The organism is Candidatus Tisiphia endosymbiont of Ceraclea dissimilis, from assembly GCF_964030735.1.
GTDB lineage: Bacteria > Pseudomonadota > Alphaproteobacteria > Rickettsiales > Rickettsiaceae > Tisiphia.
In genome coordinates this window covers 749730-980415 of the sequence record NZ_OZ034917.1, presented here as the reverse complement: position 1 = coordinate 980415, position 230686 = coordinate 749730, and the positions used below count along the sequence as shown (strand labels likewise).

General features: G+C 32.6%; 212 protein-coding genes, 3 tRNA genes, 16 pseudogenes and 1 riboswitch (1 of these 232 running past the window's edge). Of the genes and pseudogenes, 132 read left to right on the top strand and 99 right to left on the bottom strand.

The features are described from left to right. Nucleotides 1-186: 186 nt before the first annotated feature. Nucleotides 187-1686: an Npt1/Npt2 family nucleotide transporter gene (locus tag ACQH1V_RS04790; protein WP_425360043.1), complete on the bottom strand. Its 1500-nt coding sequence runs from the start codon at nucleotides 1684-1686 to the stop codon at nucleotides 187-189. Nucleotides 1687-1887: 201 nt separating this feature from the next. Here ACQH1V_RS04790 and ACQH1V_RS04785 point away from each other — a divergent pair, with 201 nt between their 5' ends. Genes ACQH1V_RS04785 through ACQH1V_RS04770 form a run of 4 tightly spaced genes read left to right on the top strand, consistent with a single transcriptional unit; the run spans nucleotide 1888 to nucleotide 6291 of the window. After that, a complete protein-coding gene (locus ACQH1V_RS04785; protein WP_094649260.1) occupies nucleotides 1888-2283 on the top strand; it encodes a hypothetical protein in 396 nt (131 codons plus the stop codon). After that, a complete protein-coding gene (gene tilS / locus ACQH1V_RS04780; RefSeq protein ID WP_425360042.1) occupies nucleotides 2283-3593 on the top strand; it encodes a tRNA lysidine(34) synthetase TilS in 1311 nt (436 codons plus the stop codon). The genes ACQH1V_RS04785 and tilS overlap by 1 nt, the downstream gene beginning before the upstream one ends. 11 nt (nucleotides 3594-3604) lie before the next feature. Further along, entirely contained in the window at nucleotides 3605-5491 is a 1887-nt protein-coding gene (ftsH, locus tag ACQH1V_RS04775) for an ATP-dependent zinc metalloprotease FtsH (RefSeq protein WP_425360041.1), read from the top strand. Between the two features lie 14 nt (nucleotides 5492-5505). Continuing rightward, complete coding sequence (locus ACQH1V_RS04770; protein ID WP_425360040.1) at nucleotides 5506-6291, top strand: succinate dehydrogenase iron-sulfur subunit; 786 nt, start codon at nucleotides 5506-5508, stop codon at nucleotides 6289-6291. Nucleotides 6292-6631: 340 nt separating this feature from the next. On the opposite strand, the gene hemA is transcribed toward ACQH1V_RS04770, so the two are convergent. The 5 genes and pseudogenes from hemA to ACQH1V_RS04745 form a co-directional block, all read right to left on the bottom strand. Then, a complete protein-coding gene (gene hemA / locus ACQH1V_RS04765; protein WP_094649256.1) occupies nucleotides 6632-7876 on the bottom strand; it encodes a 5-aminolevulinate synthase in 1245 nt (414 codons plus the stop codon). 587 nt (nucleotides 7877-8463) lie between these two features. Continuing rightward, a complete protein-coding gene (gene mutL, locus ACQH1V_RS04760) occupies nucleotides 8464-10458 on the bottom strand; it encodes a DNA mismatch repair endonuclease MutL (protein ID WP_425360039.1) in 1995 nt (664 codons plus the stop codon). Beyond that, entirely contained in the window at nucleotides 10458-10616 is a 159-nt protein-coding gene (locus ACQH1V_RS04755) for a zinc-finger domain-containing protein (protein WP_094649254.1), read from the bottom strand. The genes mutL and ACQH1V_RS04755 overlap by 1 nt, the downstream gene beginning before the upstream one ends. A 586-nt stretch (nucleotides 10617-11202) precedes the next feature. Next, nucleotides 11203-12861, bottom strand: coding sequence for a hypothetical protein (locus ACQH1V_RS04750; RefSeq protein WP_425360038.1), 1659 nt, complete (start codon nucleotides 12859-12861; stop codon nucleotides 11203-11205). A 156-nt stretch (nucleotides 12862-13017) separates the two neighbouring features. Next, nucleotides 13018-13254 (bottom strand): annotated as a pseudogene (locus ACQH1V_RS04745) (BolA family protein); the annotation flags it as partial. A 77-nt stretch (nucleotides 13255-13331) separates the two neighbouring features. Here ACQH1V_RS04745 and ACQH1V_RS04740 point away from each other — a divergent pair. Beyond that, complete coding sequence (locus ACQH1V_RS04740) at nucleotides 13332-14546, top strand: EAL domain-containing protein (RefSeq protein WP_425360037.1); 1215 nt, start codon at nucleotides 13332-13334, stop codon at nucleotides 14544-14546. A gap of 126 nt (nucleotides 14547-14672) precedes the next feature. Here ACQH1V_RS04740 and ACQH1V_RS04735 read toward each other — a convergent pair whose 3' ends face one another. The 4 genes from ACQH1V_RS04735 to ACQH1V_RS04720 all read right to left on the bottom strand — a co-directional run bounded on the left by ACQH1V_RS04735 (nucleotide 14673) and on the right by ACQH1V_RS04720 (nucleotide 20423). After that, a complete protein-coding gene (locus tag ACQH1V_RS04735; protein ID WP_094649802.1) occupies nucleotides 14673-15068 on the bottom strand; it encodes a hypothetical protein in 396 nt (131 codons plus the stop codon). A gap of 563 nt (nucleotides 15069-15631) precedes the next feature. Then, nucleotides 15632-16678 (bottom strand): IS110 family transposase, encoded by a 1047-nt coding sequence (locus tag ACQH1V_RS04730; protein ID WP_425360001.1) that lies wholly within the window; start codon nucleotides 16676-16678, stop codon nucleotides 15632-15634. A 381-nt stretch (nucleotides 16679-17059) separates the two neighbouring features. Then, nucleotides 17060-19042: an excinuclease ABC subunit UvrC gene (uvrC, locus tag ACQH1V_RS04725; protein WP_425360036.1), complete on the bottom strand. Its 1983-nt coding sequence runs from the start codon at nucleotides 19040-19042 to the stop codon at nucleotides 17060-17062. Further along, nucleotides 19026-20423 carry a sodium:solute symporter family protein gene (locus tag ACQH1V_RS04720; RefSeq protein WP_341749257.1) on the bottom strand — a complete coding sequence of 466 codons (1398 nt, stop codon included), beginning with the start codon at nucleotides 20421-20423 and terminating at the stop codon, nucleotides 19026-19028. Before ACQH1V_RS04720 ends, uvrC begins: the two co-directional genes overlap by 17 nt. Before the next feature lie 168 nt (nucleotides 20424-20591). Between ACQH1V_RS04720 and ACQH1V_RS04715 the strand changes: the two genes are divergently transcribed. Then, nucleotides 20592-20747: a hypothetical protein gene (locus ACQH1V_RS04715; RefSeq protein ID WP_157905657.1), complete on the top strand. Its 156-nt coding sequence runs from the start codon at nucleotides 20592-20594 to the stop codon at nucleotides 20745-20747. Here ACQH1V_RS04715 and tsaE read toward each other — a convergent pair. Both tsaE and ACQH1V_RS04705 read right to left on the bottom strand, forming a co-directional pair. Next, nucleotides 20735-21169, bottom strand: a complete 435-nt coding sequence (tsaE, locus tag ACQH1V_RS04710; RefSeq protein ID WP_425360035.1) for a tRNA (adenosine(37)-N6)-threonylcarbamoyltransferase complex ATPase subunit type 1 TsaE — start codon at nucleotides 21167-21169, stop codon at nucleotides 20735-20737. The genes ACQH1V_RS04715 and tsaE overlap by 13 nt on opposite strands. A gap of 118 nt (nucleotides 21170-21287) precedes the next feature. Continuing rightward, nucleotides 21288-22007 (bottom strand): LicD family protein, encoded by a 720-nt coding sequence (locus tag ACQH1V_RS04705; RefSeq protein WP_425360881.1) that lies wholly within the window; start codon nucleotides 22005-22007, stop codon nucleotides 21288-21290. A gap of 139 nt (nucleotides 22008-22146) precedes the next feature. On the opposite strand from ACQH1V_RS04705, the gene ACQH1V_RS04700 reads away from it, so the two are divergent. The 3 genes from ACQH1V_RS04700 to ACQH1V_RS04690 are packed head-to-tail and all read left to right on the top strand — an operon-like array spanning nucleotide 22147 to nucleotide 24186. Beyond that, entirely contained in the window at nucleotides 22147-23220 is a 1074-nt protein-coding gene (locus tag ACQH1V_RS04700) for a mannose-1-phosphate guanylyltransferase (protein WP_425360034.1), read from the top strand. After that, nucleotides 23217-23861 carry a palindromic element RPE2 domain-containing protein gene (locus tag ACQH1V_RS04695; protein WP_425360033.1) on the top strand — a complete coding sequence of 215 codons (645 nt, stop codon included), beginning with the start codon at nucleotides 23217-23219 and terminating at the stop codon, nucleotides 23859-23861. The genes ACQH1V_RS04700 and ACQH1V_RS04695 overlap by 4 nt, the downstream gene beginning before the upstream one ends. Before the next feature lie 4 nt (nucleotides 23862-23865). Then, on the top strand, nucleotides 23866-24186 hold the full coding sequence (locus tag ACQH1V_RS04690; protein WP_341749261.1) for an RNHCP domain-containing protein: 321 nt from the start codon (nucleotides 23866-23868) through the stop codon (nucleotides 24184-24186). A gap of 366 nt (nucleotides 24187-24552) precedes the next feature. Here the strand turns inward: ACQH1V_RS04690 and ACQH1V_RS04685 are convergent, their stop codons facing one another. The 10 genes from ACQH1V_RS04685 to nth all read right to left on the bottom strand — a co-directional run bounded on the left by ACQH1V_RS04685 (nucleotide 24553) and on the right by nth (nucleotide 33027). Next, entirely contained in the window at nucleotides 24553-24882 is a 330-nt protein-coding gene (locus ACQH1V_RS04685) for a hypothetical protein (protein WP_094649115.1), read from the bottom strand. A 296-nt stretch (nucleotides 24883-25178) separates the two neighbouring features. After that, nucleotides 25179-26003: a hypothetical protein gene (locus ACQH1V_RS04680; protein WP_425360032.1), complete on the bottom strand. Its 825-nt coding sequence runs from the start codon at nucleotides 26001-26003 to the stop codon at nucleotides 25179-25181. Nucleotides 26004-26203: 200 nt separating this feature from the next. Further along, nucleotides 26204-26986: an outer membrane protein gene (locus ACQH1V_RS04675; protein WP_425360031.1), complete on the bottom strand. Its 783-nt coding sequence runs from the start codon at nucleotides 26984-26986 to the stop codon at nucleotides 26204-26206. 202 nt (nucleotides 26987-27188) lie between these two features. Next, nucleotides 27189-27917: an outer membrane protein gene (locus tag ACQH1V_RS04670; protein WP_425360030.1), complete on the bottom strand. Its 729-nt coding sequence runs from the start codon at nucleotides 27915-27917 to the stop codon at nucleotides 27189-27191. A 226-nt stretch (nucleotides 27918-28143) separates the two neighbouring features. Beyond that, complete coding sequence (locus ACQH1V_RS04665; protein WP_425360029.1) at nucleotides 28144-29208, bottom strand: RP198 family tick cell line-upregulated protein; 1065 nt, start codon at nucleotides 29206-29208, stop codon at nucleotides 28144-28146. 14 nt (nucleotides 29209-29222) lie between these two features. Beyond that, nucleotides 29223-29555 carry a ferredoxin family 2Fe-2S iron-sulfur cluster binding protein gene (locus tag ACQH1V_RS04660; RefSeq protein WP_094649120.1) on the bottom strand — a complete coding sequence of 111 codons (333 nt, stop codon included), beginning with the start codon at nucleotides 29553-29555 and terminating at the stop codon, nucleotides 29223-29225. 26 nt (nucleotides 29556-29581) lie between these two features. After that, a complete protein-coding gene (locus ACQH1V_RS04655; protein WP_425360028.1) occupies nucleotides 29582-31564 on the bottom strand; it encodes an Hsp70 family protein in 1983 nt (660 codons plus the stop codon). After that, the gene (gene hscB / locus ACQH1V_RS04650; RefSeq protein ID WP_425360027.1) at nucleotides 31555-32055 is read right to left on the bottom strand and encodes a Fe-S protein assembly co-chaperone HscB; all 501 of its coding nucleotides are present in this window, start codon (nucleotides 32053-32055) and stop codon (nucleotides 31555-31557) included. Before hscB ends, ACQH1V_RS04655 begins: the two co-directional genes overlap by 10 nt. Nucleotides 32056-32255: 200 nt before the next feature. Then, nucleotides 32256-32343, bottom strand: a tRNA-Ser gene (locus ACQH1V_RS04645). 45 nt (nucleotides 32344-32388) lie between these two features. Next, complete coding sequence (gene nth, locus ACQH1V_RS04640; RefSeq protein WP_094649426.1) at nucleotides 32389-33027, bottom strand: endonuclease III; 639 nt, start codon at nucleotides 33025-33027, stop codon at nucleotides 32389-32391. Nucleotides 33028-33078: 51 nt separating this feature from the next. Here nth and grxD point away from each other — a divergent pair, with 51 nt between their 5' ends. Next, nucleotides 33079-33405, top strand: a complete 327-nt coding sequence (grxD, locus tag ACQH1V_RS04635) for a Grx4 family monothiol glutaredoxin (RefSeq protein ID WP_094649425.1) — start codon at nucleotides 33079-33081, stop codon at nucleotides 33403-33405. A 292-nt stretch (nucleotides 33406-33697) separates the two neighbouring features. Here the strand turns inward: grxD and ACQH1V_RS04630 are convergent, their stop codons facing one another. After that, nucleotides 33698-33985, bottom strand: a complete 288-nt coding sequence (locus ACQH1V_RS04630; protein WP_341749268.1) for a hypothetical protein — start codon at nucleotides 33983-33985, stop codon at nucleotides 33698-33700. Between the two features lie 286 nt (nucleotides 33986-34271). Beyond that, nucleotides 34272-34913: a phosphatase PAP2 family protein gene (locus ACQH1V_RS04625; RefSeq protein WP_341749269.1), complete on the bottom strand. Its 642-nt coding sequence runs from the start codon at nucleotides 34911-34913 to the stop codon at nucleotides 34272-34274. 39 nt (nucleotides 34914-34952) lie between these two features. On the opposite strand from ACQH1V_RS04625, the gene ACQH1V_RS04620 reads away from it, so the two are divergent. The 5 genes from ACQH1V_RS04620 (at nucleotide 34953) to nuoF (ending at nucleotide 41204) form a co-directional block, all read left to right on the top strand. Next, entirely contained in the window at nucleotides 34953-35699 is a 747-nt protein-coding gene (locus ACQH1V_RS04620) for an MBL fold metallo-hydrolase (protein ID WP_425360026.1), read from the top strand. A gap of 1 nt (nucleotide 35700) precedes the next feature. Further along, complete coding sequence (locus tag ACQH1V_RS04615; protein WP_094649421.1) at nucleotides 35701-36423, top strand: amino acid ABC transporter ATP-binding protein; 723 nt, start codon at nucleotides 35701-35703, stop codon at nucleotides 36421-36423. Between the two features lie 26 nt (nucleotides 36424-36449). Beyond that, nucleotides 36450-37124 (top strand): TIGR02281 family clan AA aspartic protease, encoded by a 675-nt coding sequence (locus tag ACQH1V_RS04610; protein WP_425360880.1) that lies wholly within the window; start codon nucleotides 36450-36452, stop codon nucleotides 37122-37124. 177 nt (nucleotides 37125-37301) lie between these two features. Further along, nucleotides 37302-39680 carry an N-6 DNA methylase gene (locus ACQH1V_RS04605; RefSeq protein WP_425360025.1) on the top strand — a complete coding sequence of 793 codons (2379 nt, stop codon included), beginning with the start codon at nucleotides 37302-37304 and terminating at the stop codon, nucleotides 39678-39680. A gap of 258 nt (nucleotides 39681-39938) precedes the next feature. Next, nucleotides 39939-41204: an NADH-quinone oxidoreductase subunit NuoF gene (gene nuoF, locus ACQH1V_RS04600; protein ID WP_425360024.1), complete on the top strand. Its 1266-nt coding sequence runs from the start codon at nucleotides 39939-39941 to the stop codon at nucleotides 41202-41204. A 48-nt stretch (nucleotides 41205-41252) separates the two neighbouring features. On the opposite strand, the gene ACQH1V_RS04595 is transcribed toward nuoF, so the two are convergent. Continuing rightward, nucleotides 41253-42692 carry an adenosine deaminase family protein gene (locus ACQH1V_RS04595; protein ID WP_425360023.1) on the bottom strand — a complete coding sequence of 480 codons (1440 nt, stop codon included), beginning with the start codon at nucleotides 42690-42692 and terminating at the stop codon, nucleotides 41253-41255. A 1292-nt stretch (nucleotides 42693-43984) separates the two neighbouring features. Further along, nucleotides 43985-44980: a serine/threonine dehydratase gene (locus tag ACQH1V_RS04590; protein ID WP_094649641.1), complete on the bottom strand. Its 996-nt coding sequence runs from the start codon at nucleotides 44978-44980 to the stop codon at nucleotides 43985-43987. A gap of 92 nt (nucleotides 44981-45072) precedes the next feature. On the opposite strand from ACQH1V_RS04590, the gene lon reads away from it, so the two are divergent. Continuing rightward, a complete protein-coding gene (gene lon / locus ACQH1V_RS04585; RefSeq protein WP_425360022.1) occupies nucleotides 45073-47412 on the top strand; it encodes an endopeptidase La in 2340 nt (779 codons plus the stop codon). Nucleotides 47413-47672: 260 nt separating this feature from the next. On the opposite strand, the gene ACQH1V_RS04580 is transcribed toward lon, so the two are convergent. The 3 genes and pseudogenes from ACQH1V_RS04580 to ACQH1V_RS04570 all read right to left on the bottom strand — a co-directional run. Next, a complete protein-coding gene (locus tag ACQH1V_RS04580) occupies nucleotides 47673-48191 on the bottom strand; it encodes an IS630 family transposase (protein WP_425360021.1) in 519 nt (172 codons plus the stop codon). Continuing rightward, nucleotides 48176-48526: an IS630 transposase-related protein gene (locus ACQH1V_RS04575; protein ID WP_425360020.1), complete on the bottom strand. Its 351-nt coding sequence runs from the start codon at nucleotides 48524-48526 to the stop codon at nucleotides 48176-48178. Before ACQH1V_RS04575 ends, ACQH1V_RS04580 begins: the two co-directional genes overlap by 16 nt. Nucleotides 48527-48681: 155 nt before the next feature. Then, a pseudogene (locus ACQH1V_RS04570) lies at nucleotides 48682-48969 on the bottom strand (transposase); the annotation flags it as partial. Between the two features lie 108 nt (nucleotides 48970-49077). Here ACQH1V_RS04570 and ACQH1V_RS04565 point away from each other — a divergent pair. Further along, nucleotides 49078-49830 (top strand): IS5 family transposase, encoded by a 753-nt coding sequence (locus ACQH1V_RS04565; RefSeq protein ID WP_425360879.1) that lies wholly within the window; start codon nucleotides 49078-49080, stop codon nucleotides 49828-49830. A 20-nt stretch (nucleotides 49831-49850) separates the two neighbouring features. Here the strand turns inward: ACQH1V_RS04565 and ACQH1V_RS04560 are convergent. The 9 genes and pseudogenes from ACQH1V_RS04560 to rpoH all read right to left on the bottom strand — a co-directional run. Continuing rightward, nucleotides 49851-50612, bottom strand: a pseudogene (locus ACQH1V_RS04560) (IS110 family transposase); the annotation flags it as partial. Between the two features lie 199 nt (nucleotides 50613-50811). Then, a complete protein-coding gene (locus ACQH1V_RS04555; RefSeq protein ID WP_425360019.1) occupies nucleotides 50812-51480 on the bottom strand; it encodes a bifunctional (p)ppGpp synthetase/guanosine-3',5'-bis(diphosphate) 3'-pyrophosphohydrolase in 669 nt (222 codons plus the stop codon). A gap of 128 nt (nucleotides 51481-51608) precedes the next feature. Continuing rightward, on the bottom strand, nucleotides 51609-52343 hold the full coding sequence (locus ACQH1V_RS04550; protein ID WP_425360018.1) for a coenzyme F420-0:L-glutamate ligase: 735 nt from the start codon (nucleotides 52341-52343) through the stop codon (nucleotides 51609-51611). Continuing rightward, nucleotides 52333-52998: a CADD family putative folate metabolism protein gene (locus tag ACQH1V_RS04545; protein ID WP_425360017.1), complete on the bottom strand. Its 666-nt coding sequence runs from the start codon at nucleotides 52996-52998 to the stop codon at nucleotides 52333-52335. The genes ACQH1V_RS04550 and ACQH1V_RS04545 overlap by 11 nt, the downstream gene beginning before the upstream one ends. Continuing rightward, on the bottom strand, nucleotides 52995-53594 hold the full coding sequence (locus ACQH1V_RS04540; RefSeq protein ID WP_094649758.1) for a dihydrofolate reductase: 600 nt from the start codon (nucleotides 53592-53594) through the stop codon (nucleotides 52995-52997). The genes ACQH1V_RS04545 and ACQH1V_RS04540 overlap by 4 nt, the downstream gene beginning before the upstream one ends. Nucleotides 53595-53603: 9 nt before the next feature. Further along, nucleotides 53604-54863: a dihydropteroate synthase gene (gene folP / locus ACQH1V_RS04535; RefSeq protein WP_425360016.1), complete on the bottom strand. Its 1260-nt coding sequence runs from the start codon at nucleotides 54861-54863 to the stop codon at nucleotides 53604-53606. Between the two features lie 100 nt (nucleotides 54864-54963). After that, nucleotides 54964-55218 (bottom strand): annotated as a pseudogene (locus tag ACQH1V_RS04530) (dihydroneopterin aldolase); the annotation flags it as partial. A 159-nt stretch (nucleotides 55219-55377) separates the two neighbouring features. Beyond that, the gene (hemW, locus tag ACQH1V_RS04525; protein ID WP_425360878.1) at nucleotides 55378-56667 is read right to left on the bottom strand and encodes a radical SAM family heme chaperone HemW; all 1290 of its coding nucleotides are present in this window, start codon (nucleotides 56665-56667) and stop codon (nucleotides 55378-55380) included. A 192-nt stretch (nucleotides 56668-56859) separates the two neighbouring features. After that, entirely contained in the window at nucleotides 56860-57741 is an 882-nt protein-coding gene (gene rpoH, locus ACQH1V_RS04520; protein ID WP_425360015.1) for an RNA polymerase sigma factor RpoH, read from the bottom strand. A gap of 131 nt (nucleotides 57742-57872) precedes the next feature. On the opposite strand from rpoH, the gene ACQH1V_RS04515 reads away from it, so the two are divergent. The 5 genes from ACQH1V_RS04515 (at nucleotide 57873) to ACQH1V_RS04495 (ending at nucleotide 61320) form a co-directional block, all read left to right on the top strand. Next, nucleotides 57873-58445 carry a cytochrome c oxidase assembly protein gene (locus ACQH1V_RS04515; protein WP_094649145.1) on the top strand — a complete coding sequence of 191 codons (573 nt, stop codon included), beginning with the start codon at nucleotides 57873-57875 and terminating at the stop codon, nucleotides 58443-58445. A gap of 76 nt (nucleotides 58446-58521) precedes the next feature. After that, nucleotides 58522-59313 carry a type I methionyl aminopeptidase gene (gene map, locus ACQH1V_RS04510; RefSeq protein ID WP_341749368.1) on the top strand — a complete coding sequence of 264 codons (792 nt, stop codon included), beginning with the start codon at nucleotides 58522-58524 and terminating at the stop codon, nucleotides 59311-59313. Between the two features lie 9 nt (nucleotides 59314-59322). Next, nucleotides 59323-60003 carry a RadC family protein gene (gene radC, locus ACQH1V_RS04505; RefSeq protein WP_425360014.1) on the top strand — a complete coding sequence of 227 codons (681 nt, stop codon included), beginning with the start codon at nucleotides 59323-59325 and terminating at the stop codon, nucleotides 60001-60003. Next, nucleotides 60000-61019: a UDP-phosphate alpha-N-acetylglucosaminyltransferase gene (locus ACQH1V_RS04500; protein ID WP_425360013.1), complete on the top strand. Its 1020-nt coding sequence runs from the start codon at nucleotides 60000-60002 to the stop codon at nucleotides 61017-61019. The genes radC and ACQH1V_RS04500 overlap by 4 nt, the downstream gene beginning before the upstream one ends. Next, complete coding sequence (locus tag ACQH1V_RS04495) at nucleotides 61000-61320, top strand: DciA family protein (protein ID WP_425360012.1); 321 nt, start codon at nucleotides 61000-61002, stop codon at nucleotides 61318-61320. Before ACQH1V_RS04500 ends, ACQH1V_RS04495 begins: the two co-directional genes overlap by 20 nt. On the opposite strand, the gene ACQH1V_RS04490 is transcribed toward ACQH1V_RS04495, so the two are convergent. The 5 genes from ACQH1V_RS04490 to ACQH1V_RS04470 all read right to left on the bottom strand — a co-directional run bounded on the left by ACQH1V_RS04490 (nucleotide 61321) and on the right by ACQH1V_RS04470 (nucleotide 67511). Continuing rightward, nucleotides 61321-64626, bottom strand: a complete 3306-nt coding sequence (locus tag ACQH1V_RS04490; protein WP_425360011.1) for a palindromic element RPE2 domain-containing protein — start codon at nucleotides 64624-64626, stop codon at nucleotides 61321-61323. Nucleotides 64627-64700: 74 nt separating this feature from the next. After that, complete coding sequence (locus ACQH1V_RS04485; protein ID WP_341749373.1) at nucleotides 64701-65477, bottom strand: ABC transporter permease; 777 nt, start codon at nucleotides 65475-65477, stop codon at nucleotides 64701-64703. Further along, nucleotides 65477-66214, bottom strand: a complete 738-nt coding sequence (locus ACQH1V_RS04480; RefSeq protein WP_425360010.1) for an ABC transporter ATP-binding protein — start codon at nucleotides 66212-66214, stop codon at nucleotides 65477-65479. Before ACQH1V_RS04480 ends, ACQH1V_RS04485 begins: the two co-directional genes overlap by 1 nt. 16 nt (nucleotides 66215-66230) lie before the next feature. Then, complete coding sequence (gene trxA / locus ACQH1V_RS04475) at nucleotides 66231-66554, bottom strand: thioredoxin (protein ID WP_425360009.1); 324 nt, start codon at nucleotides 66552-66554, stop codon at nucleotides 66231-66233. 132 nt (nucleotides 66555-66686) lie between these two features. Then, on the bottom strand, nucleotides 66687-67511 hold the full coding sequence (locus ACQH1V_RS04470) for a pyruvate, water dikinase regulatory protein (RefSeq protein WP_425360008.1): 825 nt from the start codon (nucleotides 67509-67511) through the stop codon (nucleotides 66687-66689). A 393-nt stretch (nucleotides 67512-67904) separates the two neighbouring features. Between ACQH1V_RS04470 and hemE the strand changes: the two genes are divergently transcribed. Together hemE and hemH are read left to right on the top strand one after the other, a co-directional pair. Then, on the top strand, nucleotides 67905-68924 hold the full coding sequence (gene hemE, locus ACQH1V_RS04465) for a uroporphyrinogen decarboxylase (RefSeq protein ID WP_425360007.1): 1020 nt from the start codon (nucleotides 67905-67907) through the stop codon (nucleotides 68922-68924). Then, nucleotides 68902-70005 carry a ferrochelatase gene (hemH, locus tag ACQH1V_RS04460; RefSeq protein WP_425360006.1) on the top strand — a complete coding sequence of 368 codons (1104 nt, stop codon included), beginning with the start codon at nucleotides 68902-68904 and terminating at the stop codon, nucleotides 70003-70005. Before hemE ends, hemH begins: the two co-directional genes overlap by 23 nt. A 301-nt stretch (nucleotides 70006-70306) precedes the next feature. Here the strand turns inward: hemH and ACQH1V_RS04455 are convergent. The 7 genes and pseudogenes from ACQH1V_RS04455 to murC form a co-directional block, all read right to left on the bottom strand. Further along, nucleotides 70307-71355, bottom strand: a pseudogene (locus ACQH1V_RS04455) (IS110 family transposase). Between the two features lie 175 nt (nucleotides 71356-71530). Then, nucleotides 71531-72295, bottom strand: a complete 765-nt coding sequence (locus tag ACQH1V_RS04450) for a hypothetical protein (protein WP_425360005.1) — start codon at nucleotides 72293-72295, stop codon at nucleotides 71531-71533. Nucleotides 72296-72481: 186 nt separating this feature from the next. After that, a complete protein-coding gene (gene ftsA / locus ACQH1V_RS04445; protein WP_341749296.1) occupies nucleotides 72482-73720 on the bottom strand; it encodes a cell division protein FtsA in 1239 nt (412 codons plus the stop codon). Between the two features lie 5 nt (nucleotides 73721-73725). Then, on the bottom strand, nucleotides 73726-74520 hold the full coding sequence (locus ACQH1V_RS04440) for a cell division protein FtsQ/DivIB (RefSeq protein ID WP_341759491.1): 795 nt from the start codon (nucleotides 74518-74520) through the stop codon (nucleotides 73726-73728). After that, nucleotides 74517-75482, bottom strand: a complete 966-nt coding sequence (locus ACQH1V_RS04435) for a D-alanine--D-alanine ligase (protein WP_425360004.1) — start codon at nucleotides 75480-75482, stop codon at nucleotides 74517-74519. Before ACQH1V_RS04435 ends, ACQH1V_RS04440 begins: the two co-directional genes overlap by 4 nt. Continuing rightward, a complete protein-coding gene (gene murB / locus ACQH1V_RS04430) occupies nucleotides 75475-76368 on the bottom strand; it encodes a UDP-N-acetylmuramate dehydrogenase (RefSeq protein ID WP_094649061.1) in 894 nt (297 codons plus the stop codon). Before murB ends, ACQH1V_RS04435 begins: the two co-directional genes overlap by 8 nt. Nucleotides 76369-76424: 56 nt before the next feature. After that, the gene (gene murC / locus ACQH1V_RS04425; protein ID WP_341749300.1) at nucleotides 76425-77876 is read right to left on the bottom strand and encodes a UDP-N-acetylmuramate--L-alanine ligase; all 1452 of its coding nucleotides are present in this window, start codon (nucleotides 77874-77876) and stop codon (nucleotides 76425-76427) included. 518 nt (nucleotides 77877-78394) lie between these two features. On the opposite strand from murC, the gene truB reads away from it, so the two are divergent. The 4 genes from truB (at nucleotide 78395) to ACQH1V_RS04405 (ending at nucleotide 82897) form a co-directional block, all read left to right on the top strand. Then, nucleotides 78395-79288 carry a tRNA pseudouridine(55) synthase TruB gene (gene truB / locus ACQH1V_RS04420; protein ID WP_425360003.1) on the top strand — a complete coding sequence of 298 codons (894 nt, stop codon included), beginning with the start codon at nucleotides 78395-78397 and terminating at the stop codon, nucleotides 79286-79288. Nucleotides 79289-79308: 20 nt separating this feature from the next. Continuing rightward, on the top strand, nucleotides 79309-79578 hold the full coding sequence (gene rpsO / locus ACQH1V_RS04415) for a 30S ribosomal protein S15 (RefSeq protein ID WP_341749302.1): 270 nt from the start codon (nucleotides 79309-79311) through the stop codon (nucleotides 79576-79578). Between the two features lie 65 nt (nucleotides 79579-79643). After that, nucleotides 79644-81887, top strand: coding sequence for a polyribonucleotide nucleotidyltransferase (gene pnp / locus ACQH1V_RS04410; RefSeq protein ID WP_375330287.1), 2244 nt, complete (start codon nucleotides 79644-79646; stop codon nucleotides 81885-81887). A 65-nt stretch (nucleotides 81888-81952) separates the two neighbouring features. Continuing rightward, nucleotides 81953-82897, top strand: a complete 945-nt coding sequence (locus ACQH1V_RS04405) for an N-acetylmuramoyl-L-alanine amidase (protein ID WP_425360002.1) — start codon at nucleotides 81953-81955, stop codon at nucleotides 82895-82897. 606 nt (nucleotides 82898-83503) lie between these two features. Here the strand turns inward: ACQH1V_RS04405 and ACQH1V_RS04400 are convergent. Then, complete coding sequence (locus ACQH1V_RS04400) at nucleotides 83504-84550, bottom strand: IS110 family transposase (protein WP_425360001.1); 1047 nt, start codon at nucleotides 84548-84550, stop codon at nucleotides 83504-83506. Nucleotides 84551-84723: 173 nt separating this feature from the next. Here ACQH1V_RS04400 and ACQH1V_RS04395 point away from each other — a divergent pair, with 173 nt between their 5' ends. The 5 genes from ACQH1V_RS04395 (at nucleotide 84724) to ACQH1V_RS04375 (ending at nucleotide 89273) form a co-directional block, all read left to right on the top strand. Beyond that, a complete protein-coding gene (locus ACQH1V_RS04395; RefSeq protein ID WP_425360000.1) occupies nucleotides 84724-85872 on the top strand; it encodes a hypothetical protein in 1149 nt (382 codons plus the stop codon). A gap of 138 nt (nucleotides 85873-86010) precedes the next feature. Then, on the top strand, nucleotides 86011-86913 hold the full coding sequence (locus tag ACQH1V_RS04390; RefSeq protein ID WP_425359999.1) for a hypothetical protein: 903 nt from the start codon (nucleotides 86011-86013) through the stop codon (nucleotides 86911-86913). Between the two features lie 39 nt (nucleotides 86914-86952). After that, entirely contained in the window at nucleotides 86953-87702 is a 750-nt protein-coding gene (locus ACQH1V_RS04385; protein ID WP_341749402.1) for a hypothetical protein, read from the top strand. 253 nt (nucleotides 87703-87955) lie between these two features. Further along, complete coding sequence (locus ACQH1V_RS04380) at nucleotides 87956-88522, top strand: hypothetical protein (protein ID WP_425359998.1); 567 nt, start codon at nucleotides 87956-87958, stop codon at nucleotides 88520-88522. A 106-nt stretch (nucleotides 88523-88628) separates the two neighbouring features. Further along, the gene (locus ACQH1V_RS04375; protein ID WP_425359997.1) at nucleotides 88629-89273 is read left to right on the top strand and encodes a hypothetical protein; all 645 of its coding nucleotides are present in this window, start codon (nucleotides 88629-88631) and stop codon (nucleotides 89271-89273) included. On the opposite strand, the gene rsmI is transcribed toward ACQH1V_RS04375, so the two are convergent. Further along, nucleotides 89154-90008, bottom strand: coding sequence for a 16S rRNA (cytidine(1402)-2'-O)-methyltransferase (rsmI, locus tag ACQH1V_RS04370; RefSeq protein ID WP_425359996.1), 855 nt, complete (start codon nucleotides 90006-90008; stop codon nucleotides 89154-89156). The genes ACQH1V_RS04375 and rsmI overlap by 120 nt on opposite strands. A 49-nt stretch (nucleotides 90009-90057) precedes the next feature. Between rsmI and ACQH1V_RS04365 the strand changes: the two genes are divergently transcribed. Then, nucleotides 90058-91200 (top strand): penicillin-binding protein activator, encoded by a 1143-nt coding sequence (locus ACQH1V_RS04365; protein WP_094648977.1) that lies wholly within the window; start codon nucleotides 90058-90060, stop codon nucleotides 91198-91200. 316 nt (nucleotides 91201-91516) lie between these two features. Here ACQH1V_RS04365 and ACQH1V_RS04360 read toward each other — a convergent pair whose 3' ends face one another. Both ACQH1V_RS04360 and ACQH1V_RS04355 read right to left on the bottom strand, forming a co-directional pair. Then, a complete protein-coding gene (locus tag ACQH1V_RS04360) occupies nucleotides 91517-92158 on the bottom strand; it encodes a ComF family protein (protein WP_425359995.1) in 642 nt (213 codons plus the stop codon). Between the two features lie 91 nt (nucleotides 92159-92249). Continuing rightward, nucleotides 92250-92429, bottom strand: coding sequence for a DUF2706 domain-containing protein (locus ACQH1V_RS04355; RefSeq protein WP_425359994.1), 180 nt, complete (start codon nucleotides 92427-92429; stop codon nucleotides 92250-92252). A 167-nt stretch (nucleotides 92430-92596) separates the two neighbouring features. Between ACQH1V_RS04355 and ACQH1V_RS04350 the strand changes: the two genes are divergently transcribed. The 10 genes from ACQH1V_RS04350 (at nucleotide 92597) to clpP (ending at nucleotide 103351) form a co-directional block, all read left to right on the top strand. After that, on the top strand, nucleotides 92597-93877 hold the full coding sequence (locus ACQH1V_RS04350) for an MFS transporter (protein WP_094648979.1): 1281 nt from the start codon (nucleotides 92597-92599) through the stop codon (nucleotides 93875-93877). An 88-nt stretch (nucleotides 93878-93965) separates the two neighbouring features. Beyond that, a complete protein-coding gene (ndk, locus tag ACQH1V_RS04345) occupies nucleotides 93966-94388 on the top strand; it encodes a nucleoside-diphosphate kinase (protein WP_094648980.1) in 423 nt (140 codons plus the stop codon). A gap of 7 nt (nucleotides 94389-94395) precedes the next feature. Beyond that, entirely contained in the window at nucleotides 94396-96246 is a 1851-nt protein-coding gene (mnmG, locus tag ACQH1V_RS04340) for a tRNA uridine-5-carboxymethylaminomethyl(34) synthesis enzyme MnmG (protein WP_425360877.1), read from the top strand. Continuing rightward, the gene (gene rsmG / locus ACQH1V_RS04335) at nucleotides 96246-96845 is read left to right on the top strand and encodes a 16S rRNA (guanine(527)-N(7))-methyltransferase RsmG (protein WP_094648981.1); all 600 of its coding nucleotides are present in this window, start codon (nucleotides 96246-96248) and stop codon (nucleotides 96843-96845) included. The genes mnmG and rsmG overlap by 1 nt, the downstream gene beginning before the upstream one ends. Continuing rightward, a complete protein-coding gene (locus tag ACQH1V_RS04330; protein WP_425359993.1) occupies nucleotides 96820-97584 on the top strand; it encodes a ParA family protein in 765 nt (254 codons plus the stop codon). Before rsmG ends, ACQH1V_RS04330 begins: the two co-directional genes overlap by 26 nt. Beyond that, nucleotides 97581-98453 (top strand): ParB/RepB/Spo0J family partition protein, encoded by an 873-nt coding sequence (locus tag ACQH1V_RS04325; RefSeq protein ID WP_250311630.1) that lies wholly within the window; start codon nucleotides 97581-97583, stop codon nucleotides 98451-98453. Before ACQH1V_RS04330 ends, ACQH1V_RS04325 begins: the two co-directional genes overlap by 4 nt. Next, the gene (fsa, locus tag ACQH1V_RS04320; RefSeq protein WP_341749394.1) at nucleotides 98454-99104 is read left to right on the top strand and encodes a fructose-6-phosphate aldolase; all 651 of its coding nucleotides are present in this window, start codon (nucleotides 98454-98456) and stop codon (nucleotides 99102-99104) included. Nucleotides 99105-99574: 470 nt separating this feature from the next. Beyond that, nucleotides 99575-100891 carry a hypothetical protein gene (locus tag ACQH1V_RS04315; protein ID WP_425359992.1) on the top strand — a complete coding sequence of 439 codons (1317 nt, stop codon included), beginning with the start codon at nucleotides 99575-99577 and terminating at the stop codon, nucleotides 100889-100891. Nucleotides 100892-100941: 50 nt separating this feature from the next. Next, nucleotides 100942-102468, top strand: a complete 1527-nt coding sequence (locus ACQH1V_RS04310) for an Npt1/Npt2 family nucleotide transporter (RefSeq protein ID WP_425359991.1) — start codon at nucleotides 100942-100944, stop codon at nucleotides 102466-102468. A gap of 280 nt (nucleotides 102469-102748) precedes the next feature. Beyond that, the gene (gene clpP, locus ACQH1V_RS04305; RefSeq protein WP_341749391.1) at nucleotides 102749-103351 is read left to right on the top strand and encodes an ATP-dependent Clp endopeptidase proteolytic subunit ClpP; all 603 of its coding nucleotides are present in this window, start codon (nucleotides 102749-102751) and stop codon (nucleotides 103349-103351) included. 33 nt (nucleotides 103352-103384) lie between these two features. Here the strand turns inward: clpP and ACQH1V_RS04300 are convergent, their stop codons facing one another. After that, a complete protein-coding gene (locus tag ACQH1V_RS04300) occupies nucleotides 103385-105478 on the bottom strand; it encodes a Sca4 family protein (RefSeq protein WP_425359990.1) in 2094 nt (697 codons plus the stop codon). Between the two features lie 383 nt (nucleotides 105479-105861). On the opposite strand from ACQH1V_RS04300, the gene ACQH1V_RS04295 reads away from it, so the two are divergent. After that, on the top strand, nucleotides 105862-106434 hold the full coding sequence (locus ACQH1V_RS04295; RefSeq protein WP_425359989.1) for a hypothetical protein: 573 nt from the start codon (nucleotides 105862-105864) through the stop codon (nucleotides 106432-106434). Nucleotides 106435-106797: 363 nt separating this feature from the next. Here ACQH1V_RS04295 and ACQH1V_RS04290 read toward each other — a convergent pair whose 3' ends face one another. The 7 genes and pseudogenes from ACQH1V_RS04290 to ACQH1V_RS04260 all read right to left on the bottom strand — a co-directional run bounded on the left by ACQH1V_RS04290 (nucleotide 106798) and on the right by ACQH1V_RS04260 (nucleotide 112727). Continuing rightward, complete coding sequence (locus tag ACQH1V_RS04290; RefSeq protein WP_425359988.1) at nucleotides 106798-107844, bottom strand: IS110 family transposase; 1047 nt, start codon at nucleotides 107842-107844, stop codon at nucleotides 106798-106800. 227 nt (nucleotides 107845-108071) lie between these two features. Further along, nucleotides 108072-108479 (bottom strand): iron donor protein CyaY, encoded by a 408-nt coding sequence (gene cyaY, locus ACQH1V_RS04285; protein WP_425359987.1) that lies wholly within the window; start codon nucleotides 108477-108479, stop codon nucleotides 108072-108074. Between the two features lie 2 nt (nucleotides 108480-108481). Next, nucleotides 108482-109461, bottom strand: a pseudogene (gene mltG, locus ACQH1V_RS04280) (endolytic transglycosylase MltG). A 154-nt stretch (nucleotides 109462-109615) separates the two neighbouring features. Further along, nucleotides 109616-109954 (bottom strand): DUF2672 domain-containing protein, encoded by a 339-nt coding sequence (locus tag ACQH1V_RS04275; protein WP_341749387.1) that lies wholly within the window; start codon nucleotides 109952-109954, stop codon nucleotides 109616-109618. 3 nt (nucleotides 109955-109957) lie between these two features. Next, nucleotides 109958-111625, bottom strand: coding sequence for an energy-dependent translational throttle protein EttA (gene ettA / locus ACQH1V_RS04270; RefSeq protein WP_341759570.1), 1668 nt, complete (start codon nucleotides 111623-111625; stop codon nucleotides 109958-109960). Nucleotides 111626-111844: 219 nt separating this feature from the next. Beyond that, the gene (locus tag ACQH1V_RS04265) at nucleotides 111845-112204 is read right to left on the bottom strand and encodes a DNA adenine methylase (protein ID WP_425360876.1); all 360 of its coding nucleotides are present in this window, start codon (nucleotides 112202-112204) and stop codon (nucleotides 111845-111847) included. Between the two features lie 13 nt (nucleotides 112205-112217). Continuing rightward, nucleotides 112218-112727, bottom strand: a complete 510-nt coding sequence (locus tag ACQH1V_RS04260) for a DNA adenine methylase (protein ID WP_425359986.1) — start codon at nucleotides 112725-112727, stop codon at nucleotides 112218-112220. Between the two features lie 106 nt (nucleotides 112728-112833). On the opposite strand from ACQH1V_RS04260, the gene ACQH1V_RS04255 reads away from it, so the two are divergent. Next, entirely contained in the window at nucleotides 112834-113016 is a 183-nt protein-coding gene (locus ACQH1V_RS04255) for a palindromic element RPE2 domain-containing protein (protein ID WP_425359985.1), read from the top strand. A 225-nt stretch (nucleotides 113017-113241) separates the two neighbouring features. After that, nucleotides 113242-113317, top strand: a tRNA-Val gene (locus tag ACQH1V_RS04250). A gap of 13 nt (nucleotides 113318-113330) precedes the next feature. Here the strand turns inward: ACQH1V_RS04250 and dusB are convergent. Continuing rightward, nucleotides 113331-114314 carry a tRNA dihydrouridine synthase DusB gene (gene dusB, locus ACQH1V_RS04245; protein WP_094649326.1) on the bottom strand — a complete coding sequence of 328 codons (984 nt, stop codon included), beginning with the start codon at nucleotides 114312-114314 and terminating at the stop codon, nucleotides 113331-113333. 456 nt (nucleotides 114315-114770) lie between these two features. Between dusB and rpsB the strand changes: the two genes are divergently transcribed. Together rpsB and tsf are read left to right on the top strand one after the other, a co-directional pair. Then, nucleotides 114771-115673 carry a 30S ribosomal protein S2 gene (gene rpsB, locus ACQH1V_RS04240; RefSeq protein ID WP_425359984.1) on the top strand — a complete coding sequence of 301 codons (903 nt, stop codon included), beginning with the start codon at nucleotides 114771-114773 and terminating at the stop codon, nucleotides 115671-115673. 333 nt (nucleotides 115674-116006) lie between these two features. Continuing rightward, complete coding sequence (gene tsf, locus ACQH1V_RS04235) at nucleotides 116007-116939, top strand: translation elongation factor Ts (RefSeq protein ID WP_425359983.1); 933 nt, start codon at nucleotides 116007-116009, stop codon at nucleotides 116937-116939. Between the two features lie 539 nt (nucleotides 116940-117478). On the opposite strand, the pseudogene ACQH1V_RS04230 reads toward tsf, so the two are convergent. From ACQH1V_RS04230 to ACQH1V_RS04205, 6 genes and pseudogenes are all read right to left on the bottom strand, one after another. Next, nucleotides 117479-117895, bottom strand: a pseudogene (locus ACQH1V_RS04230) (IS110 family transposase); the annotation flags it as partial. Next, nucleotides 117834-118097, bottom strand: a complete 264-nt coding sequence (locus ACQH1V_RS04225; RefSeq protein ID WP_341749282.1) for a hypothetical protein — start codon at nucleotides 118095-118097, stop codon at nucleotides 117834-117836. The gene ACQH1V_RS04225 and the pseudogene ACQH1V_RS04230, both read right to left, overlap by 62 nt. Before the next feature lie 162 nt (nucleotides 118098-118259). After that, nucleotides 118260-118841 (bottom strand): MlaC/ttg2D family ABC transporter substrate-binding protein, encoded by a 582-nt coding sequence (locus ACQH1V_RS04220; RefSeq protein WP_094649780.1) that lies wholly within the window; start codon nucleotides 118839-118841, stop codon nucleotides 118260-118262. Between the two features lie 13 nt (nucleotides 118842-118854). Next, nucleotides 118855-119616: an MlaA family lipoprotein gene (locus ACQH1V_RS04215; RefSeq protein ID WP_341759214.1), complete on the bottom strand. Its 762-nt coding sequence runs from the start codon at nucleotides 119614-119616 to the stop codon at nucleotides 118855-118857. A 230-nt stretch (nucleotides 119617-119846) separates the two neighbouring features. After that, a pseudogene (locus ACQH1V_RS04210) lies at nucleotides 119847-120806 on the bottom strand (palindromic element RPE2 domain-containing protein); the annotation flags it as partial. Nucleotides 120807-120928: 122 nt separating this feature from the next. Continuing rightward, entirely contained in the window at nucleotides 120929-121207 is a 279-nt protein-coding gene (locus tag ACQH1V_RS04205; protein WP_425359982.1) for a ribbon-helix-helix domain-containing protein, read from the bottom strand. A 136-nt stretch (nucleotides 121208-121343) separates the two neighbouring features. Here ACQH1V_RS04205 and ACQH1V_RS04200 point away from each other — a divergent pair, with 136 nt between their 5' ends. From ACQH1V_RS04200 to ACQH1V_RS04150, 11 genes and pseudogenes are all read left to right on the top strand, one after another. Beyond that, a complete protein-coding gene (locus ACQH1V_RS04200; protein WP_341749285.1) occupies nucleotides 121344-122546 on the top strand; it encodes a pyridoxal phosphate-dependent aminotransferase in 1203 nt (400 codons plus the stop codon). Beyond that, entirely contained in the window at nucleotides 122543-123184 is a 642-nt protein-coding gene (locus ACQH1V_RS04195; RefSeq protein WP_341749286.1) for a lysophospholipid acyltransferase family protein, read from the top strand. The genes ACQH1V_RS04200 and ACQH1V_RS04195 overlap by 4 nt, the downstream gene beginning before the upstream one ends. Next, on the top strand, nucleotides 123181-124581 hold the full coding sequence (gene waaA, locus ACQH1V_RS04190; protein ID WP_425359981.1) for a lipid IV(A) 3-deoxy-D-manno-octulosonic acid transferase: 1401 nt from the start codon (nucleotides 123181-123183) through the stop codon (nucleotides 124579-124581). Before ACQH1V_RS04195 ends, waaA begins: the two co-directional genes overlap by 4 nt. Next, complete coding sequence (idi, locus tag ACQH1V_RS04185; RefSeq protein ID WP_425359980.1) at nucleotides 124581-125213, top strand: isopentenyl-diphosphate Delta-isomerase; 633 nt, start codon at nucleotides 124581-124583, stop codon at nucleotides 125211-125213. Before waaA ends, idi begins: the two co-directional genes overlap by 1 nt. Before the next feature lie 221 nt (nucleotides 125214-125434). Further along, a tRNA-Ala gene (locus ACQH1V_RS04180) sits at nucleotides 125435-125510 on the top strand. A 171-nt stretch (nucleotides 125511-125681) separates the two neighbouring features. Beyond that, on the top strand, nucleotides 125682-126128 hold the full coding sequence (locus ACQH1V_RS04175) for a transposase (protein ID WP_425359979.1): 447 nt from the start codon (nucleotides 125682-125684) through the stop codon (nucleotides 126126-126128). Nucleotides 126129-126606: 478 nt separating this feature from the next. Next, nucleotides 126607-127947 (top strand): transcription termination factor Rho, encoded by a 1341-nt coding sequence (gene rho, locus ACQH1V_RS04170; protein WP_410520913.1) that lies wholly within the window; start codon nucleotides 126607-126609, stop codon nucleotides 127945-127947. A 20-nt stretch (nucleotides 127948-127967) separates the two neighbouring features. Beyond that, nucleotides 127968-128912 (top strand): malate dehydrogenase, encoded by a 945-nt coding sequence (gene mdh / locus ACQH1V_RS04165; RefSeq protein WP_425359978.1) that lies wholly within the window; start codon nucleotides 127968-127970, stop codon nucleotides 128910-128912. A 1-nt stretch (nucleotide 128913) separates the two neighbouring features. Further along, nucleotides 128914-129666 (top strand): YaaA family protein, encoded by a 753-nt coding sequence (locus ACQH1V_RS04160; RefSeq protein WP_341759649.1) that lies wholly within the window; start codon nucleotides 128914-128916, stop codon nucleotides 129664-129666. A 129-nt stretch (nucleotides 129667-129795) separates the two neighbouring features. Further along, a complete protein-coding gene (locus ACQH1V_RS04155; protein WP_425359977.1) occupies nucleotides 129796-130824 on the top strand; it encodes a hypothetical protein in 1029 nt (342 codons plus the stop codon). A gap of 100 nt (nucleotides 130825-130924) precedes the next feature. Further along, nucleotides 130925-132152 (top strand): annotated as a pseudogene (locus ACQH1V_RS04150) (IS256 family transposase). 138 nt (nucleotides 132153-132290) lie between these two features. Here ACQH1V_RS04150 and ACQH1V_RS04145 read toward each other — a convergent pair. After that, a complete protein-coding gene (locus tag ACQH1V_RS04145; protein WP_425359976.1) occupies nucleotides 132291-134081 on the bottom strand; it encodes a hypothetical protein in 1791 nt (596 codons plus the stop codon). A gap of 162 nt (nucleotides 134082-134243) precedes the next feature. On the opposite strand from ACQH1V_RS04145, the gene ACQH1V_RS04140 reads away from it, so the two are divergent. Together ACQH1V_RS04140 and ACQH1V_RS04135 are read left to right on the top strand one after the other, a co-directional pair. After that, on the top strand, nucleotides 134244-134807 hold the full coding sequence (locus ACQH1V_RS04140) for an adenylyltransferase/cytidyltransferase family protein (protein WP_425359975.1): 564 nt from the start codon (nucleotides 134244-134246) through the stop codon (nucleotides 134805-134807). A 141-nt stretch (nucleotides 134808-134948) separates the two neighbouring features. After that, a complete protein-coding gene (locus tag ACQH1V_RS04135) occupies nucleotides 134949-135701 on the top strand; it encodes an IS5 family transposase (RefSeq protein WP_425360875.1) in 753 nt (250 codons plus the stop codon). Nucleotides 135702-135709: 8 nt separating this feature from the next. Here ACQH1V_RS04135 and ACQH1V_RS04130 read toward each other — a convergent pair whose 3' ends face one another. Both ACQH1V_RS04130 and ACQH1V_RS04125 read right to left on the bottom strand, forming a co-directional pair. Continuing rightward, complete coding sequence (locus ACQH1V_RS04130; RefSeq protein WP_425360856.1) at nucleotides 135710-135979, bottom strand: hypothetical protein; 270 nt, start codon at nucleotides 135977-135979, stop codon at nucleotides 135710-135712. 71 nt (nucleotides 135980-136050) lie between these two features. Next, the gene (locus ACQH1V_RS04125) at nucleotides 136051-136392 is read right to left on the bottom strand and encodes a hypothetical protein (protein WP_425360855.1); all 342 of its coding nucleotides are present in this window, start codon (nucleotides 136390-136392) and stop codon (nucleotides 136051-136053) included. A gap of 260 nt (nucleotides 136393-136652) precedes the next feature. On the opposite strand from ACQH1V_RS04125, the gene ACQH1V_RS04120 reads away from it, so the two are divergent. After that, nucleotides 136653-139334, top strand: a complete 2682-nt coding sequence (locus ACQH1V_RS04120; RefSeq protein WP_425360854.1) for a hypothetical protein — start codon at nucleotides 136653-136655, stop codon at nucleotides 139332-139334. A 759-nt stretch (nucleotides 139335-140093) separates the two neighbouring features. Here the strand turns inward: ACQH1V_RS04120 and ACQH1V_RS04115 are convergent. Next, nucleotides 140094-141890 carry a leucine-rich repeat domain-containing protein gene (locus ACQH1V_RS04115; protein ID WP_425360853.1) on the bottom strand — a complete coding sequence of 599 codons (1797 nt, stop codon included), beginning with the start codon at nucleotides 141888-141890 and terminating at the stop codon, nucleotides 140094-140096. Between the two features lie 230 nt (nucleotides 141891-142120). Here ACQH1V_RS04115 and ACQH1V_RS04110 point away from each other — a divergent pair, with 230 nt between their 5' ends. Continuing rightward, the gene (locus ACQH1V_RS04110; RefSeq protein ID WP_425360852.1) at nucleotides 142121-142294 is read left to right on the top strand and encodes a palindromic element RPE2 domain-containing protein; all 174 of its coding nucleotides are present in this window, start codon (nucleotides 142121-142123) and stop codon (nucleotides 142292-142294) included. 272 nt (nucleotides 142295-142566) lie between these two features. Here ACQH1V_RS04110 and tatA read toward each other — a convergent pair whose 3' ends face one another. Beyond that, a complete protein-coding gene (gene tatA, locus ACQH1V_RS04105) occupies nucleotides 142567-142719 on the bottom strand; it encodes a twin-arginine translocase TatA (RefSeq protein ID WP_341749841.1) in 153 nt (50 codons plus the stop codon). Nucleotides 142720-142805: 86 nt separating this feature from the next. Between tatA and ACQH1V_RS04100 the strand changes: the two genes are divergently transcribed. After that, nucleotides 142806-143696 carry an aminoglycoside phosphotransferase family protein gene (locus ACQH1V_RS04100; protein WP_425360851.1) on the top strand — a complete coding sequence of 297 codons (891 nt, stop codon included), beginning with the start codon at nucleotides 142806-142808 and terminating at the stop codon, nucleotides 143694-143696. 59 nt (nucleotides 143697-143755) lie between these two features. Here the strand turns inward: ACQH1V_RS04100 and ACQH1V_RS04095 are convergent. Then, nucleotides 143756-144421, bottom strand: a pseudogene (locus ACQH1V_RS04095) (Npt1/Npt2 family nucleotide transporter); the annotation flags it as partial. A gap of 52 nt (nucleotides 144422-144473) precedes the next feature. Between ACQH1V_RS04095 and ACQH1V_RS04090 the strand changes: the two are divergent. Both ACQH1V_RS04090 and ACQH1V_RS04085 read left to right on the top strand, forming a co-directional pair. Further along, nucleotides 144474-144836, top strand: coding sequence for an IS630 transposase-related protein (locus tag ACQH1V_RS04090; RefSeq protein WP_425360850.1), 363 nt, complete (start codon nucleotides 144474-144476; stop codon nucleotides 144834-144836). Then, a complete protein-coding gene (locus ACQH1V_RS04085; protein WP_425360021.1) occupies nucleotides 144808-145326 on the top strand; it encodes an IS630 family transposase in 519 nt (172 codons plus the stop codon). Before ACQH1V_RS04090 ends, ACQH1V_RS04085 begins: the two co-directional genes overlap by 29 nt. 16 nt (nucleotides 145327-145342) lie before the next feature. Here the strand turns inward: ACQH1V_RS04085 and ACQH1V_RS04080 are convergent. After that, a pseudogene (locus ACQH1V_RS04080) lies at nucleotides 145343-146179 on the bottom strand (Npt1/Npt2 family nucleotide transporter); the annotation flags it as partial. Between the two features lie 284 nt (nucleotides 146180-146463). On the opposite strand from ACQH1V_RS04080, the gene tgt reads away from it, so the two are divergent. The 10 genes from tgt to ACQH1V_RS04030 all read left to right on the top strand — a co-directional run bounded on the left by tgt (nucleotide 146464) and on the right by ACQH1V_RS04030 (nucleotide 155483). Further along, a complete protein-coding gene (tgt, locus tag ACQH1V_RS04075) occupies nucleotides 146464-147549 on the top strand; it encodes a tRNA guanosine(34) transglycosylase Tgt (protein WP_425360874.1) in 1086 nt (361 codons plus the stop codon). 54 nt (nucleotides 147550-147603) lie between these two features. Then, complete coding sequence (locus tag ACQH1V_RS04070; RefSeq protein WP_425360849.1) at nucleotides 147604-148686, top strand: LptF/LptG family permease; 1083 nt, start codon at nucleotides 147604-147606, stop codon at nucleotides 148684-148686. Next, complete coding sequence (locus ACQH1V_RS04065; RefSeq protein WP_094649512.1) at nucleotides 148683-150164, top strand: UbiD family decarboxylase; 1482 nt, start codon at nucleotides 148683-148685, stop codon at nucleotides 150162-150164. Before ACQH1V_RS04070 ends, ACQH1V_RS04065 begins: the two co-directional genes overlap by 4 nt. A gap of 265 nt (nucleotides 150165-150429) precedes the next feature. After that, nucleotides 150430-150582 (top strand): hypothetical protein, encoded by a 153-nt coding sequence (locus ACQH1V_RS04060; protein WP_425360848.1) that lies wholly within the window; start codon nucleotides 150430-150432, stop codon nucleotides 150580-150582. A 37-nt stretch (nucleotides 150583-150619) separates the two neighbouring features. After that, nucleotides 150620-150724, top strand: a riboswitch (TPP riboswitch). Further along, the gene (locus tag ACQH1V_RS04055) at nucleotides 150711-150974 is read left to right on the top strand and encodes a SemiSWEET family sugar transporter (protein ID WP_094649175.1); all 264 of its coding nucleotides are present in this window, start codon (nucleotides 150711-150713) and stop codon (nucleotides 150972-150974) included. It overlaps the preceding riboswitch by 14 nt. Continuing rightward, a complete protein-coding gene (locus ACQH1V_RS04050; protein WP_425360847.1) occupies nucleotides 150964-151737 on the top strand; it encodes a thiamine diphosphokinase in 774 nt (257 codons plus the stop codon). Before ACQH1V_RS04055 ends, ACQH1V_RS04050 begins: the two co-directional genes overlap by 11 nt. Before the next feature lie 198 nt (nucleotides 151738-151935). Continuing rightward, nucleotides 151936-152844, top strand: a complete 909-nt coding sequence (locus ACQH1V_RS04045; protein ID WP_341759738.1) for a ribose-phosphate diphosphokinase — start codon at nucleotides 151936-151938, stop codon at nucleotides 152842-152844. A 9-nt stretch (nucleotides 152845-152853) separates the two neighbouring features. Then, a complete protein-coding gene (locus tag ACQH1V_RS04040; protein ID WP_094649178.1) occupies nucleotides 152854-153954 on the top strand; it encodes an alanine racemase in 1101 nt (366 codons plus the stop codon). Next, nucleotides 153944-154717, top strand: coding sequence for an MlaE family ABC transporter permease (locus ACQH1V_RS04035; RefSeq protein ID WP_094649179.1), 774 nt, complete (start codon nucleotides 153944-153946; stop codon nucleotides 154715-154717). Before ACQH1V_RS04040 ends, ACQH1V_RS04035 begins: the two co-directional genes overlap by 11 nt. Nucleotides 154718-154721: 4 nt before the next feature. After that, entirely contained in the window at nucleotides 154722-155483 is a 762-nt protein-coding gene (locus ACQH1V_RS04030) for an ABC transporter ATP-binding protein (RefSeq protein WP_094649180.1), read from the top strand. Between the two features lie 368 nt (nucleotides 155484-155851). On the opposite strand, the gene ACQH1V_RS04025 is transcribed toward ACQH1V_RS04030, so the two are convergent. Genes ACQH1V_RS04025 through ACQH1V_RS04015 form a run of 3 tightly spaced genes read right to left on the bottom strand, consistent with a single transcriptional unit; the run spans nucleotide 155852 to nucleotide 157831 of the window. Next, nucleotides 155852-156931 (bottom strand): class I SAM-dependent methyltransferase, encoded by a 1080-nt coding sequence (locus ACQH1V_RS04025; protein ID WP_425360846.1) that lies wholly within the window; start codon nucleotides 156929-156931, stop codon nucleotides 155852-155854. Further along, the gene (gene lgt, locus ACQH1V_RS04020) at nucleotides 156910-157704 is read right to left on the bottom strand and encodes a prolipoprotein diacylglyceryl transferase (RefSeq protein ID WP_425360845.1); all 795 of its coding nucleotides are present in this window, start codon (nucleotides 157702-157704) and stop codon (nucleotides 156910-156912) included. The genes ACQH1V_RS04025 and lgt overlap by 22 nt, the downstream gene beginning before the upstream one ends. A 22-nt stretch (nucleotides 157705-157726) precedes the next feature. After that, on the bottom strand, nucleotides 157727-157831 hold the full coding sequence (locus ACQH1V_RS04015; RefSeq protein WP_239832648.1) for a palindromic element RPE2 domain-containing protein: 105 nt from the start codon (nucleotides 157829-157831) through the stop codon (nucleotides 157727-157729). A 556-nt stretch (nucleotides 157832-158387) separates the two neighbouring features. On the opposite strand from ACQH1V_RS04015, the gene ACQH1V_RS04010 reads away from it, so the two are divergent. The 15 genes from ACQH1V_RS04010 (at nucleotide 158388) to ACQH1V_RS03940 (ending at nucleotide 172422) form a co-directional block, all read left to right on the top strand. Beyond that, complete coding sequence (locus tag ACQH1V_RS04010; RefSeq protein WP_425360844.1) at nucleotides 158388-160529, top strand: LPS-assembly protein LptD; 2142 nt, start codon at nucleotides 158388-158390, stop codon at nucleotides 160527-160529. A 25-nt stretch (nucleotides 160530-160554) separates the two neighbouring features. Continuing rightward, nucleotides 160555-161442: a SurA N-terminal domain-containing protein gene (locus ACQH1V_RS04005; RefSeq protein WP_425360843.1), complete on the top strand. Its 888-nt coding sequence runs from the start codon at nucleotides 160555-160557 to the stop codon at nucleotides 161440-161442. 14 nt (nucleotides 161443-161456) lie between these two features. Next, nucleotides 161457-162278, top strand: coding sequence for a 16S rRNA (adenine(1518)-N(6)/adenine(1519)-N(6))-dimethyltransferase RsmA (gene rsmA, locus ACQH1V_RS04000; protein ID WP_425360873.1), 822 nt, complete (start codon nucleotides 161457-161459; stop codon nucleotides 162276-162278). A 93-nt stretch (nucleotides 162279-162371) separates the two neighbouring features. Then, complete coding sequence (locus tag ACQH1V_RS03995; RefSeq protein WP_425360842.1) at nucleotides 162372-162551, top strand: palindromic element RPE2 domain-containing protein; 180 nt, start codon at nucleotides 162372-162374, stop codon at nucleotides 162549-162551. A gap of 29 nt (nucleotides 162552-162580) precedes the next feature. After that, nucleotides 162581-163282 (top strand): heme ABC transporter permease, encoded by a 702-nt coding sequence (locus ACQH1V_RS03990; RefSeq protein WP_341749345.1) that lies wholly within the window; start codon nucleotides 162581-162583, stop codon nucleotides 163280-163282. After that, on the top strand, nucleotides 163279-163599 hold the full coding sequence (gene fdxA / locus ACQH1V_RS03985) for a ferredoxin FdxA (protein WP_094649188.1): 321 nt from the start codon (nucleotides 163279-163281) through the stop codon (nucleotides 163597-163599). The genes ACQH1V_RS03990 and fdxA overlap by 4 nt, the downstream gene beginning before the upstream one ends. A 76-nt stretch (nucleotides 163600-163675) precedes the next feature. Beyond that, entirely contained in the window at nucleotides 163676-164662 is a 987-nt protein-coding gene (locus ACQH1V_RS03980; RefSeq protein ID WP_425360841.1) for an Rpn family recombination-promoting nuclease/putative transposase, read from the top strand. A 22-nt stretch (nucleotides 164663-164684) separates the two neighbouring features. Further along, entirely contained in the window at nucleotides 164685-165716 is a 1032-nt protein-coding gene (zapE, locus tag ACQH1V_RS03975; RefSeq protein ID WP_425360840.1) for a cell division protein ZapE, read from the top strand. Continuing rightward, nucleotides 165706-166332, top strand: coding sequence for a dTMP kinase (tmk, locus tag ACQH1V_RS03970; protein WP_425360839.1), 627 nt, complete (start codon nucleotides 165706-165708; stop codon nucleotides 166330-166332). Before zapE ends, tmk begins: the two co-directional genes overlap by 11 nt. Before the next feature lie 144 nt (nucleotides 166333-166476). Next, complete coding sequence (locus ACQH1V_RS03965; protein ID WP_341749341.1) at nucleotides 166477-167979, top strand: Npt1/Npt2 family nucleotide transporter; 1503 nt, start codon at nucleotides 166477-166479, stop codon at nucleotides 167977-167979. Between the two features lies 1 nt (nucleotide 167980). Next, nucleotides 167981-169774: a hypothetical protein gene (locus ACQH1V_RS03960; RefSeq protein ID WP_425360838.1), complete on the top strand. Its 1794-nt coding sequence runs from the start codon at nucleotides 167981-167983 to the stop codon at nucleotides 169772-169774. 142 nt (nucleotides 169775-169916) lie between these two features. After that, on the top strand, nucleotides 169917-170900 hold the full coding sequence (locus ACQH1V_RS03955) for a polyprenyl synthetase family protein (RefSeq protein WP_425360837.1): 984 nt from the start codon (nucleotides 169917-169919) through the stop codon (nucleotides 170898-170900). Between the two features lie 90 nt (nucleotides 170901-170990). After that, nucleotides 170991-171440 (top strand): dUTP diphosphatase, encoded by a 450-nt coding sequence (gene dut / locus ACQH1V_RS03950; protein WP_410520914.1) that lies wholly within the window; start codon nucleotides 170991-170993, stop codon nucleotides 171438-171440. 68 nt (nucleotides 171441-171508) lie between these two features. Continuing rightward, complete coding sequence (locus tag ACQH1V_RS03945) at nucleotides 171509-171838, top strand: TfoX/Sxy family protein (protein ID WP_094649197.1); 330 nt, start codon at nucleotides 171509-171511, stop codon at nucleotides 171836-171838. Nucleotides 171839-172296: 458 nt separating this feature from the next. Continuing rightward, a complete protein-coding gene (locus ACQH1V_RS03940; protein ID WP_425360836.1) occupies nucleotides 172297-172422 on the top strand; it encodes a hypothetical protein in 126 nt (41 codons plus the stop codon). Here ACQH1V_RS03940 and ACQH1V_RS03935 read toward each other — a convergent pair. From ACQH1V_RS03935 to ACQH1V_RS03920, 4 genes are read right to left on the bottom strand one after another with little or no spacing between them, the layout of a single operon-like run. Further along, the gene (locus tag ACQH1V_RS03935) at nucleotides 172365-173417 is read right to left on the bottom strand and encodes a heme biosynthesis HemY N-terminal domain-containing protein (RefSeq protein WP_425360835.1); all 1053 of its coding nucleotides are present in this window, start codon (nucleotides 173415-173417) and stop codon (nucleotides 172365-172367) included. The genes ACQH1V_RS03940 and ACQH1V_RS03935 overlap by 58 nt on opposite strands. A gap of 9 nt (nucleotides 173418-173426) precedes the next feature. Beyond that, nucleotides 173427-174101 (bottom strand): hypothetical protein, encoded by a 675-nt coding sequence (locus ACQH1V_RS03930; RefSeq protein WP_341749336.1) that lies wholly within the window; start codon nucleotides 174099-174101, stop codon nucleotides 173427-173429. Then, on the bottom strand, nucleotides 174070-174771 hold the full coding sequence (locus tag ACQH1V_RS03925; RefSeq protein WP_425360834.1) for a uroporphyrinogen-III synthase: 702 nt from the start codon (nucleotides 174769-174771) through the stop codon (nucleotides 174070-174072). Before ACQH1V_RS03925 ends, ACQH1V_RS03930 begins: the two co-directional genes overlap by 32 nt. After that, nucleotides 174768-176030, bottom strand: coding sequence for a M16 family metallopeptidase (locus ACQH1V_RS03920; RefSeq protein ID WP_425360833.1), 1263 nt, complete (start codon nucleotides 176028-176030; stop codon nucleotides 174768-174770). The genes ACQH1V_RS03925 and ACQH1V_RS03920 overlap by 4 nt, the downstream gene beginning before the upstream one ends. A gap of 448 nt (nucleotides 176031-176478) precedes the next feature. Here ACQH1V_RS03920 and dapF point away from each other — a divergent pair, with 448 nt between their 5' ends. The 8 genes and pseudogenes from dapF (at nucleotide 176479) to ACQH1V_RS03880 (ending at nucleotide 185691) form a co-directional block, all read left to right on the top strand. Continuing rightward, nucleotides 176479-177288 carry a diaminopimelate epimerase gene (dapF, locus tag ACQH1V_RS03915; protein ID WP_425360832.1) on the top strand — a complete coding sequence of 270 codons (810 nt, stop codon included), beginning with the start codon at nucleotides 176479-176481 and terminating at the stop codon, nucleotides 177286-177288. Continuing rightward, nucleotides 177281-178543, top strand: coding sequence for a tRNA (N(6)-L-threonylcarbamoyladenosine(37)-C(2))-methylthiotransferase MtaB (gene mtaB, locus ACQH1V_RS03910; RefSeq protein ID WP_425360831.1), 1263 nt, complete (start codon nucleotides 177281-177283; stop codon nucleotides 178541-178543). Before dapF ends, mtaB begins: the two co-directional genes overlap by 8 nt. A 68-nt stretch (nucleotides 178544-178611) precedes the next feature. After that, nucleotides 178612-179557, top strand: a pseudogene (locus ACQH1V_RS03905) (Rpn family recombination-promoting nuclease/putative transposase). Nucleotides 179558-179727: 170 nt separating this feature from the next. Then, nucleotides 179728-180684 (top strand): NAD(P)H-dependent glycerol-3-phosphate dehydrogenase, encoded by a 957-nt coding sequence (locus ACQH1V_RS03900; protein ID WP_425360830.1) that lies wholly within the window; start codon nucleotides 179728-179730, stop codon nucleotides 180682-180684. Beyond that, nucleotides 180681-181202, top strand: a complete 522-nt coding sequence (locus ACQH1V_RS03895) for a hypothetical protein (RefSeq protein WP_425360829.1) — start codon at nucleotides 180681-180683, stop codon at nucleotides 181200-181202. The genes ACQH1V_RS03900 and ACQH1V_RS03895 overlap by 4 nt, the downstream gene beginning before the upstream one ends. A gap of 152 nt (nucleotides 181203-181354) precedes the next feature. Beyond that, nucleotides 181355-183136 carry a penicillin-binding protein 2 gene (gene mrdA, locus ACQH1V_RS03890; protein WP_425360828.1) on the top strand — a complete coding sequence of 594 codons (1782 nt, stop codon included), beginning with the start codon at nucleotides 181355-181357 and terminating at the stop codon, nucleotides 183134-183136. 672 nt (nucleotides 183137-183808) lie between these two features. After that, nucleotides 183809-184933 (top strand): annotated as a pseudogene (locus tag ACQH1V_RS03885) (NADH-quinone oxidoreductase subunit N); the annotation flags it as partial. A gap of 14 nt (nucleotides 184934-184947) precedes the next feature. Beyond that, nucleotides 184948-185691, top strand: coding sequence for a biotin--[acetyl-CoA-carboxylase] ligase (locus ACQH1V_RS03880; RefSeq protein ID WP_425360827.1), 744 nt, complete (start codon nucleotides 184948-184950; stop codon nucleotides 185689-185691). 392 nt (nucleotides 185692-186083) lie between these two features. Here ACQH1V_RS03880 and ACQH1V_RS03875 read toward each other — a convergent pair. Continuing rightward, nucleotides 186084-186472, bottom strand: a pseudogene (locus ACQH1V_RS03875) (IS110 family transposase); the annotation flags it as partial. Between the two features lie 130 nt (nucleotides 186473-186602). Here ACQH1V_RS03875 and hemJ point away from each other — a divergent pair. The 12 genes and pseudogenes from hemJ (at nucleotide 186603) to ACQH1V_RS03815 (ending at nucleotide 195649) form a co-directional block, all read left to right on the top strand. Beyond that, nucleotides 186603-187040 (top strand): protoporphyrinogen oxidase HemJ, encoded by a 438-nt coding sequence (hemJ, locus tag ACQH1V_RS03870; protein ID WP_375333589.1) that lies wholly within the window; start codon nucleotides 186603-186605, stop codon nucleotides 187038-187040. A 164-nt stretch (nucleotides 187041-187204) separates the two neighbouring features. Next, nucleotides 187205-189157: a primosomal protein N' gene (locus tag ACQH1V_RS03865; protein WP_425360826.1), complete on the top strand. Its 1953-nt coding sequence runs from the start codon at nucleotides 187205-187207 to the stop codon at nucleotides 189155-189157. A gap of 230 nt (nucleotides 189158-189387) precedes the next feature. Then, complete coding sequence (locus tag ACQH1V_RS03860; protein ID WP_341749327.1) at nucleotides 189388-189927, top strand: GNAT family N-acetyltransferase; 540 nt, start codon at nucleotides 189388-189390, stop codon at nucleotides 189925-189927. Nucleotides 189928-190082: 155 nt separating this feature from the next. Next, on the top strand, nucleotides 190083-191006 hold the full coding sequence (locus ACQH1V_RS03855; protein ID WP_425360825.1) for a DUF2608 domain-containing protein: 924 nt from the start codon (nucleotides 190083-190085) through the stop codon (nucleotides 191004-191006). Next, nucleotides 190990-191850: a DUF2608 domain-containing protein gene (locus tag ACQH1V_RS03850; RefSeq protein ID WP_425360824.1), complete on the top strand. Its 861-nt coding sequence runs from the start codon at nucleotides 190990-190992 to the stop codon at nucleotides 191848-191850. The genes ACQH1V_RS03855 and ACQH1V_RS03850 overlap by 17 nt, the downstream gene beginning before the upstream one ends. Then, the gene (locus ACQH1V_RS03845) at nucleotides 191847-192608 is read left to right on the top strand and encodes a 3'(2'),5'-bisphosphate nucleotidase CysQ family protein (RefSeq protein WP_425360823.1); all 762 of its coding nucleotides are present in this window, start codon (nucleotides 191847-191849) and stop codon (nucleotides 192606-192608) included. Before ACQH1V_RS03850 ends, ACQH1V_RS03845 begins: the two co-directional genes overlap by 4 nt. Before the next feature lie 90 nt (nucleotides 192609-192698). Beyond that, nucleotides 192699-192938, top strand: a complete 240-nt coding sequence (locus ACQH1V_RS03840) for a hypothetical protein (protein ID WP_341749324.1) — start codon at nucleotides 192699-192701, stop codon at nucleotides 192936-192938. A 19-nt stretch (nucleotides 192939-192957) separates the two neighbouring features. Then, on the top strand, nucleotides 192958-193368 hold the full coding sequence (locus ACQH1V_RS03835; protein ID WP_094649476.1) for a PIN domain-containing protein: 411 nt from the start codon (nucleotides 192958-192960) through the stop codon (nucleotides 193366-193368). Nucleotides 193369-193592: 224 nt separating this feature from the next. Next, nucleotides 193593-194443, top strand: a pseudogene (locus ACQH1V_RS03830) (IS110 family transposase); the annotation flags it as partial. Nucleotides 194444-194597: 154 nt separating this feature from the next. Beyond that, entirely contained in the window at nucleotides 194598-194789 is a 192-nt protein-coding gene (locus ACQH1V_RS03825) for a hypothetical protein (RefSeq protein ID WP_425360822.1), read from the top strand. Nucleotides 194790-194876: 87 nt separating this feature from the next. Beyond that, nucleotides 194877-195140 (top strand): helix-turn-helix domain-containing protein, encoded by a 264-nt coding sequence (locus ACQH1V_RS03820; RefSeq protein ID WP_425360821.1) that lies wholly within the window; start codon nucleotides 194877-194879, stop codon nucleotides 195138-195140. Beyond that, nucleotides 195092-195649, top strand: coding sequence for an IS630 family transposase (locus ACQH1V_RS03815; RefSeq protein ID WP_425360780.1), 558 nt, complete (start codon nucleotides 195092-195094; stop codon nucleotides 195647-195649). Before ACQH1V_RS03820 ends, ACQH1V_RS03815 begins: the two co-directional genes overlap by 49 nt. Here the strand turns inward: ACQH1V_RS03815 and ACQH1V_RS03810 are convergent. Then, nucleotides 195615-196166, bottom strand: coding sequence for an IS630 family transposase (locus ACQH1V_RS03810; RefSeq protein ID WP_425360820.1), 552 nt, complete (start codon nucleotides 196164-196166; stop codon nucleotides 195615-195617). The genes ACQH1V_RS03815 and ACQH1V_RS03810 overlap by 35 nt on opposite strands. Continuing rightward, the gene (locus tag ACQH1V_RS03805) at nucleotides 196160-196663 is read right to left on the bottom strand and encodes a helix-turn-helix domain-containing protein (protein ID WP_425360819.1); all 504 of its coding nucleotides are present in this window, start codon (nucleotides 196661-196663) and stop codon (nucleotides 196160-196162) included. The genes ACQH1V_RS03810 and ACQH1V_RS03805 overlap by 7 nt, the downstream gene beginning before the upstream one ends. Before the next feature lie 188 nt (nucleotides 196664-196851). On the opposite strand from ACQH1V_RS03805, the gene ACQH1V_RS03800 reads away from it, so the two are divergent. The 6 genes from ACQH1V_RS03800 to ACQH1V_RS03775 all read left to right on the top strand — a co-directional run bounded on the left by ACQH1V_RS03800 (nucleotide 196852) and on the right by ACQH1V_RS03775 (nucleotide 202936). After that, nucleotides 196852-197040, top strand: coding sequence for a hypothetical protein (locus ACQH1V_RS03800; RefSeq protein WP_425360818.1), 189 nt, complete (start codon nucleotides 196852-196854; stop codon nucleotides 197038-197040). Nucleotides 197041-197168: 128 nt separating this feature from the next. Further along, entirely contained in the window at nucleotides 197169-198116 is a 948-nt protein-coding gene (locus ACQH1V_RS03795) for an Rpn family recombination-promoting nuclease/putative transposase (protein WP_425360817.1), read from the top strand. Nucleotides 198117-198120: 4 nt separating this feature from the next. Continuing rightward, on the top strand, nucleotides 198121-198912 hold the full coding sequence (locus tag ACQH1V_RS03790) for a hypothetical protein (RefSeq protein ID WP_425360816.1): 792 nt from the start codon (nucleotides 198121-198123) through the stop codon (nucleotides 198910-198912). Nucleotides 198913-199138: 226 nt separating this feature from the next. Then, the gene (locus tag ACQH1V_RS03785) at nucleotides 199139-200443 is read left to right on the top strand and encodes a phage capsid protein (RefSeq protein WP_425360815.1); all 1305 of its coding nucleotides are present in this window, start codon (nucleotides 199139-199141) and stop codon (nucleotides 200441-200443) included. 39 nt (nucleotides 200444-200482) lie between these two features. Next, on the top strand, nucleotides 200483-201052 hold the full coding sequence (locus ACQH1V_RS03780) for a hypothetical protein (protein ID WP_341749318.1): 570 nt from the start codon (nucleotides 200483-200485) through the stop codon (nucleotides 201050-201052). Between the two features lie 108 nt (nucleotides 201053-201160). Then, nucleotides 201161-202936, top strand: a complete 1776-nt coding sequence (locus ACQH1V_RS03775; protein ID WP_425360814.1) for a hypothetical protein — start codon at nucleotides 201161-201163, stop codon at nucleotides 202934-202936. Here ACQH1V_RS03775 and der read toward each other — a convergent pair. After that, complete coding sequence (gene der, locus ACQH1V_RS03770; RefSeq protein ID WP_341749305.1) at nucleotides 202931-204292, bottom strand: ribosome biogenesis GTPase Der; 1362 nt, start codon at nucleotides 204290-204292, stop codon at nucleotides 202931-202933. The genes ACQH1V_RS03775 and der overlap by 6 nt on opposite strands. Nucleotides 204293-204469: 177 nt before the next feature. On the opposite strand from der, the gene tolQ reads away from it, so the two are divergent. The 4 genes from tolQ to ACQH1V_RS03750 all read left to right on the top strand — a co-directional run bounded on the left by tolQ (nucleotide 204470) and on the right by ACQH1V_RS03750 (nucleotide 207666). After that, complete coding sequence (gene tolQ, locus ACQH1V_RS03765; RefSeq protein ID WP_375333609.1) at nucleotides 204470-205195, top strand: protein TolQ; 726 nt, start codon at nucleotides 204470-204472, stop codon at nucleotides 205193-205195. Next, nucleotides 205195-205629, top strand: coding sequence for a protein TolR (gene tolR, locus ACQH1V_RS03760; RefSeq protein ID WP_094649070.1), 435 nt, complete (start codon nucleotides 205195-205197; stop codon nucleotides 205627-205629). Before tolQ ends, tolR begins: the two co-directional genes overlap by 1 nt. After that, on the top strand, nucleotides 205619-206632 hold the full coding sequence (locus tag ACQH1V_RS03755) for an energy transducer TonB (protein ID WP_425360813.1): 1014 nt from the start codon (nucleotides 205619-205621) through the stop codon (nucleotides 206630-206632). Before tolR ends, ACQH1V_RS03755 begins: the two co-directional genes overlap by 11 nt. 179 nt (nucleotides 206633-206811) lie before the next feature. Next, the gene (locus ACQH1V_RS03750) at nucleotides 206812-207666 is read left to right on the top strand and encodes an Rpn family recombination-promoting nuclease/putative transposase (RefSeq protein WP_341749307.1); all 855 of its coding nucleotides are present in this window, start codon (nucleotides 206812-206814) and stop codon (nucleotides 207664-207666) included. A gap of 214 nt (nucleotides 207667-207880) precedes the next feature. On the opposite strand, the pseudogene ACQH1V_RS03745 reads toward ACQH1V_RS03750, so the two are convergent. The 5 genes and pseudogenes from ACQH1V_RS03745 to ACQH1V_RS03725 form a co-directional block, all read right to left on the bottom strand. Continuing rightward, nucleotides 207881-208066 (bottom strand): annotated as a pseudogene (locus ACQH1V_RS03745) (IS1634 family transposase); the annotation flags it as partial. Between the two features lie 244 nt (nucleotides 208067-208310). Next, nucleotides 208311-209108, bottom strand: coding sequence for an SPOR domain-containing protein (locus tag ACQH1V_RS03740; RefSeq protein ID WP_425360812.1), 798 nt, complete (start codon nucleotides 209106-209108; stop codon nucleotides 208311-208313). A gap of 220 nt (nucleotides 209109-209328) precedes the next feature. Continuing rightward, nucleotides 209329-211062, bottom strand: coding sequence for an arginine--tRNA ligase (gene argS / locus ACQH1V_RS03735; protein WP_425360811.1), 1734 nt, complete (start codon nucleotides 211060-211062; stop codon nucleotides 209329-209331). Nucleotides 211063-211065: 3 nt separating this feature from the next. Further along, the gene (locus tag ACQH1V_RS03730) at nucleotides 211066-212217 is read right to left on the bottom strand and encodes a deoxyguanosinetriphosphate triphosphohydrolase (RefSeq protein WP_094649310.1); all 1152 of its coding nucleotides are present in this window, start codon (nucleotides 212215-212217) and stop codon (nucleotides 211066-211068) included. 438 nt (nucleotides 212218-212655) lie between these two features. Then, the gene (locus ACQH1V_RS03725; RefSeq protein WP_425360718.1) at nucleotides 212656-213702 is read right to left on the bottom strand and encodes an IS110 family transposase; all 1047 of its coding nucleotides are present in this window, start codon (nucleotides 213700-213702) and stop codon (nucleotides 212656-212658) included. 602 nt (nucleotides 213703-214304) lie between these two features. Here ACQH1V_RS03725 and erpA point away from each other — a divergent pair. Further along, nucleotides 214305-214637 (top strand): iron-sulfur cluster insertion protein ErpA, encoded by a 333-nt coding sequence (gene erpA, locus ACQH1V_RS03720; protein ID WP_094649311.1) that lies wholly within the window; start codon nucleotides 214305-214307, stop codon nucleotides 214635-214637. Between the two features lie 53 nt (nucleotides 214638-214690). Here erpA and ACQH1V_RS03715 read toward each other — a convergent pair whose 3' ends face one another. Next, nucleotides 214691-216961: a tetratricopeptide repeat protein gene (locus ACQH1V_RS03715; RefSeq protein WP_425360810.1), complete on the bottom strand. Its 2271-nt coding sequence runs from the start codon at nucleotides 216959-216961 to the stop codon at nucleotides 214691-214693. 326 nt (nucleotides 216962-217287) lie between these two features. On the opposite strand from ACQH1V_RS03715, the gene pyrH reads away from it, so the two are divergent. The 6 genes from pyrH to ACQH1V_RS03685 all read left to right on the top strand — a co-directional run bounded on the left by pyrH (nucleotide 217288) and on the right by ACQH1V_RS03685 (nucleotide 222870). Continuing rightward, nucleotides 217288-218004, top strand: coding sequence for a UMP kinase (pyrH, locus tag ACQH1V_RS03710; protein ID WP_094649315.1), 717 nt, complete (start codon nucleotides 217288-217290; stop codon nucleotides 218002-218004). A 5-nt stretch (nucleotides 218005-218009) separates the two neighbouring features. Continuing rightward, entirely contained in the window at nucleotides 218010-218570 is a 561-nt protein-coding gene (gene frr, locus ACQH1V_RS03705; protein ID WP_094649316.1) for a ribosome recycling factor, read from the top strand. Nucleotides 218571-218826: 256 nt separating this feature from the next. Beyond that, complete coding sequence (gene gatC / locus ACQH1V_RS03700) at nucleotides 218827-219129, top strand: Asp-tRNA(Asn)/Glu-tRNA(Gln) amidotransferase subunit GatC (protein ID WP_425360809.1); 303 nt, start codon at nucleotides 218827-218829, stop codon at nucleotides 219127-219129. 3 nt (nucleotides 219130-219132) lie between these two features. Continuing rightward, on the top strand, nucleotides 219133-220623 hold the full coding sequence (gatA, locus tag ACQH1V_RS03695; protein WP_341749312.1) for an Asp-tRNA(Asn)/Glu-tRNA(Gln) amidotransferase subunit GatA: 1491 nt from the start codon (nucleotides 219133-219135) through the stop codon (nucleotides 220621-220623). A gap of 20 nt (nucleotides 220624-220643) precedes the next feature. Further along, nucleotides 220644-222140, top strand: a complete 1497-nt coding sequence (locus ACQH1V_RS03690) for an NADH-quinone oxidoreductase subunit M (RefSeq protein WP_375333790.1) — start codon at nucleotides 220644-220646, stop codon at nucleotides 222138-222140. A gap of 118 nt (nucleotides 222141-222258) precedes the next feature. Further along, nucleotides 222259-222870, top strand: a complete 612-nt coding sequence (locus tag ACQH1V_RS03685) for an outer membrane protein (RefSeq protein ID WP_094649003.1) — start codon at nucleotides 222259-222261, stop codon at nucleotides 222868-222870. A gap of 574 nt (nucleotides 222871-223444) precedes the next feature. On the opposite strand, the gene ACQH1V_RS03680 is transcribed toward ACQH1V_RS03685, so the two are convergent. From ACQH1V_RS03680 to ACQH1V_RS03665, 4 genes are all read right to left on the bottom strand, one after another. Continuing rightward, nucleotides 223445-223993 (bottom strand): DUF6314 family protein, encoded by a 549-nt coding sequence (locus ACQH1V_RS03680; RefSeq protein WP_425360808.1) that lies wholly within the window; start codon nucleotides 223991-223993, stop codon nucleotides 223445-223447. A gap of 5 nt (nucleotides 223994-223998) precedes the next feature. After that, entirely contained in the window at nucleotides 223999-225402 is a 1404-nt protein-coding gene (gltX, locus tag ACQH1V_RS03675; RefSeq protein WP_425360807.1) for a glutamate--tRNA ligase, read from the bottom strand. 8 nt (nucleotides 225403-225410) lie between these two features. Next, the gene (ubiG, locus tag ACQH1V_RS03670) at nucleotides 225411-226160 is read right to left on the bottom strand and encodes a bifunctional 2-polyprenyl-6-hydroxyphenol methylase/3-demethylubiquinol 3-O-methyltransferase UbiG (RefSeq protein WP_425360806.1); all 750 of its coding nucleotides are present in this window, start codon (nucleotides 226158-226160) and stop codon (nucleotides 225411-225413) included. Nucleotides 226161-226606: 446 nt separating this feature from the next. Further along, nucleotides 226607-228280 (bottom strand): ribonuclease J, encoded by a 1674-nt coding sequence (locus ACQH1V_RS03665; RefSeq protein ID WP_425360805.1) that lies wholly within the window; start codon nucleotides 228278-228280, stop codon nucleotides 226607-226609. A 63-nt stretch (nucleotides 228281-228343) separates the two neighbouring features. Between ACQH1V_RS03665 and ACQH1V_RS03660 the strand changes: the two genes are divergently transcribed. Continuing rightward, a complete protein-coding gene (locus ACQH1V_RS03660; protein WP_341759466.1) occupies nucleotides 228344-229012 on the top strand; it encodes a phosphatase PAP2 family protein in 669 nt (222 codons plus the stop codon). Beyond that, nucleotides 229003-229770: an NAD kinase gene (locus ACQH1V_RS03655; protein ID WP_341749448.1), complete on the top strand. Its 768-nt coding sequence runs from the start codon at nucleotides 229003-229005 to the stop codon at nucleotides 229768-229770. The genes ACQH1V_RS03660 and ACQH1V_RS03655 overlap by 10 nt, the downstream gene beginning before the upstream one ends. Before the next feature lie 114 nt (nucleotides 229771-229884). Here the strand turns inward: ACQH1V_RS03655 and ACQH1V_RS03650 are convergent, their stop codons facing one another. Continuing rightward, nucleotides 229885-229992, bottom strand: a complete 108-nt coding sequence (locus ACQH1V_RS03650; protein ID WP_410520889.1) for a palindromic element RPE2 domain-containing protein — start codon at nucleotides 229990-229992, stop codon at nucleotides 229885-229887. 48 nt (nucleotides 229993-230040) lie between these two features. On the opposite strand from ACQH1V_RS03650, the gene ACQH1V_RS03645 reads away from it, so the two are divergent. Beyond that, nucleotides 230041-230337, top strand: coding sequence for a hypothetical protein (locus ACQH1V_RS03645; protein ID WP_094648996.1), 297 nt, complete (start codon nucleotides 230041-230043; stop codon nucleotides 230335-230337). Nucleotides 230338-230345: 8 nt separating this feature from the next. Here the strand turns inward: ACQH1V_RS03645 and ACQH1V_RS03640 are convergent, their stop codons facing one another. Next, a protein-coding gene (locus ACQH1V_RS03640; RefSeq protein ID WP_094649008.1) for a Bax inhibitor-1/YccA family protein crosses the window boundary here: on the bottom strand, nucleotides 230346-230686 show its final stretch. The gene runs 394 nt beyond the window's last position; 341 of the gene's 735 nt are visible here — the last part of the coding sequence; the start codon falls outside the window, past its right edge; the stop codon is at nucleotides 230346-230348.

Below are 230686 nucleotides of genomic sequence, written 5' to 3'. Positions count from 1 at the left end.
GACGATGCTAGGAGACTGCCTGCAACAATTAAAGTAATTCTATATTTGGCTCTTTTTGGTTGCGAATAAACATGATTTTCTTGAAATAGATGACTATTCCTACAAAAGTCATATCTATTCTCGCCGAAAAATAGCTCAAAATATAATTAATTAGTTATCGTAGGCAGCCTCCTAACCTTGTTACAACTAACTTCCAGATTTGCTATTAATCTGAACTTGATATTCCTTATTAAGTGCTTTAATCGCGTATATCCATAATATTACGATAACAAAAAATATAGCAGCGAAATAAGGGGTAGCTTCAACGAAGGTAAAAGTAGGAAGCAAGATAAAGAATGTTGACTGGATAATACCACCACCAGATTTACCGAACCTACCACCTATCACTTCTACTGCCGCTTGTCCTTTTGTTCTAAGATCCTTATCAATAGGGATATATGCCATATTCTTGGTAGCATCAAATAGTGAATATTTTGTTGCCTTGCTTAAAATATTTTGAATCATTCCAATCATCACTGCTACTGCCAAAGGTCCAGAAGCGAATAGACCAGTAACATACATCGCAATAGTGCTATCAAAGAAAATGAAGGCAAAAAAAGCAACCCCAGTAATTAACATCATCATAGGAGTAATCATCGCGGCAGTGAACCAAGAAACCCTTCTTAAGATATTAGAGCCAACAACCATGAATAATATAGCTGTCACACCTTGCCAAGCCTGAAATTGCCCCATATACATGGTATAGTCTTCTTTGCTTGGATATAGTTGCTGAATCTTTGACTTCCATACACCTTCTACAAGATTTACTGACACACTATAAGATATAATGAGTAAGGCAATAAGCCCTAAATATTTTGAACTAAAAATCATTCTAAAGCTTTCTATAAGAGATAGCTTAACCTTACCTTTCTTGCTTACTTTACTCGTTGCGTCATATAAAGTAGGATCGGTTAAAACATGCTGATTCATCCATCTATACAATAACATGATAATTACAGCACTACCCATCATAATAACAAATAGTGGAGTATATTTCAGATGTTCTGCAACTATTTGAGTTTCTGTGCTTAAAAAATAGCAAAGTATTATGGCAGTAACTGGTAAAGATAAATTTGCTAACATACCAAACATAGAATAAAAGCGTTTTGCCTCTTCAGTCTTAGTAATTTGGTTAGCAAATTGCCAAAATAATAAGCTAAGCATCATACTTCCCCAAAGTTCTGATATAGCATAGAAGACTGCAAAACTCCACTTACCAACTACCCTAATAAACCACTTAAAATTGGGATACGCATTACTTAATGTCTCAATTGTTTCAGGATTAGGATGCACCAACTCTGGATATGGGTATAATACGAAAGTAAATAATACAAAATATGCTAGAAAAAAACTGGTCACAGCGTAAAAAACATTTTCTTGTTTTAAAAAGTCACAGAGTTTTACATAAGCAACCATAAATAGTATTGCCATTGGTAAAACAACATAGGTTTTTACAAAGCTTATTGATTCAGGACCAATAGCTGTTACGACAAATCCATCTTTTATCGACCTAAGGGTGGAATAGTTGAGCAAAATGCAAAACATCATAGCTGCCATAGGCAGAAACTTCTTATTTTCATGCCCTTCAATTGGCCAAACCACTCTTCTTAATTCTGAGAAATAACTATTATCTTTCACCTTATCCATACTGTTTTATTCATTATATAATCAGTACACTTATATAGATTTATGTACAAAAAGTCAAATAAAATGATTAATTCTTTTCGTATATCATACAATTTATGATTAGTGTTAAGAAAGATAATAATGTATATTTATTTTGCTAGTTTTCATATTTAGCAATTAAATTTTAAAAATTATATAAAAGTATTTTTATGGAGTGTATAAATGATAAAAAAAAATAGATTAGACTTTCTGTATAAGGCAATTACTATTGTAGGAGTGCTATTACTAAGCTCATATAGTATAGCAAATACTACGTCACCCACAATGTCAAATGCCAAACAAACTAATATTAATAGTACTACTGTTAATAACGATAATGAATTACAAAAAATTATTGATGAGTTCGGTTCTTATGCTGCAGGAATTTCAGCAGAACTGAGGGAAGAAATAAAACAATATCGAATAGAAGTTGCTAAAATTAACGCTCATAAACGCGAATTATATAAAAAAATCTCACAAGAAGCTCAAAAATATCTTGCTAAAGAACGAGAATATAAAAAAAGAATTTCAGATTTGAAAAAAGATCAAGAAAATCCTAGCTCTACTGAAAAAAAATAATGCTTTATCAACAATTTCAGCAAAATATTGAGCAGCTAATTGGCAATAGACCTCCGAGGTCTGTTGCCTTAGCTGTTTCTGGGGGGTCTGATTCCATAGCCCTTTTAATGTTAACACATAAATGGGTCAGCACTAATAGTATTAATGAAAATATTAGTATGGTTGTGATGTTAGTTGACCATCATTTACGGGAACAATCTAAGCTAGAGCATGAGTATGTTCGGGATTTAAGCCGTAAATTGGGGTATGACTACCATCTACTTCACTTCGATCACCAAAATAATTTTTCTAATTTACAAGCAAGGGCAAGAGAAGGACGTTATCAATTAATGACCGATTTATGTAAAAAATTAGATATATTGACAATTTTGACAGCCCATCATTTGGATGATTATATAGAAAATTATTGTCTGAGATTAGAAAAAAAAAGTAGCATATTTGGACTTAGTGGTAGCCCTATTAATTGGTATAATAATGTTAAAATAGTGAGACCATTGTTTAACATACCAAAACAACGGTTAGTAACGTATTTAATTGCCAATAATATAAAATGGTTTGAAGATGAATCGAATAAATCCGACAAATACCAACGAAATATTATTAGAAAAAAATTATCTCAACAAGGAGAATATGTAAAAAATCAAATAATTTCTGAGCAATCTACAATTAACCAATTAGTAGAAGAAAAATTGCAACCTGAATTAATCGCTTGCATTGCCGAATCAGTAAAAATTTATCAATTCGGTTTTGCTACTATAAATTTATTACAGATTACAAGATTTTCTAGCGAAATAATACTACAGTTAATTAGTTTTGTCCTTATCATTATTAGCGGTAAAAATCGTAGTAGTAGATCAGAGCCAATAAGGATAATAGTGATATTATTACAACAACAAATGAATTTTACTAAAACATTACATGGTTGTGTGATAAAAAAAATTAATAATAATTTAATAATTTGCCGGGAATTTGGCAGAAGTTTGCCGATGGACATTAAACTTAACAATATAGATATTTGGGATGGTAGATTCCGTTTTACAGGAAGCTTTGCAAATAATTCAGGCTACTTAGTAAGTAATTTAACGATCAAGGATTATAGTAAAATAAGAAAAGATTTAGATTTAACAATACTAAAAGAGACAAGTTTCAATAACCATGTTGCTATTTTATTCACTCTACCAGTAGTCAAGATACTTGAAAAAGTTATAGCCATACCCCATATATCCTACTATAATGATGAGGGGTTGAGTAAGGGGCTTGATGTTGCTTTTTCTCCAAATTTTGTATCGCGTTTTACGCATTTCTGTTAGGTGAGTTGTAGATGAATAATCAAGGTAAGAATGTTCTAATTTGGGTATCGATTTTTGTTTTAATGGTGCTTGTTTTTCATGCATTTCAAAATGATGGTTTTATTGGAGGAAAGAGTAATATTTCTTTCTCAGATTTTTTAACCAAAATTGATGAAAAAGCAGTTAGTTCTGTTAAAATTCAGGGTAGAATAATCGATGGAAATCTAAGTGATGGAACAGCTTTTTCAACTTATGCTCCTGACTATCCAGATTTAATAAACCGTCTAAGTAGTAACGGTGTATATATTGAAGTAATACCTCCTGATACCAAAATGAACCTATTGTTTAGCATATTCATTTCGTGGTTCCCAATGATTTTGTTGATAGGTGGCTGGATATTTTTCATGCGTCAAATGCAAGGCGGTGGGAAAGCTATGGGTTTTGGCAAATCTAAAGCCAAGCTAGTTTCAGATAAGGGACCAAAAGTTACTTTTAAAGATGTTGCTGGTATTGATGAAGCTAAAGAAGAATTAACTGAAATTGTTGATTTTCTTAGAGATCCAAGCAAATTCCAGAAACTTGGTGGTAAAATCCCCAAAGGCTGTTTATTAATAGGATCGCCTGGAACAGGTAAAACTCTGTTAGCAAGAGCTATAGCAGGTGAGGCAAATGTTCCGTTCTTTAGTATTTCTGGTTCTGATTTTGTTGAAATGTTTGTTGGTGTGGGTGCAAGCCGTGTACGTGATATGTTCGAACAAGGGAAGCGTAATGCCCCTTGCATAATCTTTATTGACGAAATAGATGCTGTAGGTCGTCACAGAGGTATTGGCATGGGCGGTGGTAACGATGAACGTGAACAAACATTGAATCAGATGTTAGTTGAAATGGATGGGTTTGAAGATAATGAAGGAGTAGTGATTATTGCGGCAACTAACAGACCTGATGTACTTGACACTGCCTTACTAAGACCCGGAAGGTTTGATCGTCAAATTACTGTACCTAATCCAGATATTGATGGTAGAGAACAAATTTTACAAGTACATTTGAAGAAGATAAAATGTGCTAAGAATATAATACCTAGAACCATAGCTAGAGGAACTCCTGGATTCTCAGGGGCAGAGCTTGCTAATCTTGTTAACGAATCGGCATTAATTGCTGCTCGTAAAGGCAAAAAAGAAGTTGATATGCTGGAATTAGAGGAAGCAAAAGATAAGGTGTTAATGGGCGTGGAAAGACGTTCTATGATTATGTCAGATGAGCAGAAAAAACTAACTGCCTATCATGAAGGTGGGCATGCATTAGTTGGGCTTTACTGCCCAGCTTCTGATCCAATTCATAAAGCAACTATTATTCCAAGAGGTAAAGCGCTTGGTATGGTAATGAGATTACCTGAAAATGATCGGTTTTCTATACAGCGTGATAAAATGGAAGCTGACATAGCGGTAGCAATGGCAGGCAGAGTAGCTGAAGAACTTATTTTTGGTAAAGACAAAGTTACTTCTGGTGCTTCTTCTGATATTAAAATGGCAACCAGAATGGCTAGAGCTATGGTAACTGATTGGGGGCTAAGTGATGCAATAGGGCCTGTATATCATGGCTCAAGCAATGAAGATATGTATGCTAGTGGTAGGGGGGAAGGTCATACTTCTGTACATACCGCAGAATTAATTGATAGGGAAGTGAAAAATTTTGTTGAAAAAGGTTACGATTTAGCAAAAAATATACTAACTGAGCATATTAGTGAACTCCATCTATTAGCCAAAATATTAATTGAGCATGAAACATTGTCAGGGCAACAGATTAAAAACTTGCTTAGTGGTAGAGCTATGAATTCAGAAGAGGCAAATTTATTTCCAATGAGCAATGATGATAATGGTACTATAAAAATTAAAAAACCAAGTCGGAAAAAAGACTTGTAGAGTGGGGAATAGATATGGCAGAACTTAGATTACCACCTAATTCTAAAGTCGGTAAAGGTATAGTACATAAATATTCTGGGAAAGCGGTTAAGTTACGTAATGTTAGGATTTATAGGTATGATCCAGATTCTGAGGAAAACCCGAGAATTGATATTTACGAGTTAGATCTAGACAAAACAGGTCCAATGGTTCTAGATGCCTTAATTAAAATAAAAAATGAAATAGATTCTACTTTGACTTTCAGACGCTCTTGTCGTGAAGGGATTTGTGGTAGTTGTGCAATGAATATAGATGGAACTAATACACTTGCCTGCATTAAGCCTATTGAAGAAATTTGTGGTGATATCAAGATATACCCCCTACCACATATGAAGGTAGTAAAAGATTTAGTACCAGATATGTCACATTTCTATGCTCAATATGAATCGATAGAACCTTGGCTAAAAACTGATACTCTTCCTCCTTCCAATAGTGAAAGATTACAGTCGCTTAAGGATAGAGAAAAATTAGATGGGCTATATGAATGTATATTATGTGCATGTTGTTCCACCTCCTGCCCAAGCTATTGGTGGAATGGTGATAAATATTTAGGTCCTGCGATTTTACTACAAGCTTATCGGTGGATTGCTGATTCTAGGGATGAGTATACTGGAGAGCGTTTAGATGCTTTAGAAGATCCGTTTAAGCTATATCGTTGTCATACAATTATGAACTGTACCAAAACTTGTCCAAAAGGTTTAAATCCAGCTAAAGCTATTGCAGAGATAAAAAGCCAAATAATACAACGTCATGGAGTATAAAATAGAACTTTTTTATTGAATTACTCACTTACGCATAACACCCATGACAATTTAAAGATTCCGGGAAAGTACAAGACGTTATTGCGAGGAACTGCTTTAGTAGCGACGAAACCATTATAAGTTAAAAGTATGATATCCATTTTTCTGTCATCCCTGCATAAACAGGGATATAGATTCCCGCCTACGCGGGAATGACAAAGGAACGAATTATGGATTGCCTCCTATAGTCAATTCAGGGGAATTGGGTAGCAGGAGCGATGGAGCGACGCCTATAAGTAATAGGCGAGATTGAGCAACGACGTCACAAACTTCTCATCAATTGACTATTCTATGATAGTACCTATGCTGCGGGGTATAGAGGTAATTTTATTATAGAATGGGAATTGATGGATGGTGATATATCCAGTACACTAAGAATTTCAACAAGAGCTTTGGTAAGATCCTGAATCATTTTATCGGTATGGTTGGGTGTTGGAATGATTCTTAAGCGTTCTGTACCACGTGGTACTGTTGGAAAGTTGATATGCTGAACATAAATATTATAGTCATTCAACAACATATTAGAGGCTTGTTTGGCTTTAATTGGGTCGCCAATAATTATTGGTATAATATGGCTATCATTCTTAAAATAATTCACTTTAGCTTGATCAAAAGATTTTTTTACCTTGGCTATTACCTTTTGATAAGTTTCCCTTTCTATATTAGAATTTTTTAAATGACGAATACTTGCAGTTGCTGCCGAAGCGATAATTGGCGGTAAAGAGGTGGTGAATATAAAACCTGGAGCCGTAAGTCTTATAGAATCGATAATCTGACTATCAGCTGCAATATAGCCGCCAATAACGCCGTAAGCCTTGCCAAGGGTTCCCTGGATAATATTAATTTTATCAGCACAACCTTGAAGATCGGCAATACCAGCACCATGCTTGCCATATAGACCCACTGTATGTACTTCGTCAATAAAAGTTAAAGCATTATATTTTTTAGCTAAATTCACTATTTTTTCTATTGGAGAAAATAATCCGTCCATAGAATAAGCGGATTCAAAAACAATAATCTTTGGTCTATTAATATCTACCTTTTTAAGTAGTTCTTCAAGATGTTGAACATCAATATGTCGATAAATATGTTTTTCAGCTTTTGAGTTACATATACCAGAAATAATAGAAGCGTGATTTAACTCATCTGAGAAAAAAACTATATTAGGCATTATTTTTGCTAGTGTTGCAAGGGTGGTATCATTGGCAACATAACCGGAAGTAAAGACTAAAGCTGATTCTTTATTATGTAAGGTTGCTAGTTCTTGTTCTAATTCTATTATACAGCTATTATTGCCGCCTATATTTCTTGTGCCACCAGAGCCAATGCCATATTTGGCTATAGCCTCTAGAGCAGCTTTGGTAACATCTGGGTGCTTACTCATTCCAAGATAATCATTAATACACCACATGACAATTTCTTTATCAACATACCAAGCGGACGGGAAATTATCTGCCTGCCTTTGAACAGGAACAAATTCACGGTATCTGCCTTCTTGTTTAATTCTAGTTATGTGATTATCAAATATATTATTATAGTTAAACATTATATTAACCTCAATTGCCAGTTGCTAGGAGACCGTCTCCTAGACAAACAAAAAATTATAGAAATTTACTATTTTCATCAAAAATATGAAAACAATTTTTCCAATATTAGTGAGCATTCACGGAAAAAGAGTTAAAGTACAAAACGTCATTGCCAAGAGGCGTAGCCGACGAAGCAATCCATTCCTGAGCATTTTTTGGATTGCCGCGTCGCCGCAAAGCGGCTCCTCACAATGACAGCATGGGGTGCTTATTCGGCACTAATTCCAGTTAATTCACTATATCTATAAATATAACAGATTTTTTTGCTGCACTAATAGTTGTTTTTATTATTTTTGCGGTATTACTTATTTTTTTCATTCCCTAACTCAGTAACTACTATTACCCATTCTTTAAAGGGCTTATTCTTATCCCAAATTAATGGATTATATTAAGCTATCAATAGACCTCTTGCAAAACTCGCTTATGCTGAGGAATTTGAAGGAGACGCGGAACGCAGAACCGCAGCGTACTCTAGCGTACGTGAGGATTCGAGTACCGCATCATTGTCCAAATTACCAGCAAAAGTAGAGTTTTGCAGGAGGTCTAATTATGTACGTCCAAATAATCGCTCAATATCTTTGAGTTTGAGTTCAATGTAAGTTGGTCTACCATGATTACATTGACCTGAAAAAGGGGTTTTCTCCATTTGCCTTAACAATTCATTCATTTCTTCAGAAGATAATTTACGACCTGCTCTGATAGAATAATGACATGCATATGTTTCTGTAACATGTTCAATCAATTGAATCAAGGAAATATTTTCGCCAAGATCAGATAAATTATCTGCTAAGTCTTGAATAAGTTGGCTTATATTGATATCTCCTAATAGGCTTGGAGCCTCTGATACAATGATGGATCGCTCGCCAAATTTTTCTATGCTTAAACCTAATTTAGAAAGGTCTGCCTTCTTATTATATAATAAATCGGCTCTTTTGACATCTGGTAATTCTATTATCTCAGGTATCAGTAATCTCTGCTTAATTAGCCCATTATTACTTATCGTCTGTTTAATTTTTTCATATCCCAAACGTTCATGGGCTGCATGTTGATCTACGATAACAATACTATCTGCTGTTTGTGATATTATATAAGTACCGTGCAATTGTGCTCTTGCCGCTCCGAGTAACCCATTGTTACAATCGCTATGGGTATAGTCAATTGATGAGAAGTTGGTGACGTCGTCGCTCAATGCTCGCCTATTACTTATAGGCGTCGCTCCATCGCTCCTAGCATCAACTTCTCCTGAATTGACTATAGAGTCCTCTACTACCTCTACTTTAGCATGAGGTTCAGTCTTTATTAATGGCTGTTGAATATTAAAACTATTTTGGTTGGATTTAGGGAGAGTTAAATTTTGGGTTCGATAAGTACTGCTATTATCAGATACGCTCAAATTATGTGGAGTTAAATTATCCGGGTATATTTTTTTTGAAGAGCTAGGACTTTTTTGTAATGGTATATTTGTTTTAATAGCATTATTAGTAGTTGCTGTATTTCGAAAAAGACCTAAGGCAGTTGTGGCAATATTCGTTGAAACCATATGACTTTTCGTGGCAAGGGCATCCTTGATAGAGCTTACCAGTAATCCCCGTATGGTATTTGGATCGTGAAACCTTACTTCTGTTTTGGCAGGGTGAACATTAACGTCAACCATTTGGGGATCTATTTGTAGAAACAAAACTGAAACTGGGTGTCTATCCCGAGCTAAGTAATCCTGATATGCTACTCTTAAAGCGATTTGTAGTAATTTATCCTTAACCGGTCTATTATTAACAAATAAAAACTGATCCTCAGCAGAAGCTCTATTAAAGGTAGGAATACTAGTAAAGCCATATACTGAAATTTCTGGTCTTTGTAGATTAATATGAACCGAATTTTCAATAAAATCAGAACCTACTATATCAATTATTCTTTGCTTTAGAATTTCGTCAAAATTACCATCTTGTCCTTTTACTTTTAGAATATTTTTACCATCATGAGATAAATTAATACTGATTTTAGGATGAGCTAATGCAATTTTCTTTATTACATCTAATGAAGCTGCAAATTCGGTTTTATCAGATCTTAAGAACTTTAATCTTGCAGGAGTAGCAAAGAATAAATCTCGTATTTCAATCTTAGTACCTTCGTTGTGAATGGTAGGCTTACTTCCTTTATTACTCCCACCACTAATTTGCATCTGATATGCTCTATCAGCTCCACGTGCCTTTGAAGTAATCAGCATCTTACTTACAGATCCTATAGAAGGTAATGCCTCTCCGCGAAAGCCAAAAGTGTGAATATTTAATAAATCTAGCTCATCAAGTTTAGAAGTAGTATGACGCTCTATGGCAATATTTAGGTCATCCTCAGACATACCTATTCCATTATCAGAAATAACAATAAGATTTTTGCCTGCTTGCTCAAGCATTATATCTATCTTAGTGCTAGCTGCATCAATAGCATTCTCAACTAGTTCTTTTACCACCGAAGCTGGTCGTTCAATTACCTCTCCAGCAGCGATACGATTTATAGTGCTATCTGATAGGAGTTTTATCTTCATTACTTAATTAACACAAATTTTTTACTACAATAAGGACACATAATAGAACCTTTGGTTGAATCAATTTCCAAATAAATTCTTGGATGATCATAAGGCGACTCTCTGCCAGAACATGATATTGATGTAGAGATAGTCTCAATAATTTCTACATTTTGCATAAAATTAAAGCTATATGAGAGTTTTTAGGATGATATCATTATAAAACATAAGTTGCATTTATTCAAAATAAAAATTAGGTAGATTAATGAAAGATTAAAAATCTCATGTATGACTCTACCCAATAATGCAAGAAAAAAAATAATACTTGACAGAAAAAAAGCAAATGCAGTCATGTATTCGACTTGAAGCACAACAAAGTGCTTCAGCCCTGATGGAATTCGCTAACTTACTTTGTCTTATTTACCATCAATATTATCATTTCTCTATATTTTTTGCTAAATCTATTCCTATTGTGTTATATTCCATTTTGGGTCTCCCTATTGTTGTTTTAATATATTAAATCTAGAAGAATAACCATTAATATTCATTCTGTATATAGGGTAGATCCATACCATTACCTTACGCATAAACCACATGACAATTTAAAAATTTCGGAAAAGTACAAAACGTCATTGCGAGCGAACGTATGTGAGCGTGGCAATCCACATATAGATTGCTTCGTCGCTACTAAAGTAGCTTCTCGCAATGACGCCAAGCTATTTTCTATATGACTTTTAAATGCCATGCGTAAGCTGAGAATTTAATTTATCGTTCAAGATGCCGATCTGAAGAATGGCTTCTTTGCAAATTTTTCTGATGAACATTATTCTCTTTTTGCAATAAATCTGACGTAGATTTACTTTTTCGTAATTGTTCTATAACTGCAGGAGTTACTATTTCTTCAGCAGATTTCTTGGCAGCATTCATAGATTTGGTTAATGAATTGTCACCTTTAACTTCAGGTTGTTCATAAAAAGGATCATTTGCCCTACCTAAATCTCTTAAAAAGCTTAGCGTGCCTTTTGCCGCTGATATCAGTCTATTACTACTTTTTTTCTTTTCTTTAGTTTCAGTTTCTTGTTCATTAGATTTTTCTTCAAGCTTATTTACTGTTGCATGAAGCATATCTCGTTTTTGCTCATCGGTTAATTTTCTATAATTTTTGTCGAGCCTTATTTCAGTTAAAGCTTCTTGATACACATCAAATTTATTTTGTTTTTGCTCATCAGTTAACTTGAAATAATCTTTATCTCGCATCAACTCAGTCAGAGCAGTAGTTTGAATATGTTGTTTTTGTACAATCTTACGCAACTCTTGTAAATTATGATAATCTGCAACATCACTCTTATGTAGTTCGTTATTAATATTAATTTTAAATGCTGTAACAAGATCAGCTGATTGTTTTTCAGTTAAACCTGAGGTAATCAAAGTAATCGCTGAAGCTGTACCAGATTTAATCGCTGCAGCAATCTTAGCAGGATTACCAGTGCTAGCTGCAATTATATTGGATGCTAAAGTAGCTGCGTCCTGAATATTCTCCATAAAAAACTTACTTGTATTAAATGCCAGTTCTGCTTTGGAAGATATGTAGTGATAATGTTTATTTTCTTCTGGAGCAGATGTTGGGACGTGTAATTTATTACCCAATAGCTGGGCTAGATTGGGATCCAGTTCTAATAAATATTGTTGTTTACTTATATCTCCTCGATTTTGCATTAATAGATCATTTTCTTGGGCAAGTTTACGAATCTTTCTTGTTTTAATAGCATCAGCTACCATACCTCCAGCTACCCCAGCTAATGTTATTGCTGCCATGGCTAAGGCTGCAGGGGGGGATATCCCAGTTAATGCTACTATTGCAAGCGTTGCCGTAATAGTCCGGCTTACAGCACTACCGAGTGCAATTTTGGCTAATTTTGTATTTAACAACCAATCTATAGCCTTGAAAGCCTTGGTCTTCTTTGTCCACTCCCAAGCAGAAATTATGTAAGAGATAGCTCTTTTTATTTTTGATTCTGTCTTTATTTCTTTATTTTTTTGTTCTAAAGATTTTAGAAATTCATTTGAAATTCTAATCTCATTTGTTTTAATCGACTTTAATTTCTCACTTTGTTCTTGCTCAATTATCGACAAATCATCCTTACTTCTTACCGATTTTGCAGCAGAAGTAGTTTTTAACTTATTGATACGTCCAAGCTCCATATCGTCAAGGCTTTTGATAATTCTTGCTTTTCTTTCTTTTGGTTGAATTATTTGATTATCTACCGAATTACTTAGAGTTTCATCTAGAGGAGATAGTTTTAATTCATTCGGCTTCTCTTTAACGCTAGGAGTATCAATAGTAGATTCGTCAATTGTAGCACTATTTGTTTCTGAATCTTTAAGATTCTCAAACGACGTAGATTCTTTTTCGTTATGTATCATATATATCACACTCTAAATAAAATTAAAGACTGATTCTATAGCTAAATTTCCAATTCACAAACGTCTATAATCAATTGATGAGTTGGTAACGTCTTCACTCGTCATACATATGGGCGTTTTTCCATCGTTCCTATGAGGCAAGTTAGGTTTTTTCGTATCAATTGATAAGGCGTGTAATCCACTAGTTAGCTCATCTGCTAAAAGATTGTTAATCATTTTATGTTGTTCTAGCAAGCTTTTTCCTATAAAAGCTGCTGAAAAAATTTTAACCCTAAAATGGCTCTCAGTAGTTCCACCAGTATGGCTGGCATGTTTGGAACTTTCATCAACTATTTCACAATAATGTGGTTTTAACACATCTAATTTGCTTTTTATTCTATTTATTTTGCTCATAATTTTATAATATAAAATTTTTACTTGTATCATTCTACTAGGATTTTAGTATTTAGTAAATTTATATTATTTGAGTTATGGTGAAATTAGATACGAAAATTAGAAATTTACAATTTGAGCTTGATAAAGTAGAGCGTGGATATTGCATCTCTTTTAAGCTATTAAATTATAACGAATTAAATGCTATGATGGCAAAAGACATTCACATAATTGACAAACTTAATAAAATTATTTCTGAAATTTGCAATGAATTAATTAGCAATTCTGTCACATCAATTTATAAACACATTGAACATGATCGAATATTATTAGTTCTACCGATATTAGACCCAAATCTAGTTAAAGAAATTGCCCTAAAAGCACATTTATTATCCCAGCTTTATGTTGATGATCTATTACCTACAGTTTATATGAATTGTAGTATTGCTAGCATAGAATTTCCCAAATTTAGCAATAAAGCTGAAGAAATTTATAATTTATTGAACTGGCTAATTTCTTATCCAGGTGACCAAAATTATTATCGTGAGTATGACTCTAAATATTATAATATAGAATACATTAAAGAGTCCAATAAACAGCTTAATCTCTTAAGAAAATCCCTATTAAACAAAACAATGGTTTTTGCTTATCAGCCAGTTATTGACCGTAAAACAATGAAAGCTCATTACTATGAATGTTTATTAAGGATTCCTGATACAAATAACTATCTATGTTCTGTAGGAGCAATAATCCCAGAGGCTGAAAAGAAAGGTTTAATTTTTATAGTAGATCAAGTAGTGCTAGAAATGGCAATCAAAGAATTAGATGCTAACCCAGACTTGATGCTATCAGTTAATATTTCAAATATTGGCACATTAGATTCTCCTTTGCTAGTAATAGCAGAAAAATTATTACAAACATATGATGTTTCAGGAAGATTAATTATCGAAATTACTGAGACTAGCCTTAATCAGCATTATCAACAAATAACGTACTTCATGCATAGATTAAGAAAATACGGTTGTAAATTTGCTTTAGATGATTTTGGCTCTGGGTTTACTTCATTTAAGCAATTACAAAATTTGCCAATAGATATTATTAAAATTGATGGTAGTTACGTACGTAACATCACTAGCGATCTGCAAAGTCAAGACTTCATTAAAAGATTAATTAACATCTCTGAGGATTTGGGTATTCAAACTGTAGCAGAATTTGTTGAGAATGGTAAGATTGCCAAATTTTTAATCAATCTAAAAATAGATGCGATGCAAGGCGATTTCTTCTCACCTGCCTCAGTTAATAGAATAAAATAATCAGATATTAGTAAAGCAATTGAATTAGGTGATAGTATATGAATGAGCGTTCACGCATCATTGCGATGAAGCGTGAGCCGAAGAAGCAATCCATAAAAGTGATTAAAAATAGATTGCTTCACGCTACTAAAGTATCTCCTCGCAATGATGCTTGGATGATTTTTTATACAGCAACCAATGGATAATAAAAAATATTAAACTAGTAATTACCCAAGTAGTATTACTAATTAGATTAAATATTGTATCTTTTTCTACTTCTTGCATATAATTTGTTTTTTCAAGATTTATCTTTTTGTCTATTTCTATTTTACTTAATAATCTAATCTTTTCCGCTTCCTGTGGATTCTTCGAATTAATAAAGTTTTCGACAGAGTTAAATTTAGCTATACCATGATTATACTTATATTCTGGTAATACTAGACTTGCAATATTTTGCATAACTTGCACCAATGTGAACATAAGAGTCAGGCTAGCAAAAAGACAAATTACCATGCTGTAAAGTTGTAATAAATTTTTAAACATATTGCGTCACAATTATAAAATGATACTATTTTTTAGTTAGCTCAGATAAATGAGTTTTTCTTTAAACGCATCCATCGTTCTCATTAACTCTCTTTTAGCGAACCAATCACTTTTACTAGTTTAATTTACTTGAATGATTGATGCAACAGAATTTATCTATTACTCGATAATCAAGTTTTTTGCAGAGCTTATAAATAGTAGGTTGTTTGAGGGAAAATTGAATATATCCGAGTCACGACATCTATCTTTAAACGCAAAATTTGTCATATATGGACGAGTGAATTTGTCAACAAAGAAAATAAAAAAATAGAGCCACAAAGGAAGCGGTCATATATTCGGCATCAAGTGCCATAATGGTTTCTGCATTCTTATAAATATCCTTGAGTGACCTCTCATTCCCACGGCTTCTAGAGCCTCGACATAATTACGGATTTTATTCAGAATACTTATTCATTAACTCTTTAACTTTCGTTCTCTTTATTGTTACTATTCTTTACTCACAATATTTATCAATTACCAATTTTTATTTAGTTGACATAGTTTCTTCTTTTTTTCCAACTAAACTAATTTGCAACATATTCGCTACCATTGGTGACTACTGCATAAGCAATCCTTGCTAACTTATTTGCTAAACCAACACATATAATATTATATGATTTATTTTCAGCAAATTTCTTCACTGCCCACTGCACTAGTTTATCTTTTGATTCCTTATCACTTTTTGCTCTTATTGCTATTGTCCTTGCGGCTTGAATCAACATAGTTCTGGCATATCTATCTCCTTGTTTGGTAATCCCTCCTAAAACTATCTTATCTCCTGAGCTATGTTGCTTTGGTACCAAACCAAGCGAAGCAGCAAAATCCCTCGGGGTTGGATAACTTTCCATTGGGGCTACACTCAAACAACTAGCATTGATTGCTCCAATGCCAAAAATTGTCTGCAACCTAGTAGCTTTCTCACTTTGCTTATTATTGCTGATAATCAGCTTTTCTAAAGTTTTTTCTTTGTCACATAAATCCTCAATTTCTTTACATTCTAAAAGTAAAATTGACCTTACCCCAGAATTTATATAACCTTTACTATACGCTAACTCTACCTCCAGCCTACATGATTTGCAAAATTTATTTTTACTTAATTTTGTATTATAGCCATATTCACATAAACTTGATATTGTAGAATTAGTTTTTTGCACACGATCTCTGATCGTATTACTTCTAATTTTATGCAAGAATTTTATATCTTGTTCCTCCTTGCTTTTTAGTAGCACAGTTTTTAATTCTGGATCACGAGCCGCTTTGCATATTGCTAACGCATCGTTATAATCATTTTTCTGTTTCGATGTAGCATAAACTTTTACATCTTTTGTTTTCATTAGTTTGACTTGCAAACCAAGCTTAGCAATTTCCTGTGACCAATAATTAGCTCCTCCACATGCCTCCATAGCTACCAATGAACTTTTATCGAGATTGCTTAAATAGGCTATTAACTCATCTCTTGTAACTTTTTGGTAACCTATTTTTTTGCCATTTTGATCGACTTGCACCAAGTGCATACTATTTTTTGCTAAATCTATTCCTATTATAGTATTTTTTATGCTATTATTTATCATGGTATGGATCTATTAATTAAATTATTATTTAATTTGGAGCAGCTGAAAACTATTTTTCAGCTGACTCCGTACAAGTAAAGCATATTTCGCTTCACTCGTCCATACCATCATTCCCGCTTCGGTGCGGAATCTAGACCCCTCTACCTACGCAGGGGTGACACAAAAATGGATTGCTGCGTCGCCGCTTTTAGCGGCTCATCGCAATGACGTTATCTGTCATTGCGAGACCACATAGTGGTCGTGGCAATCCATTTGGATTGTTTCAATGCTACTAAAGTAGCTTCTCACAATGACGCCAAACTATTTTCTATATGACTTTCAAATACCATGCGTAAGGTGAGTTACTATTTGCATTATTCTGTATAAACAATAAGTAGTCTATTATTTATTATGTAACGATGTAAAAATGTTTTTTGCAAGGGTTTGGCTTATACCATTGACTTTAGATAATTCATCAATAGTGGCATCACATATTGCTTTATATGAGCCAAAATAATGTAACAAGGCTTTCTTTCGGGTGACACCAATTGAACTTATGTCATCTAGACTAGAAACTTTAATGGCTTTGGAACGGCGTAGCCTATGGTTTTTTATAGCAAAATTATGTGCTTCATCCCGCAAAATTTGTAAATATTTCATGACCGGAAGACTCTTATCGATTGTAAAAGCCTCTTTATTAGGCATATGAAATTGTTCACATCCAGCATTTCTGTCAGGTCCTTTTGACATACAAATAACTGGAATTTTAAGATCAAATTCTTTCATTATTTTTTGTACTACAGATAGATGCCCCTTGCCTCCATCGATAATCATTAAAGTTTTATAGTCAATTGATGAGAAGTTGGTACTTGTCTGCTCATTTGGTAGATGTTCTTTTTTTAATCTAGTAAATCTTCTTGTTAAGACGATTCTTAACATCTCATAATCATCACCTTGGGAATTCCCTTGGGGAATAGATATATTAAAAATTCTATATTCTTTTTTATCGAAACCTGATTGGTTAGCAACAATCATGCTACCTACGGCAAATGTTCCCATAATGTGACTATTATCATAAACTTCAATTCTATCTGGTATGGTAGGCAGATCGAATAATTGTTGTATTTGTTGAAAGATAATTTGATTTTTAGCAAATTGTTTTAAATGCTGATTAAGTGATAATTGGGCATTAAACTCAGCATTTTCTAATAATCTTATACTCGAATGCTTTGAAGAATTGGCTCCGCAAAACTTCGGGGGATTGGCGTACTTACATACTTCATATACGCTCCGCTCGCTCACCCCTTGTTTATTGTCCCCATTCTCCAGATCATTCGAGTATAGTCTGATGTTAAATTTGCTATTCCCACTCAATTGTCTAATAGCCTTGGTTACTAATTCTAGATCAATGATAGGATGGTTTATAATTATCTCATTCGGAATTTGAGCATTTTGATAAAATTGATTTATAAATTGTGTCAATATTTCTGATTTATTACTGCCCTCCGTATGAAACGGAAAGTACGCTATATTCCCATAAGACTGACCAAATCTATATACAAATAGCTGAATACAATAATAATTATTCTTTTCAACAATAGCTATAACATCAGCGTTTTTAATAGAATTACTAGATAAAGTTGATTTTAGTTGGATATAACTTAGTGCTTTTATTCGGTCTCGTATTTCGGCAGCTTCTTCAAAACGTAATTGTATACTTAATTCTTCCATTTTGTGAGATAAAGTTTTTTGTAATTCTTTAGTTTTACCATTTAAGAAATTCTTTACTTGGCATACTAGTTCACTATAATTTTCTTTACTAATTTTCTCAACACATGGGGCTGAACATCGACCAATTTGATACTGCAAACAAGGGCGTTTGCGATTGTTAAAATAATTATCACTACAAGACCGTAATTTAAAAATTTTCTGTAATTCTTTTAAGGTAGTATCGACTTGCTCTGAGGAAACAAATGGACCAAAAAACTCGCCACCAGATAAGTTCTTTCCTCTATATTTAATTAATTGTGGGTAATCAACATCTAAGCGTAATTTAATATAAGGAAAAGACTTATCATCCTTAAGTAATACATTAAACTTAGGTTGAAATTTTTTAATTAACTGGGCTTCGAGCAATAAAGCTTCAACCTCAGAATTAGTAACATTATACTCTAAATAATGCGTTAGAGAGATCATTAATATTGTTTTATTATCAAGATCAGTTTTAATATAGTTAGTAAGACGTTTTTTTAGATTCTTAGCTTTGCCTACATAGATAACTTGCCGATCAGCTTTCAGCATTTTATAAACTCCAGGCAGGCTAGGTGCATTCTCGAGGTGATATTTTATTAAATCACTGCCTATAAGTTTAGAATTTTGTAACATAACCGAGCCTTTTTCTAAGTAATCCTATGCAAAAAACTAACAAACTACACATAGTACCAATAAAGACACCCTTTAGTCGAAAATTACTAGCAAAAAAATATGTCCAAATGCAGAAAGAGGAGGCTCCACTTAATCCGCATAGAATCATCATTCTTTGTGTTATAGTGATGTTGAAAAAGGCAAATATTAGAGGAACTAATATTATTGGTCCCCAAGACCCGGTGATAAACACTACTAGATCAATTACATTATCAAATTTTAAAGCGATGATTATGGCAAAACTTCCGATTACAACATTAGTAATTCTAGTAATTAGCAATAATTTCTTTTGATTCTGTATTTTAAAAATAGGAGTCAACAAGTCTTTCACTAGAGCTATTGAGGTAACATTTAAATCAGAATCAGCAGTAGACATGACTGATGCAAGTAAGCCAATTATCACAAAGCCTTGTAACCCTGAAGGAACTATTTGATCAATTAGGTGTGGCAATGCTAAATTAGAAGAGTAGTCGGGGTAAAGATTATAGGCGATTAACCCATTTAAGGTTATAAATATTAAAAATATAGCATATATACTTGATTTTATATATATAGCATTACTAGTCTTTTTGGCATTATTGTTAATTAAAGCTCTTTGAATAAAAATAGGATATAAGTTCATTACATAAAATCCTAGCATAGCGGTTATCGTATTAATAAATAGCTCACTGGCAAAGTTATTATGATGGATAAAATATACTTTTTCAATAGGTAATTGGTTGATAAAATCACTAATACCAATTTTGTTAAGACCACATATTGCAATAATTGGCAAAGCAATTATCATCGCGAAGAATTGTAGTAAATTAGTAAACATAATTGATTGTAACCCACCAATAGTTGTGTAGATAATAACAATCCCATAACTTAATAGAGTTCCTTCTAAGTAGTTAATTTTTAAAATATATTGAAAAATATATCCACTAACACTAATTTGGGCAGCAACAAAGCCTATAGATACCATAATAGTTGTGATGCCAGCAATAAAACGTCCTGTTTCTCCATAATATTTTGCCATTATATCGCCAACACTTTCTGCTCCATAATGTTTAGTTATTTGGGGTACAAGATAAATAGCTATTAGTATATCGACTGGTAGAGAGAGTATCAGTCCATAACTATACGATAAATCACCAGAAAAAGCTTTTTCTGCAATACCCAAAGTAGTAGCTCCGCCAACCGATGAAGTAAAAATAGTTGCAACTAATAATATCCTGCTATTTTTAATCTTGTCTTGAACGGTAGCATAATTGGCAAAACCTCTAAGTCTAGATCTATAGTAGATACCAATAACAAGTATCGATATCAAATATAGTAATACAATAATATTATCAATGGTCATTACTAATTATTTTTTGTTGAATTGAAACTCAAACATACTTCGTATAACCTGAATTAGTGTCGAATAAGTACCCATCATGCTGTCATTGCGAGAGTCATAAGCCTCCGAAGCAATCCATTTCTACTTGTTTTCTGGATTGCTTCGTTGCTACTAAAGTAGCTCCTCGCAATGACTCTGAGGTTAAATACTAATCAGATTTATAACGTTACCAACTTCTCATCAATTGACTATAACAGATATTTTTGCTCCACTAATAGCTGTATTCATTATTTTTGTGATATTGCTTATTTTTATCCCGAATTGAGGTTAGATTATGAGAAATGATAAATACTACAAAAGCGTTTATTATCTTCGAGTATTTGTAGATGAATTTTAGTTATAGGTGGCGGTAATATTTCTTCAATTATTTCTGGCCATTCAATTAGACAAATATTGCCCTGCAAGGCTTCTTCTATACCTAGTTCATAAATTTCTTCTAAATAATTTAAACGGTAGAGATCAAAATGATAAATCATAAATTTTGAAGTCTTGTAGACTTGTAGCAAATTAAAAGTAGGGCTGCTGATATTAATATCAGATTCACAAAAATGCTTTATAATCTCTCGACAGATAAATGTTTTTCCACAACCTAAATCACCTGAAAAAGTTATAATTTTATTAGACTCTAAATTTTTAGCGATAGTTTGTGCAAACGATATAGAGTCTTGTTCGTTATTTAAAATAACCGACTCTTTTTGAAACTTCATTAAGCCTTCAAATTTTGATGTTTAATCCACAAGTAAGTATAGTCTAACATATTAATCCTATAAATCAAATATTAACAGTGTTTATTCTAAATTCCTCGATTCTGTTGAATTCAACTAACTATTTAATTAATGGTTTGGGAATTACCCGATTTTCTAAAGGGCCAGTTGGTTTAGCTGGTTCTAATAATTTCGGAGTTAAAATAAATTTAGTCTTTTGTTCAATAGGTGAAAGGGTAACATGAAAATTATGCGGTTGTTGAATTACAGCATATTTATCCCATTCCGGATAAGCTCTATCTAAATTTCCTTTAGATTCATTAGGACCATAAATTTCAATCTCACCAAATTGATATTTTTTCAGTGGAAATAATTCATTTATATAAAAGAAATCATTGGGAAATCTATGTAGTGTTCTAAAATTACTATATAAAAATTTGTTACCTTTTTGGCGAAAGATAAATATATCTATACATCTCTTATCACATATTGTATAAAAATCTTGATGACGAACTTTATAACCTAGCTCTGTGAAATCCGTTAATATATCTTGTAATCTGATTTCATCAGCATGCATTATGCCAATATCTAAGTCATCATCAAAAGGTATAATACCTTGATGTCTTACCGCTCCAAGAAGCGTGCCGCTCTCAATCCAATAATTTATGTTATGTTTAGTCAATATTTCATGAGTGTCTTTCATTAATTGGTATAAGTGTAGGGCTGTATCTGCACTAATTGTATATTTCTGTACTTGTTGGTCGGTAGGAGTCACATACCTCCATTGGTGATCATAAAACTCTACATAACCTCGATACAAACCATAGATAATTATAATTATCCCAACTACTTTAAAGAAAAATTTATTAGTTTTTTTATTTTTTTTGTGCGTACAGGTTTCTTATATTTGTTTTTAGTAGACTTGTCATATATTTTATACTATTAATTGAATTAGTTAGAAATTAATACAATTAATAGCGATGAAAATAAAACCAGTAATTATGGCTGGTGGTCTAGGAACAAGATTATGGCCATTATCGAGACAAATGCAACCTAAACAATTCATCAAAATATTTGATAATTTTAGTTTAATCCAAAAAACTTTGATTACCAATAAAACTTTAGGTAAATCAACTTTAATAATTGCTAAGGATTATGAATCAATAGCACAGGAGCAACTTAGAGAGCTAAATATAGAAGCAGATTTAATAATAGAGCCTGTGGCTAAAAATACAGCATCATGTGCGATTATATCAGCTATTCAAGCAAAGAATAATGGCTATGATACGATTATATTGCTGCCTTCTGACCATTATATACACAATGTTAATAACTACTTAGATACTATTAATAAATCTTTGAATTATTTGGCAAAATTTGGTATTTGTACTATTGGCATTAGACCTAGTTTTGCAAATAGCGAATATGGTTATATTAAAATAAAGAAGTTATTAGCAGATGGAATTTATAAAACTGAACAATTTGTAGAAAAACCTACTATTCAACAGGCACAAAATTATTTAGAAGAAAATGACAAATATAAAAATAGCAAATATTTTTGGAATTCAGGAATTTTTATTTTTAATATAGATTTTATTTTAGAGCAGGCTAAATTATGGCAAAAGGAACTATTTAAACATGCATATAAAGCATATTATTCTGCAACTAAAAATTGTGGTAATATAACTCTTGCTTTAGAACCATATCTACATATTACACCAATTTCTTTAGACTATGCTATAATAGAAAATATTAGGCAAATGATTATGATAGAAGCCAATTTTAGTTGGAATGATATTGGTAATTGGCATTCTTTATGGCAAATGCAAGAGAAAGATACAACCAATAATTACTGTGAAGGTGATGTGATCAACATTGATAGTACCAATTCATATATTAGCTCTAATAATAAGCTTACTGCGGTAATAGGAATGGATAATATAATAATTATTAATACTAAAGATGCGTTACTGATCGCAAATAAGTCAGAAATCAGAAAAATAAAGCAGCTGGTAATAGAAATGACCGAAATTGGACGAAAAGAAATATTATGAACTTGCGTGAGAATATAAAAAATTATGTCAGCAATTTTCAAGAAGAAAATGAGTATAAACAAAGGATGTTAGACTTTTTAGATAATTGTGAAAATCCTTTTAGTAGAGAGACAAAAGAAGGGCATTTTACTAGCTCAGGATTTTTGCTTAATTCTAATAAGACAAAATTCTTATTAATGCATCATCGTAAATTGGGTAAATGGTTGCAGCCAGGAGGGCATTGTGATGGTAATAATGATCTTTTAGCTGTAGCAATTAAAGAGGCTCAAGAAGAATCTGGAATTTTAGATATTGAGCCAGTTTCTAAACAAATTTACGATATAGATGTTCATTTTATTCCTACTATAGTCAATTCAGGAGAATTTGGGGCTAGGAGCGATGGAGCGACGCCTATAAGTAATAGGCGAGCGATGAGCGACGACGTCCCCAACTTCTCATCAATTGACTATAATGCTAAAGAGCAGGAGCATTATCATTATGATGTGAGATTTTTATTAAAAACCGTTTGTAACGATTGTTTTGTAAAAAATGCCGAATCACATGATTTAAGATGGCTAGATTTTGCTGGCAATCACGAAGAACTCCTGTTGGATGATTCAGTAAAAAGGATGATCAAGAAATATATCCAAATAATAAGTTAAATTAATGGTAGCAAAAAAGTTTTATAGAAATAAGGAAGATTTTATTTGTGAGATGTGTGGTGAATTTATCCAAGGCAATGGTTATACTAATCATTGCTCAATATGTTTCTACAGTAAGCATGTAGATATTAATCCTGGCGATAGGGCATCTGGATGTAATGGGCTAATGCAACCAATTTCTTATAAAATAGATGGTAAAAAAGGTTTGGTCTTGACCCATAAATGCCTTAAATGTCGAGAATATAAAAATAATAAGCTTGCTGATACTGATAATGTGGAAAATTTGCTAAATATTTTTAGTTATAGCCAACTTAGGAAAAGTTGATGCTAGGAACGATGGAGCGACGCCTATTACTTATAACCCAAATTCTGGGTTAGAAAATTCATAAGAACCTTGATATGCAAGGCTTGCATCGTAGTAAAGCATAATAAAATTGATAATTTACTTACCTTACGCATAACTTTGTGGCAATTTAAAAATTACAGAAAAGTCGTCATTGCGAGACCACGTAGTGGTCGTGGCAATCCACATTTATTGGATTGCTTCGTCGCCACTAAAGTGGCTCCTCGCAATGACGATTTTTCAACTATTGTTTTCTTAAACTGACACCTATATGCAATGATGCCAAGCTATTTTCTATATGCCATACGTAAGATGAATTTATAATTGCTGTTACTCAACCGGCTATCATTAATCTTCAGTAAATACACTATTAAGATGTTTAAAAGCGTCACGGTGAATTTGATAAATATCATCGTCTGTCATTCTATCAGAATTTCTTACTCTATTATCAATCACCAACTTTGCCATATCAATGGTAGACCTGATAATGTTAGGTAAAATACTCATCATTTGTTCTGCATAGAAATCATCCTCTAAATCATGATCATGACCGCACTGACCTTCTTTCATCATATCCATCATTATATTGCCAAACATCGCATCAACCGCCTCTGAATTATTGGTTTTCCGATTAGCAGCAGGTATAATAGGGGTATGAGGTTTTTTCTTTTTTTGCATATTAAACCACTTAATTTATTTTTTAAACATTATTGCAAGTTCTTTTATTATCACAATACGCAGATCCCGCGTTATTTAAAAATAATTCAAGTCTTCCATTATTTGATACATTTTATATCTGAAATTGTCAAAACATTCCTGCTATTGACTTGATATTTTATTATAAGTCTTGCTCAAAATTACTACATAACCCAGTGTACAAAAGGATTATCTGTATTTATAGCCTTACATCTAATCGCCGAGCGATAAATAACAACGTCACCAATTTCTTATCAATTGACTATAACTGTTGATTATTAGAGATCAAACCTTATACCAGCAATCAAGTTATGACCTCTGTAGGTATGTCCTAAAACTACCTTGTTAGGTCCATAAGCATAACCTACCTCTGAAGCCCTCATTTCTTTGTATACTACTTTCCCATAATTTTTCCAGCTATATGCAATCTCAGCCTTTACGCCATTAGTTATATCAGCCGAAACACCGGCAACTATCTGACAAGCAACGTTAGTAGAATTAGCCTTTTCCTCAACATTAAATGTAGTAGAATTAGCTGGGATTTCTACATCTCCTTTGCCCCATATATATAATGTTTCTTTTGAGGTAGTAACAAAATTCACATTAGTTTTTTCTTTTATGTGAGCTAAACCAATACCACCCCCTACAAAGAACTGAAAAATACCTCCTACTTTAGGAGAATCAACATAACCACTGAACAACAATGACGTAATATTAGCTTTACGAATTGCCGTTCCGTTTACCGTTACTTGTTTTTTAAGAGAATGACTACTAATGGTGAAAAAGTCTTTAGCTTCTGAACCGACTAAAGCATTAAGTGTAAATTCTAGTCTGCCATTTTCCATGCAATAATAACCCATACCAACACCAAAAATACCAGCGGTATTTGATTTACTCTTGAACGTTGCTGTTATAGAGAGATTGCTAGGTTCGTCAGACTTTGTTGTATTTAACTTACTTGCACCACCTTCAAATTTTAGATAAAAGCGATGTTCATTTGGATTTGCTTTCATTACATTTGCAGGCTGATTTTCATCGGCAAATGATGCGGCAGAAGTCAAAAGAACCGTACTAGTAGCGATAATTAACAATAATTTTTTCATATATTTGCTCCTAATTGTAAGTAAAAGAAATTTAACAGACTTTCAATTAAACTCTAACAGATTTTCAATTTTTTATGCAATATTTAATTATAAATTAAATATATTTTGTTTTTGTCAAAGACTGAAAAAGCACAAAAAAAAGAGGGCTAAAAAGCCCCCTTCTTTTGTAGAATAAAAATAATGAATCAATAAACTATTTATTAGAGATCAAATCTTATACCAGCCATCAAGTTATGACCTCTGTAGGGGGTTTTGCCTGATTTTTCACTATACACGTCCATATCTTTGATTTTTATATTAATTTCACCAGGCTTTGTCTCTCCATAATCTCTCCAGCTATAGGCAATATCTAGTTTTATACTTTTGGTCAGATTAAAAGAAACCCCAGCAGTCAACTGATAAGCAAAATTATTAGCATTCTTAGAGGAGTCAGAAAATGTTTCTGATATTTTTCCAACTTCATTTTCATCTTCATCTTTAACTTCAGCTTCAACAATAATAGTACCAGTAGTTTTTTCTTTCACTTGTGCCATACCAACACCAGCTCCGGCAAATAATTTAATATTATCTGTAGCATACAAATCAACATAACTATTAAGCAATAATGATTTGACGTTTCCTTTTGTTTTACCTTGCCCAGATATTTTAAGTTTAAACACCTTAATATCAATACCATTAGAAAATGATCCCTTAAATTCTGGATTAGTAAGGAAATTAAGTGTTAGCTCTGTTCTAACATTATCCGTAATATAATAACCGACCCCAACACCCAAAATACCAGTAGCATTAGATTTTACTTTTACACTATAATTTTCAAGTTTCTCTGTATTTAACTTACTTGCACCACCTTCAAATTTTAGATAAAAGCGATGTTCATTTGGATTTGCTTTCATTACATTTGCAGGCTGATTTTCATCGGCAAATGATGCGGAAGAAGTCAAAAGAGCTGTACTGGTAGCGATAATTAACAATAATTTTTTCATATATTTGCTCCTAATTATAAGTAAAAGAAATTTAATAGACTTTCAATTAAACTCTAACAGATTTTCAATTTTTTATGCAATATTTAATTGTAAATTAAATATATTTTGTTTTTGTCAAAGACTGAAAAAGCACAAAAAAAAAGAGGGCTAAAAAGCCCCCTTTTTTTTGTAGAATAAAAATAATGAATCAATAAACTATTTATTAGAGATCAAATCTTATACCAGCCATCAAGTTGTGACTTCTAATGGTGGCTTTAGGCGTCTTGTCCTTATCCTTGCTCTTATCATCTTTGTCCTTTTTTATTTCGCCTGTTTCTCCATAATCTCTCCAGCTATAGCTAAGATCTAGGTTCATGTTATCAGCCAAATTAAAAGAAACACCAGCAGTTAGTTGATAAGCAAAGTTATTAGCCATATCATAGGATAAAGTATCTTTTTCTCCTTTTACAACCTTTCCATCATAAGTTGTAGTAGAAGTAATCTTTTGTTGCACTTGAGCCATACCAACACCAGCTCCGGCAAAGATTTTACCAATACCTGCAAACTCATACACATCAACATAACCACTAAGCAATAATGATCTTACATTTTCTTTAGCTTGAGATTCTACAGATGTGTCCTTATCGTCGTTTGGATTTTTAAAAGTACGAGAACATTTAAATTCTGGATTGGTTAGGAAGTCAAGGGTTAGTTCTATTCTAACATTATCCATCGCATTATAACCAGCACCAACACCAACAAGACCAGAAATAACGGGTTTAGACTTACCAATACCCTTGACTTTATCATCTTTATCATCCTTAAAGCTTAGCTCATTCAACCTAACTACTCCACCTTCAGCTTTAAGATAAAACCCACCTGTTGCAGCAAATGATGTAGCAGAAGTCAAAAGAGCCGTACTGGTAGCGGCAATTAACAATAGTTTTTTCATATATTTCTCCTTAAAATTAATAAACAAGAATCCCTTATAGGCTCTCAAATAAATACCTGTGAAACATAAATTCTTTTCAAATTTCACTTAGGTCACCTAGCTTTAGGTGTATAGCATAATATTTGTCTTCAGCCAACTTAAAAAACTATTATAACATTGGTCAATAATATTATAGCGATAGTTTGTGGTAATAACAACACAATATAAAACCCATATAGCTTTAGCCTTAATTTTCCGATATTTCTTCTTGCAGGGTATCAACCTGATTATCCTCTAGTTTAAACTCAAGCAGATTAATTGAACCTATATGTATGCCATTATCAGAAAACTCAATATCAAATTTTACCTTTTCATAAGTTGCTACTTCACTATCATCTGTCTTAACCACTTCAGATACAGAAGAATTAGCAACTTTCTCAATTATAGCCTTGATCATTTTTTTAGGTAATAACAAATTATTAGGTATCAACTTATCGATGATATCATGATGATTAGTTAATTCAAAAGATAATTTACCTTTTGGTAAGTTACTCTCAAAAAATTGCAAAAAACCTATTAAAGCTATTTGGGCATTATCATCACAAGAGAAAACTAATCGGTCAATATTTAAATTTTTGATATAATTGATATCTTTACCTTGATCCGTAGAGATATTTATTAGGGTGGCTAAATCAAGCTGAGCTGTTTTGAAATTCAAAAAATCTTCCTCTGCAGCATATGACAAACGTAATTGTAAAGCTACATCTTCGCCATCCTGAAATTTTGCTTTATTGATTAAGAAAACCAAGTCACTAATATTAAAAATTTCCTTATCTTTCTGAATAATTGATAATAATTTATTGTTAACTTGCAAAAGCTTCACGATAGATTTTAGATTATCTCCACTAGACAATCTATATATAGGTTTATTAAATTTAACTAGTGCGGCAATATCTTGCTTCGACTGTACACTATATTCAATTAACTTACCACCAAAATTTTCTTGTTGTTTTATTGTTTGTCCTAAAATCAAGTTAGCTTTTTTAAAACTAAAATCAAATAAAAATGTCATTTTTTCAGCAGATATTTCTTTAGAATTAATATGATCAATAAATTTTATTTTTGGCTCGACTAAACTAATCTGCAAGCGGGAAGGGAAACCAGAAACTTTGACTTGGCTATAAGATATCTTAATATTATCTGTCTCTGAATTATTTATAGTACTTACCACATTACTTTTGATAGTATAAGCAACGGCAAACCATATTATGGTGTAAGTTAAACAAATAAAAAGTAAAATTTTACGTATCACTTTATTATACTCAATTATAAATTAATATTACGGGTAGCAGATGGTAAGCGAACCCTTATACCGTCAAGATCTTCAGTAACAATAATCTGACAACCAAGTCTTGAAGTATGAGTAAGACCAAATGCTAAGTCAAGCATATCTTCTTCTGCCTCGGAAGGACTTTTTAATTTGTGATAAAATTCCTCATCTAAAATAACATGGCAAGTAGCACATGCTAGAGAGCCTTCGCATGCACCTTCAAGATCAATATCGTTTTGATGAGCAATTTCCAAAATAGACAATCCTATAGGGGCGTCCACTATTTTCTCTGTCCCATCTTTATCTACAACAAAAATTACTTTAGGCATTAGTTATCATCCATCTTCAATTCACTTTAGTTTATTTCATTAATATGCTTACCTTTAAGTAAGTCTTCCACCGTGCTATTTAATCTTTCGGCAAGAAAATGCTCTGTTATACTCTCAAAATTTTTGCTACATTCTATAATGTAATCACGATCATTTGAGTCTATTGCTTCTTTTAGAGTTTTAATTGCCATATTAATTTTTTCCATTTCATTTTTTGCAAGAAGATTTGGCATCTCTCTAATAGCATTTTCTATATTATAAAGCAAAGATTTTGTGTTAATAATTGTTTCTTGTAACAATTTCTTATTATGATCACTAGCCGCATTTTGATAAGCATTTTCTAAAATCTCGGTAATCTCACTTTCATTTAAACCATAACTTGGTTTTATTTCAATGTTATGTGAGATATTACTATTTTTTTCTAGAGCTGACACTGACAAAATGCCATCTGCATCAATAGAAAATGTTACTTCTATCCTAACTCCCCCTGCTTTCATTAGTGGCAATTTTAGTTCAAATTTTGCAAGTGACCGACAATCCTCTACCATTTCTCTCTCCCCCTGTACCACATGTAGCTTCATAGAAGTTTGGTTATCCACATAATTGGTAAACTCCTTAGTAACCGATATCGGTATAGGGCTATTACGCAGAATAATTTTTTCAGTAATTCCTCCATTTAGTTCAATACCAAGTGACAAAGGCACTACATCGATTAATAAGGAATTAATATTTGCAGAAGTTAGGTTCTCTGCTTGCAGAGCCGCACCCCATACTACCGCCTTATCTGGGTTAATATCTGAAAAAATAATAGTATTAAATGTTTGCCTTAAACTCTTACTAATTAACGGTATACGAGTTGAACCACCAACCAGGATAATACCTGAAATATCAGGGGTCTTTGCCTGTTCTAGCGTATCTTTAGTAATAGCTATGGTACGTTCTACTAATGGTGTTATTAACCTCTCAAAATTTTCTATATCTAACTCCAACATCTTTTCTTCATATATATAGCTAACCCGATTAGCATTTATCCGTAACAAACTGGTGTCATTGCGAGGAGGGGCGAAGCCCAAACGAGGCAATCCATTTTTGGTTACTTTTATGGATTGCTTCGTCGCTACTAAAGTATCTCCTCGCAATGACGTTTGTAAATTGGGAGCAATACTAGTCGGATTATCTATAATACTACATTTATTTTGTACACTAAGTGTTTCTTTAACTTTTTTTGCTAATTTTATTAATTCGTTAGATGCTACTAATTTATATTTATCACAAAAATACTTCATCACTAAGTGATCAATATCATCACCGCCTAAAATATTATCTCCGCCAGTGGCAATAACCTGAAGTACGCCGGTTTGCATATTGAGAATTGATACATCAAAAGTTCCTCCCCCTAAATCATATACTAAATAACACCCTCTGCTTTCTTTATTGAAACCATACGCATAGGCTGCTGCTGTTGGTTCTGCAATTAACCGTAATACCTCAAATCCAGCAATTTTTGCTGCCAGCATTACTTCTCCTCTAGCAGCATCGTTAAAATGTGCCGGTACAGTTATTACCGCTTTTTTAACTTCTGAGTTTAATCTTTCAGTAGCTTGTTGCCTTAAATAGAGAAAGATTTGGGCGGCAATTTCCGGAACAGTCATCAATTTTCCAGCAAATTGCAGCCGTAATATTTCACTATCTAGGTCAATATAATCTTTCACTAAAGCAAAAAGTGTCGGGTTATTTTGTATATCGGATAGTTTCTTACCGAAGAGCCTTTTTATAGAGCGAAGATTATCGATTATATCATGATTACCCACAATAAAGCTTTCACCATGGAAGGCTATCACTGATGGGATAAGTTCTAAATCTTGATCATTTGTGATAATTTGTACCACTTGTTGATTTGACAAAGCAATTAATGAGTTTGTTGTACCGAAATCAATGCCAACGGCTATGTTCTTATCATTTTCTTTATGCTGGGAAGAGCCAGCCTCACTAATTTCTATTATTTGCATGATTTGATTTTTAGCTGAATATTATTAATTAAGTTTTTAAGATATTTAAATCTTATAGTACTATCAACGACATCTTGCATATTTTGATTTTGGAATGCAGTAGTTAGAGATTTAGTAAGTTGTTGCTTTTCAAGAATCTTGTTATTTAGCATATGTTCTAACTTTGTTAAGTCTTCAGTAGTTTCGACAAACTCTAATTCACTCCACACAACATTCAATTGTTCCTTTGAAATACCTTGCCTAACCGTTAGGTCATCCAAAACTATATTGTTTAACAAGAGAAGATACTCAGCTCGTGCTAAATCGTCTTTAAGTGTTGAATAAGCCTTATTTAGCTCAATAGAGATAGCCAAATTTTTTTGCTTTTCGGTGTTAGAGTTAGTTCTATCCGGATGATATTTTAACTGCATAGCGAAATATTGACGATCCAGATCAGACAATTCAATATCATATTTTTTTTCTATGCCTAATAACTCAAAATAATTGTTCATAATCGCTCCTAGCCCTAAATTCTCCTGAATTGACTATATTAGTGGGTTAATAATTGTCAAACCACGTATAGTTTAGGAGAAGTTGGTGACGTCATTATTTATAACGGCTTAGCGATTAAACTATAAAAAATTATATATTAGTTGTAAATGATTATTGATTTTCTGATTAGGCATTGCAAAAAGTAGCAAATTGTGCCGAATGGCGGAGAGGAGGGGATTCGAACCCCTGACACGTTACCGTGAACACGCTTTCCAGGCGAGCGCCTTAAACCACTCGGCCACCTCTCCATAACTCTATACAAATTCAGCCACAGCTATAAAACTAATAATTTATTACTTCAGAAAATTGTTAGCATAATATTCACAATATTCTTTAACTGGGCAAACGGAACAATTGGGTACTCGTGCTTTACAGATATACCTACCAAGTAATATCAGCCAGTGATGAGCATATTGTAACCATTTTGCATCAATAATTTCAACTAATTCAAATTCCACTTTTTGGGGGGTATCACTACTTGCCAACCCTAATCTTCTAGAAACTCTGAATACATGTGTATCAACTGCCATAGTTGATTTACCAAATAAGCAATTCAATACTACATTGGCAGTTTTTCTTCCAACACCAGGTAATTTAATTAATTCGTCAAAATTGTTTGGCACTTTGCTATCATACTTATCTATCAAAATACGAGAAAGTGCAACAATATTTTTTGCTTTGGTTATAAATAAACCTATTGATCTTATATAATTTTTTAATCCTTCTTCCCCGAGTTCTAATATTTTTTCCGGTGTATTATATTCTTTAAACAAAAATCTTGTTGCTTTATTAACCGAAATATCAGTTGCTTGTGCGGATAATACCACAGCTATTAATAGAGTGAAATTATTAACATATTCTAGTTCTGTTCGGGGATTAGAATTATTCTGGCTTAAAATTTCAAAGATTTTATCAACTATTTGAGCTTGCATAATATAACATTTAAGAGTAAAAAGAAGTCATAATTTTTATCAGGTTTGAGGATGTTAGAGAATAAAAATTTTGATTTTATAAGAAATGAAATTGCTAATAACGATGTTGTGTTGTTTATGAAAGGCACTAGTAATTTTCCTCAATGTAATTTTTCTGCTACCGTTGTTTCTATCTTAAAAAAACTTGGTATAGAATTTCGTGATATTAATGTTTTGACCAGTCTTAGCTTACGTGAGGATATCAAATCCTTCACTGATTGGCCTACCATACCACAGCTTTATATAAAAGGAGAATTTATAGGTGGCTGTGATATAGTACGTGAAATGTATGAAAATGGTGATCTTGTTACATTATTAAAAGATAAACATATAATATAACTCATGTATGGATCTACCCAATAATGCAAGAAAAAAAAAATAATACTTGACAGAAAAAAAGCAAATGCAGTCATGTATTCGACTTGAAGCACAACAAAGTGCTTCAGCCCTGATGGAATTCGCTAACTTACTTTGTCTTATTTACCATCAATATTATCATCTCTCGCATATTCCTTGGTAAGAATTCCTTACTTTATTATTTTATTCCAGCTATGATTTTTTTTTAATTTAAACCTTAATTTAATTAAAAAAATCATTTAGCCATCATAAATTAATAATTAATATTAAACTTTTAATAACATACTTTTATTTCACTGTATGATTGATCATTTCGCAATACTGCGAATACTACTCTTGCTAATTTATTTGCCACTGCTACTACACTAGTATTATAACCTCGTCTCTCTTGCAGCTTGAACATCCAATCTGTAAACCTACTTTTGTTACCTTCTTCTATTTTATCTAATTTCTTAGTTCTTAATACCCTAGCTGTAAAAACAGAACGAGCTCCATATTTATCTACTGCATGAAGATGAAAAATATTTTTTGCTAAATCTATTCCTATTGTGTTATATTCCATTTTGGGTCTCCCTATTGTTGTTTTAATATATTAAATCTAGAAGGATAACCATTAATATTCATTCTGTATATAGGGTAGATCCATACCATTACCTTACGCATGGTATTTAAAAGTCATATAGAAAATAGCTTGGCGTCATTGCGAGGAGCTACTTTAGTAGCGACGAAGCAATCTAATGAATGTGGATTGCCACGACCACGTAGTGGTCTCGCTAATAGCGTTTTGTACTTTTCTAGAATTTTTAAATTGTCATGGGGTTTATGCGTAAGGTGAGTAAATTAATTAGTTATTGCAGACAGCCTCCTAGCCATTTTATTAAGTTATTGGCAAAAATTCTAAAAACTATTCTGCCAAGTATGATAATTATTATGGTGATAAGGAAACTATAAATAATATCAGCTGGGTAGTGCATAGCAAGAGTAATACGTGATATCGCCACTAAAATAACAATCAAAATGGCTATAATTTTTTGTCTGATTGTTATATATGACCAAATACAGTAGGCAACCAATAATGCTAACCCAGAATGACTGCTTGGAAAACTAGACAAACATCTTTCAAGTTCAATATTAGCAATTGTTACAAAACTATTAATAGGCAATGAGCAAAATGGTCTAGGTAGATTAACCGAAAACTTAAGTAGAGCATAAATACAACCGAATATCGTATAAATTATACCAATCATTACCATTTTATTATATATAGCCCAAAATTTGCTCTGACGATGATTAAAATCTTGAATCTTTTTTAGCTGAGTGTAAAAATATATACAATATATCAAATAAGCGATAGCAAAGTTGGTAATATTAAAACAATAAGAGATAATTTGTAGAATATAAGCTATTATGCTAAAATGGTTAGTTATGCCATTGATCCACAAGAATATTTCTTGATTAAGGCCTTGGAAATTATATAAAAGTTCAAACATTTTCAATTTTAATTTTATTTGGTTTAAGTAAATAATATTATGCTAGAAATAACAGTACTAGGATGTGGATCATCGTTTGGTCTACCGGTAGTTAATTGTGATTGCAGTACATGCACCTCAACTTCAAGTTATAATAAAAGAACTAGATCGTCAATATATATGGATGATGGTAATAGTCAAATTCTTGTTGATTTTGGTTTCGACATTAAAGGACAATTACTACGAGAAAATATTAAAAAAGTGGGCAGTGCTATATTAACCCATTATCATGCAGATCATGTTAACGGTATTGATGATCTACGTGTATTTCCATTCTTTCAGAAAAGACCTTTAGAAATTTTTACTGATAATGCTACAGCATTGAGAACTGAGAATTATCACCAACACTTGTTTGCTCCGGATAGACTGATTGCAAGACCGGTAGATTTTTTTGCAAAATTTAAAATTGACACTATAGAGGTACAATTTTTTAGACAGCATCATGGTCCTATAGATAGTTTAGGTATTAGAGTGGATGATTTTGTATATTCTAATGATGTGGTAGATTTTCCGGCAGAATCCAAACCATTCTTAAGAAATATCAAAGTGTGGATATTAGATTGTATGGCATACGAATCTAATGATTGCCATGCAGGATTAGATAAAATCCTACAGTGGGAATATGAATACAAACCGCAACAAATATTATTAACTAATATGAATCATTTTATTGATTATCACGAGATATCAAAAATATTGCCAAGCAATATAAAACCTCTATATGATGGTTACAAATTTATAGTTTAGTATGATAGTAGTTGATAAGGTTTCAAAAAAATATAGTAAAATTTATGCTGTTAAAGATGTTAGTCTTGAGTTCAAAAAAAAGGAAACTATAGCGATTATAGGTTCTTCTGGTAGTGGTAAATCCACTTTATTACGAATTATTAATGCGTTAGAAATACCTACTACTGGACAAGTGTTTATTGATAACAAAAAGTTAACTCAAAAGAATAAAAGGAAGCTTTGCCTTAAAATTGGTATGGTTTTCCAATCTTTTAATCTTTTCCCACACTTAAATGTTCAGGATAATTTAATATATGCTCCTGTTAATATTTTGAAAATGCAGCAGATGACTGCCATTTCTAAGGCGGAGAAATTATTAGAGCAATTTGGTTTAAAACAAAAAGTTACTGCTTTTCCTATCAATCTATCTGGAGGACAAAAACAGCGAGTAGCCATTTGTCGAGCCTTAATGATGGATCCAGAGGTAATGTTATTTGACGAGCCTACTTCAGCTTTAGACCCTGAAAATATTAAAGATATTATTGAAATTATCTCTTTATTAAAAAGTCAAATGACGATGATTGTTGTTACTCACCATATCAAATTTGCCAAAGCGATAGCGGATAGGATAATTTTTATGAATCACGGGCAAGTTCTAGCCGATCAGCCAGCCGCAGAATTTTTTGAAAAGCCAAAATCTCATAGAGCAAGATTATTTTTAGAGAATATAGGTGACTTAATGTGAGCAATAAGAGTCTTATAAAATTAACAATGCTTTTATGTATTAGTATGGTCATTACCTTCTTGATACGTAAATTGGTAGATGCACAATTTACTGGATTCTCTTGGAGTAGCCAGAAAAGTATATCTTGCTTTGTAATGATTTTGATTATTATCAGTATCGTTTATAATTCCTTTAATCAAAAGGGGATAAAGATCGTCTCTATTCAGCTATTAATTTGGGGGCTAATTTTTTTGATCATAATTATTGGTTACGCTTTCAGATTTGAATTAAATTATACCACACAACGAGTCGTATCCGTACTAATACCATCATATAATTGGGTCAATAAACAAGGAGAATTAGTGATTAGCCGTAGTAGCGACGGACATTTTTACATTGACATATTGGTAAATGGAGTAAAAATTAAATTTATGATTGATACCGGAGCAAGTGATGTTGCCCTTACTACTAATGATGCTAAAATGCTAGGGTTTGACTTATCAAAACTACATTACACTAGAATTTACTCGACGGCTAATGGTACTAGTACAGCCGCCCCCGTGAAATTAGATAGTGTAGTAATTGATAACAGAGCTTTCTTTAGAAATATTGAAGCTCATATAGGTACTGGTGGTCTCGATATATCACTACTAGGTATGTCAGTATTAGAGCGTTTTAAAAGTTTCAGAATAGATCGAGATATGTTAATTTTAAGTTGGTGAAGCTATTCAAAAACTAGGAGATTGCAGGCAGTCTCTAGCGATGTATAGTTAATTCAGGAGAATTTGGGGCTAGGAACGATGGAGCGACGCCTATAAGTAATAGGCGAGCATTGAGCGACGACGTCACCAACTTCTTATCAATTGACTATACACCACAATACTTACAAAAATACGTTAATGAGTTCTGTTTTAGATATAATAACAGAGATAATTACGATATATTTAATTTGTTGGTACAACAAGCTTTTTTGTAAAATTGGAATATTCTTTATGTATACTAAAAGATTAGAAGCATCTGTAACGCATGATATCCTGGTTCAACTTGCTAATCTTGGTTGGATTGTCGATGAAAAAGACCCAAGATGTAACGTTTATCAACAAAGAGTGAAACTTACCAAACAAAAAGAATTACTTAACGGTAAAATACCTGACTTTGTACTATACAAGGAAGGAAGTAACGAACCAATAATAATAATTGAGGCAAAAAAACCAAATGAAAGTATACAATTAGCAATGCACCAAGCATTGAATTTGTATGCTAAACCACTAAATACGCCGCTTATATTTGCTTATAATGGAAGTTATATTGAAACCCAATATTTGTATAATGGGCGTAATCTTAAAATTGACGGGGAAGATGTAAGGCAATTTATAAATCACCATACGGCACTCAGATTTGTTAATGAGGGCTCTGAAATACTATCTGCGGTAAATTTCATTCAGCATTCAAGAGACGAACTTATTAGGATCTTTAAAAGTGCGGCTAATTTACTAAGAGAGGATGGATTGCAAGCAGGGCTTGACAGATTTGGGGCATTTTCTGATATTTTGTTTTTAAAAATTCTTGATGAAATTTCCGTTCTAAAGACGTTGGGAGGTGAAGAAAATAAGTTAGATGAGTATCTTAGATGGAGTTCCTTTTCTCAGAAAAAAGGAAACGAGTTGTATCAATATGTGAAAGATGTTGTGTGGATTAAGATTAACAAGAAGTATGGTGATATTTTTAGCGAAGCGTTCCCTATTAATTCCCCTGATATTTTTGAAGAAATTATTTGTGAGCTTTCAAAACTTAACCTCACAGCTTCAGATAGTGATGTGAATGGTGATGCTTTTGAATATTTTTTAAAAAATGCTTACCAAGGCATCAAAATTAAAGATTTAGGCGAATATTTTACACCTAGAAACATTGTAAGAACAATGATAAGTATGGTTAATCCTAAAATTGGCGAAACCATTTATGACCCTTTTTGTGGCACAGGAGGATTTTTAATTGAAGCATTTAGATATTTAAAAATCAGAACTTCGTTTAACGACGAGATGCAAAATATTCTAAGGAAAAAAACAATTTACGGTTCTGAGATTACTATTAATGCAAGAATTGCAAAAATGAATATGATTTTGTTTGGAGACGGACATAGTAATATCAAGAAACAAGACACCCTTTCTGATTATGTAAATCAAAAATATGATATTGTAATTACAAATCCACCATATTCGCAACAAACAAGGTTTGGGTATTTATATCCCATTCAATCAAATAATGGTGACGCTATTTGTCCTTTGCATTGCTTTGAAGCTTTAAAACTAGGTGGTAGAGGCTGTTTACTTGTAAAAGAAAACTTTGTTTCAGATGGGGGCAATGTTGGAAAGGTGAGAGAGTATATTTTTAATAACTCATCAAATGTTTCTATTGTTTCATTGCCAAGAAAGCTTTTTGAACCTTACACCCCAACAAAAACAAGTATTATATATTTCGAGAAAAACAGAAAGATCTCAGACACGTTCTTTTTTGCAATTAATGCGGTTGGTCATGAACTTGGTTCAAGAAAGAAGCCAATTAAGGATAATGATTTACCAGTTGCACTTGATGCTTTCAATAATAAAAAGGCTGTTGCAGAGATTGAATCTGCCATAATACCATCAACTGAAATAGCCAAGAATAGCTATAGTTTATGGATTTATGATTATTTAGATATTTTTGCTAATTTAAAAGGTGATATTATAAAACTTGGTGATTATATTGAGGAGATAACAGAAAAAATAGAACCGTCTTTACAGCCAATTACAGATTTTAGAATTTTAGGGGTAAGTAATAGTATTGGTATTTTTGACAATGAAATTTTAAAAGGTGAGGACATAAACCAAAAATACAAGCAAGTTCAAGCTGGAGATTTGGTATATAATCCGCATAGGATTAACGTTGGCTCTTTAGGTTTAGTTTCTGAGGAGTTAAATGGTGGATATGTAAGTGGTATCTATATCGTATTTAGAGTTTTAAAAAAATTCCAAGATACTCTACCATCCGAATATTTATTACATGTTTTAAAATCAAAATATTATTTAGCCATTATTGGCAAATATGATACAAAGTATGGAGCTGTTAGGGCAAACTTAACTTATGAGCAGCTTTGTAATATACACATACCATTACTTAAAAAAAATGAAATGAAAGAATTTCTAGAAAAAATAAGTAAACTAAATAATATCACGGAAGAATTTCAGAAAATTAAAAATAACCTAAAAGAATCTATACATAAAATTTTACCTAATTTATGAATTAAGTATAATTGTCCTTGAGGATTGGTTGGAAAAATGTAAGTTGACTACTACTTTAAACTTAATAATAATATTAAACTAAAGAAAGTGGATATAAATAGTCTTTATATTATAATTAACAGTACAAATAATAAATTTGGATCTTGGTGGCTTAAAATTACGACTTTTAAACTATCCTGATAAAAACCCCTAAATTTATTCTTCACAATTATTTACCTTCATCTATACTCTCATTTGTAGATATTCTAAGAGTAAATTATGTTACAAACTAGCAATAAAATTTTTTCTAATCTTAGTGGACAGAAAAAATATGATATAATAAGTAGCAAGCAACGTGGAGATTGGGATAATACAAAAGATTTTATTATTAGAGGTAGAGAATGGATAATTGATGAAATAAAAAAATCAGGTTTGCGAGGACGGAGCGGTGCTGGATTTCCAACTGGTCTCAAATGGTCGTTTATGCCTAAAGAACACCCGAAACCTAGCTATTTAGTAGTTAATGCTGATGAATCAGAGCCTGGTACATGCAAGGATCGTGATATTTTAAGACATGAGCCGCACAAATTGCTTGAAGGCTGTTTGCTTGCCAGTTTTGCTATTAACGCACATACTTGCTATATATATATTCGTGGTGAATTTTATAACGAAGCATCCAATGTGCAACGGGCTATAGATGAAGCTTATGATGCTGGTTTTATAGGTGATAATGCTTGTGGTACTGGGTATAAACTTGATATTTATTTGCATAGAGGGGCTGGGGCATATATTTGCGGCGAGGAAACAGCTCTACTCGAGAGTTTAGAGGGTAACAAGGGATTTCCTAGACTGAAACCACCATTTCCAGCTAATTTCGGCTTATATGGTTGTCCAACAACTATTAATAATGTTGAGTCAATTGCCGTTGTACCTACTATACTTAGACGTGGGGGGGATTGGTTTGCTTCAATCGGAAAGCCTAACAGTACCGGCACGAAAATTTTCTGTATTTCTGGTCACGTAAATAGACCATGTAATGTTGAAGAAGCTATGGGCATACCTTTAAAGGAATTGATAGAAAAATATGCTGGAGGTGTACGTGGTGGTTGGGATAATCTGAAAGCTATTATTCCAGGTGGTTCGTCAGTACCATTGTTACCAAAGTCACTATGTGAAGATTTGGCAATGGATTTTGATAGTTTGAAATTAGCTGGCTCGGCTCTTGGGACTGGTGGAATTATTGTTATGGATAATTCTACGGATATTATTTATGCTATTGCCAGGCTTAGTAAATTCTACATGCATGAATCTTGTGGTCAGTGTAGCCCATGCAGAGAAGGCACAGGGTGGATGTGGCGAATTATGATGAGATTAGTACGAGGTCAGGCAAAAATAGAAGAAATAGATCAATTGTTAGACGTGACTAAAATGATCGAGGGGCGTACTATTTGCGGTCTTGGAGATGCCTCTGCTTGGCCTATTCAAGGTTTAATCCGTCATTTTCGTCACGAGATTGAAGAGAGGATATATTCAAAAAAAATGTGAAAACTTTTAGATATAGTTGATTCATGACTGCATCTGCTTTCTTTTTTATCAAATATTATTCTTTTTTATATTTTTGGATATATCGATAAACGCTTTACTATGAAAAGCTATATTTTCTTCAAAAAGAATAAACTTTTTATCAAGCAAATTAAGTTGTTTTTTCTTTTCCTCTTCCGTTAAGAAAGAATATTTAATACTATTATAGACGACTTGTTTTAATTGATCATAAGATGGCTTATAACGACTAATAAATAATAAATATTCTTGAGTTAAATTATTGCGTAATACTCCTGCATCATCAGTGCAGATTACGATTGGCACCCCATAACGCATATATAGCTTGATAGGATGGTCATCACCTACAACTCCTAAAATAAATTCATTACTACTTAAATTAATTTCAATAGGTATATTCTTTTCCACTAATGTTCTTATTAGTTGGTGAGGATTAGATTCATGCATAATACCTACTCCATGACCAATACGATTTGCCCCGGCTATCAATATGGCATCCCAAATATGATGACGTAGCCCTTCTGGAGGAACTAGCCCTAATGCTAATTCACCAGCATGCAAAGATAATTTAACATTAGAAAATTTTTGTTTAAGAAAACGAAACATTTTCATATGTAATATATAATCTTTGATCGCAACAACTGAGTTTTCTGTACCGACTATATTCACCCCAACTATTTTAGGATTATTTTGTGCTAAAGAAAAGGCTGAATACAAACCAGAAAATACCATAGATGGCTTACTTTCACGGAATACATATGGTTGAAACCGCAGAGTAAAGTGATCATTGTCAATATCTTTCGAGGCATCTGTTACTATTGTTGAATAGTGAGTAATAGCTTGGTTTATAACTTTATCCTGCTCTAATAATAACATAGCTTTTGCTAAAACCTGATTAATAGCAAGATCATCTGTATTACTTGTTAACTTATTAATCTCATCTAAAGCAACGTTTGTACTAATAGGAGCAAAAGGAAATATAGTTTCTATATATTGCACATTTTCTGCTTCTGCCCTATTCTTCAAATCTATCAAACCATCTTTAATAATATAGTCTTCTAACCAACCAAAATAGTTAAAACAATCAAAAAATCTGGCATCTGGTGATAATTGTTTGTGATAATGATTGTTAAAATTTTCTATTGACCAAAGTGACACGAGCTGATTATATTTGTGTATATCAGCACGTATCTCATCTACAGTCATACATTTTTTCGTAGGTTTTTTAAGAATTTCATAACTGTTAGGATCAATACAAAATCCCTCCTTCTTAACATAATCTAATAAAGTTTCAGCATAAATAGCACCGATAAAATGATGATGAATATCACCACCCTTGGGCAATATATTTACCAACATACCAAGCTCTGCTATAGGAAGAGCATTAGAGGTGATTAAACTATTGTAATAATCACGTGTAATGAGATAATGATTATTTTCATTTGTTTTTACAGTGTCTGCGTGAGTTTGCATATTAAATATACTACAAATTAATAATAGTGGAGTAATGAGTCTTAGTGAAATTATGGATTTTATGAAATTTAACATTATTTATCATATATTGTTTCTCCTACATGCATGCATCGAATAACCAAAAACTATAGTCAATTGATGAGAAGTTGGTGACGTCGTCGCTCTCAATGCTCACCTATTACTTATAGGCGTCGCTCCATCGTTCCTGCTACCCAATTCCCCTGAATTGACTATATATTCGAATTTTCTTTAATTAATGCAGAAATAGGCGGGGTTATAACATGTTTCTTTTTAAAACACACGCTTTATAACATAATTAGTTTTCAATGCAAACTATATTTTAATGAATTTGCTTAAAAGTGTAATAATTTCACATCCTACGTCTTTCAAGGATTGTTTTTTTTGAAAATATCATGAATTAATGTGCTTTGGGACATTCGTGTGCAAACAATGTTCATTACGCTGTACTCGCTTATAAAAACAAAGTACAGATAAGCTTTTTGTTACGAATAAATATGTCAATTGATAAGAAGCTGATTATATTACTCACCTTACGCATGGCATTTAAAAGTCATATAGAAAATAGCTTGGCGTCATTGCGAGAAGCTACTTTAGTAGCGACGAAGCAATCTAATAAATGTGGATTGCCACGACCACGTAGTGGTCTCGCAATGACATAATTTATTAATCCATGGAGCTCGTTCTGTTTTTACAGCTAGGGTATTAAGAACTAAGAAATTAGATAAAATAGAAGAAGGTAACAAAAGTAGGTTTACAGATTGGATGTTCAAGCTGCAAGAGAGACGAGGTTATAATACTAGTGTAGTAGCAGTGGCAAATAAATTAGCAAGAGTAGTATTCGCAGTATTGCGAAATGATCAATCATACAGTGAAATAAAAGTATGTTATTAAAAGTTTAATATTAATTATTAATTTATGATGGCTAAATGATTTTTTTAATTAAATTAAGGTTTAAATTAAAAAAAAATCATAGCTGGAATAAAATAATAAAGTAAGGAATTCTTACCAAGGAATATGCGAGAGATGATAATATTGATGGTAAATAAGACAAACCTTAGCTTACGAAAAAACTGTTTAACTCACAGGCTCAAAAGAAGCCGTTAAGGTGATTATGTTAAAGTTCGTAAGTTAGAGAATTCCATCAGGGCTGAAGCACTTTGTTGTGCTTCAAGTTGAATACATGACTGCATTTGCTTTTTTTCTGTCAAGTATTATTTTTTTTCTTGCATTATTGGGTAGATCCATACATGAGTTAATTTACAACTATAGTACTAAGACTTAGGTAAATTAGAAAGATATTCTCCCTTCCAAAGCTCCTGATAAATAATAGGATCAATGTTCCCACCTGATATAAGCACTAAAACTTTCTTAGGTTTTGACTGTTTCTTTAACCAATTTACTACTCCAACCATATTTAAAGCACATGATGGTTCACAGGCAATTCGTAGCAAATGAACCAACCAAGCGGTCCAATAATATATAGAATGTTCATCAGCAAGAAAGAAATCATCGAGTTTATTTAGATAATTAAATGTACGTGATGAAACTGCTAAAGTACGCAAACCATCTGCTACAGTACTTGGTGAATCAGTAAACCTATATATCGAACCTTGCTTAATCGATAAGAAAGCATCGTTAGCATTAAGCGGCTCTGAACCTATCAGCAAGCTGGATGGAGAGAGTAATTCTTTCGCTAAATATGATCCTGAAAGCAACCCCCCACCTCCACAAGAAGCAAAAATGGCATCTGGACTGAATCCTAGTTGTTGCAATGCTTCATAACACATCGTACCAGCCCCAGCTATACTAGAATCACTATCGGAAGGATGCAAATAGTAAAAATCATTTTCTATGTCACTCTTTGCTTTATCTTCTGCCATTTGTCTAGTTTTAGTTAGTATAACCTCTGCTCCATAATATTTTGCTGTTTGTTGTTTAATTGGAGAGGTATTTTCTGGTAAATAAATTCTTGCATTAAGGTTAAGGGTTTTTGCTACCCAAGCAAGACCAATTCCATGATTACCTGTACTATATGCAACAACTTTATTTGGTAAACAATTTTGTTCTTGTAACTCTAATAAGTGGTTTAATACCCCTCTAACCTTGAATGCTCCGGTTTTTTGTAACGAGTCTATTTTAAAGAAAATTTCATGACCGAGCATTTTATCTAAAATTTCAGATTGAACTATTGGGGTCAAATGAAGATATTGTTTTACCCTATTGCTTGCTATTGATATGATATTGGAAGATTGAGGTGATGAAGGCATATATAAAACTAAATGTAGCTTGAAATCATAGTAAGGCGATATTATATAGTTACTATCCTCTTTAGTATATAAATTTCTTAAGGTTTTTTAATATGACAAATAAAGAAAAATTGCCCCTAATCGCATTAAAAGACATGGTGATCTTTCCCGGTATGGTTGCTCCTGTATTTGTCGGTAGGACTAAGTCTCTAAAAGCCTTATTTGACACTAAAATTATAGATAATAATAGATATATATTATTAGTATTACAAAAACAACAAGATCAAGATACTCCGGATATTCAAGATCTCCATTCTACAGGAGTAATTGCTAAAATTATACAAACAGTAAGGTTACAGAATAATGCCAAAATTCTAGTTGAAGCAATCGATAAGGTTACCCTACATAACATCACTAATAAAGAGATATTTGAAGCTGAATATAGCATACTACATGATGAAGAGGTAATTGATGTAGAATCTTTAAAAGTTTCCACAGCAAATGTTATTGAGTTATTTACAAAATATACTAAGACTCATAAAAAAATTAATCCAGAAATAATAGAAACGATAACTGGTGAAATAGCAAAAAATCCAACAGATTTTAGTTATGTCACTAATGTACTAGCTTCTTATTTGACTGTACCATTAATAATAAAACAAACTTTGTTAGAGGAGACCAAACCTCAATCACGAATTAAAACTATAATAGATACATTAACATCTAGTATGGCTCAAATAGATGCAGAGCAAGCTTTACAATTGCGAGTAAAAAAACAAATTGAGAAAACTCAGCGTGATTATTACTTGCACGAACAAATGAAAGCTATACAAAAAGAACTCGAACATGATAAATCTGATTTCTCTGATATAGAAAAAAAGATTAAAACCTTAAAACTTTCAAAAGAAGCAAAAGAAAAAGCTGAAGCAGAACTGAAAAAGCTAAAGCTTATGAATCAAATGTCAGGTGAATCATCAGTTGTTCGTAATTACCTTGATACATTATTAGCCATGCCATGGGGGAAATTTGATAATAATAAAACTGATATAAATAAAACTAGAGAAATTTTGGATCGTGATCACTTTGGTCTTGAGAAAGTCAAAGAGCGTGTTATTGAATATTTAGCAGTGTTACAACGTTCTAAAAAAATTAAAGGACCTATATTATGCTTAATCGGTCCACCAGGAGTTGGAAAAACCTCATTGGTCAAATCCATTGCTGAAGCGATGGGTAGGAAATATACTAAATTTGCTCTTGGCGGTATTAGAGATGAATCGGAGATTAGGGGACATCGAAAAACATATCTTGGTTCTATGCCAGGAAAAATTATAAATTTAATAAAAAAAGTTAAAACTAATAACCCCGTTATGTTATTAGATGAAATTGATAAAATGGGTTCTGATTTTCGAGGTGATCCAGCTTCTGCATTACTTGAAGTCTTAGACCCTGAACAAAACAGTCATTTCGTTGATCATTATTTAGAAGTAGAATATGATTTATCAGAGGTAATGTTTATTGCAACAGCTAATTCTTATAATCTGCCCAGAGCTCTAATTGATCGTATGGAGATCATTAACATTTCTGGTTATGTTGAAGAAGAAAAATTACAAATTGCCAAAAACTACTTAATACCAAAGCAATTGAAAATGCATGAAATGAAGAAAAATGAACTCACTATTGATGATGGAGCAATTTTAGAATTAATCAGATATTATACCAAAGAATCAGGAGTAAGATCGCTTGAGAGAGAAATTGGCTCTGTTACAAGAAAAGTATTGCAAAGAATTTTGAGTAACAAAAAAATAAAAAACATATCAATATCATCTGCTAATCTTGAAGAATATTTAGGAGTTAGGAAATATAATTTTGGTCTAGCTGAAAAAGAAGATCAAATAGGTAGTACTACGGGACTTGCTTATACAGAAGTTGGCGGAGAATTACTTACCATTGAAGCTTTGTCATTTCATGGCAAAGGAGACATTAAAACTACTGGTAAACTTGGGGATGTAATGAAAGAATCTGCTCAAGCAGCCTATAGCTGTTTTCGCTCTAGAGCTAGTAGTTTTGGATTAAAATACGAAGATTATAAAGATCTTGATATCCATTTGCACGTACCGGCTGGAGCGATTCCAAAAGATGGTCCATCTGCTGGATGTGCAATATTTACCACTATTGTTTCACTTATGACCAAAATACCGGTAAACAGAACTGTAGCAATGACTGGAGAAATCACCCTAAGGGGGGCAGTATTACCAATTGGGGGGCTAAAAGAAAAATTATTAGCTGCCAGCCGAGGTGGTATACAAACGGTGATAATACCTCAAGATAACGTTAAAGACTTAGAAGATATTCCACCGAATATAAAAAAGAGTTTAGAAATTTTATCAGTATCAACTGTAGATGAAGTGCTAAAATTAGCTTTGGTCAATAATAATTTTACAGTTACTAACTAAAAATAGGTATGATTATATAGTCATGTATGGACTTACCCGATAATGCAAGAAAAAAATAATATATAACAGCAAAAAAATCGAATGCAGTCATGTATCCGGCTTATAGTTAATAAATTACCTTAAAATTACCCTATAGCCCTGATGGAATTCGCTGGCTTACAAACTTATACTTATCATTTCATCGACTTCTAACGAGCCATTGACTATTTCAGTTTTCTCGTAAGCTAAGGTTCGTCTTATTTATAGTTAAACCCATAAAATTAGGTGACAAAGAACATAGTAATAATTTCAAATAATTTGCTGGTTTCTGTTACCTTATTTTTAATCCATCGTTTCATATTAGCCCAAAACTTCTCTATGGGATTTAAGTCTGGTGAATATGGCGGTAAAAAAATAAGCTTGCAACCAACTGATTCTATTAATTCCTTTGTTTTCTTTGATTTATGGAAACTAGCATTATCCATCACTACAACTTGTCCTGCTTTTAACTCTTTAATTAAAAACTTCTCAACCCAATTATTAAATAACTCTGTATTGCACGTTCCATTAAAAACAAAAGGAGCTATTGATTGATTGTTTACCAAGCCAGCTATGATATTAGTTCTTTGATAGTGTTTCCCACTCTTCTTTCCAATCAGTAATTCTCCTGTTTTACTCCAGCCTCTATCTTGGCAAATACCTGTATCTATACCGCTTTCATCAATATGCACTATTTGCCCTTTATCATATTTATTGATCTCTTCTAAATATTCAGCTCGTCTGTCTACACTTGACTCCATGTAGGTAAAGGTTTTTTTTTATAACTAAAACCTAGCTGTTTTAATATCCTTCCAGTTTGAGACCTCGCAATTCCAAACTCTTTACCAATATCTTGTAATCTCATATTTGGATTATTTCTTACAAAATTTGCTAACTTTTGCTTATCAACTTTACTTTTAAAACCTACTCTAGCTTTTGCTAATATCGTTCCTTCCTTTCTCTTCCTTACGTTCCAGCGACTAATTGTATTTTTATGTATATCGAATATCTTGGCAGCCGCTCTTTGACTATTACCTTTTTCTATATAACTTATTACTTTTTTTCTTAAATCTTTACTATATGGGCTTGTTGACATTTTTTCTCTTATTTATACCATATAATGTCATCTAATTCAACGGGTTTAACTATACCATCAATATTATCATTCTTTCGCATATTCCGGATTAGAATCTATTAAATTTCTATTTACCTATAATATTCTCTCGTCAACAACTAGTTTGTACCAATTCTTTAGCTACAAACTTTACTCTCGGTATAATCATTGCCTGAACTGAGTACCGCAAACACCACCCTTGCTAGTTTGTTAGCTACTGCAACAGTTGTTTTATTATGCCCATTTCGTTCAGATAAATTAAACATCCACTCGGTAAACTTGCTATAATCTTTTTTAGATTTTTGCTCTTCCGTGGTAAATCTTATTTTACTATTCAGTACTGCTCTTGCTCCTTGAATCAACAAAGTGCGTAAATATATATCACCTCTTTTACTAATGCCAAGCAACTTATCTTTGCCACCACTAGGTTCTGTTGACAAAATTTTATGTTAAGTTATCAGAGTAGAATAAAGAAGTTGCAATAGTAAGAAGAAATGGTAGTTTCTAGTTATCGAAACCAAGAAACTACCGATATGAAGTATTACATAGAAGACCAAGCATGGGAAGCAATTTTATCATTTTTTAAGAAAAAAAAAGCTATACACAACAAGAATGAGGAAAAAATAAGACAATTTATTGAAGCAATATGGTTTATTGCTAGAACAGGTTGTCAATGGCGTCTTCTGCCTGATTATTATGGTTGTTGGTACAGTGTTTATCGCAGATTTAAGAGATGGGTTGACAAAGGTATATGGGAAGCTTTAATGGATCATGTTAAAGTAGATGTAGATATGGAATCAATGATGATTGATGCAACTATTGTAAGAGCACATGCTTGCTCATCTGGATATATTAAAGGTAATCAAGAGGAAGCAGCTTTAGGTAGAAGCAAAGGTGGTTTTAGTACTAAAATTCATGCCCTCGTTGATGCATTGGGTAACCCACTGAAGTTTATACTAACTGCTGGGCAAAGAAATGATATCACTCAGGCTGAAAATCTTACTAAAGATGTTCAGAATACGACGGTGATAGGTGATAAAGGATATGATAGTAGTGCGTTTGTAGAAAGCTTAGAAAATAAGGGGTGCGAGGTTGTTATCCCACCAAAATCTAATCGTAAAGTACAACGTGAATATGATAAACATATTTATAAAGAACGCCATTTAATTGAATGTTTCTTTGGTAAAATCAAACATTTTAGGCGTATATTTTCTAGGTTTGATAAAGCCCCAGCCACCTTTTTAGCCTTTCTAAATTTTGTTGGAGCTTTAATATGGTTACGTTAAAAATTTTGTCAACAGAACCTAGAATGTTGCCTTGGTACTAATCCTAGCCATGCTGATAATTGCCTACCATTTTCAAAACAACTAGCATTACCTATTGACGCTATTAAGGCTGTAGCAGTAATTAACCCTATACCTGGTATCGTCATTAGTTGTTGGTGATTACTATACTGGCTAGCTATAATTTTTAATCTTTGTTCTAATTCTTTTATTTTTTTATCATTCTCTAGAAATTCTTCTTTTAACTCACTAAACGTTCGATAACTTAGCTGGCTTAAACCCTCTTCATCTAAAATTTCAGTTAATTTTGTCATAATCTTATTGATTCCTTGCGGTATAACAAAACCAAATTCATGTAATAATCCCCTGATCTCATTAGCAAGTGCAGTACGATTTTTTACCAATCGTTGCCTTACCCTATGAATAAATAAAATATCTTGTTGCTCTACAGTTTTGATAGGCACAAACCTCATATTAGGTCTTGCTACTGCCTCACATATTGCTTCGCTATCTGCTTGATCATTTTTATTAGTTTTAACATAAGGCTTAACAAATTGTGGAGCTATTAGTTTTACAGTATGACCTAATTTTGTTAATTCTCTTGCCCAATAGCTAGCTCCACCGCAAGCTTCCATGCCTACTAGACACTTTGGTACGTTAGCCATAAAAGTTAGAACCTGCTCTCTCATTAATTTTTTCTTTAATATTGTCTTACCATTTTTATCTACACCGTGAATTTGAAAAATTCTTTTTGCAATATCTATACCAATTGTGGTAACTTCCATATGGGCCTCCTTATTGTTGTTTAGGATTCATTTCCTATCCTAGAAGATTAGCATATGCTTCTCATTCTGTATATAGGGTAGGTCCATACCATTAATTCAAGAGAATTTGGGGCTAGGAACGATGGAGCGACGCCTATAAGTAATAGGCAAGCATTGAGTGACGACGTCACCAACTTCCCATTGACTATAGAAAACTCTCTCAAGAATCAGCAATAACATCATCCTTCTTATTGTCTAGTTTCGAAATAGGTCTATCCCAATTCTTTAAACCATTTGAGTATACATCATGAAAATTATGACAAAGATTTTCAATTGCTTGCTCATAAGCAATAAGTTCTGGTATAGTCCAATTAAACTGGACAAAAATATCATATGCACTATTTATCTCAGTATTAATATCAGCAAATTTCACGTTAGAGAATAATTTTCTTAGTTTTGTTTCCTGTGCCTTTTTATATTCATCATGGTTTGCTGTACCAAATTCTGCTATATTATGCATCTCTCTAGTTCTGATTTGTATTTCTATATTACGTCCATAAATATCAACTACAGCTATGACATGCAACGAACGATAGCCATTATTCTTAGGATTATCAATATAGTTTTTAGACTTCTCTATATTAATAGAATAGATATTATAAATAATATCTAATACTTTATAACAATCTTCCTGTTTATCAACTATAATTCTAAAAGCGACTAAGTCAGTTAATTCTTTCAAGGCAATAGTCTTTCGTAATATCTTCTTTACAATAGAATAAGGGTCTTTTAATCTGTAATATATTTCAGCTACTATGTCATTTTCATACAATTTAGCACTGATAGTACCTATGATATTACGTAAATCGTTAGTATTTGTATCTTGCATAATTGATACTCTAGTAAATCATGTAGTGAATTTGTTAAAAATATTAGATAAACAAACAACTAATTATAACATATCGATTTTATCAAAAAATAATTGGCTTGTCAATAACAGGAGGAGATAACATGCCATTAGACAATATGCCATTTGGCAGCACGTAGTAGCGGAGAATATAAATCTTCATCCATAGGAATCAAGATATTTTTCTCTTCTTCTATTGTGGGAGGTCTATCAAGAAAGTAAATTTTAGGTGCATCTTTAATGATAGCAATAGGAGTTTGTTCATTACCTTCACCCATAACAAAAACTGCTGAAGTCGCCAAAGCATCTAAAATATTCACTTGTGTAACCCTTAATGGACTATTATAAAGATCAGGTTTATCAATATATGAATAAATGGGTATAAAACCACACCAACCAAGAGTGATACCGGTTACACCTCGTCTCATGATTGTTGTATGGCTGTCCGTAATCACAACACCAATCTTTTTAAGATTATGTCTCTTTTTTAAATATTCCCATATCCAAATAACTGTTTTTTGAATATTCTCAGGATACAAAACATATACTCCATGTACGTTTGATTCATCTATACCTGCAGAAGGTATAAGTATACCATTCTTGATAGTTAAATAAAGATCATAAGGATTACGGTCTGTTTCCAACACTAAATCTGCTTCTTGCTTAATCAATAAATTCTTACATATACTATCCTTTGAAACTAAACGTCCTTGTATGATGCTAATTATCTTGGATGTTATAGCAACAATATCTTCATCTACAAGCTCTTGGATATATTGATCTAAAATTTGTTCCAAACAATCATTAACCTCAATCCTGTGAGTTTTTATACCTTTAACAAGCATGACATTCTACCATTTTCATCATCCCATCAAGAAAGAACCATAGTAATTTAGCTCCTTCTTTTGCTCCATAAAAAACTTTCTGCTGATCGTTTTTGTTAAGAGACTTTATCAGACTAACCAACTGTTTTGTATGCCATTTATCAGCTTCTTGATGAACAGAAAAAAATTGCAATGTTTTATTATCTTGAATTCCATAATGCTTTTTTAAACCATCAATCTTAGAAGCAGCAACTTCTGGTGTTTGCCTTTCATAGGCATATAAAGCCCCTAATCCCGTCGGATAATCTGTTCTCACTAGCTCCAAATATCCTTCAACTAGTTTGCAAGTTGAAACTAATTCTGGAAAATTTGGGATTGACTCCCTTGATACACCTATCCCTTCAGCAAAGCGTAACCATAATTCAGGATGATTATCATCACCTTTCTCCTCATCAATCAAATTCTCCAGCAAAATTTGTCTTGCTTGAATCTTATCACAAAGAGCATGGATTTGGCTTATATATCTAGGAAAAGCAGAAACATGATGATAGTATTCTTTTACATAGATTTGTAATATTTCATGTTTCAATAATCCTTCATTCCATAACTTATAAAACGGATGTTTAAGTAAATGAAATACCTCAAGAGATGTATTAAGGTTTGTGCAAAATATCATGATATCTCCTTTATATTTGTAAGCTTACAAATAGTATAATTAGGGTGTTCTTTTAAAATTTTTTCATCCCATCCTTTAAAATATCTTAAATCAATGGATGTATCACCAGAATATAAGTGGTGTATTTTTGTTAGTATAAAATGAGAAATCAGATTATGTTCTAAAAATAAATGAGCAATCTCAGCTCCTCCAATCATAAAAAGTTTCTTTACTAAGTTTAAAGATTGAATATATTTTAGAAACTCATTCAATGAACTTACTATCTTTACATCGTTGGAAATACAATGATGATTACGAGAAAAAACAATAATATCTCTATTATAATCAATTGATGAGAAGTTGGTGACGTCGTCACTCGTCACTCGCCTATTACTTATAGGCGTCGCTCCATCGCTCCTAGCCCCAAATTCTCCTGAATTGACTATAGTTAGAGAAGTTTTTGGTATTATGTTATAAGTCTTTCGTCCCATAATCATAATATGTCCACTAGTTGTAGCTCTAAAATGCTCAAGTTCTTCAGGATAACTCCAAGGTAAAGAGTTTCTATCACCAATAACTCCTTGTTGCGTTGCTGCCATGATACCTATTATCTTCATATGATTACCCTATTGATGAAAGCTTTGATAGGTTGTAAAAAATCGCATATGGTTCCTTACATTATGAACACGCAAAAAATCTACCTTATCTTTTAATGCAAGGGAAGTAGCAATAGTTTCAATGTCCCGATTCTTAGCATCAACTGTAGAAAATGCCTGAATATAGGATTTTCTGGAGTGTCCAACCATAATTTGAACATCTAAGCTCCTGAGTTCTTGAACATATCGTAAAATCTCTATGTTTTGATATGACGATTTTCCAAAGCCGATACCTGGATCAAGGATAATATTTTCTTGAGAAAAGCCGATATTTAAGAGACGCTCAATGGACTGCTTTCCCCATTCTTTTATCAAACTAATAGGTCTATGTTCTAAAGATAGAATTAATTCTTGATTAGGTGGAATACTCAATGAATGCATGAAACATAGTTTACAACCTTTCTCAGCAAGGCTCTTCAGAGTTCTATTATCAAAATCACCTTTGACATCATTAATCCAACTAATCTGATAATTTTCAAGAAGTCGTTTAACAGTAGATGACCAAAAACTATCTATGCTAACTTTAAGCATTCCTTTATTTATTAATGTTGTAATCCCATCTAGAACAGGCTTTAATTTATTATATTCCTCCTCTGGTGTATGAATTACAGCACCTGGTCTTGTAGATTGAGCCCCAATTTCAATAATACTAGCACCATCACTAGCTAATTCTTGAATTTGTTCAATTGCTTTATCTGGATTGTTAAATTGTCCTCCATCTGAAAAGGAATCATTTGTAACGTTAACAACCCCCACAATTGCAGGATTTAGAACAAAGCTTTTAGAAAAAGAATTTGTTAAAGGCATCTTTGTCCAGGGCTGTACTTCCATGAGGGCTAAAAGATGTTGTAAGAATGGTCGAGTACTTAATTCTGGATGCGGTATTGTAAGCTGAGGAGTATTGATCTCAAGTTCATCCCAAAGTAAAATATCTAGATCAATAATACGAGGTGCCCATTTTTCATAAATAGCCAATCGCCCCATATCAGATTCTATCGATTTCATGGTTATAAGTAGTGCATCGGGTGATAAATCCGTCTCTCCCGCAACGATCATGTTTAAGAATGGTTTATTCCAAGATGGAGGGGTATTATCTGGCAAAATCGCTTCGGTTTCAAGTATAATTGAAGATTTAGAATTTCGTAAACAGCTTTGTGTTAATAAATTCACAGCCATATTTAAGTTATTAATACGATTTCCTAAATTAGATCCAATGCTAATATAAATCATTGTCCCCTCCTTTACTACATAAAGCAGAGCAGTAAGTAAAAGCAATATCTCCATGAACATCTTGGATGGGCGGTGACATTTTACGTGTTGTTACACTGACAGATTGAACAATATCACGATATCTAAATAAAGATTTATCAATAGCATGATAAACTTCTATCGTTAAATGTTCTATCAGATTAAACTGTTTAGTTTGGCAAAGAAATTTAATACTTTGAACAAGCTCAAGATAACAAATTGTATCTTCAAGTTTGTCGGTAATTGTGCCTTTTGGTGGGGTTGTAAATTCTAATTCAATATTAAAACTAACTAATTGCGAATGAAATTTTTCTTGATCACTACATCCAAGATGAATCCATATCCGTAAATCTGAGATTATAAGTTTTAAAAAATTCTTATTGAAAATTTACCTCTTATATAAGTTTATAAAAAAGACTTGTCTAAAAATGTACATGAAACACCATATCATAGTAACATATAAAATATGCTAAGTCAATAATTTTTTATGTAACTTCTATTGTGAAAACAACCTTGGTACTATATAGCTATGTAACATTAGACCTTTATCTGTAAGATTAATATGACCTTTATCGCCTAATTCCTGATCCCACTGGAGTAAACCTAGCTTTTTATAGTATGTTGCCTTTTGTATATCCAAAATCTCAAATAATTGTTTACTAGTTCTTTTTTGTATAAGGTCAATATTTATACCTTTTTCAAGACGTAGTCCCATCATCAACATTTCTTCGGTTATTTCTTGCATAGAAAGTTTATTGATATGTTGAACGCCACAGCCGAAGCTCTTAACAGTTTGCAACCATTTTTCTGGCTTATGCCACATCATGATACTATAGAGATTAGATGTAAAATCACTATAGTCAATTGATGAGAAGTTGTGGACGTTGTCACTTGTCGCTCGCCTATTACTTATAGGCGTCGCTCCATCGTTCCTAGCCCCAAATTCTCCTGAATTAACTATATCGTACATATTAACTCTACTATGGCTACCTGGACCTATACCTAAATAATTATTATATTGCCAATATGTCAAATTATGCTTACATTCATGACCTAATATAGCATAATTTGATATTTCATACCTAAAATATCCTTGTGACTTTAAGTATAAATTAGTCCATTCATACTGATCAGCCGCTTGATCTGAGCTTGGTATAGTCAGATTCCCATCGTTAAACAATTTATAAAATAACGTACCTTTTTCGATAACTAGTTGATATAATGAGATATGACCTGAGGCAAGTTGCATAGCATTGGTTAGTTCGTCTTGCCAACTTTTTAGAGTTTGGTTACTTCTTGCATAAATTAGGTCAAAAGATATTCTGGGAAAAATGCGACGAGCTGTTTCAATAGTTTTGATTGCTTGTCCCACATCATGTTGTCGCCCTAAACTCTTTAAGTCATTTTCCACTAAAGACTGAACGCCAATTGATACCCTATTTATTCCAGCTAATCTAAAGTCTTTAAATTTCTCGGTCTCAAATGAAGTAGGATTTGTTTCTAAAGTAATTTCTGTGTACTCATCTATTGTTGCTAGATTTGCTATTTTGCTAATGATTCCTTCAACAACAAATGGCTTCATTAAAGATGGGGTGCCACCACCAAAAAAAATAGATTTTATATATTTATGACCTATAGTATCCTTGAAATGATTCAGTTCCAACTCATAACATTTCAGCCAATCATTATGGTCTACTTTATCTGAAACATGAGAATTAAAGTCACAATACGGACATTTTGATAGACAGAATGGCCAGTGTATATATATCGATAATGGTTCTTTCATGTTTATATAGTCAATTGATGAGAAGTTGGGGACGTCGTCGCTCAATGCTCATAAGCGTCAGTTTAAGAAAATAAAGTAAAAAAGTCGTCATTGCGAGCCACCGTAGGTGGCGTGGCAATCCATAAAAGAGTGGATTGCTTGGTCGACCTTACGGTCTCCTTGCAATGACGACTGATATATCTAAATAGACTTTTAAACAGGTTTTGGCATTTGCTGAAGTATAAAGTTTTTTACTTTCTCAAAAGCGGTGTTTTCAATCTGTCTAATTCTTTCCTTAGAAATTTTATATTCTATACTAAGAATATCGAGGGTTTTTGGGGAATCTGTTAATTTACGCTCAGTGAGAATATGTAATTCACGATCATTTAAGATCTTCATCGCTTGGGTTAACAAGTTATGCTTATTAGCAGAATCTTCTTGGCTAATCAATCTTAGCTCTTGACTTGGGCGAGTTTCTGGTAAAAATTCAATTAATTCGCTACTACTATTATCATCACCATTTACTAAATTGTTCAATGATAAGTCCGGACCAGATAATCTAGCATTCATTTCACTAACTTCATTGGTAGTCACTCCAAGTTCTTGAGCAATTTGAACAAAATCTTGATCTGTGACAGCCCTTGAATATAGGTTGGCAATTTTATGCTTAATTTTACCAAGGCTAAAGAATAATTTTTTTTGTGCTGCTGTAGTACCCATTTTAACCAAAGACCAAGATCTCAAGACATATTCATGGATTGAAGCTTTAACCCACCACAAAGCATAAGTAGACAAACGAAAACCTAAATCAGGATTATATTTCTTTACTGCTTGCATAAGACCTAAATTCCCTTCTGATACAAGCTCATTTAGAGGTAGTCCATAATTTCTATATCTAATGGCAATTTTTGCTACTAATTTCAAGTGGCTAGTTACTAACTTATGTGCAGCTTCTAGATCATTTTGTTCAAGATAGGCTTTAGCAAGTAAAAATTCCTCCTCTTGTGACAGTGATGGAATTTTATTAATTTTTTGCAAATATTGATAAAATCCTGATTCTGCAGAAATTACTGGCACACTGATTTTGTTAGTCATATAATACCTTAAAATAGGTTGTTTTATTAAAACGAGTATATAATATCATAAGTTTAAGATATTTTAAATAGACTTTTCGTAAAAAGTTAAAATTTGATTTTTTACAATAGAGCTAATCCAAATAGAGAGAAATGTTTACAGATTCTAATAGACGTTCCAATAGGAAGTTTGCCTTAGCCTTAGTTAGCTTAGCATTTAGTATGGTTTTTTTAAGCTTTGCATCGATACCAATTTATAATTTATTTTGTAAAGTCACTGGTTATGGTGGCACCACTGTAAAACAGGAATTTAATATATATTCCCCTAAAAAGGGAACTAGAGTGATAACTATAGAATTTGACTCTAATGTTGATAGTAATTTACCTTGGCGATTTATTCCTAAACAAAGAAGGGCTACAGTTATTCCAGGACAAAATACACTAATTTTTTACGAGTCTGAAAATCTAAGCAACGATGATATAATAGGAACTTCCGTTTATAATGTTACACCCAATAAAGCCGGTAAATATTTTGTTAAAATACATTGTTTTTGTTTTGAAGAACAGTTATTAAAAGCAAAAGAGAAAATGTTAATGCCCGTAACATTTTTTATAGACTCTGATTTTGAGGAAGATAAAGAAATGAATGATGTTGAGACAATAACTCTATCTTATAGCTTCTATAAAGTCAGGGTTGTTGAAAAAGATCCAATGAAATTCAAATAATAATTTAAAAAAGTGAAAATTTAGTATATATTTCTACTTTCAATAGATAATTTTAATAAAAAAAGTTAATTATTTTATGACTATAACCATTCATACAGCCGAAGACTTTAAGAAAATGCATATTGCAGGTAAACTTGCTGCGGAAACCTTAGATTTCATTACTAATTATGTAAAACCAGGGGTAAGTACCATTTATTTAAATGATCTTTGCCATGACTTTATTGTATCCAATAATGCAATCCCTGCACCTTTAAACTATAATGGCTTCCCAAAATCAATTTGCACTTCTGTTAACCATGTAGTATGCCATGGTATCCCAAATGATAAACTCCTTAAGAATGGTGATATCATAAACATTGACGTTACCGTAATTGTTGATGGATGGTACGGTGACACTAGTAGAATGTTTTACGTTGGTGATGTAGGAATTAAAGCAAAACGCTTAGTGCAAGTTACTTATGATGCTATGATGATAGGAATTGAACTAGTGAAGCCAGGAGTACATTTAGGAACTATCGGAAATGCTATACAAACTTATGTTGAGAAGCATAATTATTCAGTTGTTAGAAATTATACTGGTCACGGGATAGGGCGTATATTCCATACAAAACCGGATGTTCTACATTACGGGAAAGTTGGCACTGGCTTGGTATTAGAAGAAGGTATGTTTTTTACTATTGAACCAATGGTAAATGCTGGACATCACTCTACCCATCTAAGTAAATTAGACGATTGGACAGTTACCACAAGTGATAAATCATTATCAGCACAATTTGAGCATAGTTTGGGGGTAACCAAAGATGGTTTTGACATTTTTACTTTGTCACCAAAACACTTGACATATCCACCTTATAAAATAGATTTATAATAGAACAATATGAAAGATGATACTCCTCATTATATTGGACATAGACAACGTCTAAGGCAACGTATTGTTATGTCTGCAGAGAATCTTGCGGATTATGAATTACTTGAAATGATATTATTTTCTGTAATACCTAGAAAAGATGTAAAACCATTAGCGAAGGAATTACTAACGCGATTTGGTAGTCTGGCTGATTTAATAAATACAGATAAAGAAAAACTACTTAATATTAAGGGGACTAATGATAATTTATACATAAATTTTGTTACTATGAGTGAATTAACTAATAGAATGCTAAAACAAAAAGTAATAAATCAAAATGTCATTAGCTCTTGGAGCATTCTAATAGATTATCTGAAAGCAACTATGGGTAATATGAAGACAGAACAGTTTCGTATCTTATTTCTAAATAAAAAGAATGTCCTGATTGCTGATGAAGTTTTAAGCCAAGGAACCATAGATCAGGCAACAATATATCCAAGAGAAATAATTAAAAGAGCTTTATTTAATGAAGCTGGTGCAATTATATTAGTACATAACCATCCAAGTGGTGTGAGCAAACCTTCAAATACTGATATAAAACTAACACACAAAATAGTAGAAACTTGTGCTAATGTGAATATATCTGTTCATGACCACGTGATTATCGCAGCTAATGAATATTTCAGTTTTAAATCTAATATGTTGTTATGAGTGATTTTATTAATTATAGTTTTTTATTTTTGTTATCTTTTATAGCAACAAGCTTTTTTACTTGGCTATTGATTTTCAATCTTCCCTCTTTTGGAATGGTGGATATACCGGATCCACGTAGAGTACATAATAGAATTACACCAAGAGGAGGTGGGATTGCTATAGTAATAGTGGTAATAGTTGGTCTTATCTCTTACGAATATTTTACAACAAAAGCACTAATAAATTCGATTAAAATTTTACCTTTATTGCTGATCATTTCTACAATTTCATTTTTAGATGATCTTATCTCCGTTCCCGTATTTATAAGACTAATTATTCATATAATTTGTTCTACAATAAGCATTGTATTATTTTTATCTCCGGCATTATTATTTCATCATGAATTACCATTATATATTGATTTTGTACTATCTATAATATATTTGACTACCTTTTTAAATATCTACAATTTTCTTGATGGGATAGATGGTATTAGTGGTGCCGAATCTATTCATTTATCTATCACTATATTGATACTTTGTTATTTAAAGTATGATACAATAATAAATACAAATTTTATAATTATACTTAACATCATTATATTGGGATGTTCGATAGGTTTCTTGATATTTAACTGGCATCCTGCTAAAATCTTTATAGGGGACGTAGGTAGTATAAGTTTAGGATTCTTACTAGGTTTATGTTTGTTACTTATTTCAGCTTCTAGTATTGATTTGTTTATTGCTTCATCTATTGCTAGTTTATATTACATGACAGATGGAGGGCTAACTATATTAATTAGGCTACTTAATAAGGAGAAGATTTGGCAACCTCATTTAAAGCATTTTTTTCAAAAAGCAGTGAAAAATGGTAAAAGTCATAGGGAAGTAGTGTGTAAAATTATAATATGCAATATATTGCTGATGGTATTATCCATCACTTCTCTGCATTTTCCTTTAGTATCAACTATTTTTGCTGTATTAGTAGTAATGGTTACAATCATTAATTTTGCCCATGAAACCACTCAGCCATGACATCAACATAATTATTAGACGAATCTTTGGCAAACAGCACCCATTGCTTGCAGAAATTATGATTAATTGGAGTAAGATTGTTGGATCAAAATTTAGTAGCAAAACTATTCCTCTAAAAATAGTTAAATCTAAAGAGAAAGGACAGTTAATAAATATTTTACACGTACAAGCAGAAAATTCAAGCATCGCCTTAGAAATATCATACTATCAACAGATAATCATTGAACGTATTTCAGTTTATCTAGGTTTTAAAGCTATACATAGCATAAAAACTACAATATATATACCGTTGAGGAATTAATCATAGTTTTTCCTGCAGAGAATTTTGTTCTAAACGACTCTTAAGCCCTATGAAATCGACTATTTTTGCATCTTGCTCCTGGCAGGCACAAGTAAAAATATATCTATTTTTGTCTGTAATTTTTTGAATACATTGCCCACAAATGCCTTTCATCATACACTGCATAGGAGAATTAATGCTTACTATTAGTTGGGGTTTTTTACCAAAAAAATCATCTTTTTTATCTCTTATAGCTTGCATCATTTCTGAAACACCGGCGGCTATTATCCTATCTATAGCCAAATTCTCCCAGAGAGAACAATACCCCATTATAGCATACAGCAAATTACCCTTAACACTAATATCTTTCGACCGATTTTTTGATAAAATCCCCTCTTCACAACACCAAACTACTATATCAGCTGATTCTTCAATTTTTTCTTGATAAAATCTATCTTGTAAATTTTTATAACCAGCAAAATATATAATTTTACAATTATTATTTTTAAGAGCCTTGGCTATTGAGCATAAAACAGCATTTCCAACCCCTCCTCCAATAAGAACTATATTACTATCTTTCAATATCTCAGTTGGCTTACCATTAGGTCCCATTAGTACTACCTGCTCATTTTTCGATAAATATCTACATAAATTACTTGATTTACCACTTTGCCAAACTATCAAATGAATTAACCCATTTTTTGAATCAACATAAGCTCCAGCAATAGCCAAAGGTTCAATAATTTTTGCAATATCACTAGAATAATTTTGCAAACGGAAAAATTGCCCTGGTTGAAAATTCTTAACAGCAAGAGGAGAATGTATTACAAGCTCTACTATCTTATCAGATAGAATATTAACCTCTTCAATACGACTCGTTAATAGATAATCTAGTTTAGCAAAGAAATCTATATAACTACCAGGAAAAATTGGACTATTTTTGGTAAGTTTTTCTCCTATATTTTTATATCCCTCTTTACTACTTGCTATGGCTTTAACCACACTTCCAGAGTATAAAGGATTACAATCACCAAAATATGTTACATTATAGTCAATTGATGAGAAATTGGGGACGTTGTTACTCGTCGATCGCCTATTAGTTATAGGCGTCGCTCCATCGCTCCTAGCCCCAAATTCTCCTGAATTGACTATATCTTCTAAATGATTATTTACTACCTCTTTATCGATACCTATTGCCATCAGTACAGTTCGTGCCTTAAATTTTTTTCTTACACCTAAATTATCAAACTCTATCGATTGGGTATAGTTGTACTGATCAACATCAATACCTAAAGGTATCATATCCTCAACAAATTTTACCCCATCCCCTATAGCATACATCACTTCCTCAGGGTTTAACTTATAGGCAGGAGAATCTTTTAATTTACCCCTATAACAAATTGTTACTCCGCCTAATTCGTCTAGGATTTGCTTGATAGATTGTCTAGTTTGTGCTTTCTTAAATAATTTTGCATGCAAAATAAATTCTTCAGCTATTAATCTATCCTCATTTGTCCAATGTTGCTCTGTGTGCTTTTTACCATTCTTTACAACTGATAACTGATAGTTCTTTAGAAACTTTTCTACTTGTAATTTATAATAATTTAAGCTTTCAGTTGCTGCATCAATAGCGGTCAATCCACCACCAATAATGATAATAGGCATCCTGATAAGTAAATTAGTGATAGATTGCTCTAAAAAAGCTCCTCCTGATTGCAAGGTCATTAGAAAGTCGGAAGCTGTTCTAACACCTTTTGCAAGAAAATTTCTCATCTCAACGATTTTGGGTTTAGCAGCCCCAGTACACAAGGCAACATGATCAAATCCCAAATGGTATACCTGCTCCATAGTTATATTGCTATCCAGGCTTACACTACCAAAAATCTTAAACCGACTATTTCTTTGTAACATCAGACGTAATATCGTCAAATTATTTTTATCCCATCTTGGAGTAATACCATATTCAGCTACTCCGCCAAAGCCTCCTGGTATTCTCTCTGATAAGTTTTTTTTATAATCAGACCAATATTTAATAGGTTGGTTAACATCAAAAGACAATGGGGTGATTTTTAAACCATCTATGGCTACTACATCATGCCCATCCCGTAATAAATAATGACTTAAACTAAAGCCAGCTGGTCCTTGACCAACTACTAAAACCTTATAATTAGTTGGAAGATTTGGTAAAGGAGCAAAAATGTTAAGCGGATTCCAATTGGTAAGTAATAAATATATTTCTACCCCATAAGGCAGAAGCAGAGTAGTCCCTAAGATATTAGATTCAACAAGAGGAATATCCACAGCTTGTTGCTTTTGATAGATGCAAGCATTGGAACAATCATTACAAATTCTGTGACCAGTAGCAGCTACCATTGGATTATCAATGATAATAATAGCAAGGGCAGCTAGATTAAATCCCTTTGATTTTACATAATTCATCTCAGAGATTTTTTGCTTCAGCGGACATCCTGACTTTGACAGCATACTCTTCTGATTTGAGTATATTGCTGATAATAACCCTTTAGAACATGAGTCTTTTTCTTGTTTATGACAATAGATACAATAATGAGTATTATTTAAAACCACATCTAGATTGGACGTAGAATCTAAATAATCAAATCCTATTCTTGCATTGTTTCTATACTTAGCGACTTTTTCATGGTCTATTAGATTATCTTTATCTATTTTTTGGGGTAGAGAAAATAATTGGCTTTCAACATTATTGTAAACCATAAAAGCCGCATATTTTGCTGCTATATCTAACTCAAAAGCATATTTTTCAGCATCTAATTGCCATTCCATTACTTGATGAGCAAACTTATTTGTAAAATCACTTTTGTCATTCTCATACACTCCTTTGTCATTCCCGCGTAGGCGGGAATCTATATCCCTGCTTTCGCAGGGATGGCACATACCACAAGGATAACATTCTATTCCCAGAAGTTTTTTTAGAGAATTTGACACATTAGTAAAATCAATCTCCTGTAATTTTTCATAAGGATATTTTTTTACCGCGATACGCTGAACAAATTTTCTCTTACATTCATAAATTAGATCAAACTCTTTATGACTAAATCTTATATTGGTTATTTCTTGCTCTATAGCAAATAATTCAGCTAAAAAATCATCTAAAATAGGTGAAATTTCTAATAAAAAATCTGAGTAATATTTCTGATTAACTTGCTCAGGATTGGCTCTTAATGATAAAATAATTTGATAGAGAGAATGATTATGACTACGCAGGAAATTTAAAAAAATGTTATCTAATTTTTTTAGACCTTGTAAATTGTTTAAATCAGCAAAATTTAATCCAAAAGCAAGTGTCATATAGCTGATCCTTTAATGTACTATGAGACTTTAGTTGTAAAATTTGCACTATCTTACAATTATTGATTAAAACATCATACATAATATATGACATTTTTAGCAAAAAACCTATAACTAATATAACTAAAGAAGGTAACAATAACAGCTACAATAATAGACTTGATAATCATGAATGCATCTGGCAGTATTCCTTCTGTTACTAGGAATTGAACTGGTCTTATAACAAGAAAAATAGGATTAATTTCAAAGAGTATCCTTTTTGATTCTGGTACCATAGAATATGGATACACTATTGGTATACTCCAATATACAACACTAAAAATTAGATTTAAAATTTGAGGAACATCTCGTATATATGGGGTTAAAAATGCAAAGGCAATAGAGCTACTACATACAGAAATAATTAACGGTAAGACAAGAATTGGCACAAAAAATATATTTACACTAAGTCTTTCAGGATATAAGATGATAAAAGCTATATACATAGCTGCAAATGAATAAACTAGAGTATAAACTTGTGCCAAACTATCCGATATAGGAAAGATAGTTCTAGAAATTATGATCTTTTTTATAATTCCACTACGACTAATTAATGAATTTGATGATATATTTAAGCTAGTAGTAATAAAAGTCCATAATGGTATAGCTCCAACTAAATTCATAATCATTGTTTCTCTTGGTTGTTTAAGTAAAAATCCAACAAAATATGAAATAGTTATTATATAGACAAAAGGCTGAACTAAACCCCATAATGAACCCAAGAAAGAATCTTTATTTTGACGAGATATAGAAGCTTGGGTTAATAATATTACTGCCAACCAGTATTTTTTGGAAAAAAAATACTTTAACATTAGTAATTCCCACTATTATAAATTTCTAATATTTCACTTGGATTGCCATCCACGATAATACTACCTTCCTTTAATAATATACATCTATTACAATTATCCCTAATAATATTTTCCTGATGACTTACTAATATTAGAATTGGTATATTTTGTAACTTATTCTTCATAAAATTAGTAGATTTTTCAACAAAATAACTATCACCAGTAGCAAAAATTTCATCTAGCAAAAGAATATCTGCATCTTGAAAAACCGATACAGAGAAAGCTAATCTTGATAACATACCAGAACTATAATTTTTTACTGGTAAATCTATCTTACTACCTAGTTCAGAAAAAATTATAATCTCTTGTTCTAATTCTTTACTGTATCTACTTAACATATTATTATAAAGCATAAGCATTTTAATGTTTTCTCTGCCAGTTTGTTCTAACTCAAATCCTATGCCAGTCTCAATGATAGCGGCAAAATCACCATGAACTTTAACTGTTCCAAATTTTAATGGATAAATTCCAGCAATTACCTTAAGCAAAGAACTTTTTCCAGAACCATTACTACCAATAAAGGCAATTCTTTCACCTGTTTTACAGGAAAAATTTATATTATTTAAGATAGGAATTGACGAAGGAAAAATACTACCACCTTTAATAAGAAAACGCCTTAAGCTTTCTACTCTTTGTTGATTGTTGATTCCTTCAACAAAACCATCAACTATTTCTATAGATACTAGTTTAGACGTCATATGCTAAAAACATGATTTACATTTTTATTGAAGAATCAATCCATTCTTCAATAGCATTTTTAGGAAATAATCCAGTCTTAGTAGCTAATTGTTTGCCATCTTTGAATAGAATCATCGTAGGTATAGCACGGATACCTAAACTTGAAGGTATATTAGGATTTTGCTCTATATCCATTTTAACAATTTTTACCTTTCCTACCAATTCCTTACTCAATTCTTCAATAATAGGAGTCAACATTTTGCATGGTCCACACCATTCAGCCCAAAAATCAACTAATACAGGATCAGTAGATTGTAAAACTTCTTTATCAAAAGAATCATCTGTTATATTACTTGTCATAGTCCCTTAATTATTAATTATCATATATTAGCTATAGAACTTATTCAAATTCAAAATTTATTTTAACAAATTATATGGATTAAAACTCCCATTGTAAATGACTGCTTTAAATTTGCTTAAAAATATTATAATCTATTTTTTAAAAACAGACTTATTACGATCATAATAAAGTTTCATAATCACAGAAGCAGTTTCTTCTACAGATCTTCTTGAAACATCAATTACCGACCATCCTTGTTGTTCACAAATTTGTTTTACTTGCATACATTCTTCCTGGACTACTTTAAAATTAGTATAGCTAGTATTATCACTTATCTGTAAAGAATGCATTCTAGTTTCTCTTATTTCAATCAATCTAGCTGGATCAATAACTAAACCAATTATAAGTTGTTTTGTTACATTTCCTAAAATATCTAAAAATGGATAACCATGTATATAAGGTATATTTGCCGTTTTAAATCCATTATATGCTAAATATACAGAAGTAGGTGTTTTTGACGTTCTAGAAGGACCAACCAGAATAATATCAGCTTCGTCTAATTCACTAGTCATCTGACCATCATCATGTCTAAATGTATAATCAATAGCATGAATTTTATCAAAATAACTTTCATCAAATTCATAATCATAAACTAAACTTCCTTCTGTTTCTACACCTAAAAAAGCTGAAATTTCTTTTACAATTCTACCTACGACAGAAATACAAGGAATTTTCAAATCATAACAAAATTTAGTTAAATTTCTTCTTATTTCATAATCTAAAATAGTGTATAATACCAAGCCTGGCTTCATTTTAATTTTTCTCAAAACCTCATTCAACAATTCTACATTTCTTAACATTGGCCAATGATATAATTTTGACTCAATTTTACTAAATTGTGACAAAGCAGTATGAGCTGCATGCTTAACTGCTTGTACTGAAGAGTCTGAAACCAAGTGAATAACTAGCTTGTTCATAACTTATTAGTATTTGTGGATAATTTTTTATTCATACTTTAATATCTATATTAAAATTAACCAGTAATTAGGTATATATATCATGTATCAAGAGGTTAATAACCTATAAAATACAAAGAATAACTTTGTGGATAATTTTGTGTGTAAAATGCTAGATATCCAATATCCATCACGTTTCCTAACTTTAAACACATAAATTACTATAATTATCCACTTAAAAAATAATTATATAAATAATGTGAGTAATAATTACAATCAATATATTATACTAAGTAATTTAACAATAAAAAATGTGTATAACTACGTGTATATATAATATATCTACATATAAACAATCTCTACAACAACTAAAAAAATACTATATAACTATATAGATTAATATGGACTATATTTATGAACCAGATATTACAAACTTTTAAGAAAAATAATAATTATACTCCAATTTGGCTAATGCGTCAGGCTGGTAGATATTTACCTGAATACCAAAAAATAAGAAAAACTGTTAGTGATTTCCTAAATTTATGTTATGATGTTAATAAGGCTGTAGAAGTTACCTTACAACCCATAAGAAGATATAATTTTGATGCAGCTATAGTTTTTTCTGATATTCTTGTTTTACCTGATGCACTAGGCTGGGATGTTAAATTTGAAGAAAATATAGGACCAATATTACGTAAATTTCAATCAAAAGAAGATTTTAAATATCTTAAAGAAAATTCTAGTGAAAAATTAAATGTAGTTTATGAGATAATAAATAAAATTAAAGCAAATTTGCCAACTGATACTGTACTAATAGGCTTTGCCGGTAGTCCATGGACGGTAATGACTTATATGCTTGAAGGAAGAGGTAAACAAAATTTTGAGACAAGTAAAAGATTTATTTATGAAAATAATAATTTAGCACAAGAACTTCTAGACTTTATCACTGAGAAGACTATTATCCACTTAATAGGACAAGTAAGAGCTGGAGCGGACTTAGTACAATTATTCGATTCATGGGCAGGGATATTAGAAGAGACAGAATATGACCAGTTTGTTATACAACCAACAAAAAAAATAGTAATAGCTTTAAAAGAACAATTTCCTTACTTACCGATTATAGGTTTTCCAAGAGGTTCTGGGCTTTTATATGAAAAATATATTAATAATACTGGTGTAGATGTTATTGGGGTGGATCAATTTGTACCGGTTAGTTCTATGAAATTATGGAGCGAAAAAATTATTGTACAAGGTAATCTAGATCCTTTTATATTACTTACTAATCAAGAGATTATTGAGGAAAAAGTTAGTAAAATAATTTTAAATTTTAAAAAAAATAACTTTATATTTAATCTTGGACATGGTATATTACCAAATACACCAGTTGAAAATGTTGAGTTTTTAGTTAATTATGTCAGAAAATTTAGATATTAAAATCTCTCAAAAAAAAGTAGCTATTGTACTTTTTAATCTTGGTGGACCAGAGAGTTTAAGCTCAGTTAAGCAGTTCTTATTTAATTTATTTTATGACAGAGCGATTATTAATCTACCAAATCCTCTAAGATTTATTATTGCTAAAATAATATCAATTACCAGAAATAAAAAATCTCAAAAAATATACTCTCTAATAGGTAATAAGTCACCTATTTTACAGGAAACAGAATCTCAGAAAGATGCCATTATAGAAAAGTTAAAAAATACTATAAATGATGATTTTAGAGTTTTTATAGCAATGCGTCATTTTTCTCCTAATTCTGAAGAAGCCGTAAGAAGAATAAATGAATATAATCCTTCAGAAATAATATTATTACCATTATATCCACATTTTTCTAGCACTACTACTGGGTCTTCGATTAAAGATTTTGTATCTTCTTTCCAAAAAAATATACATTCAAATTTAGATATACCAATTAAAACTATTTGTTGTTATCCCATTGATGATCAATTTATTAAATCTCACTTACTGTTAATAAAAAAATCATTAAAAAAGTTAAAAAACAAAGGTATTTTTCGCATATTATTTTCAGCTCATGGATTGCCTACAAAAATAATAAAAGCAGGTGATCCTTATCAATGGCAAATTGAAAAAACTGTAGAAAATATAGTGTCTAATCTTAACATAGATAATTTAGATTATAAAATAACTTATCAAAGCCGTGTTGGTCCGGTGGAATGGTTAAAACCTAACACAGAGGATGAAATTGAAATAGCTGGTAAAGAAAATAAACCTCTTATAATAGTTCCAATAGCATTTGTATCAGAGCATGTTGAAACATTAGTAGAATTAGATATTGAATATAGAAAAATAGCTGACAAATATGGGATAGAATATATTAGAACTCCCACTGTGGGGGTAAATGAATTATTTATTAATAGTCTAACTAAGATGATATCAAATTTAATTGATTGTGGAGAAGAAACGAAAAACTTGATATGTAGTTCAATTAACAGGAAAATATGTCCTGGTAATTTTACTATGTGTCCTTGTATAGTCATGTATGAACCTACCCGATAATGCAAGAAAAAAATAATATATAACAGCAAAAAAATCGAATGCAGTCATGTATTCGGCTTATAGTTAATAAATTACCTTAAATTTACCCTATAGCCCTGATGGAATTCGCTGGCTTACAAACTTATACTTATCATTTCATCGACTTCTAAAGAGCCATTGACTATTTCAGTTTTCTCGTAAGCTAAGGTTCGTCTTATTTACCATCAATATTATCATTCTTTCGCATATTCCGGATTAGAATCTATTAAATTTCTATTTACCTATAATATTCTCTCGTCAACAACTAGTTTGTACCAATTCTTTAGCTACAAACTTTACTCTCGGTATAATCATTGCCTGAACTGAGTACCGCAAACACCACCCTTGCTAGTTTGTTAGCTACTGCAACAGTTGTTTTATTATGCCCATTTCGTTCAGATAAATTAAACATCCACTCGGTAAACTTGCTATAATCTTTTTTAGATTTTTGCTCTTCCGTGGTAAATCTTATTTTACTATTCAGTACTGCTCTTGCTCCTTGAATCAACAAAGTGTGTAAATATATATCACCTCTTTTACTAATGCCAAGCAACTTATCTTTGCCACCACTAGAATGTTGCCTTGGTACTAATCCTAGCCATGCTGATAATTGCCTGCCATTTTCAAAACAACTAGCATTACCTATTGACGCTATTAAGGCTGTAGCAGTAATTAACCCTATACCTGGTATCGTCATTAGTTGTTGGTGATTACTATACTGGCTAGCTATAATTTTTAATCTTTGTTCTAATTCTTTTATTTTTTTATCATTCTCTAGAAATTCTTCTTTTAACTCACTAAACGTTCGATAGCTTAGCTGGCTTAAAGCTCCTTCATCTAAAATCTCAGTTAATTTTGTCATAATTTTATTAATTCCTTGCGGTATAACAAAACCAAATTCATGTAATAATCCCCTGATCTCATTAGCAAGTGCAGTACGATTTTTTACCAATCGTTGCCTTACCCTATGAATAAATAAAATATCTTGTTGCTCTACAGTTTTGATAAGCACAAACCTCATATTAGGTCTCGCTACTGCCTCACATATTGCTTCGCTATCTGCTTGATCATTTTTATTAGTTTTAACATAAGGCTTAACAAATTGTGGAGCTATTAGTTTTACAGTATGACCTAATTTTGTTAATTCTCTTGCCCAATAGCTAGCTCCACCGCAAGCTTCCATGCCTACTAGACATTTTGGTAAGTTAGCCATAAAAGTTAGAACCTGCTCTCTCATTAATTTTTTCTTTAATATTGTCTTACCATTTTTATCTACACCGTGAATTTGAAAAATTCTTTTGCAATATCTATACCAATTGTGGTAACTTCCATATAGGTCTCCTTATTGTTGTTTAGGATTCATTTCCTATCCTAGAAGATTAGCATATGCTTCTCATTCTGTATATAGGGTAGGTTCATACCATTAATTCAGGAGAATTTGGTAGCAGGAGCGACGAGTAACAACGTCACCAACTTCTCATCAATTGACTATAACAATATCAACAACCTATTCGGGGCTATAATATTGCTCGGCTACAACACCTAATAACAATTCCGGATGCTCCCCTGTTCCTAAGCTATTTTCTGTCAGCTGTGTTTGCCCTACTTGCATTGAGGATTGCTCCTTAGATAGCAGCTTTACTTCTCCTATCACGACATCTAATTTTTGATCCATTTCCTTTAATTTCTGTATAATAAGTTCCAGAATACCATCCTGCATATCCTGTTTCAATTGTTGTATTCCTTTGGAGATATTTTGGTTTTCTTCTAGCTTTGTACCAGTAACAGGTAATTTTTCTTGTATCGAATCTATTCCTTGATCGCTCTTCTTAGATAAGGTTTCTTCAGCCTTGGCTTCTTCAGCTCGTACTCTATTTTTTTCTAATATTTTATCTATACTTTCTTGTATGCTATAGTCTATCTTGTTAGTAGACAAAGTCTTGTTGTTATGCAAATTTATTTTCGTCAAGGTGTTGTTTTTCCTTATAGCTTTTAGTATCAACCTAGCTCCCTCATTGCCTATCTTGTTGTTGCTCAAATCTATATACGTTACAGAACTATTTTCTTCTAAGAAATGTGCTATCAACCCAGCACCCTCATTGGTTATTCTGTTGCCGTCCAAGTCTATCTCCGTTACGGTGTTATTATACTTCTCTAAGGCTTGCAATAATAACTTAACTTCCTCATTGCCTATCCCGCTCTTATACAAATCTATTTTCTTAATATCTACTCCTGCACGCATATCTTTAATAATGTCAGTAAGTCTAGTCATAATATTTGCCTTATAAATTTAATGTTATCCTTTTCGTTGAGACAAATAGCTACAGTCAATACTGAGCCTCTTTTTATAAAACGATATATTCTATATGATATAGAAATATATTTGATATGTAAAGTATTTTTGTGAAAAAAATTATTGGAAATATCAAGTTTAGTGACAATTATGTAATGATTATTTTCAGATATTTTCTTTTAGCCAGATTAGAAATTTTTTAAACCAACTAGCATCATTATTATCATTAATATCAAAATTATTCTTTTGTATTTTTAAAGATTGGGTTTTTACCATACCTATAGCAGTGGAATATATATGGGGATTATAATCTTCAGCAAAACCTGGTAAAATTTCCGGTTTACCAATTCGTACTTGTTTCTCAAAAATTTTACTTGCTAGCTCTTTTACTCCCCGGAGCATCGCTCCTCCGCCGGTAATAACAATGCGGTAGGCGACCATATTGCCTGCCACAACTCTATCGTGCTGAGCTTGAACCATCAACAATATTTCTTCTACTCTTGGACTGATGACGCATGCAAGATATTTTGAGGTAATTGCTGGTCTACCACTGTCAGGAATTTCCATTTCAAAATCTTCTAAATTAATAATATTATCTTTATCAAGAGAAGATGGCATGGCATTACCATAGAGAATCTTAAGTTTTTCTGCAACGTTCAGGCTTACTGAGAAGACTTTTGCTATATCAGATGTAATATGAAAGCTACCTATATCTATGTAGCTTGTATATATTAACTTGCCTGAGACAAACACGCCAAAAGAGGTAGTTCTTGCCCCCATATCGATTATGATAGAGCCAAGATTTTTTTCATCTTCTGAAAGACAAGCAATTCCTGACGCATAAATTGCTAATATAATATTATTTATTTCCACATGACATTTTGCAAAACAATTGGTAATATTCATTAGCATATTAAAATTTGCTGTGATAATATGTAATTCACACCCTAATTCTTTGCCAAACATTCCGATTGGATCTTCAATAGCATTATTATTATCAAGAGTAAATTCTATAGGGAAATAATGAATAATTTCTTGGTCTTTAATTTTGAATTCCAATAAGGCTTTTTTGATAAGTTTTTTGATATCTTGTGGTGAAATTGGCTGATTAGAAAGTTTTATTTTACTATTTGCATAATAAGACTTAGTGCCATAGCCTGTTAGTGATATAGTTATTTTTTTTATGTTTTTACCGCAATCTTTTTCTAATGCGTAAATCGCTCCGACTATGCTATTTTCCGCATCTTTTAAATCTAATATGACTCCTGATTTAATACCTTTTGAGTGATGCAGAACTTGGCTTACTATTCTTGCATCTTCTCTTTTATCAATATATGCTGCAATACAAGCTATTTTACTACTACCAAGGTCAAGAGTTAAAAAGTTAGACAATCTGGCTTTCATAATTCTTAATATTTTTCTATATAAAACTTACTCAAATCTCGTAAATCTATAGTTTTATAATTTTGATTAAATAATAGATTTTTCATATCCAATCCTGCAAGGTAATCTAAAGCACGATCAAACCCAGAATCTGGCATTTTAACAGTTATACCTTGCTCTAGATTTAAATTCCATCGTCTTTTCCCATAAAGTACCGAAGAGACAATTTTCTTAGCTAGTTCAGGGTATTTTGCTAAATCTTGAATTAATTTGTTAGTATAAATATTAGCATCCAATCCTACAACATGAGGAAGATTAGTGAAAGTACCTATATCAGTAGTAATTTTATATCCTTCTTCATCAATAAGGAAAACTTTCTCGTTAAATTGCCAGATAGCAATTGGCACTCTCTCAGTTAATCTTATGTAAATAGTATTAGGTAATCTTCTCTCAATAATTACAACATTTTTAATCCAAGGATTGCGTTGCAAATTACTCTTTATTGTTCCTAGGTCTAAAGAAAGAATAGGCGTACCCTTATCAGCATTTAAAGTTGCTAATATATCTTCTTCCTTAGTATTATATTGCCCTTCTATTAAAACATTTTCAAGTCTAAAGCTAATATCAGAAGTGAATTCATAAATATTTTGGATAATTTCTTGCCTTACAGGAGCAAAATAGTTGGTAAAGAAAAATGAAGACAACAAAACTACTAGGGTAATTTTAATAAAAAATACCGCTCTAATATACACCATTGCCAACTTTCGTCGTAAAGGTATATTGGCTTTTTTCTTCTTATTAGACGCTTTATTTCTCTTCATGTGTCAATACATGCTGTTTCTAAGATTCTTTCCACTAACGAGCAGAAGTCTATCCCCTGTAAAGCAGCTATTTCTGGTATAATCGATAAGGGAGTCATACCAGGATGGGTATTAATTTCTATAGTAAAAATTTCATTCTTACTTTCGTCAAAAATAAACTCTGCTCTAGCCACACCTCTACAATTCATGGTTTGATATATTCTTTCCGACTCTTCTAGTAACTCATTATATATATTTTGTGGTAATGGAGCTGGACATAAATGCTGGGCAAATCCATCAGTGTATTTAGTATCATAATCATAAAAACGCTGTTTCAGGAGTTTTATTTCCAATACCCCTAAGGATTCGCCGTTTAAAACGGCTACTTGCATTTCTCGCCCCTTAATATATTCTTCAATCATTACCTGATCACCATAAGGAAAATCATAATCAGCAAAGTTAAAATCATCTTCAGCAAATATTACTTCAACGCCTATACTTGATCCCTGGGCAATAGGTTTTATAACATAGGGTCTTGGCATAGGATCAGCCTTAATGTTATCAGATTTATTAACGACAATATGCTTGGCTACCTTAATATCATTAGCAACAAACCATGCTTTTGCATGTATTTTACTAAATGCTAAAGAAGAAGCGAGAACCCCACTATGAGTATAAGGAATTCGCAAGATATTGAGTAACCCAGGCAAACAACCATCTTCGCCATAAGTACCATGTAAACAATTATAAACTATATCCGGTTTTATCTGTAAAAGTACCGAGGCAATGTCTACTCCCATATCTATAAAAGTAACTTTATATCCACTATCTACCAAAGCTTTGTTAACTCCCGAAGATGATACTAAAGAAACTTCTCGTTCAGCCGACATACCGCCACCTACTACCGCCACATGTTTTTTTCCTTTATCACTCAATATTGTAACCTTAGAATTAGCAATAAAACTTGTTTGATATTTATGCATATTTCCCTATTCTTTTAATTTCCCATTTTAGATCAATTCCACTATTTTCAAATACTCTTTTTTTAACAAGATCCCCAAGATTTTCTAAATCACCAGCAGAGGCATTGCCATGGTTTATCATAAAGTTACAATGTAGTTGCGAGATGGAAGCACCACCAATTTTGTATCCCCTCATGCCGGCTTTATCGATTAGTTGCCATGCTTTATGATTTTCTGGATTAGCAAATGTACTACCACCAGTACGTTCTTTAATTGGTTGGCTTGCTAGTCTGTTTTTACTTATTTCATTCATTTTTTCTAGGATCATATTACTGTCCCCCATCGTTGTCTTAAATATAGCTTTGGTTATAATCAAATCTTGTGGTAAATTATTACCTCGATATTTAAAACCTATTTCTTCGTTAGGGATGGTAATAAAATTACCTCTAGAGTCTATTGCTTCAATTGCTAGGATAATATCTTTAAATTCCGAGTTATAGGCACCGGCGTTCATTACCACTCCACCACCTATAGTACCTGGTATACCGCTTAGAAACTCAAAACCAGTAATTGAATGTATTTGACAAAATTTAGCAAGATTAAAATTAAGGCAACTACTTCCTACCGATAGTTGCCCTGCCGGTAATTGGTGGTCTGGCATTAATTCTATATTAGTAAAATTCTGACCAAGTTTTATCACAACCCCCTCTATACCACCGTCTCTAATAATAATATTTGATCCAGCCCCTAAAACAGTTATTGGTCTCTGTTGTTGGTTTTGTGCGACAAAATCTGCTAAGCTTGATGAATCTAATGGTTTAAAAAATATCTCCGCAGGTCCACCAACTTTAAACCAAGTTAAATGACTTAAATTGTAATTATTTTTATATTCACCAGCTATTTGCATAATTATAAAATATCTACTTTACAGATTTATTCTAATTTTTGGATTGCTTCGTCGGCTTACGCCTCCTCACAATGACGTTCTTGGGTAAATTGCTGATGCAAATTATTTGCCCAAGCAGAAATACTTCCAGCACCCATCATAATTATTATATCATTTGGCATAGCTTCCTTGGCAATAAGACCAGCTATATCCTGGTGATTCTCGATAAATGATACCATCGAATGAGATTTAGTATCCTTGATTTTGTCTACTAAAATTCTTCCCGTTATACCGTCTATTGGCTGTTCACCGGCAGCATATATATCTGTGATATACAGCTGATCAGCATCAAAAAAGCAAGTTATAAAATCATCAAACAAATATTTAACCCTTGAGTATCTATGTGGTTGGAAGATTGCTATAACTTTACTATTTTGCTTATTAGCAATATTTCTTGCCGTAGCAAGTGTAGCTTTTACTTCTTCCGGATGGTGAGCATAATCATCAATTATCGTAGCGTTATTATATTCGGCTACTTTAGTGAATCTGCGTTTTATCCCTTTAAAGCTATTAAATCCATTTTTAATAATTTTAATACCAAAATCAAGCTCTACGGCTATCGCGATAGCCGCAAGAGCATTAAGGATATTATGCCTTCCCGGAGTAGGTAAGGTGATGTGTTCGATAGTTGTTACCCCATTTACGTTAGGTAGACTAATTCGCACATCAAAAGTTGATGATTCAATATCAGAGTTTAAATTAAAGGCTTGTATGTTGGCATCATTTGAGTCTATTCCATAAGTTATGATTCTACGCTCAAATATGTCATTTACTAGTTTTCTAACAATTTGGTGATCAATACAAGCCACGGCAAAACCATAAAATGGTAAATTAGTTACAAAACTCTTAAAAGCTTTAATTAAACTATCAAAATCCTTATAAAAATCTAGATGTTCCGGATCGATATTAGTTATTACTGCGATCGTTGATGGTATGTGAATGAAAGTTGCATCAGATTCATCAGCTTCAGCTATTAGATAATTCCCAGATCCAAGATATGCATTGGTGGATATATTATTAATAATACCACCATTAATTAGCGTTGGGCAAAGCCCAGCCGCTTCAAATAAACAGGCAACGAGTGATGTAGTCGTAGTTTTGCCATGCGAACCAGAAATTGCTATGGAACATTTTAGCCTCATTAATTCAGCTAGCATTTCAGCTCGCCTAATTATTGGTATTTTTTTACGTATAGCTTCCTGAATTTCAGGATTATCTTTATTAATAGCCGACGAGACCACTACATATGAAACATCAGTAATATTCTGAGCTTGATGACCAAGGAAAACCTTAATACCATTATTTTCTAGTCTTGTGGTATTATAATTTTCGGCTATGTCAGAACCTTGCACTTTATATCCGAGATTATGTAGTATTTCGGCAATGCCGCTCATACCAATTCCCCCAATGCCGATAAAATGCATAGTGTCAAGAGTCCCATTTATTTTTTTTAACTCTAATAGAAACATGTATATAATAATTAATTGTCTATCTCTTGCATAATCAGTTTTTAACTAAAGGTCAAGCTCTAATGATGAGTATACAACAATTATAGCGTACACTAAGCGTTATTAGAAAAATATTGTAAAAAATCAATGACGAAGTAATATTATATCTGATTATATACTCACCTTACGCATAAACTACATAACAATTTAAAAATTCCGGAAAAGTACAAAACGCTATTAGCGAGACCACTACGTGGTCGAAGCAATCCACATTCATTAGATTGCTTCGTCGCTACTAAAGTAGCTTCTCGCAATGACGCCAAGCTATTTTCTATATTACTTTTAAATGCCATGAGTAAGGTGAGTAAATCATTATTTACATTGACTTCAATATCTATTATATCATACTTTTAACTTACAATTGCCACGACCACGTAGTGGTCTTGCTAATAGCGTCTGTACTCTTTTGGAATTTTTAAATTGTCATGAAGTTTATGCGTAAGGTGAGATAGTAAATCTAAATACAAGGAATGCTACTGATGTTTCATCATAATAATTATTGGCTTAATATCTATAAACCTAAGGGTATCAGCTCAGCAAAGCTTGTTTCTATAGTTAAAAAAAACCTTTTAGGAGTTAAAGTTGGTCATTGCGGAACCTTAGATGTTGAAGCGGAAGGGGTATTACCTTTGGCAATTGGTGAAGCAACAAAATTAGTACGAATTCTGGTAGATGCAAAAAAAACCTACATTTTTACGGTGCAGTTTGGTAAACAAACTGATACAGCAGATGCCTCAGGTAAAGTAATAGCTGTTACTGATCATATTCCTAACGAAACCGATTGTCATAATATCTGTAAAAAATTCATAGCTACGATTAAACAGCGTCCCCCTGCCTTTTCTGCGATAAAAGTTAACGGTGTTAGATCTTATAAATTAGCCCGAGAAAATTTGGCAGTAGAATTAACCCCTAGGAATATCCAAATATATAATTTGGAATGCCTTAATTTTGATCATCAAAATAATCAAGCTACCTATAGGGTAGAATGCTCTAAGGGAACGTATGTAAGAACTTTAGCAGAAGATATTGCTTTATCCTTGCAAAGTTTAGCATTTGTGCTAGAATTACAGCGTACTAAAGTTGGAATATTTACAGCATGTAATGCTATTAAATTAACAGAACTTGATGAACAAAATCAAGGAATAAAAGAATTCCTTGAAAAAAGAAGTATAAAAATTGAAGCAGTACTGGACGACATCCTGGTACTTGATGCTACTACTGACCAAGCTAAAAAAATTATTTATGGTCAGAAATGTTATTTTGATTGTCTTGAAAAGATTGAATTAGTTTGGATTCGATATCAAGACTCTCTGTTGGCAATTGGTAGCTTGAGTGAAAATTGCTTTAATTCTTTACGAGTATTTAACCTATAAAATAAACATGGAGATTACTGATGTCGGTTACAACACAGCGTAAGCAACAATTAATTGCAGAATATGCTACTAAAGAAAATGATACTGGTTCTAGTGAAGTGCAATGTGCAATTCTAACTGAAAGAATCAGCAATTTAACAGAGCATTTTAAAACTAATCACAAAGATTTTTCCTCGAGAAGGGGATTATTAATGTTAGTTGGTCGTAGACGTCGATTATTAGATTACATCAAAAAACAAAGTTTAAGCAGATATTTGTCGTTGATCAATAAACTAGGAATAAGAAAGTAAAATAAAACCCGGCTAAAGAATCAAAAATTAGCCGGGTTTTTTTGTTAATTAAATAAGGAAAAAGAATGTTTGAAGAAATAGTTAAAACAATAGAATTAGGTGGAAGAACACTTGAATTAACGACTGGTAAAATTGCTCGTCAAGCTGATGGAGCAGTTATGGTAAAAATGGGAGGAACTGTCTTATTGTGTACTGCCGTAAGTGCCAAAGAGCCAAAAGAAGGAATAGGATTCTTTCCTCTTACTATCCATTATAAAGAAATGGCATTTGCTGCTGGTAAAATACCAGGGGGGTTTTTTAAAAGAGAAGGTAAAGGATCGGAAAAAGAAGTATTAGTCTCACGCTTGATTGATCGACCAATTAGACCATTATTTCACCCAGCTTTTCTTAATGAAACGCAAGTAATCTGTACTGTTCTTTCATATGACCCTGAGTGTAATAGTGATATATTAGCAATTATTGGAGCATCTGCTGCATTAGCTTTATCTGCAGCACCATATCAACATATAGTAGCAGCCAGCAGAGTCGGTTTGATAGATGGTAATTTTATCCTAAACCCTTCATTTAACCAGTTAAAGACTAGTAAACTAGACTTAGTAGTGGCAGGAACTGACACATCAGTTATGATGGTTGAGTCTGAAGCTGATCTATTGTCCGAAGAGCAAATGTTAGAAGCTATTGAGTTTGGTCACAAGGCATTACAGCCTGTAATCGAATTGATTAATGACTTAGTAAAAATTGCTGGAAAACCTAAATTACAGCCTACTAGCTTGTTCCCTGCTAGCTTAAAAGAACAAATTAGCAGCATAGTGCAAGAAGATATTAAGCGGGCTTTTGCTATTAAATTAAAACAAGAAAGACTATTAGCGGTAAAGAACATTTATGATATAATTAAGCGGCACTTTGCAGAAGATATTGCGAATAATAATCTTACTAACTCACAAATTGAATTTGCTCTTAAAGAAGTAGAATCAGAAGTACTGCGTCAGGACGTATTAAAGAAAAATACTCGTATAGATGGCAGAAAGCCTGCCGACATAAGAAACATAGCTTGTGAAATTGCGATATTGCCAAAAACACATGGTTCAAGCTTATTTACTAGAGGAGAAACACAAAGTTTAGTAGTTACTACACTTGGCACTGGTCAAGATGAACAAATTATTGATAGTTTAGACGGCGAATATAAAGAGCGTTTTATGCTCAACTATATTTTCCCTCCTTATTCAGTAGGAGAAGCAACGCCAGTAAGGGCTCCTGGTCGCAGAGAAATAGGTCATGGCAAACTAGCATGGAGAGCCATTAACCGCATGTTGCCAACTAAAGAACAATTCCCTTATACCATTAGGGTAGTGTCAGAAATTACCTCCTGTAATGGCTCATCATCCATGGCTACTATTTGCGGCGGTTCAATGGCGCTTATGGATGCTGGAGTGCCGATCAAAACCCCTATAGCAGGTATTGCTATGGGCTTGATAAAAGAAGGCGATAAATTTGTAATTTTATCTGATATTATTGGGGATGAAGATAATCTTGGAGATATGGATTTTAAAGTAGCTGGTGGTACGGAAGGCATAACCGCCCTACAAATGGATATTAAGATATCTGGCGTAACATTTGAAATAATGAAGCAGGCTTTAGTTCAAGCAAAGAGTGGTCGTATTCATATTCTACAAGAAATGGATAAGGCTATTAATAAAACCAATAACCATGTTAGCCAATACGCTCCTTGTATTTATAGCTTTAAAATTGATAAAGATAAAATTAGAGATGTTATAGGACCTGGTGGTAAAGTAATACGTGAAATTTGTGATACAACGTCAGCTAAAATTGATATAAGTGACGATGGTAATGTAACCGTTTCTGCGATAGGCAAAGAAAAGCTAGATATGGCAATTGCCAAGATTAAGTTAATTGCCATTGAACCTGAAATTGGCGGTATATTCAATGGAACAGTTGTCAAAATATTAGAATCCGGAGCGTTTATCAATTATTTAGGTAATCGTGATGGATTTATCCATATTAGTGAAATCTCGAAGGAACGTATTGAGTCTGTGTCTAGTGTTTTAAAACATGGTGATGTGGTAAAAGTTAAACTTATTGGTTTTGACAATAAAGGCAAAGCCAAGTTAACCATAAAAAATATTGACGCTACCGTTACTCCAAACGTTACGACTAATCATAAATCTGAGCCTTATAAAGATAACGCTGATATTAATAACAATAAACGGGAATCTGCCAAAAAATGGCAAAATAACAAACCATCTAATGAAGATGAAACAGTAACTAAAGAACGGAAATACTTTAATTAAGACTATTGACTTAATAAAAAATCAATACTAAACTTAAAGTTCTACTTAATTTAGGAGGAGAAGTTATGTCAAAAAAACCAGAAATATTGACAGATTATTTAAGAAATAATGCAGAAGGATTTTCACTTGCTTCAAAAGGACAGGAAAAAGGCATAGAAGATAATAAATGTAATTTTTACACGGATAGGCAAGGCTCCTCTCCTCAATATATTATGCAGACTTATTCTGTTGGCTCTTTAAATAGTGCATTTTCTAAAATGATTTTTCGTGAGGGACAAGACATTACTCAATTAAGAAGTTCAGGCGTATCTGTGCATTACATTATAGATACAGATGGTTTAATATATCAGTTGGTTCCGGATAGTAAAAGTCCTTGGGCTGCAGGAAAGGGATCTTTAAAAACCGGTAGTAAGTTAAATAAAGATATACCAAATGACATGAAGAATGTTATGAATGATTATTGCATAAGTATCATGTCTATAAATAGCGGTAAAGAACCTCTAACGGCAGAGCAAATTGAAGCTAACCTGTTGCTAACTAAATATTTACGTGATGAATATAAAATTGAGAGTGCGAATATAGTTGGTTTAGCAGATTGGGCTGTAGGAAGGCATATTGCACCTGGTCCATATTTTCCATGGAAAGAATTCTCTAAGCATAATTTGGGTTTATGGTCTGACGTAGAGCTTAAAGATTACCCTGAAGTTATAGTATCATGGAAGAAGAAAGCTGACTCTAAAGAGGTCGTAGAAGATATACAACAACAATTTGCAGAATTGGGAATGATAGGAATGACAAAAGGTGATGAAGGATATTTGGATTCTGCTACGTTGTCCAATATGCTTTCTTTCAATTTACATTACTTTGGATCGGAAATTATAAATAATCCTTATCTTAATAGCATGTATGATGAGCATCTTTGGCAAAATTCAAACGATCCTGATGCAAGAGGAGTATTAGGGGAGTGGAATGAAAATAGTCAAGCCGTATTAGATGATATTCTGAGTTAATTGTTTATGAGGTTAGAATCATAGTATGTTAGGAGGCTGCCTACAATAACTAAAGTAATTCTATATTTGGCTCTTTTGGGCTGTGAATAAACATGATTTTTTTGAAATAGGCACACTATTCTTACAAAAATCATATCTATTCTCGCCGGAAAATATAGTCAATCCAGGAGAATTTGGGGCTAAGAGCGGGAGCGACGCCTATAACTCGATAATCAAGTTTTTTTGCAGAGCTTATAAATAGTAGGTTGTTTGAAGGAAATTTGAATATATCCGAGTCACGACATCTATCTTTAAACGCAAAATTTGTCATATATGGACGAGTGAATTTGTCAACAAAGAAAATAAAAAAATAGAGCCACAAAGGAAGCGGTCATATATTCGGCATCAAGTGCCATAATGGTTTCTGCATTCTTATAAATATCCTTGAGTGACCTCTCATTCCCACGGCTTCTAGAGCCTCGACATAATTACGGATTTTATTCAGAATACTTATTCATTAACTCTTTAACTTTCGTTCTCTTTATTGTTACTATTCTTTACTCACAATATTTATCAATTACCAATTTTTATTTAGTTGACATAGTTTCTTCTTTTTTTCCAACTAAACTAATTTGCAACATATTCGCTACCATTGGTGACTACTGCATAAGCAATCCTTGCTAACTTATTTGCTAAACCAACACATATAATATTATATGATTTATTTTCAGCAAATTTCTTCACTGCCCACTGCACTAGTTTATCTTTTGATTCCTTATCACTTTTTGCTCTTATTGCTATTGTCCTTGCGGCTTGAATCAACATAGTTCTGGCATATCTATCTCCTTGTTTGGTAATCCCTCCTAAAACTATCTTATCTCCTGAGCTATGTTGCTTTGGTACCAAACCAAGCGAAGCAGCAAAATCCCTCGGGGTTGGATAACTTTCCATTGGGGCTACACTCAAACAACTAGCATTGATTGCTCCAATGCCAAAAATTGTCTGCAACCTAGTAGCTTTCTCACTTTGCTTATTATTGCTGATAATCAGCTTTTCTAAAGTTTTTTCTTTGTCACATAAATCCTCAATTTCTTTACATTCTAAAAGTAAAATTGACCTTACCCCAGAATTTATATAACCTTTACTATACGCTAACTCTACCTCCAGCCTACATGATTTGCAAAATTTATTTTTACTTAATTTTGTATTATAGCCATATTCACATAAACTTGATATTGTAGAATTAGTTTTTTGCACACGATCTCTGATCGTATTACTTCTAATTTTATGCAAGAATTTTATATCTTGTTCCTCCTTGCTTTTTAGTAGCACAGTTTTTAATTCTGGATCACGAGCCGCTTTGCATATTGCTAACGCATCGTTATAATCATTTTTCTGTTTCGATGTAGCATAAACTTTTACATCTTTTGTTTTCATTAGTTTGACTTGCAAACCAAGCTTAGCAATTTCCTGTGACCAATAATTAGCTCCTCCACATGCCTCCATAGCTACCAATGAACTTTTATCGAGATTGCTTAAATAGGCTATTAACTCATCTCTTGTAACTTTTTGGTAACCTATTTTTTTGCCATTTTGATCGACTTGCACCAAGTGCATACTATTTTTTGCTAAATCTATTCCTATTATAGTATTTTTTATGCTATTATTTATCATGGTATGGATCTATTAATTAAATTATTATTTAATTTGGAGCAGCTGAAAACTATTTTTCAGCTGACTCCGTACAAGTAAAGCATATTTCGCTTCACTCGTCCATACCATCATTCCCGCTTCGGTGCGGAATCTATTATACCTCATGGCATTTTTAGATACCTACTTTCGCAGGAATGACAACCAAACAGCCTGGAGAGAATGCGGCTTATCGGTCAATGATACAAGTATTAAAGGACGATAGTGCTTATGAGTTTAGAGGTGATATCACTAAGCTAGAGCATATTGTACAAGCTCAAGCAGAAACTATCTTAAAACTTAAGTTAGATAATGTTGGTAATTCTTTTAAATACAAAAACAAGCTAATTGCTAATTATGATGAATATAGACCCGAAATAGAGAGTTTTTTACAAAAATATTATCAAAATTATTTGCCTAAGATTATGAATATTTTGGCGATATCTTTTGCCTATCATCGAATATTTTCGCGTATTTATGCGGAATTAGACAATATATTTTTAAATAATCCTGAAAGCTTTGTGACAATCGAGCAATTATTATATGATGGTGAGCGGCTTGGTGGGGATATTATTGAAGCGGTGGAAGGACTAAATGAAGGTGATGTACCAGCTATTTTAAGAGATGGTGGCTTAATGGAATATCTACCTAATAGTGCTTTTTCTTTCCGTCCAACTATTTGTTTGCAAATAAAAAAGCTAAATACCGAGCTAATCAAGTTCATTGCTGGTACGGTACAAGACATTATGGCAACTGCCAAGCAGAATATCGATCTACAGTTTGAAATAAGTAGAGAAATACAAGAAATGCGATCAGCAGTTAGCCATATCAATAAGAAAATATTGCTATATTATGCCCAGCAGGATAATGATAAAAAATCCGGACTGCTAGTTAATTTAAAAAAGTTTTTTGCCAAAACTGGAGTGGATTTTTACCCAGAATTGCTAAATATTGCTCATCCAGAACTGACTAAATATATATTTGGTGAGCAAAGCAAACAATTAATTAGCCAGCAAATTACTGGGTTTGATCAACATACTAACAAGCAACAAATAAATGATAAATTATCAACTATTACCAATCAATTAATCGATAAATTACAGCAAATACATAATGATAACAAGATTAATGAGCTAACCAATTTTAAGAGGCGAGAAGAAATAGTTGTTTGTCTAAGAAGTATCATACTCGATAAACCATTAAGTAAAGATGTTCGGGAATATATTTTGTCTGATAGTTTTAGTCAAACTATCGATAATGTTGTAGATGAAGTAGCCGACAGAATGGCACCGGTAATGGCAAGATAGTGCGACTCCTCATTAGACTTCCTGGATAAGTCAGAGATAGTTGAGGGATTTTTAGGAGAAACGAAGCCGAGTACCGCAGCGTACATAGACGTACGTGAGGAACGAAGGCGAGTTTCGACGACAAAATCACCAACTAGATTGAGTTATCCAGGAAGTCTATTATCGTCCTCTAGAGCGTCGGTATATAGCGAAGAAGATTATACTGATCCACTAGCGGGTAAAATATTTGAGCAAATGCAAGAACTCAAAGAAGGGCTGGCTTATTTGCAGCGGAACATTATTGAATATTGTCAGTTAATTATGCCAAGCTTTCATCCGGCTTTACTGAAAGATATTCTTGAAGATGAGAAGAGCATAAAATTAGAGAAATATTTACTTTTATCAAAAAGATACTTTCCAGTTTTTAAAAAACTATTTCCTGATATTGGTGGTTATGAATTAAGTAGTATAGCTCGCAACTGTCTGCCATCATTCCAACAAATGAATATTGCCACTATATTACCAATCTTTCAGAAAATAGCTGTGTCTATTATTGGTGATGAAGAATTACATGATTTACGAATTATCGATAATGAGCTGATTAAGCTAAAACATCCGGTAAGACATTTGTCGGTAGGTTTTCCTTATTCTTCGATATTACAGACTTTCCCCTTGATATTCCCAGATGAAGTAGAACATGCTCCGAAAAAAGATGCAGAACTTGGCTTGAAGGTCTTTAATAGTAAAGGTGGTTATATTGAAGAAAGGCTTGATAATGGGCAAATAAATCGGCAACATATTAACAGTAGATATGTGGATAGTGATGCATTGATTAGATTGGTCAATGATAAGAAATATTTAACAACATCAACAGCTACTAAACAAGCATGTGACTTATTTACCACTCCTTACCAATCAGGTTGGGTAAATTTTATTATGCACGGGGAAATTAAAACTGATATTGATGTGACTTTTAAGGTCGATAAACCTTATCCTGTTAGTATATTAAAAATCTATGCTAAGGCAAAAATCTTGCCAAATTATAAAGGAGGTATACAATGAAATTAGTACTATAGAAGCAACACTTTAAAGGAGGTTCTTATGTCTAAACAAGTTAATTGGTATGATAAACCAGAAAATTTTAATAATATAGTAGAAATAGCTAATAAAATTACTGAATCTTACCCCAATAGCAGGATTTTTTCTTTGGGACAAAGTCCAGCATGGTTTGTAAAGGCAGAAGAATTATTAGTTAAAGCTAGCCATCATTCAGAGGCAATATTTGATTATATAGCCTTTTCAGGTAAGTTTTACAAAAAATCGGAGTTAGAGCAGGAATTTAAGAAAGAATTCACAATAGACAAGGGCAATGAAGCAAACTACCGCGTTTACTTGAAATCCATTAATATGGATCCAGATTCTATTATTGACTCCTTTAAAGCAGGGCAACAAACTGTTATTGTAGAATATACTCAAATGGGAAGAGGTTTAGCTTCTTTTCTTTCTGTTTTATGTAACTGGGCTAAAGAAGAAGGGAAAAAAGAATTGCTAGAAGATAGCTTTAAAATAGCCATTTTAGCCCAAGATTGCAATGAGATAACAAATATAATCATTCCAGGGGAAGTTTATTTTCAGTGTGATAAATATTTTGTTGATACTGAGTTAATTATTTTGATGTCTGGTGACAAAGCTGGTAAGGTAGACGGAAGGGAAAATTTAGATCGTTTGGTTCCCTATTATCCATATTGGAAATGGAACCAATCACCTACTCCACTAGAAAACAATGAATTGGTAACAGAGATCATAGGAGAATTGCAAGTATCAGTGAATGAATTCTTATCTACGAATTAGTGAAAAGAAGAAGCTCTTTCTTTTTTTCCTTAAAGCAAGAGACCCCTAGTAATATAGGGGTCATAACGCCAACCGAGTTCCCCAGTCCAAGTACCAATCGGATAATGCCCTATTCTTCGAAAGAATCGACTGCTAAAAATGCCCCCAGTTAGGCAGATTTTTCAGCACATTACACAACTAATACTAGTTATAGTATAACATATTTTTGCAACAAATTAAATAGCTAAAAATCTTTAAAAGGTAAAAAATACCAATGTTTAATCTTCTAAATTTTTTCTCGAGTGGAGAGAGTATATTTGCTACAGGAGCATCTTTATTTAATACTTATGCCCAACTCAGGAGTAACAAAGAGAAAACTAAGCAATCTTTATATGAGCAGCGGCATTTATTAAGACAACAACAAGAGAATGTTAGGTTTGACCGTCAACAACTAATCGAAAGAACTGCGGAATATGGAGCAATATCAAGCTATCATGTCGACATGCTGAGGCAGGAGCAGTTATATAATCGCCAGCAGCTGGGCTATAATATCCTGAAAACTGGTATTGGTATCACTGGCACTGATTCAGCTGGCTTGTTGCTAAGGCATATGGCTTACATGGATGAGATGAAGGCAAGAAGCGTCGAAGCTGAACATTTTCACCAAAGACCAAGATCAAACTTAAATACGGCAATGGTTGATTTAAACAAGGAAGCAATTAACCGTAATATTAGTTCGATCAAGTCAGCCTCACCTTGGCAGAATCTTGGTACGGTTTTAAACGGGGTATTTGATCTTGCTAAGATATCAAGAATTAATGAAGGTATAATAGACAAGTAAAAAAAATAAGAATACTGCAAAAATAATGGCAATAGCTATTAGTGGATGATAAAAATCTGTTATAGTTTAATAAAAAAGTGACCAAATAAGATGGAATGGCAAAAAGATGAAATGGCAAGTTATAGCTGGGATAAGTCAGAAGATTAATGAAGAAGCTAAAGGCTATTTGATACGTAAACTGGAGAAAGATGCTAGCGTAGAAATGCCTAATTTATGGGCGGATTTTATTAAAGAGACCACTACACATTTGCATCAATCACAGAGTAATATTGAGGTAGTTAGCGATAACAAAACTGGTGGTTTTGGTTGCTTGACGCAATTTGATGAATTTCATCCGGATTTTTCAGAAAATAACAAACCGTTTATCGAGTATTTTTTAGGCAAGTATGATAAGCGGGCTGTAGATTATCTACAACAAGCCAAAAACCCACTGACCAGGCGGATGTTGCAAGCTAAAATTAATGAATATAAAATATCTTTAGCTGGACATATCAGCCATACAGAAGCCAAGCTGATTGATGGTAAACGTAACCATTTAGCAATTGAAGCTATTGAAAAGTTTAAGATTGCTACTTATGATAATCCTGAACTTTATAGTAGTAATTTACAAGATAGCATAATAGCTATGGAATTATTCACTCAAGCTCTTGATTTTATTCACTATAGCATATATTTCTTTCTTGCTGTAGCTTTTGCTGAAATTTTCATTAGCCGTATCTGTAATACTTTTGGCACTCCATCCTTTAGATAAGTATAAATGTATAAATTTTTCTAAGTCATCTGCTAGATTAGCTGCATTAGCCTCTTCAGAAACACCGGAAATTAGCAATACTATTTCCCCTTTGATAATATTCTGTTTATAGAAATTTATAACGTTTTCTATTAATCCTGACTTTACTTCTTGGTGCAATTTAGTAAGTTCACGTGCTATACATATTTCTCTATTACCAAAAACAGCAAAAGCCGTATGTAACGATTGCTCTATTCTGCTAGCAGTTTCAAAAAAAATCAAAGTTGCTTTTATGCTAGCTAATTCTGTGAAAATCTTCTTTTTACCTTCAATGGTTTTTGGTAAGAATCCAGCAAATAAAAAACGATCTGACGGTAATCCAGAAATGGGTATAGCGGTGGTTAATGCAGAAACGCCAGGTATAACATCTATGTGATAATTAAGTTTTCTCAACTGCCTAACTAGTTTATAACCAGGGTCAGAAATTAACGGTGTTCCAGCATCAGATATTAGGCTGACTATTGCTCCATTATCAATGAGCCTGCAAATAATCTCTCTTGACTGATTATCACTATGATCATTATATACTTGTAACTTGGTCTTTATATTATGTTTTACTAGTAATTTTTTTGATATTCTGGTATCCTCGCACAGTATTACTGTAGAGTTTTTTAGTGCTTCTAAAGCCCGAAATGTTATATCATCTAAGTTACCAATAGGTGTTGAAACAATATATAGTCCTGGTTTAAAGATCATGATTTAACCCCAATTGCCAATTATCCCTAATTAAGATAAAGTAAGTATTATGAACAGTATAAAGCAAAAATTTTTAAATATCACCTTATCATTTATATGTCTTGTCTCTTTATTTTCTTGCCAATCTAATAAAGAGGCTATTGTTACTCCTACAACGAAAGAAGTTGTGCAAGAAACTCTAGAAGTGGCAATTTTAATGCCTCTAACGGGAGAAAATTCTACATTAGGTAGACAATATAACCAATTAATTAAAATGGGTCTAGAAGATGGTTTAAAAACTTATGTCCATGTCACTTCTTATGATGGCTCTAATGAGCAGCAGGTACTTGCTGCAATGGATAAAATATTAGCTCGTAAAACAAAAATTATTCTAGGGCCATTATATTCAAACCTTACTTCTCTAATTGCCAATAAAGCTAAAACGCATAACATTTTTATAATTACCATGTCTAATAATCCTGTATTGGCAGACCAGAAACTTTTGGTATTTGGGCATGCTCCATCAAAGCAGCTTACAAAAATAATTAATTACTTTGCAGATAATGATTATAAAAATTTTATTGCCCTGCTACCTTCAGGGCGTCATGCACAAACAACAAATCAACTTATTCAAAATATATTAATTCAGAAAAATTCTACCTTAGTGCGGAGTGAATTTTATGCTAATATACCAGAATCAATAGAAAAAGCGGTGTTAACTGTCTCAAATACTGTTGATAATTTAAATGAAATGGAGGATACAGAAACTAAACCTGTAATTTATCTGTCGGATGATGGTAAAAATCTAAATTTGCTTTTTGATAGTATTCATAAGCATAATTTAGATAAAAAAGCAATTATAATAGGCGATAACAGAATAAATATTGATTATTCTGAACCGGTGGATATTATCTTTACTGGTTCATTAAATATTGTAAATAGTAATATAATAGAGAGAGCTAAAAATATAGGCATTAATCATTTATCTTTCATGCACGCTGTGGCTTATGATTTAGGAAAAATAACATCAAAATATATAGATACTAACTTTACGGAAGAACGATTTTTAGCAGCGTTGAATAGTACAGCTCCATATATTGGTATATCAGGTAATATTCACTTTATCGATTCAATAGCCCAAAGAGAGTACGATATAATTAAGAAAGAAAATGGCTTGTATAGCACTATTTCAAAAAGTGCTGACAATTTTTAATGTATAGTCAACTCAGGAGAATTGGCTAACAGGAGCGACGCATAAGCGTCAGTTTAAGAAAATGAAAGTAGAAAAGTCGTCTATTAGCGAGCCACCTTAGTACCCTACAATTTTTATTCTATAAGTATTAAACAGCATAAAAACGTCATTGCGAGGAGGCGTAAGCCTCCGAAGCAATCCATATAGTCTTGATATATTTATACTAATTCTCATGGATTGCTTCGTCGCTACTAAAGCAGCTCCTCGCAATAACGCTTAGCAGTCAGCTTTTTTACTCATCATAAGGAAATAAATAAAAAATTGTAGGGTATGCTATTTATGTCATGGCAATTGTCATAACATAAACACATTCAGCTCCAGAATCTTTTAAGATTTTAGCGCATTTGTTAACTGTAGTTCCAGTGGTCAATACATCATCTACTAATAATATTTTTTGACCTATAATCTGATATTTTTTATTGAGTATAAGGCTATTTGATAAGTTTTTTTCTCGTTCTTTTTTAGATAAAAATGTTTGAGATTTAGTCCATTTTGACTTAATTAATACATCCGTACTAAACGACTTTCTTGCTAATTTGCTAATTTCTAAGGCTAGAATCAAAGCAGGATTATACATTCTAAACAACCTCTTGAACCTATTCATGGGAACTGGAATAATTAAGTCAATGTCTTGAATTTCACTATTATAGTGTGTATAAAATAATTTACTAAAAGTTTTAGCAAGAATAGTTTTATCCTGGTATTTAAAGGCATGAATTATTTTTTTGCTATGCTCATTAAATTTAATTAGACTACGAGATTTATCATAACAAGGTTTATGTTGAAAGCATTTTGCACAACACATATTATCTAAAATTGATATATCTAATCTACTACCACAAATAATACAGTAGGGTTTTGTAATAAAATCAAGTTTTTTCCAACAATTTTGACAAAAATCCTCTTTAGTTTCAGTCATTTCGATACAAGACAAGCATCTTGCTGGTAAGATGTAATCTATAAGATAATCATAAAGTCTACTGATTTTGTGTACGTAATGAAGCAAATCTTTAAGCGATGTCAATGGTTAAATTTACTGGTCTACGAACACATGGGTTTCTAATACCAGACGGATCTATTGATTTAATAGATACACAAGGACTTTTAATCTCATAAGGAGGACTAGAGGTACATGATAATAATTGCAATAACACAAAAAAAGGCAGAAGAAATCTTAATAATTTTGTCATAATTGTCATTTAAAATAATTTTAGATTTTATAGGTAAGTTATCCTAGTTTGCAATATATCTCAAGTATATTTGATGAAAAATAAGTTTTAGATATAAAAAACATAATAGCTTGTGGTATTTTTCTTGACAAGGATATATAATGCAAAATTGATAAATCAAGGCAGTGATGGCAAATATACCCTTTAAAGAAAGACCCCCTTATGCAAAAAAGTATAATAGTTGGCGTATTAGAATTTTATATTCGATAATTGTTGGTTACTCGACATTCATACTTTGTCGTCAGAATTTTAATATTGTAATGCCTGCTTTAATGGAGCATTTTGATGTAACCAAAACTCAACTTGGTTGGATTTTAACAACTGCCTCTATATTTTATGGTATAGGAAAGTTATGTAATGGATTCTTAAGTGATAGATCAAATGCTCGTATATTTATGGTAATTGGTCTTATATGTGTAGCTGTTGTAACATTGTTATCGGGGTTTGCTTCCAGTATAACATCACTTGGTATTTTGTGGATTCTGAATAATTGGTTTCAATCTATGGGTTGGCCACCTGCAACACGTATGTTAACTTATTGGTACGCTTCTAAGGAATTAGGAATGAAATGGTCTCTAGGAGCCACTTCTAATCAAATTGGCGGAGCAATCACTATGATAGTATGTGGTTATTTAATAGATGCTTACGGTTGGAAAGCAGCGTTTATAATTCCTGGAATAATTGCATTATTAGTATCATTATTTCTATTCAATAGATTACGTAATTCTCCCAGTGAGGTTAATTTACCTATAGTGGAAGAGTACAAAGAATGTGATATATCTCTTGATAGTGATAATTTATTAACAACTCAATTAATAAAAATTGTATTTTGTAATAGATTAATGTGGTATGTGTGTTTTGCCAACATGTTTATTTATATTGTGCGTTCAGGTATAATTTTTTGGGCTCCTGTATTTTTGTGCGAGCTAAAAAACATTACTATTGCTCAAGCTGGTTGGCAAGTTGCTTCTTATGACATTTTAGGTTTAACTGGTGGTATTGTTGCTGGATGGATGTCAGATAAAATATTTCAGGGACGACGTGGACCAGTTGGTTCAGTATTTATGTTTGCTTTAGCTTTTACTATTATTTTATTTTGGCAAATGCCAAATGAGTATGAAATATTTAGTATTATTACTCTTGCTTTGGTTGGTTTTTTTGTATCTGGACCACAAGTATTAATAGGTGTTGCTACAGCAGATTTTACTAATAAACAAGCCGTTGGTACAGCTAATGGTCTTTCAGGTTTATTTGGTTATCTTGGTGCTGCACTGGCTGGCGTATGTGTTGGTTGGATTTCTGATAACTTAGGTTGGAATGGTGTTTTTTTATTTTTTAGCCTGTCCGCTTTCTTGGGAGCAATAATTCTTTCCTTAACTTGGAATTATAGCTCTAGAAGAACTGCATAACATGTTACCTAGCTGTACTATCAGAATTTACTTGCCAAAAATATATAAATTTATATAAATGTTAATAATAAATTAATAAAGGTTTACTGTGACTCAAGAATATACGTTTTCAATGATTAAGCCAGATGCTACGAAAAGAAATCTAATTGGTAAAATTAATTCTTACTTAGAAAATAATGGGCTAAAAATAGTAGCTCAAAAAATGACTATTTTAACTAGAGATCAAGCAGAAATTTTTTATGCAGAACATAAATCAAGAGCATTTTTTAATAGTTTAATAGAGTCTATTACTTCCGGTCCGGTTGTTTTGCAGGTTCTTAAAGGAGAAAATGCTGTTTTACAAAATCGTAAAATAATGGGAGCTACTAATCCAAATGATGCTGAATTAGGTACTATTAGAAAAGATTTTGCAAAAAATATTGAGGAAAATAGTATACATGGTTCTGATACTTTAGAAAGTGCTGAAAGAGAAGTGAGATTTTTCTTTGCTGAAAAAGAAATTGTAGAATAACACAATGATTATGAAGTATAGCGTTGTAGTTATTGGCGGTGGTCATGCTGGTTGTGAGGCAGCTTCGGCTGCTGCACGTCTTGGCATAGATACTCTTTTAATTACTTTAAAACTAGATAATCTTGGTGAAATGTCTTGCAATCCTGCAATAGGTGGGGTAGCAAAAGGTACTTTAGTAAAAGAGATAGACGCTCTTGATGGACTCATGGGTAAAATTATAGATCAAGCTGGTATCCATTATAAGATGCTTAATGAAAGCAAAGGTCCAGCAGTTTGGGGACCAAGAGCTCAAGCTGATAGAAAGCTTTATAAAAAAGCTATGTATAATGCCTTGATAAATCATCCAAATTTGACAATTTTATGTGCATCTGTAGAAAATATTGAGATACACAACTCTGAAGTAAAAGCATTAACCTTAGATGATGGTACTAGAATTGAATGTCAAAAAGTTATATTAACTACCGGTACATTTTTATCTGGACTCATTCACATAGGAGATAAAAAAATTCCATCGGGTAGAATAGGTGAAAAGCCGTCATACGGTTTATCTAACGCACTAAAATCTTTCGGCTTTGCTCTTGGTAGGTTAAAAACTGGTACTCCTCCAAGAATAGATGGAAGAACAATTGATTATAACGAAATAGAGGTGCAGGCTGGAGATGCTGTGCCACGCCCTTTTTCCGAACTCACAACTTCTGTTAAGATAAAGCAAATAAATTGTTTCGTTACTAGAACAACTGAACAAACTCATGAAATTATTAGGAATAACTTAGATAAGTCAGCTATGTATTCTGGGCAAATCAAGAGTATAGGACCAAGATATTGTCCATCCATTGAAGATAAGGTTACTAGATTCTCTAAAGCAAGTCATCAAATATTTTTAGAACCTGAAGGCTTGGACGACCATACTATATACCCAAATGGCATATCTACATCATTACCTGAAGATATACAGTTAGCATTGCTAAAAACAATTCATGGTCTTAAAAATGCCACTATGTTAAAACCAGGATATGCAATAGAATATGATTATGTTGATCCTAGAGAGTTAAAAATAACGTTAGAAACTAAAAAAATTAAGGGATTGTATTTTGCTGGTCAAATTAATGGCACCACTGGCTATGAAGAAGCCGCGGGACAAGGAATTATGGCTGGCATTAATGCAGCCTTATCACTAAAAAATCAATCAAATTTTATTTTGACTAGAGCAGATGCCTATATTGGTGTTATGATTGATGATTTAATCACTCTTGGTACAATAGAGCCTTATAGAATGTTTACTTCTAGATCTGAATATAGACTTTCGGTTAGGGCAGATAATGCAGATTTAAGACTAACTCAAATGGCTATAGATATTGGTATTATATCTAATTTACGTAAAGAAGTTTTTAGTAAGAAATGTGACGATATTCATAAGGTAGAAAACATTGTAAAAACTATCTCTTTAACAACTACTAAATTAGCCAACCTGGGTGTCTCTATCGCACAAGATGGTTCATATAAAACAGCCTTTGATTTACTAGGATTACCAAATTTTGGTGTTGATAAAACGATAGAAATCTTTCCAGAGCTTATTTCATTAAATAAAAAAATTCTTCATTATCTTTGTATTGAATCAAGATATTCTTCTTATTTGACTAGACAAAATGCAGATATTCAATTATTTAAAGAAGAAGAGCTAGAATTATTAGATGATGATATTGATTACTTCAAAATACCCAGCTTGTCTACAGAAGTAAGGGAAAAACTCCAGTATCACAAACCAGCTACTATTGGTGCGGCTAGAAGAATATCTGGGGTTACTCCAGCTGCTTTAATAGCAATTATAATTTATATAAAAACAAAATATAGACATTAATGTATAATTATAGTAGTGTTTCACGTGAAGTATTAGAAGCTCTTGAGAAGTATCAATCATTAACGTTGAAATGGAATAAAGCTATTAATCTCGTTTCTTGTAATACCAAGAATGATTTTTGGGTGAGACATATCTTAGATTCTTTACAACTAATGAAGTACATAAATGACCAAAATATTCATTTAATAGATGTTGGTTCAGGTGGTGGATTTCCAGGAATAGTTTTGTCTATTGCCGGGATAAAGAATGTTACTTTAGTAGAGTCTGATGTAAGAAAATCTGTTTTTTTATTGCAAGCTTCCAAAATTTCTAGTAATAAAATTAATGTGGTTAATCAACGAATAGAAAGTGTTAAATTAGATTGTGATATATTAACTTCTAGAGCTTGTACTCAGTTAGATAAAATATTGGCTTATACTAAACATATTAATGTAAGAAATAAGTATTTATTATTTAAAGGTGAGAAGTATCAACAAGAAATTGAGATTGCTAAAAAGAGATGGTCTTTTTGTCATTCTATATATGATAGTGAGACTTCTAATAATAGTAAGATTTTAGAAATTAGTAACATATATGACAAAAATAGTTGCGGTAGTTAACCAAAAAGGTGGAGTTGCAAAAAGCACAACTACTGTAAATTTGTCAACAGCTTTATCTGTGATGGGTAAAAAGATTTTGGTAATAGATTTAGACCCTCAGGGAAATAGTAGCACTGGTTTTGGTATAAGCCAACAGGGTAGAAAAGTTACTATTTATCAGGTACTAATTGGTTCAAAAACGATTGAAGAAGCCATAATACAAACAAATATTCCAAATTTACAAATAATTACAGCTAACACTAATTTATCAGGTGCTGAGATAGATTTATTAAGTATACAAAATCGTGAATATTTATTATCAAATTTGTTAAATAAATTAGTCAATAAATATGATTACATTATTATAGATTGCCCTCCTTCTCTTAACTTATTGACAGTTAATGCATTAGTGGCTTGTGACTATGTATTAATCCCTATGCAATGTGATTTTTATTCATTAGAAGGATTAAGTCATTTGCTAAAAACAATTGAAATTGTAGAAAAGAATTTAAATCCCAAAATAAAAATTGCCGGCATTTTATTTACTATGTATGATAAACGCAATCGATTAACTGAGCAAGTAGAGAATGATGTTAGAAAATGCTTAGGAGGATTGGTATTTAAGACAGTTATTCCACGGAATGTAAAACTATCTGAAGCACCATCTCACGGTCAACCAGCAATTATCTACGATCATAAATGTACTGGCTCTATTGCTTATATAGAACTTACAAAAGAGATTTTAGGTAGAAATATATGAAAAATAAAAATTTAGGCAAAGGATTATCAGCTTTGCTTGGAGAAGAAGTTTTTACTGTAGAGAAGGATGAGTTAGTAAAAATTATAGATATTGATAAAATTGAAGCTAGGAATAATCAACCAAGAAAAAAGTTTGAATATGATAAAATAAAAGAATTAGCCGATTCCATAAGTAATAATGGTTTGTTACAACCAATTATTGTTAGCTCAGTCAGTGATGGGAAATATAAAATTATAGCTGGTGAGAGACGTTGGCGTGCTTGTAAGGTGGCTAAGCTTACTGATATTCCTGCTATTATAAAAGATATAGGAGATAAAGAAATTATAGAAATAGCTCTAATTGAAAATATTCAAAGAGAGGAATTATCTGTTATAGAAGAATCGGAAGGATTTGAGAGATTAATAAAAGAGTTTGGTTATACACAAGAGCAATTAGCAGAAAAAGTTAGCAAGAGCCGTAGTCATATAGCTAATTTATTAAGACTAAATCAGTTACCACAATCTATCAAAGATAAAATAAATGAGGGGCTTTTAACTATGGGACATGCAAGATGTCTAATTAATCACCAGCAAGCTGAGGTAATAGCTAATCATATTATTGAGAATGATTTAAGTGTTCGTCAAACTGAAGATATAGTAAGAAATTGGTCTAAAAATGAATATACAAAAACCCCAGAACATGATAAACGTATAGGGAGAGGTCTTCTAAAAGAGAGTAGTAAAGAGAATGATTTACAATTATTAGCTAAATCATTGTCAGAAAGATTTAATATAAAAGTAACTATTGAAGATTACCCAATTGGTGGGAAATTGATATTTCACTATAGTAATTTAGAAGAACTTGATTCAATTTTATCGAGGTTAAATTAAATGCAAATTTTTCTAGATAGTGCTGATATTAAAGAAATTGATGAGATTAACCAATTAGGTATAATTGATGGCATAACTACTAATCCTTCCTTGATGTCTAAGACAAAATACGACTTTGTATCAACTATTGCAGAAATATGTAAGATAATAACTTCTGATGTTAGCGTTGAAGTGGTTGCTAATGATGTTGATACTATGATTAATCAAGGTAATAAAATTTTAGAAATATCCAGTAATATTGCGATTAAGTTACCTATGACATGGGACGGTATTAAGGCGTGCCAATATTTTGTAGGTAAAGGAAAAAAAGTGAATATGACCTTATGCTTTTCTGTTAATCAGGCACTTATCGCTGCAAAAGCTGGAGCATCTTATATATCACCTTTTATCGGTAGACTTGATGATATAGGTCAAAATGGTATTAGTTTAATAAGTGATATAAGACAAGTATACGATAATTATCAGTATCAAACAAAAATCCTTGCTGCATCTATAAGAAGCCCTAACCATGTTTATCAAGCTGCTATGTATAAGGCTGATGTTGCGACAATGTCTGGTAAAATTATTAAGCAATTATTAAATCATCCACTAACAGATTCAGGTTTAGAGATTTTTAATAAGGATTGGACTAAATCGGGGTTAAAAATTTAAGAAAATCATATACTTGTATAACCTAAACATTTAGGTAAATATATTTTTGCAAACTTTACCAATTGTCAAGTTAACTAGATTGTAAGCAGCAATTATAAATTCAAAAAAGTTTAAAAATAGGTATACATTACAATAAATATATTGTAAATGTATGAAGCAAATAGCTATAGCAGAATTGTTGCTGTCATGTGCAAGAAGCAATAAAAATTTAAACTAAATTTATTTAAATTTTTATTGCGAAACATAGTTGATCCAAAAAAGTAACCAAAATTGATTGCCTTGTTCGGACTTTGCACTTCCTCGCAATGACATTGGCTATTTTCCCACAACTTATTAAACTACCATAAAAAAGATGTGGGTAATAAATTAAATAGTATTTATAAATTATAATGCTATAATATAAAGCTTACAGTCCGATTTTTGAACAGCCTTGTTTATTGCAGGATATTATAATAATTACTTAATCTTGTATGAAAACAAAATTCTTACTATCTATTGTCTTTTTTAGCATAATTTCAATAATATTTTTTGCATTATTTGGAAAAAATAAGCTTCCAACTCCTAAAAAAATAATGTTTATAGTACATACAGAAACTAATGGTGGCAAAGGAGTATATACCCTATATAAAGCAATGAAAGAAACAGGGCATGATGTAAAAATTGTTGCTATTCCATTATATAATCGATGCTATAACGTAAATATAGATATGAAGTTTACAGCAAAATTTGATAATAATGATGTACTATATCCTTGCGGAAAGATAGAACCTTATACAAAATGCGAAACTATTGAATCATATAAACCAGATTATATTTTTATCCAGAACCCTTATAATATTTACAATGATTCAATTTTAGATCCTTACTTTATCAATTCAACTCTTAAAAAAATTGCAAAAAAGATAGTATATATTCCTTATGGTCCTCACATTTTTCATCAAGATCACATAAATGATAAAAAATTACCAAATATTATGGATTTAGTATTTGTTGATTCAGAAAGTACAAAAGATATTTATATTAAAAAATATGGCTTTCCAAAAGATCGTATTATTGTTTCAGGATATCAAACTTATAAAGAAGTTAGAGAAGGTATTATCACTAGCTCTAAAAAGGCTCCAGAAACTATTTTATGGTTACCAAGGTGGCAGCTATCCTTTCAATATAGAGACCTATTTGAAGGTGGCTCAACTTTCTTGAATTATCATTATTTTTTTTATAATTATGCACTACAAAATCCAAATATAAATTTTATTATAAGACCTCATCAACATTTATTTTTTTCTACTACTAACTTAGGATTTTTAACCCAAGAAGAAATTAATCAAATTTTTACAAAGTTTAAAAGCTTACAAAATGTTACTATTTCTGATAGTACCAACACTTCTTTAGTAAATGATATAATTTCTGCAGATATTGTAATAAGTGATGGAACTTCTGCTCTTGCAGAGGTAGTTGTAGCAGATAAGCCTATAATTTACTTAAGCAATGGTTGGAATAATGAGTTTAATAGTAATAAATTATCACGCGAATTAAAAAAATATATTTATTTAGCATATAATCCAAATGATATAAGAAGATATATAGATGATATTAGGCAAAATAATTATTCACCTTTCCACGAAAAAGAAGAAAAGAATAGTTATTTTAAGAAAATAAAATGCAAAATAAAATACAATTTATTTGAATCACCATGTAACAGAAAAGAATTTAAGAAAATATTAGATCCAATAAAAAACCCATCCAAGTTTATTGCTGAATATTTATTATATGATAAAACCACTTGACAGGGGTTTTATAATAGTTTAGGTTGCTTGAAAATGAGCATGAGTATTATATGAATGCAGTAGATTCTTCTTTCACTATTTGGAATAGAACTAGAAATAGTAAATTTAGACACGTTGTTTGGCCTATCAGATCTAACGAGTTAGTAAAGTTTGTGCCTATGGCTTTACTAATATTCTTTATTCTCCTTAACCAGAATCTAGTACGTAGTATGAAAGATAGTCTGGTAATAACATTAATTAGTTCGGAAGTTTTAAGCTTTATAAAACTTTGGGGCGAGATGCCTGCAGGTATCTTATTTGTCATCCTTTATTCCAAACTTTGTAATATTATGACAACTGAACAAGCTTTCAGAATCATATTATCTTTTTTCTTGGGATTTTTCCTATTATTTACCTTTGTTTTGTTTCCATACCGAGAATATTTTCATCCAGACCCTCAAATAATAGAACATTATATTACTACACTTCCACATTTAAAATGGTTTATCATCATTTGGGGAAAATGGAGTATTGTGTTATTTTATATAATAGGGGAATTATGGTCAATGATTGTATGTACACTATTATATTGGCAACTTGCTAATAAGATTACTACTACTGAAGAAGCTCCAAGATTCTATTCGTTTTTCTCCTTATTTGGTCAAACTAATTTGCTAATATCTGGTAGTGTAATTGTCTATTTTGCCAAAGGTAATCACTTCTTATTACCTCTATTTTCTCATCTTAATGACCAAACAGAAATTCTTTTAAAATCATTCATAGTAATCGTTACCATATCTGGACTGATCTGTTTGATTTTACATAGATTTGTTGAATTGAAAATTATAGAAACTACTAAAAATATTAGATATAAAAATAAAAGAACCGATATACTAAAGCTAGGGTTAGTTGAGAGTAGCAAAATAATTCTTAAATCAAAATATTTAGGAATTATTTGTGTATTAATGGTTTCATATTCCATGTCAATCAACTTAATTGAAGGATTATGGATGTCTAAAACCAAGGAGTTATATCCTACTACCCAGGAATTTATAACTTACAGTGGTGAGGTATTTTTTTGGACTGGAATATTTACTTTAATTTGTGCTTTTCTAGGTAGTAGTTTAGTTAGAAATTGTGGTTGGTTTTGGGGAGCTGTACTTACTCCCGTTGCAACGTTATTATCAGGAGCAATGTTTTTTACTTTCGTCTTATTGGAAAAGCCTTTATTGGCAATTACGACTGGTCTTAGTCACATTTCTCCATTAATGATAATTGTTTTTGTAGGTGGCTTGTGGCATGTTTTAGGGAAAGGAGTAAAATATTCGCTTTTTGATTTTACTAAAGAAATGGTCTATATCCCTCTTGATAGTGAAATGAAAACCAAGGGAAAAGCTGCTGTAGATGTACTTGGTGGCAAAATAGGAAAATCCGCTGGAGCAATTGTTCAATTTGTCTCTTTTAGTATTTTTCCAAGTGCTGTACATAATGACCTAGCAGGTTTTCTCATGGTGGTTTTTGTTATTGTTTGTATAGCTTGGATTTTTGGTGTAAAAGTCTTAAATCGATATTATAAAAACTTGCTAGCACAGCAGTAGGTTAGTTGCATTATAACTAACCTGAATTATTATACCGTCATTGCAAGGAGCTACTTTAGTAGCATTAAGACAATCCTGTTTTGTGTTATCTCTACGAAGGATGTCATCCCCACTTGCCTTAGTGTCATCCCTGCGAAAGCAGGGATATAGATTCCCGCCTACGCGGGAATGACAATAGTGGGCGGAAATGACAACTTTTCCGTAGGAGCAAATGTACAAATGTTGGTCAGGTTACTATACATTTGTGCTATAATTATTTATTAAATTAAGGAAAAAATTAATGACATACGTACCAATGGTAATTGAGCAAACCTCTAGAGGGGAAAGAGCCTATGATATATATTCTAGGTTATTAAAGGAACGTATCGTTTTTGTTTGCGGTCAAATTGAAGATTATATGGCAAATGTAGTGGTTGCACAATTACTATTCCTTGAGGCAGAAAATCCAGAAAAAGATATTTCTATGTATATTAATTCTCCTGGTGGCGTTGTAACTTCTGGTTTAGCAATTTATGATACTATGCAATATATTAAACCTAAAATTTCTACTCTTTGTATAGGTCAAGCTTGCTCAATGGGTTCTCTATTGCTTACTGCTGGAGAAAAAGGCATGCGTTATTCCCTGCCGCATAGTCGTATAATGATCCATCAGCCGTCAGGTGGTTACCAAGGGCAGGCTACAGATATCGAAATTCATGCCAAAGAAACCATGAAACTAAAAAGAATGCTTAATCTCTTATATGTCAAGCATACAGGGCAAGAACTAGAGACTATTGAAAAAAGCATGGAACGCGATAATTTCATGGATCCTGAAATAGCCAAATCATTTGGGCTTGTTGATGAAATTATCACCGATAGAGCAAAAATTTTAGTAAAAAAATAAATTAGTACTCTATGAAAAAGAAGACTCCAACACCTAAAAACCATGACCTCCTGCATTTCGAGGTTTAACAGTAATAGCTGGCTTCTTGGATACTTCATTAATTTTATTTTGTAAAAACGCTTGCATCTTTACATTATCTCTAACATTAGCATGTTCTGCTCTCTGTTGTGGCTTTACTATTTCACCCTCTTTACCAGCTCTATTCTCTGTTAGTAATCTAACCGCATCAGCATTCGGCTTTCTTTGTCCGGCTTCGATGTTCCTAAGTTCTTTTCCTCTTTGCTTCGCTGTAGCCTTTAATAACCCCTGCAATAGCTTTGCTTGTTCTTCTTTAGACGTTAATGTGTCTAATTTTGCTTCGATATGTTTCTTTTGTGCATCAAATCCTTTATTTTCTAAATTTGATAGCTCTCCTACCAGTTGTGCAATATCCACATCAGTTTTTCGAGTTGAAGAACCTATATGTTGTGATCTTGATAAACTTGCTTTGATATCTTCAGCCCTATTTCTAACGTCTGTATTTATTAATACAGCTTGAGAGATTTTAGTTGTTTTTGTCTCTGTAATAACATTAACTTTTTCATGAAGATATTCAAGAATATCAGCGGCTGGTTCCATTTTGACCATATCATTAGAGAGCATTGTAGTCTCTGGCACTTTATGCAACTGCGGTGTTTCTTCAATATTTTGTCCAGGAGTTGCGGAATTCATAGATAATGGTACATCGATAAATGGCGAAATATCTACACTATGTTCTAGATTTTTGCTCTCTTCTTGCATCATTATTTTATTTTCTTGCATTTGTTCACCAGGCTTTATATAGTCAACTTCAGATTTAGCTCCTCTAGAGGTTACAGCAAGATCAGGAGCCTCAATAGATTCGATAGATGGTGAAATATTCACTCCCTGTCCTAGATTTTTAGCAACTTCTTGCATCATTGCTCTATATTTTTCTTGCGTTACTGGTAAGGTATAGATTTTTCCACCATGCTCTATATAGCCAACTGCATCAGGACTATTTCCGGTAAACTTAACTGGATGTGGCGAGCTGACCTCAATAAGCTTACCAGCATCATCATAGTGAGCAGTAAAATATACAGCATTACTTGCCGCAATATTTTTACCATACTGATCCTTGACAGCTAACGATAAATGCATCGGACCATTATTATCAAGTTTTATCGGAAAATCTATCGTCCTATAATTGCTAATTGCAACGCTAGTTCCATCACTTTTTTGTACTGTATGAGGAGGATTTATTTGATGGTTTGCTTCTGATAATGTTGCAATCTCATGACCGTTTGCATCTCGTACTATCTGCTTCTTAATAGTGATACCATTAGCATTCTCTACACCCCCATCTTTCCATTCCATAGTACTGAATCTACCAGCAAACTGCGTATGAACGTTTTTATAGCCAGCAATTTCGACTTGCTCTAAAGCATGCTTTAAATTTTGATCTTCTTTTAGAAGTCCACTAATTGTTTCTTTATTTTGTTCATTTTCAAAATACGCTCGAAACTTATTCAGATCGTCAAGCTCTTCTGGTTTTGCTATACTCTTATTTACCAAAGCTGCAGCTATTATCGCTCTTTGCTTAGTTAAGATATGCTCTCTAATTGCTTTGGTTATAGGATCAAGATTATCAGCAGAAAAAGACGGGGCATCAACCGAAGAATTATTTAATTCTAAAGGAGCTTTTTCTTCTCCTGGTAAGCAAAAAATGTCCTGAGTAAGCTCTTGTGGTTTGATAGCAGTAACTATTTCCTCTAGTTCTTCCTTACATTTTTGCCAATTCTCAGAAATTGCTTCATCCTGTATGGGCTGTTCTAATATTTCAGCAAATTCATTAAACACTATGGTTTGTTCTACTATTTTGTCAGATTCTGGCAGCTTGTTTTGTTCTTCTGTCTTATTTTTAATTATTTCAGCAAATCCCTTTAATATGTTCTTTTTCTCGCCAAGACTGCCCGCACTATCTTTTAAGGTTCCCTTTACAATTTCAAACAAAGATTGCTCTATAGATTCAGTTTGCTCATCATTTGTTACTTTACCAATTTCCTCTATTTTTGCTATAAAGTTCTGATAATACTCAAAATATTCTCTAGGATCTCTATCTTTACTCATTTTCCCCACCTCATTCTTAAATTATAACTATATTTAATGCTAGATAATATTCTCCCTTAAAGCAACTAATTTGTTTCTATGAGGCTGTCTACAATAACTAATTAATTATATCATGTTTATTCGCAGCCAAAAAGAGCTAAATATAGAATTACTTTAGTTATTAAGCAGCCTCCTAGTCCTTCACAATAATCTAGAAGCTGTGAAAACAATATTATAACATATAATATGTCAACACTAATAGCATAAGAGCATATTATGCAAAAATAATTAAATTAATTTTTCACTAGCCTAGGCAAAATTTATTACATAAAAGTTGCTAAATATTAACTTAATGGTATTATCCTGTATAAAAATTGTCAAAGATAACTAAAGGAGATACAATAATGAGATTTATTAACAACACAAACATTCTGTCTACCCTTGGGTTGGTGGGAACGATGGTAAGAGATAACCTTGCTGCCCCATTTACTACTACTGATGTTATCTCAGTAAATAATCGAACTGAGGAAGAAACATCAACAGAATTAGTCGCACTCAAAGTTGCCGCAATAGTAGCGGCTGTTCTTGCACTTGGTGCAGCTTGTGGTGTAGCTTCTTTTGCTTGCTCCTACCTACGAGACAAAGGCTGCTACGATAGCAAAGATGACCCCTTAGAGAGTTTACCTGACTGTGATAAGGGTGCCATCATACAGAAATTTTTACATAACCCTAAGGGGTGCGGAGAAGAGAATGAACAGAACGATCCGGAAAGACTAAGTATTTCTATAGTTGACTTACATCATGTTCATGATGATGACAATGATGATAATTTGTCATCTATATCGGCAGCTAGATATGCTCTTCCTGACATAGTTTCTCATACTATACCTAACTTAACATCTGACAGTGATGAAGAATCTTTGATAAGTACTATATTGACAAATGAAGAAGTAGTTATGATTGGTGATATCCAGTAGTATAACTTTTTGAGCGCTATTTTATATCCCTACTTTCGCAGGGATGACAACTACACTTCTTTGTCATATATGGACGAGTGAATTTGTCAACAAAGAAAATAAAAAAATAGAGCCACAAAGGAAGCGGTCATATATTCGGCATCAAGTGCCATAATGGTTTCTGCATTCTTATAAATATCCTTGAGTGACCTCTCATTCCCACGGCTTCTAGAGCCTCGACATAATTACGGATTTTATTCAGAATACTTATTCATTAACTCTTTAACTTTCGTTCTCTTTATTGTTACTATTCTTTACTCACAATATTTATCAATTACCAATTTTTATTTAGTTGACATAGTTTCTTCTTTTTTTCCAACTAAACTAATTTGCAACATATTCGCTACCATTGGTGACTACTGCATAAGCAATCCTTGCTAACTTATTTGCTAAACCAACACATATAATATTATATGATTTATTTTCAGCAAATTTCTTCACTGCCCACTGCACTAGTTTATCTTTTGATTCCTTATCACTTTTTGCTCTTATTGCTATTGTCCTTGCTGCTTGAATCAACATAGTTCTGGCATATCTATCTCCTTGTTTGGTAATCCCTCCTAAAACTATCTTATCTCCTGAGCTATGTTGTTTTGGTACCAAACCAAGCGAAGCAGCAAAATCCCTCGGGGTTGGATAACTTTCCATTGGGGCTACACTCAAACAACTAGCATTGATTGCTCCAATGCCAAAAATTGTCTGCAACCTAGTAGCTTTCTCACTTTGCTTATTATTGCTGATAATCAGCTTTTCTAAAGTTTTTTCTTTGTCATATAAATCCTCAATTTCTTTACATTCTAAAAGTAAAATTGACCTTATCCCAGAATTTATATAACCTTTACTATACGCTAACTCTACCTCCAGCCTACATGATTTGCAAAATTTATTTTTACTTAATTTTGTATTATAGCCATATTCACATAAACTTGATATTGTAGAATTAGTTTTTTGCACACGATCTCTGATCGTATTACTTCTAATTTTATGCAAAAATTTTATATCTTGTTCCTCTTTGCTTTTTGGCAGCACAGTTTTTAATTCTGGATCACGAGCCGCTTTGCATATTGCTAACGCATCGTTATAATCATTTTTCTGTTTCGATGTAGCATAAACTTTTACATCTTTTGTTTTCATTAGTTTGACTTGCAAACCAAGCTTAGCAATTTCCTGTGACCAATAATTAGCTCCTCCACATGCTTCCATAGCTACCAATGAACTTTTATCGAGATTGCTTAAATAGGCTATTAACTCATCTCTTGTAACTTTTTGATAACCTATTTTTTTGCCATTTTGATCGACTTGCACCAAGTGCATACTATTTTTTGCTAAATATATTCCTATTATAGTATTTTTTATGCTATTATTTATCATGGTATGGACCTATTAATTAAATTATTATTTAATTTGGAGCAGCTGAAAACTATTTTTCAGCTGACTCCGTACAAGTAAAGCATATTTCGCTTCACTCGTCCATACCATCATTCCCGCGTAGGCGGGAATCTAGACCCCTGCTTTCGCAGGGGTGACACTAAGGTAAGGGATGACGAATTTTGTCCTATATTCTATTCAAATCTACAAAAAAATTTGATTATCGAGTGTTAAGTTTTCGAAGTATTTTTGAAATTAATTTTTAGCTCCTGTTGTAAAATATCAATCAAATCATCAGATGATTTTGATCGCCATCTTGAGAAATTGGTAACGTCGTCACTCATCGTTCGCCTATTACTTATAGGCGTCGCTCCATCGTTCCTAGTACCAAGTTCTCCTGAATTGGCTATACCAGTAGTGTAATAAAAATGGTAAGGACCACTAATTGGTGAAGATAACCAAATTTCCTTAGCAGCTGAGTGTTTATTAATAACAAATATGCCTTGGTTGGTAGTTAAAGTTAAAATATCACCCTGGAAATCAATATCGATAAGGCAATCCTTATCTTCTGTTTCAATTATTTCTGCAATTAAAGATATAGTTTGTTCAGCTAATTTAGCAAATTCAGTATTATCCATGCTTAAGGTTCCTTCAAAGTTTTACGATAAGCCTTAACGTGCTTACTATGATCATTAAAATTATTAGAAAAATTATGCCCTCCCGCACCGTTACCAACAAAATATAATGAATCAATTTTAGCAGGATTTACCACAGATTCTAGAGATTTTATTCCAGGACAAGAAATAGCTCCAACTGGTAAATTAGCAATATAATATGTATTATAAGGCGATTGCATTGCAAAATCTTTTTTAGTTAATGGTCTTGTTAGTTTATCTTTCCCAAGTGTTACAGCATAAATTGTTGTTACATCTGATTGTAGTTTCATATGTTTTTTTAGGCGATTTAGAAATACAGCGGCAATTGAAGGTTTGTCGGAGTTTAAGCTAGCTTCTTTCTCCACAATGGATGCTAAGATTAATACATCAAGGCGAGTTTTTAATGGAGAATCAGGTGATAATTTTTCCATAATTTTGTCGAGCTGTAAAGACATTAATTTTCGCATTTTATCAATGATTTGCTCTTTTTGATCGCCATATGAAAAGAAATAGGTAGATGGCATTAAAAATCCTTCCGGAATTGTTCCTATAATCTCTCCCATTAATCGTTCTTCGCTATTAATTTTTTTTATTATTTCATGGACAAGCATACCTTCAGGTATAAGCATTTTATGAATAATTGATTTACCACTGGATAATACCTTAGAGTTTGCATAGGAGAAATATTTTGAGTAAAAATATATTCCCCACTCTTTATAGAATGTTTTAATGAATATATTTTGGCAAGAAAGGCAAATAAAGCAGGATATTTAATGATGTTATGATCATTTAATGTCATAGAAATTTGATCAGTTGACAATCTAGGTTTGATTATTACCGTCTTGTTTTCTACAAGTTCCCCAGGGGCAAATAAGTAAAATATACAAAAATTGATTCCACTGACTAGTAGAATCAATGTAATAGTTACACAAATAAATTTTATTTTTAGTATTTTCTTAAACAAGATACACCTAATAAGAGTTAAACAGATTCTATAATTATATAGCCAATTCAGGAAAATTTGGAGCTAGGAGGCTGCCTACGATAACGTTCCCAATTTCTCATCAATTGACTATAGCACAAAATAAGCTGGCACTAATAGCATATGAAAAAATTTATTATTTTTTATGATTTTCCACTATATTCCCATATTCTGTACTTTTTATTTTTATAAGCTTATCATATTTTACTTTAAGTTCATTTAGGGAATAATTACCATCATAATATCCTTGGATATTAATAATTCTTTCTAAATAAAAGTTCAACTGCTCAACATCATTTTCTACAATATCATTATCAATTTTTAAATCTTTTGTAATATATGTTAATGCCTGATTTTTGACTGCTGAACAGTATAATTTAAATTCTTGGATTTTTTTTATAATCATAGGAATATCTTCTGGCTTTGTTACTATCATTGCTACTAACATAACCACTAATATTTCTCCTATAGACATATTTTATACTAATTTTTTATGACGATATTTAGGATTAATAACATTTTCACCTGTTAAATTAATCATATAATCATGATAATCTTGGTAATTTCCTTCAAACCATGTAGCATTTCCATCTTTATCAAAAGCAATAATATGGGTTGCTATTCTATCTAAAAACCAACGATCATGGCTTATCACTAATACACATCCAGCAAAATCTAAAATAGCATCTTCTAAGGCTCGTAATGTGTCAACATCCAGATCATTCGATGGTTCATCAAGTAAGATAACATTAGCTCCTTCTTTTAATAATTTGGCTATGTGTACCCTATTACGTTCACCTCCAGAAAGTTGCCCTACTTTCTTTTGTTGATCGCCCCCTCTAAAATTAAAGGCTGCACAATAAGCACGACTTTTCATTGATCTAGAACCAAGTTGTAGCTCCTCAAGACCTGAAGAAATTTCATGCCACACAGTATTGTTATCATCTAAACTATCCCTTGATTGATCAACATAACCAAGTTTAACAGTCTGTCCTAATTTAATAGAACCGTGATCTGGGTTGGTTTTACCAGTGATAATATTAAATAAGGTAGATTTGCCGGCTCCATTTGGACCTATAATACCAACAATCGCCCCTGGAACCACCTTAAAACTAAAATCTGATAACAGTACCTTATCATCATATCTCTTTGCTATATGTTCTGCCTCTATGACTAAATCACCTAGACGTGGACCATTAGGTATAATAATTTGTGCCACGCTTGATTTTTGTTCTTTTTGTTTGAGTAACAGATCTTGATAGGCAGTAATTCTAGCCTTGCTTTTTGATTGCCTTGCCTTTGGTGATTGGCGTATCCATTCAAGTTCTCGTTTTAATTGTTTATTCCTATCATCATCTTCTTTATCTTCATTTTCTAATTTTGCTTGCTTTTGTTCAAGCCAAGCACTGTAGTTAGAATGCCATGGAACACATCTACCTCGATCCACTTCTAATATCCAATCCGTTACATTATCAAGAAAATATCGATCATGGGTAATAACTACTACTGTGCCTTTATAATTTTTTAAGTAATTTTCTAGCCAAGAGACCGATTCAGCATCTAAGTGGTTTGTTGGCTCATCAAGTAATAACATATCAGGCTTTTCTAGCAAAAGTTTACATAATGCCACTCGCCTTTTCTCTCCACCTGAGATTTTTGTAACATCAGCATCTTTATCTGGACATCTTAATGCAAACATAGCAATCTCTATTTCTCGCTCTAAGCTCCAAGCATCACAACTATCTATTTTTTCCTGTAGATCAGCCTGTTTTGCTAGAAGTTCATTCATTTCATCATCGGACATTTCTTCAGCAAATTTATTGCTTATTTCATTAAATTCGTCAATTAAGGCTTTTTTATCATTTAAACTTTCCATAACATTATCGAAAACATTTAGAGTAGGATTAAGATATGGCTCTTGAGCTAAATAACCAACTTTAACCCCATTAGCCACAAAAGCCTCACCATCATATTCTTTATCAATAGCTGCCATGATTTTTAGAAGAGTAGATTTACCTGCTCCATTTGGACCAATAATGCCAATTTTTGCCCCTGGTAAGAAGGACAAATAAGTTTCCTTTAAAATTTGTTTACCGTTGATGGTTTTACTTAAACCATTCATAACATAAACATATTGATACGACATAATCCTTAATTCCTTTATTTTTTATATATTTACTTGTAGTTTTTAAATAGTTAGTAGGACATATTATATTAGATATTTTGTTTGTCCAAGTTGTAAATTCAGACATACTAAAAACACCTTTTAAGTTTCCATAAAACTTAACCTTTCCTAACAAGACGATTATTTATAAATACCTCAAGTTCATTTCCTGTTTTATTGGCAATTGATCCACCTTGTGTTTTATTCATAATTTCTAATCAAAACCTCTTCTGCATTTTTCCTTTCATTAGCTTTACAATTAATAGCGCGTGGTGCTTCAATAATCTCTATATAAAAATCTTTATACATCTGCTTTATAAACTGAATATTAGAATTTGAAAGCATAAAATATACCCCCTTATCGTTTAACTCTTTACATTTTTGATAAAGTTTTATCTGATCTGTTTCTGTAAAATCAAGTTTGGTATATTTAGTAAACGATGCATTAATTATAGGATGATAAGGGGGATCAATATAAACAAAATCACCTTTATTTGGAGAAATTTCGCTGAAATCTTGATGTTTTATATCAACATTTTGTAGTAATTTACTACAAGCTATTATATTTGTCTCATCAACTATTGCTGGATTTTTGTACCTTCCTCATAGGCACATTAAATTCACCTTTGTTATTGACTCTATAAAGCCCATTATAACAGGTTTTATTAAGATATATGAAACGTCCAGCAACTTCTATATCATTATCATTAATAAATTGTTTCCGGATTTTGTAATAATACTCTTCACAATGATTTACTTTATGTTTTGCCAGTAGCTTTATTAATTCTTGAGGTTTATTTTTAATCACAGCATATGTAATAACTAAATCTAGGTTTATGTCTGATATAGTTGCACTAGCTGGAGCAAGAGCAAACAAAAGTACTCCTCCCCCTACAAATGGTTCATAATAGCTTTTATAAGTTTGTGGCGTTCTTGAGGATAATTCTTTTATTAAACTTCTTTTTCCACCTACCCATTTTACAAATGGTTTTGCCTTATCGTCGTTTTCAATTATCATGTCATCATTTTTTAGTACAGCTTTTCCTATCCTTGATAAAGCTTCATTAAATGATTCAATTTGCATAAAAATTTACCAAATTATGTTTTACATCTTCAGTCCATTATACAATATTTTTAACGTTCTGCAACTTGCCTTAAATACAGAACCTCCTTTATCTAATAATTTTCTAATGCTATTTTTTATCGGAAGCCAATCATATACTGCACCAAATTTTTATATAATCAATGCAGGGGAATTGGGCAGTATAGTCAATTCAGAGGAATTTGGGGCTAGGAGCGATGGAGCGACGCCTATAAGTAATAGGCGAGCGACGAGTGACAACGTCACCAACTCCTCATCAATTGACTATTAGTACTATAGATTAATTAGATATCTTTACGACCTAAAATTTTAATAGGTTAGCTATACACAATACCTTTTGTCCAAAGTCCAATTCAATTCTTATTGATACAACCCATTTATTGGGTAATTATTAAATAGGTCTTTAACATTTTTATTATTTTAAAATTAAATAATTTTAGAAATAACTTGATTTTTCTGAGGAAATGGGGCAATATCTGCCTTAAGCTGAAGAAGCGGGCGATTAGCTCAGTTGGTAGAGCATCTCGTTTACACCGAGAATGTCGGGAGTTCAAGTCTCTCATCGCCCACCAGTATCTTTGAAATTTACACACTTTTCTGCACAATACCTTCATAAAATTCAGTTATCTTGTCTTTAACCTTAAAGGGATCAAGCATTATATTAACCCCACCTCTAAATTCTGCTGAATTCGCTAAACCACTACTATACCAACCTATATGCTTTCTCGCTAGCTGAACGCCGGTATCGTTCCCGTAATATTCTAGCATGGCATCATAATGACTTAATATCACTTCTAACTGCTCTGCCATTGAAGGGGAGGGTAGTTCTTCTCCTGTTGCAAGATAATGGGCTATTTGAGAAATAAACCACGGTCTACCATATACTCCCCGACCAACCATTATACCATCAGCCCCCGATTTTTGTAAGCATTCCTTAGCTTTAGACAAGGAAGTAATATCTCCATTAGCGATAACGGGAATCTTTACCGCATCCTTAACCTGTCGTATAAATTCCCAATCTGCTTGACCAGAATAAAACTGGCATCTTGTCCTACCATGAATGGTGATCATTTGTATACCAGCATCATAGGCTATTTTTGCCAAATTTGGGGCATTCTTAGTTTGCTCATCCCAGCCAGTACGCATTTTTAAAGTTACTGGGATTTTTACTGCTTTTACTGTAGTTTCTAAGATTTTTGCCGCTAATTTCTCATCTCGCATTAAAGCAGAACCAGAATAGCCGCCAACTACTTTTTTAGCTGGACAACCAAAGTTTAAATCAATAATTTTGGCTCCCATATCCTCATTCATTTTAGCTGATTCTGCTATTATATCAGGCTCACATCCAGCAATCTGTACGCATGAACCAGTAGCATCATCTTGAATAATCGCACATCTTTGTAAAGATTGCCTTGTTTCAATAATCATTGCCCTACTAGCAACCATTTCAGAGATTACCAGACCTGCACCAAATTTTCGTACTAATTTTCTAAATGGTAAATCAGTAACCCCTGACATTGGGGCTAATATCACCGAATGAGGTAGCTGAATATTGCCTATTTTTATCATAACACATTAAAAAGTTATAAATTAATTGCTGTATAGAATAATTATCATAAATTATTTTAATAAGACATAGTCAATTGATAAGAAGTTGGGGTTAGGATAATTCCTATAGTAATACGAGCATTGAGCGACGACGTCACCAACTTCTCATCAATAAGGTTACCAGTAAGTGTATCTTTTTACAGATACCAAGGATAATCATAAAAATCTTATTGATTTAAACTTTTAATTGTATAGAATTTTTATGATCTTGTAAACAGGAATTTTATCGACAATTTATGATATATCCCTTGCAAATATATTGATTAAATATATAATTAACTCTGCTTAAAAATAATAACAAGCAAAATTCACACGTAAGAGTTCAGTTGTTAGTCCAATTTCTTTGGTATCAACTCTTACGGAGGAGTACCTACTGCTAATGTAGGTACATAACTAACATTTCAAGGAGATTAAATAATGTCTAAAATAAAAGCTGTTAATGTCAGAGAATTACTTGATGCTGGGGTGCATTTTGGTCATAAAACCTCACGCTGGAATCCAAAAATGGCACCTTATATTTATGGCGTCAGAGATGATATTCATGTAATTGACTTACAACAAACTGCCGTTCTAATGCAAACGGCTCTCAATGTAATATATGAGACTGTTAAGAAAAATGGTAAAATATTATTTGTCAGCACCAAAGTCCAAGCTAGTGATATAATAGCTGAGTATACAGAAAAATGTGGGCAATATTACGTTAACCACAGATGGCTTGGTGGTATGTTAACCAACTGGGGAACAATTTCTGGCTCAATAAAAAAGCTAGATAGCCTTGAAAAAGTTCTGGAAAATGAAGAGGAATATTCTGTTTATACCAAAAAAGAAATATTGGAAATGACCCGTAAAAAGGATAAATTACTAAAATCCTTAGGTGGTATTAGACATATTGAGACAAAGCCAAATTTGCTGGTGGTAATTGATACTAATAAAGAGCATTTGGCAATTCAAGAAGCAGTAAAATTAGGCATACCAATAATTGCCATTGTTGACACTAATTCTAATCCAGATAATATAGATCACCCTATTCCTGGTAATGATGATGCAATAAGATCTATTAGACTTTATTGTAGCTTGTTTGCCGATGCTGTACTAGCTGGTATAGAAGAAGCTTTAGTGGCATCTGGTGTTGATTTAGGAAGCATAGCTACTCATGAAGAAAAAAATACCAATATCAAAGCTATTACTAAATTAAAACCGACTAAGAAATTTTCTAAAACTTCTGACCTAAATAACCAAGAGGCAACTAACCAAAAAACAGCAGAGTCAGAGTTTGAAACAGCTTTGGAAATTGCAGAAGTTACTGCGACAGTAAAGTAACTGGAAGTGCTAACCAAATTAGCACTTAGCCATTTGTTTCAATAAAAAGGGTATCGTTCCCGCGTAGGCGGGAATCTATAATATCTCAGGGATTTGAGTATTATTTTATCCCCATTACAGGGATGACAATAGACCTATAGACCTCTTGCATAACCTAAAGATAATTGAGGAATTTTTAGGAAAAACGAAGTCGAGTACCGCAGCGTACTAAGATGTATGTGAGGAACGAAGACGAGTTTTGACAACAAAATTACCAATTAGATTAGGTTATGCAAGAGGTCTATTGATAAATACTAGAGGGGTTAACTATAACCTTTAATTAAGGAGAATAAAATGATAAATGCTGGACTTGTAAAACAATTAAGAGAAAAAACTGGTGCAGGAATGATGGACTGCAAAAAGGCTTTGCTTGAAACAAAAGGAGATTTTGAAACAGCTGTTGATTGGTTAAGAAAAAAAGGATTATCAGCTGCAGCAAAAAAATCAGATAGAGTCGCTGCTGAAGGACTAACAGCAGTGCATATTAAAGATAATGTTGGAGTTATTATAGAAGTAAATTCAGAAACAGATTTTGTGGCAAGAAATGATAAATTTCAACAATTGGTTAAAAATATCGCGACATTAGCTTTGCAAGAGAGTAATTTGCAACCGTTAAATTTATCATCACTAAAATTAGCAAAAACATCAACAGGCCGATCAATTGATGAAGAAATATTAGATAATATTGCTACAATTGGTGAAAATTTAAATCTACGTCGTGTGGATGTCTTAAAGGTCTCAGAAGGGGTGGTAGCATCCTATGTACATAACACTGTTGTTGAGGGGCTAGGTAAAATTTCTGTTGTTGTTGGTTTACAATCGACTAGTAAAGAAAAAGCTAAGCTTCTAGAATTGGGAAAAAAAATCGCTACCCATATAGCAGCAAATAATCCCTATAGCCTTGATGTATCTAGTCTAGATCAGACTTTAGTTGAACGTGAAAAAAATATATTCTTTGAACAATCCAAAGCTTCTGGTAAACCTGATAATATCATCGAAAAAATGGTTGAAGGCAGAATACGTAAGTTTCTTGCAGAAGTTGTTTTGCTTGAGCAAAACTTTTTATTTGACGACAAATTAACAATTTCTCAAGTTATTGATAATATGGCAAAAGAATTAGGAACTTCAATTAAAATTACTCAGTTTATAAGATATGAACTAGGTGAAGGTATAAAACAAGAAGATAAAAACTTTGCAGACGAAGTCGCAGCTGTTATACAAAAATAAGCAAGAAAGAATGTATAGCTAACCTGACTAACATTACTCTGTTATTGCAAAAAAGTATAAGCCGATAAAGCAATCCATTCTTGATTATTTTTATGGATTGCTTCGTCGACCTAAGGTCTTTTTCGTAATGACGGTTGAAGCTTACGCAGTCTTCGCTAATAGACGTTGACCATATACTACTTTTAAAGTATCTTGCCTGAAACCAGCATCTATAGTCATGTATGGACTTACCCGATAATGCAAGAAAAAAATAATATATAACAGCAAAAAAATCGAATGCAGTCATGTATCCGGCTTATAGTTAATAAATTACCTTAAATTTACCCTATAGCCCTGATGGAATTCGCTGGCTTACAAACTTATACTTATCATTTCATCGACTTCTAAAGAGCCATTGACTATTTCAGTTTTCTCGTAAGCTAAGGTTCGTCTTATTTACCATCAATATTATCATTCTTTCGCATATTCCGGATTAGAATCTATTAAATTTCTATTTACCTATAATATTCTCTCGTCAACAACTAGTTTGTACCAATTCTTTAGCTACAAACTTTACTCTCGGTATAATCATTGCCTGAACTGAGTACCGCAAACACCACCCTTGCTAGTTTGTTAGCTACTGCAACAGTTGTTTTATTATGCCCATTTCGTTCAGATAAATTAAACATCCACTCGGTAAACTTGCTATAATCTTTTTTAGATTTTTGCTCTTCCGTGGTAAATCTTATTTTACTATTCAGTACTGCTCTTGCTCCTTGAATCAACAAAGTGCGTAAATATATATCACCTCTTTTACTAATGCCAAGCAACTTATCTTTGCCACCACTAGAATGTTGCCTTGGTACTAATCCTAGCCATGCTGATAATTGCCTGCCATTTTCAAAACAACTAGCATTACCTATTGACGCTATTAAGGCTGTAGCAGTAATTAACCCTATACCTGGTATCGTCAATAGATGCCAGGGATTCTACCAATGGTTTTATGGCATGCAAATAATTAAATTCAATAATAAATTTCCCAAGGGTAAAATACGAATAAATCTTTTTATCTTTTACTGTCAAGTCTTCTGCAACATCAAGTAACGCATTTAAACGATTATTATGTATAAAAGGACAATGTTCTTTTATTACTTCATTTAATACTGTTTTTACATCCATAACCTACTATCTCCATCATCATTAAATAATGAAGATATTCTATCAATTCTTGCTATTTTGCAACAATTTCGTGGGGATATATCAGATTGCGAGGAGCTACTTTATTAGCGACGAAGCAATCCACATAATAATCTTCATGTTCACTGGTAATGACGAAAAAGCTTATGACTTCTTTACCAATTCATCGATCAATGTATCAAAACCACTATTACTGAGAATATTCATGAACTCTGACTGTTGGGAACTGATCATACTAACACCTTCCGTAATAACATCTGAAACTTTAAAACTAGAATTATCGCTTGCATCTTTTTGACGTACCAAGTAGTTTACTTTAGCTGTTCCTATCAACATTTCTACCATAAACTCACCTTTATCAAGAATACGCACTTGTTCAACTTTAGGCTGTTGACCATGATAATTTTTCACCAAATCAGCATAGACTGTACTGACATAATTACCATAAACTTCTGTAAATTGTTTAATTTGTTCAGGGGTTAAAGTTCTTCTGTAGACCCCAAGGGTAAATTTAGCCATCCAATCTAAATCCAGGTTAGCTAAAATTAGCATCTTACTTTTAGCAATTTTGCCATCTTGAGTTAAATTTTGATCATTAAATACCTCTAGACCATTTTTTATTAGCTGATTAACATAGCTATCAACCCCCGCATTATTATCATTAGCAGTTGAATAGGCTGACAAAGACAGGAAATTTAAAATTAAGCAAACAATAAATTTTTTCATAATTTTCTATAATTTAGTTAGGTTTAGGGCATTTAAATTGTTTAGGATAGGCAATTACAGATTCCCGATTTTGATGCATAGCTGATCTTACAGCTATGTAAGGATCGGTAGAACTACGTGTTATATAGTCAGTAAATGGTAATAATCCTAACCTAGTATCTATAATTTGTACACTAGATACTACCATTTCAAAATTCCTATGTACCCTATACATTATAGGATTTAAATAACTATTTGTAAATACCGGATCTGTGAAGTCTCTTGCATTAGTAGCACCAATAAATGGTAGGACTAAGTATGGTCCAGGCCCTACTCCATAATGAGCTAAAGTATTCCCCAAAGTTTGTTTGGTAACTTTTAAGCCAATTTTACTTGCTACGTCAAATAATCCGCCTATACCAAATGTACTATTGATAAGAAATCTCCATATACTCTTCATAGTTTGATCATAATTCATCTGTAAGCCATAATTGACAGCAGTCAAAGGTATAGTAATGTTATCTAGAAAACTACTCACTCTAGCTTTGGTATAATCATTAGTAAATTGTCTATAGCCTATAGTAATAGGTCGCAAAAACAGATAATCTAAAATGGAGTTAAAGACAAAGATTTTACGATTCAGTTTTTCATAAGGATCATAGACTTGCATACAACCATTCTTGGCACTATAAACATACTGAAAATCATCATTATCTTGAGTATTTTGAACATCCGCTATTGCGGTTAGGTTAAAAAAGTTAAGTATAACTAATGCTAGTAATATAAATCTCTTCATTATAGGTTTCATCAATGATTTTTCTTACAAACCACCATATAGTATTTATCATTTTTTTCTATAACTAATTCCTCACTACTTAATACAGTGAATTTAGTTTGACTTAAAGCTTCCTTGATATCTGTTATAGCAAAAATAAATTCTTTTCTTTTTAATGAAAGATTTGTAACGTTATTTATTGGCAAACAAAATGCAAAATATCCTAATTTATCGACTATTGAATAAATATCATTAAAGTAAGTTGACAGATTCTTAGTAAAAGAAAGAGCGTTAAAACTTAATATCACATCATATTTATTAGAATGTTGCTTAATAAAGTCTGGTATAGAAACTTCTAGTATATTATCATAGATATTCATATTTAGGGCAAAAACATTCATGGCTTCTGAACTTTCTACACCAGTAAAAGTAAAACTATCAGGAAAACGCTTTTTAACCTCAGCCCCCACTAAACCTGTATTACTACCTAGCTCTAAAATGCGGTAATTATCAGGCAAATCTGTTATGCCACTCATAATCCTACTGACAAAATTATGAGGTAGGTATAGTTGCTTATTACTACAAAATTTGTTGTTATAATATTCAGCCGTAAGATTTCTATATTGATGCCAAATTTGCGAAGGAATATCTGACGAATTATTATAATTTTGTAAAAAAGTTCCTAACTTGACTGGATCAGATTCAGAAGCTTTTTGTAGATGATACAAAGCCTTTTGATAATTATTTTTTAAGAAATATGTCCAACCAAGCCAGTAATTAACTTGGCAAGAATTATAGTCAATTGAGGAGAAGTTGGTGACGTCGTCCCTCGTTGCTCGCCTATTACTTATAGGCGTCGCTCCATCGCTCCTAGCCCCAAATTCTCCTGAATTGACTAAAGCTTGGTCTGAATTAGAAAAAAATTTATCAACCAATTTAAACCTTAATATAGCGTCATTTAAGTTATTCTTATATAAATGTTCTATACCAAGCTTTAAATTAGTTTCTTTTAAGTGTGTTACCTTGTATTTTACATCGGTAAAATAATTGATCAACGTAAAAATTTTCTCCATATACCAAGATGGAAAATTTTTGCAAAAATGATAGCATGATTTCATCTTATCCTTTATTAAACCGTAACTGTTATAAATAATTTTGCTGCCAAACATAAAGTCTATGAAATTTGATTTTGTTAATATATATAATAGCATATATATTAACTAGCACTAATGACTTTGTCTATAATTATAGTCAATTGATGAGAAGTTGGGGACGTCGTTACTCGTCGCTCCTAGCCCCAAATTCTCCTGAATTGACTATACATAAAATAAATCTAATATCCCTCTTTGCTCCACCATTTTTTCTCTTCTTGTGGTAATTCTGAATTTAAGGTTTCTGTTATTTCCACCATTTCTTCAATATATTTCTTAGATTTTTTCATAGCAGTAAAACTTTTTACGATAGCAACTTGTTCAGCTGGTAACTGAAAACTACTCAACTCATGTATAATAGCTTGACGAATAAATTCGGTTCTAGATATCCTTAGTTTTTTAGCATCTTCATTACTAGCTTTTGCTATAGTATCTGGTAAAGTAATAGATAAACTTGTCATATTATTATTTCATATCAATTTATATATAAAATAATAATATAATAATTTAACTCGCTCAAGAATTGTTTTTTGAAAACAAATATAGTATATACTCTAATGATTTGAGTATACTTGATAAAATTATATAGGTTCTACTATGTCACTTATTGCTAAACGATTAGATTTAATAAAGCCATCCCCTACTTTAGCCTTAGTCAAAAAAACATTTGAACTAAAAAAACTAGGCAGAGACATAATCTCCCTTGGGGCTGGTGAGCCTGACTTTGATACGCCAAATAATATCAAGGAAGCTGCAATTAAAGCTGTGCGAGATGGTTTAACAAAATATACTAATGTTGATGGTGTATTGGAGCTTAAACAAGCGGTACAGAACAAATTCAAGTATGAAAATAATTTAGATTATGATTTAGACGAGATAATCGTATCCAGTGGAGGAAAACAAGTAATCTATAATTTGTTTATGGCATCCCTTAACCCCGGTGATGAAGTAATTATTCCTAGTCCATACTGGGTTTCATACCCAGATATGGTAATATTAGCTGACGGTATTCCGGTATTTGTTAATTGTAACATGGAAAATAATTTTAAACTTACTGTTAATGTTCTAGAGCGAGTAATTAGCAAAAAAACTAAATGGTTAATTATTAATTCGCCGAGTAATCCAACAGGGGGGGCATATTCTTATCAAGAATTAGCTGATATTGCTGAATTATTACGCAAATATCCCAACATAAATATTATGTCTGATGATATTTATGAGCATATTATTTTTGATGATTTTAAGTTTTACACTTTTGCTCAAGTGGCACCGGATTTAAAAGATCGAATATTTACGGTTAATGGTGTATCAAAAGCTTATTCTATGACAGGATGGCGTATAGGATACGGAGCTGGTACTAAATCATTAATTAAGGCAATGGCTATTATTCAGTCACAAAGTACTTCTAATCCTTGCTCTATAAGCCAAATGGCAGCCATTGAAGCTTTAACTGGCCCTCAAGATTTTATTAAGTCTAATGCAAAAAACTTTCAAGAAAAACGTGACTTAACCTTATCAATCCTAAATGATATCAAGGGTATTAGTTGTTATAAGCCGGCAGGAGCATTCTATTTATTTCCTAAATGTAATGAATTATTTGGGCTTAAAACCCCCTCTAATAAAATTATCAAAGATAGTAATGATTTTGGAGAATATTTGCTTGAAGAATGTAGTGTGGCAGTTGTTCCTGGTATTGCATTCGGTTTAGAAAATTATTTCAGAATTTCTTACGCAACTTCGATAAAAAATTTGGAGCAAGCATGCTTGCGTATAAAAAATGCTTGTCATCAATTAAAATGATCAAGAAACTTCTTAAAAAGAATAATTTTGCACTTAGTGTAGTCACTAAATTATTGTATAGTTATTTGAGAGTGGTTTATTTTACCTGTCGTTGGCAGTTTGTTTTTCCAGATGGTTACAATGAACAGCAATTTTTAGCACAAAAAGGGGCAATTTTTGCTTTTTGGCATAACAGGCTCGCTTTGGGTCCAGGAATATTTACCGGTCATAAAGACATTCATGCCCTTATTTCTCCTCATTCTGATGGTAAAATAATTAGTGATATTGTCAATAAATTCGGCTTTGGGGTAATAAATGGCTCTACTAATAAAAATTCTGTGGTAGCTTTAAAAGCCATTATCAAAAAATTACATAATGGTAGTAATATAGTAATTACCCCAGATGGTCCGCGTGGACCTATTTACAAAATAAATAGTAATATTAACAAAGTGGCTCAAAAATATAATATAAAATTAATACCGGTTTCTTGTAAGGCTTCTAGATATTTTTTACTTAAAAGTTGGGATAAACTGATTATGCCGCTACCTTTTGGTAAAATAACGGCTTTTATAGGTTTGCCACTAATTTTTATGGGCAATGAAAATCAAGATGATATTAATTTAGCCCAAGCATTAAACATCAGTGAAATAAACTCATGATCTATTTATATCATATCTTAAGTTTCCTATTTCTTCCACTATATGTTCTTTTATTGGTATTGAGAGTTATTGTTGGCAAAGAAGATATAAAGCGTATAGGGGAACGTTTTGCTATTGGGCATACACATACTATAATCAATTCAGGAGGATTGGGTAGCAGGAACGATGGAGTGACGCCTATAAGTAATAGGCAAGCGACGAGTGACGACGTCCCCAACTTCTCATCAATTGACTATAAACGAAATGAAACTTTAGTTTGGATACATGCCGCCAGTGTAGGGGAATCTATGATAGCTCTTACCTTAGTCGAAAATATTAATGATCTTTGGCTAAAAAGAACGATGCCAAAAACCACCTTAAAGTTTTTGGTTACTTCAGGAACCAAATCTTCTGCAAAAATATTACAACAAAAGTTACCTGTAAATGCTGTTCATCAACTAATTCCTATAGACAATATTATTTTTGTTAAGAAATTTTTTAGAAATTGGCAACCAACTCTAGGAATCTTTATTGAATCAGAATTATGGCCATGTCTAATTAGCGAAGGGAAGAAACATTGTAAATTATTATTACTAAATGCTCGTATCTCTGATAAATCATTTGCATCATGGAAAAAAATAAGCTCATTTTTTAGGGCAATCACCTCTAATTTTAGTGAAATTATTGTTCAAAGTAACATCGATTATGAAAAATTTATGCAACTTGGTATGAGCAATATAAATAATTTAGGCAATATCAAATTTGCCAACAAAAAATTACCGGTAAATGAACAAGAATTAACAATTTTAGCACAATATATGAGTGCTAAAAGAATTATTGTATTTGCCAGCACTCATCTGGAAGATGAAACAGTATTATTGAATATTATAAAACCAATAAAACAACGATATCCAAATTGCTATTTTATTCTAATTCCACGCCATCCTGAACGTAAAAATGATATAGGGAAAGCGTGTACCCAACTAAATTTAACCTATAGTATCAAGTCTGAACAAAATATACCTATTCTGACTGATGATCTTTACATTGTTGATAAATTTGGAGAACTAGGATTATTTTTTAGCATATCTTATATTTCATTTGTTGGCGGTTCATTTAAACAAGGTGGACATAACGTACTTGAACCAGCATATTTTGCTAATTATATTATATTTGGACCAGATATGAGTAATTTTGCTAATATTGCTAATGAAATGCTTGCAAATAAAGCTGCTACGCAAATTCAAAACAAAAGTGATTTATTGAATAAAATGGAATATTTGCTATCTGAAACTGGTATCGAGGAAGCTAAAATTTATCAGACTAATGCCTTAGAATTTGTTAATAAAAACCAACAGATTTTAGGTAATTATTTAGCTATTATAGAAAAATATTTGTTAGTAGGAGTAAATCATTAATGTCATACTCAAATGAGCGGAGTGTACATTTAGTACATGAACACGCGAATGCCCCGAAGTTTTGCAGAACCAATTCTTCAAAGCATTCGAGTATACATGTGGTATTAGTTGATGAACAAGATAAGATTCTTGGAACAGAGGATAAATTGACGGCTCATAATTCTAATACACCATTGCATAGAGGGGTTTCTGTGTTTCTTTTCAATAGTCAAAAGGACATCTTGATACAAAGAAGAAGCTTACTCAAAAAAACCTGGGGTGGATTTTGGTCTAATAGTTTTTGTGGACATCCACAAATTAACGAAACTTACGAGCAAGCTGTTTATAGGCATGCAAAATTTGAATTAGGCTTGGTCAGCTTGCAGAAAGTATATTTTATTGCTAATTATCGTTATAAATTTGCTATAAATAATATTGTAGAAAATGAGATATGTCCGATATATTTAGCTTTATCAGATGATGTTATCAGAATAAATGAACAAGAAATAGCAGAAGTAAAATTACTTAAATGGCAAGATTTTAAGTTATACACAGAGGAATACTCAGAAGATTTTTCTCCTTGGTGTAAAGAAGAGCTTAAAATATTAGAAAATAGCGAAATATTCAAAAAATTTATGGATTCAGCTTTATAATTATAGTATAAAACTGGACTAATAAGTATATTCTGCAAATAATGTGAATATATATGTCAATTCAGGAGGAGCGGGTAGCATACCGTTACCAACTTCTCATCAATGACTATAGTTAATTCAGGAGAATTTGGGGCTAGGAACGATGGAGCGACGCCTATAAGTAATAGGCGAGCGACGACGTCCCCAATTTCTCATCAATTGACTATATATGGGATATTTTAGGGGTCATAGCTCAGTTGGTAGAGCGTTTGAATGGCATTCAAAAGGTCGGGGGTTCAATTCCCCCTGGCTCCACCAGATATAAAAGCTTTTCAGCAATTTTATAATTCTCTAAAAAAATTTCTATGGCTATTTCATGGCTGTTTTTTTATTAAAACTCCCCAAAATTGACCTACAAAAAGGTCTATTTTTAACCGTTTTATGTTAAGTTATCAGAGTAGAATAAAGAAGTTGCAATAGTAAGAAGAAATGGTAGTTTCTAGTTATCGAAACCAAGAAACTACCGATATGAAGTATTACATAGAAGACCAAGCATGGGAAGCAATTTTATCATTTTTTAAGAAAAAAAAAGCTATACACAACAAGAATGAGGAGAAAATAAGACAGTTTATTGAAGCAATATGGTTTATTGCTAGAACAGGTTGTCAATGGCGTCTTCTGCCTGATTATTATGGTTGTTGGTACAGTGTTTATCGCAGATTTAAGAGATGGGTTGACAAAGGCATATGGGAAGCTTTAATGGATCATGTTAATGTTTTTAGGCAATACCTAACCCAGAATAATTTAAAAATTGCAGAAAAGTACAAGACGTCTATTATAGTTAGTTTAGGAAGATTGGCTATATCAAAGTATATTCAGCTATTGATTGTGACTTTTAATTACTTTGTAAGGGTTGTTTTATATAAATATGTTTGACAAATGTGAAATAATTCGGTAAAGTTGGTTACACTTAGTATCAATTCCCAAAAAATTAATTATCTATCCGGAAATATAAAGAATATTTAATGTTCTGCTAGGAGACTGCCTATGATAATTAATTAGTTATCATAGGTAGCCTCCTAGGAGGTTGCCTTCAATAACTAAAGTAATTCTATATTTGGCTCTTTTTGGCTGCGAATAAACATGGTTTTCTTGAAATAGATATACTATTTCTGCAAAAATCATATCTATTCTCGTCGAAAAATAGCTCAAAATATAATTAATTAGTTATCGCAGGCAGCCTCCTAGTACAAATATACACAAGGATTCCCTCGATTGATTTTGACAACAAAATGATCAAAAGTAATGATCAAAAGCAGAATGCTCTGAGAAAACCAAAACGAGCTGGAAAGAATACAGTTTTTAAAAAGTCTCATCTTAATTAAATCTAAAAAAATAAAATATGACAAGAAATATAGTGACCGACAATAAGGAATCATCTGATAACCATTACAATAATAGTATCAAGTATGATAGCCCTAATAAAGATGGTGTTGTTACCATCAATCTCAAACAATTAAAACGTAAATCACCTGAAGAGTTGCAAGTACAAGCAGAAAATCTTAACATTGAGAACTCTAGTGCTTTGCTAAAGCAAGAGCTAGTCTTTGCTATACTCAAGAAATCTGTTGAACAGGGTGATTTGATTTCAGGAGAAGGTGTACTGGAAATTCTACCTGATGGGTTTGGATTTCTTAGATCCCCAGAGGTAAATTACTCCGCCGGTCCTGATGATATTTATATTTCTCCAAGTCAGATTCGTCGCTTTGGACTACGTACAGGGGACACGGTAGAAGGACAAATTAGGGCTCCAAAACCAGGAGAACGTTATTTTGCATTACTGAAAGTAAATAAAGTTAACTTTGAAGAGCCTTCTAAGGCATATCATAGAGTACATTTTGATAATTTGACTCCACTTTATCCTGAAAAAAAATTATCATTAGAACTAGAAGATAATAGCAAGGATTTTAGTACCAGAATAATTGAATTGGTGGCTCCTATGGGTAAAGGACAACGGGCTTTGATTGTTGCTCCACCAAGAACTGGTAAAACTGTTCTATTACAAAATATCGCCCATGCTATTACCACCAATAATCCAGAAGTATTTTTAATCGTTCTGTTAATCGATGAACGTCCAGAAGAAGTAACCGATATGCAGCGTTCAGTGCGTGGGGAAGTCGTTAGTTCAACTTTTGACGAACCGGCTATTAGGCACGTTCAGCTTGCAGAAATGGTTATTGAGAAAGCTAAGAGATTGGTAGAGCATAAAAGAGATGTGGTAATATTGGTTGACGCAATAACAAGACTTGCCAGAGCTTATAACACTGTTGTCCCATCTTCTGGTAAAGTTCTCACAGGGGGGGTTGATGCAAATGCATTACAACGACCAAAAAGATTCTTTGGAGCAGCAAGAAATATTGAGAATGGTGGTTCATTAACTATAATAGGAACTGCTTTAATTGATACTGGTTCGCGTATGGATGAGGTGATCTTTGAAGAATTTAAAGGTACTGGTAATTCTGAAATAGTTCTCGATCGCAAAATAGCTGATAAACGTATTTATCCTGCGATTGATATTACTAAATCTGGCACACGTAAAGAGGAGTTATTGGTTGATAAAGCCATTCTAACCAAAATGTGGGTTCTTCGTAGAATCATTAATCCAATGGGGACTATAGATGCAGCAGAGTTTTTAATTGATAAACTTAAAAATACTAAAACTAATACAGAATTCTTTGATTCAATGAATTCATAAAATACTTTTCAGGAGGAAGTATGAGTAAAAAAACAAAAATTGCTTTAATTGGTAGTGGCAATATCGGTGGAACACTTGCCCATTTGATAAGTCTAAGAGAACTTGGTGACGTAGTTATGTTTGATATATCTCAAGGCTTTTCGCAGGGTAAGACTTTAGATATAGCACAAGCTGGAGCTATTACAGGTTCAGATGTAATTAGTACAGGTACTAATGATTATAAAGACATAGCAGGTGCAGATGCAATAATTGTTACAGCTGGAGCACCACGTTTACCCGGAATGAGTCGTGATGATTTAATTAATGTTAATAGCACTGTTATCAAAACTGTTGCAGAAAATATTAAACAATATGCACCGAACGCTTTTGTTATTGTTGTAACCAATCCACTTGATGCTATGGTTTATGTAATGTTAAAGGAAAGTGGATTACCTAGCAATAGGGTAGTCGGTATGGCCGGGGTACTTGACTCAGCCAGATTTAACCTTTTCTTAGCCCATGAATTTAATGTTTCTGTAGAAAATGTTAGTAGTTTTGTCCTTGGGGGGCATGGTGATTCAATGGTTCCTTTGATTAGATATTCGACAATTAATGGGATACCAGTGTTAGATTTAGTCGAAATGGGATGGTCAACGAAGGAACGTGTTAATGAGATAATAGATCGTACCAAAAATGGTGGCGGAGAAATTGTTTCGCTACTTAAAACGGGTTCTGCCTATTACGCCCCTGCAACATCTGCTATCGAAATGTTAGAGAGTTATCTAAAAGATAAGCGCAAAATATTAACTTGTGCTGCTTATCTTCAAGGGGAATATGGAGTAAACAATATGTATGTCGGTGTACCGGTTATTATTGGTAAAAATGGTGTGGAAAAAATAGTAGAAATAAAATTAAACGATGAAGAGCAAGATTTATTTAACAAATCAGTAGATGGAGTTAGAAAGTTGCTTGAGTCAGTAAAATAGTATGCTCAGTATAATCTCACCAGCGAAAACTCAAGATTTTACTTCTCAAATAGTGGGGTTGCCATCGATGCAACCCCATTTTTTTACTAAAACACAAGCTCTTTTACAAATATGTAAAAATTTGTCACAAAATCAGATTAAGCAGTTAATGGGGGTTAGTGATAAACTGGCTGAGCTTAATTATCATAGATTTCAAGATTTCGATAACCAACCTCAGAAGCAAGCGATATTTGCCTATGATGGGGATGTTTACAATAACATTGATAGGAAGAATTTTACCGCGGAGCAGTGGGATTTCTTGCAAGGACACACGTTAATTATATCAGGTTTATACGGTGCACTAAGAGTTTTTGAAAAAATAAAACCTTATCGACTAGAAATGTCAACAAAATTGCCAAATTTTGAAAAATTATCAAATTTCTGGCAAGACGATATTACCAATTATATAAATCAAATATTAGCAACTCACCAAAATAAATATCTCATCAACCTAGCATCCAATGAATATTCCTGCGTCATCAATCAAAATGATCTTAAATACCCAATAATTAATATATATTTTAAAGAAAGAAGAAATAATAAATTACAAATAATAGCAATAAATTCCAAAAAGGCTAGGGGCAGCATGTTTAATTTTATTGCAGAAAATCTTATAGACCTACCGGAAAAATTAAAACACTTTTCTAAACAAAATTATCAATATAGCGAAACCGAGTCTTCCAATAACGATTGGATATTTGTTAAAAATGCATAAGTTGCAACATTGTCATTACATTTAAATTTAAAGCTAATAACTTGTAATTATATCTGCTAATTATATTTAAACTTTTTGCTATTTTGATTATTATTTTATTAATGACTTATAAAATTAGTGGAATTATTTATGGAATTTAATCGTAACAAAGCAATTATTGGTTTTATTAAAAGCAAGGAAGGTCAAGAACTTACTGCTGATCAAATAGTTGATTGGTTAATAGAAAAATATCCTGAAGAAATCAAGAAAAAAGCAGAAAGAAGTAAAAATAAATCATTTGTTAGGGCAATTACTGAAAAGCAAAAAAATGGCATTATGCGAAAAATTCTTAAGGGAGAAATGCATAAAAATTGGTTTAAAAGCATACAGAATCAGGAACCTAATATTAAAAAAGAAGACTATCCACTTAGATATTATTATACTATAGTCAATTCAGGAGAAGTAGATAGCAGGAGCGATGGAGCGACGCCTATAAGTAATAGACGAGCATTGAGCGATGACGTCCCCAATTTCTCATCAATTGACTATAAAGAAACTAAGCAGGTAGAGAGAGAATATACTGAAAAAGAACCAAACATAAAAGAAAAAGAGATATACCCAAAGCTTTCAGACTTTCTTTTACAAGAGTTGGGTGTTCATAGCAAAATTATTAATGACAAATGTTCTTCAAACTATAAAGGTACTAACGGTAATAAATGGTTACATCCTGATCTAGTAGGAATGGAGGATCTTACTAAAGATTGGGCATTAGCAATCAAGGATTGTGTGCAACAATTTGCCGATAAAAAAGCTAAGCTTTGGTCTTTTGAGGTAAAGGTTGTAATTAATAGGGCGAATGTACGACAATATTTTTTTCAAGCCCTATCAAATTCCTCATGGGTTCATTATGGATATTTAGTAGCTTCTTCTTTAGTAGAAGGCAAGGGTGGAAGTACTTTACGGGAGCTAGAAATTCTTGCTGCTAGACATGGTATAGGATTTATTTTATTAAATATAAAAGATCAAGTTGAGAAAGGTCGAATACTAATCCCTGCAAAAGAAAGGTTAGAAATTGATTGGGATATGGCTAATAGATTAGTTAAAGAGAATAAGGGATTTGAATCTTTTATAGGAGAGGTTAGAGATTTTTGTATGACAGGGAAAACTAGACTCTCCTAATCGAAAAACAATAATTAGTGAGTCTATAAGGCTCTGTCCAAAAAACTGTGTAAATTTCAAAATAGGTTATATATAAAAATATAACAAAAAAGGAAATTACATGAATAAAAAAACTAGTGAATCAATAAATCAAGCAGTAGATTTATTAATAGATAATAATACAGATGTAAGCACGATAATAAAAGAAGGAGGTTTATTAAAAGAATTGACCAAACGCTTAATAGAGAAGGCACTACAGTCAGAAATGAATAATCATTTAGGCTATGATAAATACAGTCGTGCAGATAATGATAATGCTCGTAATGGTATCACTAGCAAGAAACTAATCTCCGAACATGGGGTTGTTGAGATAGAAGTACCAAGAGATAGGCATTGTACCTTTGAGCCAGCAATACTACCGAAAAGACAGAAACGTTTTGATGGTTTTAATGACAAAGTACTATCATTATATGCTAAAGGTATGAGTGTATCTGATATTAAGATTCAATTACAAGAATTGTACAATGTTGAAGTAAGTGAGAGTTTAATCAGTCAGGTTACCGATGATGTAATGGATGATGTAAAAGCTTGGCAAAGTAGACCATTAGAAGAGATATATCCGATAGTATTTTTTGATTGCTTAGTAGTAAAAGTCAGGCAAGACAAAAGGATAATCAACAAGGCAGTATATGTTGCGTTAGGAATTGATTTATCTGGTAGAAAAGATATATTGGGGTTATGGCTTAGTGAAAATGAGGGAGCAAAATTTTGGCTTGGTAATTTTACTGAGATGAAGAATAGAGGACTAAAAGATATACTGATTGCCTGTAGTGATAATCTTACTGGTATGTCTGAGGCGATAGAAGCAGTTTATCCAAAAACTGAACATCAATTATGTATTGTACATCAGATTAGAAATAGTTTAAAATATGTATCGTATAAAGATAGGAAGCAATTAGCTGGTGATTTAAAGCCGATATATACGGCAGTAACGGAAGAACAAGCCCATTTGGCGTTAGTATCGTTTGAAGAAAAATGGAATAAACAATATCCACAAATTGCCAAATCTTGGTATAATAACTGGAATAATTTAATGATTTTTCTAGGGTATCCAGAGGCAATTAGAAAGGTAATTTATACCACTAATTCAGTTGAATCTGTTAAGTTATAGTCAATTGCGTAAAGTAACAAATAATAAGCGTGTTTTTCCTAGTGATAATGCTGTGTTTAAAAGTTTATATTTGGCAATTGACTATATGACCAAAAAATGGACTATGCCTATCCAAAATTGGAACGAAGCTATGGCTCATTTGATGATTAAATTTGAGGATAGAATTAATAAAATTTAATGACCTAATTTTGGAATTTTACACAGTTTTTTGGACAGAGCCAAAAATTGCGGAAGTCGGGGGCATTTTTAGATACCTACTTTCGTAGGGATACCATTTTCCTATATTTTATTCAAAACACGTTAGCTATACATAAACTTAACGAGTCCTCTCATTCTTATTATGAGCTAGCTTCCTTGTAACAGGGACTCTAGGAGTCACTGGAGGTTTTATAATTTTATATGCTGAAAGCTTACTTATAGTAGGCTTAAGCTCTATAGGAGTAGGTTCTGTAGTTGAAGATAGTATTTTATCAAATGAGTCTGGGTTTATTTTCCTAAGTTTTACTAACCCTTGGGTTGTAATCTTCTTAAGAGCAACATCTTCTTTTATTCCATCCTTTTTATTCTCATCTAGAAATTTGGATAATTTTGCTTCTAGAACACTGTCAGACATTGCATGAGACCAAATGGCTTCGTTAATTTTGTTTTCAACAAATTTATCGCTTTTCTTTTCTTCAACGCTTTTTACTGCTGCAGAAATTTTTTCTAGTTGGCTATTGTCAACAGTAAACTTCTTATTCCACAAACTAGTATTACCCTTCTTCACAAGCTTGTCTGTAAGATTTTTTGCTAAAATATCTGTATTCTTTTTTAGATATTCAGGATCAAGAGCAGACAAAACTTCTGATAGCTTACTTTCAATTTCTACCCGCTGTTCAGATTTTATTTTGGCATTTTTTTCTTTTAAAATCGCATCAATTGCCTTAGAAATTATCGGCGAGCTTATTTCCTTGTTGATTTTCTTGTTCGGTTTTTCTTCTGGAAGAACAATCGATTCAGGCTTCACTGACTGCTCACTTTTTTTACCATATTTCTCAGTTAGATGATTGAGAACATTGTGTAGTGATTCAGTAGAAATACTCCAATCTTTGAAAAGATTCAAACCAAAAGTTTTATGCTTTTCAATATTTTCTGCAAGCTTCGGTATTATGTCTCTTTTGTCTCTTCGTAGATCATCAGGATCAAGTTTGATCAATTCCTGAAATAATTGTTTAGTAATTTTTTCTTTCTGCTTGTCTGGAATATCATTTCCTGCTTTAATTTTATTAACAACTTCTTGTACTACTTGTTTTACTTCTAATTCAAATGCCTTGCCATCCATATCTTTAAGAATGCTGTTAATAGAATTAGCGAATTGCCGGATATTTTCTGTTGTAATTTTCTTGTCATCTAGTATACCCCAGTTGCCTTCAACACCGCCTACTGTAAAAAATTTAAGAGTTTCTTCATTAATCAACTTGACTAGTTCTGGAAATTTTTGGTGTGATAACATAGACAACATAGCTTTCTCTAGTTCAGGCGGAATATCATGGATATAAGGTGTAATCCTGGAAAAAAATGCTTGTCCCTTGTCGGCATGTAGAAAAGTAGGTTTTCCATTTTCATCCTTGTCCATAATCCTTGCATCTATAAACAGCTGATCAATGAAACGTCTATTTAGAAGCTTCCTAATTCCCTCATTAGTTGATAATCGCCCTGCTACTTCTTCCTGGTAATTTTTCATTTCCTTCTTAAAATCAGCAAAATATTCCGAATCAATACCTTCTTTAACCATTTTTTCAATTTTTGTATTTATGGCTTTTATAGTTTCTGGTAAGCTCTTAACATCTCGTGCATTTTTTCCACCATAATCTTTCTCTGCTTTCTCTTTTGTTAAAAAACTTTTACATGCTGTAGAAAAATCAGACTGGTTAATGTCAATAATCCCTCCATTAGCTCTTGCTGCAGTTGCAAATGCATCCATAAGAAAACCTTCGTTAGATATTAAGTTCTTCCGAAAAGTTTCGATAATATTAGCCACTTTTGTTGCGACGGCACTTTTTTTGCCTTTAACATCAACACCTTCGTCACTATCGTAGCCAGAATCATTACCATCATCATCTATCATAAATACATCCTATCATTATTAAAGGTACGTTATAATTTTGCCAAACACTATCAGTAAAGTGTAATAGCTTTTTAATGTCAAACAAAAAATCGAAAAATAGAGATATTTATTGTACTCTAATCTCATATCTCATATATATATTATGATTTGGAGAATTGGAATATGGTAGAAGATAATTACTCAAAAATAATCTGTTATAATAATACATCATTGTGTAAATATTTAGAAAAAGAGCAACTAGTTTTAGTCGGGGGATGTTTTGATTTATTGCATTATGGTCATATACAATTTTTACGTAAAGCCAAAGCTCAAGGAAAACATTTAATTATAGCTTTGGAACCAGATGAAACTATTACGAATTATAAAAAACGTAGAGCCATCCATAGTCAATTGCAGCGTGCCGATATCTTAAGTAGTTTAAGCTTTGTTGATAAAGTAATTATGTTACCTCTACTTAAAGGTTTTGATGACTATAATCAATTAGTACAAAATATTTGCCCATCGATAATCGCTGTAACAAAGAATGATCCTCAGCTTAGTAATAAGCGTATTCAAGCTAAACTTATAGGAGCCCAACTAATTGAAGTTACTGACTTAGTAAAAAATCAAGAGATACAGGTGGTGTTTAGTACCGATAATATACTCAATATGATTGACTCATATGACCAGAAAATGGACTATGCCTATCCAAAATTGGAACGAAGCTATGGCTCATTTGATGATTAAATTTGAGGAATATATGTTTGGTAAACTAATCCTAGGTTCTGTTGACAAAATTTTATGTTAAGTTATCAGAGTAGAATAAAGAAGTTGCAATAGTAAGAAGAAATGGTAGTTTCTAGTTATCGAAACCAAGAAACTACCGATATGAAGTATTACATAGAAGACCAAGCATGGGAAGCAATTTTATCATTTTTTAAGAAAAAAAAAGCTATACACAACAAGAATGAGGAAAAAATAAGACAGTTTATTGAAGCAATATGGTTTATTGCTAGAACAGGTTGTCAATGGCGTCTTCTGCCTGATTATTATGGTTGTTGGTACAGTGTTTATCGCAGATTTAAGAGATGGGTTGACAAAGGTATATGGGAAGCTTTAATGGATCATGTTAAAGTAGATGTAGATATGGAATCAATGATGATTGATGCAACTATTGTAAGAGCACATGCTTGCTCATCTGGATATATTAAAGGTAATCAAGAGGAAGCAGCTTTAGGTAGAAGCAAAGGTGGTTTTAGTACTAAAATTCATGCCCTCGTTGATGCATTGGGTAACCCACTGAAGTTTATACTAACTGCTAGGCAAAGAAATGATATCACTCAGGCTGAAAATCTTACTAAAGATGTTCAGAATACGACGGTGATAGGCGATAAAGGATATGATAGTAGTGCGTTTGTAGAAAGCTTAGAAAATAAGGGGTGCGAGGTTGTTATCCCACCAAAATCTAATCGTAAAGTACAACGTGAATATGATAAACATATTTATAAAGAACGCCATTTAATTGAATGTTTCTTTGGTAAAATCAAACATTTTAGGCGTATATTTTCTAGGTTTGATAAAGCCCCAGCCACCTTTTTAGCCTTTCTAAATTTTGTTGGAGCTTTAATATGGTTACGTTAAAAATTTTGTCAACAGAATCTAATGTTTGCATAAGATTTCCAGCCCGATAGATTTGCTTTAGTACCGTCAAAATACAAACTCGAGGTTGGTGTATTGAGAGTACCTAACTCATTTGGTAATGCGATTGTCCAAGACTGGGTTGCAGCGACAGAGCGTGCCTGAGTTTGTAGATTAGCGACTTGCGTAGTTAAGCTATTAACAACATTATCTCTTTCTCTTAGGCGTTGTTCTAAATCAGCTATTTTATTAAGCAAGTTCTCGGTTTCATATTCTGCCATAATATCCGATAAATGCAAACTAGCTAGTGAGGTTAAGCTTTGGCTTAAATCTTTACTACTCTCAAGGCTACTTAGGTTGTCATCACTCTTATTATGTGCAACTCTGCTTTATCCACCTGGCTAGGTGTAAAAATCTTTCCGCCCAAATGAAATTTAGCAATATCTGGTAAATGATCGCTATTACTCGCGTAAACATTTTTCATGATTTTTTTAAGATTTTCGATATCTTGTAACTTGTTAAATTTGACAGTAATTTTTCTCATATAAATCCCCTGTAGTATCTGTATTTCAAGGGAATTATTATACCATAAAAAATCACAATTTGCATCATATTTCGTGATATTTTTACCTCGTGTTTTTAATTTTATAATTATCACTAAATTTGATATTCCACAAATTTCTTTAAAAATCACTTTACATGTTAAAATATATTAATATTATACAAAAACTATTAGACTTTAATAGTAAAGATTATTTTGTTATACCATAGAATAGAACTCGTGCGGGTCTAAAGAACGTCATTGCAAATTATGTCATTCTTAGCAACAGCGGGAATTTGGATACCGCACCGAAGCAGGTATGACACAAAACAGACTTGCTTAGTCACCGCTAAGCAGCCCCTAGCAACGACGTCATACTAATCTAGTTAGCTATAAATAAAAGAGAGGAAAAAATGCCATTAGAAGAAAAAATTGCACAACAAATAACTACTAGTAAACTTGACCTTGGTGGTAACCAGATAGGATATGCTGAAGCACAGAAACTAGCAGAAACATTAAAGATTAATAAAACTGTTACTAATCTTAACCTTTATAATAATCAGATAGGAGATGCTGAAGCACAGAAATTAGCAGAAGCCTTAAAGTGTAATAAAACTATTACTAGTCTTGCCCTTTATAATAACCAGATAGGAGATGCTGGGGCACAGGCTATAGCAGAAGCCTTAAAGTTTAATACTTCTATTACTAAATTTTACATTCACAATAACCAGATAGGAGATGCTGGGGCACAGGCTATAGCAGAAGCTTTAAAGACTAATCACAATATTACTTATCTTGACCTTCATCAGAACCAGATAGGAGATGCTGGAGCGAAGGCTATAGCAGAAGCCTTAAAGGATAATCACTCTATTACTAATATTTATATTCATAATAACCAGATAGGAGATGTTGTAGCGAAGGAGATAGCAACAGAATTACAGATCAATAGAGATCCTACTGAAAAAGCCGCTAAGAAACTAAAACAGCAACAACAAGCAGAGGCAGCTGAAAAAGCTAGACAAGAGGCTGAAAGACTTGAGCAAGAGGAAGCTAAGGCAGCAAAAGAAGCAGCTGAATTAAAAGCTATAGAGGAAGCAAAAGTAAAAGAATATATCCCCAATATACCGGCTGTAAAATTATTTGAGGTAGCAGGTGAGGATAATCAGTTTGATAATGATGATCAGGCTATTATCAAGGAAGTATTAGATTTAATCCAAGAAGGTAACGACCGCCTGCAGGAACATGGCAAAAAGGGGATATTGTTACTTGGTAATACTGGGGCTGGTAAGAGTACACTCGCTCACTTGCTTAGTGGCATAGAACTGCAGGCGATTAGAGATAATGCAACTAACAAACTGGTTATTGATGCGATGTATCCACTTGAAAATATCGCCATTGGTCATAAAATGACTTCTGAGACTAAAATTCCTAACAAATGTCTCGCTAAAGACCTAATCATTTGGGATTGTCCTGGCTTTAATGATACTGACCCTGTTCAGGAAATCGCTAACAGCTTCTATATTAAAAGGCTCTTTGAGACCACAGATCAGCTAAAATTTGTGTTGGTGGTAGATGAATCAAATTTAAGTAGTAATAGAGGCAGTATTTTCCTTGAAACACTATATAATTTTATAAAAAGTTTTAAGGATATTGAATCTGTAGAGGGCATATCTTTAGTAGTTACCCATGTAGAAAAAGGCACAAATATTCAGCATATCATAAACTCTATATATCCAATATTAAGAGATAATCAAATATTAAAATATATTCAAGGAGCAACAGAGAAATGTAAGGCACTGATTGATAAGCTCAAAGATGGTAATTCAATACATCTATTCCATAGACCAGATAAAGAAGGGGGGTTAACTGTACCTGACTTACTTGCGGAAATAGACAAATCATCCACATATTCTGACGCTAATAGTGAGATGGTCAACATAGCTATTTCAAAGAAAGCTATGGACTGCTCATCGCATCTGTTAAATACTGCAAGTAATAATTTTAACCAACTATTAGAGGTGATAGTTAAAGCTATTGCTGATGCCACTCACTGCTTAAATATTAATCCACTTAATGCATTTTCTGAAAATTATGCTATTGTCAAAGATTTGGTTCCGTCATCAATTAATTACAATGAGCTAAAGCAACATAGTGAAGGTGAATATTTTCCAGAGTTGGAGTTATTATCAAGATTGCAAAAAGTGCTTAACTATAATCAAATAGATAAGATACCAGATGCCTTAATGATCTTGCAGATAGCAGTGGAACTTTTTGCTGAATATGCTGAGTCTGATAATTCTCAGCTTCAACATCAGATACAAGATTACGGTTATTGCTTACAGCAGCAATATGAATATGTGAAATTCTTCGCTAATGTCTGTGGAGCTAATTTGCCTGATCATGCAAAAATTGCAGAGTTAATAACAGCTTGCCATACTAAAGTAACAGAAAATCTTGAGTATCAAGTTAGTAGTTTGAAGATTGATGAGAACCAATCTGACCGAGAGTATTATACTAAAGCTATCGAATATCTGGAAAATTACAAAGACTCTCCTGCCTGCAAAAATCTTAAGGCTATAGCCTATAGTTGCTTAGCTAGTATTGCTGAGCATGATGGTGCTAATGAATCTGCCTTGACTTACTATGCAAAAGCTATAGATGCCAATAGCCACCTACCAAAAATATATGAAGAACTAGGACAACTACTTTTTAACAAGGGTGAATATGCTAAGGCAATTGACTGTTATAAAGTAGTAAATAATGAATTTAGTATAGAAGAATGTTTTAAAGCATGGTTAAAGCAAGATAAAAGAAATCCCGATATAAAGTTAAAGCAGGCTGAGTATTTTGAGTCTATAGGTTTATTTGAAAAAGCTAAAACATATTATCACAATGCATTCAGCCTAAGTCATGATGAGAATTTTAAGGTTGCAGCTTACAAGAAAATTGCTAACATTATGCTTAATGCCACTGCTCAAGGGCAAGATTTTGCCACTAAAGCGGAGGAACATAATTTGTACAATTTTCCCTTGGTAAATGAAGAATTTACCAAAAATTTACTTGGCGACATAGTTGAAAAATGTGATTTGTACTGATTTAGCATTGCTCAATTTACAAACGTCATTGCGGAGCTACTTTAGTAGCGACAAAGCAATTGTAAGTTGTCATTCCCGCTTCGGTGCGGAATCTATAATATCTCAGGGCTTTTTGAGCTGTATTCTAGATCCCGCACTGAAGCAGGGATGACACAGAGATGGATTGCTTCGGAGGCTTACGCATCCTCGCAATCTGATGTATCCCCACGAAATTAAGCACGACAAAGCTCCGTCTTTATAATAGATGCCAGGGATTCTACCAATGGTTTTATGGCATGCAAATAATTAAATTCAATAATAAATTTCCCAAGAGTAAAATACGAATAAATCTTTTTATCTTTTACTGTCAAGTCTTCTGCAACATCAAGTAACGCATTTAAACGATTATTATGTATAAAAGGACAATGTTCTTTTATTACTTCATTTTATACTGTTTTTACATCCATAACCTACTATCTCCATCATCATTAAATAATGATGATATTCTATCAATTCTTGCTATTTTGCAACAATTTCGTGGGGATACATCAGATTGCGAGGAGCTACTTTAGTAGCGACGAAGCAATCCATGAGAATTAGTATAGATACATCAAGACTATATGGATTGCTTCGTAGGCTCACGCCTTCTCGCAATGACGTTTTTATGCTGTTTAATACTTATAGAATAAAAATTGTAGGGTACTATGATCCCAGCCACTAGATGAGCGGATATATCATCTTATAATTGCCATGCTGGCTGTTGTTATGATATGCAACCAGTTAATCTATATGATGCGAACTATCTCCTAAAACCGGTGTTATTGGGTCATCTGTAGCTAAGCCGATTGACGTATGTTCGCTAATATTTGGTAGATGACTATCAGAATGCTGTGCTAAAAGAGCCTCGGCTTCTTTTTGCTCAGGTGTTAATGAACTTTCGTGCAATATATCCAGAGCTGTTTTACCTTTATTATTCTGTTGCTCAACATTAATACACCCTTCTTTTAAAATTTGGGTTGCTAATTGATAGTTACCATTCTGCAAACTAAGGTGCAATAAATTATTACCCTCATCATCTATAAGCAACTTCAATGGTTGATTTACTAGTAATATTTCTACTGCTTTATTATTTATCTGGGATAATTTTGTTAATAAATTAGATTCTAATTTTACTGCAGACCTTAAATTAATGACGGATAACCATGAGACTATATCTTCTATGTTATTGTCTTCTAATGCAGAAGACAAATTCTTAGTTAGTACTGGAGTAGAAAACTCTTTTAACAATTCTTGTATTCGAGGGTTATGTTTAAAAGTATTTTCATCAACATGTTGGTTTAATAGTACCGCAATATTAGGGTAAATAGGTGAGTCACTGTTAAGTAAATTATGCAAGATAGTTCCTGGTATCTTGAGATCAGGATGTTTTTCATACAAATCAGTTAATTGTTGATTATGTTGCCATTCCCCTCTTGTAAATTCATTAGAGAGTAAAATTTGAAGTACGTGATCTGGATCAAATTTATTAGTTGGAACATTAATCACACTCGTGTCAATATTAATCTCGCTTGGATCCATCAAATTATTATTCAATATATCCAACTCTAGCAAAAGCATTTCTTTTACTTCTTCAATAATTTCTACTATCTTAGAGTTAAATTCATTAACAATTTCAGTATTGAATCCTAAATGTTCCAATACTGTCTGCGTTATTTCTGTTAGAGCCTTTGATCTGGCAATAAACGATAATTGTTCTATTCCATCTTGATCAACATATATTGTGCCTTCATATAGAGATTGGGCAATAATCTGTTCTAACACAGGTAAAGGAAATGCCCCATGTTTCTCACTGTAGTTCTTGAGTATCTTCAAGAAACTATTTTGCTCACCGCCTTCTGCGTTCGAAGAGAATAACGGAGTACCATCGGTGTCTAGAGTTATTTTAGATATGATTGGCTTAAATGCTTTACTAATATCTTTTATTTCTTTATTACGTTCTAGTATCTTGTCTATGTCTGGTTCTGTTATCCGTATACCAAAGCTAATAAGGCTAGTATTGTCCTTCAAAACTTTAGCTATTGCAGTTACACATGCATCAGTTATATCATTCTCATGGATATCTAAATAAGTAAGATTAGGCATTGTAGCTATTACAGTTGCACCTATATCAGTTATATTATTATTCTTATGGATATCTAAATAAGTAAGATTAGGCATTGTAGCTATTGCAGTTGCACCTATATCAGTTATATCATTCTCATGGATATCTAAATAAGTAAGATTAGGCATTGTAGCTATTGCAATTGCACCTGCATCAGTTATCTTATTTCCATGGATATCTAAATAAGTAATATTGCTATTATTTATCGATTTTATTAATAATTCAATTTTTCCTATATCCATATCATTAATATTACAATTCTCTAAGTTAAGTGCTGTAATATGGGAGCTATTTTGTATAAATGAACTAAATTCATTTAAGTTATCATCACTACTTAATATCTCAGGCAATATCGTTCCTTTCTCCTTAAAATTCAAACAATTGCCTTCTACATATGCATTAAAATCTATTGTCATTGTTATTACCTATATTAAAAGTTAGTAGTTCTAATGGGATAGATTGCTTTATTTACAATCTATGTGCCGTATCGAACGGATTTTTATTTTATGATGTGTACCGTATCGGATAAAATTAATATTGCAAGCATTATTTTTATAAAAAAGAAATTATTTTATAATCTTAACCTATAATCTTAAAATATACTAATTTATATTAACGAAAACATGATGTAAAAATATCACGAAATATGATGCAAATTGTGATTTTTTATGGTATAGTCAATTCAGGGGAATTGGGTAGCAGGAGCGATGGAGCGACGCCTATAAGTAATAGGCGAGCATTGAGCAACGATGTCACCAACTTCCCATCAATTGACTATATCAGAAAATTGCGATCAAATTTTCTTGAACCGTGTGTTTAATCTCTCATCTCACAAATCTACACATTCTACTTCACTTTCTATCCATTTATTCATACCAATACCAACTTTATGATTTCCTTAGTTGATATTATTACACTATTTTCTCCCTCTTGCAACTTGTGGGCAAAGATATGACATTTGAGTACGCTGCGGTTCGAGGTGAAGCGTCTCCTTCAAATCCTTGTATATACGCGAGTTTTGCAAGAGGTCTATTATTATCTTTTTAAATCTTTGGACATCTTATCAACTGTTTTTAGGCAATGTCATTAACGTTATTCATCTTTCTTCTTATCATCTTTTATTCCTTCCTTAAAAGCTTTAAGACCTTTAGCAAGATCTGACATTACTTGAGGCAATTTACCAGCACCAAACAATACTAAGATAATTAATAAGATCACTAATAAGTGACTGAAGCTCATTCCCATAATATCAATTTTGTAAGTTTTAAGTTAAAGTTATTATAGCAAATATTGTTAATTTTATCTAGTATGAAAGAATCAGATATATCAATATGAAAACATTCAAAACTAATATCATTAATATCTATGGTGATCAAGGTAAAGTTTGGTTAGATGATTTACCAAGAATTGTCGATGAATTGGCTGGAAAGTATGGTTTGTCTGACTTAAAGCCAGTTGAAAATTTGACCTACCACTATGTTCTAGAAGGTTTTCAAGGTAATCAGCCGATCATTTTAAAGTTGGGGCTAGATATTGAAGGGCTTAGGAGAGAATTAGTAGCTTCAAAAGTTTTCTGGGGATTTGGCAGTGTAAAGGTTTTGGCTGAAAACAGTGGTTTATTACTACTTGATAAGGCTATTCCTGGTATATCATTAAAATCCTATTTTCCTACTAAAGATTGTGAGGCTATTCAAATAGCATGTGATGTAATGACAAGATTACACCGAGGATATTTGTTGCCTGTAGAAGGTTTTCCTTGTATTAATGATTGGTTGGTAGTACTAGATAAAGAATGGGATATCCCAACCTATTATTTAGAAAAAGCTCAAAAATTGCGAGATAAGCTACTTAATACATCGTCAAGGTTAGTTTTATTGCATGGCGACTTGCATCATGATAATATTCTGCAAAATGGTGATGATTGGGTAGTTATTGATCCTAAAGGGGTTATTGGTGAACAAGCATATGAGGTAGCAGCCTTTATTCGTAATCCTTTTCCTGAAATCCTTGCCTTAAAAGATGTTGAAAGTATTATTGCAAATCGTATCACTAAATTTGCAACTATCTTAGGTTTAGATACTCAACGAATTAGCAATTGGTGTTTTGTTCAAGCTGTACTCTCCTGGGTTTGGGCTTTGGAAGATAGTTGTGATGGGCTTATTTGGGCAGACCTTACAAAAATTTTTGATGATTTGCTTGTTAATATGAAAATCAATCAGTAGATATAGCTCACCTTTTTGGTGCGTAAATTTAGTATAATATTAGTCGGGTTAGCTACAGGTTAGACAATTTTCTTATATTCAAAGTATATTTTTCTTACCGAGTAAATCCAGGTAATACAAACAACGATAAATACTACCATTAAAAATGGTGAAATAGAACTAAAAGTTGCTGTTGGTACTAATGTAAAAATAACTGACTGTATTAATCCGCTCGAAGATTTACCAACTTTCGAGCTAATAACGTCAACAGCTGCTTTACCTTTGGTTTTTAGCTCCTTATCTAGAGGGATATATAGCATCTCTTTAGAGGTGTCCCAAATTGAATATTTAGTACCTTTCACTAGAATGTTCTGTAAAGCACCAATTGATACCGCAAGAGCAAGTGGGGTCATAAGAATAGCACTGTCAAATAGAGGCAATATTTGATGATCAAACACGATTAAAATAAAGAATAATGTACCAGTAACCATCATGATAATTGGCGAAATTACAGCCGCCACAAACCAGCTATGACTACGCATTATATTGTTGCCTATTATAGTCATTATCATGATAGTAACCCCAGTCCAAAGAATATAAAGACTATTAAATTCTGCATAACTATTAACAGTGGGGTATAATTCTTTTATTTTTGCTTTCCATACGGCTTCTACCAAATTCATTGATAAACCAAAAGCAGCAGAACAAATTAGCATTAACCATAAATATTTTGATCTTATGATATATAGTTAAACCCGTTGAATTAGATGACATTATATGGTATAAATAAGAGAAAAAATGTCAACAAGCCCATATAGTAAAGATTTAAGAAAAAAAGTAATAAGTTATATAGAAAAAGGTAATAGTCAAAGAGCGGCTGCCAAGATATTCGATATACATAAAAATACAATTAGTCGCTGGAACGTAAGGAAGAGAAAGGAAGGAACGATATTAGCAAAAGCTAGAGTAGGTTTTAAAAGTAAAGTTGATAAGCAAAAGTTAGCAAATTTTGTAAGAAATAATCCAAATATGAGATTACAAGATATTGGTAAAGAGTTTGGAATTGCGAGGTCTCAAACTGGAAGGATATTAAAACAGCTAGGTTTTAGTTATAAAAAAAACCTTTACCTACATGGAGTCAAGTGTAGACAGACGAGCTGAATATTTAGAAGAGATCAATAAATATGATAAAGGGCAAATAGTGCATATTGATGAAAGCGGTATAGATACAGGTATTTGCCAAGATAGAGGCTGGAGTAAAACAGGAGAATTACTGATTGGAAAGAAGAGTGGGAAACACTATCAAAGAACTAATATCATAGCTGGCTTGGTAAACAATCAATCAATAGCTCCTTTTGTTTTTAATGGAACGTGCAATACAGAGTTATTTAATAATTGGGTTGAGAAGTTTTTAATTAAAGAGTTAAAAGCAGGACAAGTTGTAGTGATGGATAATGCTAGTTTCCATAAATCAAAGAAAACAAAGGAATTAATAGAATCAGTTGGTTGCAAGCTTATTTTTTTACCGCCATATTCACCAGACTTAAATCCCATAGAGAAGTTTTGGGCTAATATGAAACGATGGATTAAAAATAAGGTAACAGAAACCAGCAAATTATTTGAAATTATTACTATGTTCTTTGTCACCTAATTTTATGGGTTTAACTATATCTAAAACTTTCGATTAATCCCATTCCATCTTTAGTCGATCTAGCAGATTTAGCCTTTGCATAAAATGTTGGATTGGTAAAAACATTTTTGCTAATAAATCTTACAAGTAAATATGATATAACAGCTGCAACTACCACGAAACTTGTTGATATTTTTACCAATATAGTTTTATTGTCCGGTACGGTAAAAAAATACTTAGCTATAGTGTTAGCAGATGATAAGTTTGACATCAAAAAGCCAACAAATATTAAAGCAGAATTACCAAATAATGAAAAAAGAGTGTAAAACCTTTTTGCTTCTTCTGTTGTAGTAAGCTCATTAGCAAACTGCCAAAATAGTAAAACATAAAAGATATTTGGCCAAAGCTCAGATAATGTATAAAAAACCACATAACTCCAATTACCAATTAAAGCTATATACCATTTTAAATGAGGATAATTCCCCATAATTTGTTCCAGCGAACTTGGATTAATGTGGAAAATATGGACATTAGGATAAATGATGAAAGCAAAAACAATAAAGAAACTAATAAAAAAGGTAATTAAATAGCCATAAATCCTCTCAAAACTATAATGATTAAGCATCTTAGCATAGATTATAACGAATAGAGCCGCTGCAGGTGTTACACAATAAACTTTAGTGAAACTGACTACTTCAGCACTAATCTCTGAAATTAAAATACTATCTTTTAAAATTCTTAATATATTTTGGTTAAATAAGACGCAGAACATCAAACCACACATCGGTATGAATTTCCCGAGTTCATGATTATGGATAGGCCAAAAGATAGTTCTGAATTTGCTGCTAAATGAATTTGACTGTATACTAGTCATAATAAGGGTTCCCTAAGACAAAAAAAACTCAATGCATGTATCAACTTAAAGAATGATCTTTTAATGAGTTGAAAATATTCAAGAGTTCTTCCTTAATTGCTTAAGGATTATTTGTACAAAATATACAGGTTAGGAACTTATATATTATTAACCTTCATATGTCAAGCTATTTAGATTTATCTTGTATAAAAAATCAAAAATTGCTATACCAATTAGTAATACTTTGTATAGGGGGAGAGCAATAGGGTTAGATATATGTGCAAATTGATTTAGGTAAATTAGCAGTGCAAAAATTTTCATTTGATTTACAATCTCAACATAAAAAAGCCAGAACTGGTATTATAACTACTAAGCATGGTCAAATACGTACTCCAGCTTTTATGCCGGTCGGCACGAAAGGTACGGTAAAAGCCATGTTACCAGAAGCAGTTGAATCTACCGGAGCTGATATAATACTTGGTAATACTTATCATTTAATGTTACAACCAGGGGCTGAAAGAGTTGCCAAGTTTGGCGGTTTACGTAAATTTATGAATTGGTCAAAGCCTGTACTTACCGACTCAGGTGGTTTTCAGGTAATGTCCCTGTCAAAATTACGTAAGATTACAGAAGAAGGGGTGATTTTTAACTCGCATATTGATGGTAGTAAGCATATGTTAAGTCCTGAGCGGGCAACAGAGATCCAATATCTTCTAGATAGTACCATTACCATGGCGTTTGATGAATGTACCCCATATCCGGCAACATTTGAGCAAGCAAAATCATCGATGGAATTAACATCTAGATGGGGAGTTCGATCGAGAAAAGCATTTGTTCAAAGAGAAGGTTATGGTCAATTTGGTATTGTACAGGGAAATATCTATCAGGAATTACGTGCCGAGTCAGCAAAGAATTTGGTAGAATTAGATTTTGAAGGTTATGCTATTGGAGGGCTGGCAGTAGGTGAGGGACAAGAAATAATGTTTAAAGTGCTAGATTATGCTCCAGATTTATTACCTAAATATAAGCCCAGATACCTTATGGGGGTTGGTAAACCAGATGATATTATTGGGGCAGTTGCCAGGGGAATAGATATGTTTGATTGTGTTATTCCAACGCGTTCTGGTCGAAATGGTCAAGCTTTCACCAAATATGGTGTAGTAAATATTCACAATAGTCAGTATAAGGATGATCAGGAGCCGCTTGAAGATGATTGCCCATGCCCAACATGTAAGGATTATAATAAAGCTTACTTGCATCATTTGGTAAAGAGCCAAGAGATTTTAGGAGCAGTACTTATGACTTGGCATAATTTGGTGTATTTCCAAGAATTAATGTCAAGAATAAGGCAATATATTCAACAAGGAAAAGACTTTGATTTTATGCATTAGTTATCGATAATTTTGCATGGTATAGATATTTGAAAGACTATAAATGATTACAGAATGTTGATATATAAACGTTATATAATAAGAAATATAGTACCATCCTTGGTAATAATTATTTTTTCGGTTACTAGCCTTGTATGGATTACCCAGATATTAAAGATGTTGTACTTAATTGATAAGGGCATAAAAGTTCAGGATTTCTTAAATTTAATTATTTTAATAATACCATCTTTGTTGTTTATTTTATTACCTTTTGCAACTATTGTTGCTGTTATTTATACTTATAATGCTTTGAGTGAGAGACGTCAGATAATTATTTTACAAAATTTGGGATTAAATAATATCCAACTAGCTAGCCCAGCATTGATGGTAGCTCTGATGATTACGTTATTTGCTTATTATATTTCGACTAGTTTATTGCCATTATCTTATGGCAAACTTAAATCAGATCTTAATTTTATGAGGAATAATTATGCATCCAATATGTTAGATGAAAAGACATTTAATACAATTTCTAAAGATATAACAGTTTATTTTGATAAGAAATTACCTAATGGTACTATGAAAAGTTTAATCATTTTTGATAATCGTAAGCGTGATAACAATGCAATCTTGTTTTCTAAATCAGGGATGTTTACAATATATAATAACAGCTCATCTTTTCAGTTAAAAGATGGAGTTAGGCAGGCATATGATCATAATGGTAATTTAAGTAACTTATCATTCGAGCTTTTAACCGTAGAATTAGTTAGTAATAATAGTAAAAATTTGGTAAGGGATGAATATAGTCGAGAAATCAATGAGTATTATATTGATGAATTATTAAAACCCAACAATATTTTATCAGAGCAAAGGAAGATTAAATTAATTGCTGAGGGACACCAAAGATTGATTTGGCCTATGTATAATTTTGTACTGGTCTTTCTTACATTATCTGTTTTTTTACGGCAGCCTTATAATAAAAAATCTAGTTTAAGACAGATTCTAATTACGGCAATTTCTGCCATAATTATCACATACTTGCATTTTGTATTACAAAATCTTGCTTCAAAAGATTTAAATTTTATCTTTGCTTGTTATGCTAACATGATTATTGCTATTATTTTAAGTCTATATTTATATTTCTGTAAAATTATATGAGTTTCCAAGATTTACCACAATTTATAGAACTCCTCGAGCAAAATGGACTCCTTAAGCGTATATCCTATCCCGTATCATCTAACCTTGAAATAACAGAAATCAGTAGAAGAATTTTAATACAAGATGGCCCGGCTCTGCTGTTTGAAAATGTTATTAAAAATGATGGAACTAAATCTAATATGCCAGTTCTAACTAATTTATATGCTAGTACTGAGCGAATCGCCTTGGGACTTGGGTTGAAACGTAAAGAAGATTTAAGGAAATTCGGAGAATTGCTAGCTTTTCTTAAAGCCCCCGAACTACCTTCTTCCTTTAAAGAAACCTTTGCCATGTTGCCATTGGCAAAAAGAATGTTGGCTATGTCGCCAAAAATGTTATCAAAAGCTCCCTGCCAGGAAGTTATAATTGATGATCCTGATGTTAATATATTACCGATACAAACCTGTTGGCCTCTTGATATTTCGCCATTAATTACTTGGCCAATAGTTGTTACTAAAGGACCTAGTCTAGAGAAGGTAGATAATTTTAACCTCGGTATATACCGAATGCAAGTAGTTGGGCGTAACAAACTTATTATGCGATGGCTTAAAATGCGAGGTGGAGCACAACAACATAAACGTTGGCAATCATCAGCAAAAAAAGAGCCTTTTCCTGCTGCAGTGGTTATTGGGGCAAGCCCTGCTGTGACTATGGCGGCTGTTATGCCGCTGCCTGATAATATGTCTGAGTATAATTTTGCTGGATTATTAAGAGGCAAGTCAATTGAATTGGTAAATTGTGTTAGTATAGATATGAAAGTGCCAGCTTATAGCGAAATTGTTATAGAGGGGCATGTAAGTTTTGATGAATATCTACCAGAAGGACCATTTGGTGATCATACAGGTTACTATAATGACGTTGAATATTTTCCAGTCTTTAATGTTAAGGCTATTACCATGAAAAAGCAACCTATATATTTAAGCACTTATACTGGTAAAGCTCCAGATGAACCATCGGTACTTGGCGTGGCATTAAATGAAATATTTACTCCGATAATTCAGCAACAATTTCCAGAAATCGTTGATTTTTGGTTACCGCCTGAAGGTTGTTCTTACAGAATTGCCATTGTATCTATCCGCAAGGCTTATCCAGGTCATGCAAAAAGAATAATGATGGGGATTTGGTCGTTTTTAAGACAATTCATGTATACCAAATTTATTATTGTGGTAGATGATGATATAGATATTCGAGATTGGAAGGAAGTAGCTTGGGCAATCTCAACTAGGAGCGATCCTTCTAGAGATAGCACGTTTATTGATAATTCGCCAATAGATTATCTTGATTTTGCATCCCCTGTATCAGGACTTGGTAGTAAAATGGGGATAGATGCAACTAATAAAATGTCCCCAGAGACTAATAGAGCTTGGGGAAAGAAAATAGAAATGACTAGTGAAGTCATTGAAAAAATTGATAAAATTTGGGGTATGCTGGGTATCTGAAATATCATTGCGAGGAGCCGCTTTGCGGCGACGCAGCAATCCAAAAAATGACCATGAATGAATTGCTTCGACCATTATATGGTCTCGCAATGACGAGTTATAGATACATGCGTCATTGCGAGAAGGCGTAGCCGACGAAGCAATCCAGGAAAGTGATTAGAAATGGATTGCCACGACCACTACGTGGTCTCGCAATGACAGAAAACCTATCTAAAACCCGCTTTACCTTCTAACTTTCAACAGTTGTGGGCTACGCCCCCTCGCAATGACATTTTTGAAAGATATAGTCAATTCAGGGGAATTTGGAGCTAGGAACGATGGAGTGACGCCTATAAGTAATAGGCAAGCGACGAGTGATGACGCCCCAACTTCTCATCAATTGACTATAGCCCTCAAATCTCAAATGATACTGTTGTAAACATCTTGACAACTAATCTACTTTAAATATATAATTTTACTCACATTAGGGGTGCCATAGGAAACTAAGGCTGAGAGTTAATAAACAACCCTTTGAACCTGATATTGTTAATACAAACGGAGGGAAATGTGTACAGTATTGAAGAATTTTTTGGCTATATTGCCTTAATTACATCTCTGATAGGTCTATTGCCACAGGTCTATAAAGCATATATAACAAAATCCACACATGATATATCTATGCTAATGCTAGTAAATTACCTTACTTGCTCAGTTGCATGGATTGTTCATGGCTATTGTCAAGGTTCAATATTTGTTGTTCTTAGCAATGTTGCTGGACTCATAATCAGTATAATATCTATTATTCAAAAATGTTACTACGATGCAAGATAGATACAGAGCTTTTTATGAACATATAGATATCGGTCTATACCATTCTATATTGGCTTTAAATGGTGACTTGCCTGATAAGTCATTTTTTGACATTGGCTTGCCTATTATAGCTGCTGATGGAGCAATAAATTCTTTGTACAAGATGGGTATAATACCAAAAGTTGTGATTGGTGATTTAGATTCTGCAAAAGTCGATTTACTGTATACTATAGGCAATTCAGGAGAATTTGGGGCTAGGAACGATGGAGCGACGCCTATAAGTAATAGGCGAGCGACGAGTGACGACGTCCCCAACTTCTCATCAATTGACTATACTGAAGTAATTCGTGTACCAGATCAGAACAGCTGTGATTTTGAAAAATCTCTACAATATCTTGAGAATAAAAATCTGTTACCAGCTATAATTGTAGGAATGAGTGGAGGATATATTGATCATATATTAAATAATATTAGTATTTTTCTTAAAAATGGTAGCATTTTTTATGCACCGTCTATTGTAGGGTACGTAATTAAGGCTGGAGAGACTAGGGTTTTTACATTGTCTGTAGATACCAAAATCTCATTACTTGGATTTTCATCAGCACAAATTTCTACTAAAGGCTTAAAATGGGAATTAAAGCATTATCATATGTCATTTCCGGGTACTAATTCTTCTTTTAATAGAACTATTTGCGAAACTGTTTCTATAGAGGTACATAGTGGTCTATCATTGGTAATGATTTATTTAGAAAAAATGAAAGATTATGGAAGTGATATTATATAGTCAATTAACCTGAATTAGTGCCGACAAGAAAAACGATTAAAATAGATTGCTTCGGAGGCTTACGTCCTCTCGCAATGACTTATAAAGTAAGGATATTTAGGTTAGTATAAAAATAATAAAAATATTTTTCATAAAATGCTTAGTGCGCATCATAATTAGTATATACTACGATGAGTTTGATGAATTATATTAATTAGCATGAAAATTCTTGCAGGTCTTAGTCACAAAAAATTAGCTAGACATTTAGCTAAGGAGCTAAATTGTCAATATGTGGAAACTTACATTACAACTTTTGACGATAGTGAGACAAAAGTACAAATCCTTGAGGACGTACAAGGGTGTGATGTTGTTATAGTGCAATCTACTTCTAGACCAACTAATAACCACTTGATGGAGCTTTTATTATTAGTGGATACGGTAAAAAGGGCAGGAGCCTCAAAAGTGACTGCGGTTATACCCTATTTGGGCTATAGTCGCCAAGATCGTAGATATGATAATTTTTCTCCAGTCCCTGCTCGTCTGGTAGCAAATATGTTGGAAATTGCTGGGGTTGATCGCATAATAACTGTTGATTTGCATTCACAGCAATTAGAGGGATTTTTTAAAATTGCTATACAAAATCTTGAGCCAATCAGTTTATTTGCTCCGATTATTAAGAACTATAATAATGCTATTATTGTGTCTCCAGATATTGGTGGTTTTGTACGTATAGGTGCAGTTAATAAGCTTTTTAACATGAACATGGCTGTTATTAATAAAAGCAGGGATAGCACGGATCAATGCCAAATGTCAGAAATAATAGGTAACGTTTCAGGCAAGCATTGTTTATTAATTGATGATATTGTTGATAGTGGAGAAACCCTTTGTAAGGGGGCTAAGCTATTAATGGCAGTAGGAGCATTATCTGTTGATGCTTTTGTGACTCATCCTGTGCTTTCTGGGTTGTCTAAGAAAAATATTGAAAATTCTGATATAATGAACATCTATATAACCGATACTATAGAAACTACTGATTTACCTTCTAAATTTCATATAATATCCGTTACTCCAATTATTGTAGCAGCATTACAACCTATGCAAGATTATGACAAGATTATGAGGATTTAGGATTTTATTATGCACAATGCTCGTTGTACTCTTGAAATAGATTTAGCAAAAATTCGTACTAATTATCGTATTATTTCTGAAATTTGCAAAAATTCAAAAATTGCTGCTGTGGTAAAGGCTAACAGCTATGGACTTGGAGCCGATATTATCGCACCAGCATTACAGATGGAGAATTGTCAGAATTTTTTTGTAAACTCAGTTAATGAGGGGGTAGAATTACGTAAAGTGTTAGGAGCGAAACCTAATATTTTTGTGTTTCATGGTGTATTTTACAATGATGTTGAGGAATTTGGCAATAGTAACTTAATTCCGGTACTTAATAGTTTGCAACAAATTGCCATATGGCAAAAGTTTGCTGCTAAAAAACAACAAGTATTACGTTGTACAATCCATGTTGATACTGGTATGCATCGTTTGGGAATGGCTGACATAGAGATGCAACGTATCATAGATAACCCTAGCCTATTATCTGGTCTTGAATTACAATATGTTATAAGTCATTTATCTGCCTCTGAAATAGCGGATAATCCTTATAATTTACAACAATTAACAAAATTTAGATATTATCTAAACTATTTACCAACAGCTAAAGCTAGCTTAGCTAATTCTAGTAGTATATTTTTAGGACAAGAATATCATTTTGACTTAATACGTCCTGGTGCGGCATTATATGGGCTTAATCCTTTGGGAATTTCCTCGAAAAATCCGATGCATAACCCAATTAGGCTGACTGCTCCGATAATACAATTACAAGAATTACCGCCAGAAAGTTATATTGGTTATAATATGACTTTTAAAACAAAGCGTAATAGATTGATTGCTACCTTGCCTCTTGGTTATGCTGATGGTTATTCTAGAGCTTTTAGCAATTGTGGAGAAGTTTGTATTGGTTCCTACTTAGCTCCTGTAGTTGGTAGAGTATCGATGGACTTAATTACCATTGATGTTACTGAACTACCACCAAATGAAATATTTTTAGGGCAACAAGTGGAGATTATAGGGGATTACTGTACCCCAGATAAAATAGCTAGTGTAATAAACACCATTGGTTATGAAATTCTTACCATGCTCGGTGACAGATATAAGAGAGTATATAAAAATGATTATTAAGATAGTTAATTTATTCGGCAAACATACTATTGCTTTCGCAAAAACTATAGGAGCTTTTTCTCTATTTACTATAGCGGTAGTTACTAGTATTTTTAGGCGTCCCTTATATGGCAACTTACTATTCAAGCAGTTGTTATCTATAGGCTTTTATTCCCTACCAGTTGTTGCGATGACTACCTTTTTTTCTGGAGCCGTACTGGCATTACAAAGTTATACAGGTTTCTCTCGTTTCTCGGCTGAAAGTTCAATAGCTACGGTGGTAATTCTGTCAATAACTAGAGAACTTGGACCAGTTCTTGCAGGTCTCATGGTGGCTGGTAGGGTTGGTGCATCAATTGCCGCTGAAATAGCTACAATGAGAGTGACGGAACAAATAGATGCTCTTTATACTTTGTCAACTGATCCAATAAAATATTTAGTTTTGCCAAGGGTCCTAGCTGCAGTTATTACCTTACCATGTTTAGTATTAATCGGTGATGTATTAGGAGTAATGGGTGGCTATTTGGTAAGTGTTTATAAGCTTAATTTTAATAGCTCTAGTTATATGGTAAATAGCTTTAAGTTTTTACAATCAATAGATGTTATTTCTGGTTTGGTAAAAGCAGCGGCTTTTGGTTTTATTATTTCAATAATAAGTTGCTATAGCGGATATTGCTCTGGAACAGGAGCAAAAGGAGTCGGAACTGCTACAACTTCGGCGGTAGTAAGTTCTTCGGTGCTGATTTTAATCAGTAATTACTTAATAACAGCATGTTTTTTTTAAAGTTATGAATAACCAATCAAAAATAAAAATACGTTCATTATATAAATCTTTCGGTAACCGAAAGGTACTTGACGGTATAGACTTGGACATAAAGCAGGATAGTTCGATAGTAATCCTTGGCGGTTCGGGAAGTGGTAAATCAGTACTAATTAAGACGATAGTTGGGTTAATACAGCCTGATAAAGGTAGTATAGTTGTTGATGGGGTAGAGACTGTCAATATCTCAAATAAAGATAGATTTAAAATGATGGAAACTATAGGCTTTCTATTCCAGGGTGGAGCTTTATTTGATTCTCTAACTGTTCAAGATAATATTACGTTTTTTGCTGAAAAATTGTATAAATTATCTCCCAAAAATAAACAAGAGTTAGCGGCATCTAAACTTAATTCGGTAGGTTTATCTAGCAAGATACTCAATCTTTATCCATCTGAACTTTCTGGGGGGATGCAGAAAAGAGTATCTTTAGCTAGGGCTATTTGTGGTAATCCTTTGATTCTTTTTCTTGACGAACCAACTACCGGTCTTGATCCTATCATGGCTAATGTTATTAATGAATTAATAATTAAAGTTCAAGAAGAACTAAAAGCTACTACCATTACCATAACCCATGATATGAATAGTGCTTATATGATAGCTAAAGAGGTTGCTATGATTTATCAAGGGAAGATTTTATGGTTTGGAACAAAAGATGAGATAAAAAATAGTGATAATCCCTATTTGCAACAATTTGTTAATGGTTTAACTATTGGACCAATTGAGGTTTAGTATAGTGGGGGTTTAGTATAGGGATATAGGCAAATGATTTGAAGAAGCGTATGCTTGAATATAAATTATTAGAAGAGATGATTGATGTAGCGGTTTGAGGCTAGGAGCGATGGAGCGACGCCACAACTGTTGAAAGTTAGAAGAGGAAGCGGTTTTAGACCGGATAGTTTAAAAGTCGTATGTGGTCAACGTCATTGCGAGAAAGACCGTAGGTCGACGAAGCAATCCATAAAAGTAACCAAAGATGGATTGCCACGACCTACTTGCGTGGTCTTGCAATGACAGAAAACCTATCTAAAACCCGCTTTACCTTCTAACTTTCAACAGTTGTGGGAGCGACGCCTATAAGTAATAGGCGTTCTCTGCTGTTACTCCTGTACAAGGTGCAATACTTTAAACAATAGTCCCATTTTATTGGGAGCAATTAGCCTATCAACTTGTTTTGCTATGATATTTGCCTCTATAATAGGTAATTTACTTTGTAATAGTTGACTTCGTAATAATATACCATTGCTAATTAAGAAATCACGTTGAGTTATTGATCCATACACATTTATTCCTATATTTCTGCTTACTGTCTTTAAGGCATAAAAGTCAACATGTGCTGATAAATCGGCTTCTCCTAAAGTTTCAAGTAGTGGGTAATATTTATGATTTTTTATCGCTTGTAAAGTAGGGTTATATTGGTTACGCGTCCTCTTTATTGGATCTATATCATAACCGTAATCGATAACTAAGCTCGCCCCACCAAATTTCATTATATGCTTGCTAATAAATTTTATGATTTCTAATGATTTAGGTGATTCTTCTATTACTGCTCCATCATGTGCGTTTGAGTACTCTTGCAGTAGATAATGTTGCAAGTTCTTATTAACTTCTATCTTATCGAATTTAATTTTACCATCAGCTGGGTCAATAATAAGTGTTAGCTCGTACCAAAGCTTTTTGCTTTTAATATACTGCTTAATTGGCATAGCATCAAAAAATTCATTAGCTATTATAATAGAAGGAATTTTAGATATATATTGTATGGATTTATAGTGTTTGATAGGGAGACCTGTTAACTTTAGGTTTGTTTTTTGTTTTTTGATAAAATGAGGATTAATATCAATTAATTCTATAGAGAGAGATTGGTAAAATTCTGGAACTAATTTAGCAACATTTAGCAAATCTCGCATTAACACTCCCTGCCCAGGACCCAATTCGACTAAATTAGTTTTCTGTGGGCAACCCATTTTATACCATTGGTCAATAGTCCATAAAGCTATCATTTCACCAAAAAGCTGAGAAATTTCTGGAGCTGTTGTAAAATCTCCTAAGCAACCTAGCTTATCTTGTTTTTGGTAATAGGAAGAAGGGGCTACAGATGTTACTTGGAGCATCATTTCGTCAAGCTTAATACTACCATTTTGCTCAATAAGTTTTCTTATTTTGGAGTCAACTGGCATTTAATTCGTATTATTAAATAAATCCCCATTATTAGCATAGGTAGTGATAAAAATTGCCCTATAGTTACATTGTTAAAAATAAGACTTGCATAGCAATCTTCTGGTTCACGAAACATTTCTATAATAATTCGAAATACCGAATAAAATATTAGAAATATAGCAGAATTTAAACTATAGATATTTATACTTTTATATTTAAAAGTGGTGTAAGCTAGAATTAAGAATAATATAATTCCTTCAAAAAATGCCTCATAAAGTTGACTGGGATGTCTTAGTTGTAGATCGCTATTTGGAAAAATCATTCCCCATGGCATTGTAGTCACTCTGCCATATAATTCCCCATTAATAAAATTGGCTATTCTACCTAAAAATAAACCGATAGGACCAACTGTAGCTACTATATCACCTAAACAAAAGAATTTAATTTTATATTTGCGGCAGAAAAAATAGCATGATAGGGCTATACCAATAATACCACCATGAAAGGACATACCGCCTTCATAGGTTTTGAAAATGGCAATAGGGTTAAAAAAATATTTAATAGGGTCATATAGTAACACGTGACCTAATCTAGCACCTATTACGATGCCCAAAGTAACCCAAGTAATAAAATTTTCGAAAATTTCCGTGGTAATACTAAGTTTGAATTTTTTTATAATGTTGTAAGCATAGAACCACCCAACTAATATACCCAAAACGTAAGCCATGGAGTACCAATAAACGGTAAATGGTCCGATAGAAAAAATAACAGGATTGATATTTGGAAAGAGCATAAGTTTATTATATACACAGACTTTATCGATTGCAAGCAGTATAGTCAATTGATGGGAAGTTGGTGACGTCGTCACTCGTCGCTCGCCTATTACTTATAGGCGTCGCTCCATCGTTCCTGCTACCCAATTCCCCTGAATTGACTATAGTAGGAAAAAATCTTAGGTGTCATTGCGAAAAGTGCGGAAACCACAACACGACGAAGCAATTGTCCATTTTTGTGTCACCCCTGCGTAAGCAGGGGTCTTAGATTCCACAACTGTTGAAAGTTATAAGGTAGAGCGGGTTTTAGATAGCTTTTCCGTCATTGCGAGACCACGTAGTGGTGAAGCAATCCACATTCATTAGATTGCTTCGTCGCTACTAAAGTAGCTTCTCGCAATGACGCCAAGCTATTTTTTATATGACTTTTAAACGCCATGCGTAAGATGAGTCAATAAAAATAATAAAAATATTTTTCATAAAATACTTAGTGCATATCATAATTAGTATATACTAAAATTATCTAAGGATAAGAGTGTAGTCAATTCAGGAGAATTGGGTAGCAGGAGCGATGAGCAACAACATCACCAACTTCTCATCAATTGACTATAGTGGAGTAATACTAATCTGGTTAGCTATATAAATATATCAAATTTGATGTATACATGATATATTTACCATCTTACTTCAAAAATTATTCTAAATGCGAATTTTCTGCAATTTATTGATTATTACTATTAAAATTATTATTTTATTACCAATTGGTAGTTCGGCACAAGCTAAACAGCAAGGAATAAATAAACAGTTTAGCTTTTTGTCAACAGATTATATCGAATATAACCAAAAGGAACAATTTATTTATGCTAAAGGTAATGTTCAAATTATATTAGATAGTTATTTTTTAACAGCCAATTCTTTGATTTACGATATAGAACAAGATACACTCTGGGCTGAGGGTGATGTTAAAATTACAGATCAACAAAATAGAGTTATTTTGGGAGAATTTGTCGTATTAAAAGATAAGCTAAAGGCGGGGATAATTTCAGATTTTATTTTATATCTTGGTGATAATAATCTCTTAGTGTCAAAATTAGCGGAAAGAGTCAATAAAGATGTTTTTCGTTTGCATAATAGTACCTTTACTCCATGTAAAATACTATGTAACCAAAAACCTATTTGGCAAATTTCTGCCAAAAATACTGAAGTAGATCTCAATAAGAACATAATGGTTTATAAGCATCTATTTTTTGAGGTATATGGTATTCCAATCTTCTATACACCCTATTTTTCTCATCCAACACCTAAGGCTCCTGCAAAATCAGGAATATTGATGCCTGGAATACAGGATAGCTCTTTAAGGATACCATTATATTATAGAGCTAAACCTAATCTAGATTTTACTCTAACCCCTAGGATTTTTTGGGAAAAATATACAATTTTTGAACTAGAAGCTCGTTACAAACCAAACAAAAGCGATTATATATCTTTAGAGGCTAATTATGGCAAAGTACCCTACTCCTTAAAGAATGGTGCGATAACGATAAAAAACACTAAGGTAAATTCATATTATATATTAAGCAATGGTGATTTCACCAAAAACGATTATCGATATGGATTTAGGTTGCAACGTACTTCTGATAAAGCTTACTTAAAAAATTATTATAATAATTATACTCCATATTTGACTTCCAAGTTATATTTAGAACATGTCAATAATTACAATTACTTATTAACGGAAGGGATGTATTTTGAAGGATTGGGAACAAATGATTCTAGTAGCACCAGTCCATTAATTTTTCCTAAGGTTAGAACCAAGAATGTCATACCTTTAAATGACGATGAAACTACTAGCATAGTTATTGAGAATAATGCACTAATCTATAAAGAAAGAAGTGGTAGAGAACTAGGGCAAGCTGCATTGCAATTGGCAGTAGATAACAATTTCCTAACTTCATCTGGTCATTTATTTAATGTTACCTTACGGAATAGATCAGATGTATATTTTATTAATCACCTATATCCAAATAATTCTAGGGCTAACAAGGTTCTTGCTAGAAATATACCAGAAATTCAAACTACTTGGCACTATCCATTAGCTGGCTCAATCTTTGATAAAGCTAGTCTATTTGTTGAACCAATTATATCAGCAACTATTGGACGTAAAAATAATTCTAATAAGAAATTTTCTTTTATCGATCCGTCAAAATATGAACTATCAGAAAATAATATATTCAGTTCGAATCGCTATAGTGGTATAGATTATCATGAATTTGGCAATAGATTAAGTTATGGTATTAATTCTTCTATACTTTCAGAGCAAAATTATTCTAGTTTATTCCTAGGACAGACCTATAGTAATAATCTTATTAATAACAAATCTATTGATAATGTTGAAAATGTTGGCAGAATTTCTAGTAATTTTTCTGATACAATAGAGCTGTTCTATAGATTTAGAAAAAGCAAGAATTTTCAGCCAATTAGAGATGAATTAGGTGGCACCCTTAACTCTAAGGCAATTCAGTTAACTGTTGGATTAGCACAAATTTCTAATATACAGAAATATTATTCTACCAATGAATTAATTGATAATAAAGTAAGACAACTTTACTATAACTTCACTTATCAATTAGCAGAAAATTGGTCAGTTGCCTATGATATGAGGGTAGACTGGGCAAAAAATAAAATATATATTCTTTCTAAGAGTATCCAGGTGACATACTTGAATGAGTGTGTTAAAATAGCAGGAAAACTTTCAGACAATTATATGGGAGATAATAGCAGGGGGATAAAAAAGACTTTTGCCGTCCCTACTATTTCTGTAGGTCTAAAAATATTAAATATGTGAGCCTAAAATTATGAAGAAGTTAAATATGAAAAAGTTATTTTGTTTAGTTGCCATCATTTTTAACATAACTATAGCAAAAGCAGAGTTATCCAATATAGTTGCATTAGTTAATAATGAGCCAATTACCTTACATGAATTTCTAGCTAGAAAACACATGATCATGGCACTTAACAATATTCCTAATCCTGATTCTCAAACAAATAAGCAACTTGATAAGATGGCAATTAACAGCATGATTGATGATGTATTACTTTATCAATCTGTAAACGGTAAAAAAAGTTCTGATAGTGAGATAAATGAGTCTATAGAAACCATCGAGCAACGTAATAAAATGCCAAAAGGGCATTTAATAAAGTTCTTGAAGAGTAAATCTGTAGATATTAATAATTTTAAATTTCAGATAGGTGCCGGAATTATCAAAACGAACATTTTATCTAGTATTTCAAGATCAGTTGCTATTAGTGCAAAAGAAGTTAATGATATAATATTAGCGACAAATTCAAAAGATGCAGAAATATCAGCACAGCTTTTTACTTCACAAGATAAAGATGATAAAACTTTGCAGAAGATGTACTGTTTGCAAAAACGTCTTAAAAATTGTTCTGATATCAAAGAATCTTTATACAAAGATTTCTCTACATTAGAGGTAATTAATCAAAATTTAAGTACTCTAGATTCTACGCTGCAAACAATTCTCAGAGATTTAAATACAGGAGAAAAAAGTAATGTTTTCGAGATGCAAGATGGATTTAAATTAATCTTAATGTGCGACAAAAAGATGATTAATGTTACTAGCGATGAAAATAATTACGTAGTAAATTTGTTAGCTAATAAGAAAATGTCGCAAAAAGCACAAAAATACTTTGATGATATGCGTAAAAAAGCATATATCAAAATAATGCTACCTTTGTGATACACTCAAATAATTTGAGTGCTTTACCTTCAATTGCAAAGCATGCTAGCAAACATGGTATTGCTCCTATTAAGAAATATGGTCAAAATTTCATTTTTGATAGTAGCCTATGTGATAAAATAGTTCGAGTTAGTGGGTTGCAAGAAAATGATTTGGTCTTAGAAATTGGTCCTGGTACAGCCGGACTCACTAGAGCTATTCTTGCCTGCAACCCTAAATCTTTAACTGTTATTGAAACTGACGTTAGATGTATACCTTTACTTATGGAAATAAGAGAACTGTTCCCTAATTTGCACATTGTTCATTCGGATGCTACTAAATTTGATCTATCAAGCTTAACTCATGATAAAATAACTATTATTTCAAATTTACCTTACCAAATAGGCACAGAGTTAGTCATAAAATGGTTAAAAAAATTACCATTAATAAATAGTATGACTTTAATGCTGCAAAAGGAGGTTGTAGACCGAATATGTGGTAAAGTTGGAACAAAATCCTACGGAAGATTATCAGTAATATGTCAGTTACTTTGTTCTGTTGAAAAATGCTTTGATGTTAATCCGCAAGCTTTCTATCCGGCACCAAAAGTCCACTCGGCTATAGTTAAACTCGTACCTTATAACAATAATGCATTAACAGCTGAACTAATTGAAAAAGTTGAGTTAATAACTAGACTAGCCTTTGGCAAGCGACGTAAAATGATTAAATCATCTTTAAAGACACTAACCTCGTGTATAGAAGATTTGTTAGCAAAATTAAAAATTGATAATTTTTGTCGATCTGAAAATTTATCACCACAAGATTATTTATCTTTAGCAAAATTATGTTTAGAGTAAAGGTTAGTGACAATAGACCTTATATCACATTTTCAAGATAAAGAGAACGAAAGTAAAAGTTAATGAATAACTCATCTTACGCATGGCATTTACATGTCATATATTATATCTTGCCATTGTTTTGTTACCACTATAGTCAATTCAGGAGGATTGGGTAGCAGGAGCGATGGAGCGACGCCTATAAGTAATAGGCGAGCATTGAGCGACGACGTCACCAACTTCTCCTCAATTGACTATAAAGTGACTTCACGCAATGGCACTTGTGTCCTATGATACCCTACAAAATCATAATTAGGATGTTTATGTTTAAATTATTAAATCCTTATTTTTTTAGTAAGCTAGTACGAACCATGTTACCATTATTGCTAGTTGCAATGTTAGTAGTAATGGGGTTGGGGTTATACCAAGCTTTGATAGTATCGCCACCAGATTACCAACAAGGTGATATGGTTAGGATTATGTATGTTCATGTACCAGCTTCTTGGATGGCACTAGGTATTTATACATTTATAGCTATTTGTAGTTTGTCTAACCTAGTGTGGAAAACTAAAATGTCCTTCTTAATGGCAGTAGCAGGTGCTCCTATTGGGGCAGTTTTCTGTATGATTAGTATAGTAACAGGGGCATTATGGGGAAAGCCTATTTGGGGAACTTGGTGGGTTTGGGATGCTAGACTTACCTCAATGTTCGTATTATTCTTACTATATTTAAGCTATATCGTGGTGGTGAATAGTGGTGATAGGATAAGCCGTACTGAAAAACCAGCCTCGGTGATTGCTTTAATTGGCTTTATCAATGTTCCCATAGTAAAATTTTCGGTAAATATTTGGTATAGTTTACATCAGCCAGCAAGCGTTTTAAGGCTAGGTAGTCCGACTATCGATAATTCTATGTTATTACCCTTAGTGCTAATGTTTATAAGTGCTATACTATATTTTCTATTAGTATTGGGTTTGAGATCTTGCATGTTAATTGCTAAATTCAAGGAGTATGACAATTTATGACTTATGTTGTTACCGATGAGTGCGTAAAATGTAAATATACTGATTGCGTAGAAGTATGCCCTGTCGATTGCTTTTATGAAGGGGAGTTAATGTTGGTAATTAATCCCGACGAATGTATTGATTGTGGAGTATGTGAGAGTGAGTGTCCGGTTAAAGCTATTAAGCCAGAATCAGAACAGCTGATTGACTGGATAGAGAGAGCTAAGTTTTTTTCCAGTAAATGGTCAAATATTACGGTTAAGAAACCAGCCCTACCGGATGCAGATAAATATCAAAACGAGAAAAATAAATTCGAAAAATATATGGGTGAAGTTTAATTTATTGCAAGATTTTTAGTGGAGAAGATGATAAAATAGCATTAGTTATCAATATAGAATTAAGAGGTTGTATTATATGTTTTTATCAAAATTTCTTGACCCTAAAAATGATTTTTGTTTTCGCCAAATTTTTGGCACTGAAAAGAACAAGGATATACTTGTTCATTTTTTAAATGATATTCTCAAATGTAAAGGAAATGAAAAAATAATTGAGGTGACGTTTTTACCAACTATCCAAGACCCTGATATTGCTATTTACAGAAAGTCTATAGTTGATGTGTTATGTAAAGATCAACATGGTAATCAATTCATCGTAGAGATGCAGATAAGTAAGCATCCAGGATTTGAGAAAAGAGCCCAGTATTATGCGGCTAAAGCATATTCTAGGCAAATACTCAAAGAGGATGAAAACCATAAAAAGTTGGCAGTATACGCTAAATTAAAAGGAGTAATATTTTTAGCAATAGCAGATTTTGTGATGTTTGACGATAAAAAACATTGGAAGTCAGAGCATCGTCTTTTAGATACAGAAAGCTACGCCAATGATTTAAAAGATTTTTACTTTGTTTTTTTAGAACTCAAGAAATTTAATAAAATTATCTCTAATCTAGAGACTACAGAGGAAAAGTGGATGTATTTTTTCAAACATGCAGGAGATAGTACATTAACATTAGCCGAAATAGAGCAGTTAATAGGTAAGGATAAAATTATTAGGAGAGCCTTTGAGGCAGTAGACCAAGCAAGCTGGTCAGAAGCGGAGCTTAACACCTATGAGGAAAGAACAAAAGCCTATTTTGATAATTTAGCGGTAGAACAGCAACAAATTGCAGATGCTGAAGCTAAAGGAAAAGCTATAGGCGAAGCTAAAGGAAAAGCTATAGGCGAAGCTATAGGTGAAGCTATAGGTGAAGCTATAGGGGAAGCTAGAGGAAAAGCTATAGGTATTAAAGAAAGTACTATAGCCATGGCGAAAGAAATGTTAGCTGATAATGAGCCAATAGAAAAAATAGTTAAATATACAAAACTAACTATTAAGGAAATAGAAGCGTTAAAAAAAGAATAAACCTTAACAAAAATGTAATCGATTGTCTGAATTAAAATTTGATAAAAAGCAGTTATTTCTGCTAGGTAGAATTAAGAATTTTGCTAAGCAAATTGAAGATAAGTCATTTTTGAAATTCTTTAATGGTAATTTATTAGCAAAACAAGGTATCTATTTATATGGTAATGTAGGTAATGGCAAAACTGTATTAATGCAACATTTTTTTCAAATATTGCAAATTAAGAAATTAATGATCCATTACCAGAATTTGATGCAATCGGTACATAAAGATATTTATCAGTTACAAGACAAATCAAAGTCTAAAAATAATATTATAAAAAGCATTGCGACAAATTATGCAAAACAAGCAGCAGTAATATGTATCGACGAGTTTGAAATTAAAGATATAGCTGATGCTATGATAATAGGACCGCTACTTCTTGAACTGATAAAATGTAAGGTATTTATCTTCATTACCAGTAATACCAAACCAGAAGATTTGTATAAAGATGGTTTACAAAGAAATTCTTTTTTGCCAATAATTAAAGAGATTTATCAAAGGTTTGAGGTCATGTACTTAGATAGTGATCATGATTATCGATTAGATAAAATTATGCAAACGGCTAGCAGACGCATAATATATCCAATTAATGAACATAATAAATTCGAGATACAGCAACTTATTGGCAAGTTAAATAATAATAACCAGCTAGTTCCTAAGGATATTGCTGTTTTCGGACGGAAAATATCTTTTAAAATGGCTAGCGAAAAAATATTAGTAACAGATTTTGAAGAGCTATTTGTAAGAGAATTAGGTTATGTTGATTATGTAGATATTTGTCAAAAATTTTCTATTATAATAGTAGAAAATATTCGTATAATAAGTTCTGATAATACCGATTTAGCTGTTAGGTTTATAAATTTTGTTGATAATGCTTATTTTTATAAGGTTGTACTATTTATGACTTTACAAGATGAACCCATAAAAATATATCAGAATGGTTTGCGTAGTAATGAATTTAAGAGAACTATTTCAAGGTTACATGAAATGAATAGTGGTAGTTATGTCAATTAAAAACGGTAAATTTATTACGTTTGAAGGTGGGGAAGGGTGTGGTAAATCTACCCAGAGTGATATGCTACACCAGTATTTATTATCACAAAATATCCGGGCAGATTTAACACATGAAGTGGGCGGAACTATTGCAGCTGAGAAAATGCGTGACATTTTAGTTTATCAAGATTTATTACCTATGTCAGAATTGCTGCAAGTTATGGCGGCACGTTACGAACATGTTCATAAAAGGATTATTCCTAAACTCAATTCTGGGGTCTCAGTTATTTGTGATAGGTTTGTGGATTCTACGGCTTGTTATCAAGGGCAAGAGGTAGGTACTGATTTAGTGTATGAACTTCATAAATCTCTAATATCACCTGTAATGCCTGATATTACTTTTTTTATTGATATAGAGCCAAATATTGCTTTAGCAAGGGCGTGGGCAAGGGGTAATAATAATAAATTTGAAAGTAAGAATATTGAATTTCATCAAAAAGTCTATGATAAATTTCAATATATATCAGATAAATTTCCAGATAGAATAGTAAAAATAAACGCTGCAGATCTTAGTGCAAACGAAATTCATGATATAATTGTAGTGATGCTCACACGAAAGCTTGAAAAAACTATATAATTTTGTCACGTAACTAATTTTGTTAATAGAGAAATATGCTAATTTTCATTGACTTTATTATCATAGAGCTTTAAAAGTGCTAGTGCAGCTTGACCATATATGAAATATAGCCTCTATCTTTAGGTAATTCTTTGTGTAATAATAATGTTACCATTCAAAAATATTTTTTCTAAAATACAGGAAATCATTTGGCCAATAGAGAGGGAGGAGTTGAAACTTTTTCTACCTATGGCATTAATGATGCTCTGTGTTCTTTTTAATTTTGGGGCTCTGAGGTCTGTTAAAGACGGATTAGTTGTGCCATCAATGGGAGCGGAGGTTATCAGCTTTTTAAAACTTTGGCTTGTTTTGCCATCTTCTATATTATTCGCTATATTATATGTAAAGCTCAGTAATCACATCCGTTTTGAATATATTTTTTATATAATAATTTCAAGCTTTTTGTTGTTTTTTCTGATATTTGCCTATGTCATTTATCCTAATCAGGAGTTTTATCATCCAAATACTGAGCAGATAGAACATTTAGTATCTTTGTATCCTAATTTTCGGTGGTTTATCAAGATAATGGGTAAGTGGAGTTACGCTATCATGTATGTTTGTGCAGAATTATGGAGTGCCGTAATTATTAACCTAATGTTCTGGCAATTTGCTAATAATATTTTTGATACAAATAATGCAAAACGTTTTTATCCAATTTTAGGAATGGTAGGCAATGTTGGCTTAATTGTAGCTGGTAATGTATTAGTAGCTTTCTCAAATGTACAAGAGATATCAGATACCCAAATGATAATAGATGAAGATTTACAATATAATTCAGAACTAATGTTACAACCAATTATGTCTATAATAGTATTTGCCGGTATAATTTCAATGTTGTTATTTAGGTTAATTAATTATCTGATTTTGCATGATAAGGGATTAATGGCTGATTTTAAAGTAACTCAAATACAGGCAAAAACCTCTTTACCACTTCTGGATAGTATCAGGCTAATTATTAGCTCAAAATATGTTGGACGCATTGCTTTATTGATAATTTGTTATGGAGCACTAACTAATATAGTGGAAGGTCCGTGGAAAGCTAAAGTAAGAGAACTTAATCCCAATACGTTAGATTATATAAACTTTATGGGCAGGTTTAATATTTGGATGGGAATTTCCTGCGTGACTTTTATGGTAGTTGGCAGTAATGTGATTAGGAAATTTACTTGGTTAGTTTCAGCATTATTAACACCTTTGATGTTTTCGATAACTGGTTTAATGTTTTTCATTTTTGTTATTTTCTCAGAAGATATAGGTTGTGGTATTAAAGACTTTAATCCAATTTATGCTGCTGTAATTATTGGAGGGATACAAAATATTTTAAGTAAATCAACTAAATATTCGTTATTTGATTCAACAAAGGAAATGGCATATATTCCTTTATCATTAGAACTTCGAACAAAAGGTAAAGCTGCTGCTGAGGTTATTAGTACCAAATTTGGTAAGTCTCTAGGAGCTTTTATTCAGTCTTTTATATTCATAATAGTGCCTACTGCCACATGTGATTCAATAGTAGTTTATTTACTAATAATGTTTATTATGATAGTTATTTTATGGTTTTGGGATATAGTGCAGTTAAACCGTGAATATGTAAAATTATGTAATTAGCATGCGAAAAACATTAATATATATATCAGTGATAATTGCTGCAACCCTTTTGATTTATACTGTTTCATGGTTCTTAATTATTAGTTCTATAGCTGGTAAGATCAATCAGCAATATAGTAATCGTTATATCGCTACTAATACGGTAGATAATGAACAAAAATATTTCGTTAAGTTTAATAAAATTACCAGCTATGGCTTTCCATTTAAAATTGCCTTTCAAGTAATTGGCTGGTATGAAGAGGGGGAGAATAGTATAATTGAATTTCATACTCCGATTTATATAGGTTATGACTTACTAAAACAAGTTTGCTTCATTACCTATTCTGGTAACGCAACGGGTCGTTATAAACCTATTCAATCAGGATTTGGGGCAAAATTCGAAAGTGATAATTATTCTTTTACAGCAAAAATTCCCTTGAGCTTAAAGTTATTTAAGATTTTTATACAAAAAAAAGATCCGTTTGAAATTATCAATTTTGTTAAAGAATTGGAATTAAGATCTGACAAAACCAAAATCTTTGATTTAATTGATCAGCAAAAACTATATGATGAAGATCATACAGCTATTTCATTCTCACTGGAAAAGAAAAAATATTATACTGATCTAGAAGATTTTAAAAATAATGTACCGCAAAAATTAAATATTAGTTATTCAACAAACATCTTAGAAAGTAATCTTATCAACAGGAGGGTGCCAGCTGGTCTTTTATTATATAGATTTGCTTGGCCAATGCCTTTTAGTTTTGAAGGTAAGTTTTATATAAAAACAAATAAATCTATATATAGTGAATTTGTTAACGATTTAGCAATAAAAATGATATCCAGCAAATTTTCAAGCAATGTCCAAGACTCTTTGACTAGTTTGTTATATCAAAATAAAGAGGAAGAAAGTCATCGTGCTAGCCATTTGAAGGTTGAATCAACAATTGATTTGAAATCAGGATTTTCCGATAATATATTAAATTCTATCCAGTATTTATTGCCGTATATATCAGCATTGCCTAACAATTTATCGTTAATGGAAGAGTTAGAGTATGTTAACAATAATAAAGATAAATTCAATTTAACTGAATTAGAAAATCATCAATATATTTTTGATTTAGATGTAAATTTTTTTGCTAGAATAAACGATGTAATGAGAGCTCAAATACATAACCTTAGTTTATTTTCTAATAATACTGGATTCCGCTTGTCAAGTGAATGCAAGCTAAATTCATTTGGCAATTTTGATATTAATGGACTCTTGGTTGTTAATAATTATTTAAAGGTAACTGATATTATCACCAATTATTTATTAAATTTAGGTAGATTTAAAACATTTTCTGAAGATAGTCGTATTGTATACAAAGAGGGAATTAATTATTTTCTAAAAACCGTATCAGATCATCCTGACTCTAACTCAGGGGACATAAGTTTTGAGTATAAATTAGATTCCAATAATATAGAAAAAGGAAAAATAGGCACTGTCGATCTTGATAAATTTTTACCATTATATTATCTAGCATTATACAAAAAAGCCTCGGAAAAAATACGGGTTGGTGATATAGTCAATTCAGGAGGAGTTGGTGCTAGGAGCGATGGAGCGACGCCTATAAGTAATAGACGAGCGATGAGTGACGACGTCACCAACTCCTTATCAATTGACTATAGTATAACAAAAAGAATACAAGAGCTAGTGCCTGATTTCAATGAACATCAAAAATTATTAAAACAATTAATGATTCAACCTTTTTTGGAGATTGATAGTGATTTTTGGCAGGAAGTCTATAATGATCCGAATAGCGTTACGCCATAGTAAATTGACTCCCTGCTTGGCTTAGTGCCATACCTGCGAAATCAGGTATCCAGATTCCCGCCGTTGCTAAGAATGGCAAGGAGAAGGGGGAATGATAGGAACGAGCGTACGGAAATCATAAAATAAAAAATAGAGACGTAAATTGGATACTATAAAAATAATACATAAAGACTTAAGCCCAGAACTTTCTGCATTAAATAAGCTTATTATAACCCGCTTAGCTACCAAAGAGGAGCTGGTTAACGTAATAGGTAAATATTTGCTGGAATTTGGTGGCAAAAGAATCAGACCATTACTAACAATTTTAACTAGCAAAATGTTTGGTTATGTAGGGGAAGATAATATAAAGCTTGCTGGGGCTGTAGAGTTTATTCATGCGGCAACTTTATTGCATGACGATGTAGTAGATGAGAGTACCATGAGAAGATCCAAACCTACTGCTAATGTTATCTGGGATAGCAAGGCTAGTATTCTAGTTGGGGATTTTTTATTTAGCCAATCATTTCAGCTAATGGTAGATACAAAATCTATTAAAGCCATGAAATCTTTATCAAGAGCTTCAGCAATTATATCAGAAGGAGAGGTTTCGCAATTGGTGAAATTGAATCAGCGGAGAATTATTGACGAAACAGAATATAATGAAATAATTATGGCAAAAACGGCAGAATTATTTGGCGTATCTTGTGAAGCAGGAGCAATTATTTCTGGTCAATCTAATGAAATTTGTGAAATTTTACAAAAATTTGGTAGAGTTCTAGGCAATGTTTTTCAAATCATTGATGATTTATTTGACTATTTAGGGGATAGTCGTGATATTGGTAAGAATATAGGCGATGATTTTTCAGAAGGGAAAATAACTCTACCACTAATTTTCTTATATAAAAAGCTTGATGATCAGTGGCAGTTAAAAATTCAAGAAATGATTAAGGCAGATAATAGAACTGAAAGTGAGTTTAAACTAATACGAGAATTGATGATAGAACATTGTATTAAGCAGCAAATTATTGACTATTTAGCAGCGATTAACAATGAAGCTAGTAATTTATTAAAACAAATCCCTATACAAAATATTTATAAAGATCATTTAGTTTCTTTATTAGAATTTACTTTAAATAGGTCTTATTAGAAAGGATATCAAAATATAATGAATATTGACATATAATGCAGATTTTGCTACAATTTATTCTTTGGTATTCTTAAATATCATTTTAAAAATATCATCTTTATGAACATTAAAGTTAAAAAATTAGAACATTCTGTAGATATTTTGCCTGGTTATGCTACCCAGCATAGTAGTGGTATGGATCTAATGGCAGCAAATATTGAGCCTATAACTATAAAATCACAACAAGTAGAGTTAGTACCTACAGGAATTTGTATAGCATTGCCTAGTCATTTAGAAGCTCAAATCAGACCAAGATCAGGTTTAGCACTAAAACACGGCATTACCGTACTTAATGCACCTGGTACAATTGATGCCGACTATCGTGGTGAAATAAAAGTAATTTTAGTTAATCATGCTAAAGAAGATTTTGTAATTGAGCGTGGCATGAAGATTGCTCAGATGGTTATTTCTAAATATGAGCAGATATTATGGGACGAGGTGGATTCGTTAGATGAAACTCTTAGAGGTTCTGGTGGATTTGGTTCAACTGGAAAGTTTTAAATAGTCACTCTGCAAAAATAAGTAACCCTTATGGTGGTTTTTCGTACAAATCAACCTATAGGTTAATTATGAAAAGTAATGAATTTATTGAATATATTAAAGATATACTAGCCCCTTTTGGTCAAATCACTACTCGTGCAATGTTTGGTAGTTATGGTATATATAAAGACGGAATAATAATAGGAATAGTTGCAAGAAACGAGTTGTACTTTAAAATGGATAACAAAGTGGTTGGAGATTTAAAATCTTTTGTCTCCGAACCATTTACATATAATAACTCAAATAAGTTGATAACTCTATCATATTGGAAAATATTACCTGAGATTTTAGATCAAGAGGAAAAGTTAGCAAATTTAGTCTCTATGGCATTTGATGTGTCTATTAATTCTTTGGATTAAAAATAATAGAACTGGTATAGTCAATTCAGGAGAATCAGGTAGCAGGAGCGATGGAGTGCATAGACCACAACTGTTAAAAGTTATAAGCTAGAGCTGGTTTTAGGTAGCTTTTCCGCTATTAGCGAGACCATGTAGTCATAGTACCCTACAATTTTTTATTTATTTCCTTATGATGAGTAAAAAAGCTTACTGCTAAGCGTCATTGCGAGGAGCTACTTTAGTAGCGACGAAGCAATCCATGAGAATTATAGTCAATTCAGGAGAAGTTGGTGACGTCGTCACTCGTTGCTCGCCTATTACTTATAGGCGTCGCTCCATCTCTCCTAGCACCAAATCCTCCTGAATTGACTATAGTATAGATACATCAAGACTATATGGATTGCTTCGTAGGCTCACGCCTCCTCGCAATGACGTTTTTATGCTGCTTAATACTTATAGAATAAAAATTGTATGGTACTATGATAAGTAATAGGCGAGCATTGAGCGACGACGTCACCAACTTCTCATCAATTGACTATAGTGGAGATCATAATAGTTCAGGCTCATCTCTAAGACTTTCAACCTTTTCTGGTAAATCTAAATAAGCAGCTATCGCCAAAAATAATCCTAAATATTTTTTAGGATCGACTAAATTTGCTAGATCGTCATAAATTTCCGACGAGTCATTGGTAGAAAATTTCTTATATAATTCTACAATTTCAAAAGATGGGCTTGCTGTGAAGGCAGTTTGTAATAACTCAAGATTCTTATTACTCCATTTAGAGGAGTTTAAAGATAGATAAAGATTTAGTGCTTCAATATGGGAAGCTATAAGTTTAATAGCTGATTCTAAATAATATATCGCCTCTTTTGTTTGGTTAGTCTCTAACATATTTTTAGCAGCTATAACATAATAATCAGCTATTTTGTTTTTAAGCGACTCTAGTTTCTGTCCGTCAACTCTGCTAAGTTTAGATACCACAAAAACAAATTTTGTCCATAGAGAAAGTTTGGCATAACAATTAAGTAAAATTTCTAAAGTTTCACTATCAGATTCATTTAGGTTAAACGATCTAACAGCATAATTCTCAGCTATGTCATACATATTATTCTGATAATGTATTTGTGCGAGTCTTTTGGTAACAAAAGGAATATAATATTTAGATTGTTCTAATTCCTGAAAATATTTTATTTTTACTGAAATATCTAGTTCTGATTCTGCTAAAAGTAAAGTATGAAACACCTTATTTTCCTGGCTTAAACGGTAAGATATTTTTTGGCTCGTTACTGCTGATTTTAATTTTTCACCAGAAACGTATTCTGCCATAGCTTTCATTAGTAAGTAATTATCGTTATTGGCTCTTTTAGCAAAGAAAAGAGCTTTTAAATTAGTAGGTAGATTAATAATTAAACATAATATTTTAAAAGAAATAGCAGTAGAAAGTGTAAGTAATATATATAAAATAACGAAAGTAAAAAATGTTGTTTCTATATAATAGTCATATAAGTTTAAAGTTAATCTTGAGTCAAGTTGATTTAACATAGAAAAACTAAAATATAACAACAAAAATGTAATACAAATTATCAATAATCTTATCATTAGTTTACTCTACGAATTCTTGTTGTAATTTTCTTGTTGTAGTTCTTCTGAATAAAAGAAATTAATAAAATAATCTAGGTTTCCTATTATTTTTAATTTCAGCTTTTCTTTATCTTTGAGGCTACTAGATTTTTCTTCAATTTTGATAAATTGCTTGATCCAGCAATCGGTTTTTGGAAATACCCTTACTAAACCTAAATTATTATCAAGTAAATAATTTTTATTATAATAGTGCATATCTATCAAAATATTTTTTATTTTTGCAGGTAACTCCATAGTTTCAATTTGATAAAGTTGCTCTGTATAATCTTTATCTTGCAGAAAATTCTTTACCAGAAGATTGATGCTAAGTAAATAATTACTGTAAACATTGGAAGGGGCTTTAGATTGTTCTGGTTGGTGGGGGGTACTTACAGAAGAATTATCTTGATTTAAACTATTATCTTCCTGAGGTGCATTCTCCTCTAAATTGGTAGTATCTGAAGATGGGGGGATTTCTTGTATGGTTGTTTCTTGTATTGTTGCGTTATTAGATAACTTAGAATCCGTCTTTTTATTATTTAAAAAAGTCATATAAGTTACCGATATGGCAAATAATACAACCAAAATAATTGTAAAAATAATAGAGTTGTTTCTACGGACTTTTATTATATTAGTTTCTGATTTTTGCATTATTTTGGGCATTATAAATTAATAATTCTAACATTTGCTGAGGTTGTCCATTATCACAATAAACCACATTTTTAGTAAAAGAGCTAATAATATTTGCTACTTTTTTACTTATAGTAATAACTAAACTATTGGCTAAGGATTCTAGCAAATTATTTTTTACTAATAATTCAATAAAAGTCTTAGTGCAGTTCTGTGAATATAGTAGAATAAAATTGATGCCCTTTTCAATTTCTGCTATGTGCTGCAGCTTAGTTGCATATTTTACCTGATAGATAATGTGTCTTTTAATCGCTTGAGGTAAATCTTGGGTGATTTCATTTGACGACAAATATACGGTTTGGTGATATATTTCTGGTGGAATGTTTTCTAGCAGCTCTTGTACATTGCTAGCAACATATTGCACTATAAAATTATTTTGTTCTAGAATTAATTTTGATGAATTACCGACTATCCACATATTCTTCTTTTCGATATTTTGGTGTCCAGCTAGAATTTTAGCAGCAAATTTACTAGTGATAATGATATTAGGATAATCATATAAAAGGGTACCATCTAATGGCAAAGTTTGATATTCCAATAAAGGACAGCATATATAGTTAAAGCTACATTGATGATTACGCTGCAACTCTTGAATAATGTCGTAATTATCTTCTGAACTTCTAGTTAATAGCACCGATTTCATAGAGCCAGATCATTAGATAATTTTTGATAATCTATGGCAAGTGGATTAGGTCCAATGATAGATAAAGTAGGTTTGCTAGCAAATATTTTGTTAGCAATATTTATGATATCTCGGTTTGTTATATTCATAATATATTCAATAGTGTCCTCAATAGGTAAATATTTGCCAAAAACAGCAAAATTCTTACCAATTTCTTCTGACTTATAAGATGAATCTTCTTGGGATATATGGATACTAGTTTTTAATTGTATTTTAGCCCGATCAATTTCTGAATCTTTGATCTCTACAGAAATATTGTTAATTTCATTGACTAATTGTTCTGCAAGAAATGGCAGTTTATCATGACTAGTGGAAACATATATGCCAAAAATCCCACTATCATAGTGTGAGCTATTATAGCTACCAATTGAGTAGGCAAGTCCAAGCTTTTCTCTGATTTGTTGAAATAATCTTGATGACATACCGTTACCAAGTATTAGTGACAGAGCTTGAGTATGATATAATTGCTGTATGTTAAAATAGGGTACACTTTCGAATCCCAGAACCAAGGTAGTTTGTTCAAGTTCTTTGGTAATAACACTATGCCCCCCCGTGTATCTAGCTTTTTCAAAATGATTATTTGGTTTATCTTTTAATGAACAAAATAATTTTTCGGCAAATTCTACAATTTGTTGATGCTCAACATTTCCTGCCACTGATAAGTAAATATTTCCGGCATTATAATGTTTATCAATATAACTGCTAAAATGTTCCTTATCAAATTTTGCTAAACTGTCATAAGTTCCTAAAATTGACCGACCAAGAGCTTGATTTGCATAAGCACTACTGTAAAATTTTTCGTGAATAAGCTCATCGGGATTATCCTGTACACAAGCAATTTCTTGTAAAATCACCTGATATTCTTTGGCTATTTCTTCTTCTGAAAAAACTGAATTTTGCAAGATATCTGCCAATATTTCTAGAGCCGTATAACAATTCTCACTCAATATTTTTGAGTAATAAACAGTCTGTTCATGACCGGTGTAAGCATTAAACTGCCCTCCTATAGAGTCAAATTCTTCAGCAATTTGCTTAGCAGTTCTAGTTGTTGTTCCTTTAAATGCCATATGTTCAAGAAAATGAGATATCCCTATTTCTGAATATTGTTCATAGCGGCTACCTACATTAACAATGAGATTAATAGCTACGGATTTTATATTAGGCATATGGTAAGTAACAACAGTTAGTCCATTGTTAAGTTTGCTTGAGTTAAAGGTCATTTTATCACTTGTTTATTAGTTTAAAGAGTATAGCTTAGTATTACGTTGTCATTGCGAGGATGCATGAGCCAACGAAGCAATCCAGAAAGGTGTTGTAAAATGGATTGCTTCGACCATTACATGGTCTCGTAATGACGCATATGCACCCCAACCGTCATTGCGAGGAGCCACTTTGGTGGTGCAACGAAGCAATTCATTTCTAATCTAATCACTTCATGGATTGCCACGCTCACTTACGTTCGCTCGCAATGACGCTAGAAGGTGGATTGCTTCGTCGACCTATGTCTCCTCGCAATGACGATTGGAGTGCAATGACAGTAATACTAATCAAGTACAGACAAAAAATATAACCATTTACCAACAGTTATGCAAGAGGTCTATTTATTTACTACATATTTTTATATATATTTAGTATAATAGACTTATTGTATAATCTAAAGATATTCTCGTGTTTAAAAAAATCAATTTTGCTAAAATGCATGGATTAGGTAATGATTTTGTGATTATCAATCAGCGTGATTTACCTATAAATTGTGATTTACAGCAATTATCGCTAAATATCTCCAATCGTCGTACTGGTATTGGTTGTGATCAGTTTATTATTTACGATCAAAAAGCTAATTACTATGAAATGGCTGTATATAACCAGAATGGCTCAAGTGCCAAATTATGTGGGAATGCTTCAAGATGTCTTACCAAATTGTTATATCTTGATTTCGGTATAACAGAAGTTACTTTAAGAATATACGGAAAAGAATTGTCTTGTAAGATATTAAGTGACAACGAGATCGAGGTAAATACTGGGATAGTTAGTTTTGAGGAAGATTGGATGCCTTCAGCCGAAAAGATTTGGCCAATTATGGAACGTTATATGATTGATATCAAGGAAGTTATTTGTGCTGATATTGGCAATCCACATTTTATTATTTTTAGTGATTTAGCTACTAAAGATAAAGAAATAATTGGAGAGAAATTACAAGCAAAAGAGTTGTTTACTGATGGGGTTAACGTTAATTTTGCTTCAATCAAGGATAATAAAATTTATTTATCGGTTTGGGAAAGAGGAGTTGGTTTAACTCTTGCTTGTGGTAGTGGGGCATGTGCTAGCTTTGCTTCAGCAGTAAAGCTTGGCTTTGTTAGCTCTCCTTGTCAAGTGGTATTTCAATTAGGTAGTCTACAAATGTCAAAACAAGGGGAGAATATCATAATGCTTGGTTCTGCTGCTTTAGTGGTACGTGGAGAGTTTTTTTATGACTAAACCACAAGAAGTCTTAACTCAAAAGGTTGTAACTTTTGGTTGTCGATTAAATATTTATGAAAGTGAAGTGATTAGAACTAACCTAGCTCTTTCTGGTTTAGAAAATGTCATGGTGTTTAATACTTGTTATGTCACTAAGGAAGCTGTAAAACAATCACGTCAAGCAATTCGTAAAGCTAAGAAAAATAACCCTAATGCAAGAATTATTGTTACTGGTTGTGCTGCTCAAAATAACCCAGATATTTTTGCTAATATGGTTGAGGTCGACAAAGTACTTGGTAATGAGGAAAAATTGATTGCTAGCAATTATCAATTTACTGACGAAAAAGTAGCAGTAAATGATATAATGTCTGTGACGGAAACTGCTAATCATCTGGTGGCTAGCTTTGATGGCAAATCTCGGGCTTTTATTCAAGTACAGAATGGTTGTAATCATCGTTGTACCTTCTGCATTATACCTTATGCTAGAGGCAATAGTCGCTCAGTCCCAATGGGAGTGATAGTACAGCAGTTAAGGACATTAGTAGCTAATGGGTATAATGAAGTAGTATTTACCGGGGTTGACGTTACGGCATATGGACCAGATTTACCAGGAGCTCCAACTTTTGCCCAGATGATTAGAAGGATTATAGGGTTGGTTCCGGAGCTAAAAAGGCTTAGATTATCTTCCATTGATGTAGCTGAAATCGATGATGATTTGTTTGATTTGATGGCTTATGCTCCACAAATTATGCCGCATTTTCATATTAGTTTACAAGCTGGTGATGACATGATACTTAAGCGTATGAAACGTCGCCATAATCGTCAAAATGTTATTGATTTTTGTCATAAATTGCGTAACTTAAGAGCAAATGTATCATTCGGGGCAGACATTATAGCTGGTTTCCCGACGGAAAATGAGGTAATGTTTGAGAATACAAGAAAACTTATCTCTGAGGCGGATTTGCAATATTTACATGTTTTCCCGTATTCTGAGCGTGAGGAAACTCCAGCTGCCAGAATGCCGCAAGTAGCAAAGTCTGTTAGAAAAGCTAGAGCAGAAATTTTAAGGGTAACAGGGAAGCAGCAATTACAACAATTTTTCCAAAGGAATATAGGGCATGAAGTGGAATTACTTGTAGAGCAAAATAACATAGCTCATACAGAAAATTTTATTCCGGTAAAGTTGCAAGGTAATTTTGACGTTGGGCAAATTATTAAAGCTCGGTTAGTTGCTGTAGAGGATAATTATATGATTTCAGAAATTTTGGTATAGTAGACTTACCTAGCATAAGTCAAAATCTGATAGAGATATATGTAGTTTTATCAATTTAATATTCTTTTATGACAAAAAAGTTAAAGCATGATTCATTAGTCAAAACAATAATGGCTGATCCTGTGGCAGCTCAAGAATTTTTGGAATATTATTTGCCTAATGATTTTAAGAGTTTAGTAGATTTATCAAAGATAACAGTAGAAAAAGAAAGCTACATAGAGGAATCGTTAAACAAAAAATATAGTGATATAGTGTATGGAGTTGCGACCAAGAATCAGGGTAAGGCTTTTGTGTATGTGTTGATTGAGGCTCAGTCGGGCGTTGATTATTGGACAGCTCTACGATTATGGAAATACACATTATTATTGTGTGAAAGGCATAAAAAAGGAAGAAAGAAATTACCATTAGTATATAATTTAGTAATTTATAATGGTAAAGAAGTTTATACTGCCCCTAGGAATTTATGGAGTTTATTTACCGATGCAGTTATAGCCAAGAAAGTGATGACAGAAGATTATCAATTGGTTGATTTACAAAGCATGTCTGATGATGAAATAATGAAGAAGAAGCATATTGGGATGTTAGAATATATGTTCAAGCATATTCATCAACGAGATATGATAAAGCTTTGGGAAGAATTTCTGCAGAGATTTAAATTAGAGATATTAGTAGATAAGGAAAAAGGCTATATTTACATAAAATCATTTTTATGGTACACTGATGCTAAGCTTCCTGAGGAAAAGCAATCAGATATTGGAGGAAGTACTAACCAAATATTTATCAGAAGAAGAACAAGGTGTTATTATGAGAACTATTGCACAAAAATATATCGAAGAAGGTGAAGCTAGAGGTATCCAGCTAGGTGAAGCTAGAGGTGAAGCTAGAGGCGAAGCTAGAGGCAAAGCTAGAAGAAATTTCGAAGTGGCAAGAAATCTTCAGAAAGCTGGAATATCGATTGAGATAATATCTCAATCTACTGGGTTAACTAAAGAGCAAATTGAAGAATTAGAATAAATATAAGGATTCTTACAATTGCCACGCCACCTAACTAGGACTCGCTAATAGACGTCTTTTCAACTACTATTTCCTTAGGTTGCCACCTATGTGCAATGACGCTAAGGCTAAATACTAATCGGATTTATAACGTTGCCAATTTAAGTTAATTCACTATATAAATAATTGCTATGAAAAAATTTAAAAGCATTGCTGTCTATGGTGGCGGTAGCTGGGGAACTGCACTAGCCTGTCAAGTGGCAAGGTGCTATGAGGATGTGTCGATATTGGTACGTGAGAATAATATTATCGAGGAAATATTAAAGAATCGAACTAATAGTAAATATCTTGGTTCTGATATTACATTACCAACTAATCTAGTTCCTTGTGATAATTTGTCAGCTTTACTAGACAAAGAAGTAATAATTATTGCGGTACCATCTTTTGTTTTTCAGGAAACTTTGAAGATATTAAAAAACGCTGGGATATCTGAAAGCGTAGCGTTATTAGTTGCAACTAAAGGATTTGGCAGAGACCCTACGGAGTTATTATCTGATAAAGTAAAAGCCATATTACCAGCTAATCCTTTAGCCTTTATAGCTGGACCTAACCTCGCTAAAGAAGTTGCTCAAGATTTATTAACTTCAGTAACCATTGCTTCTTTAGATGTTAATCTTGCCAAACGACTAGCAATTAGCTTGGCATCTCAACAATTTAAGTTGACCATAACTGACTATATGGTAGTGATGCAAGTGGCATCGGCTGTTAAGAATATTATAGCAATAAAGAGTGGTTGGTATGATGCAAAAGGTTACGGACAAAATGCAAAAGCCGGGCTTATAACTCAAGCAATTCAAGAAATAAGAATTTTATCTGAGGCTATTGATGGAGAGCTTGGAGATGCTTCTATTTTGTATGCTCCAGGTATATTAGGGGATTTGGTACTAACTTGTTATTCTAAAGAATCACGAAATACTAGATTTGGTTATGAGCTTGGTAAACATTTAGATGTTGGAAATTTTTTAAATCAAAATTTATACTTAGTGGAAGGGCTAGAATCTGCTAGACTGGTATTGGATCTCATAAGAAAGTATGACCTAGTACTGCCTATTATTGAATCAGTAATTAAAGAACTGAAAATAATATGAAATTCTTTAGCAAATTACCACAAACATTATCACAAATAGTTAGTAAAATAATATTATTAGAATGTTGTTTGTTATTAGTAATTTTTCCACTAGAAAATTTTAGAATTAACACAGAAACTGTTATTTTTCCAGCTTTTGAAGTTAGTTTACTTTACTATTTTGCTACATTTTATCATATTGGTTTTTGGCTAATATTTTTAGTAGGAATAATTTTTGACCAATTATATTCTATGCCAATTGGTACAAATTCCTTGGTTCTTGTAACTGCTCACATAATTTTACAATTTGCTGGAAAATTCTTTATAGTTAGAAGTTATTTAACAAATTTCCTGATTTTTGGGTTATATTATTTTTTTATATTACATTTTAGATATTTGCTAATTTTAACTAAAGGTCTATCTTCCCAAGGGTATCTTACGATGTTAATGCACTATCTTACTACGATATTTTCCTATAATTTGCTACGAATTCCTCTTGATAAGGTATTGTTCCCCAAACGTCAAGGAGAGGAGGTTTAACCCTCAAACGTCATGGCTCAGAGCTACTTTAGTAGAGACAAAGCAATTCAGAAAAGTATTAGAAATGGATTGCTTCGACCATTACATGGTCTCGCAATGACGTTTGGTATCTAGTACTACAAAAACATAATAGGAATCGCTATCAAAAAAATATGCTAAATAATAAAATATTACATAACCAGTTAATATCAAGACGGTCTTTTCTGATAGGTTCAGGAAAACTAACATTATTTTCATTATTGGCTGGAAAAATGTTTTACATGCAGTTATTTGAAAGTGATAAATATCGTACTTTATCTGATAAAAATCGGATAAGTTTTATTCTAGTTCCGCCATTCAGGGGACAAATTTATGATGTTAACGGTAATGTTCTAGCTACCAACCAAACTTGTTTTAGGTTATTACTGGATATGCATGAGGCTACTAATTACAAACAGGAATTAATTCTAGTAGCAAATATCTTGCAACTAACTGAAGAAAAACAAAATTACATTAATCAAAAAATAAAAAAAGCCAATAAACGTGTTCCTTTACTGATATTAGATAATCTTAGCTGGCAACAAATGTCACTCATTGAGGAACAAAAGTTAAATTTAACTTCTATTTTTGTAGATGTCGGTTATGTAAGATTTTACCATTTTTCAGAAGCCGCTTGTCATGTAATAGGTTACACTGGACAGATTAATGAGCAAGAGAAACAAGAGCTAGAAATCAATAATTTAGGGGATTTTAATATTGGTAAATCTGGTGTAGAAAAATATTATGAAGAAAAGTTACGTGGGAAATTTGGTTATAAGCAGATAGAAGTAAATGCTTTAGGCAAACAAGTCAGAGAAATTACCAATCTTCCAAGTCAACAAGGAGAGGACTTACATCTAAATATTGACGCAGAGTTACAACAAAGAGTGCAGCCTTATTTAACTAAACAAGGCTGTTCGGCGATAGTTATTGATACAAATAACGGTAATGTTTTAGTGCTGGCTATGTCGCCGGTATTTGAAGCCAATAATTTTGTAAAATTGTCTCAAGATTATTGGCAAAGTTTAATTAATGATCCTTATAAGCCGTTAATTAATAAAACCATACAAAGTACTTATCCACCTGGTTCTATTTTCAAAATTATTACAATTTTAGCTGGTTTAGAGAGTGGAATTAAACCGGATAAAACGGTTAATTGTACTGGGGATTCGGTATTAGGTACTAATAGCTTTCGGTGCTGGAGTCGTCATGGTCATGGCACAGTGGATATGTATAATTCCATTAAGCATTCTTGTAACTCTTATATGTATGAAATAGCTCGCTTAACAGGTCATAAAAAAATATTAGATATGGCAAGAAATTTTGGTTTCGGTACAAAAACTGGTATTGATTTGATTGGAGAAGCCTCAGGTTTCCTTCCTTCAGAAGAATGGAAAATGAAAAAATTTAACTCTAAATGGACAATTGGTGATACTCTTAACTTATCGATAGGGCAGGGATTTTTATCAGCTACTCCAATCCAGTTAGCTAGGTTTGTAACGGCAATTGCTAATAATGGGAAATTGTATAATCCTAGAATTGCTAAAGATATATCGGTATTTGATCAGGTTAACATCAATCAAAAATACTTAGATATTTTAAAAGAAGGCATGTATAAAGCAGTTAATACTGAAGGAGGAACTTCCTATTATAGTAGGATTTTAGCAGAAGGACATCAATTAGCTGGTAAAACAGGTACCGCACAAGTGCAAGCAAAAGCTAATATAGATGATGATTTAAGCAGTAAATCAGTTGTTTGGCAAAGGCGTAACCATGCTATATTTGCCGGGTTCGCTCCCTATCAACAACCTCGTTACTCTATTCTGGTCTTTGTCGATCATGGCGGAGGTGGAGGCAGGGTGGCAGCTCCTATAGCTAACAAAATTATGACTATGGTACTTGATAAATATATTTAGCATTACTCCGCTATAGTCAATTGATGAGAATTGGGTAGCAGGAGTGCATAGGCGTTAGTTTAAGAAAACAGTAGTTGAAAAACCGTCATTGCGAGGAGACCGTAAGGTCACGAAGCAATCCAGAAAAGTGGTTAGAAGTGGATTGCCACGCCACCTACGGTGGCTCGCAATGACGGAGTAATATTAAATTACATAATTTATGTAAAATTAATATATTTTTTTATTATTCTACTTAGTGCTAGCAATCTTATAGTATATATTAACTATATTAATCTAAGAACCTGAAATATGATAAACCCAATTTTAGAACAATTTATAATTATTTTGCCTGAGATAATGCTGACCTTACTGGCTTTGTTTAGTCAACTATCGGCTGTATTTTTTAGTAACAAAACTAGAATCATCACTAATATTACAATATTATTATCGATTGTATTTTCTATTACTTTGGTGCAGAGTAGAGCGGTAGCTTTTAATGATTCCTTTGCCATTAATAGTTTTACTGGTGTTTGTAAAGTCTTTGCTTTGCTTTTTTCAATAATGACCATAATAATTTATTATGGTTATTGTAAAGTCACTATAGTCAATTCAGGAGAATTTGGGGCTAGGAGCGATGGAACGACGCCTATAAGTAATAGGCAAGCGACAAACAACAACGTCCCCAACTTCTCATCAATTGACTATAATGAAAAATTTAAGCCAGAATTCATAACCTTGGTGTTACTTTCGACCGTTGGTATTTTTATTACTATATCGGCTCGTAATTTCCTACTATTATTTGTGGCTATGGAATTGCAAGCACTAGCAGCATATGTACTAGCTGGCTTTAGTTTGTATAATATTAAATCATCAGAAGGAGCGTTAAAATACTTTATTCTAGGTAGTTTGATTAGTTGTCTGACCTTGTTTGGGATATCCTTTATTTATGGATTTGGTGGTAGTTTAGATTATAGTAATATTCTACAAAAATTAAATCAATCACCGCAGCCAAATATTGGGTTAGTAAGTGGCTTAGTACTTTTTTTAAGTGGTATTTTCTTTAAATTATCTAGTGCTCCTTTGCATGCTTGGACGCCAGATGTATATGAAGGATCACCAATTCCTTCAGTTACCTATTTTGCTGCTGCTACAAAATTTGGCAATGTAGTGGTGTTATTAAATATAATGACGATGGTAGTTGGTGATTATAAACAAATTTCAGTTGATTTAATAAAAATAACAGCAATTTTGTCAATGTTGATTGGGGCAGGTGGGGCTATTAAACAAAACTCTCTCAAAAGGCTAATGGGATACAGCACTATTCTAAATATTGGTTATGTTTTGCTGGGAGTTGCTTTGCATAGTGAGCAAGGTAATAATGCAGCATTAATATATATATTTATTTATGCTGCTTCCGTTTTAGGCTTTTTTGCCTGTTTAATTGCTCTGCTGGGGGGAAAAGCTGATACGGCAAATTTTGATGATATTAAGGGTCTGGCGAATAGTCGTAAGGCTTTGGCTGCTGGGATTACCATTATCATGTTCTCGATGATTGGTATTCCCCCACTGGCAGGATTTTTTGGTAAATATTTCATTTTTTATCAGGCTATTGTAGAGGAACAATTTACTCTAGCATTTATAGCTATTGGTACCAGTATTATAGCAGCTTATTATTACCTCAAAATAGTTAGGTCTATGTACTTTTTTGAGGCAAATAAAAGTTTGCAGCTAGATTTAGTACCAACCCATCAAAGCTTAAAGTTTATAAATTGTTTTATTATAGGATTTTTGTTAATTTTTTCTCTTTTTATAAAGTAGTTTGATGAGGAGTTATGTCTTGGCAAAAAAAATATAAGCTACTAGTTTTTGATACAATAGATAGTACTAGCTGCGAAGCTATTAGGATGGCTAAGAGCTGTCCTGATGGTAGTTATGTAATATTAGCAAAAAATCAAACAAAATCGCGTGGAAGAAATAACAAAATTTGGCATTCTAATCTAGGAAATTTGCATGTTAGTATATTATTAAAGCATCAAATTAATCTTAGTTATCTTCCGCAATTATCTTTTGTTATGGCTATTGTTGTGTATAAAACTATTACTTCTCTTACAGCCAGTTCAGTGAATTCTATCAAATTAAAATGGCCCAATGATATTTTGATAAACGACAAAAAAGTATCTGGTATATTGCTTGAATCTATTAGTATAAATAACAATAATTATCTTATTATAAGTGTTGGCATTAACATCAAGGAAAATCCTTTAAATATTGAGCAACTGGCAACCAATTTATCTGATGAGAATATAGAAGTAAAATATCCAGAATATTTATTAGATATCTTGATGATTAATTTTGAAAAATATTTTAGTAGATGGAAAGAACAGGGATTTAGTAAAATAAGACAATATTGGCTTAGAAATGCTTATAAGTTGGGCGAGATGGTTAGTGTAAATGATGGAAACACAAAAATCTCAGGGATTTTTAAAGATATAGATGAAAATGGAGGTATAAGAATTCAGCTTGAGGATGGGAAAATAATTACCTTATGTAGTTTTGAGATATTAGATTTTTTATAAAAATAATAGTTGCGATATTAATTATATTTGATATTATGCCCTCGCAATATTTGACGTCGTCAGATACGGATAAAACTGTAAACAGAAGCGGTCTAGAAGGCTGTCTGTGATAACTAATTAATTATATTTTGAGCCAAAAAGAGCCAAATATAGAATTACTTTACTCACCTTACGCATGGCATTTAAAAGCCATATAAAAAAATAGCTTGGCGTCATTGCGAGAAGCTACTTTAGTAGCGACGAAGCAATCTAATGAATGTGGATTGCTTCGACCATGTAGTGGTCTCGCTAATAGCGTTTTGTACTTTCCCGGAATTTTTAAATTGCCCTGGGTTATGCGTAGGGTGAGATACTAAATCTTTTTTTAACATTAAATTTGAGGAATAATAAATTTTTACCAATCGTTGCCTTACCCTATGAATAAATAAAATATCTTGTTGCTCTACAGTTTTGATAGGCACAAACCTCATATTAGGTCTCGCTACTGCCTCACATATTGCTTCGCTATCTGCTTGATCATTTTTATTAGTTTTAACATAAGGCTTAACAAATTGTGGAGCTATTAGTTTTACAGTATGACCTAATTTTGTTAATTCTCTTGCCCAATAGCTAGCTCCACCGCAAGCTTCCATGCCTACTAGACACTTTGGTAAGTTAGCCATAAAAGTTAGAACCTGCTCTCTCATTAATTTTTTCTTTAATATTGTCTTACCATTTTTATCTACACCGTGAATTTGAAAAATTCTTTTGCAATATCTATACCAATTGTGGTAACTTCCATATGGGCCTCCTTATTGTTGTTTAGGATTCATTTCCTATCCTAGAAGATTAGCATATGCTTCTCATTCTGTATATAGGGTAGGTTCATACCATTATTTCATTTAAAAATTAAGTAACAGGAGATAATATTAATGGCTAGTTATTATTTATGGTTTAAAGCATTCCATCTTATATCGGCAATTTCTTGGATGGTGGGTTTATTATACTTGCCAAGATTATATGTATATCATTCTAGAGTGGCGGTAGGGAGTGAATCTGATAAAACATTTCAGTTAATGGAAAGTAAGTTACTCAGAATAATTATGAATCCTGCTATGATAAGTACCTATACTTTAGGTATAATCAATAGTTATATATATGGGTTAGTAGCTTTAGGAACATGGTTTTATATAAAAATGACAGCAGTTTTAGGCATAACTATTTTTCACGGTTTATTATCTAGATGGCGAAAGAATTTTGTTGATGGAAAAAATAATCATTCCGAGAAATTTTATCGTATGGTCAATGAAGTGCCGGCATTATTGATGATCATAGCGGTTATTATGGTTATTGTTAAACCATTTGATTAATTTTATGCAATTACCTATTAGTGCATTGAAAAAATAATGTATAGTCAATTAATGGGAAGTTAGGGACGTTGCCACTCGTCGCTTGTCTATTACTTATAGGTATTGTTCCTAGCCCCAATGACTATATAGCTTAATATGATAAAATAGTATAAAAATGAATTTTAATGCAAATTGCTAAAATATTATTGCCATTGGCTAATCTTTTTCCATTGGATTATTCAATTCCAAATGAATTAGAATTAGCTATAGGGGATTTAGTAATAGTCCCTTTTAGAAATAAGGAATTAACTGGTATAGTATGGCAGTTAGATATTGAAGTTTCAGAGAAATATAACAAAATCAAATCTATTAAACAGAAAGTACCACTTGAATTTAAACTTAATCAAGAGATATTATCGCTAATTAAGTGGGCTGCTAATTATTACATGGTAGAGCTTGGTTCAATTGCAAAGTTGGTTTTACCAATTGATATTGCTGAGCAACCTATAAAAATAAAACACCAAGAATTAAATAAAGATTTTACTTTACCACCCCTCTCAATAGATCAACAAAAGGCACTTTCTCTATTAAGTCAATCAGATAAACCATCAATTATTAAGGGAGTAACCGGATCAGGTAAAACAGAAGTTTATTTTCATTTATTAGCTAAATATTTGAGGCAAGGTAAGCAAATATTGATAATGTTACCAGAAATTGCTTTAAGTCAACAAATTATAAATCGTTTTATAGAAAGATTTGGCTTTAATCCAATAATATGGAATTCGGCAGTTACTAAAGCTCAGAAAAAGATGATTTTAAGAGGTTTGCTGAACAATGAAATTAAAGTCATAATTGGTGCTAGAAGTAGTTTATTCTTACCGTACCCTAGTCTTGGATTAATTATTATTGATGAAGAGCATGATAGTTCTTATAAGCAAGATGATGGTATATTATATAATGCTCGTGACGTAGCAATATTGCGGGGAAGCCTATCTGCAACAAAAGTAGTATTATGCTCAGCTACTCCATCTATTGAAACAATTTATAATGTAAATACAGATAAATATCAATTAATTGAATTGTCAAGTCGTTACCAAGATGCAACTTTACCAAAAATTCAAATAATAGATATGAAGAAGGAGAATTTACCAAAAAATTCTTATTTATCTACAAAGTTAATAGAGTCAATTCGTGAAAAACTGGCAAGCAAAGAGCAAGTATTATTATTTCTAAATCGTAGAGGTTATGCTCCGTTAATGTTGTGTAAGCTTTGTGGTTATCGTTTTACTTGTAATTATTGTTCTGCTTGGTTAGTGGTACATAAATCTAGTAAAAAACTTGAATGTCACCATTGTGGTTATCAGAGTAGGATTCATATTGTTTGTCCAGATTGTTTAGAAAAAGATTCTTTAACTATCTGTGGTCCTGGAATTGAGAGAATTGAAGAAGAAACTAGGAGTATTTTTCCTGATAGTAAAATTGCTGTAATTAGTAAAGATTATTCTCAAAAACCTAAAGACATACAAGAATTACTATATAAAATGGAGAATTTGGAAATTGATATTTTAATTGGTACTCAGATGATTACTAAAGGTTATCATTTTCCCAATCTTACCTTAGTGGGTGTTATTGATGCTGATCTTGGAACAGTTAATAGTGGGGATTTACGATCAAGTGAACGTAACTATCAGTTACTTCATCAAGTTGGAGGTAGGGCAGGAAGAGAAGATAAAAAAGGTGTAGTATTAATGCAAAGTTATTATCCAGATAATGCTATATTTAGCTATATAAAAAATGGAGGAGATCAATTTTTGCAATATGAGCTTAAAACAAGACAAGCAGAAAATATGCCACCTTTTACCAAAATGGCATCGATAATTTTATCTGGAAAAAGCGAGCATAAAGTGTTTGAAATATCCAGGAATTTAGTTGCCATTGCTCCAAAAAGTTCAGCACGAATACTTGGACCATCTAGTGCATTAATGTCTAAATTATCAGGAAAATTTCGCTATCGTATCTTAATCATAGTAGATAGGAAATTTAATCTACAGAAATTCTTGCAAATATGGTTAAGTTTAATCAAAATCCCCTCTTTTTGTCACTTAAAAATAGACATTGATCCTAAGAGTTTTCATTAATTAGTTATCGCAGGCAATATCCATATATCATACAATTTTTATTTATTTCCTTGTGATGAGTAGAAAGATGATCGATAATAGTTATTGCGAGGAGCCTCTTTGCGGTGGCACGGCAATCCAAAAAATGGTCAGGAATGGATTGCTTTTTGGCTTAAGCCTTTTCGCAATGACGTTGATACTTCAGATGGAGTCAGAAATGATTAACACCAACAATAAATACATAGTTTGATATGAGTAAATATGTAGAACTAAATGATGCTAAGATAAGTTTTTGCCTAGCTCAATCACGGGATGGAAAATTAATAAAATCTTGGTTTGATAAACCACATGTTAAACATTATTGGGACAATAGTAGCGATCTATTGGAAAACCTACAGAATTACTTGCAAGGTACGAAAGATATTTTTGATTATTGGCTAGGCTTTTATGATATGCAACCCTATGCGTTAATAATGACATCAGATGCAAACGACTCTACACCGGAACATCTACTACCTTGGGTTAAACCTAAGGAAATCACTTGGACTATAGATTTTATGATAGGACAAGAAAATTTTCTAGGATTGGGTTTAAGCTCAATGACCTTAGCAAGATTTATAAATACAACAAAACAAGTTAGCACTTGGATAATTGATCCTAGTGAATCAAACCATAAAGCAATTAGTGCCTATAAAAAAGCTGGTTTCAAAATAGTTGATAGTTTTGCTCCATCTACAGGCTACTTTAAGGATGTACCACATTATTTAATGATTCTAAAGAATTATAGCTAATCCGAACGTGTTCTTGATACCATTATTAGTTCCTAAATGTCTATTAGCGAGAACACATAGTGAAAGTGGATATTGATATTGAATTTATAATGGCAAGATATTAGACCTCTTTTGAAACTCTACTTTTGCAATGACTAAAAATAAGAGCAAATACCATGTTAACTAAAGAAACTAAATTAAAACTATACGCTTCTGCTTTGAAAAGTATCAAATTATACAATAAATATATTGCTTCCATACTACTACTATTACCCTTAATGGCAAATGGTAAAATTGTTAAGACTAATAGTTTAGAGCAAATAAATAATGAATATCAAGAATTATGCAATAATTATCCTCCTGAGGATATCCTGTTGGTTATAGGGAGAGACAAAGTTATATTCAAATCATTCTTTCCACCAATTAACCAACTGAATAAAAATGAATTATCTAAACTATCTGAATTATTTAAATCAGTTAAAGCATCAAAGGTAGTTTATATTGATACAATATTGTTTACAGAGTATAAAAATGAGTTATTAGATAGTAATTTACCTAAATTTATAAAAGGTATAATGGATAAAGGCAGTCCAGTAATTGTTAGTGACCGTAGTTTAACTGGTAACTTTAACAATATAAAGAAACTAGAAATATGGAAGGCTGATTATTTAAAAAAATTCAATATTGACTTATCTAATAGTTTCCCTCAACATAATTATCTTATTTTTAATAATATGGAGCCTTTCGATAATACTTATCAGACATTTTATCAAGGTATATTGAGCAGCAATAATAGTCCTCTATTTCGGTTAATATTAAACTTTTTAATAGAAGTGAAGTTCGTGCCAAAAGTTCTAATAATGGTTGATGAAAATTCTAGTGAGCTAATTTCGATGGAAAGTCAACTTAAAAATTATGACGATAATGTAATGTTTATTGGTTATAATTATCGATTATCTGATACAAAAGAATCAATATTTAACTCTCGTGATTTTGTAAAATTATTTAGTGAGTTGATTAATAAGATAAATGCTACAAAAAGAAGCAATGTTAAAATTAAGAATCAGAAAAACATAAATCCATATGACAATAAAAAATAACCTTTTATTAAAATTGTTAGACCTCCTGCATAAGTCAAAATTATTATTAATTCTTGTTATGCTACCATATACGAGTTATGCAATAATCATTCCCACTTATTCTATAGATTCTGTTACGGTAAAAAATTTATTTGAAAAAATTAATGGATCTAGCTTAGTGCTAATCAATATTGATGATACAATAGTTACGCCTAAGTCTAATATGTTTCGTTATGCCAATCCTTATGGGGGGTTTATCGAGGAGCTTGTTGCTTTAAAAAAGTATCGTTCCAATATAGATGAAGTAATTGCTAAGTTGCTACTACAAAGACAAGTTATGTTGGTAGAAGCTAATTGGTCGAAATTTATTGATAAGCTAAAGAGTTCTGGGGCTTTGGTTTTTGGCTTTACTAAAATTAACCCAGCATGTAGAAGGATTGAAAATTATGAGGAATGGCAGTATGAGCAACTAAGTAGGCTTGGTATTAAATTTACTAATAAAGTTAATAATAAAGAAATATTAAAATTTGATGAGACTGATAAAAAATCACCAATTTTTTATAAAGGCATAATATTTACTGATGCTTTAAATAAAGCTCAGGCACTATATGAGTTTATGCGTATCACAAATATTTTACCTGATAACATTATAATTTTTGAGAATAAAAGAAGTGAATTAAAACATATAGATAATTTTCTAAAGACAGTTGACCTAGATTATTATGGAATAGAATATTTAGCTGTTACAAAACTAAAGGGTACTGCACAGGATAATATAGTGAAGTTGCAACAAGAAGTATTATTAAAAACAGGAAAATGGTTAGAAGATGATGAGGCTAAGCAATTTATAGAAAATAACAAATGATGGTTAATTTAATTAGGTCGTTAAAAAGTTTAATTACCGATGCTGGAAGAATTGCTCTAATGACAAGAGATTTAGGGCTAATAGTTTGTTATAAAGATGATAATTCACCTGTAACAAATGCTGATAAAGAAATTAGTGATTTTATATATAATGGTTTAACAAAGTTAACACCAAATATTCCTGTAATTTGTGAAGAGAGAGAGCCAGTTGCTTTAAATAAAGAGCAATTTTGGTTAATTGATCCGATTGATGGGACAAAAAGTTATGTCAAAGGTGAGGATACATATACAGTAAATATTGCCTTGATAAAAAATGGTATGCCTGTTATTGGCTTTATCTATCAACCATCCATACAGAAATTACATTATACAGATGTTAATAATATTTTGCGAGTTGAACAAAATGATGTGGCAGTAAGTTTTGACGTCTTACCTAGAAATCATTATAGTGCTGTTGTTAGCTCACGCTGTTCCAATTCAGAGATTAAGAAATTTTTAGAAAAACATTTAATTACCGAAATAGTTAGCATACCAAGCTCTATTAAATTATGTTTAATAGCAGAAGGGAAAGCCGATATTTACCCCAAATTTGGGACAACTATGGAATGGGATATCGCAGCAGGTCATGCACTAATTAAAGCTAATGGTGGAAATGTTGTTGATCTAGATGGCAATGAATTAGTTTATCAAAAGAAGAATTTCCAGAACCCTCATTTCTATGCTTATAGTCGATATTTCCCTATTCTTACTTCATTGTAATAACAAAGAAAAATATTTATGTTTTTCTTAATGATATAACATGTTATAATATGTTATATAGTAAATAACTAAATAAATAGGAGGTTTAATATGAATTTTAATATTTATATCAACGATCATTTATATAACGAGCTAGAGCAGCAAAGACAATTATCAGGTAGAAGTAGAAATAGCATAATAAATGAAGCATTAACTGACTGGATTAATAGTCATAAACAAACAAAATGGTCAGAAGGCATTTTTAGTTTTGATAAAGACACAAGAGATTTATACCCAGATACAAAGGAATTAAGGCAAAGTATGTTAGAACCAAAAGATCACAAGTTTTAATGAAATATAGGACAACATAATGAAATACCTTCTAGATACTTGCACAATATCCTTTTTTCTCAGAGGGCAGGTTAATGTTATAGAACAAATGCAACAGGTTAGTCCTAGTGACTTAAGTATATCTGTTGTAACTTTATTGGAGATAGAATATGGTTTTAATATAAAACAAAGTCAGCAGATGAATAAGCTGTATAAGAAATGGCAAAGCCTAGTAAGTCTTATTAGTATCTTACCATTTAATGATGGTACTGCAATAATAGCAGCTGCAATTAGAGCATTGCTAAAACAGCAAGGTAAGTCTATAGGAGCATATGATGTTTTAATAGCTGCCACCGCATTAGAGCATAAAATTATTTGTGTTACTAATAACTTATCAGAATTTCAACGTATTAAAGAATTAGAATTATTAGATTGGACTGTTGGCACTTAAAGAAATTAATAGAAGAATATTATGGATTTAGTAATACATACATTTGGTTATATTGACGTGTATTATAGTCAATTGATGAGAAGTTGGTGACGTTGTTACTCGTCGCTCCTAGCCCCAAATTCTCCTGAATTAATGGTATGGACCTACCCTATATACAGAATGAGAAGCATATGCTAATCTTCTAGGATAGGAAATGAATCCTAAACAACAATAAGGAGGTCCATATGGAAGTTACCACAATTGGTATAGATATTGCAAAAGAATTTTTTAAATTCACGGTGTAGATAAAAATGGTAAGACAATATTAAAGAAAAAATTAATGAGAGAGCAGGTTCTAACTTTTATGGCTAACTTACCAAAATGTCTAGTAGGCATGGAAGCTTGCGGTGGAGCTAGCTATTGGGCAAGAGAATTAACAAAATTAGGTCATACTGTAAAACTAATAGCTCCACAATTTGTTAAGCCTTATGTTAAAACTAATAAAAATGATCAAGCAGATAGCGAAGCAATATGTGAGGCAGTAGCGAGACCTAATATGAGGTTTGTGCTTATCAAAACTGTAGAGCAACAAGATATTTTATTTATTCATAGGGTAAGGCAACGATTGGTAAAAAATCGTACTGCACTTGCTAATGAGATCAGGGGATTATTACATGAATTTGGTTTTGTTATACCGCAAGGAATTAATAAAATTATGACAAAACTAACTGAGATTTTAGATGAAGGAGCTTTAAGCCAGCTAAGCTATCGAACGTTTAGTGAGTTAAAAGAAGAATTTCTAGAGAATGATAAAAAAATAAAAGAATTAGAACAAAGATTAAAAATTATAGCTAGCCAGTATAGTAATCACCAACAACTAATGACGATACCAGGTATAGGGTTAATTACTGCTACAGCCTTAATAGCGTCAATAGGTAATGCTAGTTGTTTTGAAAATGGCAGGCAATTATCAGCATGGCTAGGATTAGTACCAAGGCAACATTCTAGTGGTGGCAAAGATAAGTTGCTTGGCATTAGTAAAAGAGGTGATATATATTTACGCACTTTGTTGATTCAAGGAGCAAGAGCAGTACTGAATAGTAAAATAAGATTTACCACGGAAGAGCAAAAATCTAAAAAAGATTATAGCAAGTTTACTAAAGTTACATTTTTACTAATACCAAATCACTATCTATTTAATAATATAGATGCTATAGTGTGTTATTTAAGATAGTATAGTGTTAATTAAGATGTCTAGAGGGTATAAGGTATTAGAAGTTAATGTAGAAGAAGTGAAACAATTAATGAATGAAGCAAAGACTAAAGAAGAATTTAGACGTTATCAATCAATCTATCTAAGAGTGAGTGAAAAAATGCCGACATCATTGATTGCTAAAGTTACAGGATTATCAGAAAGTCATGTTCACAGAACCCATAGTTAATGTCGGAAAAAAGGCTTAAAGGCACTATGTAGCAGGAAGAAAGGTGGGAGATACAGAAGTTATCTAACTCAAGAGCAAGAACGTGAGATGCTTAAAAAGATAGAACAGAATGCCGTTAATGGTGGGATAGTAGAAATTAGCAAGGTGCATAAGATTTTTGAGGAAACGGTTGGTAGTAAAATAGCACGTTACACAGCTTATAGGCTGCTTCATAGGCATGGGTGGCGTAAAATTGCACCAAGACCATACCATCCTAAACAAAAGAAGGATGCGGTAGAAACTTTTAAAAAAAGTGGCCTGATATGGTTAAAGAAGCAAGAGTATCAGCAGCAACTGAAGGCAAGGAATTAAAGATATTCTTCCAAGATGAGGCACGTTTTGGTCGTATAGATTCATTAAGGCGTTGCTGGGTTCCGGCTGGAATCAGGCCTTTACTTAAGAAACAAATTATTCGTGAATATACTTATACTTATGGGGCAATTTGTCCATTTGACGGTGCTAGTTGTTTCCTTATTTTGCCTTTAATGAACCAAGATTGGATGATGTTAATGCTACAAGAAATGGCAAAGCGTTATAAGGATAATTTTCTTTTAGTAGTATGCGATGGAGTTGCTGCACATAAACTCGATAAAGAATTATTACCTAATAATATTAAACTAGCTTACTTGCCACCATATAGCCCACAATTAAACCCACAAGAAAATATATGGGATGATATGAGGGAAAAATTCTTTTATAACCTAGCTTTTGATTCAATGAATGCTATAGAAAATCAACTAATCACAGCATGTAATTATTATGAAAATAATCCTGCAATTGTCAAATCTATATGTGCTTGGAATTGGATAGTATCTTGTTAATTAGATAGTGATTTGGTATAAGTTGATTCCAGGCATAGCAAGCATTAGCAACGATATCTTCGTATACACCGTAACATTGATTAGATAGGAAGTGATTTTTGATCCACTGCCAAATTTGTTCCATCGCATTTAATTCCGGCGCGTATGGCGGAAGCGGTACCAAGGTAATGTTACTTGGAATAATTAATTTTTTCGCTGCATGCCACCCGGCATTATCTGTTAATAATGCAACATGCCTACCAGAATCAATAGTCAAAGAAAATTCATCTAAGAACTTATTCATTGAATCAGTATTGGTATATGGTAAAATTAACGCAAAAGATTCGCCCGTATCATGGCAAGCAGCCCCATAGATGTATGTTGAGATAAATTGTTGTTGCCTTACTTTCCTAGGTCTGCTCCCACGTTTAGCCCATATGCGACTTAAACTACCTTGCTGCCCAATTCGAGTTTCATCCTGTGACCAAATGTCAACCTTACTCCAATCAATATCTTTTGGTAATAATACTTTTAGCATATTGGCGAAGTTTTTTTATATGTATTTTGAGTTGCTTGATTAGATTTTGGGTGTATTGAACGAGAAGTAATCCAGCTAAAACCAAGTCGATGTATAGTGTTATAAAATGTTTTTAAACTACATTTAATACCATATGTTTCAAATAACATATTATGTAATTCCTTTCCTGTTATATAACCACCTGTCTTACTTTCACTCAACATATTTATTTTATCAGACAGAAAAGATTCTTGTAAGCTATTGAATTTTCTAAACGCACCACTCCTATGTGATTCAAATAATCCATCAAAGCTAGAGTTTCTAAATCTTCTAAGCCAAGATTGTACTGTTTTCCAGTGCGATCCAACTATTATCGATACAGTTTTCAATGACTTGCCTGATTGCAGGTGATGCATTGCTAATAAGCGTATGCGATTTCTTCCGTGCAACTCGTTTTTCATTAGGCATATGAAATCATGCTCATGAAAACCTTTTGGTAATATTAATGTTCTTGCCATTTTACTACCTGCTCAAGTTTATATTCCCATATTATAATATACCTCCTTAACTATTTCAATTGGTATTAAACTATTTTTTGAGCTGCGAGGCTCCCCAACCTCAATCCTCAAGAACGAGCAAGAAGTATTACAAATAAGGCAACAACGTAAGATGATGCAAATGCAACAGATACAAGGGCAATGATCAAATGAAACTATCAATTAACTCATCATCCCCATCACCTTTATTAAAAAAAGAGCAATTAAAATCAATTTATTGCAAGCTTTTTAGTGGAGAAGATGGTAAAATAATATTAGAGGATTTAGCTCAGATGAGCGGCATATATCGTAGCAATTTCGTTCGGCAGGAAAGTGAGTACACTGCCTTTCTTGAATGACATCGAGCGTTGTTCCTATATATATGCTCACAGGCTTCAGAAGATGATGGAGTTAATAATATTGATGGTGCTAAAATGAACCAGATAAATAAAGGCAACATTTAGTAATAATTAAGAGGTTATATTATATGTTTTTATCAAAATTTCTTGACCCTAAAAATGATTTTTGTTTTCGCCAAATATTTGGTACTGAAAAGAATAAAGATATACTTGTTCATTTTTTAAATGATGTCCTAAAATTTGAAGGTAGTGACAAAATAACTAATGTGGTATTTTTACCAACTATCCAAGACCCTGATATTGCTATTTACAGAAAGTCTATTGTTGACGTATTATGCAAAGATCAACATGGTAATCAATTCATAGTAGAGATGCAGGTAAGTGAACATAAAGGATTTGAGAAAAGAGCTCAATATTATGCTGCTAAAGCATATTCTAAGCAAATACTCAAAGAAGATGAAAACCATAAAAAGTTGGCAGTATACGCTAAATTAAAAGGAGTAATATTTTTAGCAATAGCAGATTTTGTGATGTTTGACGATAAAAAACATTGGAAATCAAAACATTGTCTTTTAGATACAGAGAGCTATGCCAATGATTTAAAAGATTTTCATTTTGTTTTTTTAGAACTCGAGAAATTTAATAAAACTATTAATGAGCTGGAAACTATTGAAGAGAAGTGGATGTACTTTTTTAAGCATGCAGGGGATAGTACATTAACCTTAACAGATATAGAGCATTTAATAGGTAAGGATAAAATTATTAGGAGAGCCTTTGAGGCTGTAGACCAAGCTAGCTGGTCAGAAGCAGAACTTAATACTTATGAGGAAATAACTAAATCCCGTCTTGATAATTTAGCGGTAGAGCAGCAAAAAATTGAAGATGCTGAAGCTAGAGGGGAAGCTAGAGGCGAAGCTAGAGGCGAAGCTAGAGGCAAGGCTGAAGAAAAAGTAGAATTAGCAAAAAAAATGCTGAAAGAAGGCTATCCTATAGAAGGTATAAGTAAATTGACCGGACTAACTCTTGAAAAAATAAAGAAGTTAAAAGAAGAAATGGAAAAGTTAAGAGAAGAATAAGCAGATGAGCAAAGAATTAATTGCTAATAACTATGAAGCTAACAATACTTCCTCTGGTAATGACTGGTTAGCTAATATGCCGGAGGAAATACGTAAATCTGAGTCACTGGGTAAATTCAAGGATGTCTCATCTTTAGCTCAGAGCTATTTGGAAGCAGAGAAAAGTTTGAATCAGCGAGTTGCTGTGCCAAAAGATGACAGCTCTGATGAGGAGTGGCATAAATTTTATTGTCGGCTTGGATTGCCTGAAGATAAGAAATATACTGATAAACGCTCCAAGGAAGATGAGGAGTATTTAACTCGTTATGAGGACATGTTTTACCAAAGCGGATTATCTAAAAGGCAAGGTGAAAAGCTGCTTAATTCTCTGTATGGTTTCTCGCAGGATTTGCAGAAACAGCAACAAAATGCTATTGAGCAAACACGTCACTCTCACATTGATTGGCTGAAAAATACTTATGGTAATGCCTTTGATAATAAAATGACAGTGATGCAGGCAGCCTTATCTAAGTTTGGTACTAAGGAATTGGCTGGATTAATTGAAGATTCGCATTACGCACCAGCTTTAGTAGATTTATTAGTACGAGTCGGTGAAACTTTAAAATCTGACTCGTTAGTAACTGGTAAAGAGCTACCTGGCATTAACAGCCGAGAGGCGGCATTGTCAGAGATAGATAAACTTGATTCTGACCCCGAGTTTGTGGTAAAATTAAAGACTAAAGACCATACGGGACATGAGCAAGCTGTTAAACGTATGCAACAATTATATAAAATCGCTTATGATAAAGAACAATAAAAAATAACATAAATTAATGTAACCAACCAATCATTAAAGTCATGAAGTAGGTGGCAACTCATTTTAAGGCTGCAACTTCGCAATAACCTAATCATAAAAGAGCCACTAATAGCATATATACCCGAAAGGTCGTTAGCTGCATAGCAGACAACGACACCTTAAGTTTTTTATTCGAGTATGCATGATATCGCACTTTAAATATTGATAGATTATTTGAGGAGGAAATATGGAACAAATAACAGACGGTCTTAAAGAACAATTTGCCAAAAATATCAGCTTAATTACTCAGCAAGAAGGTTCTAAACTACGAAAATGCGTTACTAATGGTACGCAGGATACAGAGGTAATTAGTTTTGAGTCAATGACTACCCATGAGGTCGAGAGTAGGAATCGACGGGCAATTGATCCTGAAGATCATTTACATGGACATTATACTGATGCTGGAGACCCCGGTAGATTAGAACAAATAGAATTTAAGATACCAACTATTTCAAGACGGTTTTTGACTGCTTCTGCCTATCATTGGAACGCTACTATGGATAGAAATGATAAGTTGAACCTACTAACCGATCCCACTTCGCATTTTCCTAAAATGGCAGGTTGGGCTATGGGTAGACAACAAGATAGAGTAATTATTAGTGCTTTTGCCAGTCCAGTTCGAGCAGGAAGGACAGGTAGCAATGTGATTAACTTTGATGTAGTTAATAATGTGGTACCAGTGGGAATTAAGGTTACTGATACTAATTTTACCTTAAATGCTCAAGCTGCGGTTGCTGCTAATAGAGCGGTCATTGACTCGAAAAGAGCCGGACTAACTGTCGACAAACTAATAAAAGCTCATCATATCTTAAAAAAACGCTCTTTTGGTATGTATGATAAATTATATTTATTATGTTCAAGTAATCAAATCTCAGACTTACTACGCGATCCGCAAATTACCAATTATGACTATAATAACGTTAGAGCCTTAGTAAGCGGTGAAGTTAATAGTTTCTTAGGATTCACTTTTATTACTAGCGAGATGCTGGGTGGTATATATGATAATACTGGGGAGGGGAATCAATCTAGATACGCTGTTAGGGATTGCTATGCCTTTAATGAAGGAGCTATAAGATTTAACACGGTCAGTGGTTCTAACAAGAAGGGCATTGAAGAGCTAGTACAATACCACTATGCCAAGGTGTTATATTACAGTGAAGCCTTTGGAGCTAGCCGTGATAATGAACAAGCAGTAGTGGTAATTAAATGTTTAGAGAATTACGATCGTAACAGCCATCGTGGTGAATTATGGAAAGCAATAGAGGAGATGAATTACAAAAGAGGTGTGCATAGCATAACAATGCCATGGCAGATGTTTGGCAATCAATGTCGGAATAGTGATAATACAGAGGATATTGAAGATAATGATTTAACAGTAATTGCTAATAATAATTTAGCTACTAGGGTACAAGGTTTGGTCATGAGAAGAGCGGCAGCCGAGGATGAATTTGGCGGTGCTATTGTTGAGAGTGAGAATGAGGACGATGCATAACTACAAAATTTATTCAATATAATTCCTGGTGTAACTACCGTGAAATATGAAATTATCAAGAAGGCAGTAGTGTTACTTGGATCAAATGTTAGTATTAGCAGCATTGGTGGTGGTAGAGTATCAAAAGCCGAGGAATTATGTGAGGAATTTGTTAACCCTGCTATTGAAGATACTATATTAATGGTTAAATGGTCATTTGCCTTACGGAGAGTTGATAATATTGAAGCTAACAAAGCTAATAGACACAATTTTACCGAAGTGCCGGAAATTAATGATTGTATTAAATGTGCAGTAATAGTGCCGTCTAATCTACAATTTTATACAGAGGCAGGTAAGATTTACTTTAAGGGCGGTAAACTTACCTCACTGTTTTACTACAGCAGAAATATTGTTGATAATTTACTAAATAACGATACGACTATTTGGCAACAAGTGCCTGCGAGCTTTAAGTTATTAGCGGCTTTATCGTTAGCCTCACAAGTATCATTTGCTATGTATTCAGATAGTTTGTTTGCTGATGGACTAAAGAAACAATATTTAATCAAACTAGAAGAAACAAGAAGGATTTACGCGGTTGATTATAATCTGATTAATTCCGGTGAGGTATAAATAGCTTGAATAAAAATATTGCATAAAATAGAAAATAATTAATTGACAAGCAATTATAAGTAGAATATCTTGCATTAAGATAACAACTAATGATTAAAGAGAACTATAATGTTTGCTAGCAAAAATGAAAGATGCCTTAAATTTTTGTCAGCTTATTATTTATTCGCTCTTTTAAAAATTATATTAACAATTTTTAAAAAAGTGGGAGAGATTATGCAGCAAGAACAATTTGTGTATTCGCAAAAAAATAACTTTTCAGGTGGTGAGTTAACGCCAACCATTGAGGGCAGAACTGAGCTGGCATTATATCAGAATGGCGTTAAAAAGTTGATTAACTTTATGCTACTGCCGTCAGGTGGTATTATGCGTAGACATGGTACACAATTTGTTCATTTGTTCACCGATAATGTACCAAAGAAAATGGCAGCAGTGATGTTCTCAAGGAAATTATCTTACTTGCTGGTTTTTGAATCGCATCAGCTAGAGACTCGTTGCTTATTCTTTGTTGGTGGGGAATTGTTGTTAACTAGTAAAGTTATACAGGATGAGGGGCAAAATTTTCATTTTCGTCCTAAGGATTTTTCTTATGTAGTATTTCAAGGAATTGCTTATATTTCCTTTGGCGATAAGAGACCAATCTTTAAATTCTCCATTGACCCGCAAGTTATTGAGCAATTTTACCAACATATTGAAGAGCAGGCAAGAAAGAGACAGGTAGAATATGTTGAAAGAGCCGAGATAGCCTCTAGTAGCAGCTATGAGCTAGCCAGCAATTTCCCTGGTAAAGAGAAGATGTTTATTATTGAACCACTGAAATGCCAAGTTAATTATTTTACTGTAGGGCAAACTGGATATAATAAAATACAAAAACCTTTTAATGAAGTAATCTATGGAGCGGAAGTAGATAAAATTAACGATACACTAAAAGACCTTTACCAGCGAGCAGCAAGTTTATCATATACTAATCAATCTCCCATCTACCAAGCACAGCAGGAGAAATTATATTGTACTTCAGTGGTTACTTTTGAAAACCGGTTATGGTGCTTTGGAGTCAATAAAAATATTCATTCAATTTGGGCAAGCTATAAGGGAGATTTTAGTGATTTTAGGATGGCATATAGAACCCTGCTAGAGGCTCGTAATCCTTTAAGTGCTTTTTCGGCAACTTTCTCCTCCTCAACTTTTGATAATGTCCTATGGTCGGTGCCTTTTGCCGATGAATTATTATTAGGCACTAGTGATGGCATCTATTTAGTCAAAGAAGGAGATCGAGCTAAGGGAGAATTTGTCAAAATCCATAAAGAGATTGAGCTACCAATATCACCACTGAAACCAGTAATAATCGGTAAGACCATCTTTTTTGTTGAAGGTAATGGTTGTAAAATTAATAGTTTGTATTATTCACAAGAAAAAGGTGGTTTTCAGATATCAGATATCACTGCTTATGCTGAGCATATATTTGCTGGTGGCATTAGACAAATTGTCGGCTGTAATAGTCCCTTTTCAATGATAGTGGCAGTGTTAAAAAATGGCTCTTTTGCTAGTTTTATCTATTCACATGATTTAAAAATTATGGGTTGGTCACAACATTGGCTAGGTGGTAATGGTCAAGTATTAGGCATCACGCCGATTTATGCGGAAAGTGCCGATATGCTATATCTGCACGTTCGGAGAAGTGATGATACTGGTGTAAGCAGCAAGGAATATCTAGAAGTACTGCAAACTCGTTATTTTTCTGCCAAGCATTTTGTTACCGATAAAGCCGTTTATGCTGACTGTCACGTTAATATCCTTGTCCTATATTTCATTCAAATCTGCAAAAAACTTGATTATCGAGTCTTACCTGCCTCCTGTTCTAACTTTCGACAGCTGTGCTGTTTATGATTTTACATATGGATTTTCAGTTTTAGTATAAATAAATCTTATTGGAACACCTGGTAAATTAAAAGCTGCCCGCAAGTTGTTTATAAGGTACCTAGTATAACTATCAGTGATTTTTTCAGGATTATTGGAAAATAGCTTAAAGGTCGGTGGACGAATTTTTGTTTGAGTCATATATTTAATTCTAACACGTCTTCCGCCTTTTTGTAAGGGTAACGGATGCTGTTCAAGGGCAAAACCTAACCAATCATTCAGTTTACTTGTTGTAATTTTTTTATTCCATAAATTATAAATTCTGATAGATTCATCTAGCACCATATTAATATTATGTTTTTTTAAGGCTGATATGAATATTATTGGCAATCCTCTAACTTGTGGTAGATTGGTTTCTATCTTATAAGCAAATTCCTCTTTAAATTTATCCTGATCTCTTCTCTCAATCAAATCCCACTTATTAACTACTATAAGCAAACTTCTGCCTTGATCTATAACATAATTGGCAATATTTAGGTCTTGTTGTTCTAGAGGAGTTCGTGCATCAACCATCAGAATAACTGTATTAGCAAACTTGATGCTATTAATAGCGTCAGAAGATGATAATTTTTCTAAGGATTTAGTAACCGTTCCTTTTTTTCTTAAGCCAGCCGTATCAATTAATTTAAATTTATTATCATTATATAGCCAATCAATTTCTATAGATTCTCTTGTTATACCTGCTTCAGGCCCTGTTAATAACCTTTCATTGTTAATAATGCTATTAATAAAAGTAGATTTTCCTGCATTTGGTCGACCACTCACCACTATTTGTATATAGTTAGCTTTTATTGGATCGGTTAATTGGTCAGTTAATTCTTCCTCTCCATCTTCATTTTCTAATTCTTCAGTTATTGCATCGTATAAATCTGCCATACCAACACCATGCTCAGCAGAAATTGGTACTACATTATCAAAACCAAGCTTGTAATATTCTTTAGCAAAGTCAAATCGTCCTTCACATTTATTAACGATTAACACAGATTTCTTATTATATCTTCTGATAAAATTAGCAAAAAACTGATCTTCAGGTAACACCCCCTCCTTGCCATCTACCACAAGACATAGCAAATCTGCCTCTATAATCGCTTCCATAGTTTGTTGCATCATTCTATATTCTAATTTTTCATCTTCTGCTTCTTCTAAACCAGGAGTATCAATTACCGTAAAATCGAATGGACCAATTTGTGCATCAGCGTATTTTCGGTCGCGTGTTACCCCAGGGAGATCATGTACGATTGCCTTTTTCCTGATAGCTAAACGATTAAAGAGCGTAGATTTTCCGACATTGGGTCTGCCAATAATTGCCACAATTTTTTTAGTCATGTCACTTCATTTTATCATAATAACGCGTTAACACTAATATCAAATCATTTGAATATTAGCAATATTTGCTATATTATTAGCACTTAATTATATAAAGTTAAACAGTTTATTGTACCTATCAGGGATTTTGTATATAGTTATTCAAAATAACATTTTAAATAATATATAATGGCAACAATGAGCACAAATAACAATATTAATGATGTTGTAGAAATTACAGCACAAAGTGGTTCATCAATTTTTTCTCTGATATCGTCATCTGATATCATCGGAAAATCTGTTATGATAATTTTGGTAATTGCCTCAATCTGGGCATGGACTATTATTATAGATAAGATACTCCATTTAATTCAGGTAAGAAGGAAGATTGCAGTTTTTGAAGTTACTTTTTGGTCTGGAACAGTTTTAGACCAATTATATGAAACTACCAAAAGAACAATCAATAATCCTCTTGCTGCAGTTTTTGTAGCCGCGATGAATGAATGTAACCGTCAAAGTTCCAAAAACCTCACTGATGCACTTAAAATTAGTCATAAAGAGCGAATAATACAATCTATGTATTTGATCAGAAATCGTGAAATTGAAAGATTAGAACAAAATTTAGGTTTTTTGGCAACTGTTGCTTCTAGTACACCATTCATAGGATTGTTGGGTACTGTCTGGGGAATTATGCATAGTTTTCAGTCTATTGCAGCATCAAAAAACACCTCACTTGCTGTTGTCGCCCCTGGTATTGCAGAAGCTCTACTTGCAACGGCAATTGGCTTATTTGCGGCAATTCCGGCAGTGATTTTTTATAATTACCTTTCCTCGCAAATAATTAAGATTAACAACAAAATCGATGATTTTATTAATGAGCTTAGTTCTATATTATCAAGAGCTATAGATGAAGGAAAAATGTAATGGCAATACAATTACGCAACTTAGGTAATCAAAGAGCAAGGAGTAATTTAGTCAGCGAGATTAACGTTACACCACTCGTTGATGTTATGCTAGTATTGTTAATTATCTTTATGATAACCTCTCCAATGCTAGTATCAGGTATTAATGTTGATTTACCAGAAACAACTTCTAGCCCACTGTCAGGACAAGATGAGCCGTTAGTGATTAGTATTAACAATAAAGGAGAATTATATTTATTAGAATCTAAAATAGAAAGACAAAATTTGGCTAGCAAGCTAACTAATATTACAAAAGAAAAAAAAGATACTAGAATTTTTGTAAGAGGAGATAAAAATGTATCCTATGGTGAGGTAGTTAGTGTTGTAGCTGAAATCCATGCAGCTGGCTTTTCTAAAGTAGCACTAGTTTCAAATATTAAATATAATGAAAAATAATAATATTGTTTCTGTCTCTTTTATTTGCTCGGTAGTACTTCATTTACTAATAATTTATTTCTTTTTATTTGGTATACCATCATTGTTTAAAAAGCTTCCTGAAGAGCAAGTAATAGTTTTTGAAATGTTACCGATTAGTAATCAATCTAATGTACCCAATAAAACTAAACAGCCTGAAAAAGCTATAGAGAATCAAGATGCAAAAAAGGTAGAGCAAAGTAAACCTGACTATGTAGAAGAGAAAAAACCTGTAGAGAAGGCTGTTGAAGAAAAGAAATTGGTAGAAGACAAACCGGTAGAAGAGAAGAAGTCCATTGAAGAGAAGCCTATTATTGAGGAAAAAAAGCCTATAGAAAAGCCTATTATTGAAGAAGAAAAGCCTCTAGAAGAAAAACCTATTATCGAAAAAAAGAAGGCCATAGAAGAGAAGAAACCTACAGAAGTGAAAAAGCCTCTAGAAGAAAAACCTATTATCGAGAAAAAGAAGGCTATAGAAGAGAAGAAACCTACAGAAGTAAAGAAGCCAATTGAGAAAAAAAAGAAAATTCCTAATAAGAGCGACTTAGATTCTTTGCTTAAAAATTTAGAGCAATCATCTGAAGGCTCTAATGCAAAGTCAAATAAACAAGCAAGAGCCAAAGAAAATAAAGAAACTCAGGAATCGAAAGGTTCATACGATGACACGTTAGCTCTTTCTATCAGTGAAATATCTTTAATTAAGCAACAAATAGAGAGATTATGGAGTAAGCCTATTGGGATACAAAATCTTGAGCAGTTAAGGGTAATTTTGTATATTGCTTTAAATAAAGATGGTAGTGTTAAAGAAGTAAAAGTAAAAGAAACAATATGCCCAAATATAACGAAAACAGCTTGTGACGCTCTATCTGACAGTGCAATGAGAGCCGTATGGCAAGCAAGCCCTATTAATAATCTAGACCCTCAGCGTTACGATAGCTGGAAAGAATTTAATTTTCTTTTTAATCCAAGTAATAGCAATAACTAAAATAATTCTATATTAGAAAATGAAAAAAATAAGCCATATCGTAAAAATAATGAAAATAGCTATTAGTGGATCATAAAAATCTGTTATATTTATAGACATAACCGAGTTTGGAATAACTTGTTATATCGAATTCGGGTTGTATATATGTTCGCAGATTTCAGAAGAAGGAAGTAATTGATATGCAAAAATATTTAGACCCAACAAATGATAGTCTATTTAAGAAAATCTTTAGTGATCTGGAGAGGCTAAAAGAATTTCTTAATAGTATTCTTGATTTACCTGAAAAGCATAGAATTAAGGAAATCAACTTTCTTTCATTAGAACATTTACCTAGAATTCATCAAGGTAAGAGAAGTGTATTTGATTTGAAAGTTAAAGATGAGTCAGATCATTGGTACATTATCGAGATGCAGAAAAGAAATGAAACCGATTATTTAAAAAGATTACAATATTATTCTGCTCATTCATATGTTCAACAACTTACAGAAGGGGTGACTCACAATGATTTATTACCGATAGTAGTAATATCATTAATGAAATCAAAAATATTTGCTGAAGAAGTACCATATATAAGTTTTCATAAAACTATTGAGACCACAACTAAGAAACAGCAACACATATTTGATATATCGTATGTCTTTATAGAGCTTAAAAAATTTAAAGATATTAAGCAACCATTATTGAGTATTGCCGATGAGTGGTTACATCTATTTAAATATGCAACAAAAGAAAATACCCCCCCTGTAGGAATTAAAAGTAGTAAGGTATTAGAAGCTTACCATGTTATCGAGATGCATGGACTAACACCAGCAGAATACGACTTATATGTAAGATGCAAATTGCAGGAAGATGCGGAAGATATTGCTTTAGAAGAAAGCTTTAAAGAAGGCAAAGCTGAGGGTAAAGCTGAAGGTAAAGCTGAAGAAAAAATAACTACAGCAAAAGAAATGTTAATTGATAATCAACCAATAGAAAAAATAGTTAAATATACAAAACTAACCATTGAAGAAATAAAAAAATTAAAAGAAGAATAGCCTATAGTAAAGGAGTAGCTGCTAATAACTATAAAGCTAGGGACTACCTGCAATAACTAAAGTAATTCTATATTTGGCTCTTTTTGGCTGCGAATAAATATGATTTTGAGTCTATAATATACTTGCTTGTTAGGGATTAGAGCCAAGGTATTTTTAAAGCATAATTTAGGCGAGCGACGAGTGACGACGTCACCAACTTCTCATCAATTGACATAGCTTTAATCTTTACAATTAAATCCTCTGCTAATGCAACTAATTTGGCTTCTTCTGCATCATCGAAGAATACCCCTAAATGTCGGACAATACGTTGTTTGACATTACCTTTGCTATCTCGGTATCCTTCAACCACTTGTATTGATTGCCTTGGACTATTTGGTGTTTTTTTACGACGTATGTACATGTAGGTAACTGTAGAATTAATATGTAATAATATAGTTATAGCACAACAAATTGCCTGAAAAAATCATTTCCCAGTTCTATGGCTCCTCCATATCATCTCTTTCCATCTTTCAACATTTTCTTGCGGAAGTCGGGAAGAAGTATACGAATATGCTCTAAAAAAGCAGTCTGTTGATAATACATTTATAGATTGGATGATTGAGAAATATCACAAACCTTAATTTTTTCTTTGCTGATAAATTTTATCAACGATTGGTGATTATACAGCCTTGCTGATTATCAGAGAGTTTCTTGCATATAGCTTTAGCTTGGTTTATATTTTGGTAGTTACCTACTAAGACTAAATAGAAAAAACTCCCTTTATCAGATTGTATCTTTTTGATATTTATCACCGTATTATTAAGGATTTTCGCATATTTTTTTTTGATTCTCTCCCCTTCTTGGTTGGCTTCTGATTCAGATTTTACCGAAGCTATCTGGATTTTATACCCCCCTTGATTTGACTTATTTAATAACTGCGTATCATCGATCTTACGATGCGATTCAGTAACTTTTATTATATTTAGACCCACCTTATTTGAATTAGGCTGTTGTTCTATTAAACTCTCTGTTTGTACCGGTTCGTTTTTTATTATATTAGGTAAAATTACTTCCGTCCCATCTTCATTTTTACTTAGTTTGAGTTTCTTATGCTTAACCTGATCAGTTTCTATTATATCAAATAAGATTGTATCTATAGAATCAGTATCTTCATCACCTTGTACTGATTTTTGTTTAGTAATATTTAATGGCTTTTCCGGTTCAGGTTGCAACGTTATAGGTTTACTAATCTTTTTTTGTTGTAAATTCTCATAAATTATATTATTGGCATTTGGTATTACTATCCCCCCACTATCTTGTGGCTTAACTTTTGTCGGCGATTGATCATGGTAAATCGTCACTACCTGACCACCACTATCTTGATTATAATTAGTATACACTAAATATGTAATAGCACTAAGTATTGAGAGAAAAATAATAATTAGAAAAACACGATTAACCATATTTTTTATAAATAACTTTATCAGACAACGTATAGCTAACCCGATCAGCATTTAGCCATAATAAACTGGCGTCATTGCGAGGAGGTCATAAGACCGACGAAGCAATCCATATAATAAGCTTCATGGATTGCCACGTTCACGTACGTTCGCTCGCAATGACGTTTGTGAATTTGGTGTATACTCAAATCATTTGAGTATAATGCTAATCAGATTAGTTATACTACATTTTATTCATAGGCGTCACCCCTATAACATCAAAACCAACTTTTATAATTTTTTGAATAGATTTTGCTAAAGCAAGGCGGGCAACAGTCAACTCTATATTATCTTCAATTAAAAACCGATAATCATTATTTTCTTTGCCAAAATTCCATAAAGCATGGAATTTTGAAGCTAAATTAATCAAATAAAAAGCTATTCTATGTGGTTCAAAATATTTCGCTGATACTTCTAAAATTTTTGACCATGAAGCAAGCAGCTTAATTATTTCAATTTCCTCTTCAGTAGAAAGCAAAGATAAATCATACTCTTTTTCTAAGAACTTATTATATGCTTTTGGCATAGATTCTTTAGCTTTTTCCAGTATAGACATAGTCCTAACGTAAGCATATTGTACATAAAATACTGGATTATCCTTTGATTGTTCTTTTACTTTTGCTAGATCAAAGTCAAGAGTAATATCATTCTTACGGGTTAGCATTATAAATCTTATTATGTCCTTACCTACCTCGTTTGTTACATCTCGCACATTAGTAAAATTGCCGCTACGTTTTGACATTTTTACAGCAATACCATTTTCCACGAAGTTTACTAACTGGCAAATTTTAACATCAACTTTAATTTTTTCTCCACCAAGAGCCTTAACTATCGCCTCAATTCTTTTTACGTAACCACAATGATCTGCCCCTAGAACATAAACTAGATGATCAAATCCACGATCTATTTTATCCTTAGCATAAGCTAAATCAGAGGCAAAATATGACCAACTACCATCAGATTTTTTTATTGGTCTATCTTGATTATCGCCAAAAGCAGTAGATTTAAACAATCTCTGAGTTCTTGAGTCCCAAAGCTCATCTACATTACCTTTAGGAGGAGGTAACTGCCCATCATATATGAGTCCCATTTTAGTCAGTAACTGAACAACTTCCTCAATCTTGCCACTATCATGCAGTGATTTTTCTGAGAAAAATACTTCGTGTTCAACATCTAGCTCTTTTAAATCGTGCTTAATTATCACTAACATTTCTTCTATTGTAAAATCCTTAACGAGTTCATGGCGTTCGTTATCCGGCATTGTTAATAATTTATCCCCAAATTTCTCTACCAACTTTTGCCCAATATCTACCAAATATTCTCCAGGATAAAGCCCTGCTGGTATCACGATATCTTCTTTTGTTAATGCTTGCTTATAGCGTAACATAACTGAGTTAGCTAAGTCATCCACTTGGGAGCCGGCATCATTAAGGTAATATTCTTTGGTAACAATATAGCCAGTACTATCTAGAACCTTGGCTAAAGCATCACCATACACAGCTCCTCTAGCATGCCCAATATGTAGAGGACCAGTTGGATTTGCAGAGACGTATTCAATATTGACCTTTTGATTATTACCAAAATTAACCTTAAAAAACTCCTCTTTATCTAGCAATATGTCATTAATAGAGTTATGCCACATATCGGCTTTAATAGTAAAATTAATAAACCCTGGACCAGCAACTTCTATAGAGGCAATATATGGCAGGGATGTTAATATTTCCTTAAATCTAATGGCTAAGTCTTTAGGTTTAACATTTTGTTTTGCTGCAACAATCATAGCTATATTGCTTGAAAGATCACCATTGAACTTATCTTTAGGAATTTCAACAGCTGCCAATTGTAACACATCATCATTATCGCATATTTTTTTGCCTGCACTAATGATATCGTTACGTAATTTATTAAATATATTCATAAATTAAATATTATTAGAATTGAAGGAATAAATATCTTGATGCTCTTGAATAGCAAACCGGTCAGTCATGCCGGCTATATAATCTGCTACTATACCAGCTTTAGATTTTGTATTCCCTGGTATAATTAATTCTTTCCAACTAAATGGTAGTAAATCAATATTATCCATATATATCTTAAATAAATCTTGTACGATTCTTTGACACTTTAAAAGCATCGATGTCAATTTATTATGCTTATATACTTTATCATACAAGAATTGTTTAATTTTTACTATACGCTCTTTTGCTTCATCAGTAAAATCAACAAGCTGATAATCAAGATGGCGTATATCATCGGTTGTAATTATTTTCTGTTTCTGTAGATTATTATTTGTTTGTAGTAGTAAATCAGCAATTAAATCGCTGATTAATTTACGTACTACTTCATATATAAGCTGAGTTGTTGTTATATTTTTAAACTGAGACTTAATTTCAAAAGCATATTGATCAATAAATTTAATTTCCGTTAGATGATTAAAGTCAATAATCTTAGCACCAACACTATCTTCTAAATCATGGGAAATATAACTAATATCATCAGCTAACGAAGCAATTTGGGCTTCAGCTGAGGAGTAATGAGTTAAGTCAAGGTTATGTTGTGAATCATACTCTAATATATATTCAGGTATATTATTTATTAAAGGACCATTATGTTTGACAATTCCTTCTAGCACTTCCCATGTCAAATTTAATCCATCATAAGCTGCATATCTTTTCTCTACTTTAGTAAGAATCTTTAATGAATGAGCATTATGGGAGAATCCACCATAATCTTGCATACACTTATTTAGAGCTACCTCTCCTGCATGACCGAAAGGAGTATGTCCAAGATCATGGGCAAGACCTATAGTTTCTGCCAAATCACTTGACAAATTAAGGGTTTTGGCAATAGAACGGGCAACCGTAGAAACTTCAATTGAGTGAGTAAGACGATTTCGATAATGATCGCCTTCATGATTAATGAAAACCTGGGTTTTATATTGCAAACGCCTGAAAGCCTTTGAATGAATTATACGATCATGATCTCGTTCAAATTCATTTCTGTAAGCTGTAGGATATTCGTTAAACAATCTTCCCCTACTATTGCTGGGGTCTACTGCATATGAAGCAAGCATATATTAACTCCTAATATTATGTTCTAGATAACCTCTCTGTCATTGCGAGGAGCTACTTTAGTAGCAACGAAGCAATCCAAAAAGCAACAAGAGATTGCTTCGTCACCTTCGGTTCCTCGCAATGACGTTTTTACCCTGTCATATATGGACGAGTGAATTTGTCAAGAAAGAAAATAAAAAAATAGAGCCACAAAGGAAGCGGTCATATATTCGGCATCAAGTGCCATAATGGTTTCTGCATTCTTATAAATATCCTTGAGTGACCTCTCATTCCCACGGCTTCTAGAGCCTCGACATAATTACGGATTTTATTCAGAATACTTATTCATTAACTCTTTAACTTTCGTTCTCTTTATTGTTACTATTCTTTACTCACAATATTTATCAATTACCAATTTTTATTTAGTTGACATAGTTTCTTCTTTTTTTCCAACTAAACTAATTTGCAACATATTCGCTACCATTGGTGACTACTGCATAAGCAATCCTTGCTAACTTATTTGCTAAACCAACACATATAATATTATATGATTTATTTTCAGCAAATTTCTTCACTGCCCACTGCACTAGTTTATCTTTTGATTCCTTATCACTTTTTGCTCTTATTGCTATTGTCCTTGCGGCTTGAATCAACATAGTTCTGGCATATCTATCTCCTTGTTTGGTAATCCCTCCTAAAACTATCTTATCTCCTGAGCTATGTTGCTTTGGTACCAAACCAAGCGAAGCAGCAAAATCCCTCGGGGTTGGATAACTTTCCATTGGGGCTACACTCAAACAACTAGCATTGATTGCTCCAATGCCAAAAATTGTCTGCAACCTAGTAGCTTTCTCACTTTGCTTATTATTGCTGATAATCAGCTTTTCTAAAGTTTTTTCTTTGTTACATAAATCCTCAATTTCTTTACATTCTAAAAGTAAAATTGACCTTATCCCAGAATTTATATAACCTTTACTATACGCTAACTCTACCTCCAGCCTACATGATTTGCAAAATTTATTTTTACTTAATTTTGTATTATAGCCATATTCACATAAACTTGATATTGTAGAATTAGTTTTTTGCACACGATCTCTGATCGTATTACTTCTAATTTTATGCAAGAATTTTATATCTTGTTCCTCCTTGCTTTTTAGTAGCACAGTTTTTAATTCTGGATCACGAGCCGCTTTGCATATTGCTAACGCATCGTTATAATCATTTTTCTGTTTCGATGTAGCATAAACTTTTACATCTTTTGTTTTCATTAGTTTGACTTGCAAACCAAGCTTAGCAATTTCCTGTGACCAATAATTAGCTCCTCCACATGCCTCCATAGCTACCAATGAACTTTTATCGAGATTGCTTAAATAGGCTATTAACTCATCTCTTGTAACTTTTTGGTAACCTATTTTTTTGCCATTTTGATCGACTTGCACCAAGTGCATACTATTTTTTGCTAAATCTATTCCTATTATAGTATTTTTTATGCTATTATTTATCATGGTATGGACCTATTAATTGGACCTATTAATTAAATTATTATTTAATTTGGAGCAGCTGAAAACTATTTTTCAGCTGACTCCGTACAAGTAAAGCATATTTCGCTTCACTCGTCCATACCATCATTCCCGCGTAGGCGGGAATCTAGCCCCCTACCTACGCAGAGGTGACACAAAAATGGATTGCTTTGTTGTGCAGTTTCCGCACTTCTCGCAATGACTTTTGGGGTAGCTACTTTGTCCTTGCGAGAAGGCTTGAGCCGACGAAGCAATCCATAAATTGCCATTCCATCCCACTATTGTCATTCCCACTTCGGTGCGGAATCTAATATCCCTGCTTTCGTAGGGATGACAAAAGACAGGATCGCTTTGTCATGCGATGCTACTTCTTGCTAATATTAATGGCATAATGTTAACCGGATTAGCTATATAGTCAATTGATGAGAAGTTGGTGACGTCATCACTCGTCTCTCCTAGTCCCCAATTTTCCTGAATTGACTATAGTATAGAATCACCTACTAAGCTTTTCAAGGTTTTTAAATGAAGCTGTTGCAAAATTAGCTTTTTAGGATTATTTTAAGGGTCTTTAATAATATAATCATGTCATGTCAATAGAAATTACCGATAATGCTTTTAAAAGAGTGGGCGAGTTAATAAAATTGGAAGATAATCCCAATTTGGTTCTTAGAATAATTGTTGATGGTGGTGGGTGTTCTGGGTTTGTTTATAATTACGCCCTCGTGCCAAGTAATGACATAACAAAAGATGATTGTGTTATAGAGAAAGATAATACTAAAGTGGTTATTGATGCAATATCACAGCCATTCATGGCTGATTGTATAATAGATTTTATCGAAGAGTTAGGTAGTTCCTATTTTGAAATTAGAAATCCCAATGCAAAAACTAAGTGTGGATGTGGCAATTCTTTCTCTGTGTAATTCCCAATTACCTACATTGCGAATACATTCGGTGTAAACGACGAGTTCGGGATTTATTTTTCTTTTGCCCATAAATCCATATCATATTGTTTACAATACTCAAACATAGATAAAGTATTAGGGTGGTTTATGCCAAACTCCTTTATTTGCGGTTTACCAAAGAATTTATAACTATGCAAGTTTTTTGCTTTACATGACGCTTTAGCTCCTTGACTATATAAGTCACTAACTTGAGCCACATTTTTACGATTATCCCTATATAAATAATGATATATGCTATAAGCTTTATTATAGTACTCTATTGCTACTTTTACGTTATCTTGAGCAAATAAAATATCACCTTGGACTACATAGCTTGCTGCTAAATATGGATCTTCCGAATAATCTGCATCTTTGGGATTTCTACGTTCATCAGCTAAAAATATGGAGATAGCCTGGTTAATATGCTCTGAGGCTTGGTCTAGTTTACCCAGCCCTAATTCACTTTTTGCCATTGCAATAAAAGTATAACCAAATACTTCGTCATCTTCTTTTTTAAAGGATTTACACATGTCATATACTTGCTTGGCTATGGCATATGCTTCTTGGTGCTTTTTAAGATAATTTAATATTTCTATTTTAGCATTATAAGAATTTATAAACCATGGGTCATCAGGACTTGTTCCATTTTTAATGGTTGTTTCTATACTTTTATTAACTTGTTCTAATGATTCAGTATATTTCCCTTGGACAAAGAATAGAAGTGCTTTAGCATCATGTATATAAAATATGTCACTTTCATCCATTAAGCCTTTATTAAAAAATTGTTCTATAATTTTAATGTTTTTTTCTGCTTCTTGAACCTGCCCTAATGCAATATTAGATGTTGCTAAGGTAAACAATACAATCCATTTAAAAGATTCATAACCTTCTACATTATCTAATATTTCTTTCGTTCTTGTACAATAATGTATTGCTGTTCTATAATTAGAACAAATTCTATAATACACACCTATTGCTCGTATGTAACTTGCATATGTGTATTTTTCATCATTACTCATTAACCATAATTTAAACTTACCAGTACCCTGTTGATCATTTTTATTAAACCAATTAACGAGTCTTTCTGTATTATGGTGATCGTAAGAGAGAAGATATGCTGATATTAGCTGTCTATTCAGCTGCATAATTTTATATATATTAACGTTATACTTCTCAGCATTCCTAGCAAGGATTTCAAAATTTTCATGCATAGTTTTTGCTTTTCTAAAAATTTGGGCTTTGATAATGCTCTTTGGTACGTAATTCATTAATTTAGTAACTATATCTTCTAAATAAGCTTTATTATTAATACTTCCATTAATCTCAGCTATTTTTTGAGCAATAACATCGTGCATTTCAAAGATCGGATTAGCTTCATGTGAGTCAATGTTAGATATTAAGGAAATTTTAGAGAGCTGATAAATATCATCATTCAATGTACTTTGATCATCCGTAATAAAACTTAGTAAGTCTTTTGAAAAACCTTGATTATTTATTAAGGCTATTTTATTTAGTAAATTTCTAGCACTTGGCTTTAATTCATTGATAGTTAACATAATGTTCAATTGAATTCTATCTGTTGATTGTTGAATTTTTTTCTTATACCCGGCTTTATCTAAACCTTTTACATTATTTAATAATTGTGCTCCTTGTACTATCATGATAGGATAACCAGCAAATTCTTTGCTCAAGAATTCTACTACCTTTGGATCATTATTTTCTAAAATATTGTTAGCAAGAATACTAACGTCACTTTTTGTAAAGGCAGTCATTTGGACTATATTCGGTAATATTTCACTATCTTGGGAACAAAATATAACATGTCCATTATTTTCCCACTCAACAAACTCTTGAACTTTCTTATTTTGACCTACCTTTAGATTATCAAATATCAGTAACCATTTATCTTGGTTTGATAAATAATTCATTAGTTCTTTTCGGACTAATCTTATATCTTCTGATATTAGATTAGATTTAGCAGTACTATTAATAACTTTTGCTAGCTTTAGTAGTTCTTGATTAATATCTAAATTACAGTCAATAAACCAAATAAGCTGATAGTTATTTTGATTTTCATAACAATACATTCTAGCAAGTTGGGTTTTTCCCATGCCACTAGTTCCTACTATGCTTGTTTGTCGATATTTAATTAAGTTATTTGTAAGCAAAGCTAGTTGTTTGACATGATCGACAAAATAAGTAACTGGTACAACAAAATTAAATATCTGGTTAGCCATTTGTTGTTGAGCTAATGAGTTAAGAGGCATTATTAATAATATTAATAGTATCAAATATTTATTCATTGTATTTTGTTAATAAAAGGTTTTAGAAAAACTAGATTGTTAAGATTAACATGATTATGATTTGTTTTGCAATCAAAATTATTTGTAATATAGTAAATTAATTATAAAAACCGTCGGAAAGAACGAATCTTTTAAGGTTAGTTATGTAATCTTACCTTGTTTTAAACTAATATTTTTAAATCTATAATTATTATCAAACAACTATAATACTTGACAAAAATAATAGTTCGACTAGTTTTAATTGTTATAAGATGCTCACCCCACAGCTATCCAATAGGTTTGTGTAGAATTATATAAATCAATAATTTAACAACAATGTAAAATTTATGTCACATTTAAAATATAAACGGGTTTTGCTAAAAGTTTCTGGCGAAGCCTTAATGGGTGACAAGCAATTTGGTCACGAATATTCTGTAATATTAAGGATTGCTGAGGATATAAAGGAAGCAATAGATATTGGTGTACAGGTATGTGTGGTTGTTGGCGGTGGTAATATTTATCGTGGAACTAATTCTGCATTTGGTATTGAAAGAGCTGCCGGTGATTATATTGGTATGCTTGGTACGGTAATAAATGCACTTACTTTACAAAATATTATGGAAAGTTTAGGTGTTCATACTAGAGTTCTTTCAGCAATCCCCATGATGAGTATTTGTGAGCCTTATATACGTCGTAAAGCAAAAAGACATATAGAAAAAGGTAGAGTAGTAATTTTTTCCGGCGGAACTGGTAATCCATTTTGCACTACCGATAGTGCGGGTGTCCTAAGAGCCATTGAAATGAGTTGTGATTTATTATTAAAAGGCACTAAAGTTAATGGTGTATATGATTCCGATCCAACGAAAAACCCTAATGCAGTAAAATATTCCACTATCAGTTATACTGATCTTCTAAAAGAGAACTTACAAGTTATGGATATTGCTGCCGTTGCAGTGGCTAGAGAAAATAACTTGCCAATTAAGGTATTTTCAATTAGAGAGAAAGGTAACTTTGCAAAAGTACTGCAAGGAAAAGGTGAGTATACAAAAATTCAAGAAGATTAATAGATATGGATAAAACAACTATATATAAAGAGTTACAATCAAAAATGGATAGCTCGTTAAAAATATTGGATCACGAACTTAAGGGACTCAGAACTGGTCGAGCTTCAGTTAATTTACTTGATCCGGTATTGGTTGAAGCCTATGGAGATAAAATGCCTTTGTCACAAGTAGCAAGTCTTTCTACTCCAGATGCCAGGACTATCACGGTGCAAGTGTGGGATAAATCTATGATAAAAGCTGTAGAAAAAGCCATTACTGATGCAAATCTAGGTCTAAATCCATCATCAGATGGGCAATTAGTCAGAATTACCATTCCATTACTTACTGAAGAACGTCGCAAAGAGCTTGTTAAATTTGCTCACAAATATGGAGAAAATACTAAAATTGCATTGCGTAATATCAGAAGGGACGGTAATGAGGAGTTAAAAAAGTCAGAAAAAGACAATATCATAACTAAGGACGAACATCATAATTTTTCAGAAGAAATCCAAAAATTAACTGATGAGTATAGTAATAAAGTCGACTCGCATGTTAAGCAAAAAGAACAAGAAATAATGACTGTTTAAGTATATTCAATTCAGTGTCATACCTGCGTAAGCAGGTATCTAGATTCCGTACCGAAGCGGGAATTACCATAGTGGGTGGGAATGACAACTTACAATTTGCTTTGCATCATTTTGACGTATTGGATAAGTTACGTAATCGTCCAATGCAAAATAAGTATAATTATTCTTAAAAAATGACTTCATGCTATTAGTGTAGATATATTTCATGCTATAATATTATTTTAAACAACATTGACTGTAAATATTTGGGTATATAATGATTACAAATGAAGAAGTACAAAGAATAGCAAAACTTGCTAGGTTTGATTTTAGCAAAGAGGAAATAAATAGTTTTTCCCAGCATCTGACTGAGATCATGAATATGATTAACATTTTAAACGATGTAGATTGTAGTAACGTTCAACCACTTACTTCAGTTTGTGGTATGAACCAAAGAATGCGAAAAGATCAAGTATTGTATGGTGATCTCTCTGATGAGTTATTTGCTAACTTACCAAATGATAAAGCAGAACTTGCCAGAGAAGTAAAATGTTTTGTAGTACCAAAAGTAGTAGAGTAAAATATGTCAGAAATTGTAAAATTAACCATAACCCAAGCCCTGAAAGCACTAAAGAGCAAAGAATTCTCATGTGTTGAGCTAACTAAAGCTCATATTGCAGAAATGGATAAGCATAAAGAGCTGAATGCCTATATTACTGAAACTACAGATACGGCTTTACAGCAAGCTAAAATTGCTGATCAAAATTACCATAAAGGAATAGAAAAGTCATTAGAAGGAATTCCCATCTCTGTAAAAGATCTTTTTTGCACAAAAGGAGTGCTAACTACTGCAGGCTCAAGAATGCTTAGTAAATTTATACCAACATACGAATCGACTGTAAGTAATAAAGTGCAAGAGCATGGTACAATAATGCTTGGTAAGACTAATATGGATGAATTTGCCATGGGTTCTGCTAATATTACCAGCTATTTCGGTAACGTTATTAGTCCTTGGAAGGCTGTAGACGCACCTTCCACTCCACTAGTTCCAGGGGGGTCTTCTGGGGGAGCATCAGCTTCTGTTAGTGCTTTTTTAGCTATGGCAGCTCTTGGAAGTGATACAGGTGGCTCTGTTCGTCAACCTGCCAGTTATACCGGAGTTGTCGGATTCAAACCAACATATGGTCGATGTTCTAGATATGGGATGATTGCTTTTGCTAGTTCGCTTGACCAAGCTGGCGTGCTTACAAGAACTGTTGAAGATAACGCTTTAATGCTACAAGCCATGATGGGATTTGATGAGAAGGATTCTACTTCTATCGACTCCGAGGTACCACAACTAAGGTCAGCATGTAATGCTAGTGTAAAAAATATGAAGATAGGCGTTCCATTTGATCTTATGAGAAAACAGGGTATACAGCCTGACATTATTAAGATGTGGCAAAATACTATTGATATTCTTAAAAATGATGGGGTAGAAATTATTGATATTTCATTACCATATTCTAAATATGCACTATCTGCATATTATGTGATAGCACCTGCTGAAACCTCATCTAATTTATCAAGATATGATGGTGTAAGATATGGTTTTAGGGCAGAAAATGATGGAGTATCTATTGAAGAAATGTATCAAAAAACAAGGAGTGCTGGTTTTGGCTCTGAAGTTAAAAGACGTATTATGATTGGTACTTATTTGCTTTCATCTACTCTTATGGATGCTTATTATTTAAAAGCACAAAAAATAAGACGCTTGATTTCAGATGATTTTAACAAAGCTTTTGGGCGAGTTGAAGCAATAATTTTGCCATCTGCCCCATCCGAAGCCTTTAACTTAGGTGAGAAACAAGATAATCCTGTGACAATGTATTTAAACGATTTATTTACTATTCCAGCTAGTCTTGCCGGTCTTCCTTGTTGTTCTGTACCAGCTGCTTTATCTTCTAGAGGATTACCTCTTGGGATGCAAGTAATAGGCAAAGCCCTTGATGAATATAATACTTTAAAGGTAGCAGCAGCAATTGAGCGTGGTTCGAAAAATATTAGTTTTATATATTCTAATAAACGGAGTTAATTGGATTATTAGAGTTTAGAATGTCAGATTTACCGATCTTATCAATAAGCATTTTTTTGCCTTTACTAAGTGCATTATATATTCTGCTGTTTATTAGACAGAGTAGGTCGGTTAATAAACAAGTTTATGCGATATATGTTGCAGTTTTAAGCTCTGTACTAACATTAATAGCTACTATTTGTTTATTAGTTCAATTTGATAGTACATCAAAACTTTATCAATTTGTCGAATGCTATAATTGGGTTCAATATATAGGTCTTGAATTCCACATTGGAGTCGATGGAATTTCAGTATTTTTTGTTGTTCTGACCAGCTTTTTAACCCTTATCTGTATTATAGCTAGTCTATTTACCGTCAAAAAATATATTAAAGAATTTTTGTTTTGTTTTTTATTAATTGAATCTTTTTGCATTGGGGCTTTTTCCTCAATGAATTTACTATTATTTTACTTATTTTTTGAAGTAATATTAATCCCGATGTATCTAATTATAGGAATTTGGGGAGGTGAAAATAGAGTTTATGCGGCTGTAAAGTTCTTCCTCTATACTTTCTTTGGTTCGGTATTTTTCTTATTGTCGTTGCTATATATTTATAGCCAATTTCACAGCTTTAATATGCTTGTTCTGAACGAATCAATACCTTTATTAGCATTATCGGTACAGAGAGTTTTATGGTTGGCAATCTTTATAGCCTTCGCGGTAAAAGTGCCTATGCTACCATTCCACACATGGCTTCCTGATGCACACGTACAAGCACCAACTGCTGGGTCTGTCATTTTGGCTGGGATATTATTAAAACTTGGAGCATATGGTTTTTTACGAGTGTCATTACCAATGTTTCCAAATATATCAAAAGAATTTGCATTTTATGTATTAGTGCTGAGTATATTTGCTGTAATATATGGTTCATTAGTGGCACTAGCTCAAAGAGATATGAAAAAGATGATAGCTTATTCATCAATAGCTCATATGGGCTATGTTACTGCTGGGATTTTTAGTTTGACAGAAGTGGGAATTAAGGGGGCAATATATCAAATGATTAGTCATGGTGTGGTAGCATCTACTTTGTTTTTGATAGTTGGTACTTTATATGACAGATTGCATACTAAGGAAATAGACCAATATGGTGGTGTAGCAAATAAAATGCCAATACTTGCCACTTTGTTTATGATTGCCATGCTTGGCTCTATAGGTTTACCAGGCACTAGCGGTTTTATAGGAGAATTTTTAAGTTTAATAGGTATTTATCAAGCCAATATAGTGCTAGCTATAATAAGTGCTGTTGGTATTATTCTTGGAGCTGTTTATATGCTAAAACTTTACAAAGAAGTAATGCTAGGACAAATTACTAATGTTCAGGTTGCAAGCTTTAAAGATTTATATCTCTATGAAATGATTGCAATTATACCATTATGTATAACAATAATTTACTTAGGTTTGCTACCAAATGCAATTATCAATATGCTTGATGTGTCAATTCACAAGATTTTGTTACAATTATTTTATGTTGTAAAATAATTAGGGTGTGTCATCAATCAACTGTGGATGCTTTAGGAAGTCCTACAGCTTTTCATTTAACAAAATAAGCTGGATAATAAGTCTAATTTATAGTAGACTCTAAATAAAAAATAAAAATATGAAAAATTTATTATTACTAACAATCATTAGCGTTTCGCTCTTATTTTCTGCTTCCTCTTGGGCCATTGATAATCAATTTTATTTGAAGGTAGAAGTTGGGGCAAATAAAATGAATAATATTAAGTTAAATGATAAAGAGTTACAGCAGAATACTGCTGCTATTGTTGGTGGAGGTGTGGGTTATTATGTTCTAGATAATGTTAGACTTGATCTTATGCTTGATTTTTTTGCTAATCAGCAAGTAAAACACTCTTTTGCCGGTGTGGACTCAAAAATTAAGCCCCAAATTACTACTTTAGTGCTTAGTGGTTATGTCGATATTTTTGATATAAGCATTTGTGAATTATTTATTGGAGCTGGTGCTGGTGTTGGTCATCTGAAAAACGAAATTACCAATAATAAGCTTGGTACTTCAGTTTCTAATAGTAAAAAAAATAACCTAGTATATCACCTTACTTTTGGAGCTGCTGCCAAGTTAGCTCCTGTAATAAAAGTTGAGGTAGCTTATAGCTGGAAAAATCTTGGTAGTACCAAAGAGATAAAGAATCATGTTAAGTCATTGCCTTATAAAGGTCATAATGTAACACTTGGCATTAGGTTTGATGTATAAGTTTACCTGGCTATAGTCTCAATTGATGAGAAGTTGGTGACGTCGTCACTAGTCGCTCGCCTATTACTTATCATAGCTCTAGAATTTTTTATTTATTTCCTTATGATGAGTAAAAAAGCTGACTGCTAAGGGTCATTGCGAGGAGCTGCTAAAAGCGGTGACGCAGCAATCCATTTTTGTGTCACCCCTGCGTAAGCAGGGGGCTAGATTCCACACCGAAGCGGGAATGACAGGGTAAAAACGTCATTGCGAGGAGCTATTTTAGTAGCGACGAAGCAATCCATGAGAATTAGTATAGATACATCAAGACTATATGGATTGCTTCGTAGGCTTACGCCTACTCGCAATGACGTTTTTATGCTGTTTAATACTTATAGAATAAAAATTGTAGGGTGCTGGTCATCCCTACTTCGGTGCGGGATCTATAATAGATTCCCGCCTACGCGGGAATGACAAATTTTGCGTTTAAAGATAGCTCTGCAAAAAACTTGATTATCGAGTAAAAGTAACCAAAAATGGATTGCCACGACCTACTTGCGTGGTCTCACAATGACGTTGAAAGATATTGCAAGCCTCAAAGCCTAATAAAACTAGTTTTGATGGTATAATCTTTATTAGGTCCTGAAATCTTATAACTCAAGTCAAAAGAATCTTTATTTAAGAATATGTAACTAGCTTGATAAATATCTAAGTTACATTGATGGGTAGCTTCAACTTGGCAAGGATTGTTAGAGATAAAATGCATTTGGTAAAATAAAGTATTGTTATTCTCATTAACAAAATACTTTACAATTTTGTCTTGTTCTAGAGAGTATATATATTCCTTAAAGGCTTTTACCTTAGTGCTACTACCGTGATAGTTGACATCAAGTTCTTCTCTATATAATATAGATGGATATTTTGAATATATAGGCTTTTTATCCTCTATAAAATAAGCAATTCCTTTAGCTGTGCCATAATTACCTAAAATTCTCGTAATACTATAGGTTCCAACTAGGTTGTAGAATATATAGTCAATTGATGGGAAGTTGGTGACGTCGTTGCTCAATGCTCGCCTATTACTTATAGGCGTCGCTCCATCGTTCCTAGCCCCAAATTCCCCTGAATTGACTATATGTATCATTTCCCTCATTCCTTAGCGTCCTTATACAATAACCTATCAATAGCATTTTCTTTACCAATTATAGCGATAATTTCAAAAACACTTGGGGAAGTAGTCATACCTGTCATTAAAGCTCTAATATACTGCATGATATCTGCAAGTTTAATATTATTATCCTTGGCAATTTCTTTAAATTTTATTTGAATTGAGTCTTTATCAAAATTTGCTAAATTCTCCAATTCCTTTATAACTTGTCCCACCAAATTTTTATCACAATTATTGATCAGTTCTTTAGCTTCTTCAGAATAGATAATAGGAACATTAACTAAATAAATCCTAGCTAGTTTTGCTAATTCGACTAAATTGGTACTTCTTATTTTCAAACTTGGCATTGCTTGTCTAATATATTCCTTTTCTTTCTCAGTAACTTGATAATTTTCTTGTAAACTCTGACAAGTCATTTCTGTTAATGTTTGGTCATCAAGCTGACGTAAATAATGAGAATTTAAACTATCCATTTTGGCAAAATCAAGACGAGCTGGTGATTTACCTAGCCCATCAAGGTCAAACCATTCTATAGCTTGTGATCTTGAAATAATCTCGTCATCTTTATGACTCCAGCCTAATCTTAGTAAATAATTGCACAAACTCTCAGGTAAATACCCCATATCTTGGTAAGCCTTTACTCCAAGAGCCCCATGTCTTTTAGATAATTTCGCTCCATCATCTCCATGTATTAACGGTATATGTACCATATGTGGTACATACCAGCCAAAAGCTTGATAAAGTATTTTTTGACGAGCCGCATTAGTTAAATGGTCATCCCCCCTGATAATATGGCTAATCTGCATATCGTGATCATCCACCACTACCGCTAACATATAAGTAGCAGTACCGTCACTACGTAACAATACCATATCATCAAGGTGCGAATTTTCAATAGTAACATCTCCTTGTAAAGCGTCATGAATAATTGTTTGCCCAGTTTTTGGGGCTTTCAAGCGGATAACGGGGATACTTTTCTGCTCCTGCGAATTAGAAGATGGTACATCCCGCCAAGGGCTTTCGAACAAAAAATGTTGTTTATTAGCTATGGCACTATCTCGCTGTCTATCTATTTCTTGTTGAGAAGTAAAGCAATAATAAGCTTTCCCCTCATCTACTAACTTCAGAGCAGCTTTTTTGTATAAATCATTTCTTTTAGACTGAAAAATTACTTCTCCATCCCAGTTTAAACCAAGCCATTTCAAGCCGGAAAATATAGCATCTACTGCATCTTTGGTTGATCTTGCTTGATCAGTATCCTCAATTCGCAGCAAAAATTTACCATTATGGTGTTTAGCAAATAAATAATTAAACAACGCCGTCCTTGCCCCACCAATATGCAGGAAGCCAGTAGGAGATGGAGCAAATCTAGTAATTACAGTCATATTTTCCTTTATTTAGTTAAGTAAGCAAAATAATTTACATCTATATCATCACTCAACTGCCAACGTCCATTAACGATATTATAGGTTAAGCCTTTGAGCTCTTTAAGCCCAATATTATTATCATTGAACATCGAGTAAATTTCCGATGGTTTAAGAAATTTACTATGATCATGGGTGTTTTTGGGTACCCAATTAAGTAGGTATTCTGCCATCAAAATAGCTAGCATATATGATTTCACTGTACGATTAATCGTTGAAATTATAATCATACCATTTGGTTTTACTAAGCTAGCCAGGTTTTTTATAAAATCACCAGGATTATCTATATGCTCTATTACTTCTAAACACAGCACCACATCATACTTATACTGTTTTTTATTTAAATCATCTGAGTATACTAATTCCTCAACAGTTGATTTAAGATATTGTATATTCAAACTTTGTTCCGAAGCATACTGTACTGCAATATCTATATTACTTTGTAAAGCATCTATGCCGGTAACTATGCCATTTAATTTACAGAGAGGAGAGGTAATTAATCCTCCTCCACATCCTACATCTAGAATTTTTAAATTTGAACAAGGTAATATGTCATCCTGCACGTTAAAATGATCTTTTATCTTATCTACTACATAACCAACACGAATTGGATTTATTTTATGAAGAATTTTAAATTTTCCATCTTTTTGCCACCATTGGCTAGAAATCTTACTAAATTTTTCTAGCTCTGTTTGATTAATAGAAGATTGTGTAGACATAGTTCCCTACTGGTTATAATATTGACTATACAGCTAAACCGATTAGCATTTATCCATAGCAAACTGACATCATTGCAAGAAAGACCGTAGGTTGACGAAGCAACCCTGTTTTGGGTCATCCCCACAACTGTTGAAAGTTAGAAGAGGAAGCGGTTTTAGACCGAATAGTTTAAAAGTCGTATGTGGTCAACGTCATTGCAAGAAAGACCATAGGTCAATGAAGCAATCCATAAAAGTAACCAAAGATGGATTGCCACGACCTACTTGCGTGGTTTCGCAATGACAAAAAACCTATCTAAAATCCGCTTTACCTTCTAACTTTCAACAGTTGTGGGGTCATCCCTACTTCGGTGCGATATCCAGATTCCCAACCATTGCTAAGAATGACAATAGTGGGCGAGAATGATGGATTGCTTCGCTCTAGAAGGCTGCCTACGATAACTAATTCAAATAGCTTTCTCCACATTAACTATAATAAGAGGCGATTTATTCACTTCATGTTTTAATATTTTGCGAATAGCTGACCTTACAGCATTTTCGACCTGATCATCGAGGAGATTACCTTTTGATTTTCTCTGAATTTCTACTGTTTCAGCAATATTATCTTTGATTAGATTAATTAGCTGTGCATCATCATTAGAGTCAAGAAGTCCTGGCATAGATAAAATAGGTCTACAAGTAAGTTCGCCCTTCTTATTTATTATCAGAGAAGCAACTACTATACCATCATCACGCATACGTCTGCGGGTTCTGAAAATTGATGATTCAGCTGGTAAAAGATAATTGCCATCAACAGCCAAATAACCCGTTGTTACTTTAGTTAAAATACGTGGATTATGAGGATCAAGTAATACTAGGCTACCATTTTCTACTTCAATAGCATGCTTTATACCATTTTTACGAGCTAATTTTGCTTGCTCATGTATGTGTACCGGTTCACCATGTACTGGCACGCAAATCTGAGGTCTAATTAAGGCGTACATTTGCTTGAGTTCGTCAATTGATGGATGTCCAGAAACATGAACGAAATGATCTCGTTCAGTTATCACTTCAATTCCTGCTTTTACGAAAATATTAAACATACGGAAAATTTTCTTTTCATTGCCAGGAATAATTTTTGAAGAGAATATAACTGTATCTTTAGGAGCTAACTTGATACTAGGATGACTATTATTTGCCATTTTGGCAGTAGCTGCTAGAGGTTCCCCTTGACAGCCAGTAGCAATAATTAAAAGTTCTTGCCTTTTAAATCTTGCAACATCCCGCTCATCAATTAAAGGGGCAATATCTTTCATATAACCACTTTCCTGAGCTGCGAGCAAAATTCTATGCAAACTTCTTCCTGATAGCACTACTTTTCTTCCTGCCATCTGACCTGCATGAATTATAGTTTCAAGTCGTGCCAAATTTGAAGCAAAGGTTGTTACCACAATCATTTGGGGGCAACCTGCTATAATATCTATTAAACTTTTACGCACTTCTCCTTCCGAGCCAGAAGTCCCTGCATTAAATACATTAGTTGAATCACAAACTAAAGCTAAAACCCCTTCATCGCCATAGGATTTTAGTAAATCCTTGTTAGCTTTTTCACCGAGTAAAGGATCATGGTCAAACTTCCAATCTCCAGTATGAAAAACATTGCCAGCTTCTGTGCGTATCATAATTGCTTGCATTTCGGGAGCTGAATGGGTAAGCGGTACCATTTCTAATTGGAATGGATCAAGATTTATTTTTGCCGAAGGTTTTACTTCATGAATTTTTATAGTTTTAGCAAAATCATATTCAGCTAATCTAAGTTTCAGAAAATTTGCAGTGAAGGTAGTTGCATATATTGGGCATTTTAGACTGCTCCACAAATATTGGATTGCTCCCAAATGATCTTCATGTGCGTGAGTTAGGACTAAAGCTAACAAATCTTTTTTATATTGTTCGATAAAGCTAATATCAGCAATTATCATATCAACACCTGGTAAATAGTTATCAGCAAAGCCGCTACCACAATCAACCATCAACCACTTTCCCTTATAATGATATAGATTGACGTTTATGCCGATTTCATTTGACCCGCCAAGTGGTAAGAATAGTAAAGCATTTTTATGGTTTTTAATGTTGAATGGCATGTTAACTTCTATATTATGTATGGTTTAAGTATATTTTTATACCTTATTTTCGGCTTTTAGTCTATGATTAATACTAATTTAGTTTATGCGAACATATTTGCTTTTGGTATAGTCTTATTATTGATCGTACTATTTCCTAATTTTGATATAGATTTCTCAAATTTATTCTACGACAGTAAAGATGGATTTATCTACCGTAACAATAGCATTGTCCAATTATTGTTTGAAATTATTCCAATATTAACTAAACTACTACTTACAGTAACATTATTATACTTAATTTACTTAATTGTTAAGTATAAAACTTTTAATAGACTTATTATTTCTGGGAGCTTTTATATAATTTTGTCTACAGCAATAGGTCCTGGATTATTGGTGAATCATCTATTTAAAGAACATTTTGGCAGGGCTCGTCCTGTGCAAATTAAAAATTTTAATGGTTCCAAAAATTTTACTCGAGCTTTTTCAATTTCTAATGAATGTGTACATAACTGCTCATTTTCATCAGGACATGCAGCTATGGGATATAGTTTAACTAGCCTTGCGTATATTGCTCCTGTTATATATTTCTCAAGAATCTACAGTATCACCTTAATTTTCGGCTCATTAATTGGGTTAAGTCGCATATTAATGGGGGGGCATTTTTTAAGTGATGTACTAGCCTCATGTTTTTTTGTATTAATAATTAACCATATATTGTATTTATGTTGGCAAAAACTAAAATTAATATAAATAAAATTGCAATTATTTTTAACAATTCCACGAAATCGTTAGAACTAGTTAAGCAGCTCGAACTATTCTATAAATTCTGCAAAGTGGAAGAAGCAGAAGTAATTATTGTAGTTGGAGGAGATGGCGAATTATTACATGCGATACATCGTTATATGCACCTAAACGTTCCTTTTTATGGAATTAACTCTGGTAATATTGGGTTTTTAATGAATTCAATTATTATAGAAAAATTAATAGATAATTTACAAGAATCAATAGTTTCTCATTTATACCCTTTAGAGACGCAAGTAGAAACTGTAGATAGTAAAACCTATACTGCCCTAGCTATTAATGAAGTCTCGATATTTCGTAAAACCAACCAAGCAGCTAAATTTAAGATTGAAATTGATCAAGTTGAACGTATGAGTGAATTAGTAGCTGATGGGGCAATGGTTGCGACTCCAGCTGGTAGCAGTGCGTACAACTTATCTGCCGGGGGACCTATTTTACCACTTGAGTCAAATGTATTATGTCTAACGCCAATTTGTCCTTTTCGTCCAAGACGTTGGCACGGTGCGTTATTACCATTTTCCACTACTATAAGATTTGAAATTTTAGAAAGTAATAAAAGACCAGTAAATGCAGCTGCCGATTTTCAGGAATTTGACGATATTAAGTCAGTATTAATTAAATCAGCAAAAAACAAGATGATCAAATTACTATTTGATAAAAAAAATAGCCTTGAAAATCGAATTATCAAAGAGCAATTTAATGAGTAACTTATCTTACGCATAAAATCCCCATGGCAATTTAAAAATTGCGGAACGTCATTGTAATCTGATGTATCCCCACGAAACTGTTGCAAAATAGCAAAAATTGATAGAATATCATCATTATTTAATGATGATGGAGATATAGTCAATTGATGGGAAGTTGGTGACGTCGTCACTCGTCGCTCGCCTATTACTTATAGGCGTCGCTCCATCGTTCCTGCTACCCAATTCCCCTGAATTGACTATAATAGGTTATGGATGTAAAAACAGTATTAAATGACGGTAGAATTTCTAAATAAATTAAAGAGTATAATACCCGATGGTAAAAGGGTTATTGTTATTATAACATATTGGGTTATAGGTGTGGTAGGCTATAGCCAAGGTATGCAAAGAATTTTCCAACCTAATACAGTAAAAGATAAAAAGATTTATTCGTATTTTACCCTTGGGAAATTTATTATTGAATTTAATTATTTGCATACCATAAAACCATTGCTAGAACCCCTGGCAATCTATTATAAAGACGGAGCTTTATCATACTTAATTTCGTGGGGACATATCAGCTCGCAATGACGTCAGTTCTAGCTTCTTCTATTACCAAAGAATCTTAAAAGATATAAGAACAAGTTGATAAAGTCTAAATATAAGCTAAAAGCAGCCATTATAGACATTTTTTGTCCTAATTCTCCACCACCAGACATAAAATACATCGACTTAATTTTTTGAGTATCCCATGCAATAAGCCCCATAAATACAGCAACCCCAATTAGAGATGTCGCAAAATATATAGCGGAACTTTGTAAAAATATGTTAACCAACGATACAATGATAATACCAAACAATCCCATAACAAGAAATGATCCCATTGATGTTAAATCTCTATTGGTACTGTAGCCATAAAGACTCATTGCTCCAAAGACAG

What these genes read in the sequence shown, in the direction of transcription:
- ACQH1V_RS04790 (WP_425360043.1), bottom strand. Translation starts at nt 1,686, where the DNA reads ATGGATAAGGTGAAAGATAATAGTTATTTCTCAGAATTAAGAAGAGTG.
- ACQH1V_RS04785 (WP_094649260.1), top strand. Translation starts at nt 1,888, where the DNA reads ATGATAAAAAAAAATAGATTAGACTTTCTGTATAAGGCAATTACTATT.
- tilS (WP_425360042.1), top strand. Translation starts at nt 2,283, where the DNA reads ATGCTTTATCAACAATTTCAGCAAAATATTGAGCAGCTAATTGGCAAT.
- ftsH (WP_425360041.1), top strand. Translation starts at nt 3,605, where the DNA reads ATGAATAATCAAGGTAAGAATGTTCTAATTTGGGTATCGATTTTTGTT.
- ACQH1V_RS04770 (WP_425360040.1), top strand. Translation starts at nt 5,506, where the DNA reads ATGGCAGAACTTAGATTACCACCTAATTCTAAAGTCGGTAAAGGTATA.
- hemA (WP_094649256.1), bottom strand. Translation starts at nt 7,876, where the DNA reads ATGTTTAACTATAATAATATATTTGATAATCACATAACTAGAATTAAA.
- mutL (WP_425360039.1), bottom strand. Translation starts at nt 10,458, where the DNA reads ATGAAGATAAAACTCCTATCAGATAGCACTATAAATCGTATCGCTGCT.
- ACQH1V_RS04755 (WP_094649254.1), bottom strand. Translation starts at nt 10,616, where the DNA reads ATGCAAAATGTAGAAATTATTGAGACTATCTCTACATCAATATCATGT.
- ACQH1V_RS04750 (WP_425360038.1), bottom strand. Translation starts at nt 12,861, where the DNA reads ATGATACATAACGAAAAAGAATCTACGTCGTTTGAGAATCTTAAAGAT.
- ACQH1V_RS04740 (WP_425360037.1), top strand. Translation starts at nt 13,332, where the DNA reads ATGGTGAAATTAGATACGAAAATTAGAAATTTACAATTTGAGCTTGAT.
- ACQH1V_RS04735 (WP_094649802.1), bottom strand. Translation starts at nt 15,068, where the DNA reads ATGTTTAAAAATTTATTACAACTTTACAGCATGGTAATTTGTCTTTTT.
- ACQH1V_RS04730 (WP_425360001.1), bottom strand. Translation starts at nt 16,678, where the DNA reads ATGATAAATAATAGCATAAAAAATACTATAATAGGAATAGATTTAGCA.
- uvrC (WP_425360036.1), bottom strand. Translation starts at nt 19,042, where the DNA reads ATGTTACAAAATTCTAAACTTATAGGCAGTGATTTAATAAAATATCAC.
- ACQH1V_RS04720 (WP_341749257.1), bottom strand. Translation starts at nt 20,423, where the DNA reads ATGACCATTGATAATATTATTGTATTACTATATTTGATATCGATACTT.
- ACQH1V_RS04715 (WP_157905657.1), top strand. Translation starts at nt 20,592, where the DNA reads ATGACTCTGAGGTTAAATACTAATCAGATTTATAACGTTACCAACTTC.
- tsaE (WP_425360035.1), bottom strand. Translation starts at nt 21,169, where the DNA reads ATGAAGTTTCAAAAAGAGTCGGTTATTTTAAATAACGAACAAGACTCT.
- ACQH1V_RS04700 (WP_425360034.1), top strand. Translation starts at nt 22,147, where the DNA reads ATGAAAATAAAACCAGTAATTATGGCTGGTGGTCTAGGAACAAGATTA.
- ACQH1V_RS04695 (WP_425360033.1), top strand. Translation starts at nt 23,217, where the DNA reads ATGAACTTGCGTGAGAATATAAAAAATTATGTCAGCAATTTTCAAGAA.
- ACQH1V_RS04690 (WP_341749261.1), top strand. Translation starts at nt 23,866, where the DNA reads ATGGTAGCAAAAAAGTTTTATAGAAATAAGGAAGATTTTATTTGTGAG.
- ACQH1V_RS04685 (WP_094649115.1), bottom strand. Translation starts at nt 24,882, where the DNA reads ATGCAAAAAAAGAAAAAACCTCATACCCCTATTATACCTGCTGCTAAT.
- ACQH1V_RS04680 (WP_425360032.1), bottom strand. Translation starts at nt 26,003, where the DNA reads ATGAAAAAATTATTGTTAATTATCGCTACTAGTACGGTTCTTTTGACT.
- ACQH1V_RS04675 (WP_425360031.1), bottom strand. Translation starts at nt 26,986, where the DNA reads ATGAAAAAATTATTGTTAATTATCGCTACCAGTACAGCTCTTTTGACT.
- ACQH1V_RS04670 (WP_425360030.1), bottom strand. Translation starts at nt 27,917, where the DNA reads ATGAAAAAACTATTGTTAATTGCCGCTACCAGTACGGCTCTTTTGACT.
- ACQH1V_RS04660 (WP_094649120.1), bottom strand. Translation starts at nt 29,555, where the DNA reads ATGCCTAAAGTAATTTTTGTTGTAGATAAAGATGGGACAGAGAAAATA.
- ACQH1V_RS04655 (WP_425360028.1), bottom strand. Translation starts at nt 31,564, where the DNA reads ATGCAAATAATAGAAATTAGTGAGGCTGGCTCTTCCCAGCATAAAGAA.
- hscB (WP_425360027.1), bottom strand. Translation starts at nt 32,055, where the DNA reads ATGAACAATTATTTTGAGTTATTAGGCATAGAAAAAAAATATGATATT.
- nth (WP_094649426.1), bottom strand. Translation starts at nt 33,027, where the DNA reads ATGCAAGCTCAAATAGTTGATAAAATCTTTGAAATTTTAAGCCAGAAT.
- grxD (WP_094649425.1), top strand. Translation starts at nt 33,079, where the DNA reads ATGTTAGAGAATAAAAATTTTGATTTTATAAGAAATGAAATTGCTAAT.
- ACQH1V_RS04630 (WP_341749268.1), bottom strand. Translation starts at nt 33,985, where the DNA reads ATGGAATATAACACAATAGGAATAGATTTAGCAAAAAATATTTTTCAT.
- ACQH1V_RS04625 (WP_341749269.1), bottom strand. Translation starts at nt 34,913, where the DNA reads ATGTTTGAACTTTTATATAATTTCCAAGGCCTTAATCAAGAAATATTC.
- ACQH1V_RS04620 (WP_425360026.1), top strand. Translation starts at nt 34,953, where the DNA reads ATGCTAGAAATAACAGTACTAGGATGTGGATCATCGTTTGGTCTACCG.
- ACQH1V_RS04615 (WP_094649421.1), top strand. Translation starts at nt 35,701, where the DNA reads ATGATAGTAGTTGATAAGGTTTCAAAAAAATATAGTAAAATTTATGCT.
- ACQH1V_RS04610 (WP_425360880.1), top strand. Translation starts at nt 36,450, where the DNA reads ATGCTTTTATGTATTAGTATGGTCATTACCTTCTTGATACGTAAATTG.
- ACQH1V_RS04605 (WP_425360025.1), top strand. Translation starts at nt 37,302, where the DNA reads ATGAGTTCTGTTTTAGATATAATAACAGAGATAATTACGATATATTTA.
- nuoF (WP_425360024.1), top strand. Translation starts at nt 39,939, where the DNA reads ATGTTACAAACTAGCAATAAAATTTTTTCTAATCTTAGTGGACAGAAA.
- ACQH1V_RS04595 (WP_425360023.1), bottom strand. Translation starts at nt 42,692, where the DNA reads ATGCAAACTCACGCAGACACTGTAAAAACAAATGAAAATAATCATTAT.
- ACQH1V_RS04590 (WP_094649641.1), bottom strand. Translation starts at nt 44,980, where the DNA reads ATGCCTTCATCACCTCAATCTTCCAATATCATATCAATAGCAAGCAAT.
- lon (WP_425360022.1), top strand. Translation starts at nt 45,073, where the DNA reads ATGACAAATAAAGAAAAATTGCCCCTAATCGCATTAAAAGACATGGTG.
- ACQH1V_RS04580 (WP_425360021.1), bottom strand. Translation starts at nt 48,191, where the DNA reads ATGGAGTCAAGTGTAGACAGACGAGCTGAATATTTAGAAGAGATCAAT.
- ACQH1V_RS04575 (WP_425360020.1), bottom strand. Translation starts at nt 48,526, where the DNA reads ATGTCAACAAGCCCATATAGTAAAGATTTAAGAAAAAAAGTAATAAGT.
- ACQH1V_RS04565 (WP_425360879.1), top strand. Translation starts at nt 49,078, where the DNA reads ATGAAGTATTACATAGAAGACCAAGCATGGGAAGCAATTTTATCATTT.
- ACQH1V_RS04555 (WP_425360019.1), bottom strand. Translation starts at nt 51,480, where the DNA reads ATGCAAGATACAAATACTAACGATTTACGTAATATCATAGGTACTATC.
- ACQH1V_RS04550 (WP_425360018.1), bottom strand. Translation starts at nt 52,343, where the DNA reads ATGCTTGTTAAAGGTATAAAAACTCACAGGATTGAGGTTAATGATTGT.
- ACQH1V_RS04545 (WP_425360017.1), bottom strand. Translation starts at nt 52,998, where the DNA reads ATGATATTTTGCACAAACCTTAATACATCTCTTGAGGTATTTCATTTA.
- ACQH1V_RS04540 (WP_094649758.1), bottom strand. Translation starts at nt 53,594, where the DNA reads ATGAAGATAATAGGTATCATGGCAGCAACGCAACAAGGAGTTATTGGT.
- folP (WP_425360016.1), bottom strand. Translation starts at nt 54,863, where the DNA reads ATGATTTATATTAGCATTGGATCTAATTTAGGAAATCGTATTAATAAC.
- hemW (WP_425360878.1), bottom strand. Translation starts at nt 56,667, where the DNA reads ATGAAAGAACCATTATCGATATATATACACTGGCCATTCTGTCTATCA.
- rpoH (WP_425360015.1), bottom strand. Translation starts at nt 57,741, where the DNA reads ATGACTAACAAAATCAGTGTGCCAGTAATTTCTGCAGAATCAGGATTT.
- ACQH1V_RS04515 (WP_094649145.1), top strand. Translation starts at nt 57,873, where the DNA reads ATGTTTACAGATTCTAATAGACGTTCCAATAGGAAGTTTGCCTTAGCC.
- map (WP_341749368.1), top strand. Translation starts at nt 58,522, where the DNA reads ATGACTATAACCATTCATACAGCCGAAGACTTTAAGAAAATGCATATT.
- radC (WP_425360014.1), top strand. Translation starts at nt 59,323, where the DNA reads ATGAAAGATGATACTCCTCATTATATTGGACATAGACAACGTCTAAGG.
- ACQH1V_RS04500 (WP_425360013.1), top strand. Translation starts at nt 60,000, where the DNA reads ATGAGTGATTTTATTAATTATAGTTTTTTATTTTTGTTATCTTTTATA.
- ACQH1V_RS04495 (WP_425360012.1), top strand. Translation starts at nt 61,000, where the DNA reads ATGAAACCACTCAGCCATGACATCAACATAATTATTAGACGAATCTTT.
- ACQH1V_RS04490 (WP_425360011.1), bottom strand. Translation starts at nt 64,626, where the DNA reads ATGACACTTGCTTTTGGATTAAATTTTGCTGATTTAAACAATTTACAA.
- ACQH1V_RS04485 (WP_341749373.1), bottom strand. Translation starts at nt 65,477, where the DNA reads ATGTTAAAGTATTTTTTTTCCAAAAAATACTGGTTGGCAGTAATATTA.
- ACQH1V_RS04480 (WP_425360010.1), bottom strand. Translation starts at nt 66,214, where the DNA reads ATGACGTCTAAACTAGTATCTATAGAAATAGTTGATGGTTTTGTTGAA.
- trxA (WP_425360009.1), bottom strand. Translation starts at nt 66,554, where the DNA reads ATGACAAGTAATATAACAGATGATTCTTTTGATAAAGAAGTTTTACAA.
- ACQH1V_RS04470 (WP_425360008.1), bottom strand. Translation starts at nt 67,511, where the DNA reads ATGAACAAGCTAGTTATTCACTTGGTTTCAGACTCTTCAGTACAAGCA.
- hemE (WP_425360007.1), top strand. Translation starts at nt 67,905, where the DNA reads ATGAACCAGATATTACAAACTTTTAAGAAAAATAATAATTATACTCCA.
- hemH (WP_425360006.1), top strand. Translation starts at nt 68,902, where the DNA reads ATGTCAGAAAATTTAGATATTAAAATCTCTCAAAAAAAAGTAGCTATT.
- ACQH1V_RS04450 (WP_425360005.1), bottom strand. Translation starts at nt 72,295, where the DNA reads ATGACTAGACTTACTGACATTATTAAAGATATGCGTGCAGGAGTAGAT.
- ftsA (WP_341749296.1), bottom strand. Translation starts at nt 73,720, where the DNA reads ATGAAAGCCAGATTGTCTAACTTTTTAACTCTTGACCTTGGTAGTAGT.
- ACQH1V_RS04440 (WP_341759491.1), bottom strand. Translation starts at nt 74,520, where the DNA reads ATGAAGAGAAATAAAGCGTCTAATAAGAAGAAAAAAGCCAATATACCT.
- ACQH1V_RS04435 (WP_425360004.1), bottom strand. Translation starts at nt 75,482, where the DNA reads ATGCATAAATATCAAACAAGTTTTATTGCTAATTCTAAGGTTACAATA.
- murB (WP_094649061.1), bottom strand. Translation starts at nt 76,368, where the DNA reads ATGCAAATAGCTGGTGAATATAAAAATAATTACAATTTAAGTCATTTA.
- murC (WP_341749300.1), bottom strand. Translation starts at nt 77,876, where the DNA reads ATGTTTCTATTAGAGTTAAAAAAAATAAATGGGACTCTTGACACTATG.
- truB (WP_425360003.1), top strand. Translation starts at nt 78,395, where the DNA reads ATGTTTCATCATAATAATTATTGGCTTAATATCTATAAACCTAAGGGT.
- rpsO (WP_341749302.1), top strand. Translation starts at nt 79,309, where the DNA reads ATGTCGGTTACAACACAGCGTAAGCAACAATTAATTGCAGAATATGCT.
- pnp (WP_375330287.1), top strand. Translation starts at nt 79,644, where the DNA reads ATGTTTGAAGAAATAGTTAAAACAATAGAATTAGGTGGAAGAACACTT.
- ACQH1V_RS04405 (WP_425360002.1), top strand. Translation starts at nt 81,953, where the DNA reads ATGTCAAAAAAACCAGAAATATTGACAGATTATTTAAGAAATAATGCA.
- ACQH1V_RS04400 (WP_425360001.1), bottom strand. Translation starts at nt 84,550, where the DNA reads ATGATAAATAATAGCATAAAAAATACTATAATAGGAATAGATTTAGCA.
- ACQH1V_RS04395 (WP_425360000.1), top strand. Translation starts at nt 84,724, where the DNA reads ATGACAACCAAACAGCCTGGAGAGAATGCGGCTTATCGGTCAATGATA.
- ACQH1V_RS04385 (WP_341749402.1), top strand. Translation starts at nt 86,953, where the DNA reads ATGTCTAAACAAGTTAATTGGTATGATAAACCAGAAAATTTTAATAAT.
- ACQH1V_RS04380 (WP_425359998.1), top strand. Translation starts at nt 87,956, where the DNA reads ATGTTTAATCTTCTAAATTTTTTCTCGAGTGGAGAGAGTATATTTGCT.
- ACQH1V_RS04375 (WP_425359997.1), top strand. Translation starts at nt 88,629, where the DNA reads ATGAAATGGCAAGTTATAGCTGGGATAAGTCAGAAGATTAATGAAGAA.
- rsmI (WP_425359996.1), bottom strand. Translation starts at nt 90,008, where the DNA reads ATGATCTTTAAACCAGGACTATATATTGTTTCAACACCTATTGGTAAC.
- ACQH1V_RS04365 (WP_094648977.1), top strand. Translation starts at nt 90,058, where the DNA reads ATGAACAGTATAAAGCAAAAATTTTTAAATATCACCTTATCATTTATA.
- ACQH1V_RS04360 (WP_425359995.1), bottom strand. Translation starts at nt 92,158, where the DNA reads ATGACTGAAACTAAAGAGGATTTTTGTCAAAATTGTTGGAAAAAACTT.
- ACQH1V_RS04355 (WP_425359994.1), bottom strand. Translation starts at nt 92,429, where the DNA reads ATGACAAAATTATTAAGATTTCTTCTGCCTTTTTTTGTGTTATTGCAA.
- ACQH1V_RS04350 (WP_094648979.1), top strand. Translation starts at nt 92,597, where the DNA reads ATGGCAAATATACCCTTTAAAGAAAGACCCCCTTATGCAAAAAAGTAT.
- rsmG (WP_094648981.1), top strand. Translation starts at nt 96,246, where the DNA reads ATGTATAATTATAGTAGTGTTTCACGTGAAGTATTAGAAGCTCTTGAG.
- ACQH1V_RS04330 (WP_425359993.1), top strand. Translation starts at nt 96,820, where the DNA reads ATGACAAAAATAGTTGCGGTAGTTAACCAAAAAGGTGGAGTTGCAAAA.
- ACQH1V_RS04325 (WP_250311630.1), top strand. Translation starts at nt 97,581, where the DNA reads ATGAAAAATAAAAATTTAGGCAAAGGATTATCAGCTTTGCTTGGAGAA.
- fsa (WP_341749394.1), top strand. Translation starts at nt 98,454, where the DNA reads ATGCAAATTTTTCTAGATAGTGCTGATATTAAAGAAATTGATGAGATT.
- ACQH1V_RS04315 (WP_425359992.1), top strand. Translation starts at nt 99,575, where the DNA reads ATGAAAACAAAATTCTTACTATCTATTGTCTTTTTTAGCATAATTTCA.
- ACQH1V_RS04310 (WP_425359991.1), top strand. Translation starts at nt 100,942, where the DNA reads ATGAATGCAGTAGATTCTTCTTTCACTATTTGGAATAGAACTAGAAAT.
- clpP (WP_341749391.1), top strand. Translation starts at nt 102,749, where the DNA reads ATGACATACGTACCAATGGTAATTGAGCAAACCTCTAGAGGGGAAAGA.
- ACQH1V_RS04300 (WP_425359990.1), bottom strand. Translation starts at nt 105,478, where the DNA reads ATGAGTAAAGATAGAGATCCTAGAGAATATTTTGAGTATTATCAGAAC.
- ACQH1V_RS04295 (WP_425359989.1), top strand. Translation starts at nt 105,862, where the DNA reads ATGAGATTTATTAACAACACAAACATTCTGTCTACCCTTGGGTTGGTG.
- ACQH1V_RS04290 (WP_425359988.1), bottom strand. Translation starts at nt 107,844, where the DNA reads ATGATAAATAATAGCATAAAAAATACTATAATAGGAATATATTTAGCA.
- cyaY (WP_425359987.1), bottom strand. Translation starts at nt 108,479, where the DNA reads ATGGATAATACTGAATTTGCTAAATTAGCTGAACAAACTATATCTTTA.
- ACQH1V_RS04275 (WP_341749387.1), bottom strand. Translation starts at nt 109,954, where the DNA reads ATGTCTATAGGAGAAATATTAGTGGTTATGTTAGTAGCAATGATAGTA.
- ettA (WP_341759570.1), bottom strand. Translation starts at nt 111,625, where the DNA reads ATGTCGTATCAATATGTTTATGTTATGAATGGTTTAAGTAAAACCATC.
- ACQH1V_RS04260 (WP_425359986.1), bottom strand. Translation starts at nt 112,727, where the DNA reads ATGCAAATTGAATCATTTAATGAAGCTTTATCAAGGATAGGAAAAGCT.
- ACQH1V_RS04255 (WP_425359985.1), top strand. Translation starts at nt 112,834, where the DNA reads ATGCTATTTTTTATCGGAAGCCAATCATATACTGCACCAAATTTTTAT.
- dusB (WP_094649326.1), bottom strand. Translation starts at nt 114,314, where the DNA reads ATGATAAAAATAGGCAATATTCAGCTACCTCATTCGGTGATATTAGCC.
- rpsB (WP_425359984.1), top strand. Translation starts at nt 114,771, where the DNA reads ATGTCTAAAATAAAAGCTGTTAATGTCAGAGAATTACTTGATGCTGGG.
- tsf (WP_425359983.1), top strand. Translation starts at nt 116,007, where the DNA reads ATGATAAATGCTGGACTTGTAAAACAATTAAGAGAAAAAACTGGTGCA.
- ACQH1V_RS04225 (WP_341749282.1), bottom strand. Translation starts at nt 118,097, where the DNA reads ATGGATGTAAAAACAGTATTAAATGAAGTAATAAAAGAACATTGTCCT.
- ACQH1V_RS04220 (WP_094649780.1), bottom strand. Translation starts at nt 118,841, where the DNA reads ATGAAAAAATTTATTGTTTGCTTAATTTTAAATTTCCTGTCTTTGTCA.
- ACQH1V_RS04215 (WP_341759214.1), bottom strand. Translation starts at nt 119,616, where the DNA reads ATGAAGAGATTTATATTACTAGCATTAGTTATACTTAACTTTTTTAAC.
- ACQH1V_RS04205 (WP_425359982.1), bottom strand. Translation starts at nt 121,207, where the DNA reads ATGACAAGTTTATCTATTACTTTACCAGATACTATAGCAAAAGCTAGT.
- ACQH1V_RS04200 (WP_341749285.1), top strand. Translation starts at nt 121,344, where the DNA reads ATGTCACTTATTGCTAAACGATTAGATTTAATAAAGCCATCCCCTACT.
- ACQH1V_RS04195 (WP_341749286.1), top strand. Translation starts at nt 122,543, where the DNA reads ATGATCAAGAAACTTCTTAAAAAGAATAATTTTGCACTTAGTGTAGTC.
- waaA (WP_425359981.1), top strand. Translation starts at nt 123,181, where the DNA reads ATGATCTATTTATATCATATCTTAAGTTTCCTATTTCTTCCACTATAT.
- idi (WP_425359980.1), top strand. Translation starts at nt 124,581, where the DNA reads ATGTCATACTCAAATGAGCGGAGTGTACATTTAGTACATGAACACGCG.
- ACQH1V_RS04175 (WP_425359979.1), top strand. Translation starts at nt 125,682, where the DNA reads ATGGTAGTTTCTAGTTATCGAAACCAAGAAACTACCGATATGAAGTAT.
- mdh (WP_425359978.1), top strand. Translation starts at nt 127,968, where the DNA reads ATGAGTAAAAAAACAAAAATTGCTTTAATTGGTAGTGGCAATATCGGT.
- ACQH1V_RS04160 (WP_341759649.1), top strand. Translation starts at nt 128,914, where the DNA reads ATGCTCAGTATAATCTCACCAGCGAAAACTCAAGATTTTACTTCTCAA.
- ACQH1V_RS04155 (WP_425359977.1), top strand. Translation starts at nt 129,796, where the DNA reads ATGGAATTTAATCGTAACAAAGCAATTATTGGTTTTATTAAAAGCAAG.
- ACQH1V_RS04145 (WP_425359976.1), bottom strand. Translation starts at nt 134,081, where the DNA reads ATGATAGATGATGATGGTAATGATTCTGGCTACGATAGTGACGAAGGT.
- ACQH1V_RS04140 (WP_425359975.1), top strand. Translation starts at nt 134,244, where the DNA reads ATGGTAGAAGATAATTACTCAAAAATAATCTGTTATAATAATACATCA.
- ACQH1V_RS04135 (WP_425360875.1), top strand. Translation starts at nt 134,949, where the DNA reads ATGAAGTATTACATAGAAGACCAAGCATGGGAAGCAATTTTATCATTT.
- ACQH1V_RS04130 (WP_425360856.1), bottom strand. Translation starts at nt 135,979, where the DNA reads ATGGCAGAATATGAAACCGAGAACTTGCTTAATAAAATAGCTGATTTA.
- ACQH1V_RS04120 (WP_425360854.1), top strand. Translation starts at nt 136,653, where the DNA reads ATGCCATTAGAAGAAAAAATTGCACAACAAATAACTACTAGTAAACTT.
- ACQH1V_RS04115 (WP_425360853.1), bottom strand. Translation starts at nt 141,890, where the DNA reads ATGACAATAGATTTTAATGCATATGTAGAAGGCAATTGTTTGAATTTT.
- ACQH1V_RS04110 (WP_425360852.1), top strand. Translation starts at nt 142,121, where the DNA reads ATGATGCAAATTGTGATTTTTTATGGTATAGTCAATTCAGGGGAATTG.
- tatA (WP_341749841.1), bottom strand. Translation starts at nt 142,719, where the DNA reads ATGGGAATGAGCTTCAGTCACTTATTAGTGATCTTATTAATTATCTTA.
- ACQH1V_RS04100 (WP_425360851.1), top strand. Translation starts at nt 142,806, where the DNA reads ATGAAAACATTCAAAACTAATATCATTAATATCTATGGTGATCAAGGT.
- ACQH1V_RS04090 (WP_425360850.1), top strand. Translation starts at nt 144,474, where the DNA reads ATGTCAACAAGCCCATATAGTAAAGATTTAAGAAAAAAAGTAATAAGT.
- ACQH1V_RS04085 (WP_425360021.1), top strand. Translation starts at nt 144,808, where the DNA reads ATGGAGTCAAGTGTAGACAGACGAGCTGAATATTTAGAAGAGATCAAT.
- ACQH1V_RS04070 (WP_425360849.1), top strand. Translation starts at nt 147,604, where the DNA reads ATGTTGATATATAAACGTTATATAATAAGAAATATAGTACCATCCTTG.
- ACQH1V_RS04065 (WP_094649512.1), top strand. Translation starts at nt 148,683, where the DNA reads ATGAGTTTCCAAGATTTACCACAATTTATAGAACTCCTCGAGCAAAAT.
- ACQH1V_RS04060 (WP_425360848.1), top strand. Translation starts at nt 150,430, where the DNA reads ATGACATTTTTGAAAGATATAGTCAATTCAGGGGAATTTGGAGCTAGG.
- ACQH1V_RS04050 (WP_425360847.1), top strand. Translation starts at nt 150,964, where the DNA reads ATGCAAGATAGATACAGAGCTTTTTATGAACATATAGATATCGGTCTA.
- ACQH1V_RS04045 (WP_341759738.1), top strand. Translation starts at nt 151,936, where the DNA reads ATGAAAATTCTTGCAGGTCTTAGTCACAAAAAATTAGCTAGACATTTA.
- ACQH1V_RS04040 (WP_094649178.1), top strand. Translation starts at nt 152,854, where the DNA reads ATGCACAATGCTCGTTGTACTCTTGAAATAGATTTAGCAAAAATTCGT.
- ACQH1V_RS04035 (WP_094649179.1), top strand. Translation starts at nt 153,944, where the DNA reads ATGATTATTAAGATAGTTAATTTATTCGGCAAACATACTATTGCTTTC.
- ACQH1V_RS04030 (WP_094649180.1), top strand. Translation starts at nt 154,722, where the DNA reads ATGAATAACCAATCAAAAATAAAAATACGTTCATTATATAAATCTTTC.
- ACQH1V_RS04025 (WP_425360846.1), bottom strand. Translation starts at nt 156,931, where the DNA reads ATGCCAGTTGACTCCAAAATAAGAAAACTTATTGAGCAAAATGGTAGT.
- lgt (WP_425360845.1), bottom strand. Translation starts at nt 157,704, where the DNA reads ATGCTCTTTCCAAATATCAATCCTGTTATTTTTTCTATCGGACCATTT.
- ACQH1V_RS04010 (WP_425360844.1), top strand. Translation starts at nt 158,388, where the DNA reads ATGCGAATTTTCTGCAATTTATTGATTATTACTATTAAAATTATTATT.
- ACQH1V_RS04005 (WP_425360843.1), top strand. Translation starts at nt 160,555, where the DNA reads ATGAAAAAGTTATTTTGTTTAGTTGCCATCATTTTTAACATAACTATA.
- ACQH1V_RS03995 (WP_425360842.1), top strand. Translation starts at nt 162,372, where the DNA reads ATGTCATATATTATATCTTGCCATTGTTTTGTTACCACTATAGTCAAT.
- ACQH1V_RS03990 (WP_341749345.1), top strand. Translation starts at nt 162,581, where the DNA reads ATGTTTAAATTATTAAATCCTTATTTTTTTAGTAAGCTAGTACGAACC.
- fdxA (WP_094649188.1), top strand. Translation starts at nt 163,279, where the DNA reads ATGACTTATGTTGTTACCGATGAGTGCGTAAAATGTAAATATACTGAT.
- ACQH1V_RS03980 (WP_425360841.1), top strand. Translation starts at nt 163,676, where the DNA reads ATGTTTTTATCAAAATTTCTTGACCCTAAAAATGATTTTTGTTTTCGC.
- tmk (WP_425360839.1), top strand. Translation starts at nt 165,706, where the DNA reads ATGTCAATTAAAAACGGTAAATTTATTACGTTTGAAGGTGGGGAAGGG.
- ACQH1V_RS03965 (WP_341749341.1), top strand. Translation starts at nt 166,477, where the DNA reads ATGTTACCATTCAAAAATATTTTTTCTAAAATACAGGAAATCATTTGG.
- ACQH1V_RS03960 (WP_425360838.1), top strand. Translation starts at nt 167,981, where the DNA reads ATGCGAAAAACATTAATATATATATCAGTGATAATTGCTGCAACCCTT.
- ACQH1V_RS03945 (WP_094649197.1), top strand. Translation starts at nt 171,509, where the DNA reads ATGAAAAGTAATGAATTTATTGAATATATTAAAGATATACTAGCCCCT.
- ACQH1V_RS03940 (WP_425360836.1), top strand. Translation starts at nt 172,297, where the DNA reads ATGATAAGTAATAGGCGAGCATTGAGCGACGACGTCACCAACTTCTCA.
- ACQH1V_RS03935 (WP_425360835.1), bottom strand. Translation starts at nt 173,417, where the DNA reads ATGATAAGATTATTGATAATTTGTATTACATTTTTGTTGTTATATTTT.
- ACQH1V_RS03930 (WP_341749336.1), bottom strand. Translation starts at nt 174,101, where the DNA reads ATGCCCAAAATAATGCAAAAATCAGAAACTAATATAATAAAAGTCCGT.
- ACQH1V_RS03925 (WP_425360834.1), bottom strand. Translation starts at nt 174,771, where the DNA reads ATGAAATCGGTGCTATTAACTAGAAGTTCAGAAGATAATTACGACATT.
- ACQH1V_RS03920 (WP_425360833.1), bottom strand. Translation starts at nt 176,030, where the DNA reads ATGACCTTTAACTCAAGCAAACTTAACAATGGACTAACTGTTGTTACT.
- mtaB (WP_425360831.1), top strand. Translation starts at nt 177,281, where the DNA reads ATGACTAAACCACAAGAAGTCTTAACTCAAAAGGTTGTAACTTTTGGT.
- ACQH1V_RS03900 (WP_425360830.1), top strand. Translation starts at nt 179,728, where the DNA reads ATGAAAAAATTTAAAAGCATTGCTGTCTATGGTGGCGGTAGCTGGGGA.
- ACQH1V_RS03895 (WP_425360829.1), top strand. Translation starts at nt 180,681, where the DNA reads ATGAAATTCTTTAGCAAATTACCACAAACATTATCACAAATAGTTAGT.
- mrdA (WP_425360828.1), top strand. Translation starts at nt 181,355, where the DNA reads ATGCTAAATAATAAAATATTACATAACCAGTTAATATCAAGACGGTCT.
- ACQH1V_RS03880 (WP_425360827.1), top strand. Translation starts at nt 184,948, where the DNA reads ATGTCTTGGCAAAAAAAATATAAGCTACTAGTTTTTGATACAATAGAT.
- hemJ (WP_375333589.1), top strand. Translation starts at nt 186,603, where the DNA reads ATGGCTAGTTATTATTTATGGTTTAAAGCATTCCATCTTATATCGGCA.
- ACQH1V_RS03865 (WP_425360826.1), top strand. Translation starts at nt 187,205, where the DNA reads ATGCAAATTGCTAAAATATTATTGCCATTGGCTAATCTTTTTCCATTG.
- ACQH1V_RS03860 (WP_341749327.1), top strand. Translation starts at nt 189,388, where the DNA reads ATGAGTAAATATGTAGAACTAAATGATGCTAAGATAAGTTTTTGCCTA.
- ACQH1V_RS03855 (WP_425360825.1), top strand. Translation starts at nt 190,083, where the DNA reads ATGTTAACTAAAGAAACTAAATTAAAACTATACGCTTCTGCTTTGAAA.
- ACQH1V_RS03850 (WP_425360824.1), top strand. Translation starts at nt 190,990, where the DNA reads ATGACAATAAAAAATAACCTTTTATTAAAATTGTTAGACCTCCTGCAT.
- ACQH1V_RS03845 (WP_425360823.1), top strand. Translation starts at nt 191,847, where the DNA reads ATGATGGTTAATTTAATTAGGTCGTTAAAAAGTTTAATTACCGATGCT.
- ACQH1V_RS03840 (WP_341749324.1), top strand. Translation starts at nt 192,699, where the DNA reads ATGAATTTTAATATTTATATCAACGATCATTTATATAACGAGCTAGAG.
- ACQH1V_RS03835 (WP_094649476.1), top strand. Translation starts at nt 192,958, where the DNA reads ATGAAATACCTTCTAGATACTTGCACAATATCCTTTTTTCTCAGAGGG.
- ACQH1V_RS03825 (WP_425360822.1), top strand. Translation starts at nt 194,598, where the DNA reads ATGTCTAGAGGGTATAAGGTATTAGAAGTTAATGTAGAAGAAGTGAAA.
- ACQH1V_RS03820 (WP_425360821.1), top strand. Translation starts at nt 194,877, where the DNA reads ATGCTTAAAAAGATAGAACAGAATGCCGTTAATGGTGGGATAGTAGAA.
- ACQH1V_RS03815 (WP_425360780.1), top strand. Translation starts at nt 195,092, where the DNA reads ATGGTTAAAGAAGCAAGAGTATCAGCAGCAACTGAAGGCAAGGAATTA.
- ACQH1V_RS03810 (WP_425360820.1), bottom strand. Translation starts at nt 196,166, where the DNA reads ATGCTAAAAGTATTATTACCAAAAGATATTGATTGGAGTAAGGTTGAC.
- ACQH1V_RS03805 (WP_425360819.1), bottom strand. Translation starts at nt 196,663, where the DNA reads ATGGCAAGAACATTAATATTACCAAAAGGTTTTCATGAGCATGATTTC.
- ACQH1V_RS03800 (WP_425360818.1), top strand. Translation starts at nt 196,852, where the DNA reads ATGAAACTATCAATTAACTCATCATCCCCATCACCTTTATTAAAAAAA.
- ACQH1V_RS03795 (WP_425360817.1), top strand. Translation starts at nt 197,169, where the DNA reads ATGTTTTTATCAAAATTTCTTGACCCTAAAAATGATTTTTGTTTTCGC.
- ACQH1V_RS03790 (WP_425360816.1), top strand. Translation starts at nt 198,121, where the DNA reads ATGAGCAAAGAATTAATTGCTAATAACTATGAAGCTAACAATACTTCC.
- ACQH1V_RS03785 (WP_425360815.1), top strand. Translation starts at nt 199,139, where the DNA reads ATGGAACAAATAACAGACGGTCTTAAAGAACAATTTGCCAAAAATATC.
- ACQH1V_RS03775 (WP_425360814.1), top strand. Translation starts at nt 201,161, where the DNA reads ATGTTTGCTAGCAAAAATGAAAGATGCCTTAAATTTTTGTCAGCTTAT.
- der (WP_341749305.1), bottom strand. Translation starts at nt 204,292, where the DNA reads ATGACTAAAAAAATTGTGGCAATTATTGGCAGACCCAATGTCGGAAAA.
- tolQ (WP_375333609.1), top strand. Translation starts at nt 204,470, where the DNA reads ATGAGCACAAATAACAATATTAATGATGTTGTAGAAATTACAGCACAA.
- tolR (WP_094649070.1), top strand. Translation starts at nt 205,195, where the DNA reads ATGGCAATACAATTACGCAACTTAGGTAATCAAAGAGCAAGGAGTAAT.
- ACQH1V_RS03755 (WP_425360813.1), top strand. Translation starts at nt 205,619, where the DNA reads ATGAAAAATAATAATATTGTTTCTGTCTCTTTTATTTGCTCGGTAGTA.
- ACQH1V_RS03750 (WP_341749307.1), top strand. Translation starts at nt 206,812, where the DNA reads ATGCAAAAATATTTAGACCCAACAAATGATAGTCTATTTAAGAAAATC.
- ACQH1V_RS03740 (WP_425360812.1), bottom strand. Translation starts at nt 209,108, where the DNA reads ATGGTTAATCGTGTTTTTCTAATTATTATTTTTCTCTCAATACTTAGT.
- argS (WP_425360811.1), bottom strand. Translation starts at nt 211,062, where the DNA reads ATGAATATATTTAATAAATTACGTAACGATATCATTAGTGCAGGCAAA.
- ACQH1V_RS03730 (WP_094649310.1), bottom strand. Translation starts at nt 212,217, where the DNA reads ATGCTTGCTTCATATGCAGTAGACCCCAGCAATAGTAGGGGAAGATTG.
- ACQH1V_RS03725 (WP_425360718.1), bottom strand. Translation starts at nt 213,702, where the DNA reads ATGATAAATAATAGCATAAAAAATACTATAATAGGAATAGATTTAGCA.
- erpA (WP_094649311.1), top strand. Translation starts at nt 214,305, where the DNA reads ATGTCAATAGAAATTACCGATAATGCTTTTAAAAGAGTGGGCGAGTTA.
- ACQH1V_RS03715 (WP_425360810.1), bottom strand. Translation starts at nt 216,961, where the DNA reads ATGAATAAATATTTGATACTATTAATATTATTAATAATGCCTCTTAAC.
- pyrH (WP_094649315.1), top strand. Translation starts at nt 217,288, where the DNA reads ATGTCACATTTAAAATATAAACGGGTTTTGCTAAAAGTTTCTGGCGAA.
- frr (WP_094649316.1), top strand. Translation starts at nt 218,010, where the DNA reads ATGGATAAAACAACTATATATAAAGAGTTACAATCAAAAATGGATAGC.
- gatC (WP_425360809.1), top strand. Translation starts at nt 218,827, where the DNA reads ATGATTACAAATGAAGAAGTACAAAGAATAGCAAAACTTGCTAGGTTT.
- gatA (WP_341749312.1), top strand. Translation starts at nt 219,133, where the DNA reads ATGTCAGAAATTGTAAAATTAACCATAACCCAAGCCCTGAAAGCACTA.
- ACQH1V_RS03690 (WP_375333790.1), top strand. Translation starts at nt 220,644, where the DNA reads ATGTCAGATTTACCGATCTTATCAATAAGCATTTTTTTGCCTTTACTA.
- ACQH1V_RS03685 (WP_094649003.1), top strand. Translation starts at nt 222,259, where the DNA reads ATGAAAAATTTATTATTACTAACAATCATTAGCGTTTCGCTCTTATTT.
- ACQH1V_RS03680 (WP_425360808.1), bottom strand. Translation starts at nt 223,993, where the DNA reads ATGATACATATAGTCAATTCAGGGGAATTTGGGGCTAGGAACGATGGA.
- gltX (WP_425360807.1), bottom strand. Translation starts at nt 225,402, where the DNA reads ATGACTGTAATTACTAGATTTGCTCCATCTCCTACTGGCTTCCTGCAT.
- ubiG (WP_425360806.1), bottom strand. Translation starts at nt 226,160, where the DNA reads ATGTCTACACAATCTTCTATTAATCAAACAGAGCTAGAAAAATTTAGT.
- ACQH1V_RS03665 (WP_425360805.1), bottom strand. Translation starts at nt 228,280, where the DNA reads ATGCCATTCAACATTAAAAACCATAAAAATGCTTTACTATTCTTACCA.
- ACQH1V_RS03660 (WP_341759466.1), top strand. Translation starts at nt 228,344, where the DNA reads ATGATTAATACTAATTTAGTTTATGCGAACATATTTGCTTTTGGTATA.
- ACQH1V_RS03645 (WP_094648996.1), top strand. Translation starts at nt 230,041, where the DNA reads ATGACGGTAGAATTTCTAAATAAATTAAAGAGTATAATACCCGATGGT.